A 230,686-nucleotide genomic window follows, 5' to 3' on the forward strand; every position below is an offset into this window, starting at 1 on the left:
GAACCTTCACTACAACTTTGCATTGATTTTGAGCAACCGATGTGTAGGATAGTTGGGAGACTATGAAGCAGTGGCGCCAGCTATTGTGGAGTCAACGTTGAAATACCAACCTTCGTTTGCTTAGAACCTAACCCTGAGAAGGGGACATTGCATGGTGGGTAGTTTGACTGGGGTGGTCGCCTCCTAAAAAGTAACGGAGGCTCGCAAAGGTACCCTCAGTACGGTTGGTAATCGTACGCAGAGCGCATTAGTAAAAGGGTGCTTGACTGTGAGACAAACAGGTCGAACAGGAGCGAAAGCTGGCTAAAGTGATCCGGTGGTTCTGCATGGAAGGGCCATCGCTCAAAGGATAAAAGGTACTCCGGGGATAACAGGCTGATCTTACCCAAGAGCTCATATCGACGGTAAGGTTTGGCACCTCGATGTCGGTTCGTCACATCCTGGGGCTGGAGAAGGTCCCAAGGGTTCGGCTGTTCGCCGATTAAAGTGGCACGTGAACTGGGTTCAGAACGTCGCAAGACAGTTCGGTCCCTATCTGTGGTGGGCGCAAGTAAATTGAGTGGACATGACCTTAGTACGAGAGGACCGGGTCGTACGTACCGCTGGTGTATCTGTTGTGGTGCCAACTGCAATGCAGAGTAGCTATGTACGGACAGGATAAACGCTGAAAGCATCTAAGCGTGAAACCTTCCACGAGATGAGTTTACTTTTAAGGGTTGTCAGAGACGATGACGTTGATAGGCTATAGGTGTAAAGCTGGTAACAGCAAAGCCGAGTAGTACTAATTACCCGTAAGCTTTATTTTTTTCTTTTTTGGATGACTAGCTTCCCAATATGTAAATTATTAAGTGCGATAAGCACAAACGACTTATGGTGGTTTTGCCGGGGGTGTTCACCTCTTCCCATTCCGAACAGAGAAGTTAAGCCCCCCATGGCCGATGGTACTTGCACCTTGCTGGGAGAGTAGGTAGCTGCCATATTTATTAAGCCCGTTCACGAAAGTGTAACGGGCTTTTTTTATGCCCACCGATGACGGGCACAAAAAAAAGTCTGACTAATTAATAGCCAGACTTAAAATGTAGTGTCAGTTATTGGGAATTAATACCTGTTGTATCCACCACCATTGCCGCCACGATCGCGGTTGTATCCGCCACCGCCGCCACGGCTTCCGCCGCCGCCATAACCGCCACGGCTTCCACCACCACCGCCACCAAAGCTTTTCTTTTTAAAGCCGCCTCTCTCGCCTTCAGGACGAGGAGTAGATTCGTTTACAACGATCTTGCGACCCAGCACTTCTGTATCGTGCAGTCCGCTGATCGCGCTACGCGCAGCTTCATCATCCGCCATTTCAACAAAACCAAAACCTTTGCTACGGTCGTTGTTGAATTTGTCAGTAACAATCTTAGCGCTTGTTACTTCTCCATAAGGCGCAAAAAGATTTTGCAGGTCTTCGCTGGTCATGTTCCAGTTCAGGTTTCCAACGTAAATGTTCATGTTTGAAAAAAAAATTAAGTGATCAAAAACCAATGAAAAACCAGTAACCAAGAACCCTGAAACATTTACGTAAAAACGTTCTGAGACATGGAAGAACTGTCATTGGACTCCCGAAGGTAATGTTTTTATGGAAAAAGCAACTTTTTTTTCGTGGGCTTATTTTGCCCATAAAAAAGCCCCGCCAGAATGACCGGCAGGGCTTGAATTTCAATGTCAGAACAGTGAAATGAGCTTTTATTCGCCCACCACCTCAAAATCGATCTCGGTAACCTGTCCGTTGCCGAAGTCAATAGTAGCTTTGTAAGCGCCCAGTTCCTTCACCTCACCTACAATAGAGATACGCTTGCGGTCGATCTCGTAACCTTTCTGGTCACGGATAGCACGTGCGATCTGCAGAGAGGTAACAGTACCGAAGATCTTGCCGCTGGTACCGGTTTTAGCACCGATTTTCACAGGGGCTGCCTTCAATACCTCGATCACTTTGTTGATCTCAGCCAGCATAATGGCTTCTTTCTTGCCTTTTACCTTCAGGCGCTCTTCGAGCTGCTTCAGGTTGGAAGGGTTGGCTTCTACCGCAAATTTCCCGGGAATGAGGAAGTTACGGGCATATCCATTCTTTACTGTTACCAGTTCATTACGGCCGCCCAGGTTGTCCACATCCTGAATTAAGATTACTTGCATATTGATTGTTTAGTTCCCAAGAGCCCAGTTTTTGATCTATGTCTCCAACTGTCCTCAGTCCACCTTCGCCAAGGCTTCGGCGGACAAGTTAGGGAAGGTTACTAATAAAGTTTATTTCAACAGATCAGTTACATAGGGAAGCAGCGCCATCTGGCGGGCTTTCTTCACTGCGTCACTTACTTTACGCTGGTACTTCAGAGAGTTACCGGAGAGACGACGGGGCAACAATTTACCCTGCTCGTTCACGAACTTCTTCAGGAACTCGATGTCTTTGTAATCAACGTATTTGATGCCGTATTTTTTGAAGCGGCAGAATTTCTTCTTGGGCTTCTCCTGCTTGATTGCGGTCAGGTATTTAATCTCGTTCTTTGCCATGATTAAGCCTCCGTTTTTTCAGTTACAGCAAATCCGCCATTCCTTTTCTTGTCGTTGTACTCGACGGCGTATTTATCGAGACGGGTTACCATGTGGCGCATGATCTGCTCATCGCGCAACATTTGAATTTTCAACTTTTCGTTGAGTTCAGAAGGAGCAGTGTACTCCAGTACCCAATAGATACCAGTGGTTTTTTTCTGGATCGGGTAAGCCAGTGATTTCAAACCCCAGGGAGCACTGTGCACTGTTGCACCGCCGTTCTCAGCGATGAAATCAGCGTACTTTTTCTGAGAAGCTTTGAAATCTTCTTCAGACAGTACCGGAGTAAAAATCACCATCAATTCGTAATGGTTCATTACCTGAATTTTTAGTTTATAATTTGGTTTTTTCCCAGTGGATCCCGCCAGGGCGGGAAATCTGCCAAAACAGATTTGGGGCTGCAAAAGTAGTGAAAACTTATGAATTCTTCAAGAGTACTATAAACACCGGAAAATGATCGCTATACCCCGCCTGGTAGCTGTTCCCCTCCCAGGTTCTGAGGGGATAGCCCCTGTACCGGCCAGTTTTCTGCATCATATACGGTTTGATGTGTATGTGTTGCCGGTAAAAGAACAGCCCCTCCTTTCGGCGCAACCAGGAAGGCGTAAGCAGGATCTGGTCGAACAAACCCCAGCTATCACGGTGCGCCAGGGTGCCGATCCCTTTCCGGTAGAGTACCAGCCAGGGATTGTACAATTCATCTGGCGCCAGTTTCCGGGGATCCCCCCTGGCCTTCAGTACTTCCACTACACTTTTATTGTCGGGATTATCGTTCAGATCACCCATGACCAATATCCTGGCGGACGGATCCGCTTGCCGGATTAAGGTAAAATGCGCACGACAGGTGGCGGCTGCAGCTTCCCGGGCAGGAGAGCTCCGGGCTTCGCCACCACGCCGGCTCGGCCAGTGATTGACATAAATATGTACAGTTTCCCCGTCGAGCAAACCCCTGACATATAAAATATCGCGTGTAAAAGCAGCATCCTTGCTTTTGCCCGGCAGCATCACTTGCAACGGGATGCTTTCCAGTGGTTTGAAATATTTCGGCTGGTACAACAAAGCCACATCCACTCCGCGGCTGTCTCTTGAATCGTAATGGATGAAACGATACTGCCGTTGCCTTAGCAAACTGTGATTTACCAGGTCTTGCAAGACGGTATCGTTCTCTATTTCGGCAACACCTAGTAACGCAACGCCATCGGGAGAATAATCCGTTCCTATTTCCCGGATCACCGTTGCCAGCCTGGTGAGTTTATCGGTATAGATATTCCCATTGTATCCTTTATCACCTGACGGTGTAAACTCATCATCGTTTACAATAGGATTGTCAACCGTATCGTATAGGTTTTCCAGGTTGTAAAATCCCGCAATGTAAACCTTGTATCTGTTCAATTGTACTGCGGCACAACAAAACAACAGGCAAAAACAAAGAATGATTTTTAACACGTTTGTTTTTTCAATAAAACTATCTCCTGCATGGCGACTGACTTTAAGTAATTACCGCAAATTTTTCCAGTACCAGTCTGGCCGGAGCCAATCCGCTCATTTTTGAATATCAAAATCAATGCACCCTTATGCTGAAATATTTGCTTTTGCTGGCCGCTTGCCTATTATGGGAAAACCTGCGGGCTCAAAAAAAGCCTGTGGATACACTGGGCATGATGTCTGTACAAGTGAATGACGCCGATGCCATGCCTGTGCTGTTGATGGATGAAACGGAGGGCAAACAATCCGGCACTTCAAATATGCCTCCATTGCTTACCGCTGCACGGGATCCTTTTTATGCAGCGGCAACTTTTCAATTCAGTGCATTCCGCTTTCGTATCCGGGGTTATGAAGGACATTATTTTCAAACCACTATTAACGGATTATCCATGAACACTCTCGAAGATGGAAATACGCCTTGGTCGCTGTGGAGTGGACTAAACGATGTATTTCGAAATGCCGAAGTGGTACAAGGTTTGCGCAACAGTGACCATGTATTTGGTGGTATCGGAGGCTCGCTTGCAATGGATATACGGGCTGCCCGCCAGCGCCGGCGAATACAGTTCAGTTATAGCATGTCCAATCGCAGCTATACACACCGGTGGATATTCACTTATCATAGCGGTATGCAAAAAAACGGATGGGCTTTTTCTTTTAGTGGCAGCAGGCGATGGGCAGCTGAAGGGCATGCACCCGGAAGTTTTTATGATGGATGGAGCTATTTTATGGGCATCGATAAAAAACTCAGCGAACATCAATCACTCTCGCTGTCTTTTTTCGGTTCCCCTTTGCAATATGGCAGGCAGGCTGCCATATTGATGGAATCCATAGAGCTCCTGGGAACAACCAGGTATAATCCTTATTGGGGTTACCAGGGCAGTCGGAAAAGAAATGCCAATACCAGCATAGCCTACCAGCCTGTGTTATTGCTTACACATGAGATGAAATTGAACCATCACATCAACTGGTTGAATTCTTTTGCATGGATAAGCGGACGCCGCAGCAGCACGGGACTTGATTGGTACAAAGCGGCCGATCCAAGGCCAGATTATTATCGTTACCTGCCTTCGTTCCAATCAGACTCATCGCTGCGCATGCTCACAGCCGATGTCATCAGGGAGCAAGTATCCCTCCAGCAGATCAACTGGGAAAAATTATACCAGGCAAACAGGGAGTCTGTTGAAACGATCCATGATGTTAATGGCGTAACAGGAAGAAATGTACAGGGACTACGATCGCGTTATATCATCGAAGAAAGGATGAATGCCCGGCAGCAGATACATTTCAGCAGTTTACTAGCAATGGAAGCCAGTGAACGTCTTATGTTGAAAGGGGGGATACAGCTCCAATACCAGGCACAGCATCATTACAAAAAACTGAATGACCTGCTGGGCGGTGAGTTTTATGTGAACTGGAACCAGTTTGCAGAAAGAGATGCGATACAGAATGCCGATGCCATTCAGTACGATCTGGATCAACCCAACCGGATCATCAGGAAAGGAGATGTGTTTGGATATGATTACAGTTTATTCAGCCGTTCGGGAACTGCATGGATGCAAGCGTCTTTTACCGGAAATAAGATCGATGGTTTTGCTGCTGTATCGCTTACGCATACTGCTTACCAGCGCGAAGGACATGTACGCAATGGGTTATTTCCCGGCGCCTCCTTTGGCAAATCTGATCTTGTTACATTCAATACCCATGCTGTAAAAGCCGGGTGTACTTATAAGCTGGACGGGCGGCGGTATTTCTTTCTGCATGCAGCATTGCTTACCAGGGCGCCGCTTGCTGCCGACTTGTTTATTTCACCGCGCACCAGGGATACCAGGCAGCATGTACCGGTCGATGAACAAGTGCAATCAGTCGAGGCAGGCTATGCATGGAATACACCACTTATCAGGTTCAGGCTAACAAGTTATATCACGCGGTCACAAGACGGACTCGACCTCCTTTCATTTTACCACGATGAATACAAAAGCTTTGTGAACTATGCCATCAACAACATCGGCAAACTATACTACGGTGTTGAAATCGGAGGAGAAGCACAACTAAATACGAATTGGTCATTGGCTATTGCGGTCTCATTGGGACGGTATTATTATAACAGCCGGCAACAGGTATCTGTGAGCCTGGACAATGATGATTATATAGTGGCCAAAGAAGAAATATACATCCGGAATTTCCGGTTGCCCGGATCGCCGCAGGAAGCGTATCACCTGGAACTGCGTTATCAATCGCCCCGCTCTTTCTTTTTTAACCTGGCTGCCAATTACAGCAGGCAGCACTGGCTCGACATGAACCCGTTTCGCAGAACCTATACCGCGTTGCAGGGCATAACGGAACAAAGTGAACAATGGAACAAGATCATTGGCCAGACTGTGTTGCCACCCGCATTGATCATGAACCTGTTTACAGGTAAATCATGGTTGCTGCGTACAGCACGAAAAGGCAAATACAGAACATTACAGGGGTATATCAGTGTGAGCAACCTGCTCAACCATGTTTTTATAACGGGAGGATATGAACAACTCCGGTTCGATATGGCAGAGAAAGATGCGGACAGGTTCCCGCCTAAATTTTATTTCAACCAGGGTATTCTTTTTTCAGCAGGAATCAGTTTTCGTCTTTAACTAAAAATAATTGTATGAAAAACCCTTATCATCAATTGACAGGTACAACATTGTTATTGGCTCCCATGGTGTTGTTGGTGATCTTTTGTAATAAAAAATGGGATGAACCACCCGGGTTTACCGGGCCGCAGATCAGTGCTACCATGACCATCAAAGAACTGCGTGAGCTGCATGTGGCAGGAGGCTTTGAACAAATTACTTCCGAACAGGTCATTGCAGGAATTGTAGTGGCAGACGACAGCAAGGATAATTTTTATAAATCTGTGGTGATACAGGATAGCACTGCAGGCATAACCATTAAAATGGATGGTTATTCTTTATACAACACTTTTCCCGAAGGCAGTAAATTGTTCATCAGGTTACGCGGCCTCTGGATGGGCGAGTACGGGAAAATGTTGCAATTGGGTGGCAGTGTGAACCGTAAAAATCCCGCTTCCCCGGAGTTGAACGGAATTCCGCAGGCATTGTTCAGCCGGTATTTGGTAAGAGGCCAACTGCAACAGACGGTAACACCTAAAACGGTGCGGATAGATGAACTGTCCGATACCTGGCAGAGTCGGCTCATACGGCTCGAGCAGGTAGAATTTGCTGCATCAGATACCGGCAGGCCTTATGCTGATGTGTTGAATAAACAACCTGTTAACCATGTGCTCAAAGCTTGCGGTGGCGGAAGCATTTATGTGCGGACCAGCCCCTATGCCAAATTCGCCGCCTTACATACACCCAGGGGCAATGGGGGTATCACAGGAATTTATACCGTTTATAAAACCGAAAAGCAACTGCTTATCAGGGATACGGGTGATGTGCAAATGAATGAGCTCCGTTGTACCGGAAACGGAACACGCACACTATTGAGTGAAAATTTTGGATCACAGGTTGCAGATACAGTTGTGCAACTGCCAGGATGGAAACAGGTAGCGGAAGCGGGCGACAAAAAATTCATAGCAAAAAAAACTGGTGGGAAAACCTATGCCGAATTATCGGCCTTCGCCACCGGCCAACCGCAGGTAACCACCTGGTTGATCAGTCCGCCCCTGAATTTCAGCAGCAGTTCCAATGAACAGCTACAATTCAAAACAAGGGATGGCTACGATAACGGAGCTACGCTGCAAGTATTGGCCTCTACCAATTACGATGGGGGAAATAGTCCCTGGAAAGCTAAATGGACCGCACTTTCTGCCCAGGTTGCCAAAGGGTCTGTTACAAACATAGCTGCCAATTGGGTCAGTTCGGGAAGCATCAGTCTGCGCAGCTACCGGGGACAGGTATATATTGCTTTCCGGTACGAAGGTGCCGATCCGCCACAGACGGCCCTTAAAAGGACTACTTTGTTCCAGCTCAGCGATATTACCGTTGTAGGAAACTAATGTCATCCTGTCAGCATAGCCTTTTTGGTATTTTCTTTGTTCATTTGCACCGAAAAAACTGATATGCAAAAAGGCCAGATAAGGGTTCAGACGGAGAATATCTTCCCGATCATTAAGAAATTCCTGTATAGTGACCATGAAATATTCCTGCGTGAACTGGTGAGTAATGCTGTAGATGCATCCCAGAAACTGAAAACATTGTCTTCTATCGGGGAGGCAAAAGGAGAGCTGGGAGAACTGCGGATCGATGTGGTATTGGATGCCAAAGAAAAAACGCTCAGCATTATCGACCGTGGCGTGGGTATGACGGGCGAAGAAGTAGATAAATACATCAACCAGGTAGCTTTCAGCGGCGCTGAAGAGTTCGTGAATAAATACAAGGACGCCAATATCATTGGACATTTCGGATTGGGTTTTTACAGCGCCTTCATGGTGAGCGATAAAGTAGAGATCTATACCAAAAGTTTCAAGGAAGGCAGTGGTGTTTTCTGGAGCTGCGATGGAAGTCCCGAGTTTGAATTGTACAATGTAGATTACAACGAGCGCGGCACCAAGATCGTGCTGCATATCAATGAGGAAAGCGCGGAGTTTCTTGAAGCTGGTCGTATCAAAGGCATACTGGAAAGGTTTTGTAAGTTCCTGCCCATCCCCATTTATTTTTCAGAAGCAGGTGAAAAGAAAGAAGGAGAAGAGAAATCTATCAATAACACCGATCCCATCTGGATCAAAAAGCCTTCGGAACTGGCCAAGGAAGACTATGAAAAATTCTACAGGGAATTGTATCCTTTCGGTGAAACGCCCTTATTCTGGATACACCTCAATGTAGATTATCCATTCAACCTTACCGGTGTATTGTATTTTCCCAAGATCAAGCAGAGCTACGAAATACAGAAGGATAAAATACAACTCTATTGCAACCAGGTATTCGTTACAGATGAAGTAAAAGACATTGTTCCCGAATTCCTGATGTTGCTGCATGGCGTGATTGATAGTCCGGATATTCCGCTGAACGTGAGCCGCAGTTACCTGCAGGGTGATCCGAATGTGAAAAAGATCAATGCGCACATTACCAAGAAAGTGGCGGATAAGCTGGAAGAAATATTCCGCAACGAAAGAACATCTTTCGAAGAGAAATGGGAGAGCCTGGGATTGTTTGTGAAGTATGGTATGATGACCGATGATAAGTTCCTGGAAAAAGCCAGCAAATTCCTGGTAATGGAAGACGTTGACGGAAAGTTCTATACGCTGGACGAATACAAAACAGCTACCGAAACCCTTCAGAAAAACAAAGAAGGTAAACAGATCATCTTGTATACGACCAACCCGGTTCAGCAGGATGCATACATACAGGCAGCCAAAGAAAAAGGATACCTGGTGGTAAAAATGGAAACCCTGGTGGATGCCGCTTTCATCAATAACATGGAGATGAAATGGGAAAATACCAGCTTCACACGAGTGGATGCAGATATCGTAGACAACCTGATTGACAAGCAGGAGAGCAGCAATACCGTATTGAGCAAAGAAGAAGAAGATCAATTGAAAGCTTTATTTACTTTACAAATTGCCGATCTGAATGTTACTACAGAAGTAAAGGGATTGAGCACAAGCAGTGCGCCCGTAGTGGCTACGCGTCCGGAATTCATGCGTCGTATGAAAGACATGGCAGGTGTAGGAGGAGGTGGCATGACTGCTTTCTATGCACAAATGCCCGATGAAGTGACCCTGACAGTGAACGGTAATCACCCTATTTACCAGAAACTGCTGAAAGAAACCAATGCAGATATACAACAGAAACAAGTGAGAACCCTTGCCGACCTGGCATTGCTTTCACAAGGATTGCTGAAAGGCAATGACCTTACCAGTTTCATCAACCGTAATGTGGAGTTGATGCAGGGAAATTAATTGGCCTTTTTGTTAATTTCAATTTATGCAGGAACAGGCAGGCCCATCATCCATACGCTTAAAAGTCAAGCAGGTTATTCGTGAAACACAGGATACCCGCTCTTTTATTTTAGAACCTATAGGGGATGTGCCCTTGCAATACCTACCAGGCCAGTTCCTCACTTTTCTTTTCAGGCAGAGTGGGGGCAGGGAAGCGAGGCGTAGTTATTCACTTTCTTCAACACCTTTATTGAACGAGCCACTGATGATCACTGTTAAGCGCACAACAAACGGTGAATACTCCCGAAGACTGGTTGATAAAACGAAAGAAGGCGATGAATTGCTTACGATAGGCGCTTCTGGTTTCTTTACTTTACCAACAACGTGGCATCAATACAAGCAACTGATCTTTTTTGCAGCAGGTAGTGGTATTTCACCGGTCTATGCGCTTATCAAGACCGTATTATACAGCAACGATACACTTCCTGTTGTACTGATTTACAGTAACCGTTCTCCAGAAACCACTATATTCTACGAATCGTTGAAAGCATTGCAGCAGGCTTTTCCAGGAAGATTCCAGGTGATCTTTTTATTCAGCACGGTTGCCGATCTTTCCAAAGCAAGGTTGAATGTAGATCTCCTGCATCGATTGTTTGGCAGCCAGTCTGTAGAACAACTGGGAAAGCAATTGTTCTATCTATGTGGCCCCTTTGAATATATGCGCATGATCACCATTGCATTGCAAGGTCACGGTGTGCCGCCGGCCAATATCCGAAAGGAAATATTCAATGTAGAGAAGCCACAGAAAAGGCCTGCCCCTCCCGATACGAAGCCACACCAGGTAAAGCTTTTGCTGGCAGGCAAGGAATATCAATTCGAAGTGCAATACCCTGTTACCATTTTACAAGCAGCCAAATCTTTGCAAATACCTGTTCCTTACAGTTGCGAAAGCGGCCAATGTGGAACCTGTGCTGCTACTTGCCTGGAAGGAAAGGTTTGGATGTGGCACAATGATGTGTTGTTAGACGATGAGGTAGCCAGCGGAAGGGTACTCACTTGTACCGGATATCCAGTAGAAGCAGGTGTAGTGTTGCAGGTAGGAACTTAATGATGTTCCGGGTTGCTTAGATTGAGATCGATTACTTTCAACTGCAAATGCTTCTCCCCATTCCATTCATTTTCATCGATGGTGAAAATTATGTCGACAGGTGCGTTCATCTGCAACAGATGGAATTTGGAAGCCAGGTTGAATCCGATACCGGTGAAACTGATCCTTTCCTGTTTTACTACAAAACGGATATGGTGTTCTTTTACAACACGCGAATAACCGGTATCGGTTACGCGACGGGCAATGAATACGGGCCGCGCATTATCGGGCCCGAAAGGCTCCATCTGTTCCAGTATTTTATAAAGTGATGGAGTGATCTCTGAAAAACGAATGGCTGCATCAATGACAATCTCCGGTATCAACAAATCATCAGTGATCTGCGTAGCCACTACTTTTTCGAATGCTTCTGAGAAAGGCTGCACATTTTCAGGCAGCAAAGTCATGCCGGCAGCAGCAAAATGTCCGCCATATCCCAGCAGGTATTCGCGGCAGGCATAGATGGCTTCATAAAGATTGAAACCGGCCACGCTTCTGGCGCTGCCGGCAACATAATCACCACTGCGTGTGAGTACCACAGTGGGACGATAATATTTTTCAATTAGTCTGCTCGCTACGATGCCCACTACACCTTTGTGCCAATGCTCCTGGTACACGACAGTCGTTTTTCTGTGCAGGTTTTTCTCATCGTTTTCGATCACCGCTAATGCTTCTTCGGTAATGGTGCTGTCAGCTTCCCGGCGATCGGCATTATCGTTGTGCAACATTTCGGCATAACCAAGCGCAGTCTGGTAATCCTGTTCAATGAAGAGTTGTACGGCTTTCCGTGCATCGTCCATCCTTCCCGCCGCATTGACCCTGGGTGCAATCACAAAAACGAGGTTATTGATAGATAGCGGTTTGCTGATACCTGCCAACTGCATGAGTGCCCGTATCCCGTTATTCGGTGATTCATTCACCTGCCTGAGTCCGTAAAAAGTCAAGGTCCTGTTCTCTCCGGTGATGGGTACAATGTCAGCCGCGATAGCGGTAGCCACCAGGTCGAGATAAGGGAGATAAGTACCGGCAGGCAGCGATAGTTTTTCACTCAAAGCCATCATCAGCTTGAATCCTACGCCGCAGCCGCAAAGTTCTTTATAAGGATAAGGGCAGTCGGCTTGTTTGGGATTGAGTATGGCTGCCGCTGCAGGTAATACCGGTCCTGGCAAATGGTGGTCGCAAATGACAAAATCGATGCCCAGTGTTTGTGCATATTCAACCAGTTCTACCGACTTGATTCCACAGTCAAGCGAAATGATCAGTGTAAACCCTTTTTCTTTTGCAAGATCGATACCCGGTTGTGAAATGCCATAACCTTCACGGTAACGATGTGGAATATAAAAATCTATGCGGTCATAAATAGTATGAAGATAGCGAAAAAGACAGGCTACGGCAGTAGTTCCATCTACATCATAATCGCCGTAAACCATGATTTTTTCATGACGTTCAAAAGCCAGCATGATACGCTCAACGGCTTTCTGCATGTCTTTCATCAGCCAGGGACTGTGCAGGTCTGATAGCTGGGGACGGAAATATTGTTTTGCTTTATTAAAGTCATCGATGCCGCGCTGCACCAGTATACCACAGAGCGTCTGATTGATTTTCAGCGCTTCATAGAGTGCCAAAGTTTTGGCCTCATCCTGCTTCGCTATTTGCCATCGTTTCTGCATCAATATTCCCGGTCTGTGGTATAACGCACCAGCTCTTCAAGTGCGCTTCGCACAGGCGATTCGGGAAATTCGTGCAGAATGGCCAGGGCCTCATTGCGGTAGCTCAGCATCTTTTCCGTAGCATACCGGATACCGCCTGACTGGGTAACCGCGTCGATGATGAATTTCACTTTATCTTTTTGCTGGTTCTCGTTCCTGATGATGTAAATAAGTTTTTTCTTCAGTTCTTTTTCGCAATGATTGAGGGTATAGATCAAAGGTAGGGTCAGTTTTTTTTCTTTGATGTCGTTACCGGTGGGCTTGCCTATATCCTGGCTGCCATAATCGAACAGATCATCTTTTATCTGGAAAGCCATGCCCACTTTTTCACCAAAAAGCCTCATTTTTTCAACAGGTACCGGCGAATCGAAGGTAGTAGAAGCACCGGCCGCACAAGCCGATGCCAGCAAAGAGGCGGTTTTGCCGTTGATAATTTCGTAATAAGTGGCTTCTTCCAGGTTAAGTTTTCGTGACTTCTCCATCTGCAACAGTTCTCCTTCGCTCATTAGTCTTACTGCTTCGGTGAGGATTTCCAATACACGATGATCTTTATTATTGAGTGACAGGAGGAGCCCTTTCGACAGCAGGTAATCTCCTACCAACACGGCTATTTTGTTTTTCCAAAGCGCATTAATAGAAAAAAATCCCCTTCTTTCCAGGGCATCATCCACTACATCGTCGTGCACCAGGGTGGCGGTATGGAGCAGTTCAACCAGGGAGGCGGCGCGGTAGCTGCTATCGTTGATATCCCCGCCCAGCTTGGCACTCAGGAGTACGAACATAGGCCGGAGTTGCTTCCCTTTACGCTTTACTATATACTGCATGATCCGGTCCAGCAGGGCAACCCGACTCTTCACAGCTTCCCTGAAATGGGATTCAAACCTGACCAATTCCTCTGATATGACCTGTTTTGCTAAATTCATTGTCCAAATATGCTGCAATATAGCAGGATAGATACAATATCAGATACAATAAACAGGGGTCAGGCAGCGTTATTTGCTTTATAAATGTCTGTAAACCTGTTCGATGGCCCTTTTGGCTGTGAATAAAAAAAACCTGATAAAAGTTGGATGAATGTCATGCACAGCATATTTTTGTCATGTTTTAATCGAGATCGGTTAAATTCTTAAATATCAATTATATCTTATGGCAAGCAAAAAGTTACTTTCAGCCGCAGCGCTGGTCCTGCTGTTACAGTCGGTCGGTATTGCTCAGACGGATTGGGGTTGGGATTGGAAAGACACATCTAAAATCGCTGTGAAAAACCTTCCACAACACAATGAATTTCTGAACAACCAATACCCGTACCCGGCGCAGCCCCGTTCTCAGTGGGAACTGGGATTTGGTGCAGGTCCCTCTTTCATTTTGGGAGAGGTAAAAAGCAAAGTAGGATTTGGTGGTACTATCTCTTTGAGAAAGGCCTTCAGTCATACTTTTTCTTACAGATTTAACTACACTGGTCTGTTGAATTCCGGTGAACCTACTGTTTATGGCACTTCTGTTGGTCAGTATGCCTACAAGAGCCAAACACATTCACTGGGCGTAGACCTGATCGCTTCTTTGAACTCCGCCAGTCACTACAGGGGCAACCCCAAGGCCAACATTTATGTGTTGGCTGGTTACAGCCTGGTAGGGCACAGGGTATTGTATAAAAAACCTGTTGGGCCTTTCGCCCAGCCAGGTGGCTACAACACCTATTATGGTATTGGCGATCCTAACTCACAGAATGGCCTGATCAACACTTGGTTTGGTGCCAACATTAACGGCAGACAAGGTTGGGCAATTATGCACATGGCTACTGCCGGTGCAGGTGTTGCTTTCAAGCTGAACAAGCAGGTTAATCTGGGTCTTGAACAGAAGTTTTACATGGCCGTTCCTGGTTATGATTACCTCGACGGTTACAAAGGTGCTAACAGCACTAAAAACGACTTCATCTCGTTCACTACTGCCCGTTTGAACATCAACATCGGCAACTCTTCCAAGAGAGTGGAGCCTTTGTACTGGCTGAATCCCAACAACTATGTATACAACGAGCTGAACTCACCCAAGCACATGAAGATGCCTCCGGTGGTTCTGCCTGACTCTGATGGCGATGGTGTTACAGATCAGTTCGACCTGGAACCCAATACTCCCAAAGGTGCCAAAGTTGATACACATGGTAGAGCACTCGATACAGACGGCGACGGTGTTCCTGACTACAGGGATAAAGAATTGCTGACTCCTGCTAACTGCTTCCCTGTAAATGCTGATGGCGTAGGTACTTGTCCTGAGCCTGCATGCTGCAAAGAAATCAAAGACATGATGGCTAACATGAAAGCTGCTAAAGCTGAGTGCACCATCGGTGGATTGCCCAGCATCCAGTTCAAAGGATCAAGCGCTAAACTGTCTAAAGAAGCACAAGCTTTACTGGCTGATGCAGCTGTTAAGATCAACGCTAATCCTAACTGTAAAGTAAAAGTGATCGGTTACGGTGCTTCAAGCAAAGCTGCTCAACAGCTGAGCTGGGAGCGTGTAAACGCTGTGATCAAATACCTGGTTGAAAAACAAGGTGTTGCTGAAAGCAGGTTCATCTTCACTTATGGTCAGAATGGCGATGCCAACACTGTTGACCTCCAGGGTACAACCGAAGAAGGTCCTAATTCAGTACCGGCTCCTCACCCTAACCTGAAAAGCAGAAAATAATCTGAACGGTTCCTACCGTAAGGATTAAAAATAAAAGCCCCGTATCGTAAGATGCGGGGCTTTCTTTTTGTGAAGATGTATTTGTTAAGTAGTATGTTTTAACTGAGCAGTCCAAAATGTAGCTCGCCAAAATTCTGAAGCGAAGACAAACGTAAATCAGCCGCACCCCATTTTTCTTCTTTTAATTCTGCAGCGGCGGGTACTACCACGCATTTCATACGTGCTGCCTTGGCAGCAACCAATCCGTTGAAAGAATCTTCGAAACAAAGACAGGCAGTAGGATGACTATTCAGTTCCTGTGCACAGTTGAGGTATACTTGCGGATGAGGCTTACCGTAATCGAGTAATTCGGCAGAACAGGCAGCGGAAAGAACATCTTTTATACCAGTCATGCGCACCACCAACTCAATCAATTCCGGTGGTGAAGAAGTAGCCAGGCCAATCTTGAATTGCTTTTTCAGGAAAAAATCAAAAATATAAGGGACACCCTGCATCACCCGTCCTTTGTGCTCGATTTTATCAAGTACAAGTGAAATGATCTTTTTTTCTGCCCGTAATTGTTCAGAAGGGTCGATTTTGAACCAGGCCAGCCACCACTGTACAAACTCTCTTGTACGCAAGCCGGTAGTGCTTTTGTATTGTTCGTCGGTAAAGGACACGCCATAGGCTGCAAATACTTCTGATGCTGCTTCATTCCATAGGGGCTCGCTGTCGATCAGCAAACCGTCGATATCGAAAATAACGCTTGTTAACTGCATAATAAATTATTGAGGAGCAAAAGTATTGGTAGCAAATCATAGATGCGTAGAACAAGCTGCTATTTTATCATAACTTATTTACTCATGGCGAGCCTGAACCCGGTGGCATTGTTGCTGAAATCCAACTCATGTCCTTCGCGGTTGGATATGCGAGACGACCAGGATGATTGCATGAAGGAGCCGCCACGCAATACTTTTTGCGCACTTAACTCAGGGCCTATGGGATTGACACGTGTGCTATGGGAAAAATAATCCTCTGCATAATAATCACTGCACCATTCCGATACGTTGCCACTCATATCGTAAAGACCCAACGGATTTGGCTTCTTACCACCAACAGGCGATGTTTTATTGGCATTGTCTTTATACCACGCCACTTCGTTGGCATCCCTGCTGCCGGCATAGTAATATGATTTGTCTTCCAGCTTTCCACCTCTTGCGGCATATTCCCATTCGGCTTCTGTAGGCAGCCTGAATTTTTTGTTGGATAGTTTATTGAGTCGTTCAATGAAATCGTTCGCTGCTTTCCAGCTGATCATTTCAACGGGACAATTGGGACAATCCTTGAAGAAACTGGGATTATCGTCTTCCATAATCGCCGCCCAAATATGTTGTGTGAGTTCATACTTACTGATATAGAAACTATCCACTGTAACAGCAATGGCCGGCTTTTCCCGTGTAGAACAACTCACGCCTACTTCATTGGTACAACCCATCGTAAACTGTCCGCCTTCTACCAATACCATGCTGCTGTCGAGCTCCTGCAAAGCTGCTGAAAGTGCTACCGTACCATCATCAACATCATAGTTGTTTGCTTTGAGCAGGGCCATAACTTCAGACCGGCTGCCGAATTTGGTAAGTAATACCTTGAGTTGTTTTTTCTTTTCTATCCGGCTCATGGTTGCAGGAAAGAACCGGGCTCCTTTTTCGATGAACAATTTGATCACATCAGTATCTGCATTGATGCATGCATGCGCCAGGGGTGTGGCGTAAATCTCTTTATTTTCTGCAAACCGGGCGCCGTAATTGTTGACGCCCACGCCGTGTTCAAAGAGGTAACGAAAAACAGTTGTATCGCTTTTTACATCGAGTGCATAATCGACGATTCTTTTGCCACCAATGATCGCTTCTTCGAGGCTGTCTTTGCGGATGAAAAAGCCGATATCGCTGCTTCGCGATGCCTTTAATGCGATCTCAATATTATCGCTTAGCGGGGCCTTGCCTGCCTGAACGGCGTCAATGAATCGGTAAGATTCGTCCCTCGTGATCTTGTCCTGGTCAATTTTAATCTCTTTCAGGAAACGGTCCCGTTCATCTTTCATAGTAAAAGCTACAGCAGAATCGGAATAGTTTTTAACCAGTGACGCCAGTTGATTCTTATCGTTCAGAAAAAGATCCCTGGATTTCAATACCTGGTCTGTGATACCGCTTTCGCCTTTCCTGATCTTTATTATCAGCGTTTGCAATGCGGTTTTATCATTGAAGATTTGTTTGATCCAATCCCTGATGCGGCCCTCTGCTTCATTTAAAGAAGCAATATGTTGTTGTTTGAGCACTTCCTGTGCTTCTTTTATCCTGCGCAATTCCTCCAGCTTTTCTTCGTGTAACTGATCATCTTTTGCTTTCTGGGCGAGCACTTCGGCCGACTTAACAGGGGAATTATCTACTTCTGGAAAAGCGATAACGATATTATGCCCTGCATCTTTATCCTGCACAACGAAAGAAGTATCGTACTGGGTACCCTGGCCATCACTGAGTGAAATGCGCATTTCATCTGAATTGTTGAGCGGGACACGTTTAGACATCCCAGCCTTGATCTTACCTGCTTCGCTCTCATTGATACTTACGTTGATGGCACTGCTTTTGCTGGCCTTGAGTACCAGGTAAGCAAATGCATCTTCTTTTTTCTCTTCATTATCATCCCGGAATTTTACCTGCGGTTTAGTACCTGTTTTTTTCTTCGAATCAGTACCTGTCTTGGTATTGGTAGGAGCTTTGATGAGCTGGGCAGCAGCATCCATGACCATCACACAGGCAGCCAGTAAGAAAATGGATTTGAGTAAACAGCGCTTCATAAGCATGCAATCGGGTTATAGATAATTGTTCAGGTAAATATTGTCCAGCAAGGATTTTTGTTGCAGGAAATCGTACTTGTATCCCGATTCCTTGCGGATGAATTCGAATTTGATGTCACGGCCGTTTTCTGCATTTTTCAGTTTAATGCCAATGGTACCATTCAACCTGTTTTCCACATTCACTTCCAGCAGAAATTCTGAGACCGGTCCAAAAGGCCCTGCTTTGATAGTGCCCAGTTTGTGCAGGTCTTCCTGCGGATCCCAGAATTGACATAATTCAATCAAAACGAAATCGGTTTTGCTGGGGTTGATGCGGTACACTTTTTTAGATGAAACAGGCAGGGGTATATTCCGGTGGATCAACAGATCGATTTGTTGCCTGTCGCTGTTCGATAATAATAAGCCGATGTTATAGGTGCTAACGCTTCTCAGTTCAATGGGTGTTACCAGCGAACTGCTGCCACTGCTGAACGAAGCGGCATAAAGGGCTGCTCCTTTGGCCACGCTGCTCAAAGGCTGGTGATAAATGAGTTCCTGGTGCGGAGCGATCTTTTGCTTCCAGAAATTATACACCAGCTTGCTGCTGGATGTGCCGCCTATCAATACCAGCTTATTGACATCGGTAAATTGCATACCGAGGGAACGCAAACACCTGTTGACAGCCTGTTCTGTTTTGGTAATGAGTTGGGTAGCTCTCGCAGCATAGCCTTCATAATAAAAAGTAGATTCGAAAGCATCCCTGCCTATCATGATCCATTTACTGATATTGGCAGGAGTAGCCGCATCATTCAATTCTATTTTGATGTTTTCCGCAATTTTCTGAACGCGGTTATTGGTGAGTTTATCGGAAGGGAAGGGCACGCCAAACGCTTTCTCATAGTCGGCCCGGATGGTTTCCTGTACGATCTCATCAAACTCTTTTCCACCTAATTTGTTTACACCGTCTTTGGCAATCACATTCAGCTGTGTGCCCGATTTGGTGATGAGTGTAAGGTCGAATGTGCCGCCGCCAAAATCATAAATGAGTATGATCTCTTCGTCTATTTTTTTATTACTGCTCCCATAAAACAGCGCTGCGGCCACGGGCTCTTCCACGATGGCGCTGAGCTCCAGTTCGGCCAGCCTGGCGGCTTCAATGACAGATTTCCTTTGCACATCGTTGTAATGGGCAGGCACCGTGATCACAGCCTGCTTGAAACCATCGGGCAGGTACAGCTCCGCATCGTTCTTCACTTTTCGAATGATCAACGAAGCTACTGTTTCACTGAACCAGGCATTGTTGTCATCGTCGAAATAAACCGGGTCCTGCGTTCCGAAACTTCTTTTGAAATAGGAGATGATCTGTTTATCCGGCAATGATTCGTAAAGACTTTCTGCAAAGCCACCCGCATAAGCCCGGTTCCCTTCAATGATGGCAATGGAAGGTGTGATCTGCTGGTCTTTGTTGTTGGCGTCGGGTATCAGCACAGGGCTTCCATCCCTGCTGAGGGTGGCGGCTACTGTATTGCTGGTTCCCAGGTCAATGCCCAATACCATGGCTAAAGTTTTAGATCTTTTTCAATTGCTGTTACCATATTGTTGTACTGAACAACAAGTTTGTCCCGAACCTGTGTAGCTGCCTGCACATTGCGCAGTAGCAGGTCCACACTCATTTGCTGTTTCGCCTGTTGTTTTTTTTCTTCATGCATCCGGTTGGCTTTTTGCAACTGTGCCTCCCGGATATTTTTCTCTATTTGCTGGCCGATGTTCTGGTTAGTGTCTACCAGCCACCGGGCAATATGCGAGGTCCAGTCCTGACTGCTGTCGCTGAACATGCGTTTTGCTTCTTGTTGCAATAATTCTTTGGCTTTGTTCAGTTCTTTTTGAAATTCTTCTGCTCTCCTTTTGGGAATGCGTTTGCGTAAGTCGGATATGCCATAACCGATCAACGCCAGGGATATCAGGCCTGTACTCACTTTAACCCACATGGCCATGTGCTTGAACAGGCTCATGTCGCCAGCTGTTGCAATTACCGAGAGCGGCGCCAGCAATCCGCCGATCACCACTGTTAGTCCTGTATAATCTTTCAGCGCTACCAAATATTCCATGGTACCTTTTTTAACGAGCTCACCGGTATAGGCTTTATTCATGTAGCAGAAAGAATGAATGGCCTGTTCTTTATCGGGGAAGAGGGGATAAATCCCCTCAGGATTCACCGGTTTAATACCCTTGCTCCTGAGCTGTATGTTCGCCTGTGTGAGCATATCTTCAAAAGAACTTTTGATGAAAGCTTCGTCTTTGCCTAGTTCAGTCCTGATATTGGCCGATACAGTAGCAATAAATTGTTCCTGGAAATCTTTAGGGATAGATGCATCCAGCTTCTCTTTTTTCTCCGCTACCGTTTTTTGTTCCAGTTCTGTGAGGCGATTGCTTTGTTCAACGGCCACCATAGAAAAGCGGCCTGTATTGGGTTTGTTGAGGTCTTCGTATTTGGCAGTATAACTTTTTTCCAGTTCTTGTGCGGTTTTCCGGATGAGTTGCCTGAGGTTGATGGTCAGCTCGCTGTTGTTGAGCGCTTCCTCTTCTTTCCGTGTGATATGGGTATTCTGACTAACCAGTAGCTTACGGGTTTGCGCGGCCCTGGTTTCTGATGCCAGTATCTCATCTAAAAACAGGAAGGCTGGCTTTATGCTGTTGAGACAGGATAGTTTTTGCAGCTGCTCAAGTGAGGCCGGAGGAATAACAGCGAGAATAGTTGAAAGGTGTCCGCTATTCACTTTTTCCGGCGGCAGGAAAAAAGTCTTGACCGATTGATCCTGTTGACCGATGAGGTTTTGAATGTTGCGGGTGTTACCCAACAGGTCAACCAGGAACATAGCCCGGTAATCATTTTTTTCTTTTTTGAAATAACGGACCAGTGCATCACACTCCTGCATGGCTTCATCCCAGATGATGAATGCGATGGAGGGGATCGGGTCTTCAAAAACGCGCACCGTATAATTGAGTTCGTTTTTGATCAGGAGTTTATAAGGAGCTTCATTTTCCTGAAGTGCCTGCATGATTTTTTTGCCTGCTACGGTGGCATTGGTGCAACAGAACAGGTCGATATGAAAAATGGTGTTGTCGGCAATGCGCCTGATTTTCCGGCCAGACTCTTCCAGGAAACCGGCGAAGCTGGACACAGGTAATTCCTTCAGTAATTCATTGAAACCATCAGCGATATGAAGCAGTTCTTTCATGATACCTGTTGTTTAGAATACATCGATCACCACCGTTTTCATGTACTCGCTTTCTTCCACCTCCTGCACAATTTTATGTATGCTGGTATTATTCAACCGGATGATCAGTTTGGTAACGCCCACCTGTATGGTATCGTTATGTCCGATCGTTACTTTCTGTTCGATCCTTTGGCTGTTGCCATTGATATAGGTGCCGTTTTTGCTGGGCTTGCCTCCATTGCCGGTTGCATCATCGCTGATTACAATCTGCAAAGGATCTACATTGGTTACTTCAAGCAATGCATGTGTTCTGCTTACATAAGGATCGTCATCCAGTACAATGGTAGGACTGCCGGGCTGCGAATTCCTGCCAATGTAATTCTTGCCATAATACAGGGGAAAGGTTTTGGCAGATTGATTCTCTGTATGACGGATCAGCCAACCGATCTCTGTTTTAGCGGCAGTTGATGCTGGTTTCGCTTCAGATCCTTTTGCCCCAATGAACTCTGCCCTCATCTGCTTTACTTTTTCGGTATTGGCAATGTGCAGCTGACGCAGGAATTCATTCGGTGCATTTTCAGAAAGGCGCTGAAAATAAGCGAGCTTATCGTTCAGGCGCACACGGATATCGGCATCAGAAGCCGACTCGGGTAGCTCTAAAAATTCGAGTACTTCGTTTCTTGTCATAATCACAGTATTTAATGGCCACACGATTCCCTGTTACAGGATCAATGGGGCTTGCCAGGTTGTTCTGCAACAGAATCTTGTTGCACCGCCTCCTTTTTCTGCGGGTGTATCATCATAATTGATTTACTGGTATCTGGCTTCATAGGGGAGGAAATCTGTGTATGTTGGTTGCCCGATGATCGCTGGTATGCATACCAGCCTCCTGCTATCAATAATAACAGGAGTAAAACGGGAAATAACCTGCTTTTTGCGGCAACCTTTTTTTTCAGGCTGTTTATGTGCAGGAGGTGCATAGAATAATTGTCCTTTGTGTTGTTGCGGCAAAGCGCATCTATGACCTCGCTGTAATTACTAACGGGGTTATAAGGAAATAATATTGTTGCAAAGTGATCTTCTGTGAATTGCTCCATCAGTCCGTCTGTGCAAAGCAGGAACCAATCATCTTCCCTGATATCGCTGAGCACGGTATAAGTAATATCGGATGGATGTGTATGTGTACTCAGGCTGCGGGTGATAACATTCCGCTGCGGATGCACGAGGGCTTCTTTTTCTGTGATCACGCCTTGTGCAACCAGTGTGGCTACCAGTGAATGGTCTTTGCTTTTATAAACGGGGATGCCGTTACGAAGCTGGTATATCTTGCTATCGCCACACCAGGCGATATAAGCATTGTGCTGACTGAAGAGCAACAAAGCAAGCGTGGTACTGGTAGTAGCAGCCGCAGGATGGACAAGAATGTAATCGTGTGCCTGCTGCTGAAAGGAGGCCAGCGCTTCATCGAGTTTATTTTTGAAAGCCTGCTCAGAATCGACCACAGCTGTGGCCAATACGTTATAATAACAACGGGTGGCTATATCAGAAGCCACTTCGCCAAAACTGCTGCCTCCGACACCATCGCATACAATGAACAATGGGATATCCTGTGGCAGGTAACGCTTAGGAAGAATGGCGTCTTCCAGGTTTTTTCTGCCACCGATTTCATTCAATGTGAATGCCCTGATGTTCATTGTTAGGAATTGTTTTTATTCAGCGGGATCTGCTGCCAGCCTGAACCCGATGTTTTTATTTCTTTTGCTCATTACTTCTGCATTGCGTGCTTTGGCATGAACAAAAAAGATATCATTCTCATAATCGCCGCCCCGCAACACTTTTCCCTGCATGGGCGATGGTTGCAGGTACGGGCCATACCAATCTTCACACCACTCATACACATTGCCCAGCATATCGTAGATGCCATAAGCATTCGCCTGCCGGGTACCCACCTGGTGCGCTTTTTTGTTGGAATTTGTAACATTCCAACTGACAGTATTCAATGCAGTTTGTTCTTCCGAAGCAGCATTCAACGCTGCAAATTCCCATTCTACATCGGCAGGTAAGCGGAATTGTTTGAAAGGGAATGTTTTGCCTTGTGCTTTCATTGCCGATAACAGTTTGTTGAGTTGCGCAATGAAAGCTTTCGCATCTTCCCAGGAAATACTGTCGGCCGGGAAGAGCGACAGGCTGCTGTCTGTGTACCTGTTGTCTTTCATGATCGTTTTCCACTCAGCCTGTGTCAGCTCATAGGCATCGAGCAGGAAGGGTTTTACTGTAACAGAATGCTCCGGGCCATCGAGGTTTCGTTTGGGGTCATTGGTGCCCATGGTAAAACTGCCTCCCTGGATATATTTCATAGCCGAAGCCAGTGCAGACAATACCTGTTCCTGTTTTGTATCTGCTATGGATTTATTGATAAGATTGCCTGGTGCAAAATATTTGCTGTATGCCCAGTATCCGAATCCCGCCATTGCGAGTACTATCACTATTGAAAACAACACGGTCCCTGTTTTTTTCTTTTTAACAGGTACTGTTTCCTGTTCTTTCGGCTTCTTTGTTTTCACAGTAGTCACTGCGCCATTGCTTTCATCCGGCACGATATGTTCGGCGGTCTTTTTTTTGCCTGCCTGCTTTTTACTTTTTGCAATATGAGTGGCAACCGGCATGGAAATTTCCAGCGTTTCATCATTGGAATCAATAGAAGTGCCAACAAAATGCAGCAACGCTGTGGATTGATCCTGCTGGTTTTTGAAAAGACCGATCAGTTCATCGATGTTGCTGGTCCGTTTGTTGGCATCGGAAACAATGCATTTGCGCAGTACCGACCTGAAAGGCTCTTCCAGTTTATCCAACCTATCACCAATGCCTTCAGCATTGACGATCTTAGATATCATTTGCGCGGCCGATGTATCGCCTGAACGGGAACCAAAAAGCATATTGCCCGTGAGCAGGTAATAGGCAGTAACACCAAAAGCCCAGATATCTACATTATAACTGATCTTTTTATTGATGCCATATTTTTCCGGGTTGAATTGCTCGGGCGCCATGTATTCAATAGTACCCAGGAGTATGGAGGCGCTGGCCTGGCTGGAATCGGCATTCTTGCTGATACCAAAGTCGGCGATCTTGGCCACCAGCCTGTTCTGCTTATCCCGTCCCAGCAGGATATTCTGCGGCTTAATGTCGCGATGGATCATGCCCTCGTTGTGCAGGTATTTCAATCCCTCCAATACATCAATCAACAATTTTTTGAGTTGCTCGGTGGTGAGTGGATGCTGGCTCATATAGGTCTTGAGCTGACCTTCCTGCACAAATTCCATTACACCGATCTGCACATCTTCTTCCTGGCCATGCAAATTGCGGCTGGCCAGGGTTTCCACGCCATAATATTTAACGATGTTGGGATGAGATAAAGTGATGGCTTTTTTGATCTCGTTGATGATGGTGTACTTGTTAGACTGCTCCTGCGGATGGAAGAACTTCAAAGCCACCGTCATTTCCAGTATCTTGTCATACGCTTTGTAAACGGTAGCAAAGCCACCTTTCCCCAGCAGATCCATTTGTGGATCATAGACGTATTTGTTCAGTATTTCCATGCGGTCTAAGCAGTATTTAAATATACTCTTTTACGCTTAGAATACCATAGGGGAAAACCCTTACATATTATTTGGCATTAAGGAAAGCCTTCAATTCTACGGCATCATTGGGTTTCATTTTGCCGGCCAGGATCAGGCGGATTTGTCTTCTTCGGAGAGCGCCATCGTATAGCAGCTTTTCTTCATCTGTTTCGGGGGTCAGGGAAGATACCTGGCGGGGCTTCCCATTGGGGTCGAGGGCTACGAAAGTGAAGAATGCTTCATTGCTTTCGTATTTATACTGATGGAGGAGGTCTTCTCCCCATACTTTGAGGTGTATTTCCATGGAAGTGTTGAAAGCCCTGCAAACTTTGGCTTCAATATGCACTACATTGCCCAGTTTGATGGGGTTTTTAAAGCTCAGGTTGTCAACCGAAGCGGTCATGCTGGGCGCATTGCAATGTTTGCCTGCGGCTATTCCGGCGGCAATGTCCATCCAGTACATCAGCCGTCCCCCCATGAGGTTTCCAAAAGTATTGGTATCGTTGGGCAATACCAACTCGTTCATAGCGGTGAAACTTTCTGAGGGCGTTTTAACTTCCATGGGAATGATTTGACCGCAAAGATAAGAGAGTTAGGAGTTAAGCCTTACACGATTACCGATTCGAGGCCTGCCAGGTAGGTGGCATCTACATCAGCGCCGATGCCGGGTGTTTCAGGCAACAGCAATTGCATACCCTGATAGCTAACGCCACCGGTAACGGGGTCGGTCAGGTGGCCCAGCAGGCATGTATCGAGGTCATAAAACCGGATATTATCGTGCGCCATGGCAAAATGCACTTTGGCAGTGAGGGCCAGCCGGCTTTCCAGCATACCGCCTAACATGCAGCTGATACCATTGCTTTCAGCTACCCGGTTGATCTGCCTGGCTTCCTGTATGCCGCCGCTTTTGGCGAATTTGATATTGATATAGTGGCAGGCCTTATTGCGTATGAGCCGCTCGGCATCGTGATGAGTGAAAACGCTTTCGTCGGCCATAATGGGAATGGGTGAACGGCGGCATAATTCCGGCAGCCATTCATCATTCCATTTGCGCATGGGCTGCTCGCAAAATTCAATACCGTACCCGGACAGGGCAGTGAGGATGTTAAGGGCTTCTTCATAACTCCATCCCTGGTTGGCATCGATGCGCAACCGGATGTCTCCGCCAATAGATTGCCGGATCTGCCTGATCCTTTCTATATCAGTGGCGGGGTCTTTGCCCAGCTTTACCTTGATGATGTTCACGCCTTCGGCTTTGAAAGCAAGCGCCTGTTCCGCCATTTTTTCGGGCGTGTCGATGCCGATGGTAAGATCGGATTCGATGGACTTTTGTTTTCCCCCGAGGAAGCGGTACAGGGGCACGCCGGACGCTTTAGCAGCAATATCATGCAGGGCCAGGTCGAACGCACTTTTAGCTGTATAGTTGCCGGCAGTGAAAAGATCCAGTTCCTGCATCCGGTCACTGATGGCAAGGGCCGACTTATCTTTCCATAGCATTGCAAAATCTTTGGCCATTTCAAAGCAGGTGGCCTGTGTTTCACCGGCGATCATGGGAAAAGCGGAACATTCGCCCACACCGCTTATCCCTTCGCTCGTATGGATGCGGATGAACAGGTTCTGTGCCGAACGCATGGTGCCGGTTGCAATGGTAAAGGGCACCATGGGAATGGAGTATTTGTAAATTTCCGTTCGTGTAATAAGCATCTGCGAATTTGCGGATTTTTTCCCAAAAGCTTTTTTACTTAGCAGGAAGCATCCGATATTCGTGCTCGAATGACAAATTGGAAAATGAGTATATCCTTTGATAATACCGAAAATGCATTCGCATACAAGAGCGATAAGGACCTGAAAGGAGCCAGGTTTTTATTCAATACCATGGGTTATCCCTGGTTTGTGCAAGTGGGTACCCGTCTTACCCCTTTTATCATGAGAACCGGCCTGCCGGTGCATGGGCTCATACGCAAGACCATTTTCAAACAGTTTGTGGGCGGAGAGACCCTGGAAGAGACGGCCACTGTAGGTGAAACATTGGGCAAATATGGCGTGGATGTGATCCTGGATTATGGTGTGGAAGGCAAAGATGGAGAAGCAAGTTTCGATCATGCCACCGATGAATTCATACGGGTGATCAATTATGCAGCTACACAAAAGAATATCCCCTTTATCAGCGTTAAGATCACCGGCCTGGCACGTTTCAAACTCCTGCAAACGCTGAATGAGGCGCCACGCCTGCGTAGCGGCATTCATGATCATGAAGCGGAGATCAACGAGTGGGACAGGGTAAGGGAGAGAATGTACGCCATCTGTGAGGTAGCTGCAGAAAAAAATATCGGTGTACTGGTAGATGCGGAAGAAAGCTGGATACAGGACCCGATTGACCGGCTTACCATGGAGATGATGGAAATCTTCAATAAGGATAAAGTCATTGTTTACAATACACTGCAGTTGTACCGCCACGACCGATTGCATTTTCTTAATATCTCCCAACAGATCGCTAAAGAAAAAGGATTCAAGCTGGGTATGAAACTGGTGCGGGGTGCTTATATGGAAAAAGAACGGGCGCGTGCAGCAGAGAGAGGTTATCCTTCACCCATACAACCCGACAAAGACAGTACCGACAGGGATTATAACCTGGCGTTAAAATATTGCATCGAACACCTGGAAGAGATTGCTATCATTGTGGCCACCCACAATGAAGCCAGTTGTCTGTATGTAGTGCAATTGCTGAACGAAAAAGGCATTTCCCATCAGCATCCGCATGTTCATTTTTCGCAACTGTACGGCATGAGTGATAACATCACGTTCAACCTCGCCAAAGACGGACTGCGTGTAAGCAAATACCTGCCTTTTGGTCCCATTCGTGATGTGATCCCCTACCTTATGCGCCGGGCCCAGGAAAACAGCAGTGTAAGCGGACAAACAGGCCGTGAGCTGGGATTGATCAAAAAAGAACTCCTGCGGCGTAAACAGGCTTAAACGGGTTCTCCCCAGGCTGTTCAAATCATTCTTTTTATCATCACCAACAGTGGCGTACTTTGCAGGCATGCAACAATACCTTCAATTACTCCAACATATATTGGATCATGGTCATGCGAAGACCGATCGCACCGGTACCGGCACGATCAGTTGTTTCGGTTACCAGATGCGCTTCAACTTACAGGAAGGGTTTCCGTTGGTGACCACTAAGAAGCTGCACCTCAAAAGCATTATTTATGAGTTGTTGTGGTTCCTGAAAGGGGAGACCAACATACATTATCTGAATGAGCACGGGGTGAATATCTGGAATGAATGGGCAGATGCCGAGGGGAACCTGGGGCCGGTGTATGGCAAGCAATGGCGCAGTTGGGAAGGGACCGATGGCCAAACGATTGACCAGATCAGTGATGTGGTGGCGCAGATCAAAAAAAATCCCGATAGCCGGCGCCTGATCGTCAGCGCCTGGAATGTGGCCGACCTGCCCAAAATGGCGTTGATGCCTTGTCATAATATGTTCCAGTTTTATGTGGCCGACGGTAAACTCAGTTGCCAGTTATACCAGCGCAGCGCCGATGTGTTCCTGGGCGTGCCTTTCAATATCGCATCATATGCTTTGCTTACTATGATGATGGCGCAGGCAACAGGGTTGCAGTACGGAGATTTTGTACACAGCTTCGGCGATGTGCACCTGTACAACAACCATATTGAACAGGCTAAGCTTCAGTTGAGCCGCAAACCTTATCCATTGCCGGTGATGAAACTGAACCCGGAGGTGAAAGACATTTTTGGTTTCCGTTACGAAGATTTTACATTGGAGAACTACCAGTTCCATCCGCATATCAAGGCACCGGTAGCGGTATAGATTTAAAACAGATGGCATGATCATTTCTCTTGTTGTAGCAGCGGCAGCAAACAATGTAATCGGTAGGGATAACCGGTTGCTCTGGCACCTGCCCAATGACCTGAAATTTTTTCGCGACACTACCTGGGCGATGCCGGTAGTGATGGGTAGGAAAACCTTTGAGTCCTTATCAGGCAAGGCTTTGAAAGGAAGGATGAATATTGTGATCACAAGACAAAGTGGTTGGACGGCAGCAGGCGTTTCCGTAGCACACGACCTCGATGAAGCCATCGCGTTGGCTGCCAAAGCAAATTATGAGGAGCTGTTTGTGATCGGTGGCGGCGAAATTTATCGTGAGGCGATGGACAGGGCAGATCGTATTTATCTTACCAGGGTAAACACTGAAATAGCGGGGGATACTTTTTTCCCGGTAATAGCCGAACAACAATGGGAGCTGGCATCCGAAGAACGGATGGAAGCCGATGCCAAACATGCATACGCCTACAGCTTTCAATTATGGAAAAGAAAATGACAAAACGGTTTGTATGTATTCTCCCCTGCAGCTAGGCATCAAATACCTGAAATATTATGCAACAGCATCCAATGGAAAGGGGCATGGGGTGCATTCGCCTTTTGTATTTGAATTCATCACCCAGGTGCTGAACGACGACCGGCAATTTTATGCCTATCAACCGATAGAGAACCTGCGCAAGTTATTGCTGGCCGATACCAGAACGGTTGCTGTAAAAGACCTGGGAGCAGGGTCACGTGTAGAAAAAACACAAAGCCGGTTGGTGAAACAGATAGCGCATTCATCGCTCAAACCCGCACGCTTCAGCCAGTTGCTGTTTCGCATGGTGGATTTTTACCAGCCACGCATTGTGCTGGAAATGGGTACTTCCCTGGGCGTTACCACTGCTTATCTTGCTGCTGCTGGCAACAATGCACGGATCATTACAATGGAAGGAGCCGGAGAAGTGGCTGCGCTCGCAAAAAAGAATTTTGAAAAATTGCAGATCAGTAATGTAGAAATGCTGGAAGGTAATTTCGATGATACCCTGCCCGGCTTGCTGGACCGTGAAAAGCGACTTGATTTTGTATTCATTGACGGCAATCACCGTTACGAACCCACGGTGCGTTATTTTCACCAACTCTTGCCGGCCTTACATGAATACAGTATACTGGTTTTTGACGATATACACTGGAGCAAAGAGATGGATCAGGCATGGAATGATATCTGCAAACACGAAGCGGTCAACCTGACGATCGACCTGTTTTTCATCGGGTTGGTTTTTTTCAGGAAAGAGAACAAGGAAAAGCAACATTTTAGCATTCGTTTTTGATATCTGAACGAAAAAAAGCATAATTTGAATCCATGATTGTTGGAATACTGAAAGAGCAGCATGGCGACAAGCGAGTTTCTCTCTTACCTGAACAGGCACAGGCATTGGCAGCAAAAAAAGTGCAGGTAATGGTTGAGTCTAATGCAGGCGCTGCTGCCTTCGCTTCCGACGATGCGTATCGTGCCGTACATATTCCAACAGTATCGCGAAAAGAGTTATTACAACAGAGCGATGTACTCCTTTCCATTCATCCGTTAAGCACCACAGACCTGGAACTGATCAAACCGCATGCTGTTGTCATTGGTGTTTTTCAACCCCTGTTTAACCATGCGTTGATGAAAGAATGGGCACATCGTTCGCTCACTACATTCAGCCTCGATATGATTCCCCGCACCACGCGTGCACAAAGCATGGATGTGTTGAGCAGCCAGGCGAATATTGCCGGCTACCGCTCTGTATTGCTGGCGGCCACTTTGTTTCCCCGTTATTTTCCCATGTTCATGACGGCGGCGGGCAGCATCGCGCCGGCCAAGGTATTGATATTGGGAGCCGGTGTGGCAGGATTGCAGGCCATTGCTACAGCGCGTAGACTCGGAGCAGTAGTTGAAGTTTCGGATACCAGACCCGCAGTAAAAGAAGAAGTGATGAGCCTTGGGGCCAAATTTATAGAAGTGGATGGAGCGGCCGATGCTTCCAAAGCAGGGGGCTATGCAGTAGAACAGACAGAAGAATATAAACAGAAACAACAGGAGCGGTTGGCTGCTTCGGTTGCCAAGTCCGATATTATCATCACAACAGCACAGATACCGGGGAAAAAAGCGCCCTTGCTGATCTCGGAAGCAATGCTGGATACCATGAAACCCGGCAGCGTGATCATAGACCTGGCTGCTTCCACCGGGGGAAATGTATTCGCTACCCGTAACAACGAAACAGTGCAACGCAACGGCGTTACCATTGTTGGCAACAGCAACCTGGCAGCCGATATGCCCTTCGATGCAAGCAAACTCTATGGAAAGAACGTACTGAACTTTTTACAACTGATTACTGGTGCCGATGCGGGACTCCAACTGAATTTTGATGATGATATTGTAAAAGGAAGCTGCATCACACACGGAGGTAATATCGTGCATGAAAGAGTGGAACAATTGGTAGGTTCATCATACGCATAATATTGTTTTATGGAAAGTTTTTTCGATTGGGTACACAACAATCATGCGATCATCTACATCGTGATCTTATCTATTTTCCTGGGTATTGAAGTGATCGGACGCGTGCCGAGCGTATTACACACCCCTTTGATGAGCGGCGCCAACGCCATACACGGCGTGGTGATCATCGGCGCCATCATTGTGATGGGAAGGGTTGACCCCGATAATTACATTGCATTGATCATAGGTTTCCTGGCAGTGATTTTAGGAACGTTGAATGTGGTGGGAGGTTTTATGGTTACAGACAGGATGCTTGAAATGTTTAAGAAGAAAAAATAGCTATGGGATTGAGCCTGCTTTCATTCATTTACCTGGTAGGGTCGGTAACTTTTATCCTGGGGTTGAAGATGTTATCGCATCCCGATACGGCCAGGAAAGGCAACCTGGTAGCCGCGGCCGGCATGACGCTGGCCATTATCGGCACCATCTTCTTGTATGAAGAAAATGGAGAACGGTTGCACAATCACCTATGGATATTCGGCGGATTGCTCATCGGCAGCATTATCGGATGGATAGCCGCAAAAAAAGTGAAGATGACGGCCATGCCCGAAATGGTCAGTCTTTTCAATGGAATGGGCGGCGCCTGCGCAGCACTGATTTCCATTAATGAATATGGTCACCTCGTTGGTCGTGATGCAGCACAAGGAACCTTGCTTACTATTTTATTGGGACTGATCATAGGATCGGTATCTTTTGCCGGCAGCATCATTGCCTGGGGCAAGCTGAACGGGCGCATCAAAGATTTTGCTTTCAAAGGACAACAGATAGGCAATATCATATTGCTGTTGCTAACGCTGGCTGCGGCAGCATACCTGCTCTTCAACCTGAGCAACGATAATTATTGGTTGTTCTATATCATTTTTGTTGCAGCATTGGTATATGGTGTGATGTTTGTACTACCCATCGGTGGAGCCGATATGCCGGTAGTGATCTCTTTATTGAACTCTTTCACCGGTGTGGCAGCTGCCTGTGGCGGATTCCTGTATAATAACCAGGTAATGCTTACCGGAGGTATATTGGTAGGCGCTGCCGGTACCCTGCTTACGATACTCATGTGCAAAGCCATGAACCGCAGTCTTACCAATGTGCTCATCGGTTCTTTTGGTGGTAACAGTGCCGCTGCGGCAGCTACCAAAGGAGAACAAGGGAGCTACAAAGAAATATCCCTGTCAGATGCTGCTGTATGCATGAGCTATGCCAATAAAGTGATGATCGTGCCTGGTTACGGTCTTGCAGTGGCACAGGCGCAACATGTATGCCATGAACTGGAAAAATTACTGGAAGAAAAAGGAGTGGAAGTGAAATATGCCATTCACCCGGTAGCTGGAAGGATGCCCGGACACATGAACGTATTGTTGGCGGAAGCCGATGTGAGTTATGATAAACTGCTTGAAATGGAGCAGGCGAATGACGAATTCAAAACCGCCGATGTAGTGTTGGTATTAGGCGCCAATGATGTAGTCAATCCTGCCGCTAAATCAGATCCTGCGTCTCCTATTTACGGAATGCCCATATTGGAAGTAGAGCAGGCCAAAACGGTTATCGTGAACAAACGAAGCATGAAGCCCGGTTATGCCGGTATTGAAAACGCACTCTTCTTTCAACCCAAAACCTCGATGTTGTTTGGCGATGCCAAAGCGGCTTTGCAGAAACTGGTAGCCGAGATCAAGAATGCCTGACTTTCTATCATTGCGCCATTTTCACATTACATTTGTAGATGACCCTTCCCCAGTCATTCCTGGATTCGCTGGAAAAAGCAAGAGGCTTCGACCGGGTTGCTTTTGAAGCAGCGCATACAGCCGGTGAACAGGTGACTTCTATCAGGCTGAATCCTTTCAAAAAGGAAAATAATGCTTCGTTACCCGAAGGAGTGCAGGTGCCCTGGTGTCCGCAAGGCCTGTACCTCGGGGAACGCCCTTCATTCACATTCGATCCAGCTTTTCATGCCGGTGCTTATTACGTACAGGAAGCCAGCAGCATGTTCATTTGGTGTGTATTGGAGCAGTTGATTGGCGGTAAAACGGCCGGGAAAAAAGTGCTGGACCTTTGTGCTGCGCCGGGAGGTAAAAGTACATTGCTCAGTACTTATTTTAAAGACGGATTGCTCGTGGCCAATGAAGTGATCAAAACACGTGCGGCTGTGCTGGTGGAAAATATTACCAAATGGGGAACAACGCCTGTGGTTGTTACGAATAACGACCCGGTACATTTTCAATCACTGCCTGCTTATTTTGATGTGATGATGGTGGATGCGCCTTGCAGTGGCAGCGGCCTTTTCCGGAAAGATCCTTCGGCTATAGCAGAATGGGGTGAAGACAATGTACAGTTGTGTAGCCAGCGGCAACAAAGGATACTGGCCGATGTGCTGCCTGCACTCAAACAGGATGGTTTGCTCCTGTATTCTACCTGTTCTTATTCGGTGGAAGAAGATGAAGCGATTGCCGATTGGCTCGTTGATGAAATGGGCATGGAATCTGTGCAAATGCAACTACCGGCAGTATGGGGTATCGTAGAAACAAGTTCTCCCCAGCATCAGGCAAAGGGCTATCGTTTTTATCCCGATAAAATAAAAGGAGAAGGTTTTTTTATAAGTGTATTCCGGCAAAAGAAAGATATCGTTGGCGCAGGAAAGAAACAAAAGGAGCCGCCTTTACCCCAACCATCCCGGCAAGAGATGCAAATGCTGCAGGCATTCATGCCGGACCTGGCCGATATTGTTTTTTTCAAGCAGGCAGATGCCGTTCGTTGTATATCCGAGGCGTGGTGGCAGGATCTGAAACTGTTGGCCGGTCAGTTGTATATTAAAAAAGCAGGAACAGAACTGGGCAGTATCAAAGGGCGTGATATCGTTCCATCGCATGAACTGGCATTAAGTTTGTTACCCATCGATCATTTCCCGGCTATTGATTTACCAAGGGAAGAGGCTTTACAATACCTCCGCCGGAAAGAGTTCCGGACAGATGCCAAACATGGATGGAACATAATAAGATATGACCATTTACCGTTAGGATGGGTGAAAATATTGCCGAACCGCATCAATAATTACTACCCGGCAGCATGGAGAATATTAAAAGATTAGATTTGCAACATTGCAATCCACAGAAACGTATGAAAAATTTTGGTTGGCTGATCGTTTGTTTTTTTGTTGTGAGTACCGCGCAGGCCCAGGAGAAGCTGGTGGCCCAGGGGAAAGCGCCTGCGCTCTATGTTAAACATAAAGTAGCCGGAGGAGAAGTATTGTCAGGCATTGCCAGTCAATATGGAACCACTTCTGTACAGTTGGCCAAATTCAACGGCATCAAAGTAGCTACCCTGCTCAAAAAAGGAGCGATCCTGAAGATACCCCTTACGCGCAATAACCTGGCGCAGGGGCAGTCAGCCAGTTTCAACGAACCGGTGTATCACACGGTTGCCAAAGGAGACAATCTTTTTCATATCAGCCAGTCGTTCAATAATGTGAACATACAATTACTGCGTGACTGGAACGGTTTGAAAAGAGATGTTATTCGCGATGGACAGTTGTTGATCGTAGGTTATCTCAAAGGAGGAAAAAGAAATGAAGCTGCGGCTGCCCCAGCTATAACTGCACCGGTTGATGCACCTCCTGTATCTGTTAATACCACCACACCTGCTCCGGTTGCGAAGAAGAACCAGCAACCACCGGTTACAGAACCGAAAAAAGAATCGGTTGAAGTAAAAAACGAAGCGCCGCAACAACAGCAGCCTGCTACTGTTCCGGCAAAAAAAGAAGAGCCAAAGGTGAGTGCCAACGCAGATATCAAATACGATCCCAAACCGGGTGATGAAGGATATTTCGCACTCCAATTTGCCAATCACCCGGAGACAGCCACGCAGCAATTCCATTCGGGTGATGCGGGCATTTTTAAGACCATCAGCGGGTGGACAGACCGTAAGTTTTATGTGTTGATGAATGATGTGCCTTCGGGAACCATTGTTCGCATCACTTCTACGAGCAACAAAAGTATTTGCGCCAAAGTGCTCGACAAACTCGTGGAAACCAAAGGAGGAACGGGCTTGTTGCTGCGCATGAGTAATGCTGCGGCTGTGGCGCTCGACATGACGGATGGTAAATCGACGGTTTCCGTTACTTATTTTGAATAAGTGTTTATGATGCCTGCAACCGGTAACCGCGCAGGAATTCGATTATGGGCATTCTTTTCTTTCCTTCGAGTTGAAGGTCCAGCAAGTGAATGAAGCCATCTTTACAGGCAAACTTCAGGTAAGTTTTACCATCGGTAAATACCGCGCCTGGTGTATGCTGGTGAGTTATCTGTTCTTTTGAACTTTTGAAGAGTTTCAAAATTTTTCCATCCAGCATAGTCAGTGCACCGGGAAAAGGAGAGAGCCCGCGTATGCGATTATGGATCTGTGTTGCTGTCTCCGTCCAGTTAATGCGACAATCTTCTGTAAACAGCTTGGGCGCATGCTTTAATTGATCCGGTCCGGGGAATGCCGATTGATCTTTTTCTTCCAATGATCCGTCCAGCAAACTTTGCAAAGTTTCTACCAACAAGGAAGCGCCGATGATTTTCATGCGATCGTGTACTTCGCCCGCTGTTTCATCTTCACCGATAGGAAAACTTTTTTGCAGCAATATATTGCCGGTATCGATCGCATGCTGCAATTTGAAAGTAGTAACACCGGTAATTGTTTCTCCGTTGATGATGGCCCAATTGATGGGAGCGGCGCCACGGTATTGCGGCAACAAAGAACCATGTACATTGATGGTACCTATAGGAGGCATATTCCAAACGATCTCTGGTAACATCCGGAACGCTACTACTATTTGTACATGTGCCTGCAAAGCGTTGAGCGCTGCCAGGAAAGCAGGGTCTCTCAGCTTTTCGGGTTGCAATACCGTCAATCCTTTTTCAAGCGCATATTTTTTTACGGCGCTGGTGGTTGGTTTCATACCCCTTCCGGCAGGTTTATCGGGAGTAGTCACCACACCCACCACCGCAAATCCGGCGTTGAGCAATGCATCCAATGAAGCCACGGCGAACTCCGGAGTACCCATGAATACAATACGTAAGTCCTTCCTGGTGAGGAGCGAAAGGGTATTTGTCATGCTGCAAAAGTAGCCGTTAGTTGATGAAACCAAAATAGTTCTCCCTACATGCAGCCCGGATTGTACTTTTACACATAATTTAATGACAATACAAGACACATGCAACAAGTAAAAAAAGGTGATAAAGTAAAAGTGCATTATCACGGTAAATTGACCGATGGTACCACATTTGATTCTTCAGCGGGAAGGGAGCCACTTGAATTTGAAGTGGGAGGCGGAATGGTGATACCTGGTTTCGACAATGGTGTTACAGGAATGGCCATTGGAGAGAAAAAGACCATTCATATTCCGGTAGAAGAAGCATACGGACCCAAGCAGGAAGATATGATCATGGATTTTCCCAAAGACCGTTTTCCGGACGATATGGTACCGGAAGTGGGCATGCAATTGAACATGAGCAATGGTGCAGGACAACATATCCCGGTACGTATTGTTGAAATAAAAGATGAGGTGGTGGTATTGGATGCCAACCATCCGCTGGCGGGAGAAGATCTCGTCTTCGATCTCGAATTAGTAGCGATTGAAGGAGGAAGCCCTTTGATCATCATGCCCTGATAAAAAAAGCGTGAGGAGTATCTATTGATCCATCTCCTCACGCTTTTTTATAGCTCAACTAACGCTCAGCTCTTTTTCTTCATCCACCATCCCAGCCAGATACCTGTTACGCCCCAAGCTACCAAAGCATCGATCAGGTACGCATTGATATCTTTCGTCTGGAACCAGATATGCATCGTATATGCCGAGTTGAGGAACACGATCAACCCGATAAACACAGAAGAAAGGAAGATGGTTCCGAACGACGGACCATTCAGTTTGGAAAATATCCAGCAAGCCAGCCATACCATCACCAGGTTTACTAAAAATCCTCTTCCCATATTGCTACCCATGTCACTCTTCATGGCCTTATGATAATAAACCTGTGCCCATGGTTTACCCGTAGCCGCTTCACCCATTTTTTTCTGGTCTTCCATGGAAGTTCCGTCAGGGAAAGAAGGCAGCATATAAGCGCCATCTTCTGAGAATTGAGTGCTGAGGTAACTCAGGATACTGTCCTGCTTCGGCGTATACTGTGCACCTTGTCTGTGCAAACCGGTTACCGTCCAGGAAAGGAACTGCCAGAGAAAAATGATGATGGCACCTACGAGGGCGCCGACGATGGTTTTTTTCATATATAGGGGTTTGGTTATGCAAACAAAATAAACAATGTGATTGGCTTTTGCAATAGTTGTTAGATGTTAGTTGATAGTTGTCAGATGTTGTTTATTTTGTACGAGTAATGAAATTTTTCTAACAACTAATATCTAACAACTGACAACTCACATGGCAACTGGTTACTCATAGACGGTTACAGAACGATTCCTGCGATATGTGCAGGTAGATACCCAAAGCGATCCGCACAGCAATTCTTTCCCCAGTACCAATAAGCAAAAAGATCTGTCTTCTATATTGGCAGCAGAATTGAAAGCCATGGGCATTGAAGATGCCACGACGGACGAATATGGGTATGTATATGCCACCATTCCTGCTACTACTACGAAACAAGTGCCTGTTATTTGTTTCTGCAGTCACGTAGATACAGCGCCGGATTGTAGTGGTACAGGTGTAAAACCGATCCTGTACGAATCTTATGATGGAAGGGATATTGCATTGCCCGATGACCCGGAACAGATAATCCGTGTTGCAACCTATCCTTATCTTAAAACACATATTGGCCAGCCTGTGATCACGGCCAGTGGCACTACTTTACTGGGTGCTGATGATAAAAGCGGCGTAGCCATTATCATGGACCTGGCGCATTACCTGGTTACACATCCTGAAATAAAACATGGTGCCATCAAATTGTTGTTCACGCCCGATGAAGAAGTTGGACAGGGCACGGCGAAACTAGATATGTCAAAATTGGGGGCATCCGTTGCCTATACATTGGACGGCGGTGAGTTGGGTAGTTTTGAAGATGAAACTTTCAGCGCAGATGGTGTACATATTACCATACAAGGTGTCATTGCGCATCCGGGTTATGCAAAGAACAAACTGGTAAATGCGCTGAAGATCGCAGGAGAGATACTCGCTGCGTTACCTAAGAACGAATGGGCTCCTGAGGTTACGGAGAAACGGGAAGGATTTGTACATCCTGTTGGCATAAATGGAATTGCTGAGAAAGCAACGATCGAATTCATTATACGTGATTTTGATACCGCGAAACTGGCAGTATATGAAAACAGGTTGAAGCAAATGGCAACAAACATAGTGAGTCAATATCCTGGCGCTACCATGGAATTTGAAGTAACGGAACAGTACCGGAACATGAAGGAAATACTGGACCTGCATCCGCACATCAGTGCATATGCAGCCGAAGCCTACCGGCGTGCGGGAGTGGATATGATCAAAGAACCCATCCGGGGCGGAACAGATGGCAGCCGGCTGAGCTTTATGGGATTGCCCTGTCCGAATATTTTCACCGGCATGCAGGCCATTCACAGCAAACACGAATGGATCGGTGTGCGTGATATGGAAAAAGCGGTTGATGTGTTGACGCAGCTTGTGCAGGTATGGGAAGAACGATCCTGAGAAAAAAAGGTGGACTTGCTGTAAAACCAAAAGAATGCCTTAGATTTAAGTGTTGATTATACATTTAACATCAACAATCTTATCTAAAATATCATTGCTATGCCCAACGATTCATTGCACATCAACAACAAAGCAACTGCACAAAATACGTATGATGCCATTGTAATAGGATCTGGTATCAGCGGCGGATGGGCCGCAAAAGAATTGACCGAAAAAGGGTTGAAAGTACTGATGCTCGAAAGAGGAAAACAATATGAGCACATCAAAGATTATGCGACTGCGAATAAAGATCCCTGGCAGTTTGAACACAGGGGCCGGACCACTACAGCGCAAAGAAAAAAATATCCGGTTATACACAGGGGATGGGCAGCCAGCGAAGCCGTAATGGATGGCTGGGTAAATGAAGAAGATTGCCCGTATACAGAAATCAAACCCTTCACCTGGTGGCGTAGTTACCGGATGGGAGGACGATCTGTTTTATGGGGCAGGCAAAGCTATCGTTGGAGCGATCTCGATTTTGAAGCCAATGCCAGAGAAGGCGTTGGGGTTGACTGGCCCATTCGTTACAAAGACATTGCAGCCTGGTACGATCATGTAGAAAAATTTGCGGGCATCAGTGGTTCGCTGGAGGGCTTGTCGCACTTGCCCGACGGGCAATTTCTTCCGCCAATGGATCTTAACTGTGTGGAGAAAGATGTAGCGGCCCGTATCAAAACACAATACAAGGGAGCCAGGCACCTGATCATCGGCAGGGTGGCCAACTTAACGGCGCCCATTCCGGGAAGGACCCAGTGCCAGTTCCGTAACAGGTGTTGGGAGGGATGTCCGTTCGGTGGCTATTTCAGCACGCAATCTTCTACTTTGCCTGCAGCTATGAAAACGGGTAATTTAACGGTGCGTCCCGATGCTATTGTAACACGGCTGCTGTACGATAAAGACAGTAAAAAAGTGAAAGGCGTGGAAGTACTGGATGCTGTCAACAACAAAACTTATGTGTACCATGCGAAGATCGTATTCCTCAATGCATCTGCGTTGAACTCTGCGTGGGTATTGTTCAATACCGCTACGGATATATGGCCCGGCGGACTGGGCAGCAGTAGTGGCGAATTGGGACATAATGTGATGGATCATCATTATAACCTGGGCGCAAGTGGACAGGTGGAAGGCTATGAGGACAAATATTATTACGGCAGACGGGCCAATGGGTTTTATATTCCCCGGTTTGTAAATATCGGCAGCGACAAAAGAGATTACCTGCGTGGCTTTGGCTACCAGGGAGGAGCCAGCAGGGCAGGATGGAGCAGGAACGTTGCAGAATTGGAGATAGGTGCGGGATTTAAAGAAGCGCTCACCGAGCCTGGAGGCTGGAGTATTGGCGCTACCGGGTTTGGTGAAATCCTGCCTTATCATGAAAACAAGATCATGCTGGATGCGAACCGGAAAGACAAATGGGGGTTACCGGTGCTGGCTATGGATTGTGAACTCAGGGAGAATGAATTGAAAATGCGGAAAGATATTGTATCGGAAATGAAAGCCATGCTCGAAGCATCGGGCGTGAAACAGGTGAATACCTGGGATCAGGGGCATGCGATCGGACATGGTATTCACGAAATGGGAACAGCCCGTATGGGAAGAGATCCGAAGACATCGGTACTGAATGGCCATAACCAGGTGTGGGATGCACAGAATGTATTTGTTACCGATGGCGCGTGTATGGTTTCTTCAGCCTGCCAAAATCCTTCACTCACTTATATGGCATTAACGGCCAGGGCAGCCAACTATGCAGTAGATGAATTAAAGAAGGGAAACTTGTAAAAAGCAAGGATCAGAAAAATATCCTGGCTTCAGATGTGTAGGTTTCTTTAAACTCTTTTGGGGTACAGCCTTTTTTCTTTTTAAAGGTGTGGTTGAAATTAGAGATATTGTTGAACCCGCAGGTGTAAGCGATCTCTGCAACAGATTGTGTGGTGTCGATGAGCATGCGCGAAGCATGACCCAGGCGTATATCTGTCATGCGTTCAATAAAAGTCATGCCGGTACGGGCTTTGAAAAAGCGGCTGAAAGCAGATTCCGCCATATTGGTCAGGGCAGCTACTTCTGACAGGGAAATGGGTCTTTGAAAATGTTCATTCATGTATTCCATTACTTTTTCTATACGCCGGCTGTTGTAAGAAAGGTGTTCGGTATTACTGAAAGTGGTGTTAGCAAGCAAACGTGTATGCCGGGAAATAGACAACTCATGCAGGATGGACATCAATTCAAGTACCGATTCGAAGCCATCTTTTTTATACAGGCGCATGATGCGATAGGAGAGTAATTTTGCTGTTTCGTAAGAAAACAAAATACCCCTTTGTGCTTTCTCCAGCATATTACGCATAGCAGCCAATTGGCTACGTTGCAGAAAACTTTCTTCGAAAAGGTCGTGGTGAAACTGGATGGTCACTTCTGTGATATCGGTGTTCTCGCATTTATGCTGAAACCAGGCATGTTGCAGCTCCGGACCAATGAGCACCAGTTCAAGATCAGCAACATCTTCTACATGATCTCCTACCACACGCCTGATTCCTTTGCCGTTTGTGATAAAGTTCAGTTCGAATTCTTTGTGGTAATGAATGGGCAAATCGAAAGCGCCTTTGTTTTTATTGAAAAAAACATGGAAGCAATCAGATTGAGCAAGCGGTGTGAACTCCTGCAATATTTCTCTTTGTGCAGCCAATAGAAAAAAGTTTACGCGATAGTTTTACTCAAGGCGAACTCGTGTTCTAATATCGGTAATTATTTAGACAAAACTTGTTTTTGATATGCTGCACCATTATATAAGCTGGAATGCTTATGAATGCTTGTTAGTGTAATATTGACAATAAAATATTTTAGCTTTAATTTATATTCTAAACCTCATACTGTAACGATTATGCCAGATACTTCATCGGTTGCTCCCGCCGTTCATTCAACTACTGCTGCATCTCATACGTATGATGCCATTGTGATTGGCTCGGGTATCAGTGGCGGATGGGCCGCCAAAGAGCTCTGTGAAAAAGGCTTGAAAACCTTATTGCTCGAAAGAGGACGCGATGTGGTACACCTGAAAGATTACCCTACTGCCACCAAGAACCCCTGGGATTTTCCGCACCGCGGCAAAATGCCGGATGCATTTATCAAGGAAAATCCGGTGCTTACCAAATGTTATGCGTTGAGCGAAGCCAGTGAGCATTTCTTTGTGAAAGACCACCAGCATCCTTATATCCAGGAAGCGCCTTTCGATTGGATACGTGGTTACCAGGTAGGTGGTAAATCTTTATTATGGGCGCGTGCAACGCAGCGATGGAGCCGCTTTGATTTTGAAGGACCTGCCAGGGATGGTTTTGCGGTGGACTGGCCCATCCGTTATGAAGACCTGGCGCCATGGTATTCCCATGTAGAGCTTTTTGCCGGTATCAGTGGTAATAAAGATGGGTTGGAAACCCTTCCGGATGGTGAATTCCTTCCGCCCTGGGAAATGAATTGTGTGGAGAAAGAACTGCAGCAAAAGATAATGGCGAATTATAAAGACCGGTATGTGGTACAAGGGCGATGTGCACATCTTACCAAACCGAATGCGATCCACCTGCAACAAGGCAGGGGACAGTGCCAGGCCAGGAATTTGTGTGAAAGAGGGTGTCCTTTCGGAGGATATTTCAGCTCCAATTCCTCCACTATTCCCTGGGCGCAAAAAACGGGAAACCTTACCCTGCGACCCGATTCGGTTGTGCATTCCATTATTTATGATGAGCAGCAAGGTAAAGCTATGGGTGTGCAGGTGATCGATGCAGTTACAAAGAAGACAACGGAATTTTTTGCGAAAATCATTTTTGTGAACGCTGCATGTTTGAATACGAATTTGATCTTATTGAATTCGGTTTCGCGGCGTTTTCCAAATGGATTAGGAAACGATAGCGGTTTATTGGGTAAGTATGTTGCCTTTCACAATTACAGGGGAACCCTGACGGCTTCTTATGACGGACCGAAAGACAAATACTATTATGGCCGCAAGCCAACGGCGGCCATGATGCCCAACTTCAGGAATGTGCGCCGGCAGGAAATGGATTTTCTCCGCGGTTATATGGTGCATTTCAGCGCAAGTAGGGGCAGGGTTGCAGCAGAAGGTATTGGAGGCAATTATAAAGATGCTATCACAGAGGCAGGCGACTGGCATATTTTTATGATGATGCAGGGAGAAACGATTCCCAAAGAGACCAATCACCTGCGTTTGAGTAAAGACCAGAAAGATGAATGGGGTATTCCGCAACTCGTTGTTTCGGTAAAGTATGATGAGAACGATGAGAAACTACTCAAAGATTTCCTGGAACAGGGTGCTGAGATGCTGCAAAAAGCAGGGGCATCGGATATCCGGCCGAACGACAGTAAACAGGCACCCGGATTGGATATACATGAAATGGGAGGTGTACGCATGGGACGTGACCCCAAGACTTCTTTACTCAATCGCTGGAATCAGCTGCACCATTGTAAAAATGTATTTGTTACTGACGGTGCTTGTATGACTTCGGTGAGTACACAGAATCCCTCGCTGACTTTTATGGCCATCACAGCCAGGGCTGCCAATCATGCGGTGGAGGAATTGAAGAAAGGGTATTTGTAGTCATTTTAACTGTGTATTAATTACACATTTAAATAAGCAAAATACTACAACAAAATGTTAAAAAAGGACAGATGCTTCTTAAGCAATCGTTTTAAATTGCGTGTTGTAACGCTATTCGTCTGTATCTAATTAACCCAACATTGCTATGCCAACGAGAAAAAAACTACTCGCGAGGACCGTCATGCTTGCGACCCTCTTTGCGCTACTCAGCGTGGGCGCGTACGCCCAAAAAACTGTCTCCGGTAAAGTAACCAACAAAGTAAATGGCCAACCGATACCCGGGGCTACTATTCAACTACGTGGTACTTCTACTGTTACAGTTACCAATGCAGAAGGTATTTATTCTATTAACATCAAAGGTACAGGAGGTACCCTGGTAGCTACCGTTGTAGGCTTCGAGCCTGTAGAACAGCCGATCAACGGAAGGAATCTTATTTCTTTTGCTTTAACCGAAACCACCGCTTCATTGAGTGAGGTGCTGGTGACCGGTTATTCAACACAAAGGAAGAAAGATATTACCGGATCGGTTGCTGTTGTAAACGTCAACAACATGAAATCGGTGCCATCCGGTACTACGGAATCTATTTTACAAGGACAGGCTTCCGGTGTATCTGTTATTAATTCTGGTGCGCCGGGTGGCGGCAGTAATATCCGCATCCGGGGTATCACTTCATTGGGTAACTCAAACCCGTTGGTGATCATCGATGGTGTGCAGGGGAGCTTGCACGACCTGAATGTGAACGATATTGAATCTGTTCAGGTATTGAAAGATGCCGGCGCTGCTGCCATTTATGGTGTGCAGGGATCCAATGGTGTGGTGATCGTAACCACCAAAAAAGGAAAATCTGGTAAGGCTAAGGTAACCTATGATGCTTTTGTAGGTACCCAACGTCCTTTGAAAAATGGCTTCAACCTGGCCAACACGCCTGAATATGCCAGTGTAATATGGGCACAGGCAAAGAACTCAGGTGTAAACCCCAGCCATCCACAATTTGGTAATGGCGCTTCACCAGTGATACCTGATTATATCACACCCTCGGGCGCAAAAGAAGGTGATCCTAATACCAATCCCGCAGCATACGACATTAATAAGAACCAGATCACCAGGGCGAATAAAGTGGGTACCGATTGGTTCCACGAAACATTTAAGCCTGCGATGATCCAGAGCCACAGCATTTCAGTAAGTGGTGGTAATGATAAATCGGCTTATCTGTTTTCTGTAGGATATTTCAATCAACAGGGTACCCTGATCAATACTTATTTGAAAAGGTATTCTGTACGATTGAATACGGTGTTTAATGTAAAAGACCATATCAGGATCGGTGAAAATGCTTATATTTTCTACAAACAGAATCCTGGCTTTACCAACCAGAACGAGGGTAATGCCATTTCCTTTACTTACCGTGAACCGCCCATCATCCCGATATATGATATCATGGGCAATTTCGCAGGTACCAAATCGAAAGGTTTGAGTAACTCTCAAAACCCGGTTGCCAACCAGATGCGTACGGCCGATAACAAAGGGAACGACTGGCAGGTAAACGGTAATGTTTTTGCAGAAGTAGATTTCCTGCAACACTTTACTGCACGCACCAGCTTCGGTGGTAATTTCGATAATTATTATTACTATTATTTCAATTACACCCCTTACGAAAATGCAGAGGGTAATACTAACCCTACCTCTTTTACCGAAGGATCCGGTTACAATAGCCAGTGGCTGTGGACCAACACCCTCCAATATACCAATGTGTTTGGTAAGCACAATGTAAAAGCATTGGTTGGTTCCGAAGCCAAACAGGTGTACAACCGTGGTTTTACGGCCGGAAGGAGCAATTACTATTCTATCAACCCTAATTTCTGGACATTGAATACGGGCGATCCCAGTACCCAGAGTAACAGTGGTGGCTCTCCCACACAATTGGCCTTGTATTCTTTGTTTGGCCGCGTAGATTATAATTACGATGATAAGTACCTTTTGTCTGGTACAATACGCCGGGATGGTGCTTCCGTATTCGACAAAGACCACCGTTATGGCAATTTCCCCTCCGTAACCCTTGGCTGGCGCCTTTCCCGTGAAAGTTTCATGAGCACCGTTAGTTGGATCAACGACCTGAAACTCCGCGGTGGCTGGGGTAAACTGGGCTCTATCAGCAATATCAATCCTACCAATCCTTTTACTTTGTATGGTTCTTCTGCGGGCAACTCTTATTATGACATCGCAGGGCAAAGTGTCGGCGCTACCCAGGGTTTTTACCTCAGGCAATTTGGTAACCAGAATACTACCTGGGAAGAAGATATCGTAACCAACGTTGGTTTGGATGCGACTTTATTCAAGAATAAAATAGACTTCTCTATCGAGTGGTATAAAAAAGCCATCAGCGGATTGTTATTCCCCGGAAACCCCGTTAACGCAGCGTTCATCGGTGGTGGCAGTCCGCCCTTCGTGAACCTGGGTAATATCCAGAACACTGGTATCGACTTCTCTCTTACTTATCACGGCAAAGCTTTGCGCAACGAGCTCAGCTTTGACCTCACAGGTAATATCACCGCTTACCGAAGTAAAATTGTGAGTCTGCCTGTTAAATATGTAGATTATAACAGTGATGGTTCAACTCGTATCGGCGCCTTTACAAGGGCACAAGAAGGACAACCCATTGGTGAGTTCTTCGGCTATGATGTGGTTGGATTATTCAGGGATGCACAGGATGTTTCCAAATCTCCTACCCAGGATGGTGCCGGACCTGGCCGTTTCAAATACAGGGATGTGAATGGAGATGGTAAGATAGATGCGAACGACAGGACTTTCTTTGGTAACCCGAACCCTAAGTTTACCTACGGATTCAATATTGCCGCCAGCTATAAGAATTTTGATTTCTCTACATTCTTCTATGGTTCTTATGGAAATGATGTGATCAACTACGTTCGCTACTGGACAGACTTCCCACAGGTATTTGGTGGTAACGTGAGCAAGGATGCCGTTTATAACTCTTGGAGCCCGAGTAATTTGAATGCTAAAGTGCCCGTACTGGAGCAGACTGCTAACTTCAGTAACTCTTCTGTGTTCAACTCTTACTACAAAGAAAGCGGTTCTTACCTGAGGTGTAAATCAATGATCCTTGGCTATTCATTTGCACCGGCGAAGTTGAAAACCATTGGCATCGAAAAACTGAGGGTGTTCGTACAGGCTGCTAACCTGTTCACTATTACCAAATACACCGGCCTCGATCCTGAATTGCAGGGTTCTAACCTGAATACCAGTACCAACTTCGGTATAGACTTCGGTAACTATCCTGCCAATCAGAAGAATTACAATATCGGCGTCAGTGTATCATTTTAAACAACCATCAAATTCTGCAATATGAAACCAACGAAATATAAATACCTGGTGCCTGTGCTCAGTGCCGGCGTTCTGGGACTTCTATTTGCCTGTAATAAAGGCTTCCTTGATAAATCTCCGGTAGGTACCCTTAACAAAGATATCCTGGCCGATAAAAATGGTGTGAACGGTTTGCTGATCGGTGCTTATTCCCTGCTCGATGGAGTAGGAGGTAATGGCGGAGGCTGGGGCGCTGCTGCATCCAACTGGGTGTATGGAAGTGTGTGTGCCGATGATGCCTACAAAGGATCTACTCCTTCCGACCAAGGCGATATCGCTCCGCTTGAAACCTGGACAGCCAATTCAACCAACTCCTATCCCAGCGGTAAATGGCGCCTCTGTTATGATGGCGTGCAGCGTGCCAACGAAGTATTACGCGTGATGCGTGTGGCCAAAGGATTGTCAGCTGCTGATACTACAGTCATTTCGGCAGAAGCGAAGTTTCTCAGGGCGCACTACCATTTTGAACTGAAGAAAGTATTCAATAATATTCCTTTTGTGGATGAGACGGTAACTTTCGAAAGTGGCAAAAAAGTAGAAAACGTAAGTGGATCGGGCTATGTAAATGCATGGCCGCAGATAGAGGCAGATTTTACTTATGCCATGAACAACCTGCCGGAAACTCAACCGCAGATCGGTCGCGCCAATAAATGGGCTGCTATGGCTTTCCTGGCCAAAGTGTATATGTTTGAGCAGAAATACGACCAGGCAAAACCCCTGTTCGATCAACTGATCACCAGCGGTAAAAATGCCAGTGGTGTGAAATATAATCTGGTTGGTTATGAGGCCAATTTCAATCCTGCTACCAAGAACAACGCCGAGACTGTTTTCTCTGTTCAAATGTCGATCAATGATGGTTCCGGTGCACAAGGTACTCCCAACGGTAACTATGGTGATGTATTGAACTTCCCTTATAACAACCAGCCCGGTGGCTGCTGTGGGTTCTTCAATGCTTCTCTCAGCCTGGCGAATTCTTATAAAACAGATATCAATGGTCTCCCTTTGCTTGATACCTACGACGATGGCGTGAATGTGAGCGATTATACCAATGCCTACAAGGGCACAATGGATCCTCGGGTCGACTGGGTAATGGGCCGCCCCAATATGCCTTATTTCGACTGGGGTAACATGCCCAACGACGATTCATGGATCAGGGCCGACCAGGGACCCAATTACCGCTTCGTGCCTAAGAAGAGTTCTTATTCCAAGAGCCAGAAAGGCATCTTTACCAGCACAGAGAACTATTGGGCCAATACCCAACTGACTGCTAACAACGTGAACCTGATGCGTTTTGCCGATGTATTACTGATGGCTGCTGAATGTGAAATGCAGGCAACCAGCGGCGATCCTAATAAAGCGCTGGCTTATGTAAACAGGGTACGTGCCAGGGCTGCAGACCCCACCGGATGGGTATACACCAATGCCACTTATGATGCTTCTAAAAACCAGTATTCTCCCCAAACAACACCTGCAGACAATTACAATGTAGGATTGTATCCAGTAGGTGCATTCGCTGATAAGAATTATGCTTTAAAAGCTATTCGATTCGAGCGGAAACTGGAGCTGGCTATGGAAGGACATCGCTTCTTTGACCTGGTTCGCTGGGGTGTTGCCGATGTAACCCTGAACGCTTATTCTGCTTACGAAAAAGCACAAAAGAAAGCTTACATCTACTATAACGGACCTACGTTTACCAAGGGTAAATCAGAGTATTTCGCGATACCTCAATCAGAGATCGATAAGCTGAATGCAGATGGGCAAACGCACCTGAAGCAGAATCCGGGATACTAGAACTGATCTATTTTGTATACTGCAATCAGCCTTTGATTGCAGTATACATTTTATAATAAAAAAAAATTTAAAAACAGTTGCATATGTCATTTGTATTATATATTTTTCATCTTAAAAATGAAAACAATGACAAATCAACTGAAGCTGCTGCTACCAGTTACATGTAGCATTCTTTTCTTTTCTATTTTTTATTTTGGATGCACTAAAAAAAGCGATTCAGATCCAAGTAAGAAAGCGCTTACAGAACCTTTAATTAAGAAAACCAATGGTACCTATTCGTGTGGCTCTACAATTAGCGGAAACTTTTTAGGCTCCGGGTATTACACTTATCCCGACAATACAATAGACCTTTCTTTATCTGCTCAAGGTTCATTAATACAAATAGCTTGCGATGCAGTTGAAGTGCCTAATAGATTTTCCATCTATGATGGTACAACACTTGTGGTTACTACCGGTTGGATAGGAACGGCTAATTATTCGGGCCCATGGGGTACTTCATTAAGTACCTCAGCTACCCAAACGTTGTCTTTTTTTCGAGGAGCCTCTTCTACCTATACTCTTCGTGTTGAGACCTCTCCTCAGGGGATGACAGATACCTGGAATGTAACTATAAGCTGCCCTAGTGTACCCCCGATATGGGTAGATACGACACATACTCCTGGATCAGGATTGAGTTGTGGAAATTGCTTAACTTCTTTTAGTGGAAGTTATGGTGGTTATGGTTATTATTCCTATCCAAACAAAACCTTGAATTTTCAATGTGTTCCTATTGGTAACACAATTAATGTGAGTTGTGCTGCTATTGATGTGCCTAACAGGTTTACGATTTATGATGGTAATACTAATTTAATAGCTACTTCTGGTTGGCTAGGCACAGCAAGTTATTCAGGACCTTGGGGAATGTCACTAAACGCCCCTTCGACAACTATACTCTCATTTACCCGTCAGGCAAACTCAACTTATTATTATTTAAAAGTAGAGACCTCTCCTCAGGGAATAACGGATTCGTGGAATGTAAGTATAGGTTGTCCTAATTAGAATTATCACTATGTGAAGTGTTAATAAGATTAGATTGATTATTAATTAAGAGGCGGGTTATTACCGCCTCTTAATTTTTGTTATATTGCTGTATCTATGACCTTTTACAAAATTGCTGCCCCCTTGTTGTGTTGCTGCCTTGGCTTAATATCTTGCCATCAGGACAAACTCTTTACTCCTATATCGGCTTCTCATTCTGGAATATATTTTAACAACAAAATCATTGAAACAGATTCTATCAATGAACTGGATATTGAAAATGTGTACAATGGCGGTGGCGTAGGGATCGGTGATTTTAACAACGACGGATTACCTGATATCTATTTCACCGGCAACCTGGTTTCCAACAAACTTTACCTCAATAAAGGAGATTTTAAGTTTGATGATGTGACCGATAAAGCCGGTGTAACCGGGAATGGAAAATGGTGCAGGGGTGTGGCGGTTGTGGACATCAATAATGATGGCTGGATGGATATGTATGTGTGTGCTACGCTCAAAAGCAATCCTGCTGAGCGGGAAAATCTTTTGTACATCAACCAGGGGCTCGATAAAGATGGTGTTCCACATTTCAAGGAAATGGCCAAAGAGTACGGACTGGCCGATACCATGCACAGCACACAGGCTGCTTTTTTTGATTACGATAATGATGGCGACCTGGATGTATATGTCGTAGTCAATGAGATACAAAAAAATGTGTACCCCGATAATTTCCGCCCAATATTGAAAGACGGATCCAATCCCAGCACAGGCCGGCTCTATCGGAATGATTGGAATGATTCATTGAAACATCCGGTATTTACCGATGTTTCTAAACAAGCCGGTATCCAAACAGAAGGTTATGGCCATTCGGTTAATATCGTAGACATCAACAACGATGGTTGGAAAGACATTTATGTAACCAATGATTTTGTAACCAACGACCTGCTCTGGATCAACAACCACGATGGCACTTTCTCTGAACAACTGTCTACTTATTTCAAACACACTTCCGCCAATGCCATGGGCAATGATATAACGGATATCAATAACGATGGATTGGTAGACGTGGTGGTATTGGATATGAGTCCGGAAGACAACTACCGGAAAAAAATGATGCTGTCGCCCAACAGTTACCAGCGCTACCAGAATTCCGACCTGTATGGATATAATTACCAGTACGTGCGAAATACCCTGCAACTCAACCAGGGACCAAGGGTAGGACAGAATGATTCTATCGGTGTACCTATTTTCAGCGAAATTGGTTTTTATGCTGGAATGGCGGAAACGGATTGGAGCTGGACCCCGATGGTTACTGATTTCGACAATGATGGTAACCGCGATATCATCATCACCAATGGATTTCCCAAAGATATTACCGATCACGATTTCGGCGTGTTCAGGAGCAAAGCTTATCTCATCGCATCTAAACAACAATTGTTGTCGCAGATACCGGAAGTGAAATTGCACAATTATGCTTTCAGAAATAATGGTAACCTGCGGTTTTCCAATGTGTCTGATAAATGGGGACTCAGTACGCCTACTTTCTCAAATGGAGCGGCTTATGTTGATCTGGATAATGATGGCGATCTCGACATGGTCATCAATAATATTAATGATGTTGCCGCTGTATACAGGAACAATGCAAGGGAATTGAACAAGGAGAACAGTCACTACTTACAGGTTCAATTAACAGGAGACAGCCTGAACAAAAAAGGTTTGGGCGCCTGGGTGGAAATACATTATGATCATGGAAAAAAACAGGTATGGGAAAACACACCTTACAGGGGTTATCTCTCATCTGTTCAGGATATCGCCCATTTTGGATTGGGCGCTTTGAATAAAGTGGATTCTGTTCTCGTCAGGTGGCCTAATGGAAAAGAGCAATGGATAACCAATGTAAGCGCCGATCAGTTATTGAAGATCAACATAGCCAATGCGCGAAGCAATAATCAAGATGCCAGGGAAGTATTGGCGAAAAACACCCTGTTCAAAGAGATAACGGCTGCGGCTGGTATTCAATATGTTCACCAGGAGCGCGACTTTATAGATTTCAATATTCAAAAATTATTGCCGCATAAACTTTCTGAATACGGACCTGCACTCGCAACGGGCGATGTGAATGGGGATGGCCTGGATGATATCATAATTGGAGGCGCTTTTACTTATCGCACACAATTATTTCTGCAACAACCCAACGGCAGGTTTATACAACGTGATTTATTGCCCGGAAGCGATGCCACTCAAAAAAAGGAAGAAGATATGGGCATGCTCTTGTTTGATGCCGATGGAGATGGCGACCTCGACCTGTATATTGCCAGCGGCGGATACGAGAACCAGCCTGGTACGGCTGCATACCAGGACAGGCTTTATATCAACGACGGTAAAGGAAATTTTACGCAGGATGTATCGGCGCTTCCGCAAAATTTTACCAGTAAGTTCTGTGTCAGGGCCATCGATTATGACAAAGACGGAGACCTGGACCTGTTCATTTCAGGCCGGGTTGATCCCTGGAATTATCCCAAACCCGTTTCCAGTTTTATTTATCGCAACGATTCCAAAGATGGTCATGTAAAGTTCACTGATGTTACCCAACAGGTGGCCAAAGACCTCACCAATATTGGTATGGTGTGTGATGCAGTTTTTACAGATTTTGATAATGATGGCTGGCCAGACCTGGTGCTGGCAGGAGAATGGATGCCGTTGACCTTCCTGAAAAATAATAAAGGGGTCTTCACCAATGTATCTGCCCAATCTGGCATCAGCAACCAACTAGGTTGGTGGAATACTATTACAGCGGGTGATTTTGACAACGATGGCCGGATGGATTACATCGTGGGCAACCTGGGACAGAACTCTTTTTACCGCGCTTCAGAACAATATCCTGTTTCCATTTATGCAAAGGATTTTGACAACAACGGCAGTCTGGATGCTTTCTGTTCACTTTACCTGCCGGCCACCATCACCGATCCAACGAAGAAAGAATTCCCCGCTCAAACGCGCGATGATGTGGTGAAGCAAATGATCAGCATGCGAACGAAATTCCAGAACTACAAATCATTTGCTACTGCTACTATGGACCAGTTGTTCAGCAAAGAACAGCTACAGGGCGCATTGATACTGCATGCCAATCAATTCAATTCCTGTTTTGTAAAAAATGAAGGCAATGGCCGTTTCAGCTTGCATCCTTTGCCGGCCCAGGCGCAATTCTCTGTATTGAATGGCATGCTGGTAGAAGATTTCGACGGAGACGGCAACCTGGATGTCTTGATCAATGGCAATGATTATGGTACAGAAGTTTCTGTAGGACGTTATGATGCTTTGAACGGCTTGCTGCTTAAAGGAAATGGTAAAGGCGATTTTACACCAATATCTATTTTGCAGAGCGGCATTTTCATACCCGGCAATGGAAAAGCGTTGGCCAAACTGCGGTCGGCTTCCGGTAAATGCCTGGTAGCTGCCACACAGAACAGGGGGCCTTTGAAAGTCTTTGAAGAGAAACAACCCGTTCGTTGCGTAGTACTGCAACCAAATGATGTGTTTACTGTTATTCAATACAAAAACGGAAAAAAACAAAAACGTGAGATTGGTTACGGCGTTTCTTTCCTGTCACAATCTGCCAGGTTCCTGAATATTGAAGCCGGTGTGCAATCCGTTATTATTACAGACAACAGAGGGGCGTCGCGTTCGGTTCCTCTTTAATAAACTGCTTATGTCAAGAAAATTATTATCGCTGTTCCTGATAACAAGCGTGAGCCTTGCACTGGTAACGGCCTGTGGAAATAAATCTAAAAAACCCATGGACGATGCCCAGGTAATGCATGACAGTCAGGATATGCTTACACAGATCATCATCTACGATGTATTTACGCCCCCGGTGAGCAGTCGTATTTATGTTTATTCTTCATTGGCAGCCTATGAAGCCATCCGTTATGCAAAACCGGGGAATGCATCGCTGACTGCCCGTTTACGTGGATTCAAGCCCATGCCGGAGCCGGAGAAAAACAAGAACTACAACTTCACGTTGGCTGCCACCAAAGCCTTTTTTACGGTGGTGCACAAAGTGGTGTTTTCACTGGATTCATTAAAGCATTTCGAAGAAACTACTTTCAACGATTTCAAAGACCGTATGGATGCAGATACGTATCAACGCTCCGTTGCTTTTGGTGAAGCGGTTGGTAAAGCAGTGTTGGAGCGGGCTAATGCAGATGGTTATATGAAGTCGAGAGGCAAACCCAAATTTCTTGGCAGCAATGCACCGGGCAAGTGGCGTCCTACGCCTCCCGATTATATGGATGGGGTAGAATGGTGCTGGAATACTATGACACCCCTGGTGCTGGACTCTGCCGCGCAGTTCATGCCACCCAGACCTCCTGCATATAGCACAGATACCAACAGTGTTTTCTTCAGGGCCAATAAAGAAGTGTACACGATTGGAAAGACATTAACAGATGAACAAAAGACCGTTGCAAGGTATTGGGATGACAATCCTTTTGTAATAGAACATTCCGGGCACATGATGTTCGGCAATAAAAAGATCACACCTGGTGGTCACTGGATGGGCATTACTGCCATTGCAGCCAAACAATCACATGCCGATGCGGTTAAAACAGCTAAGTCTTACGCGCTCACGGCCATTGCTTTGTACGATGCATTTATTGCTTGCTGGGATGAGAAATACCGTAGCAATGTGATCCGGCCGGTTACCGTGATCAATGAATTCATCGACAGGAACTGGGTTCCGTTCCTGCAAACACCGCCCTTCCCGGAATATACCAGCGGACACAGTACCATCACTGCATCGGCGGCAACAGCGCTCACTGCTTTGTATGGTGATCATTTTGCTTTCCAGGATACCAGCGACTTGCGATACATAGGCATGCAACGTCATTTCAATTCATTTCAGGATGCGGCGGCAGAAGCTTCTATCAGCCGTGTGTACGGAGGTATCCATTACCGTCATAGTGTAGACATAGGCGCCGAGTACGGTAAAAAAGTAGGTGCTTTGGTAGTAGATAAACTATTGAAGTAAAACAGTCTTCAGCCCCATTGAAAAGAAAAACCATTAGGCAAGCCCAGTGATGTTTCAGACAAACGCAGGTGTGTGAAATCAGGGATTACCTGCACAGCGCCTTCGGCCAGCAATCCTTTTTCGGCCACAGCATTGCCGATGCCAATGGCATGCATGCCAGCCGTTACTGCCGAACGGATACCACTCACCGCATCTTCAAAAACAAGGCAGTGGGCAGGAGGCAAGTTCAACCGCTCACTCATTTTACGGTAAGGCTCAGGATCGGGTTTGCCTTTTGTTACATCATGTGCCGTGACAAAAGAAACAAATGACTGATCCAGTCCGTGCTTTTGCAACATCTGCAGCATGCGGCTCTCGTGGGAACTGGTAACTACCCCGGTGGTGATTTTTTGTTTGCGAAGTAACTGGATGAATGATACAACACCTGCAATGGCGGCCGGGTTTATTTCATTGTTGAGCGCATCGGCTGCATGCCTGATGGCTTGTTTGGTGGCATCGGTAACATGAGGAAACAAAACCTGGATAGTCTCCGTACCTTTCCTTCCATGAATATGCAGGCGTACCAACTCATCCGTGAGCACTACATTTTCCCTGGCAGCCCATCGGTGCCAGAATTTTTCAATTTCCGGGTTGGAATCAATGATCACTCCGTCGAGATCGAAAATGACTGCTTTGATAATAGGGGCCGACATACTTTGTTTTTAGTTTGCTTCACCATCCACCCTGCAATCCTTCCAGCAGGGCTTGTTGGTATTTACGCAAATTGAATGAATAAAGATAGGGCGCTTTGTGAGCGCCGCCCTTTCGTGTTTCTTTCAACCTTCGCAGGATACCATAGCTATTCATGCGTCGCTGAAAATTTCTACGATCGAGTTTTTTACCAAGGATGGTTTCGTAAAGGGTTTGCAATTCAGGCATAGTAAACTTATCAGGTAACAAGTTATAACCGATGGGCTGGTAGTTCAATTGCTGGCGCAGGGTCTCCAATGCTTTGTCCAGGATTTGCCTGTGATCCATGAACAGGTTACCGATGTCGTGGAGATGCTGCCACTCACAGGCAACAGAAGTATTGTCGGGCATGGGCGTTACGTGCGAAAACTCAACCAGTGCATAGAAACCCACGGTAATGAAACGGTTTAGCAACCAATGGTCTTTTTCAGCCTGTATACCCAATTTTTTTAGCCTGTTTGAATGGTATTTTCGGTCCGACCTGGCAGGGTCGCCGAACACATGAAATTGTTGCAGGAAAATATCATTGATACCGGTGCGTTCCTGTAATACCCTTGTTGCGGCAGCCTCCAGCGCTTCATCCTTATAAACAAATCCTCCCGGAAGGGCCCAATGATCGGTATGCTCCATTTTGAGCAGCAATACTTTCAACTGGTTATCGTGAAAACCAAAGATCACACAGTCCAGCGAAAGGCCCGGGTGGAACAATTTTCCACCTTTTTCCATAAACTCACGAATGTTCTTTAGTGTCCGCATGTCACACCGAAAATAAGCGAAACCTTCCTGCCAAACAATTTTGAAATTGGATCAGAAATGATTATCGTTGTGTCATAACGACGCATTGAAAAACTAACCCCATGAAACAGCTTGCCATTTCTACGCGGTTCAGGTGGTGGATTGCTGCACCCCTGCTGCTTGTTTCCTTTTGCTGGAAACCCATTATTACCCAAGCCCAGCCTGCTTTCCGAGACTTGAACAAGAACGGGAAAATGGATGTGTATGAAGACAAAACGCAGCCTGTCGAAGCGCGCGTGAACAACCTGCTTTCACAGATGACACTGGAAGAAAAAGCAGGTATGCTATTCATCAATGGTGCAAGGATCAACGACGACGGCTCCCTGGAGGAGAAGCCGGCGAAAGGCATGTTTGCTTTTGCGCCCACTGCCCCCAAACTGATGCGGGAAAAATTAATGAACCATTTCAACCTCTGGCAGGTGCCGGGTATCCACGCACTGGCCACCTGGTACAACAATGTACAGCGCCTGGCAGAAAGTACGCGACTGGGAATACCGGTGACCATCGCTTCCGATCCCCGACACGCCTTCAGCAGCAGCATTTTTGCGATGGCAGCTAATGGGTTCTCGCTTTGGTGTGAACCATTAGGCTTTGCCGCCATCGGCGATGAAGCATTCACCAGGAAGTTTGCAGATGTGGTAAGACAGGAATATGTTGCTGTGGGTATACGCGAAGCGTTGCATCCGATGGCCGATCTGTCTACCGAACCACGCTGGCCACGCATCAGCGGTACGTTTGGAGAAGACGCACAGCTCTCCGCAAAAATGACCTATGCTTATGTAGAAGGACTGCAAGGCGCTAAACTCGGTAGCACAAGTGTGGCGGCCATGACCAAACATTTTTCCGGCGGTGGTCCTCAGAAAGAAGGACTCGACCCTCATTTTGCATTCCAGAAAGGACAGGTTTATCCCGGTAAAAATTTCAATTATCACCTGATCCCATTCGAAGCTGCTTTCAAAGCCCATACGGCTGCCATCATGCCTTATTATGGTGTGCCGATGAACCAGACCGATGAGAATGTAGGATTCTCTTATAATAAAGCGATCATTACCGGCTTGTTGCGCAATAAGTATCATTACGATGGAGTGGTATGTACCGATTGGGGCCTGGTCACAGATGCGCATATAGGATCTTATGTGTGGCCGGCACGTGCCTGGGGTGTTGAAAATTTATCCGCAGAAGAAAGGGTATTGAAGATCATCAATGCCGGCGTAGACCAGTTCGGTGGAGAAAACCTGCCGGAGATCGTTATTCAACTGGTGAAAGAAGGTAAGCTCAAAGAAAGCCGGATCGATGTTTCTGTAAAGAGATTATTACGACAGAAATTCGAACTGGGACTTTTTGACAATCCTTATGTAGATGTGGAGAAAGCCACACAGATCGTAGGAAAAGAGGCTTTCCGCAAACTCGGCGATGAATCCCAGCGCAGGTCCATGATCTTATTGAAGAATCAATCGAATACCCTTCCTTTAACAGCAGGAAAGCTGAAAATCTATGTGGAGCACATCGACCCCAAAGTAGCTGCGGAATATGGTACAGTGGTAGAAAAACCTGAACAGGCCGATCTGGCGATCATCCGGCTGAATACACCCTGGGTGCCAGCCGACACTGCCAATTTCCTGGCCAAAATGTTCCATCATGGCGATCTCGATTTCAAAGGAGCGGTGAAAGATAATATCCTTCATTTGCTGAATACAGTGCCTACGATCGTGGATATTTTTCTCGACCGCCCGGCCGTGATACCGGAAATCAGCGCCAAGGCCAAAGGACTGCTGGCAGATTTCGGCGCCAGTGATGCCGCAGTACTCGATGTGATCTTTGGTAAATACCACCCCGGTGGTAAACTGCCTTTTGAACTGCCTTCTTCCATGGAAGCTGTTCGTAATCAGAAAGAAGACCTACCCCATGACTCCAAGGATCCATTGTATCCTTTCGGGTTTGGATTACATTATTCATCCTTAAAAAAATAATATGCACAACAGAAGATCCTTCCTCAAACAAACATCCGCATTGGCCCTTGGCAGCCTGCTGCTGAACAAGGAAATGCTGGCTGCAGATTTTAAGAAAAAATATCCTGGTGTAGGTTTACAACTGTTCACACTTTTTGGTGTGATAGACCAGGATGTGCCTGGCAGCTTGCAAAAAGTAGCCGATGTTGGTTACAAAGAGATCGAATCGGCGTTCAGCAGAAAGGGCGGATATTATGGCATGAAGCCCAAAGAATTTGCTGCCATGCTCAAAGACAAAGGCATGAACTGGCGGTCACATCATGTGCTGGGTGCTCCTTTTAAAATGCCGCCCGGCGCTAAGATGCCTACAGGCGCCGATGGTAAACCCATTACCATACCACCGATGAGAAACCTGCGCGACAATTACCAAGAACTGGTTGATGAAGTTGCAGAAGGCGGCGCTACTTACCTGGTATGTGCGAGCACACCTTTTGAAACAACCGAGGAGCTCAAAACTTCCATAGAAGTATTGAATAAAACATCGGAGGCCGCCCAAAAAGCCGGCTTGCTGTTTGCTTACCATAATCACGACAGGGAATTCAAAGACCATAACGGTGTAATTCCTTATGACCTGTTGTTATCAGAAACCGATACCGATAAAATGAAGATGGAACTGGACCTGGCCTGGACCATCAAGGCAGGAAAAGATCCTGTAGAAATGTTCAAACAACATCCGGGCCGCTTCCATTTATGGCATGTGAAAGACCTCGATGCAACGCATGAGCACATACTCGAAGTAGGAACAGGTTCCATTGATTTCAAGCGCATTTTTGCACATGCGCATACATCCGGTATGAAATATTTCTTCGTAGAACAGGATGGGGCGCCGAAGCCTTTTGAGAACATCGCTACCAGCTATCGTAATATTCATCAGCTGTTGCAATAAACAACAGCTGATGAATAGGTATGCATTACCGCGCCTGGATAGAATCGTAGACAACTACCTTATTCCACAGGTGTTTGCAGGTGTCTATAAAATGCAAGTGAATCGGATCGATCTGGTAGGCATCCTGATCTTCCTGGTTGGCAAATACTGCCAGCCAGGAAAATGCATAACTGGTATCAATCACGTCGCGGTTGGTGCCTGCAGGTATGCCAATATGGAATTGTTGTATAGAAGGCACTTTACTTAATGCCTGTAAACCCGCCAGCAATGCTGCATGATCTTCCTGGCTGACTGGATTGCCGAGCCAGAAATAAACATGGTGTACGAAAAGGTCTTGTGTTAGCATGATATTTATTCTATTGTTCTTTCTGTTATTTTTCCGGTTTGTTTGTGTTTGAGGATTATCTTTTTTGCACCGAAGTGGGTCATTTCTTCTTTGATGAGATAATGTTCGGCGTCGTAAGGAACGAGGTGACTTTCTTTAGTCAATCCTGTTTGTCCGCGCCAGATATCCAGTTTCACGGGCTCCCATATTTTAGATTTCGCTGAGCGGTAAGCTGCATCCAAAATAGCATTCACCACGTAACCGTCGTAAAAAGTTTCTTTAGGAGCAACACCCTTTTCCATCGCATTGAACATGTCCATGAACATGTGATTATAGCCCAGTTCGTTCAGTTCATCGCCAACAGGGAATAGCCAGCCAGTATTGCTTTCGGCTTTCTCTGCAATATAATCGCCGCCCTTACCCGTGGTGAACATATCAAAACCGGTGCGTAGGAAACTGTTGATCCAGATGGTGCCTTCGGTTCCCATCACTTCATCGCGCAGGTCGAGGCCGCCGCGGAAAGTCCAGCTCACTTCAAACTGACCAATAGCGCCGTTCTCATATTTCACCAATCCAATGGCATGGTCTTCGGCATCGATGGGTTTTACCTGTGTATCGGCCCAACACATAACTTCAACGGGTTTGATGTCTTTGCCAATATAACTGCGGGTGATCTCCACGCAATGGCAACCCAGGTCGAGGATACAGCCGCCGCCTGCCTGTTCAATATCCCAGAACCATTCGCTGTGCGGACCAGGATGTGTTTCCCTCGACTTGGCCCACAATATCCTTCCAAGCGCACCGTTCTTCACGCTCTCGGAAGCTTTGATGAATTTGGGTGTATATACCAGGTCTTCCAGGTAACCATTAAAAATACCCGCTGCTTCTACGGCCAGCAACATGCGCTTGGCTTCTTCGGCATTGCGCCCGAGCGGTTTGGTGGTCATCACCGCTTTTTTGTGTTTGCAGCACAACATCACCGCTTCTTCATGCAGGTTATTGGGTAAAGAGATGCATACAATATCCACATCCGGATGCGCAATGGCTTCTTCCATTTTAGTGGTCCAGTGCGTGCATCCATAATCTGCCGCAAATTTCCGGGCGCTTTCTTCACGACGGGAATAAATGCTGATCACTTTATCCCGGCTTCTGTAACCTTGCAGGGAATCGGCATAAAACCTGCCAATGAACCCTGAGCCAAGCATGGCAATTCTTTTCATCTCTTAGTATTTATCGTTTTTAAATCAGGAAGATCAGGCTTCCTTTTTTTCTTTGAAGAATAAAATAAAATACAGCAATACACCCATGGCAATATAGGCAGGAACAAACCAGATTTGTTGCCAGTTATGCAGTTCGCCATTCTTGTGCTGGTCTACAATATACCCGCTGAAGCCCGTGCCAATGAACATGCCCAATCCGTATGTAGCAAAGGTAAACAGCCCCTGCGCAGCATTCTTGATTTTCTCACCCGCTTTTTTCTCGGTATACATATAGCCGGTAACAAAAAAGAAATCATAACAAACACCATGCAGTATAATACCGGCATACAACATCCAGGTACCTGTATCGATATTGCCATAAGCAAAACAGAGATAGCGCAGTATCCAGGCGGTCATGCCCAGCAGGATCATTTTTTTAACACCAATGCGGTTGAATAAAAAAGGAATGGCTAATATGAAAACCGCTTCCGATACTTGTCCGAGTGTCATTTTACCCGCCGCATTCGAAAACCCGATCTCGTTGAGAAACGGATTGGCAAAACCATAATAAAAAGAAAGTGGGATACACACCAATATGGCGGCAATGAAAAAGATGAGGTAAGGTCTGTTCCTGAATAATACAAAAGCCTCTACTCCCAGCGCTTTGGATGCGGTAACATTGTCGCTCGCCGCTTTGGGTGGCGTATGAGGCAACACGAAACTGAACAGGCCCAGTCCGGCAGATACGGCCGCTGCCATATAAAAAGTAGACGATGTTTTTTCGATGCCCAGTTTACCAATGAAGAGGCCTGCTACGATCCAGCCCAGCGTACCGAATACCCTTATCCAGGGAAACTGTTTGCCGGGATTGTTCATTTGTGTGAAAGCTACGTTATTGCTCAGCGCAATGGTAGGCATGTAGAGCAGGGAATAGGCCAGGATGATCCAATAAAAAGCATCGTTGTTTTCTATTTTGGTGGCCAGGAACAACAAGGCACCGCCAACCAGGTGCAATACACCCATAATGCGTTGTGCGGCGAAGAAACGGTCGGCTATCAATCCCACAAAAAAAGGAGAGATCATGGTGGCAATGGCCAGTGCGCTGTAAGCAGCGCCGATCTGGAAGCCACTGGCGTGTAAATGTTCGCCCATATAAGTGCCCATGGTCACATACCAGGCGCCCCAGATAAAATATTCGAAGAACATCATGATGGCCAGCAGGAAACCAGTTCTGTTTTTCATTTTCTTTCGTTAGATTTAATCCGTGTTTAACGGTATTTTGTGCGTGTTGAATATAGGGATAATTGACAAGTAAAAGTTAACCGTTCACGATTATTTCTTGATATCAAACCCCATCCATGAAAAAACGATTGCTTGTTTTTGCGGCAGCCTGTATGGTTTGTATGGCTGTTGCCGCACAACAGCCTGATAGCACTTACGCCGAAAAACTAGGCTTCCGCAAAGGAGCCAGGGTACTCATCTTACACGTAGATGATGTAGGCATGTCGTATGATTCCAATGAAGGAGCTATTAAAGCCATGACAGAAGGCGTCGCTACTTCCTGTAGCGTGATGATGCCTTGTCCCTGGGTGCCGGCCTTTGTGCATTATTATAAAGAACACCCGAAGCTGGATGTAGGGTTACACCTCACACTCACATCAGAATGGAAGGGTTACCGGTGGGGACCGCTTTCTGGAAAAAAGTCCACACCCGGACTCGTAGATGCTGAAGGTGCACTCTGGCCTTCTGTTGCAGCAGTGGTAGAACATGCGAGTGCAGCGGAAGTAGGAACAGAAATCGCTGCACAACTGGAAAGGGCCAGGAACATGGGTTTTGAACCTACACACCTCGATACACACATGGGAACACTACTGGCCAAACCGGATTTTGCGCAACAATACATAGAACTGGGCATCAGGAACCATATCCCTGTTATGGTGCCCGGAGGTCATGCGAAACTGATCAGTGAACAGGCGCAGGCATCGGAAGAGCTACTTCAGCAAATGCGGCAGGCAGGTAAAATGCTTTGGGCCAGCGGACTGCCCGTGCTGGATGATCTGCACAACGGCAGTTATGGCGATAAAATTCCACAGGAATTGCAGGGCGATGATGCCAAAATACAAGCGTTTAAAACACAGCAATACATCAAAGGTATCCGTTCATTGCTACCCGGACTTACCATGATGATCATGCATTGTACCGCTACTACAGAAGTATTTCCGCATATTTCCGATTCAGGTCCCGTTCGCCGGGGCGATATGCTGGCGATGTTAGACCCGGCATTGAAAAAAGCGATCCGGGATGAAGGTATCATACTTACTACCTGGCGGGAAGTCAAAGAAAGAAGAGAGAAATTAAACAGAACCAATCCATAACCATCATCATCATGAAAAAATTATTATTATCGTCCTGCCTTGCTTTAATGGCACTGATCAGTTTGTCTTTCATCAATTTTAAGAAAACGCCGAAAGTATTGGTGTTTGCACGTACCGTAAAATATCATCACGCTTCTATACCCAAGGGACTCGCAGCGATACAGCAATTGGGAAAAGAACATCATTTCGATGTGGATACTACTACCGATGCCAACCTGTTCACTGCCGATAACCTGAAAAAATATGCCGCAGTGGTATTCCTGAGCACCACAGGGGATGTGCTGAACGATGAACAACAAACTGCTTTTGAACAGTATATCCGTTCAGGTGGCGGTTTTGTAGGCGTGCATGCGGCCACTGATACTGAATACGATTGGCCCTGGTACAATCAACTGGTAGGAGCCTATTTCAAAAGTCACCCCAAGCAACAGGAAGCTGTGCTCCATATTGTAGATCATTCGCATCTTTCTACCAAACATTTACCGGCAGAGTGGAAGCGTAAAGACGAGTGGTATAATTTCAAAAGCATACAACCCAACCTGCACATACTGATCACCATCGATGAAAAATCTTATACAGGAGGAGAAAACGGCGATCTTCACCCTATGGCATGGTATCATGATTTTGATGGAGGGCATGCTTTTTATACAGAGTTGGGTCATACCGACGAATCCTATGCAGATCCATTGTACCTGCAACATTTGTACGGAGGCATTGCATCGGTAATGAAAAAATAGAGATCAATCCTTGTACATGAAAAGCAGTGATTCAAGAAGGCTTTCCTGGATAATCGGATGCGGACTTCTTTTGGGAGTAGCTTGCCAAATGCCAGGTAAAAAAACAACAACGCCGGTGTCAGACAGTTCCTGGGCGTTGTTAGGTTTCGAAAAACTCGATAGCGTTAATCCGGTGCTGGTGCCAGGTACCGGCCGGTTCATCGATCCCATACGTCAACAACCAATCTTTTGGGAAGAAAAAGATGTATTCAATCCTGCCATTGTAGTGCGCAATGATACCTTATACATGCTCTATCGTGCGCAGGACAAGATCGGATTGCCCGGTGGCACTTCTCGTATTGGATTGGCATACAGTACCGATGCAGTGCATTTTACGCGATTGGCCACACCGGTACTGTATCCAGATAAAGATGCCTATCAACAATATGAATGGGAAGGTGGCTGTGAAGATCCCAGGATCATAGAAGATGATAAAGGCATCTACTACATGACGTACACTGCTTTCGATGGTAAAACAGCCAGGTTAATGGTCGCGGTTTCAAATGATTTGCTGCATTGGACCAAACAGGGACCGGCTTTTGCAACCGCTTATGAGGGTAGGTACCTGAATGCATGGTCGAAATCGGGATCCATTGTATCACGGTACACAAATGGAAAGATCATCGCAACAAAGATTTATGGTAAATATTGGATGTATTGGGGCGATAAATTCATTTATGCAGCTACTTCAGATGACCTGGTTCACTGGACTCCTGTTGAAATGGATACCGGTGAACAACCTTCGGCTCCTTTAAAGGGAGAAGCGAAACAAACGCCACGGTTAAAAATTGTGGTGGCTACACGCGATGGTAAATTCGACTGCGATCTTGTAGAATCCGGCCCACCTGCCATGCTTACAGACAGCGGCATTTTGCTGATCTATAACAGCCGCAATATTCCTGCCATCGGCGATACGAGTTTGCCCGAAGGCACTTATGCAGCAGGACAGGCATTATTAAATAAAAACAACCCTTTGCAATTGAACAAAAGGTTGTCGAATCATTTCATGCACCCCGATAAGCCTTATGAAATCAATGGCCAGGTAAACCGGGTATGTTTTTTAGAGGGATTGGCTCAATTCCATAACCAGTGGTTTTTGTATTATGGCACAGCCGATTCCAAAATAGCAGTAGCGAGGTCCAGTTATTAATTGTGCACGTAATTCCTATGCATCAGCATTTTTCCAATGCCTGCAAAATATCCTCGAGGATATCGTCTTTGTGCTCAAGACCAACGCTGATGCGGATCAGTCCGGGCGTAATATTCACGGCCTGCCTTTCTTCTTCGCTAAGCTTGGCATGCGTGGTGCTCGCAGGATGCGAAGCAATGCTGCGTGTATCGCCGAGGTTGGCAGTCAATGATAAAATATCGAGCGCATCAAGGAACTTGCGGCCTGCTTCAACGCCTCCTTTCAGTTCAAAACATACGATCCCGCCACCGTTCTGCATTTGCTTTATAGCAATTGCATGCTGGGGATGACTTTTAAGGAAAGGATATTTGAGCCAGCTCAGCTTCGGATGTTTCTCGAGCTTTTCTGCGATATAGTGTGCATTGGCTGCATGGCGTTCCATGCGCACTTCGAGGGTTTCCATGCTGCGGCTCAATACCCATGCATTGAAAGGAGAGAGGGCGGGGCCGGTACTGCGGCAAAAAAGATAAATATCCTTGATCAGATCTTTGCGGCCAACTACCACACCACCCAAAACGCGTCCCTGTCCGTCGAGCCACTTGGTGGCGGAATGCACCACAAGATCAGCGCCATAGGCAATGGGCTGTTGAGCCACCGGGGTAGCGAAGCAATTATCTACATTCAGGATGATCTTATGCTTTTTAGCCAATTTGCCGATCATTTCCAGGTCCAGTATGTCAAGCCCCGGGTTGGTGGGCGTTTCAAGGTAGATCATCTTTGTATTGGGCCGGATGGCAGCTTCCCATTCGGCTTCAGTAGCCGTGGCGCTCACATAACTATGTTCAATGCCGAATTTGGGCAGGTATTTGGCAATCACCGTATGGGTGCTGCCGAAAATGGCATTGCATGACAGGAGATGGTCGCCCTGCTTCATCAAAGCCATGAAAGAGCCAAACACCGCGCTCATGCCCGATGCAGTGGCAAAGCCGGCTTCAGCGCCTTCCAGAACACAGACCCTGTCGGTAAACTCCTGTACACTGGGGTTGCTGAAACGACTGTAAATATTGTCGTCTGTTTCATCGGCAAAAGCAGCCCGCATCTCTTCTGCATTATCAAATGAAAAGCTACTGGTAAGGAACACAGGGGAGGAATGTTCCATTTCATTTGTCTGGTCAACACGGGTGCGGATGGCTTTGGTTTGAGGCCTCATGGGACGATTTTTGAAATATTTATGCAAATGTAACTCAACCATGCCCTTATTTTGCGTTGAAATGCGGAATTATCAGTATGAATGTGTTTAACTACCCCCAGCCCTTTACGCTCGAAAACGGAGTCGTTTTGCCCGAATTGCAGATTGCTTACCACACATATGGCAAGCTGAATGCCGATGGAAGCAATGTGGTATGGGTTTGTCATGCACTGACGGCTAATTCGGATTGTGTTGATTGGTGGAAGGGATTGATAGGTCCTTCCTGCCTCATCGACCCGGAGGAATACTTTATTGTTTGCGCCAATATATTAGGCTCCTGCTACGGAACCACCGGTCCAACAAGTATCAACCCCAAAACAGGAGCGCCTTATTATTCCGATTTTCCCACCGTTACCATCCGCGATATGGTAAAAGCCCATATCCTGCTGCGGGAAGCCCTGGGCATTGAAAAGATCGGTTTACTGATGGGCGGCAGCATGGGCGGTTACCAGGTGTTGGAATGGTGTATGATGGAACCCCGCAGGATCGAAAAATCCTTCCTGATTGCCACATCGCCTTCGGAAAGTGCCTGGGGCGTGGCAGTACATACAGCGCAACGGCTGGCGATTGAAGCCGATAATACCTGGCGCAACCACGATGCACATGCAGGTGCACAGGGACTCAAAGCCGCAAGGGCCATCGGCATGCTCACCTACCGCAACTATGGCATTTTCCAGGATACACAAACGGATCCCGACCCGGAGAAAATCGATCATTTCAGGGCTTCTTCCTATATCCAATACCAGGGCGAAAAACTGGCGAAGCGCTTCAATGCGTTCAGTTACTGGCTGCTGACCAAATCGATGGACAGTCACCACCTGGCCAGGGGAAGGGGCGGCGATCTGATCAGCGCATTGAATACCATTCAACAACCAACATTGATCATTGGTATCGATAGTGATATACTTTGTCCGTTGGCAGAGCAAAGATTCATGGCCGAACACATTCCGCATGCATCATTGATAGAGATCGGCTCTTCTTACGGACACGATGGCTTTATTATTGAAGCGAAGCAGATCACGGAGCATTTAAGTCATTGGCTGAAGCGTTGCTAGATGTCAGATTGTAAACAAAAGAATTCTAACAACTAATTTAAGTAGCTTTACAAAAAACGATTTCATGGGCATCTTGCGGCAGTTGGCAGAATACCTCTATATCAAGAAAAGAGATCCGAAAGAACCACTCACCAAGTGGATGAAATATATGCATGGCATGAACCGCATATCGCTCATCATGTTCATCATAGTGCTGATCATTGCTATTTTCAAACTCCTGATCTTACCGTTATTGCGACACTAGCGCAAACCGGTGTATGATGGTAGCAGCTTGTTCCGAAGCGTTGCCTCCTTCAGACAACAATGCTTTCAGCCTGGCATAATCTTCTTTTAATATTTGCAGATGCCGTTCATCGGTCAGCAGCAGGCGAAGTTCGCGGATGAGGTTGGGAACCGTGAGATCATCCTGTATGAGTTCTTTCACTACTGGTTTATCCATGATGAGGTTCACCAGTGAAATGTATTTTATTTTGATCAACTGTTTGGCGATCTGGTAACTGATATTGCTTCCTTTGTAACAAACCACTTCGGGTACGCCGAAGAGCGCAGTTTCTAAAGTAGCAGTGCCACTGGTAACCAGCGCGGCACGGGCCTGCAACAACAAAGAATAAGTTTCGTTGCGAACAACCGATACATTCGAACAGGGAGCAAGGAAGGGGGCGTAAAAACTTTCATCCTGTCCGGGTGCCTGCGCTACTACAAACTGGTAATCCGGAAAATGGGCCGCCACTTCCAGCATAATGGGAAGCTTCTTGCTGATCTCCTGTTTGCGGCTTCCGGGCAACAAAGCAATGATCTTTTTTTCGCTGCTGTGTCCACCGCGGGAAGCAATGGCCCGGTTCACTACTTCTACCAATGGATGGCCTACATAATCTACGGCCCAGTTCCATTTCGTACGGTAATAATCTTTCTCAAAGGGTAGTATGCAAAGCATTTTGTCGATGCTTTGTTTCATCTTTTTCACCCTGTTCTCTTTCCATGCCCATACCTGCGGCGAGATATAATACACCACTTTGAACCCCTGCTTTTTGGCCCAATGCGCGATGCGGAGGTTGAAGCCGGGATAATCGATGAGTACCAGCACATCGGGACGATAAGCGAGGATATCCTGTTTGCAGAACCGGATATTACCCAGGATCGTAGGCAGGTTCATAACCACTTCTGCAAAACCCATGAATGCCAGGTCACGGTAATGCTTGACCAGTGTGGCCCCTGCAGCCTGCATGAGATCGCCTCCCCAACAGCGGATATCGGCCGAAGCATCTTTTTGTAATAATTGTTTGATGAGGTTGCTGCCGTGCAGATCGCCACTGGCTTCGCCTGCAATAAGATAGTATTTCATCGGGCTGCAAAATACCGCTTTCAAAAGATTGTATGAGACTGTTTTTGCTGGAAGCAAATGTTAATGGATTTTTAAAAACTAAAAAAATAGTTGTTTAACTAAATAAATAGTTTTATGTTTGGATTCAATTAACACATCCCCCTAATGAGATCCTTAACAAAAGCAGAAGAACAGATCATGCAGAGCATCTGGCGGCTCAACAAAGCATTCCTCAAAGACATTGTGGAAGCACAGCCGGAACCACGGCCTCATTCCAATACGGTAGCCACCATTGTGAAAATACTGGTTGATAAAGGCTTTGTAGGCATTACGCCAATTGGCAGGGTACACCAGTATTATCCGCTGGTATCGAAAGAGGAGTACTCATCCAGTTATATCCGTAACATGGTGGAGGGCTACTTCGAAGGTTCTTTCAGCAACGCTGTTTCTTTTATGTTGAAACAGAAAGATATCAGTGTGAAAGAATTGGAGTTACTGCTGCAACAGCTCAAAAATAAAAAATCATAAAACCCTTTGCCATGCTTGCTATTGCTTATTATTTCCTGCAAGTGATCGTATGCAGTGCTGTTATGATGGGATATTACTGGCTGGTACTGCGTAATAAACGGTTTCACCAGTACAACCGCTTTTATTTGCTGGCCGTAGCGCTTTTATCCTGGACGGTTCCGCTGATCAAAATACAATGGAACAGGCCGCAGGCCAGTAACCAGGATATGATGCGATGGTTGTATGTGGTAGCCGATAGCAATTCGGAAATGGAAGAAACGATACAGCATAAAGGCTTTCTGTGGAACTGGGATACAGCAGCAGCACTCTATGTTGCAGTGGCGGGCCTTATCCTGCTGTTTGCCATCAAAACCCTGATACATTTGTATCGCTTGCTCAAAATGCATTCCTGTCGCAATGTAGAAGATGTTTACCTCATCCTTACCCGCGCCAAGGGAACCCCGTTTTCTTTCTTCCGGTATATTTTCTGGAATGAAGACATAGACCTGCGAAGCGAATCAGGTAAACAGATACTACAGCACGAATTAACGCATGTGCGCCAAAAACATTCGATAGATAAATTGTTTATGCAATTGGTATTGGTGCTGGGATGGTTTAATCCTTTCTTCTGGCTGCTGCGCCGCGAAATGGATATGATCCATGAATTCATTGCCGATAAGAAAGCCGTTGTGAATGGCGACACTGCCTCACTGGCGCAGATGCTACTCACAGCCGCTTACCCGCAACAACATTTTGCACTCACTAATCCATTCTTTTTTTCACCCATTAAAAGGAGGTTACAAATGCTCGCCAACAATAAAAACCCGAGGTTTACCTATGTAAGAAGGCTGGTGGTACTGCCGCTGCTGGCTGTAGTAGTAGTGCTCTTTGCTTTTCGTAACAAAGAAAGACATCAAGCCATATCGGTAGAAACCATGATAGACAATATGGTGAAAACCATTGTGAACGATGTAAGTAAAATCCCTGTGAAAGGCCTGGAAGATATCTCACCTGTATCGTATACATTGAATAAATCATACACCGTTGTGATCGATGCGGGTCATGGCGGACAAGACCGAGGTGCTGTTGGTGCCGACGGATCCATTGAAAAAGACATTGCGTTGGAACTGGCGCAAAAAATTAAATCCATGAACAGCAATGATCGTGTTAAGATCGTACTTACCAGGGAGAGCGATGTTTTTCAGCCGGTAACAGAAAAAGCGCAACTGGCGAATGCGCAACATCCCGATCTTTTTATTTCACTGCACTGCGATAACACAGCTTCCACTTCAACCCAAGGCATAGAGCTGTTGATTGCCGGTAAAGAAAAAGCGAAGGACTACCAGGCCAATTACAGACTGGCCAATTATATGGCGTCTTCACTCGAGGGAGTGAACAAACTCCGCGGCATACAATCCAGCCGCAAGGGCATCTGGGTATTGCAGGAAGTGAATTGCCCTTCTGTATTGATAGAAGCAGGGTTCATGTCTAACCAGGTAGATATGGCCAACCTGAAGAGCACTGCTTACCAGCAAAAAATGGCCGGCGCTATATTGACTGGTATCCAGCAATATTTATCGGCTCATGAAAATCAAACCACCTTCATTCCGGTAGATACTACCATAGGAGTGAAAGTAAAAGATACTGCGGCTCACCCTTTGTTTGTAGTTGACGGAGAAAAAATGGGACGGAAGGGATTGAAAGAATTAAAATTGGAGCCAAATAATATTGACAATATTAGTGTTTTAAAAGACGAGGCTGCTTCTGAAAAATATGGTGCGGAAGGCCGAAATGGGGTAATAGAAATAACCACAAAAAATAATCAGAATAAAAAGGTAAGTAATAGAGCTGATACACTGACCCCTGCTGAGTTTCCGGGAGGTGCTGATGGCTTCTCAAAATACCTGGGGAGAAGTGTAGACGCCAGCATACCGGTTAAAAAAGGAGCGCCTCCAGGTACTTATAAAGTATTCGTTTCTTTTGTTGTAGACAGGGATGGGAATGTGAGTGATGTCAAAGCTGAGAATGATCCGGGTTATGGAACTGCAAACGAAGCGATAAGAGTTGTTGCAAAAGGACCATCTTGGTTACCCGCCATGCAAAATGGAGTAAAAGTAACCAGCAGGTGTAGCCGGAAAGTTACATTCGTTATTGCAGAAGATTGAGCTGGTAATAGCATTTTCATTTTTTCTTTTTTCGCTTCTTTGAAGGATGATATATTTCAATAGCTTGTTTGATAAGTTGCAATAGTTCCTCTTGCTGAATATTAGCAGGGTCAACAACAGGTTCAGCGAATGCCAGCACTTTCTCTAAAGTGATATCTTTTGTATAAGGCGAACCTTTCAATACCGCGCCGAACATGCTTACAGCCGCAGCGAACTGGTAAGCATGTTCGGCTTTTTCAATTGCTATGGGTTGATAAGATGCCGTAAATGCATGATGCATAAAAGATGCACTGTCGGGAAGCTGGTAGCGTAAATCAATAGAGGCCAGGTTTTCTGTTGATGAATGAGTAGTTGCCGGTTCTATTTCAAACAAAGCCATCAGGGCATGTCCACTGCCGATTTCTCCGCCTTCCAATTCGCGGGTGCTATCGTTCAAAGCGGTTCTCTTGTTGTCAAAGCCAATCAGGCGATAGGTTTTGACAAGGCTGGGATTGAAGCGAACGGTAACCGTTGCATTCTTGGCAACAGCATACAATGTTTGTGTGAATTCGGTTACCAATACTTTTTGTGCTTCGCCCAAATGATCCAGATAAGCAAAATTGCCATTGCCTTTTTTAGCCAGCACTTCCAGCTTGCTGTCTTTGTAATTGCCCATGCCTACGCCCAGGCAAGTAAGGTAGATGCCGCTTTTGCGATATTGAACAATCAGGTCTTCCAGCTCTTTTTCCGATGATTGTCCCACGTTGAAATCCCCATCGGTAGCCAGTATCACCCTGTTGTTGCCATTGCGCATATAAGTATGCGAAGCCAATGCATAAGCCTGCTGGATGGCTCCGGCACCCGGTGTATCTCCCGCAGCACTCAGCGAATCAATGACTGCTTTGATCTTTTTCTTTTCTGCGCCTCCGGTCGGAGCCAGGGCTATACGTACATTACCGCCATAAGTCATGATACTGATGGTATCCTGCGGACGTAAATTATCTGCCAATAATTTGAATGCCGACTGCAGCAAAGGCAGCCGGTTGGACTTATCCATCGAGCCGGACACATCGATCAAAAAAACAAGATTGGAAGGAGGCACGCTGTCAAGTTGCAATTGCGGTGCATGAATATGAAGAAACAGCAGTTGATGTTCCTGCTGCCAGGGGCAGGAAGTAACGGTTGTCTGGCAGGTAAAGGCACGTGAATTTTCAGCAGCGGGATAACTGAAATAATTGAGCATTTCTTCAATACGGATCGCATGCACGGGCACCCGCATGTTGTTGTGAATGAAACGGCGGATATTGCTGTAGGAAGCTTTGTCGATGTTCAATGCAAAACCCGTTTCGGGATATTGTGATGCCCGGATAAAACGGTTTTCTACGATGTCGCTATAACTCTCGCCCAATACAGCCGCAGGTAAAGCGGTTTCTGTTTGAAGATGGTTGGTGAGAGAGCTGAGCCTGGACCGGTAAAAATTTGCCAGCTCGGGCTGCATTTTCAAAACGAAGAACTGGGGCTTCCTGGTATCGATGGCAGTACGCAGGGTATCATAACCTTCGTAAGACAATGTGATGGTATCAATGAGCCTGGAAGAAGGGATGCCAAAGCTGCCCAGGTTGCCGGTATAATATGGATAAGTGCCTGTACTGGCCAGTTGTATGCGTACGCCCTGTAATAAATGCCCCTGCTCATCCCTTACTTCACCACGCAGGTAGTTCTGCCCCATAAGCAGGCAGGGAAAAGAACAAGCAAGTAATAACCAGGCGACAGCTTTCATCTGTTTGCATGGATTTACTACAATTTACTGAAAAAAACGCGTATTTACACGCTAGGCTTCTGTTGCGAGCTGGTATAATTCGCGGATATTCCTGCCCAGACCATCGTAATCGAGACCATAACCTACCACAAATTTGTTGGGGATGGAAAAACAGCAATAATCAATTTGTATAGGAAATACAGTGGCATCGGGCTTGTGCAGCAGCACTGCAATTTTCAAGGAAGCCGGCTGTTGGTTGCGTATCTGTGGCAGGAACTCATTCATGGTCTTGCCGGTATCGATGATATCTTCCAGTATCACTACATGTCTGTCGGTAATATCGATATCCAGTCCAATAGCCGTGATCACATGCCCGGTAGATTTGGTGCCTTTGTAAGAAGCCAGCTTAATGAAACTGATCTCTGCATCGATATGCAGCTCCTTGAACAGGTCGGATGCGAACATGAAGGAACCGTTCAGTATGGCAATGAACAAAGGCTTCTTGCCGGCATAATCCCGGTTCAATTCATCCGCCAGCGCTTTAATCTTTTCCAGTATCAATGATTCGGGCAGATAAGAAATGAAGGATTTATCGTGAACAGTAATCACTGACATAAGCAGTTATTTAGAAGCTTTGGTTGATTTGGCCACAACAGGACCGGCAGCGCGAAGGTTTAATTTCTGGCCAGCAGAAAGCCGGGTATCTTTTTTCAGGTTGTTGTATTCCATCAGGCTCTCCATCCTTACGCCTTCTTTCTGTGCAATATCATAGAGGCTTTCATTTTCGGACACAATGTGAATGTCGGTAGCGCCTCTTTTCATTTTTCTTTCCAGGAAGAGTAATCTGTCGGTATCAAGCACATCCATCTCTTTCAGCTCATTGAAATCCAGCAATTTGCCCAGGCTGATATCGTATTGTCCGGCCAAAGCCAGCAGGGATGTACCTTCTGCGGCGTAGATCACTTTGGTATGGTTGATAGTAAAAATGGTTCCCGCAGGATAATTAGAAGGCTGGACTTTTTTGCTTGTAACAGTGGAAGCATGTGGTAAGTTTTCTTCTGCATGATCTTCTTCCATTGTTTCCTCTGTTACAGTAGTCTTGGTGGGAGCAAGATTAATAGAACCGGGAACAGCATCTTCAGAAACTGCTTTAACAGATGCAGTTGTATTAGAAGCAGGCGTTCCGTTTTTGATCCTGTCGAGGGCTACGAGATTGTATTTGTGCAGATCATAATCGTTGATGAGTTTCAGCAGGCGCTGCGGGTAATCGCGCTCTGTGGCATAGCCAGCTTTTTTCAAACCATAAGCCCATCCTGCATCGTCGGTGGGATCGAGTTTGAAAAGATCGGTATAATAGGGCCTGTTCTTCAGAAAGTCGGAATGATCGCGATAGGATGCTGCAGCAGATGCGTAAACGCGAAAACATTCCCCGCGCTCATCATCGTCGTGGTAGGTTTTGGGACCAGTCCATTCCGTTTTGCATTTGATGCCGAAATGGTTGTTCGATTTTTGCGCCAGCTCACTTTCGCCGTAATCCGATTCCAGTATGCCCTGCGCCAGGGTAATGGATGCCGGCACGCCCGACCGGATCATTTCGGCAATAGCCAGTTCTTTATAAGTATTGATATAAGTCGTTGCCCTTTCGCTCTGCGACATAGCCGCGTTGAAACATAAGCCCAGACATACCAACAAAATCAGTTTCTTCATCATGCCTATTTCTTTTTTATAAGGAGCAAACCATCCCTGACGGTTAATAAAATTTGTTCTGTTCTGGGATCCTGCTTCACATGCTCATTGAAAGCCTGGATCGCTTTGGCATTTTTACCTTTTATGGGTTCTTCCAATACTTCGCCATGAAAGAGCACATTGTCGGCCAGTATAATGCCGCGGTCGTTCAGGCGGGGAACCACCAGCTCGTAATAATCGATATAGCCGGTTTTATCTGCATCGATGAACACCAGGTCCCATTTCCTGTCAATCCGGGGTATCAGCTCCAGCGCGTTGCCCGTATGTAAATGTATCTGGTTGCCTTTTTCACTCCTGGCAAAATACCCACGGGCAGTTTGAGCGTCCTCTTCCCTTAACTCCAGGGTATGCAACTCACCATCTGGCGACAAACCCTGTGCCAGGTAGAGGCCACTGTAGCCAACGAAAGTCCCTACCTCTAAAACGTATTTGGGACGCAGAATAGTACTGATGAAGGCTAATAATTTTCCCTGCACATGTCCGCTCAGCATATTCGACTGCGGGTGATTGCGCATGGTAAATTCATTGATCTCCTGCATCAACGCTTCTTCGGGCGATGTATACTGCAGCGCATAAGCATCAACGAGGGGGGAGATCATATCCATTGCGCAAATATCTATGCTTTTTGCTTAACAGCAGGGCTTGAAATGAGCCACAGGCCTGTAAAAGTGATCAACCCGTTGATGATCAGGAGTTCCAGTCCGATCTCAAAAGAGCCGAAAAGTGCTTTCTGGTATTTGTCAATCACCAGGCATAGCAATGGCGAGAGTATACAAACGAGGGGTACCAGCCGGTCCTGCACATTTCTTTTGAGCAGTATGCCGAAAGTGAAAAGACCCAGCAGGGGACCATAAGTATAAGCAGCCACTTTCAATATCACGCCGATCATACTGCTGCTGTCTACCCACTTGTACACCATTACAAAAAGCAGGAAGAGACAGGCAACGCCCAGGTGTATGCGCTGGCGGATCTTTTTCTTTTGTGCATCATTCCAATCGTTACGCCTTTGCATACCCAGGATATCGATACAGAAGGAAGAAGTGAGCGCGGTAATGGCACCATCGGCACTGGGGAACAGGGCCGAGATCAGTGCGATGATAAAGATCACAGATACCATTTTAGGCATGTGATTCAGGGCAATCGCAGGGAAGAGTGCATCTCCGGTAGCTGTTACCTGTTGCGTTCCGGCAAACAGGTAGAGGAGTCCGCCGAGGAACAGGAACAAAAAGATCACCACCAGCATGATGAAACCCAGGGTAACCACATTTTTCTGAGAGTCTTTCAATGTTTTAACCGAAATGTTTTTCTGCATCATTTCCTGGTCCATCCCCGTCATGGTAATGGTAACGAAAGCGCCGGCCAGGATCTGTTTTAAAAAGAAGAACTTGCTGTGTGGGTCGGTGAAGAAAATCCTGTCATACCCTTTTTCACGCATAGCAGCCAAACTTTCGCCCACACCCAGGTGCAGGTGATTCAGGATATAATAGACACAGATCACAAGGCCCAGCAACATGCAGGAGGTCTGCAGTGTATCAGTCCATACAATGGTCTTCACCCCCCCTTCATAAGTGTACAGCAATATCATGGCCAGTATGATGAGTGTGGTGAGCCAGAAGGGAACATGAAAACTTTCCAGGATGGCATCCTGTAATATTTTTACCACCAGGTATAACCTTGCCGTGGCGCCGAGGGTGCGTGAAAGGATGAAAAAAGAAGCGCCTGTTTTATAAGATGTGAAACCCAGGCGGCTGCTCAGGTAATTGTAAATAGAAGTGAGGTTGAGCCGGTAATACAATGGCAATAAAACAAAAGCGATCACTAAATAACCCAGCAGGTAACCCAGGGTGATCTGGAAATAAGCAAACGATTCCCGGGCCACAGCACCGGGTACGCTTACGAACGTAACACCGCTCAGCGATGTGCCGATCATGCCAAACGCAACCAGCATCCAGTTGCTGTTCCGGTTACCAATAAAAAAAGAATCGTTGTTGCTGTTCCTGCCGGTGTACCAGGCTACTACCAGCAATATCAAAAAATAACCTATAACAAAAGAAAAGAGCAGAAGGGGAGACATCTATATTTGGTTTAAGTAAAGATAATGCACAAGACTATATCCAATTCTCTTACTTTGTTGACAAAATTGCGGTATGCAGGAGAAGCGAATAGCCGTTTTCTGTGGCTCGAAAAGCGGATCGGATCCTCTTTTTGAGCAGGATGCGAAAGCGTTGGGCAGGCTTATGGCCGAACGTAATATCACATTGGTGTATGGTGGTGGCAACAAAGGACTGATGGCTGCTGTGGCCAATGCCGTTATGGATGGCGGCGGGAAAGTGATCGGTGTAATACCGGAACTCTTACTGACCTGGGAACACCACCACGAAGGGATCACAGAATTGCATGTAGTATCCGATATGCACACGCGCAAGAAAATGATGTATGATCTCTGCGATATGGCGGTGGTATTGCCGGGAGGAAATGGTACACTCGATGAATTGTTTGAGATGCTTACCTGGAATACTTTACAGATACACAACAAAAAAATAATCCTGCTGAATACAGCAGGATTTTACGATACACTGGTGACACATCTTCAAGCCATGTGGCAAAAAGGATTCCTTTATGAGAACTGGCAGGAAAGACTGCTGGTATATGATACTCCCGCAGCGGCCATCAGCGCTTTTTATTGAGATAAATGCCAAAGCCTGCTCTGAAAACGGGCAGCGGATCATTGTAGCTGTCGCGATAAGGCGAGTTGGCATTTTGCAGCACATCGATCATCAGGGTGATGTACTGGTATTGCCTGCCAATGATCCTGGCACCGTAACCAACGCCCAGTAACAAACTGGCTGCGTTGAAATGATAGGTAACGCTGGGCTGCGATCCCACTTTCTGTGAAGAATTGATCCAGTTATATTCGGGCTGTACCTGCAGGTGCAGGAAGCTTACCGGCCATATTCTCAAAAAAGTACCGCCACCGAAATTAAAATTTCTGTAACGGGTAGGATCATAATCAGATGCATTCTGTGAAAAATAATTGACATTGAAAGCGAGGCCGCAATCAAGCCAGTTATTGATGCTGTAACCAATCTCCGGGTTCAGTCCCACATTGAATGAACGACTGGCAAACCCGAGGTTGAGGCTGGTGCCCAGAAAGATATTCTCTCTTTTGAATTTTCCTTTTTGTTCTGTTTCAGTGCTGTCTTGTGCAAAAAGTCCCGCACACAAGAGCAATGTTAAACAGGTGATCAATCCTTTTTTCATCATCATTGGATTTAAGACAAATCTACACCTCCTTTAATTGAGGTCGAATATTTTACCGGCGTTTAAAATATTATTAGGGTCGAATACTTTTTTGATCTCGCGCATCAGGTGCAGGTTGGCTTCCCTGAAAACAGTATGGAGATAGGGTTTTTGTATCAGTCCTATACCGTGTTCACCGCTGATGGTACCACCCAGGCTTTTCACCAGTTCAAACAATGCCTGCAAAGCGGCGGTCATCTCTGCATTGCCGTGACTGTTTTTAATCGTAGGATGGTTGATGCGTATGTGCAGGTTACCGTCCCCGGCATGTCCATAACATACTGCATGAAACCCATATTGTTTGCCTAATTGCTTCACACCTTTGATGAGTGCAGGCAATTCGGCCCTGGGCACTACCGCATCTTCTTCAATGGTATAGCCCGATGTTTTCACCGCTTCGGCTACACGGCGGCGCAGTTTCCACAATTCAGTTTTTTGCTGGGCATCATCGGCAAAAAATACTTCCCCTGCTTCGAATTGCGTGAGCAATTCGGCAATGGCTTCCATCTCGCCCATGAGCACATCCATGTTATTGCCATCTACTTCAATGATCAGGTGCGCGGCAATATCGTCATTCACCGGAACAGCGCTGCTGTCTACAAACTGGCTCACAATTTTCAATGCATCGATTTCTACCAGTTCCAATCCGCTGGGCACAAAGCCTGCACGGAAAATAGCACTCACCGCTTCGCTGGCTTTTTCCAGGGAAGCAAAGGGCACCAGCATCAGCAGATCATATTTGGGTAAGGGTATCAGCTTCAACACGATCTTGGTAACGATGCCCAATGTGCCTTCGCTGCCTACGAGCAACTGCGTAAGGTTATAACCGGTTGAATTCTTCAATACATTGGCGCCCGTCCAGATGATCTCGCCATTGGGCAATACCACCTCGAGGTTCAGCACATAATCTTTCACCACACCATATTTCACCGCTTTGGGGCCGCCGCTGTTCTCGGCAATATTGCCGCCAATAAAACAACTACCGCGACTGCTGGGGTCGGGTGGATAGAAAAGCCCTTTTTCTTTCACTGCATTTTGCAATACTTCAGTGATCACACCCGGCTCGGTAGTTACCTGCAGGTTGCGTTCATCTATTTCCAGGATGCTATTCATCCGTTCGCTTGAAAGCAGTACACCGCCTAAATGTGGCAGTGCACCACCACTCAATCCGGTTCCGGCACCCCTTGGGGTAACAGGGATATGATATTCATTGCACAAACGCATGATAGCCGCTATTTCCTCCGCAGTACGGGGTTTCAGTACCACTTCGGGGAGATAGGATAAATGTTCTGTTTCATCATGACCGTAATGGGTTAGGGTTTCCTCATCGGCCAGTACAAACTGTTCTCCTATGATGGCTTTGAATTGTTTCAAATGATCGGTAGTCACTAATCCTTTCGGCGCCACAGCCCGCATATATTTTTTTTGTAAAAATAGATGCTTAACAGGAGAACTAAGGGGCGATTAACATTGTTTGCGGCAATTTTTTTTACAAATCGTTTAATTTTTCAATGGTATGCATGCAAAAAACTACAAAGCAGCTTCAGTTTTTTTGAAATTATACAGTAATCGGTAAAAACAATTGATAAAGTCCAACGTGTAAGACCCACATAATGAAATGATCACAACGGGCAAACACTTACTTTTGTCTGCTAACAAACGATTGTTCGTATTATGCTGAGTACCCCTATTATGCTGTCAGACAAAACACTGGTTTCCCTGGGTCTTGGATCCTGCCGGTCGGTTCATTACCAGCTTTCACCTGAAGAGTTGACCGAACAGACCATATTACGCGGACAGGGACTTTTAAGCGATACCGGCGCTTTGTGTATCCATACCGGTGAATTCACCGGCCGCAGTCCGCTCGACAAATTCACCGTTAAAGATGCCATCACCGAAAACACGGTTGACTGGAATAATTTCAACATACCCATCGAAGAAAAATATTTTCACCAACTCAGAAAAAAGCTGCTCGATTACCTGAACCGCCAGCCGGAAGTATGGATCAGGGACGCTTATGCCTGTGCCGATCCGGCTTATCGTATAAACATACGGGTCATCAATGAGCAGCCGTCTTGCAATCTCTTTGCGCATAATATGTTCCTGCGCCCAGAAGAGCGCGAACTGGAGGGCTTTCAGGCCGACTGGCATATTATCCATGCACCCGGCTTCAAAGCCGACCCCGCAGTAGATGGCACCAGGCAACACAATTTTGCGGTGATCTCTTTTACACATAAAGCCATTCTTATTGGCGGTACCGGTTATACCGGCGAGATCAAGAAAGGTATTTTCACCATCCTTAATTATATATTACCACAAAACAGGCAGGTGTTGAGCATGCACTGCAGCGCCAACATGGGGGAGAAAGGCGATGTAGCCATTTTCTTTGGATTGAGTGGCACAGGCAAGACTACACTCAGTGCCGACCCAGACCGCAAACTGATCGGGGATGATGAACATGGATGGACCAACCAGGGCGTTTTCAATTTTGAAGGCGGCTGTTATGCCAAAACCATTGACCTGAGTGAAGAAAAAGAACCGGAAATTTACCACGCCATCCGCCCCGGCGCATTGGTAGAAAATGTGGGCTTCATTAATGGAACCCGCCGCATTGATTTTGCCAGCAAAGCCATCACAGAGAATACACGGGTATCATATCCTTTACATTATATCAGCAACGCACAGGAACCTGCTATGGGGGGCTTACCTAAAAATATATTCTTTCTCACTTGCGATGCCAATGGCGTACTGCCACCCATTAGTAAGCTGAACCCCGGTCAGGCCATGTACCAGTTCATCAGCGGTTATACGGCTAAAGTGGCGGGAACAGAAGCCGGTGTTACAGAACCCAAATCAACTTTCAGCGCCTGTTTCGGTGCACCCTTCCTGCCTTTGCACCCCGGTCGTTATGCTGAAATGCTCGGCGAAAAAATGAAAGCCCATCGCGTGAATGTGTGGATGGTGAATACCGGATGGAGTGGCGGATGTTGTGGTGCGGGTAATCGCGTGAAACTGTCATACACAAGGGCCATGATCACTGCGGCATTGAACGGACAACTCGATTACGCACAATACAAAGCGCACCCGGTATTCGGTATGATGATACCCGATGCATGCCCCGGCGTGCCATCAGAAATTTTAGATCCACGCAGCACCTGGGCCGATCAAACTGCCTATGATGCGAAATGTAAAGACCTGGCCAGGCAATTCATTAAAAACTTTGAAAAATATGCGGGAGGTGTCAGCGAAGAAATACTGGCTGCGGCGCCTACACCCTAAAAAATAATTGTCCCGCAGCGGGACAAGAACTCGGTCTCTTCGATTGCTTTGTTTGTTACGCGAAACTCCACCACCCGGTGGAGTTTTATTTTAGAAAAGTCCAAACAACATGCCATCTACCTTACCAATGATCTCTCCGAAATGTTCTTCATTTTCCGCAAACTTGTTTTTGTCGCAGTCGATCACCAGCAGGGGACCTTCTTTATAACTTTCAATCCACTTGTTGTAATATTCATTGAGTCTTTTCAGGTAGTCGAGGCGAATGTTCTCTTCGTATTCGCGGCCTCTTTTTTGTATTTGCGCAACCAGTGTGGGTACGGAAGCTTTGAGGTAGATGAGCAGGTCGGGTGGCTGCACCATTGTTTTCAAAGTCTGGAAGAATAAGAAATAGTTATCGAAATCGCGTTTGCTCATCAAACCCATTTCATGCAGGTTGGGAGCGAATATATTGGCGTCTTCATAGATGGTACGGTCCTGTATCACGGTTTCGGTACCATGGTGTATATCGAGTAATTGGTTGAGGCGACTGTTCAGGAAAAATATCTGCAGGTTGAAACTCCAACGCGGCATGTCCTCGTAAAAATCCATCAGGTAAGGATTGTGGTCCACATCTTCAAACTGGGGAATCCAACGGTAATGCTTGCTCAGCATTTCAGTTAAAGTAGTTTTACCGGCGCCGATATTGCCGGCTACAGCAACATGCTTGGGTTTTTTTAGTTTGGCCATAGGAGTGAATGTACGAAGATTTTATATTACCATCAGGCGTAATTCATGCCTATGGCCTGCCTTACGAGTTTCAATGTTTCAGCAGCGCTGTGCCTTGCTTTTTCTGCTCCCTGGCGGATGATCCGCGACAGAAGTTCCTGGTTGTTTTGGATATCAGCTGCTTTTTCACGGATAGGTGCAATGAATGCCGCCATGTCTTCTGCCAACTGCTTTTTCATGTCGCCATAACGGATAACGGTATGGCCTGAACTGCTGGCATTGTAATCATCTTCAAATTTCTGTACGGTATCGGGTGTACTTACCAAACGCATCAACGTAAAGAGGTTCTCTATATAATCGGGCTTCGTCGAATTGGGTTCGGAAGGTCCCTGGTCTGTTTTGGCTTTCATGATCTTTTTACGGATCAGGTCTCCATCATCTGCCAGGTAAAGCGTATTCATCTGGTTTTCGCTTTTGCTCATTTTACCATTGCCATCGAGACTCATGATCTTCACCAGCTCGCCGCCATAATTAAAAGCATAAGGCGCCGGCAATACTTCTCCATAACGGTGGTTGAACCGTTCGGCAAAATTGCGTGCTATCTCCAGGTGCTGCTCCTGGTCTTTACCCACCGGCACTTTTACCGCACGGTGGATTAAAATATCTGCGGCCATCAATACCGGGTAAGTGAGCAATCCTGCATTGACGTTATCGGGCTGCAAACGTACTTTGTCTTTGAAAGTAGGCGTTTTCTCCAGCTCGCCTTTGTATGCAAGCATGTTGAGATAAAGATAGAGCTCGGCTATTTCATGGATGTCGCTTTGGATGTAAAGCGATACTTTTTCAGGATCGAGTCCGCACGCGATGTTTTCAGCGATCACCCGGTGAACGCTTGCTTTCAATTCAGAAGTATCGGGGTGGGTAGTAAGGCTATGCCAGTTGGCCACAAAAAAATAGCAGTTATACTCGTGCTGCATGCGAACATAATTGCGCATGGCACCGAAATAATTTCCCAGGTGTAAAAAACCGGTCGGCCTGATGCCGCTTACTACTACCTCTTTTGTCATAAGCTGCGAAGATAAGTAATCAGTTGTTAGGTCAGTTGTAAGTTGTTAGTTGTTAGTTGTCAGATTATATATTTTGTACGGATATTTGTCCTTAGTCTTCTAACAACTAACAACTGACAACTACCAACTCCATACTATCCACCCCCATCGAATTCCTCAAAGGCGTAGGCCCTTTGCGTGCCGATATGCTGAAGAAAGAACTCAACATTTATACCTTCGGCGACCTGCTGGAACATTATCCGCACCGGCATATCGATAAGACGAAGCTGAGCAAGATCGGTGAGATCAATCTTCACACAGAATTCATACAGGTAGCTGGTAAACTGGTGCATACAGAAATAATAGGCGAACGAAGGGCTAAAAGACTGGTAGCGCAATTGAAAGATGATACAGGTGTGCTGGAACTGGCCTGGTTCCAGGGTATCAACTGGGTGCAGAAAAGCCTTACGCCGGGCATGTCATACCTGGTGTTCGGTCGCACCGGTTTTTTCAACGGAAGACCGCAGATCGTGCACCCGGAAATAGAGCCTTATGTACCTGCACAGGCGAAGGGCAAAGCATTTCTCGAACCGGTATATCCTGCTACAGAAAAATTAAAAGCACGCGGACTCAACGGCAGGCAATTGGGCAAGCTAACCTACCAGTTGCTGACGCAGATCAGGCCGGAAGACCTGCCCGAAAATATTCCCGATGCCATCAGCACATCGCTCAAACTGATGCCGCGTTACGAAGCCATCCGCGCCATTCATTTTCCCGCCGATCCTGCGCAATACCAGCAGGCTTTGCATCGACTCAAATTCGAAGAGTTGTTTATGGTGCAGGTGCGGTTGAACCTGGTGCGTATGCAACGGCACAGGGCCAGTAAAGGGGTGGTGTTTGAAAAAGTAGGCGATTATTTCAATACATTTTACAATCAATATTTACCATTTGAATTAACGGGTGCACAAAAAAGAGTGCTGCGGGAGATACGCACCGATACGGCGCGCGGACATCAGATGAACAGGTTGTTGCAGGGAGATGTGGGCAGTGGAAAAACCATGGTGGCTTTGTTGAGTATGCTGCTGGCAGCCGATAATAGCTACCAGAGTTGTATGATGGCGCCCACGGAGATTTTGGCGCAGCAACATTATACGGGGCTTAGTGAATTGCTCAAAGAAATGCCTGTTGAAATAGCATTGCTTACCGGCAGCACCAAAGCGGCCGAACGTAAAAAAATATTAAAGGGCCTGCAGGAAGATACCATCCATTTTGTAGTAGGCACACATGCGGTGATTGAAGACACCGTGCAGTTTAAAAACCTGGGACTCGTTATCGTTGACGAACAGCATCGTTTCGGTGTTGCGCAGCGGGCAAAATTATGGGAGAAGGCAGCGGTCCCTCCGCATGTGCTGGTGATGACCGCCACGCCCATACCCAGGACCCTGGCAATGACGGCTTATGGCGATCTCGATTACAGTGTGATGGATGAGTTGCCGCCAGGCAGGCAGCCGGTTACAACCGTACACCGGCAGGAGATGGCCAGGGCCAATGTGATGGATTTTGTAAAAACAGAGATCACCAAAGGCAGGCAGGCTTATTTTATTTACCCGCTGATAGAAGAAAGTGAAAAGTTGAGTTATGAAGACCTCATGCAGGGGTACGAACAGGTAAAAAGTTTTTTCCCTGAGCCGGCTTACCGGATCAGTATGGTGCATGGCCGGCAACCGCAGGAGCAAAAAGATACCAATATGCAACGTTTTGTGAGTGGCGACACACAGATCATGGTGAGTACTACTGTGATAGAAGTAGGGGTGAACGTGCCCAATGCCACTGTGATGGTGATAGAGAGCGCCGAAAAATTCGGACTTTCCCAACTGCACCAGCTGCGGGGAAGGGTGGGACGAGGCAGCGAGAAAAGTTTTTGCATTTTATTAACAGGGTCCCGGGCCAGCAAAGAAGCCCGGGAACGTATCAAGATTATGTGCGCCACCAATGACGGGTTCAAGATCGCAGAGAAGGACCTGGAGTTGCGCGGACCGGGCGATATAGAAGGCACCAGGCAGAGCGGGGCGTTGAATTTCAAGGTGGCTAGTATTGTAAATGACAAGGAATTGCTGGAAAAAGCGAGGAAAGAGGCGGAAAAATTATGTGAAGAAGATAATGAGCTAAAGATGGCAAAGAATTTGATACTCAAAGCCTATCTGCAATCCCAGCCTCAGAAGAACGGTTGGGGCAAGATATCCTGAAGGACCGCTCATAATAAACCTAGTGCAAAGCATCTGAATCACGTATATATGTCGTAACTTATAAATAAAATAAGGTTGATGTCGGGAAGAACAATAGCAAGGATATTGGTATTGATGCTGATCAGTGTATATGGCTCGGCACAGGGTTATCTTGAATTTGTTGAAAATAAGGGGCAGTGGGAGCCTTCCATTAAATATAAGGGTGAGATGAGCACAGGTGCTTTCGCCTTGCAGGCCACCGGTTACAGGGTGCTGCTGCATAAGGGGGCCGATCTGGAGAGTCTCACCGAAAAAATACACGGGCATGGTCCCAGTCATTCATCTGGTAGTACTCCTGGTGGCTCGGGCGGTGGCTCAGGTCGTGAACATGCCGATCAACCTGTCCAGACTCAAACCAATGCTGCTACAGAACATCCGGTAAATATAGGTGGGGCAGGACCGGATCGTGACAACGATCAGCCACTTATACTACACTCGCATGCTTATCAAGTGCGGTTCCTCAATGCGAATGAACATGCACAGATCATTCCTGAAAAACCCCTGCCAGGCAATATCAATTATTTAGTGGGCAAAGATTCTACTCAATGGGCCTCGGGATGTGCTTCCTACCAGGCCATCACTTATAAAAATATTTATCCGAACATAGATATCCGTTATTATACGGCCAGTGGTGTATTGAAATACGACCTCATTGTGCATCCTGGCGGCGATGTATCCAATGTAGCCATGTATTATGAAGGCGCCAACGGTTTGCGCGTGAAAGACGGTAAGTTGATGGTGAAAACCGCTGTGGAAGAAGTGCAGGAATTTCCTCCCTATAGTTATCAGTTACTGAACAATGAGCGTACGGAAGTGCCCTGCAGCTATGAAGTGAAAGGAAACATCGTACGCTTCCGCATCAACGGCGCCTATTCTAAAACTGCTACCCTGGTGATAGATCCTTCATTCGTTTTTTCTTCCTTCTCGGGAAGTACGGCGAGTAACTGGGGTTATACCGCTACATACGACGGACAGGGAAATTTTTATGGAGGAGGTATTGTTTTCAGTGGCAATGGAAAATTCCCCACCAGCAATGGCGCTTTCCAAACCACATTCCAGGGAGGAGTGAATACCGGCGAAGGAGGCGGCTTTGACATCGGTATCATCAAATTAGACCCTCTTGGTACTAACCGCATATATGCTACTTACCTGGGAGGCGCTGCAGGCAACGAACAGCCACACAGTCTTTTTGTAGATCCCGCCGGTAATCTGGTGGTGGCAGGGCGCTCCAATTCAAGCGACTACCCGGTAAAGGGTGCGTTAAAAACTTATGGTCCCGGAGGAGGATGGGATATTGTTGTAACCAAACTCAACCAGAATGGAACAGGCTTGGTGGCATCGGTTAAAATAGGCGGCCTGCAGGACGATGGCGTGAATATCAAACCCAAATATTCCGGCACACCCGGTGCGCAATCCATCAACCGGAATTATGGAGATGATGCGCGCAGTGAAGTGATCATTGATGCCGCCGGAAGTATTTATGTAGCTTCCTGTACACAGTCAGATAGTTTTCCTACCACACCAGGCGCTTTTCAATCTGCTTCAGGAGGCAGTCTCGGAAATCACCAGGATGGTGTGGTGCTCAAACTCAAATCCGATCTTTCCGGCGTTATTTTCTCCACCAGGATCGGGGGCAGTAACGACGATGCGGCATTTGTACTGGCCATCAGTCCGCTTACCGGCGATCTATATGTGGGTGGCACTACCGCCAGTAACGATTTTCCGGGCGATAAAACCGGTACCATTTCAAGCAGTTTCAACCAGGGTATCTGCGATGGCTTTGTGGCAAGGTTCCATAATGACGGTACGTTTGTAAAGAGTACTTATATCGGTACATCGGGCAATGACATGCTCTATGGCATCCAGTTCGATAAATTCGGTTTTCCTTATGTCATGGGCACTACCACCGGTTCCTGGCCCATCAAGAAGCCTGCGAATGCCGGCAGCTTTTTCATGCAAACCAACGGCAAGCAATACATCAGCAAGCTGATGCCCGATTTATCAGACTTTGTATATTCAACGGTATTCGGCACCAATACTACTTATCCCAATATCTCGCCTGTGGCTTTCCTGGTAGACCGCTGTGAAAATGTGTATATGTCGGGATGGGGCGGAGGTATCGATTCGCATAACAATAGTTTTCCCAATGCCACCACAGTAGGGTTGCCTGTTGTAGGAGGCGGACAAACCATCACCGATGGTGCGGACTTTTATTTCTTTGTACTGGAACGTGATGCCAAATCGCAGCTCTTCGGCAGCTTCTTCGGACAACAAGGAGGTGCCACCGGTGAACATGTGGATGGAGGTACCAGTCGCTTCGACCGCAACGGGATCATTTACCAGGCCATCTGCGCCAACTGCGGCGGCGGTGCACGTTTCCCCACTACCAGCGGTGTATGGGCTCCTAACAATGGTGCCGCGCCATCGGGCTGTAACCTGGCCATGGTGAAAATTGCTTTCAATCTTGCCGGCGTAGAAGCCGGCATACAGGCTTCTGTCAACGGCAGGATCAGGGATACGACAGGCTGTGTGCCGCTCACCGCAGATTTTCGCGATACACTGGCTATGGGTAAAAACTATATATGGGATTTTGGCGACGGCACCCCGCCGGTGACAACGGGTGCTCCCAACATTTCACATACATTCAATCTTGTAGGTAATTACCGGGTGAAGCTTACTGCTGTTGATTCTTCTTCCTGTAACCTGGCCGACAGTTCTTTTGTGACCATGCGGGTACGGAGCGATGAAGTGAAAATGTCTTTCACCAACCGCAAGCTGCCGCCTTGTACTTCACTGCAATATGAATTCAACAACACGTCCATAGCACCTCCCGGCAAACCATTGCAGGACCAGAGTTTCCTGTGGATATTCGGAGACAGTACCACGCAATATGCAGGTACAGGTAAAGTGGTACACAGTTATAAAGCACCCGGTACCTATACCATCAAACTGGTATTGGTTGATACCACTTATTGCAATTACGATGATACAATATCCGTGCAGATCAGGATCGCCGATAACCTGAAGGCACAGTTTACCACACCGGCAGCAGGTTGTGCGCCTTATACTGCTGTGTTTGATAATACATCACTGGGCGGACAAAAATTCAGTTGGGATTTTGGCGATGGTACCACATCAACGCAAACCAATCCCATCCACTTGTACAATAATGTAGGCAGTTATATCGTGAAGCTGACAGCAGTGGACAGCAATACCTGTAATATGGAAGACTCCGCTTCCTTCACCATTACCGTGAATCCCAAACCACAGGCAGGATTCAGCTATTCGCCGGAGCCCACTTTACCTAATACACCTGTTGTGTTTACCAACAGTTCGCTGGCAGCTACCCGGTATAAATGGATATTCGACGATGGAGATACACTGGCTACGCGGCGAAAAGATACCACTGTATCGCACCTGTATAATTATTCCGGCAAGTTCAATACCTGTCTTGTTGCATACAACGATGCAGGATGTTCCGATACTACCTGTCAGCTTATTTCCATTACCATTATACCGGGAATGGATGTACCCAATGCTTTCACGCCTAATGGTGATGGCGTCAACGACCGGATCTATGTAAGGGGTTTTGGTATTGCTAAAATGGTATGGCGTATTTACAATCGATGGGGTGTACTGGTATATGTGGGAACAGATAAGGATGAAGGTTGGGATGGTACTTATAAAGGCGTGCTGCAACCACAGGAGGTATATCATTACACCTTGCTGGTTGAATTTGCCGATGGAACCAAAACCAGCAAGAAAGGAGATATTACTTTACTCAGATAAAAGGAGACATGCGGAAATTGATTAAAATAACGGGATGCTGTGTGGCGCTGCTGACCGGCTCGATGGCCAGGGCACAGAGTCTGCATTTTTCACAGTATTTCAATACGCCTTTGCTGATCAATCCGGCCAATACGGGCTTCAACCCGGATTATGATTATCGCGTGGGGGTCAATTACCGCAACCAGTGGGCATCGGTAGGCAATCCTTATAAGACCATGAGCGCCTGGGGCGATGTGAAAGTATTCCGCGACCGGTTCGAAAGCGGCTGGATGGGTATCGGCGGATCGTTGATGAAAGACGTAGCAGGCAGTGGTAACCTGAGCGCTACACATGCTACTGCTACCATTGCATACCACCAGATGCTGGGTTATAACAGTTTGCTGAGTGGAGGTTTTGGATTGGCGTATGTGAACAAACGGGTGGATGTGAACAAGCTCACTTTCGATGACCAGTGGAACGGAAAATTTTTCGACGTCACGATTCCTTCCAATGAACCATTTACGAATACCAGTGTGTCATACCTCGATCTGCAAATGGGACTCAACTATGCTTATTTCGCGTCTGATAATTTTTATTTCAACGCCGGGGTAAGCATCATGCACATCAACACACCAAGAGAAAGTTTTTTCGATCCTACTGTTTCCAATGCTACGCTTTCAAGGCGTTATACCGGGTTCGTGAATGCCAGCATCAAATTGCAGGACCTGTGGATCGTGAATCCGAATGTGTATGTGAGCAAGATGGGATCGGCCTGGGAAGCGGTGCTGGGCTTCAATGCCAACAGGAACCTTAGTGGCGATGGAGAAAAACAAATGGTATTCGGACTCTATTACCGCAACAACGACGCCATCATTCCCATGCTGGGTTATGAAGTGAATGACCTCAAGGTCATTGCCAGTTACGACGCTACGATTTCCTCTCTCCGTAATCTCAACGGGGGCAGAGGAGCGTATGAAATATCACTTATTAAAAGTGGTGTATTCAACTCCTCTGCCGGAAGGTCGGTGAAATGCCCGACTGTGCGTTTTTAATATTCCTGTTAAGGTTTGGAATGATAAGTTTGCAACAGCCCTTATTGAAATTGATAAACGGTGGTTCTTTTATCACCAGATCGTACCAGGATTTTATTGATAACAGCATCTGACAGATCGCGGCTGGCGGTAGCAGAGGAGATTTCTTTAAAGGCCCGCATATAATCCTGCCTTGTGAAGAGATGTTGACCAATTTGGGTTTTGAATATGGCTATACGGTCATTGCCCTGTAAAGAAACAGGTTGTAAAACCAATAATGCTTCCAGCGCTTCACTGATTACGAGCAGCATAAATTCAATGAACCGGGTACAATGCCCTTCTTTATCAGATTGTCCTAATGATTTGTAATATTCAGCCTGCTTTTTTTTGATGATCGATTCTACAGGCAAGTATTCAAATACCGGGTACTGTTGCATCAGTAGAACGGTTTGCCATAACCGACCCATGCGCCCATTCCCATCTGCAAATGGGTGAATAAACTCTAACTCATAATGAAAGACGCAGCTTTTGATTAGGAGTGGGTCATCATCTCTTTTGACATAGGCGAACAGATCATTCATTAGAGGTTTTGCCATCGTGCCTTGCGGTGCCAGGTGTGCTAGTTTATCCCCCTTTACAATGCCCACATTGCCACTGCGAAGTTTGCCAGGAGAAGGGACTAGCCCTGTCATTAAAAGCCGGTGAGCTGAAAGAAATGAAGTGAGGCTGTATGGTTTGAAAGTTACAATACTGTCGTATACTGCTATAGCATTCTTTACTTCTAGTATATCTTTTTGAGGAGCCAGCACCCTTTTGTTCTCTAAAATAGCCGTGACCTGTTCAACACTCAATGTGTTGCCTTCTATTTCCAGTGAGGACTGGATGGTTTTAATACGATTATCTTTTCTCAGTTCAGCTTTTGGCCTTTGTAAATGGCTAGCATTGATCTCCCCGATTTTTTCTGAAACAATTGACAGCAGTTTTAAAATGACAGGGGTAATAGAATAGGGAGGTTTCATAAAAATGATAGTATCATATGATACTATCAAAGGTACAAAAACTCCCTATACCTTTTTATACCGATTTATACCGATGCGGTGCCTTCTGCATCACTGCTGATGCTGAAATCTTCTTTGTCGAGGTATTTCTGATACTTTTCGTTCACTTCTTTGGGTTGTTCCTTACCGTTGATGATGAGCTTTTTGTTCCTGATCTCTATTTTGTAGCCTTTCTTTTTATCGATGAGACCGTCTTTCTCCAGTTGATTGGTAAAAGCTTTCAGTTCTGCCAGTTCTTTTTTGGCTTTCTCTATGCCGAACTTGGCTTTGGAAAGACCCTCACTCACTTCACGGCTAATTTTGTCTGCATCGATATGCACCGCTAGTTTCTGCGACTTGAGGTCTTCCTGTACTTTATTCAGTTCCTGCTGGATCTTTTTCATATCCACTTCCTTCAAACGTACCTGTGCTTCGTGCATGGCCTTGTCTACTTCTGCCTTGGTTTGCTGTAAGTTGATATTTTTTATCGATGCCTGAACCTCTTTGCTGATCTTTTCATAATCGATCTTATTTACCTGGTCCATCGCTTCTTTAAGCTCTTTCTGCATTTTGGAAAAATCGATCTTGAGGTTCTTGTCCAGGTCAACCATGGCTTTATCCAATTCAGTCATGGCCTTGTCGAGATCGGCCTGGTTGTAATCACGGTTGTTGGAATGAATTTTTTTCCGCGGCAGGGAAGTGTCGCCCGATGAGGAAACTTCATAAAAATAGGCCGGCATTACCAGTTCGGGCAATGTCCAGGAACTAAGCATCACTACACCCAGCGCTAAGCCGGCTAATAATGGCCAATGAATAGGTTTTGATTGTTTCATACAATGATGTTTATTTGATAGACGAATTATTTCGTAGTAAATGTACGATGATATTCGTATTGTTGACTACCACTTATCATATTAGAGATTTTTTAACAATTGAATTTTTTGATTTAATATCTATCTTGCACACGCTCAATACTTACTTATGAAATACCTGCCACTGAAACCGGCTATTTTCATCCATAACCGGGAAAGATTTACCAAACAGTTATTACCTAACAGCATCGCCATTTTTGTAAGTAACGACGAATGGCCCTCCAATGGAGACGCCCTGCACCGTTTCAAGCAGAACAGCGACCTTTTCTGGCTTTCGGGTATCGAGCAGGAAGATTCCATGGTGATCCTGTATCCCGATAATCCCGATCCCAAATACCGTGAAGTGTTGGTGCTGGTTCGTCCGAACGAGCTCAAGGAAAAATGGGATGGCAAGCGCTTACGCGCCGCAGAAGCCACTGCTGTTTCGGGCATTGCTACTGTATTGTGGGTAGACAGCCTGGATGCGTTATTGCAAACATGGGTACACCTGGCCGATCATATTTATCTCGACAGCAACGAGAACGACCGCAAAGCATCCCTCATCAGGAGCCGCGATTACCGTTTCATCGATGAAATGAAATCACGTTATCCTTTGCACCAATTCCATCGCGCAGCAAAAATCATGAAAGAGCTGCGCGCTGTTAAAACAAAAGAAGAAGTAGAAGTATTACAAAAAGCCATCGATATCACCGATACCACTTTCCGCCGCTTACTCAAATTCATTCGTCCGGGTGTGATGGAATACGAGATCGAAGCGGAGATATGGCATAGTTTCCTGAGCAACCGCGCGACCGGTCCCGCTTACAGCAGCATCATCGCCAGTGGCGACCGGGCCCGCACGCTGCATTATGTGAGCAACGACCAGGAATGCAAAGACGGGGAATTGATACTGATGGATTTTGGTGCAGAATATGGCGGCTATTGTGCCGATCTCACGCGCACGATTCCGGTGAACGGTAAATTCACCAAGCGGCAGAAAACAGTGTACAACGCCTGTTTGAACATACACAATTATTGCAAGACCATTTTAAAGCCGGGCATCTCCGTGGTAGATTACACCGATAAAGTAGGGGAGAAAGCCACAGAGGAATTTTTGAAGATCGGTTTGTTGCATAAAAGCGATCTCAAAAATGAAGATCCCGAGAACCGTGCTTACCGCAAATACCTCTACCACGGCATTTCACACCACCTGGGTATCGACGTGCATGACCTCGGCACCCGCACGGCTCCGCTTAAAGCGGGCATGTTGCTCACCATTGAGCCTGGCATTTATATTGAAGAGGAGCAGATGGGCGTTCGTATCGAAAACAATGTATGGCTCACGAAGACGGGCAATACAGACCTCATGAAAAATATTCCGATCACGGCGGAAGACATAGAAGCATTGATGAAAAAATGAAACAGATACCAAACCTTTTTACTTTACTCAATCTTTTGTTTGGCTGCCTGGCCATTGTATGTATCATGCAAACAGGGCTTACTTTAGCGCCCCAACCCGATGGGGAAGACCTGGTAATGATTCCCGAGCGTATTTATATGGCCAGCCTGTTCATTGGCCTGGCCGCCCTGATCGATTTTTTCGACGGGTTCACTGCCAGGTTGCTCAAAGTGTCGTCCGACATAGGCAAGCAACTGGATTCGCTGGCCGATGTGGTGAGCTTTGGTGTAGCGCCCGGGCTGATCGCTTACCAGTTCCTCCGCCTGTGTTTTGCACAGCAGGAAAACGGATTAGACATCAATGCCCTTTGGCTATTACCTGCTCTCTTACTGCCTTGCGCCGGGGCTTACCGGCTGGCCCGTTTCAACATCGATACTACGCAGCGCAATGGTTTTGCGGGAGTGCCTATTCCTGCCGCAGGCTTGCTGGTGGCATCTTTCCCGCTGATCTATTGGAATACCAGTCAGCTTTGGGTGGTGAAACTATTATTGAATAAATGGTTCTGGTACCTGCTTGTAGTAGTCCTCAGCTATCTTATGGTATCTACCCTGCCCATGATGGCATTGAAATTCAAAGCGCTGAGCTTTAAAAAGCTATGGCCCTTCATCCTACTGGCCGGCATTGCCGTGGCAGGAGCGTTGCTGATTGGCTGGTTGACAGTTCCGGTGACGTTTATTGCGTATGTAATTTTATCTTTGTCGCTCAAACTACAGGAATCATGACTTATAACGTGCAGATCAAAGTAATGCCTTTGAAAGATTTATTGGATCCCCAGGGTAAAGCCGTACTCGGTGGTTTACAGAACCTGGGCCTTGGAAATGTGGCCGATGTAAGGGTAGGCAAACATATTACTTTACAGATCGATGCAGAAAATGAAGCCGCTGCCAAACAAATTGCCGATGAAGCCAGCAAAAAACTGCTCGCCAACCCGGTGATGGAGTTTTATGAAATAGAGTTCGTGAATTAAATTGCTGAATGCTGTATCTCGTTCCCACACCTTTAGGTAACTTAAAGGACATCACACTGCGTGCACTCGAAGTGCTGAAACAGGCAGATGTGATCCTCTGCGAGGATACGCGCACTTCTTCGAAACTGCTGCAACACTACCAGGTTCAGAAACCTTTATCGCCTTATCACCAGCACAACGAGCACAAGATAGTTGAACACCTCACTGAACAGATGCGAGCCGGGAAAACTTTTGCATTGATCACCGATGCGGGTACACCAGGTATATCAGACCCTGCCTTTTTGCTGGTGCGGCAATGCATAAAAGAAGGCATTCGAGTGGAATGTCTTCCGGGTGCTACTGCTTTTGTGCCGGCATTGGTCAACAGCGGCATTCCCACCAATCGTTTTGTATTTGAAGGATTTCTTCCGTTGAAAAAAGGCCGGCAAACTTTGCTGAAACAATTGGTGCAGGAAGAAAGGACCATGGTCTTTTATGAAAGCCCCATGCGGCTGGTGAAAACATTGGAAGAATTTATTACTTATTTCGGTCCGGACAGGCGCTGCAGTGTAAGCCGCGAACTCACCAAGCTCTTCGAAGAAAATGCCAGGGGAACCTTGCAGGAACTTTGTGAACATTTTAAATCCAAGGCCGTCAAAGGCGAGATTGTGATCGTACTTGCTGGTACGGAAGCTTAGAAGGCCTACATTTACCCTCCCAAAAGATCAACCGATTATGGAAAGGAAATTACTTCGTGCGGCATTATTGCTGTTCATGGTATGTCAGTTAAGCGCATCTATTGCCCAGCCCAACCGCTGGCAGCAACGCATCAAGTATAATATCAGCGTGCAGATGAATGTGGAAACCAACCGGTTCACCGGTCATGAAAAGATCGACTACTGGAACAATTCACCTGATACGCTCACACGTGTTTTCTTTCATCTTTATTGGAATGCGTTTCAGCCCAACAGCAGCATGGATGTGCGTAGCCGCGAACTAGGTAAAACGATACTTACAGAACCTAAAAAAGATTTCGACGGGCGCGACTGGGACCAGCGTGTAAAAGACCGCATCAGCAAACTCAAGCCCGATGAGATCGGTTACCAGAAAGTAACTGCTATCAAGGTGAATGGTGTTGTGCAAACAACCAAAGAACACGAGACCATCCTGGAAGTGAATTTGAATAAACCCATATTGCCTGGCAGTAAAACAGAAATGGAACTGAGCTTTGAAGCACAGGTGCCATTACAGGTACGCCGTTCGGGCCGCGATAACAAAGAAGGCATCCGGTACAGCATGAGCCAGTGGTATCCGAAGATGGTGGAATACGATTATCAGGGATGGAACCCCAATCCGTATATCGCGCGCGAATTTTATGGTGTGTGGGGCGATTATGATGTGCGTATCACCATCGATAAAAATTATTTTGTTGCCGCCGGCGGTGATTTGCTCAACGCAAATGAAATAGGAAGAGGTTATGAAGCAAGCGGTGTTAGACCTGTTGCAGCAACCGGCAGTATGGTTACCTGGAACTGGCAGGCCAATAATGTGCATGATTTTGTGTGGGCGGCAGATCCGCAATACAAAATGATCACACGCAAACCGGTGAATGGTCCGCTCATCAGGGTAGTATACAAAGCCGTGGACTCGCTGGAAGATCGCTGGCAAAAGATGGCCGATACGGCTGCATTGGCTTATCCCATCATGGGCAAAACTTTCGGTGCCTATCCTTATAAGACCTATACATTTATCCAGGGTGGTGATGGCGGTATGGAATATCCCATGGCCACACTTATCAAAAGCGCGAGCGTAGGTACGGCTTTGCACGAATGGATGCACAGTTGGTACCAGATGATGATGGGAACGAATGAATCGTTGTATCCCTGGATGGATGAAGGCTTTACCGATTATTCCAGCATGCGAGTATTATCCACATTGCGCAACAAAGAAGGGTTCTGGTATGAAGCGGCCTATAAAAGCTATTTCAACCTGGCTAAAAGCGGATATGAAGAGCCGGCTTCTACCCATGCCGATCATTACAATACCAATTATGCATACGCTGCGGCTGCGTATAGCAAGGGGGCTGTATTTCTTTCACAACTGGGATATATAGTAGGCGATAGTGTGCGTGATAAAATATTACTGGCTTACTATAAAGAATGGCATTTCAAACATCCGAACCCCAATGATTTCATGCGTGTTGCCGAACAGGTAAGTGGCATTGAACTCAACTGGTACAAGGAATACTGGATCTATACCACCAAGACCATCGATTATGCAGTAGGCGATATCAATATAGTGGATGGCAAAACACAGGTAACACTGCACCGATTAGGGAAGATGCCCATGCCGGTAGATGTACTTATCACATATAAAGACGGGACCCAGGAAGCACATACCATTCCGCTTGATCTGATGTTAGGCAGTAAATTACCAGAGAGCCGCATGCCGGTAATCACAGATACTGAATGGCGTTGGACACATCCGGAGTATGCGCTTACCATCAAGGGAAGTATACAAAACCTGAAATCAATAGAGATAGACCCCTCACAACGGATGGCTGATGTGAACAGGAACAATAATAAGCTGGTAATACCTGACTAAGACGTCATTCCGAGCGAGCGAAGCGAGTCGAGGGATCTGCTGAACGATCAGTGAGATCCCTCGGCTGCGCTCGGGATGACGAATAAGATAAACTCGGGATGACGATGGAGGGATTATTTCGCTACATGTAGTATGTACTTATCTTCAAAATAAGCTTCCGGGAAAATCTTGTCCACCGGCATCATGCGCGGGCGTAAACGGCTCTCGGAGATTTCCTGTGCGAGATCACCGCCTTTGAGACAGATAAGGCCGTTGGCAATTTCCTGGTTGCCGCCTTTTTTCAACAGCGGTGCACTCCATTGCCAGAGGTCTTTCAAAGGCGCTACCGCACGCGAAACAGCAAAATCGAATTTCCTGTTTTTGATCTCTTCGGCACGCGTATGTTGTGTGGTGATGTTTTGAATGCCTGTGGCTTCAGCAACAGCATCCACCACTTTTAATTTCTTGGCAATGCTGTCTACCAAATGGAATTTTACTTCGGGGAAAAAGATCGCCAGCGGTACGCCGGGAAAACCGCCGCCACAACCAATATCGATCACATGGGTGCCAGGCTGCCAGTTGGCAATAGCGGCAATGCTCAGCGAATGCAATACATGGTGCAGGTAAATGCTATCGATGTCCTTCCGTGATATCACATTGATCCTGGCGTTCCATTCTTTATACAATTCTTCGATCGCAGCCAGTTGTTTCAACTGTACTTCACTGAAATCATCGAAGTATTGTAAGATCAGTTCCAGTTTTTGCGGGGTGCTTTCCATATAGCAGGTAAAGTAAACATATAATAGAAGAACATCCAGATATCCATGAAGAGAAACCATGGCCAGAGATCGGCTTCATTCAGTTTTTTCATGCCCTTGTACAACACGATGGCCTGAACAATGAAACGGATTCCGTATACCGCCAATGCCATCCACCAATAAGGAGAAAGAAGGGTAATGGCCAGTAAAGGATAGATGAAAAACAAGGTCAGGGAGTACAATCCCAGCCACCTTTTATGTGCCCCTTTGTAATATTTGCTGGTAGTATAATGACGGTATTTCTGCGACATCCAGTCGTTCCAGGTGGTCTTGGGCTCACTTAATGTATGCGATGCCGGGTCAATGCATATCGCCGTATTGGTTGCATTGGCTACCTGGTTGATAAAGAGATCATCATCGCCACTGGGTATCTGGTTGATGGAAGAGAAGCCTTTATTTCGTAAGAATACATCTTTCTTATAGCTGAGGTTACGCCCCACACCCATATAGGGCTTGCCTGCCAAAGCATACGAAAGGTATTGCAGTGCGGTATGGAAGGTCTCGAAACGGATCAGTTTGTTCAGCAGGCCCGGTTTTTTATGATATGCTCCATAACCCAGTACGATCTCCACCTGCTCATCGTAGCTGTCCTGCAATTGTTGTATCCAGAATTCGCTGGCCGGTACACAGTCGGCATCGGTAAGCAACACAATCTCGTATTTGGCGCTGCGGATACCCATGGATAAAGGGAATTTCTTGCCGCTGATCATTTTGGCTTCCTGGGTGAGGGGTATATAATTGATATTCTTGAACGATTTCATGAACTCATCTACCAGGTATTTGGTATCATCGGTTGAATTATCGTTCACCAGCACTACTTCAAAGCTCGTCTTATAATCCTGTACCAGTATGCCCGGCAATGTCTTTACCAGGTTATGTGCTTCATCACGCGCGCAAACTACAACGGACACAGGATGTTCAATGCTGAGGGAACGTTGGGGCGCGGTATAAAAAGCAAGTCTACGGAAAAAGAAAAGATAGTAAAAGACCTGGATGGCGATCACTGCACAGAACAGGTAAAAGGCAATGTCCCAGGTCAGCGGCGGTATAGTCATGCGGCAAAAATAAAGCTTTCAACTTATTTTTGCCACCTATGGCAGCGTTGACCTTTGAATTGCAGGCATCAGGAATAGCGGGCTCCGAAGCGAGGGCAGGTAAGATCCGTACCGATCATGGGGAAATCATTACGCCCATTTTCATGCCGGTGGGAACGGTAGGAAGCGTGAAAGCCGTTACCAAACAACAGTTGAAAGACGATGTGCAGGCGCAGATCATCTTAGGCAATACCTATCATTTATACCTGCGGCCCGGCACCGGCGTGCTGGAAGCAGCGGGCGGGTTGCATCGTTTCAACGGGTGGGACCGGCCCATCCTCACCGATAGCGGCGGCTACCAGGTGTTTTCACTGGCCGGTAACCGTAAGATCAAAGAAGAAGGCGTATGGTTCCAGTCGCATATCGATGGCAGCCGACATCTTTTTTCACCCGAATCGGTGATGGATATACAACGGTCCATCGGCGCCGATATCATGATGGCTTTTGATGAATGTCCGCCTTATCCCAGCGAATACCCCTATGCGAAAAAAAGCATGGAACTCACGCATCGCTGGCTCGACAGGTGCATACAGCGACTGGCCGAAACACCCGATAAATATGGCTATACGCAGAACCTGTTCCCCATTGTACAGGGTAGCACTTACAAAGACCTCCGTGATGCTTCCTGCGATTATATCGCTTCGAAAGAGGCGGTGGGCAATGCCATAGGCGGACTCAGTGTGGGTGAACCCGAAGACATGATGTATGAATTCACCGAAAGCTGTGCCAGCCGCCTGCCCTTCAACAAACCACGTTATCTCATGGGCGTAGGCACACCCTGGAACATACTGGAGTGCATTCACCGGGGAATCGATCTTTTCGATTGTGTGATGCCTACCCGCAACGGTCGCAATGGCATGCTGTTTACTACGCAGGGCGTTGTGAACATCCGGAATAAAAAATGGGCCACCGATTTCAGTCCTATTGACCCCGGCCTTCCCAATGAAATGAGTCAGTATTATACGAAAGCTTACCTGCGACACCTGTTCGTATCGGAAGAACTGTTGGGCTTGCAACTGGCCAGCCTGCAGAACCTGTCGTTCTACCTCTGGCTGGTGGGCGAAGCCCGCAGGCATATCCTGGAAGGAGATTTTGTTTCATGGAAAAATGAAATGGTGCAGATTGTTAAACAGCGGTTATAGTTCGGCGATGCTGCCGGGCAGAACAGTATATTTGTATAAATGAAGAAACTCGATTGGTACATACTGAAGAAATTCCTTACCACTTTTTTCTTCGCCATCTTTCTCTTCACCATCATCTCCGTGGTAGTGGATATCAGCGAGAAGACGGAAGACTTCAACAGGTCGCACCTCAGCGCCGGGCGCATCATCACCGATTATTATTATGGCTTTGTGCCACATATCATTGCGCTGTTATTTCCTTTGTTTGTATTTCTTGCAGTGATTTTTTTCACTTCCAAAATGGCGGGTAAAAGCGAGATCATTGCCATACTGGCCAGCGGCACCAGCTATAACCGGTGGCTGCGGCCTTATTGGATAGGAGGTACTATACTGGCTGTATTGTTATGGTTTGCCAATCAATATGTAGTGCCCCGCGCCAACCAGATCAGGGGAACTTTTGAAGCCAGGTATGTAGATAACAATTCTTCCTACAACGCTTTGCTCAGCACCAGCAGCAATATTTACCTGCGCATAGATTCGTTTACCTATGCGGGCATTTATTCGTATGATACGCTGGGTAAAAGAGGCGGGCCATTTTTTGCTTATAAGGTGAAGAATGGGAAGGTAATAGAGAATATGCGGGCCGATGGTATTACCTGGGATACGGCTACTAAAAAATGGAAATTGGAGTACCTGGTAGACCGTAAAGTAGAGCCATTGAAAGAACAGATGAGCATGAATTTCAGCCAAAGCATGCAATTCAATTTCAAGCCCTACGATCTCAGCAGGGATAAATACACGAAAGATAAACTGACCACACCCGACCTCGACCGGTTTATAAAGCTGGAAGAGTTACGCGGTTCGGAGGGACTCAACGACCTCAAAGTGGAACGCTATCGCCGTGATGCCACCTGTGTAACAGTATTGCTCCTGACCCTGATTGGTGCGATTGTGGGTGGTCGTAAAGTGAGGGGAGGAAGCGGGGTACACCTGGCGGTGGGCTTTGTAACGGCCGCTCTGTTCATCATCACCGACCGCTTTTCTACTATCTTTTCTACTAAGGGCAGCCTGCCTCCCTTGCTGGCGGCCTGGATACCCAATATTATATTCGTTTTTGTGATTATGCGACTTTATAAGCGGGCTCCCAAGTAGAAATTACCTTTATTTAGAGCGATTCGTCCTAATTCATTTGTTACCAACAGCAAGTTGCGTTACCTTTAGCCATCCATTTTTTAACATCAGGAACAGATTGTATATCATCTGTTGCGTTTCATAAAAAAAGTGTCATGGGGACGATCAAAGAGCGGTTCAAGGTAACAGCGGACGCGGCTAACACAGAAATCAAAGAGTTATTAAAAGAACACGGCAGCAAGAAAATTGGCGAAGTAACACTTGCACAGATTTACCAGGGAATGAGGGGCATGACCGGACTGGTTACAGAAACCAGTTTACTCGATGCACAGGAAGGCATCCGTTTTCGCGGGTATTCCATTCCTGAACTGCAACAAAAATTGCCCAAAGCACCCGAAGGCGGAGAGCCCTTACCCGAAGGATTGTTTTACCTGATGTTGATGGGTGAATTACCCAAGGAAGAAGATGCAGCGGAGATCACCAGTGTATGGCAACGCCGCAGCCATGTGCCCAATCACGTATTCGATATCATCGATGCATTGCCTATCAATACGCATCCCATGACCATGTTCGTTACGGGTGTGATGGCCTTGCAAACAGAAAGCAATTTTGCCAAGGAATACGCCAAAGGCATCAATAAAAAAGATTACTGGAACCCTATCTACGACGATGCGATGGACCTGATTGCCAGGCTGCCGCGTATCGCCGCTTATATCTATCGCAGGAAATACAAGAACAACGATCATATACAGCCGAACGGATTGCTCGACTGGGCCGGTAACCTGGCCCACATGATGGGCTTTGAAGATGAAAGCTTCAAAGAACTGATGCGCTTGTATATGACCATCCACGCCGATCATGAGGGCGGAAACGTATCAGCACATACTACACACCTGGTGGGTTCTGCGCTGAGTGATCCTTTTCTGAGTTATGCCGCAGGTATGAACGGACTGGCGGGCCCCTTGCACGGACTGGCCAACCAGGAAGTGATTAAGTGGATTTTTGAAATGCAGGAAGAGTTAGGTACCGATACGCCTTCTAAAGAACAAATAGAAGAGTACGTACGCAAGACACTGGCTTCCGGTAAAGTAGTGCCCGGTTATGGACATGCCGTATTGCGCAAGACCGATCCTCGGTTCACTGCACAGATGGAATTTGGTAAAAAGCACATGCCCGATGATAAACTGGTAAATACAGTTTGGAAAATTTACGATACCGTGCCACCCATCCTGCAGTCGCTGGGTAAGATCAAGAATCCCTGGCCTAACGTAGATGCGCACAGCGGTGCTTTACTGGTGCATTATGGATTGGTAGAATACGAATTCTATACCGTATTGTTTGCCGTAAGCCGTGCATTGGGCGTACTGGCCAGTCTCTGCTGGGATCGCGCCCTCGGATTGCCGCTTGAAAGACCTAAATCTGTTACTACACAATCGGTGAAGCTTTGGCTTGAAGGAAAGGCAGAGGTATGGGAGTAAATTTTTCGTATCTACTACATCTTCTACCTTTGTAGTGAATCCCTGCGATGCCGCTGTTTAGCTTTGTGCTAATTAAGTTTGCAGGTTAAGTTTTTAAAGAGCCCTCTTAGGGGCTCTTTTTGTTATTGTATGTATAATAAAAAAGCTTCCTTATCCTGAAGCCTTAAAAATGAAGAGAGAGGCTTGACTGATTTTAATCGAACACGTATTTCAAGTATTTGCTGCCCACTTAACTAGGACTCTTAGTTATAGGTTCCGGAGATAAGGGCATTTAGTTGTTCATAGCCCAGGGTGGAGTATACTGGAAACAAAAAAGCACTTACGAGAATACGTAAGTGCCTGATAAGTAATGTGGAGAATACCGGATTCGAACCGGTGGCCTCTTGCATGCCATGCAAATAATTACTGATTATTGATTTTTTGATTTGTATTCTTTTTAATTGATAATCAACAGCATATTAAAATTCTATCTTACCCTTTCTTTCTCATATTTATGCTTTTTTATTAGATTTGTTTAAACCATGTTTAAACCAAGCCTATCCCGATGGCCTCGATAAAAGCGGTTTTATACACGTCAAAAACCCTAAATAACGGCGAGCACCCCATTATGCTCAGGGTTATTAAAGACAGGAAGTCTAAATACTTATCCCTGCACATGAGTTGCTCTAAAGAACTTTGGGATAACGAAAATAACCTGCCAAAAAAGAAACATCCCCTTTATAAGGAAATGCTTATTGCCATTGATAAAAAGAAACTGGCAGCCAATAAGCTATTGCTTGAACTGCACAACGATGAAAAAGATGTTTCTGCTGAGGAAATAAAATCCAAACTGAAAACTTCCGTAGTCAATAAAAAAACGGTATTCCAGTATTTCGATGAAGTTATAAAACGCTTGACCGTTACAAACCGGCTTGGCTATGCCAGTATTTTCAAATCCACCAAAAACAGCCTAAAAACTTTCAGGAACGACAGGGATTTACATTTTTCAGACATCACTACTAGCTTTCTTACAAAATATGAAGATGCCTTTTACGAGAGAGGCGTAACACCCAATTCTGTTTTTGTCTTCCTAAGAACTTTTAAAACACTTATTAACTATGCCCGAAAAGATGGGATTGTCAAAACCGACTTTGATCCTTTCAAGGATATTAATTTCACCAAGTTCAGACGGATTAAGACGCGGAAGAGAGCAATTACCAAAGAGCAGATTAGGAAAATCGAAACCCTCAAAATAAAGGATGATCAGGGTCTATTAAATGCCAAAAACTATTTCCTTTTCAGCTACTATAACCGGGGAATCAACTTTATTGATATGGCTTTCCTGAAATGGGAAAATATTAAGAACGGCAGGCTTGTATATTCAAGACGCAAAACAAAAGAGGATTTTACAATTGCTTTGTTACCGCCAGCCATCAAGATTTTGGAGTATTATAAAAAATACCAGTACGAGGATGAAAACAGCTTTATTTTTCCCATTTTGAGCCATTCATACGAAACTCAGCAAAGTGTAAGAAACAGGCTTGTTAAGATGCTTCGGATAGTAAACCACGACCTCAAAACAATTGCCGATAAAACAGGCATCAAGGAAAAGCTAACTACTTATGTGGCAAGGCATTCTTTCGCAACGAATCTGAAAAGAAGCGGTATTTCTACATCAGTAATAAGTGAGGCAATGGGGCACGATAGTGAAAAAACGACGAAAATTTATTTGGATAGTTTTGAAAACACTATTTTAGATGAGGCGAGCAAATCTATTCTGTGAAAAGAGTTAACGTTGACTATAAAGAAGAATAGCAGAGTTAACGCCAAGAAAACAAATTTGTATACGTTGCTTTTTTCTTGATAAGGAAAAAAACAAAAAAGAACTACTGCTAATGGACCAATCATTCTCGGTTGACAACTTTAAGAAAATACTATCCTACGAAAATAGAAAAGGAAGAAATCTTGAAAAGGAATTCTTCCTTTCAATATTTGAGGCGACCCAAGCAATAGCAGAAATAAATAAACAAATTCGGACACAACTTCGTTTCGGAGTTACAGATGAAGAGGTTCTTGCAAAACTTAATGAGGAAAAACTCACCAAAATAAATCTTAAACAAGCCCTCATTGAAAAGTATTTGAATGAGGTTAGCGAAGAACTTTTAGATCCACAATTTAAGATTACAATTACAAGAGTTGAGACTGATGATAAGCCAGTTTACATCACCTCGGCAACTGCGGAAAATTATTTCGCTATTAAACAACTACAATACAATGTGAGGAAGTCCTTCAATGTAAAGCAAGCGAACAGATTTGCTATTGTTAATCAAATTAATTCATTGCTAACAGACAACTTTCCTAAAATAGTTTTAAGGACAGATGTAAAAAGTTTTTATGAATCTATTCCGCATGACAAACTAACTGCAAAAATTAACGACAATCCTATATTAAGTTTTTTAAGTAAGAAACTTATATGGAAAATTCTTAAAGATTTTCTTGTAGTATCCGGAGCATCGGATAAAATAGGCATTCCAAGAGGAATCGGTATTAGCGCCTATTTAGCGGAGTTGTATATGAGAGACATTGACAGAGAAATTTCTTCGCTCAAAGATGTTACTTACTATGCAAGATATGTTGATGACATAATTATTATTTTCACCCCTACAACAAAACAAAAAACACCCACTTACATAGCCCAGGTTAAGGATATCATAGAAACTGGCACCGGTTTAAAAATGAATTCATTGAAGACTACCGAACTTGACCTTGTAAAAAGTAATGCAGCTATAGAATTTGATTTTTTAGGCTACAAATTTCAATTCAATAACTTAAAGCTTGTTCAAATTAAATTGACCAACAATAAGATGAATAAGTACAAAAGCAGGATTACTAATGTTGTTGATGAATTCAATACTCAAAGCAAATATGATTCAAGAGGTGCAAGAAAAAAATTGATTCACAGTTTAAATTTCCTTACAGGCAATACCCGTTTGGAGAATAATAAATCAAATGTTTTAGTTGGAGTTTATTATACTAATAGTCTCCTCTCTCAACCATTAGACGATTTAATTGAATTGGATAAGTTTTTGGCTGACGAAATTGATGCTAAAATCACCAATGTAGATTTACGAAGGAGATTGAAATCATTTAGCTTTAAAGAGGGCTTTGAGAAAAAAAAGTATGTGAACTTTAATTCTAAAACTAAGAGCGTTACACTGAGCGAAATATTAAAAACTTTCTAAAGCATAATATGAAACGCAAAAAAATACCAATTAATTACTCAAAGGAACGGGTTATTCTTTCTGACGTTTTACCATTTGAAATTCCAATAACTTATTCAAACAGACATTTCTATAATTTTCTTGTTAAAAATAAAATCAAAGTAGCAGTAAGTCCTGACGGCTGTAAAAAAATTGTTTGGCCAAAGGAGGATTTATTCATTGAAGAGATTCTAAAACTTCTATTGGGTTTTAAAGAAGAAAAAGTAATTCTGAATAATGAAATTAAGATTAGTGATATAACTGACTTGAAGAAAATCCCATTCAGTTTTAAAATTTCTCACAAGGAGAGTGATTTCAGAGACCTTACAATTATTCATCCAAAAAATCAATTAGATATAATTGATTTTTATGAAAAATATAGGGATACGATTTTATACTATTCAAACATCAGTCGATTTTCAATTAGAAAACCCAACAAAGTTGCAAAATACATTTATCAAAAACCAAAAAAGTTAAAAAAAGAATTTGGAAGAGAGATTGATGAAAAAAATGACGCCTTTTCCAAAACAAGTTATAAGAACCTCAAACATTATTTTCACATAAAGGAATACAGTAACATTCATAGATTTTATGAATCTTATCAATATCATCAATGCGAGAAAAAATATAACAAGCTTTTCAAGTTTGATATTTCTAAATGCTTTGACAGTATCTACACCCATTCTATTGCTTGGGCTTTGCTCAACAAAGAAATTGTGAAGGACACTTTCCCAGATGTGCACTCTACATTCGCAGGTTTGTTTGATAAGTTAATGCAAAACCTTAATTACGGTGAGACCAATGGAATAATAATTGGTTCAGAGTTCTCAAGAATATTTGCAGAATTGATTTTGCAACAAATAGATGATGCTGTTTATAAAGAATTGAGAAAGGAAGGGAAAGTTCACAAAAAGGATTATGAAGTATTTCGTTATGTGGATGACTACTTTGTTTTTTATAATGAGGAGACCACCAAGGAATCTATACACTCACTTTTTAAACTGGAATTGAGAAAGTACAAATTGCATCTGAATGATTCAAAATCAAAATTGTATGACAAGCCAATAATAACAGAGTTAAGTATTGCCAAGCAAAAAATTAGCGATCTGTTGAATAAAGATTTAACCTTTAAAGTAAATGAGCAAGACAAAACTGTAGAAGTTGACAAGATGGTGGAAGAAGAATCTTCAATTGACAATGATATTGAAGAAAGTAAAGAAGCTAAATACAAAATTTATGTTAGCTCCAATAAATTAATTACGAGATTTAAGACTATTATTAAAGAAACAAAGGTCGAGTATAAAGACATACTCAATTATGTTTTGGCATCAATTGACAAGAAGGTTGAGAAACTAATTTCCACTTACGATGAATCAGAAAAAAATATCAAAAAGGAAAAGACATATACAGAAGCATTTCTACAAATCCTTGATGTGGCTTTTTTTCTATATTCGGCTTCGCCTAGGGTAAACTCAACTATTAAGTTATGTGTGATAATCGATAGGATCACATCATTTATTAACCGGAACAATAAAGACAAATCTGATACATTTTCCTTTGACAACAAACACAAAGTTTTCAAAAAGATTTCAGATGAAGTAAGTCAGGTGTTGAATAAAAACAAATCTTCCGAACATATTCAAGTTGAAACTCTTTACCTATTAGTTGCATTAAGAGAACTGGGTAGAGAATATAGATTAGATATAAGGGCACTGTGTAAATATTTTAACATTGAGATAAATAATGCAGACGAAAAGAAGTTTGAAATACGCCCTCTAAATTACTTTTCAATCACCGTTCTGTTTTTTTACATTAAGGATGCTGATCGATACAAACATTTGCGATATGCATTAATGAAACATGTTACATCATTGTTTAAAGTTGAGGGAAGGGACAATATTAGAAAGAAGGCCGAACTGGTCTTTCTGCTTATGGATATGTTGACTTGTCCATATCTCGACGACCAAACGAAAACTGACAAGGAGATTAAATACCGATACAAGAAGAAATTGCTATCTTTATCTGGGGTAGATTCAACGAAGCACATTGGTATAATCGAAAAAGAAAAGTTTTGGTTTACAAAGTGGACTGACTTTAAATTTGGTCACGAACTTGAAGCAAAACGAAGTCAGGAAGTTTATAGTTGATAAAAGAAATTGAAACTGCACCTGTCGGCTCCCCTTTATTTTTACCCACGCTTAGTTAGAGTTTTCTAAGATAAGGTTTTTTCGTTCTTCCATCATTTGCGCATACCTGATCGGTGAGAGATAACCTAACGATTTGTGTGGTCGTTCAGTGTTATAGTCGATCCTCCACTCTTCGGTCTGTTCTCTCACTTCTGACAAACGATAAAACAGGTAAGCATTCAATACTTCTCTTCTGATGCTTCCATTCTTCCTTTCTATGTATGCATTTTGTGTGGGTTTCCCCGGTTGAATAAATTGTATCGTAATCTGTCTTTGCTCATCATTGCACCACTCTTCCAGTTTGTGGCTGATAAACTCTGGGCCATTGTCGCAACGGATATTGGCAGGCTTGCCTCGCTGAACAATCAGTCTTTCCAGTACCCTGATCACCCTGAGTGCCGGAAGTGAGGTGTCAACCTCTATCGCCAGCGATTCACGGTTAAAATCATCCATCACATTGAACAATCGGAACCTTCTGCCATCTACGAGCGTGTCGGTCATAAAATCAATGCTCCATACCTGGTTAGGTGCTGTTGGAACGTTTAAGGGTTGCTTTATCCGCTCTGGGAGCCGTTTCTTGCCTCTGCGACGGATATTCAGCTTCATATCTGTGTATACCCGATAGATCCGTTTATGATTCCATTCATGCCCTTTATTCCAAAGACGATAGCAACACTGCCAAAATCCAATGGCAACATGTTTGGTTGTTAAAACCGTCAGTGCATCCTGAACTTCACTGTCATCCTTAGGTTTTGGTTGATACCGGTAGGTGTTGCGGGATATACCTGCCAGTTCGCACGCCTTACGGTTACTTAACTGCTCTTCTTCCATCAGATGATGAACAGTTTCCCGTTTCGCTTCAGGCGTTAAAACTTTTTTGCGATCAGGTTCTTCATTGCCCGGTTCTCCAGGCTTAACTCCGCCACGATCTTCTTGTACTCACTGATCTCAGCTTCCATCTGCTTCATTTTTACAACATCACTCACTTCCATGCCTCCATACTTAGCCTTCCAATTGTAAAACGTTGCTTCGCTGATACCCATCTCTCGGGCAATCTCTTTAACAGCAATTCCTGATTCCTGTTTCTTCATTGCAGATACAATCTGCGCTTCGGTAAATCTTCCTTTTTTCATGTGTTTCAAAGTTTAAAGTTAACAAGCTTTTGGTCGTTAACTCTAACCTCACATGGGTAACATTCAGGGGAAGCTTACATCACCGATAAAAAAAGATTTAAAATCCAATTCAAAAAATATTTAGTTCGCTGTGTTGCATGCGCTTTAGAACCTACTGTATTTAATAAACAGGTTTTTGTACTTGTTGGGGAGGGGCAGAATACCGGAAAATCTACTTTTTGCAGATGGCTTTGTCCAACTGAGCTGAATGATTATTTTACAGAATATGTATCACAAGACAAAGACGGGCTAATTGCATTATCATCAAATTTTCTAATCAATCTTGATGAATTGGCAACCTTATCAAAAGTCGAGATTAATGCGCTAAAAAGCTTTATTAGCAAAGACAAAATAAGTGTACGCCTACCCTACGCTAAAAGAAGTACCACACAACCACGTAGAGCAAATTTTATAGGTTCAACAAATAATGATGAATTTTTAGTAGACGAAACAGGGAATGTACGATGGCAATGCTTTGAGGTTGCCGGAATAATCAATTTCGCCTATATGAAAGATATTAACATAAACGACATTTGGCGACAAGCTTATACGCTTTACAAAAGTGGCTTTCAATATCAACTAACCGCAGAGGAACTCAAAGAGAATGAAAAAGCTAATAGTAAACATCTAATCAGTAGTTCGGAGATTGAATTAATTGATAAATACTTCCAATCAGCTTCAAGAAATGAAGGAGAATTTAAGACCGCAACTGATATTTTGGATTTTCTAGCCCTTAGACATCCTGCTATAAAACTAAATGACAGAAAAATTGGAAAAGCAATGAAGATTTTGGGATTTGAAAAAATAAGCAACTACACTGCTGAAAAGAAGCATTCAGTAAAAGGTTATTTTGTAATTGCAAAAACTTAAAAAAGACAATTACTCGATTACTCGAAACACTGGAATATACATTCTGTCTTCTATTTTCGTTCGAGTAGTTAGCCTTATGGTGTTAATTACTCGAATTACTCTTATTATCTTATTGGGATTCGAGTAGAGAGTAATTCGAGTTAATGATTTTCTTTTTTTAGGAAAAGAGGGCAAAAAAACGTAAATTGCCATTGGCAATTTTTTTTACTTCGTAAAGTTTCGGATATCATTAACACCTTTCAGCTGCACACAAGATAAAAACACTTTTGAGTGGTTTTATCTTATGCTTCATGGCGATCTCCAATCACACTATTTTCATTACAATTTTGTCTGTCTACATAAAAGCTTAAATAGGGCGTTGCCAATGAGTGCAGTTAGTAGAAATTGACATGAAAATTGATGATATTGTGGGGTAACTGATGATTTCTCACCAAAAAAATTAAAAATGAAACACTATTTAGAGTTGACAGATGCAAACAATCGAGCCTGTTTTATAGCCGCCGAAGATATTAGCGCTTTGCATGAAAATGGAAATATGTGCGTTATAACCGTAATCGGAGTACCAACGACATTTACAGTTAGGAAAAGCCCTTATGAAGTAATAAAAAAAATGATAGAAATTGGCCTTTTTGAGTTAGTTAAATTTAGCTGATTGTTCAAACTGACACATTACCATTTTATCATTTAAATAGCATTGTGTCTTATAATTTATATATTTACCATTGAAAATATTAGCGTTTAGCTGATTTCTGTTGAGATAAAACTGGTAATTTTTTCACAACTACAGAATGAAGGCAAGAACGCTCACGTTAAGGCGTGGGCTTTTGTCATTCTGGGTTGTGGGTATACCAGTACCTTTCTCACAGTTTGGCTATATGTCCCACGCTGATTTATTTAATACATGCCTCAAGGGACTAAGGCAATTAATATCTATCATTTTATGAAACCGGCCAAAGTACTAGCAAGCTTATCACAAGTTATGCTGCCCCTTCAAAGTCTTATGCAAACATTCCAAAGATCAAAGGAAAAAGGTATTGCAAAATCGATGCTTATCCTAGCATTTGTACCTCTAGCAGCGATTAGTCAAAATGACACAATCTACACATCAACAGGAAGAGTAATTGGAAGTGTAAAAGAAATAGGTGAGAATAGCATAAAATTTACTTACCCAAATGAAGATTTGATAAATAATCTAAGCAAAAATGTTGTTAGAAAAATAGTTTTCAAATCTGGAAGAGTACAAAAATTTTCAAATTCCACATCATATAAAAATGTTCAGTCTGGCAAAGATTATGAAAATGTAACCTTAACAGCCGTAGCTGATGAAGTAAAAGGTTTGTACAAACTAGGTGAAGCCAGCGCAAAAGCAAAAGGAACTACGACCTTTTCTTCTATTGAAAAAGTAAAAGAAAGAGCTGTTCGTAAAATGAAAATGCAAGCCGCAATGGAAGGTGCTAATATAATCTATACGACCCAATTCACAACTACTGACAACATACCTGCGGAAACGTATAACGGTCAAGTAGTAAAAGAGCCCCAACCAACCGTTACAACTATATCTGGCATCTGCTATTCAAGTGATTTGCCCTCATTAGATGAATTCAAACAGGCCATTGGAACTAGGCGGCTATTTAGTGCGATAGAATATTTGGAGTTTAAAAACACCTATAACCTCCTTGACCCATTAAATTTCAACACTACCCTTGATTCTAAATCGGTCAGCCGGAATGTAGAATTAACGAGTATTGCCGAAGAAAGCGGATTAATTTATATGACTGCAAAAATCGATAAAGAAAGCAACCAAAAGTTCAGAGTATTATTCTTTAATAATGAAGAGTTTACATTAGGATTCAAAACAGATAAGGGAGTCTATAACTATCGAGTTCGAATTTTAAATTAAATAGGCTACAATCGGCTTTCCCTTTTATAATTTCGAAATGGTCAGCGTATCCTTTAATAAACTCCCGTATTCCTCCCTTTAAGATGGTGTTTAGCTACTGAAAAAATGTTTAAACCATGTTTAAACCAGAAAAAACACAAGGGTTTCATTTTTCAATGAAACCCTTGTCATTATTGAGTGGAGAATACCGGATTCGAACCGGTGGCCTCTTGCATGCCATGCAAGCGCTCTAGCCAACTGAGCTAATCCCCCAGTGTGGCGGCAAATGTATTATATTCTGTAATTGAACCCAAAAAAGGCCTTCACATTTTAAAATTGGGATAGAAATGGGTCAGAAAAATTTATTGTCATTTCTCAGCGATCGAAGCAGCCGGAATGATCCACTAAAAAAGCCCTGACGGTTCATGGCTCCATCGCAATGAGTTCTCCGCGTGATTTAGCGCCTCGGGTGAAAGCTCCTCCATCGGTTACTATGTACAATGTATTCTGATCTGAAGGGGACCTTCCAAAAACTGCATCGGTTGGACCCAATATGTGCTGTTGTTCTTTGCCGATAATGATTCGTTCTCCACTAGGGGAAATATGTACAATTGTGTTATAGGGATGAGTTGTAATGAATAAAGATCCGTCCTGTCTGATGGCGAAATCGTCGCTGGGAATTCCTTTGGCTAACAATTTTGCCGGACCGAAACTTCCCTGCTCATCCATTGAATAGACAAGAATAGTTGTTCTGTCTGAAACTGTCACAATCATATCCCGCCCCTTAAAATGCAGGCCGTTGGCTCCGGGTGCCAGTGCAATAAATTGACGGGCTAATAATGCCTGATCACGCAGCGCTTCTTCTACGCTTCCTGTAGCTGGGTTGATGCGCCAGATAACACCCAAATGACTGTCGGGGGAATACAGCATATGATCCGGTCCGATATCTATACCATTGGGCCAGGCACCTTTAGGTAACTGTGCAAGTTTATTTGCCTTACCGCTTGTATCAATATGCCAGATACATGAAGTATCGCCGTGACTGGTCAGGTAAACAGAACCATCTTCGGCGATAACAGGTACGCCAGCTGTAAATCCAAGGGGTGTTTGAAAAAGGATTTTCTCAGTGCCATCCGGTTTTCGCTCAATCAGTTTTCCCTTTGCACTGTGATAGTAATCACTCCTTGTAAAGTCAAGATCCTGGTTACCAGATAAGTATAGGTTTCCATTATTACTTGCTGCGATCCCTTCAAAACCAAATCCTTCCTCGTATGTCTTCACCACGCGATAAGCAACCGGACGGAAGGGCAGGCTATCTGCTTTAGGCAGGGCCAGCACTTTCAGACCCAGCGGCTGACCTGCTGCAACAAAAACTGAAACAGTGGCTAAAACAACCGGCAAAGACCATCCCCCAAAACCTTTTACATGATTAGCCCGAAGCGCCAGCGGAATTGATGAAAGAAAAGCCAGGCAGGCGCTAAAGAAAGCGAAAAAGGGAATAGCAATCCCAAGCAGAGCCACCAAAAAGGCAACCCAGAGAAGTAATATCTGCAAGATTCTTCCAACGCGTGACCGTGCGAATAAAGAAGTCCATGCAGAAAAAATCGCTATCCGGAAACTGGATAATACTGCCAGCAGCAGCGTGATTATTATTAAGACAAACTGAAAGAGGGTGATGATACTATTCATAATAAGGTTCTCCTGAAAATCGATTGTTCGTGTTGTGATTTACTAAAACTGACCTCACCACGTAGATTCATACAATGGCAGGCCAACTGATTTACAGGTGTAAAATTAACAGGAGAGAAATGCCAGGCTCTTTACAAAAGATAAGAAATGATAGCGTGAGGAAATTATGTCTTCAGGAAGCTTTTTTCACTGCATTCTGGGTTGCATCGAGGATACGTTTTCTGATACGGGAAAGGGAAACGGGTGTTATGCCAATAAACTGTGCAATGTATTGTACCGGGATCCGGTTTATGATATCTTTTCCAGACTCCAGCAAATCGAGGTATCGTTCTTCCGGAGTTTTTATCACGAACGCCTTTAACCTGTCTTCAAAAAGAAGGTTGAAGTTTTCCGCTACCAACCTGCCAAACCTTTCAATCTTATCACATAAGAGGGGATGTGCATACAGGGCTTCCATGTTTTTTTTAGTGAGGGTAACCAAAATGGTTTTGTCGAGGGCTCTGATATCATAAAGGCAAGGTTCCCCTGTATGGTAGCTTTTTAAAGCTGTAACAAAGCTGTTTTCAAAACAAAAATATCCCGTGATTTCTTTTCCTTCCACCTGGCTGCAATAGCGTAAGCCTCCCTGAATAATAAAACCCAATTCGCGGCAAACCTTACCGGCTCGGGCAAAGCATTCATTTTTTGTGAGTTCCCTGATCGAAATATAATCTGCAAAAACCAACCACTCTTCCTCATTCAAAGTGAGGAAGTCTTTCATTTTCTCTCTGAAGGTTAACAAGATACTTTGTGTTTCCATGAGTTCATTTTCAGCCTCTGCGATTATTACTGCGCAACTGGGCATCAAAGAATGCAATCGGAATTAAATATACATTAATCTTAGAACAACTGAGTGGGCAACAGGGTAGTACATTTTACATTCCCGGGTAGTGCTTATCTTCATGGCAATTTCATACCTCTATGAACAAAATAACCTTTTTCATTGCCGTTATTTCCTGTATGTCAATTCACCAAGCCAAAGCGCAACAAGTGATCCCTTTGTATAAAGATGCTGTACCGAATGCAAAGCAGGTCACCATGGAAGAAAAAAGCGAACTGGGTAAAGATGGTATACTACGCATCAGCCATGTAACAGTGCCTACGCTTACTGTGTTTACACCACCTGCCGGTAAGGCCAACGGTACGGCGGTGATCATTTGTCCGGGCGGCGCTTACAGCATACTGGCATTCAGCCACGAAGGAATTGATGTAGCTAAACAATTCAACGAGTGGGGCGTTACTGCCTTTGTGTTGAAATACAGGCTGCCCGATGATTCCATCATGGTGGATAAAACCATAGGCCCGCTGCAGGATGCACAGAGGGCTATCCAGTTCGTGAGGGAGAACCGGAAACAGTGGCATATCCAATCAAACAGGATAGGCATCGCAGGCTTCAGCGCCGGCGGCCATCTGGCTTCTACGGCCGGCACACATTTCAAACAAGCCTATATCGATAACCCGCACAAAACAAGCCTGCGACCCGATTTCATGGTGTTGGGTTATCCTGTGATCAGCTTCTCCAAAGAACTGATGCATGCAGGCAGCAGAAAAAACTTGTTGGGTGCAAAGCTAACAGCAGAACAAGATAAATTCTTCAGTAACGAATTACAGGTAACCCCGCAAACACCGCCCGCCTTCCTGGTACATGCGAATGATGACAAAGCCGTTCCGCCGGGTAACAGCCTGGTATTTGCAGAAGCGCTCAAAAAGAATGGCGTGGAAGCCACCACTTATTTTTATGAGAAAGGCGGACATGGATTCGGTATGCATAACCGGACCAGCACCGTGCAATGGATGGACCAACTGCATGCCTGGATGCAACAACACCGGTGGGTGAAATGAGCCACATCAAAATAACTTAGTAATCTGCCAATCTTTTTACGGTGAACTGGTGTAGGTTGTGCGGCCTTTAAACTTGTATACATAAATCATTTTGAATATATTATTATGGAGAACGATTTTTCGCTGAAAGGCAAAGTGGTAGTGGTTACCGGCGGCACCGGTATTTTAGGAAACGCATTTGTAAATGCCATTGTAGAAGCAGGTGGCGCAGTAGGTATCCTGGGGAGGAATGAAGCCGTTGCAAACGAAAGGGCGAATGCCATCAACGCAGCAGGCGGTAAAGCGCTGGCATTGGTAGCAGATGCTTTGAAAGAAGATCAACTGGCAGCAGCGAGGGATAAAGTGTTATCTACATTCGGAAAAATAGATGGCCTGGTGAATGCCGCCGGCGGTAATATGCCCGCAGGTGTATTACAACCCAACGAAGATATTTTCAAGATGAGCATGAATGGCATGAAGCAGGTGATGGACCTGAACCTCTGGGGAACACTGATCCCTACACAGGTATTCGGGGAAGCTATTGCACAAAACGGACAGGGGAGCATCGTTAATATCTCTTCCATGAATTCCAAACGCGCCATCACCAAAGTGTTGGGTTACAACATGGGTAAGGCTGCGGTAGATTGCTATACACAATGGTTTGCCGTTGAACTGGCGAATCGTTATGGCGATAAAATAAGAATGAATGCATTGGCTCCCGGCTTTTTCCTGACAGAACAAAACCGCAACCTGCTCACTACACCCGATGGCGGCTATACAGAAAGAGGTGGACTGGTGATCAAACAAACACCATTCAAAAGATTCGGACATGCCGATGAATTAAAAGGCGCCCTGGTATGGCTGCTGAGTGATGCATCGAAATTTGTAACAGGCGCCATGATCTGCGTGGATGGTGGCTTCTCTATTTTCGGCGGCGTATAAATACCGCTGAATAACCCTTCAATACATATCTAAAACTGCATAATAAAAATGACTGAGCATAAAAATGGACTTCCGAAAATGGTGCATACCATGCGATGGTTTGGCCCCAACGATCCGGTAAGTCTTTCTGATATACGACAGGCGGGCTGCACGGGTGTGGTAACAGCGTTGCATCATATTCCCAATGGCGGAATATGGACCATCGCTGAAATTCAAAAAAGACAGGAAGAAATTGCAGCAGCCGGATTAAGCTGGGATGTGGTAGAAAGCGTGCCGGTTCATGAAGACATCAAAACACAATCAGGAGACTTCAATACTTATATAGAAAATTACAAGCAATGCATACGCAACCTCGCGGCTTGTAATATCAGGGTGCTTACGTATAATTTTATGCCGGTGCTCGACTGGACCCGCACCGATCTCAGTTATACAGTAGAAGACGGATCAAAAGCGCTGCGCTTTGAGAAAGCAGCATTCATTGCTTTTGATGTATTCATGCTGAAACGTGCAGGTGCAGAAAAAGATTATACGCCCGAAGAACTGCAAAGAGGCAAGCAGCGTTTCGATAACATGACCGATGAAGAACAAAAGCTGCTGCAAAAAAATATCATTGCAGGACTGCCCGGTAGCGAAGAAAGCTTTACACTGGCACAGTTCCAACAGGCATTAGATACATACAGTAATATTGACGCTGCGAAATTGCGTTCCAACCTTATTTATTTCTTACAACAAGTGATACCAGTTGCCGAAGAAGCAGGCGTTTACATGGTCATTCACCCCGATGACCCGCCTTTTGCGATACTAGGCTTGCCCCGCGTGGTTACTTCTGCCAGTGATGTACAGGCATTGTTCGATGCCATTCCATCGGACCACAACGGACTTTGTTTCTGTACGGGTTCTTTTGGTGTGCGGGCAGACAATGACCTGGTAGCCATGCTCAAACAATTCGGCAACAAGATCAACTTTGTGCACCTCCGTGCTACCAAGCGAAACGGGCTGGGCGATTTTTATGAAGACAATCACCTCGAAGGCGATGTAGACATGTACGGTGTGGTAAAAGAGATTGTACACATCATGCGCCGCAGAAACAAGGCCATCTATATGCGTTCCGATCATGGACACCAGATGCTGGATGATCTTAAGAAAAAAACCAATCCCGGTTATTCAGCCATCGGCCGTTTGCGCGGTATGGCGGAATTGAGAGGCCTGGAAATGGGCATCAGCAGGGGATTACAATAACACTGGCAAAAAATTAAACTCCGTATGCCAATTATTTCAAAATACACCTTAAAATGAGGTTAAAATAGTTTACTACTATGTAAACAAATCAGGCAGGGCCGCGATTTAAAAAAGCTTACTTGCACCACTAAGCTAATTGCGAAACCAAAACTGCCTGCTATGATGAAAACAACGATCATCCGGCGTCTTATTGTGTCCGGTGCAAACTACAAGACGCGACCTTTATTGCTAATTGCACTACTACTCTCTTTTAGTTGGGCGCATGCACAAACGCTCAAGATCACCGGAACTCTCAAAGATGCTAAAGGAGAATCCTTATCCGGTGCAACAGTTTCTGTTAAAGGAAAAGCCCAGTCAGCAACCGTTACCAATGCCGATGGTAAATTCACCATCAACGCCGAAGCAAAGGATGTGCTGGTATTTTCTCATGTGGGATACTCAAGTAAAGAAGAGCCCGTCAACGGAAGAACAGTCATCAATTCTTCCTTAACGGCCTCCGCATCAGACCTCGATGAAGTAGTAGTGGTGGGTTATGGCACCCAGAAGAAAAGAGATGTAACCGGTGCCATTTCTTCTATCAACTCCAAGAACATTGAAGAAAGACAACCGGTAAACCTGTTCGACGCCTTGCAAGGACAAGCCGCAGGTGTATTGGTGGTCAATGATGGTGGCGGAGCGCCTGGTGCCGAAGGTTCCATTCAAATACGTGGAGCCTCTACACTCAATGGTGGCAACGGTCCGTTGTACCTGGTAGACGGTGTGATCACGCCCAATGCATCCAGCATCAACCCCATGGATATTGAAAGGGTGGAAGTGTTGAAAGATGCAGCCTCAGCGGCCATTTACGGTGCGCGTGCCGCCAATGGTGTGATCATCATCACTACTAAAAAAGGAAAAGAAGGGAAGCCCAGGATCGACCTGAGTTATTCCCGCATTTTTGGAAAACTGGCGCATAAGCTTCCACAAAACAATGCAGCAGAAGTTCGCGAATTCAGAAGAATACAATCTACCAATCCTACAGGCTCAACCGGCGGCAATACCGATTCATTGAACCCGGGATTCAACTCCGATAACGATTTGCAACAATTGCTCCTGGGCAACCTGGGAGACAGGCAGCAGATCAACCTGGGTGTGAGCGGCGGACAAAAAGGACTGAATTTTTATACAGGATTGAATTATCTCGATGATAAATCGATCATCATCAACAGTTATATTAAAAGGATGCAGGTAAGAACCAATGTGGAGTACCAGGCTTCCCCCAAGCTGAAGTACATAGGTAATATGTCTTTCATCTGGCAAAAAGGAAATGAAATACCCATAGGCAGAACGGTGAACGTTGCGTTTGACAGGCCCGCCTATTCATTGATCTATTATCCCGACGGATCGCTTACCAGTTATGTAGGTTCCAAGCGAAACCCCGTAGCCAACGCATTGCTGGAAACAAATAAGACGGAAGTCTTCGGCATCCAATTGAGCAATTCGCTGCAATACCAATTCAATAAAGACCTCATTTTCACCACAACATTCAACGCGATGTTGGATCAACGGCAGAATATTGGTTTCTCACCCCGTTACCTCTCGGCCAACAGGGACCAGAACAATGGTTCGAATGATATGCAAAAGACATTCACATGGGAGTACCAGGCATTCTTCAACTATAATAAAACATTTGGTGGCGTACACAGTCTGCAAGGCGTATTGGGTTTCAATGCAGATACAAGACGTTTCGACCAGGCGCACTCTGAATATGCCAACGTAGTAAGCGAGGATATATTTGTAACCAATCCTTCTTATATCACCGCTTCCAAAACCAATACCAATGCCGATGCCAATGCCGGCGCAAGTTTGTTTACGCGATTGAACTACAGCTATAAAGGCCGTTACACATTGGCAGGCATCTACCGGCGTGATGGCTCTTCCAGGTTTGGCAGTGAAGCAAGGTGGGGTAATTTTTATTCGGCTTCTGCAGGCTGGCGTTTCTCCGACGAACCTTTCATGAATTGGACGCGTAATGTACTTTCTGATGGCAGGTTCCGGATCGGTATCGGCCAGGTAGGTAATGACAAGATCGGTTCGAATGATTATCTCAACAAGATCATCTTTGCCGGTAACTACAACGGTGTAGGAGGCGCTTATACCACGCCCACATTCGGTAATGAAAAAGTACACTGGGAAACAACCATACAGCAGAATGCCGGTGTAGACCTCACTTTCTTCCACGGCAGGTTATTGTTTACAGCAGAATATTATATCAAAACAACAAAGGATCTTTTGTATGAAAAAGCGCTGCCTGGTGAAGTAGGATTCGATAATGTAAAAGTTAACCTGGGCACACTTGAAAACAGGGGACTTGAGTTCTCTGTAAAAGGAACGCCCATTGTTGCAAAAAGCAGGAATAAAGGTGTTACCTGGGAAATTGGTGGAAACATTTCGTTTGAAAGAGGCAGGATCAAAGAACTGGGCGATGGTACTCCTTTTGTAGTGGGCAACAAATGGTATATCGAACCAGGTGGACGGATCGGTAATTTCTTCGGATGGAGAAACCTGGGGGTATATGCCTGGAATGAATCAAATGCCTATAACGATAATTGGGATCAGTTAACGCTGGTACTCGATAAAGACGGTAAACCTTTATACGACAATGGAACGCCGGTTTATCTATTCAACGGACAACGTTATACCGGGTATGTACACAGTTTATATGATCCTTCGGGCAAATTGCGCGGCGGTGATGCGATATGGCAAAACACCAATAAAGACAGCCTGATCGACGACCGCGACCGCCAGGTACTGGCCAATGCACAACCCAAGTTCTACCTGGGTATCCTCAATAACATCACCTACAAACAATTCATGCTCTCCTTCCTGGTCAATGCTTCTTTTGGTGCCAATGTTTACAATTCATTGTTGTTCAACCAAAGCTATCCTTCCAACACAGGTGCGGGGAGTCCTGAAATGGTGTATAATGTGTGGAGGAAACCAGGCGACATCGCAAAATATCCTTACTACCCGGAAGCCAAGAACCGCGGTAACCAGAAAACAGATGGTAACAGCCTGTTTATCGAAGACGGATCTTTTATACGCCTGTCGAGCATGCGCCTCTCTTATACGTTTTTACCCAACGCCGTGCAGAAAATATTCATGAAAGGATTGACGGTATATGCGTATGGTACCAACCTGCTTACCTGGACCAATTACAGGGGATATGATCCTGAGTTCAGTGCCACCAATATCCTGCAGCCAGGAAATGATACCGGAAAATATCCGAAAAGAAGAGAGTTTGGATTTGGTGTAAACGTTAACTTCTAAAACGAGAACAATGAAAAGATTGAAATATATATTGGCTGCATGCAGTATGGTTGCTGCATTCAGCAGTTGTAAAAAATTCCTTGACCTCACACCGCAGTCACAGGTGTCGCAGAGCCGATTCTTCAAATCGAAATACGATGTTGATGCAGCGATGGCTGGCATGTACTCGGGTTTCCAGCAGCAGATGGTAGGAGAAGCACAGTATAAGGAAAGGGCTTTATTCTGGGGCGATTATCGTTCCGATAACTTCGACCGTTTTTTGAGCTATACCAGCATCAACACTACGGAAATAGCCATGAATGCGCTGACAACCGATAACGATTTTTCTGACTGGTCCGGCTTGTATACAGTGATCGGAAGGGCCAATACCAATATCAAGTACATCCCCGGCGCGGCACTTACAGATAGTAAGGTAACAAAGGACGTGATCAATAAAGCATTGTCTGAGTGTTATGCCATGCGTGCAATGGCTTATTTCTATATCGTAAGGGTATGGGGCGATGCACCGATCTGGACAAAACCATTGGAAGACCTGACGGACACATTGGAAAAACCCCGTGACCCGGCCAGTAAAATTATTGACCAGGTGATCCTTCCCGATCTTACGCAGGCGTATGCATTGGTTACAAAAAATCAAACCCCTTCTGTGTGGACACTCGGCGAAGGTGCGATATGCGCTATCATGGCCGATGTGTATATGTGGAAGAAAGACTATGCCAACGCCATCGTATGGATCAATAACCTGTTCAAAGCGAAAGGTCCCACCGGCGCCGTTTATACCGGCACCAGCGGCGCCAACCTGCAGCCGCAAGCCAGTTGGAAAAGCATGTTCACTGCACCCAATACAAGTATAGAATCGATATGGAGCATCCACTGGGATTTTCTGAAGAACGATTGCGCATGTATGACAACATCATGGACTGCCAATAACAAGCCGATCGTTATGGATATTGGATTATACAACAGTTGGGTAATACCTCAAACAGTTGCTTCACCAGCTACTGTCGATATCAGACCCAAGCAGACCATCGACCCGTATTCTGCCAGCAGTGATGCTACAAAATCCAATCGCGACAGGTTCATCAAATGGTATGCTTCACCGGTTAATCCTACCAAAGCATCTACCGCTGCAGAGTTGGCACTTTACTATTACAAAGAACTGCCCGTTTACCTGCCCATGTACAGGCTGGCCGATTTATACTTGTTGTATGCAGAAGCATTGAATGCAACCGGCGATCTCAATAACGCGTTGAAGTACCTGAACTATGTACACGCAAGAGCAGGACTACCAGCTTATACAGCTGGCAGTGCACCTGTAGCTAACCAGGCGGCCATGGCCGATGCAATTTTGCAGGAACGCCAATGGGAATTGGTTGGCGAAGGAAAAAGATGGTTCGACCTGGTTCGTACCGGAAATGTGGTAAAGATCATGGATCCGATATTGAGGAGAAGGCAGGTTTCAGCGGGAACACCGGCAGCGGAAGCGATCGGCTTCAGCGATCCCCGGCGCATCTTGTGGCCGATCAATCGGAGCGTCTTGAATGCCAATAAAAAATTAGTTCAGAACCCAGGTTATGGAGGATAAAAAAACAGCAACTATGAAAGCACTTAAAATAACAATCAACTGTCTGCTGCTGCTTGCAGTTACGAGCACTTTTTTACCCGGATGTAAAAAAATGCTGGGTCTCAGCTTACAGGAGAATTACGATTATAAAAAGAAGACACTCGATCCGAATATCAACATGACGGCCAAGGACTTTCTGCTGAAAAGAGCAGATGGAACACCCGATGCGCCAACGGATACCGTATTTCGGTGGATGAAAAAAGGACTCGATTATTGTGGATTTGATCTTTCAGAATATGAGAAACCGGGAAGAACTTTTATCTTTCTACACAACGACGCAGTGCGGGGCTTCAACAGTTCCGGGGTAATGGATAAGGGATTGTTCTTTGTTTTCCAGATCATTGTACCGGATGCGAATGGTAACCCGGTTATGAATCCCACCACAGGATTGCCGCAGACACGCCCTGCAACCCGTTGGGAAGATTATTCGAAAGAAACGGTCAAGAACTTTTTCAAATACCTGATCGGTCAGCAAGTGTACAATTATTACGACCTGAATGTAGAGAACAAAGCCGTGCAGTCAGCCCTCCCTGCCGGTACGGTAGCAACAAAGGAGTCACTGTTAGGCTATTGGGATCCAAGTGTTTCTGCGTTCAATCCAAACGGCGGCAAGGGCTTTGACCAGGATGGCAAGTTTTACCTGCGTATCCAGAATAATGCCGATATTGCTCCGATTGTGTTCAACGATCGTACCAACGACCGCTCTATGGGGTATATAGCAACCAATGGTGTTGTGCATGTGTACGGGGCAGCTTTGTATCCTTCGAAATAATATATCATGATTGTTGCAGCATAGCTTTGTTGCAACAATCATTACTCAATTGATTATACCAAACCGATCATTCTTATACGGATGGATACGATGAAAAAAATATTGGGAGCGCTCAGCCTCCTGTGCATGGGCTCGATACAGGCACAGGTGAAGCCAGCATCTATTAAAGGAGCATCACCGCTGACACTCTGGTATGCGAAACCGGCGGGTATCTGGGAAGAAGCATTGCCGCTTGGCAATGGTAAAACCGGTGCAATGGTTTTCGGTGGTGTAACCACAGAACGTTATCAACTGAATGATAACACGCTTTGGTCTGCCGCTCCCAATCCTGGTAATAATCCTAACGGACCGGTGATATTGCCACAAGTTAGGGCGCAGGTAGAACAAGGCAACTACGACAGCGCACGCGCACTGTGGAGAAAAATGCAGGGCTCTTATTCTGCGCGATATCTGCCACTCGCCGATTTGTGGGTGAGATCAGTTATAAAAGATACTGCCCCTACTTATTACTACCGCAGCTTGGATTTGCAGAATGCTACTTCATTAGTAAGATACACAGTCGACAATATTACCTACACAAGGGAGACATTTATCAGCCATCCCGGTAAGATCATGATGGTACGGATCACTGCCAATAAAAAAGCATCCATCAATATCCAAACAACGCTGACGAGTAAATTGAAGTATCATATTGATGCAGTGAGCGATAATTACCTTGTATTGAAAGGTAAAGCGCCAAAATATGTAGCCAACCGAGAATACGACCCTCACCAAGTAGTATACGATGAGAACGCGAATGGAGAGGGAATGAATTTTGAAGTGCATGTAAAACTGGTCGCCATCAATGGAACTGTCAAACAAGATGCAGGTGCGCTGAAAGTGAGTAATGCAGATGAAGTAATGATCTATTTGTCCGAAGCAACCAGCTTCAACGGATTCAACAAATCACCGGGACTGGAAGGGAAAGATCCTTCCATAGAGGCCAAAGCCAACCTGCAGCGTGCTGTACAGCAAAGCTTTCAATCACTTCGTGCTAAACATATTGCCGATTACCAGTCGTTGTTCAACAGGGTGAAGTTAAACCTCGGTGAAAACACCGAAGCGGACAAATTGCCTACTGATGAAAGATTGAAGCGTTTTGGAAAAACACAGCACGATAATGCTTTGCAAGTTTTGTACTACCAGTTTGGCCGTTACCTGATGATCGCTTCTTCCAGGCCCGGCTCAAGGCCTACGAACCTGCAGGGTATCTGGAATGATCATGTACAGCCGCCATGGGGAAGCAACTATACCACCAATATCAATACCGAAATGAATTACTGGCTGGCAGAAAATACCAATCTTTCAGAATGCCATCAGCCATTATTTGATTTTATGAAAGAGTTGGCAGTGAATGGAGCTGTTACAGCCAAAGTGAATTACAATATCAATGAAGGATGGGTAGTGCACCACAATTCAGATATCTGGGCCAAAACATCGCCGCCCGGCGGATACGACCAGGATCCCAAAGGATCACCTCGCTGGTCGGCCTGGCCCATGGCGGGAGCATGGTTCAGTACGCATTTATGGGAACATTATTTGTTCACAGGCAACAAACAGTTTTTGCGTGAGCAGGCATATCCACTGATGAAAGGCGCTGCGCAATTCATGCTGCATTGGCTGGTGAAAGATAAACAGTCCGGGTACCTCGTTACCAATCCGTCTACATCACCGGAAAACAGCATTAAGATCAATGGCAAGGAATACGATATGGCCATGGCATCTACCATGGATATGTCCATCATCCGTGAATTGTTTACCGCACTGATCAAAACAACTGAGGAGTTGAAAACAGATGCAGCATTTCATGATGAACTGGTGAAAGTAAAGGCGCAATTATATCCTTATCATATTGGACAATACGGACAAATACAGGAATGGTTCAAAGATTGGGATGATCCGAAAGACAAGCACAGGCATATCTCACAATTATTCGGACTTTACCCAGGCAGCCAGATTACAGTGAATCATACGCCAGCGTTGGCCGCTGCTGCGAAACAATCGCTTATCCATCGCGGCGATGTGAGTACCGGCTGGTCCATGGCCTGGAAGATCAACTGGTGGGCAAGACTGCAGGATGGGGAGCATGCTTACAAAATATTAAGTGCAGCGTTTAATTATATCAATCCGGCAGAACCGCGTGAAACCATGGTAGGAGGCGGCACTTACCCGAATCTTTTCGATGCACATCCACCCTTTCAGATCGATGGAAATTTTGGAGCCACAGCCGGCATCACTGAAATGCTCTTGCAGAGCCATGCCGGTTATATTGCTTTATTGCCTGCATTGCCCAAAGCCTGGAAAGACGGTTCGGTAAGCGGCATCAAAGCCAGGGGTAATTTCACGGTGAGCATGGAATGGAAAGAAGGCAAACTGGTGAAAGGGAAAATTTTATCAGGCATAGGTGGCAATTGCAGGATACGCACATTACAGCCGGTGAAGATCGTAGAAGTAAAAAGTGTGTCTGCAAAAGGAGAGAACAGGAATGGGCTGAATACAGTGTATGGGATGCCTCCTTACGAAAATGTTACGCATGCAACATTGCAGAACCTGGATCGTACAGAAGGATACATCATTGATTTCGCTACGGAGAAAGGAAAAACCTATACGGTACTGCCATTATAAGTCATTGTTTGAATGCATTTATATGATGAATAAAAGAAAATGGGCCATCGCATGTTGCATGTTGGTCTGCATGGTTGCCCGCGCGCAAACCATTGCCTGGAAAGAAATAGCGCCAGGTGTATGGAAGGGAGTGGTAGGCAAACCGGAAGCCTATGATCTCCTGAAAACTGCGGGTGCACAACCCAATACCAATGCGTTGGGTAAGATGACCAAAGCATCTTTTCCGTTCTCCAACGATGGCATTGCAGGAATGGTAACGGATGGGAAAACTGCACTTCGTTTTCCGCTCGATAAAGAAGAGCAATTGTATGGTTTCGGGCTGAACTTTCAAACAGTTCACCAGCGTGGAAAAATACTGGAACTGCATGTAGATCACTACGGTGGAAAAGACAATGGCCGTACACATGCACCCACGCCTTTTTATGTTTCATCGAAAGGGTATGGTGTGTTTGTAAATGCAGCGCGTTATATCAAAGTATACGCGGGAAGCGCTGTGCGGAAAGACAGTAAGCATCCGCCCGTATCAAAAGACCGCAATACAGACAAGAGCTGGAGTGCCAGGCCTTATTCCGATGCAGTGGAAATGCAGGTGCCTGCGGCAGGTGTGGAAGTCTACGTGTTTGCAGGCCCCACACCCATGGATGCAGTGCGAAGGTTCAACCTGTTCAACGGTGGCGGCGTATTGCCGCCGCGTTGGGGACTCGGGTTCACACAACGCGTGAAATCATTGTATACGGCAGAAGAAGTAGCAAAAGAGGCGGATGCTTTTGCAGAGAAAGGATTCCCGCTCGATTTTATCGGGCTGGAACCAGGCTGGCAAAGCAAAGCCTATCCCGGCACTTTTGCATGGGATCCTCAAAGATATCCTGCGCCTAAAACCTTTGTGCAGCAAATGCTCAGCAAGGGCATCCGGTTGAACTTGTGGATCAATCCCTATGTTTCCGCCGACGCGCCTTTTTACCAGGCCATTAAACCATACACCGGTTCGCATACGGTATGGACAGGTGAAGTGCCCGATTTCAACATGCCGCAGGCAAGGAATGCTTTTTTTGAGCAACTGAAAAAAGACCAGGTAGCTATTGGTGTCAGTGGATATAAAATCGATGAAGTGGATGGATACGATTATTATCTCTGGCCCGATGTAGCCACATTTCCTTCCGGTACCAGCGCAGAGCAGATGCGGCAGACCTTTGGGGTGTTGGCTATGCGATACAGTGCTGAAATGTTCCATCAGAAAAATCAGCGTACTTATGGATTGGTGCGCGCTTCCAACGCAGGCGCTGTTTCTTTTCCTTATGTGATCTACAACGATTATTATAACCACGAAGATTTTATTACGGCATTGATCAACAGCGGAACGGCCGGTGTATTGTGGACACCCGAAGCACGCGCTTCCAAAACAGCGGAAGAATGGTTACGCCGTTTCCAAACGGTTGTATTCTCGCCGATGGCCATGATCAACGCATGGTCCAGCGGCACCAAGCCCTGGTCGTACACTGAAGTGGCATCACAGATAAAAGAATATGCATTGCTGCGCATGCGCATGATGCCTTACTGGTATTCGGTCTTCGCCCAATATCATTTTGCAGGAACGCCGCCTTTTTATGGAATGGGATTGGAAGATGGATTCAAGCAGGCAACAAAGAAAGAAGCAACCAATGCCAACCTGGAAGAGAATCCTTACGCAGAAGCCACTTCAAAAGAAATCAAAGACCAATACATGGCCGGTGAGAACCTGCTGGTGGCCCCTTTGTTCACCGGACAAAAAAGCCGGAAAGTAGTGTTGCCCAAAGGACGATGGTATGATTTCTATACCGGCGCATTTGTGGGAGATGGCACCGTGATCACCGTTGAACCAGGATTGGATAAGATACCGGTATATGTAAAAGATGGCGGCATCATACCCCTGATGCCTGCGCGTATGCATGCACCCAAAGCGGGTGAAAAAGTAGACCTGGAAATACGCCATTACGGAGAAAAACCAGGCAGCTTTTTATTGTACGATGATGATGGAGAAACTTTCAACTATGAAAAAGGGGAATACAGTTTCCGTGAGATCAAAGTAGAAGGTACAAAGGGACAATTCAAAGGAACCATCTCAGCACCGGTGAATGGTAAGCCGAACACAGTAGGCAATATTACCTGGACCTATATGACCAAATAATATGAAAAGAACCAGCATTTGCTTGTGCATTGTTACAGTGTTGTGTTTTGCAGGCATGCCTGTTCAAAAGAAGTCAGGCTTTGAAAATGAAATAGCCGCTGTATTACGCAAACAGATTATGCAGGAAGCAGCCTGGGCCATGCAACAGGAACCGGTTACGGTAACGGCTGCTGCTTCACCAAGAAGCGCAGGAAGGAAGCATGATTTTTATTCGGAAGGTGATTACTGGTGGCCCAATCCTGCGAGTGTAGACAGTCCGTATATTCAGAAAGACGGCATGACCAACCCCGATAATTTTGTGGCACACCGCCATGCGATGATCCGGTTCAGCAGGATCGTAGGAGCCCTCGCTTCAGCGTATAAATTAACAGGCGATAAGCGTTATGTGCAACAAGCCATGAAGCATTGTATTGCCTGGTTTGTGAATGCCGATACGAGAATGAACCCCAACCTCTTGTACGCGCAGGCGATCAAAGGACGTTTCACCGGCCGCGGTATCGGCATCATCGATACCATACAATTACTGGATGTAGTGCAGGGCTTGATGGTAATGGAACATGCGAACGGTATGGACCAGGAAGCATTGCAATCGATCAAACAATGGTTTGAACAATACCTGCAATGGCTCACCGCGCATCAATATGGAAAAGATGAAATGAATGCAGAGAATAACCACGGTACTTGCTGGGCCATGCAGGTAGCGGCTTTTGCAAAATTCACCCGTAATGAAAAGATCCTGCAGTTTTGCAGGGATCGTTACAAGCAGGTGCTGCTGCCCAATCAGATGGGGGCAGACGGCAGTTTTCCAAGGGAGATCAAAAGAACGAAACCTTACGGGTATTCCATTTTCAACCTGGATGCCATGACCACCCTCTGCCAGTTGCTTTCAACCAAAGCAGACGATCTCTGGAATTACCAGACGCCGGATGGACGTTCCATCAAAAAAGGGATTGCTTATTTATATCCTTTTGTAGCTGATAAGAACAAATGGCCTTTCCGGCACGATGTGATGCATTGGGAAGCATGGCCGGTAGCGCAAACCTTTCTGTTCATGGGAGCATCCGTTTATCACCAGCAGGAATGGCTAGATACCTGGAAACGATTGAACCATGCACCTACCGACGAAGAGATCATACGCAACCTGCCCGTACGAAATCCATTGATCTGGATCAATTAACCAAAACATGAAAACAGTAACATACATCAAATCCAGCCTGTTGGCAGTTATGCTGCTGGCAGGACATATCGTACCAGCGCAGAATAAAGGCGATGAAGACAAAGAAATGTTCAACAACACCAAAGCACGCGATCAACAGGCAATAGATAAAGCCGTGAAAGGATGGTGGGCACAATCGATGAAGACCCACCACCAGCGGATCGACTGGTGGCGCAAAGCGAAATTCGGTATGTTCATACACTGGGGAGTGTATTCACAAGCTGGTGGTGAATGGAAGGGACAAAAAGTAAGCGGGTATGCTGAGCACCTGATGCGCAAAGAAAAGATCAGCCGTACTGAATACCTTGAGCTGGCACATCATTTCAATCCCGTTCTGTTCAATGCCGATACATGGGTACGCAATGCCAAGGAGGCGGGGATGAATTACCTCATCATTACTTCCAAACACCACGATGGTTTTGCGATGTACGACAGTAAAGTATCTGACTTCAATATCATGCAACAAACGCCGTTCAAGCGCGATCCCATGAAAGAGTTATCGGCCGCCTGTAAGAAATATGGAGTGAAGTTTGGATTTTATTATTCACATGCGTTCGATTGGGAACATCCCGATGCACCGGGTAACGATTGGGAATACAAGAACCCCGGCGGAGACCTGAATTTATACGGCGGAGCAAACTGGTTTGATGTGCATCCCGAACTATTGCCTAAAGCGGTGAAATATGTGAATGAGAAAGCCATCCCGCAGATCAAAGAATTGTTGCGCAATTATCATCCCGATATTTTATGGTTCGATACACCACATAAACTGCCGTTGTCGGAGAACATACGCATACTGGAAGCCATTCGGGAAACAGATCCTAACGTAGTGGTCAATGGGCGGCTGGCAAGATCAGGTGATATGAATTTTGGCGACTACAAGAATACGGCAGACAGGCCTGCTGAATTCTATCCCGTAACAGGCGATTGGGAAGCCATCCCAACTACCAATGAAAGCTATGGTTATTCCAAATACGACGATAGTCACAAGCCCGCCGCTTTCTTCATCCAGCTGCTGGCCAAAGCGGTGTCGAGAGGGGGCAACCTGCTCATGAATATAGGACCCAAGGGCGATGGTGAAATGGATGTGAAAGATGTAACAATATTAAAAGGTATTGGCGAATGGGTAGCTAAAAATAAAGCAAGCATATACGATGTGGCACCATCTTCTTTGCCTTTGCAAAGCTGGGGTGTTACAACACAAAAAAACAACCTTGTTTACCTGCATGTATTCAACTGGCCATCTGATGGCAGGCTGCAGCTTGGAGGTTTACTGAATAAAATCAACAAAGCCTATCTGCTTGCTGATCCGGCTAAACAACCGCTCAAATTAATGGCAGGTAATCGCATGACCAGTATCATGGTGCCATCCCAGGCGCCTGATACCAGCAATACAGTGATCGTACTTGCATTAAAAGAGAAGCCGAAGACAGATTCGGTTCGCTTTGTAGCGAGCAATACAGTTACCAGGCTGCTGGCTTTTGATGCTATGTTGAAAGGAAAAGGATTTGGTTTCGGTGATGGGAAGGCGAGTGGTTATTATGTAGATGGATGGAAGTCGGCCAATCAACAGATCGCCTGGCATTTCAATCTTGGAGAATCTGCGCGTTTTAAAATTGTAGTGAAATATGTAACCACACCGGAAACAGCAGGCGCTTATCAATTGCAACTGGATCAAAACAAGTATGAGGGCAGAGTACAGGCTACCGAAAAAGGGAATGTGATACAAACAATAGAATTGGGCACTGTTGATTTGATTGCGGGATATCACCAGCTTACCATTACGCCGCTTGCATTGGAAAAGAAGGAACTGATGCGATTACTGGAAGTGCAACTGATACCACAAAATCTGGCCGGAATATTTGCGCATGCTGAAATGCAAAGCAGGCTCATGATACAGGAAATAGCCAAAGCCAATGCAGGCAAGCCCGACCTGGTTTCTCCACGAACACTGGAACATGGTAACCTGAAACTGGTAGCATCGCGCGACTGGACCAGTGGTTTCTTTCCCGGCGTACTTTGGTTCCTGGATGCGTACACAAGAAAACCCGAATGGCTGCAGGCGGCCAAACGGTTTACTGCTAATATAGAAAAGGAAAAGACCAACGGCACTACGCACGATATGGGCTTTAAAGTGTATTGCAGTTTTGGTACAGGTTACAGGATCACCAAAGATGCGCACTATAAAGAAGTGATCGTACAGGCGGCCCGTACGCTGGCCACAAGATTCAATGCAACAACCGGCACGCTTCGTTCATGGGATCATAGCCGAGAGAAATGGGGTTTTCCGGTGATTATTGATAATATGATGAACCTTGAATTGTTGTTCGAAGGCGCTAAGCTATCAGGCGACACTGCACTCTACCATGTTGCCGTAGCACATGCAAATACTACCATGAAGAATCATTTCAGGTCCGATTACAGCTCTTATCATGTAGTGGATTATGATACACTCACCGGCAAAGTGGTAAAGAAAACCACACACCAGGGATATGCCAATGAATCGGCCTGGGCACGTGGACAAGCATGGGGCTTGTATGGCTACACCATGTGCTATCGTGAAACGAAAAACAAAGCTTACCTGGATCATGCCGAACATATCGCTGCATTCATTTTAAACCACCCCAACCTTCCCAAAGACAAAGTGCCTTACTGGGATTTCAATGCACCAGGCATTCCCAATGAACCAAGAGACGCTTCTGCCGCCGCAGTGATAGCATCTGCATTGTATGAGCTCAGCACTTATACCAAAGCGAATGCGAAAATGTATCGCGCAACGGCAGATCAGATACTGGAGAGCCTTGCAGGCAGCCAGTATACCTCACCCATAAATGAAAACAAGGGGTTCATCTTATTGCACAGCACCGGTGCCAAACCGGCCAACAGTGAAGTGGATGTCCCTTTGAACTACGCAGATTATTATTACCTGGAAGCATTGCTGCGCGGCAGGAACTTGCGGGAAGGTAAACCTGTTTTACAACTTGCTAAATAAGCTATTATTTATGAGAAGAATATTGATCGCGGCTTGCATCATTGCATGGGCACAAACAGCTTTGGCAAAAGAATACCGTGTAGGTTCAGCCAGTGAACTGTCTACTTTGAACCTGGCACCAGGTGATAAAGTGATATTGATCGATGGAATATGGAAAGACCAGCGATTGGTGATCACAGGTAATGGAACGGAAGAAAAGCCCATTATGATAACATCGGAAAAGCCAGGAACAATAACGTTTTCAGGGAATTCCAGTTTGCTGATCGATGGAAATTGGTTAGTAGTAGAAGGACTTTCTTTCAGGAATGGTTATGCAGCCAAAGAAGATGCGGTGGTATTTTCTGCCGGGTCTTCGCATTGCAGGCTGACTCAAACAGCGATAGTTGGTTATTTTCCTGCAGACCTTACAAAAGACAACCGCTGGGTATCGCTCAACGGACAATACAATAGGGTAGACCATTGCTGGTTCGAAGGAAAAGCCAACCAGGGACCTACCATGGTGGTATGGCTGACAGCAAAACCGAACTGGCATCGAATCGATCATAATTATTTTGGCCCGCGACCGGAGTTAGGTCAGAATGGTGGCGAAACCATTCGCATCGGTACCAGCGGTTGGTCAATGCATGACTCGTATACACTTGTAGAGAACAATGTTTTTTATCAATGCAATGGCGAACTGGAAGCCATATCCAACAAATCGTGTAAGAACACTTTGCGCAATAACCTCTTCTACGAGTGCAAAGCCACGCTTACATTACGACATGGAAATGATGCGGAAGTGTACGGTAATATTTTCATTGGTAATAACAAACCCGGTACCGGTGGCATCCGCATCATTGGAGAGAACCACAAAGTGCACGATAACTATATGCAGGACCTTACCGGTACGGGATTGAGCGCCGCCATCAATATGATGGATGGATTGCCTAACCCTGTTCCTGCCAGCCACTGGCAGGTAAAGAATGCAACGATCACGCACAATACCATCATCAACTGCCGGCAATCTTTTTGCATAGGATCGGGCAGGAATGCAGACCGGTACTTATCTCCCCTGAATACTGTGTTTGCATCAAACCTGATCTCTACCAATGAACAGGCATTGGATTGGGTAGATGACAGCACAAAGATCCAATTCAAAGACAACCTTGTAGAAAGGGCCAGTGATAAAGACCGGTTACCGGCGGGGTTCTCTGTGCAGGATCTCCACTTGAAAAAGCTGCCCAATGGTTTATACAGCATCAACGGTCAAACACCCGATCCGTTTTGGAAAAAGGAACAGGTAGGGCCTGTATGGAGCCAACTACCTCAATGGTGATCTGATCAATAAATGGTATTTTTAGGGATACCATACAAACATCATCATGGAAAAGAAATTCTATGCGCTGTATTTAAAACCATTGCGTTCTGATTTTGCTCAGACCATGACGGCAGAAGAGCGTAACATCATGTTGCAACATGTGGCTTACTGGACAGAATACATGAACAAAGGAATGGTATTGGCTTTCGGGCCTGTAATGGATCCCAAAGAAATATACGGACTGGGGATCGTTGCAGTAGACCAGGAAGACCAGTTAAAAACCCTGATCGAAAATGATCCGGCAGGAAAGATCAACCGGTATGAATATTACCCAATGAGGGCAATGGTGCCAGTTAAACAATAAAAAAGGAGCCAGAGATTATTTCCGGCTCCTTTTTTATTGAATGATCGCTCTTTTAATTATTGACGGGCGCTGGTACTCACTACTGCTGAAATAGAAAAAGGAATGGTCTGGCTCATAATAGCTGTTTCACCCTTGCCTTCTATATTGGTCTTTTTTTCTTTGATCACACCAGATGTAGTATCAACGGTCAGTGTGCCTTTGTAATTGTTGGTGCCGCTGATGGTAGCCGTCATACCTTGGATAGATTTGGGTTTCTTTGTTGATTCTTCACCGGTGAATGCAATAACGGCTTCGTTACCATTGATCGACTGGATGGTGTAAACAATTTTTCTTTTGTTATCGGCGTCCTTGTTGTGTTCTTCTGTCCAGCTATCACCCGCTTTCAGCGAAGCAGGTATTGCCAATAACAACTCAGGAGCAATATCATTGATGTCGCCACCTAATACTGCTTCGGCAGAAGCAGCACCGTCGTCTTTTTTCTTCTCAACCGGCTTGCCATCGGTTGAAATAAAGATGTCGTTGGCAGTGCCAATAAAGCCTTTCACCGACTGGCCAATTTGTCCATCCATATCTTCTTTTTTATCAGAATCAAAATCCATGGACTGCCCCATCGCTTCGTTCTTCAATAAAAGTTTTGTAACGACAGATGACAAATGAATATCAGGATTGATCTCTTTCACTTCCGTTTGAACGGTCATGGTAACATTGGAAACGATTTTCATTTCCTGTCCCATCATGGTCTGTGTGATATTATTGACAGTATTGATGGTGCTGTGGATTTTCTCTCCGGTCTTTACAGGCACTTTAGATTGTGCAAAAGTCATTGAGCCGGAGAAGATCGCCGCAACCAGCAGCGGGGTGGATAAGATTTTCATAGATGAGGTTTAGTTAAGAATGAATCATTAGATATTAAAAGTAATCGAATATGATAACATGGCCTAATAATTAAATTGCTACGCGCCAAAATCACTGAATAGATAGTTAATCCCCTGCATTGCAGGCTGCGGCCTTCTTGCTTATTTCACGCATCTGAACCCGGCCGGTACCCATCATTCATCATCATTGCTAAACTCATGAAAAAAACTGTTTTTTTTATTGTAGCTTGTCTCTTTACTTCACAATTGATTTTCAGTCAGCAACTTCCGAAAGACGAACGCATGAAATGGTGGCGTGAAGCCCGTTTCGGTATGTTCATACACTGGGGTGTATATGCCCAGCTGGCAGGAGTATATAATGGGCACGAGCAACAGCGGGGCGGCGCCGAATGGATCATGAACCGTTCTAAAATACCCGTTGCCGAATATCAGCAATACGCCAAACAATTCAATCCTGTAAAGTTCAATGCAGATGACTGGGTAAGGATGGCAAAAGAGGCGGGTATGAAATACATCGTTATCACAGCCAAGCACCACGATGGGTTTGCCATGTTCGGATCAAAAGCGAGTCCGTGGAATATTGTAGATGCAACACCTTATGGTAAAGATATTTTAAAAGCACTGGCGGCAGCCTGTAAAAAACAGGGTATGAAGCTGGGCTTTTATTACTCGCAGGCGCAGGATTGGAATAACCCCGGTGGCGCTGCCGCCCGTAAATTGATGTCGGAAGGATGGGCTAATCCCGATAGCGCAAAGATTGATGCATTTACAGCTGCGCACAATGGGCATTGGGATGCTGCACAGGAAACATCCACTTTCGCGCAATACATTGACCGTGTTGCCGTACCGCAGGTAAAAGAACTGTTGAGCAATTATGGCGATGTGGCGGTGTTGTGGTGGGATACGCCCACCAACATGACAGACGATGCGGCATTGAAATTACAGGAGCTCTTGAAACTGCAGCCTCGTATCATCACCAACGACAGGTTGAAGCGACCTAATTTTCCCGGAGACACCAAAACACCGGAACAAAAAATACCCGGCCTCAGTGAACTCGATGGGAAAGACTGGGAAACCTGCATGACCATGAATGGTACCTGGGGTTTCAGAACTTCCGATACCAAATGGAAATCTACCGAAACACTGATCCGTAACCTGGCAGATATTGCTTCCAAAGGAGGAAACTACCTGCTCAACATAGGCCCCAAACCAGATGGAACATTCCCCGATGCCAGCATAGAGCGCCTGAAAGAAATCGGCCAGTGGATGAAAGTGAATGGGGAGGCCATTTATGCAACCAAAGCAAGTCCGCTTGCACCGCTGAATTGGGGCCGCTGCACCATGAAAGAAAATGACGGCCAGACCATTCTTTATTTTTCTGTTTTCGATTGGCCTTCTAATGGACAGCTACTGGTGCCCGGCATTAAGAATACAGTGGTATCAGCCAAATTGCTTGCCGGTGGTGCTGCTTTGAAAACAACTACTACAACGGATGGATTGAATATTGCAGTGCCATTCAATTCGCCTGATGCAAATGCTTCTGTGATCAAAGTAATACTGAAGGGAAAAGTAGAAAGCCAGCAGTCCGCTGCTAACGGTAAAATGAAAACAGGTGCGTTGGATTAACGCACCTGTTTTACTAGCTTTTCTTTACTTGTGAAGTTGTTTTCTTAACGGGGCCTCGTACAGCTTTTACTTCGGCAACAGTAACAGCGGTTGCTTTATTGCCAAAGCTATTGCGAACATAGGTGAGCACATCTGCTATCTGCTGATCGGTGAGATAGCTGTGCGATGCCATGATATTGGAATAGTATTCATCATCGAGCGGAATACGGTCCGACATGCCCTTCAGTACAACAGCAATGATCTTTTGCTTGTCCTTCAGCACATTGGAGCTTTGCGCCAGCGGTGGATTCATGTGTGGAACGCCGCCGCCATCTACCTGGTGACAACTCAAACATTCTTTTTTATAAATGGCTTCGCCCCTGTTAACAGAAGCGGAAAGATTATTGGTCTGGGCCCAAAGCATAATGCCGAAAGAAAACAAAGCCGTTGCTGTGATCAGTTTCTTCTTCATGGTTGTGAAGTGTAAATTATTTTCCTGAATAAGTGATGCGATAAATAGTGCCTTTGTTATCGTCGCTTACATAAAGCGAACCATCGGGCCCCTGGGCAAGACCGCAGGGACGGTGTTCTGCCTGCCGGGTAGAGTTTACTACTTTCACACCCGAAAAACCATTGGCAAAAACTTCCCATTTGCCGGAAGGCTTGCCATTCCTGAAGGGCACGAAAACCACGTAATAACCTTCCTGTGGCATGGGAGCACGATTCCAACTGCCGTGGAAAGCAATGAAAGCGCCGTTCCTGTATTTTTCGGGGAACATATTACCTGTATAAAACAATAATCCGTTTGGTGCGAGGTGACCAGGGAACGCTACTACAGGCTCGATAAAATCTTTTGCCCTGGGGCTTTCTGTTTTACCATCGCCACCGTATTCGGGTGCCAGCATTTTCTTGTGCAGGATCTGGTTGTAATAAATATAAGGCCAACCTGCATTGTCGCCTTTTTTTAATTCATACATACACTCGGAAGGTAGTTCGGCGCTTTGTTCAGCATCAAAATACTGAGGCCAGTCCTGCAATAAATTATCGCGGCCATGTTGCATCACAAACAATGAATTGCTTTGTGTATTCCAATCGAGGCCCACTACATTTCTTAATCCTGTTGCATAACGAACACCCTGCGCATAGCTTTGATTCAGCTTGTCGGCTTTGAACATCCAGATGCCGCCCGCGCTATCCAGTATGGGACAAGGCATCCTGCCCTTTGATCCGTTGGCACGGTCTACTTCCTGGCAGGCATTGGAAGGGGCGCCAATATTTACATAAATATTACCGTTGTTGTCGAGGGCAATGGATTTGGATTCGTGTTGTCTTTTATTCCAGAGACCGGTAATGATCTTTTCGGGATGCTCCGCATCGATCACTTCATTTTTTGCATTCAATTTGTAACGGAAAACTTCGTCATCACTGGATGCATAGAGGTATCCGTCTTTTAAGGCAATGCCTGTGCCGGTATAATTGCTGAATCCTTCAACCTTGTCTATCTTACCGTCTCCGTTCTGGGCGGTCATTTTTAAAATGCCATTACCTTTATATAACCTGCTTGTTCTGGCATAGATCACCCCTTCAGGCGTAACCAGTAAATGGCGGATACGGCCAATGCCATCAGATACTTTGGACGCTTCGAAGCCTTTAGGGAGACTAAGCCCCGCGTTAATGGTGTCGGCATAAGGATTGGCCAGGCAGGGTACGGCAAAAAGGAAGCCAATGGAAAGAAAAGAAAAAATTTTTTTCATCGGTATTTTTTTTGTTTGCAATAAGTCAGTTCGTTTGACTGCAATAGCAGGCAAAATCGATTTATCGAGGCACTAATTTATGCTAAGATTGTGAATGAAGTATTACTTTTTTGTTCAATGGTTATGCCAGAATTGCTGAATATTTTGACAATCCTGTTACCAGAATGCTCATGATTTCTTATTCTATTGCACATAAGAAAAATTTCCATATGAAACATTCCAAAGCTGGTGTTGCCACCAGGGCTTTGCAGTTGGTTTTGTTCCTGCTATTGATAGCAGGTGGAAAGTTGTGCATTGCGCAAACAATGGATGAAATGTGGGAGAAAGGCACAGCAACAAAAGGACAACCCAATATCCAATGGTTCAAGGACGCGAAATTCGGGTTGTTCATCCATTGGGGACTTTATTCACAATTGGCAGGAAAGTGGAACGGGAAAAGATATTATGGAAGCGGGGAATGGATCATGAACCAGGCTAAAATTCCCGCAGCAGCTTATGCGAAAGTAGCGGCAGACTTCAATCCTGTTCAGTTTAATGCAGAAGAATGGGCTTCACTGGCCAAAGACGCCGGTGTAAAATATATGGTAATCACTGCCAAGCACCACGAAGGTTTTGCCATGTATGATTCCAAAGTGAGTGATTTTACCATTGTAAAAGCTTCGCCTTATCGAAAAGATCCCATGAAAGCATTGGCAGCAGCAACAGGAGAGCGCGGCATCAAATTCGGATTTTATTATTCGCAGTTTGTAGACTGGCACGAACCCAACGGAGGACGCAATACCTGGGATTTCGATGAAACCAAGAAGAACTACCAGTTATATTACCGGCAGAAAGCTATTCCGCAATTGAAAGAATTACTCACCGGTTATGGTCCGCTTGGTATTGTGTGGTTCGATCTGCCTGGCGGACTCTCAAAAGAAGAAACCAGGCAACTGGTGGACAGCCTGCACACTTTGCAACCGCAAAGCCTGTTCAGCAGCAGGGTGGGACAGGGCATGGGTGACTACAAAGATTTTGGCGACAGCGAAGTGCCGCCTGTGCCTATTCAAGGGGCATGGGAAAGTATTTACACGCACAATGACAGCTGGGGATATATTGAGCACGACATGAATTTTAAATCTTCTAGAGAGATTATACGGTTACTGGCCAATGTAGCATCGAAGGGAGGCAACCTGATGTTGAATGTAGGACCGGATGGTAAAGGCAATATCCCCTATTATTCGGTTAAATACCTTCGTGAAACGGGTAAATGGCTGGCGAAAAATGGAGAAAGTATTTATGCAACCACTTATGGTTTCATACCGGCACAACCCTGGGGAGTTACTACCAGCAAGCCGGGCAAACTTTTTCTGCATGTGATGAACAGACCGGCCAATGGACAATTGATCATACCGGTATTCCCGAATGAGATCAGCAAAATATACGACCTGGTAACCAAGCAGCCTCTTGTGTTTAATAAGAAGGCACAGGAACTGATCGTTCATCTTCCCTTATTCAACAAGGAAACAACGAATAAGGTTTTTGTAGTTGAATACAAAGGTAAACGGCCCGCATACGATACTACTGCATCTGTTGTTGCATCACAACAATACGAAGAGAATCCTGTTGAAGCAGTTTTTGCGAAAACCAATGGCAACGCCCAGGTTAAAAGTCTTACCTACAGTCATTATTTTGGTGACTGGAAACATGCTGCCTGTGTAACAGGTATGCAATCTGCCAAAGACTCGATCCTGTTTAAGGTGAATATCCTGGATACAGGAGATTACAAAATTGTATTGGAATATGCTTGTCCCGAAGAAAGCGCTAAGCAAGAGGGAGTGCTTTCTGTAAATGGGGCTGATTATTTTTTCAGAACCCTGCGTAGTTCAGGGTTCGACAAATCAGCGCCTCTTATGTTTATCAAACATCCGGTGGCCATCACTACGATCAGGCGGCCGGGTATGTATAGCATACACCTGAAACCGTACCAGGATGGTAAAGAGTTATTTAAACTGAAAACAATTTTGCTGGAACCGGTTCAATAAAACCATTGCATCATGAAGAAAGGGTTTTTATTTTTTTTCTATTTTATTATTCAGTTGTTTTTTTGATTTTGTCGGGAAGGGATTGGCCATCAATGATGGAAATGCTGTGCGCGAACTGGTGATAGCAGGGGCAGATAAAAGATTTGTACCTGCGATGGCCCGTATCTCCATTCAGAACAGATGATTGGGAGGGAGAGACACAAGGTAAAAACTAAAATGAGCAAAATATTAACCATCAACATAAAACCCATCTGTTTATGAGATATAAATTGAACAGGTACGTCATGATTGCCTTTGCAGCTGTACAGGTTGCTTATGGCTTTGATCAGGCGGCAGCGCAAAAAAAAGAGAGCGCCGATCTGAAAAATTTTCCTGAAGGAGAAGGCCCGGCAGCAATAGGACAAAAGATAGCCGCTCATTTTATTGCAACACCGCATACCAATTTTGGAAGACCCACTCCGCCCAGGTACATCACTTACCCGGAGACCTGCACCTGGTATGGTGCATTGACTTTTGCAAAAGAAACTAAAGACACGCATTTATTGCACCAGCTTGCTGAACGTTTTGAGCCACTTTTCGGCAGCCGTGATACATTGATCCCCAAACCGGATCATGTAGATTATTCGGTTTTTGGCGCTGTTCCGTTGGAATTGTACATGCAAACAAAAGAACAGAAGTACCTCAACCTGGGCAAGCAGATTGCAGATAAACAATGGGGTATACCGGAAGGCCCCCGGGTGAATGCAGAAGCGCGCCGTTTTTATGCAAAGGGTCTTAGCTGGCAAACACGTTTGTGGATCGATGATATGTTCATGATCACTGCATTGCAGGCGCAGGCCTACAGGGCCACAGGCGATAAAAGCTATATTGAACACGCGGCAACAGAAATGGTCTTTTATCTCGATTCGTTGCAAAGACCTAATGGCCTGTTTTATCATGCACCCGACGTGCCTTTTTTCTGGGGCAGGGGCAATGGCTGGATGGCTGTTGGTATGAGTGAGGTGCTGCGCTCATTGCCTAAGAATAATCCCAACAGGGCCCGCATCATGCAGGGCTATCAGGCAATGATGGCTTCCCTGTTGCAATACCAGGCCGGTGATGGAATGTGGCGGCAACTGATCGATGATGCTGAATCATGGCCGGAAACATCCTGTACAGGCATGTTCACTTTTGCATTCATCACAGGTGTGAAAGAAGGTTGGCTCGATAAAGCCACTTATGGCCCCGCGGCACGCAAAGGATGGCTCGCATTGATCAAATACATCAATGCAAATAATGATATCACCGATGTATGTGAAGGCACCAATAAAAAGAACAGCCGGCAATATTATCTCGATCGTAAGAAGAACACAGGTGATTTGCACGGACAGGCACCGATATTGTGGTGTGCTACGGCACTGCTTAGAAAATAAAAAAAGCGCCCACCGATTTTAGCAGGTGGGCGCTTTTATTTAGTGTTGTCTCGCTTTGAGTTGCGCCATATACAATGAAGCAGGTTCAGCAGTCTGGTTCAACAATTCCCACTCTCCGTCGGGCCTGTCTTTAAACCGCCCTGTTGATTTTTTTCCTTTCAACCCGATACAATAATTTTTTCCGGATATCCACGGACTTTGTACGGCCGCATTTTTAGCAGTACAATTCCATACGATTTGTGTAACACCGGCCCAGCCATGCCCGCTGCCATAATTGCCTCTGTCCTGCACATTGATCTCTCCATCGGTAACAATATTATCGTATAAAGTGCCGGCGGCCCAACGGTGGTGCGGACCAATATCGGCATGTGTTTGCTGCGCCGTGCAGTTGTAAAACACATTGGGACCGCAAACGCGAGCTCCTGTTACAAAATCATGCCGTCCTTCGGTAGTGTGGCAATTCATGAACAGGTTCAGCTGGCCATTGTTGCAAAAAGAATATCGGCGGCCCCCTGTGATAATTGATTTGGCATCCAGGCAGTTCGAGTTCAATACGGAAATATGTTTGGCAAGACTGCCGAGCTCAACACAAGCATAACCAAAATACCTGGAACTAACATTTCTTATCCAACTGTTCTCGATCCTGTCGCATAAGATGGCCTGCCATCCATGGTTTTCGGCGGTGTCGCTGCTATAGTCGCTTTGGAAAAACAACTGTTCAATACCCACATGGTTGATGCGTTTGGGGAATTCATATTTAAAGATGAAGGGAGTGCCATATTTTGGTTCCATTGGCATAACGATGGGGTTGTCAATAAATACCTTATTGCCTTCGATCTTTGTGATCACCCTTTCGAACGACAAATTGTATTCATCTGGTTGCCATTGCTTCGTGCCATCCCTTCCTTCGATCTGGTCCATTTTGAGATCCTGTATCCATTGCCTGGTTGCGGGACGAAACACCATGATCTTGTCACCGGTCTTGTAAAGCGTAACATCTGAAACAGTCAACGCATGAGTACCGGCCGGAACATAATGGTCTGTAACCTGTGTTCTGGTACCGGGTATCTCGCGCGGTGTACCCGATCCGGTAACACGCAACAAAGGCATTTGCGTAGTTGCTGTGAGTAATATCCTGGTGCCGCTTTCTGTGTCGCCTTCGCCTCTTAGTATTACACCACTTGCTTCTAATCGAAGGGAAGAGGCAATCTTATACAATCCCCGCTTCAATAAAATAACGCCGCGAAAACCAGTAGCATCAAGCGGCCGGTTGCTCACTTCATCAATGGCCTGTTGGATCAACTGCTGATCATCGGCACCGGTAGCGCTGATGGTTTTTACCACCGGCACATCGGGAATAGCACGGTCGCCGCCATAAAAACCAACGCGACTGAAATCGGGGATGATATTTCCTTTTTCATCCGGCGTGTACACAAGACTGCCGTCAGCATTGAGTTTGACAAATTTTGATGTTGAATGGCTACCTGTATCAAGGGTAATAAAAGAAGCAGATACAATGCTGCAACAAATGCAGGCTGCCCGGGCAAGCTGTCTGAAGATCATAAAATGATTTTGATAAGTAATGGTGACAGCAAGGAGTTTAGATGGTTCTAAGATAAACAGGAAAAGACCATTGCAGAAGGCTATGCCAGAATTGCTGAATAGATGGCTAACGCAATAGCTTTCGCCTGACTGCTGGTATAAAGAACCCGTTATATTTGTGAGAAGGCTCAATCAAATAAATAAAGATGATGCGATTCAATAAAACACTACTGGCAGCTGCATTGATGTGCGGCTCCTTTTTCGCCAGGGCACAGGTGATGTCCCTGGCCCAACAGCAAGACCGGTGGAAGATCACACCTGAGGGTGGTATTGAATGGGTAGTAGATGGAAGATTGCCCCACAATGATCACATCGAAATGGGCGGAGAAAAAGTAGCGCTCTGGATGCGGTATGGTGTGGACAGTAATTACCGGCCGGTTCTTTCGCGTACCCTTGTATTTCCATCGAGCCGTTTGTTGCCAGTGCAAACCATTGCCCACATGATGTACAATGTGGAAGACAATGAGCTGCCACGCATCTACATCAATAACCGCATGCTCAGATCGGGTGTGTACAATGCTGCCGTTGTACCCGATTTGCCGGAAAAAGTAATACGCATCACACACAAGGGTATCATGGAAATAGAAAGCCTGGTGGGTAAAGACGGCATCCGGCTGAAAAGGATCTATTTTCCTTCAGTAGATAAACCAATGGCCATTGAAAAAATGGTATTCATCAATGAAGGTAAACAAGCAGCCAAAATTGAAATGGAATACCTGCACAGGGAAAGCAGGCCTGCTGCAGAAAGGACCACGGGTGGACCGCATCATTTCATCGTATCTACTATTGGCGATGGATTGAAAACAGTGCAGCCGGGCGATAGTGTGGTATTTGCTATTAGTTATGAAGCCACAAAAGGATCGGCACAACCGCTGACCATTCATGTAGACGAAGAAGAACAGATGCGGAGAAACAGGGTAAACCAGATCATATCGGAACTGGTACTGGAAACACCCGATCGGTTGTTGAATACAGCTTTCGCTTTTGCCAAGATCAGGGCTACCGAAAGTATTTATAATACAAAGGGAGGGTATATGCACGGTCCCGGCGGATTGCGCTATTATGCAGCCATCTGGGCTAATGACCAGGCCGAATATGTCAACCCTTTTTTTGCTTTCCTGGGAGATGATATTGGCAACCGTTCTGCTATGAATGCTTTCCGTTTGTTCGCCCGTTACATCAATCCGGAATATAAGCCCATTCCCAGTTCCATCATCGCAGAAGGAGATGCCACATGGCATGGAGCGAAAGACAGGGGAGATATGGCAATGATCGCTTATGGTGCAGGCCGTTATGCACTGGCCAATGGAAATGCCGATAGCGCCAGGGTATTATGGCCTTTGATAGAATGGTGCCTCGAATACCTGAAACGTCAATTGAATGATCAAGGAGTAGTGAAAAGCAACAGTGATGAGTTGGAAGGGCGTTTTCCCGCCGGCAAAGCCAACCTCAATACCAGCTCTTTGTATTACGATGCATTGCGGTCGGCCGTTATGTTGGGCAGGGAACTGCATATACCGCTTGCACAACTCAAAATATACGAATCACAGGCAACAGCTTTGCGTTCAAATATTGAATTGTATTTCGGTGCAACCGTGGAAGGATATAAAACCTATCGTTATTACGAAGGCAACGATACCCTGCGTGCGTGGATTACCACACCGCTGGTAATGGATATTTTCGACAGGAAAGAAGGTACTATTGAAGCGCTTTTCTCGCCACGATTATGGACTGCAGATGGATTGGCTACACTGGCAGGTGATAAAACTTTTTGGGACCGCTCAACTTTATACGGACTGCGCGGCGCATTTGCAGCAGGCGCCACCGGGAAAGCTTTCCCATTCCTGGAATATTTTTCACGCAGGAGACTATTGGGCGAACACGTGCCTTACGCGGTAGAAGCATACCCGGAAGGGAACCAGCGACACCTTGCTGCCGAAAGCGGTTTGTATTGCCGCATTTATACAGAAGGAATGTTTGGCATGCGCCCAACAGGATTCAACAGTTTTGACATCCGCCCCCGGATACCTGCAGGATGGGATCGTATGGCTTTGCGCAATGTTCATGCGTTCGGGCATGTATTTGACCTGGAGATTACAAGGTTGCCCGGTGAGCGCTTAGCGATTATCGTAAAACAAGGAAATGCAGTTAAGCAATACACAATAAAAGAAGGGGCCACACAAGAAGTGAAATTGTAAGCAATAAGAATGTAACTTACGATTCATTAACACAACGATTGCCCTATGAAAGTATTTGAGATCCTTTACCAGGAATTGATCGGTTTCCTGGGCCTGGGAGGCATTATAGAAATGGTTAAAAAGGGCGATTACTCCTCGCTCTCAACATTCGATGGAATTGCCAATTTCATTTACCCGCTTATTCCACTCTTACTGATCATTGAAATAATCAGGGCAGTTGTGTATAAACGATTCAGGATAGAAGACTATAAAGTTCCGTTCCTGGTATTTGTACTGAACCGGTTTTTATCACGGTTTATTTCAATAGCAGCTGTTGGTTTTTGTATCGGTCTTTTTGGAAAATGGGCAATCGTAAAAACATCGTTTACCTGGTACTGGTTGCTGTATGGTTATATCGTATGGGAGTTTGCCCATTTTATCTATCATTTCCTGGCGCATAAAGTACGATTGTTGTGGTGCCTGCATTCTACCCATCATGCCCCGCAGCAGATGAACCTTTTCGTGAACTTCGCACATTTCTTTTTGGAAGCGCCCTATGCAGATGTGATACGCACTTCCATCTGTATTATTATGGGCGTGAATCCGCCTATGCTGTTCCTGATCATGTTTATAGATGGTTTCTGGGGCTCATTTATTCATATCGGGGAGAATATAATGAAAGATGCCAGGCTGGGTATATTCAACAAAATATTGTTAACCCCTTCGCATCATCGCGTACACCATGCACGCAACCCATTATACATGGATACCAATTTTTGCAACCTGCTGAATATCTGGGATAAAGTATTCAAGACTTACCAGCAAGAGCAGCGTGATGTTAAAATAGAATACGGTATTACCCGCGAGATGAACCCGAACAGCTTATGGGATGCTTATTTTGGCGAGATCATTTGCTTGTGGAAAGATGTGGTAAAAGCTCCGGGCATAAAAAATAAATTGCTATACATCATCATGCCGCCGGGATGGAGCCATACCGGTACGCATAAAACAGCCAGGGTAACCAGGGATGCCTATATACATGAGCAGCAAAATCATAACAGCTTGTAAGCCGCTACTGTTTTGCCATTGAATGAAGGAATATATACGATCCGCTTAACCGGGTCATAGCCAATATCGGCAGTGTTCTTTTTTTGTTCGTGTGTTTCCAATAAAGTATCAACCGTGCCGTTGGCATATACATAAAATACCCAGCCGCTCCATGCGGTTACAATAAAATCGCCATTGCCTACCGGCTCAATACCATCGATGGGTTGGGGAACATCGGCAATTTTTGTAACTTTTTTTTGTGCGTCGGCTTTTAGAAAGTCTTTGCCGGCACCTATTACCAGCCCATCTTTGACAACTTTGAGCCCATTTGCACTCTTCATGCCATCGAGGTACAAGGTGGGTATATCATTCTCAATGCGCCATACTTTGCTTTGTTTCGTATCAGAGACAAACACAACGCCTTTATCGGTTACAGTAATGTCATTCAATCCATTGGCATCGTCGACGCGGATCTTTTTTTCTATTTTTCCTTTTTTGATATCAATGACTACCACTTCAGAAATGTCGGCTGCATATAAACGGTTTTGATAAATGCCCAATCCCTTAGGGGCATTGAGGCCAGTGATCCAGTGAAGGTCAATGATCTTCCCGTCGCGGCCGATCTTACCTACGCCGCCTTTCCCATCTGCAACCCAGCCACCGCCATCGATCTGCGAAACATACAGGATATTGCCAACAGGCAATACAGATTCCGGTACAGCTACTACCGTATCAGTTTCCCAAATCTTTTCAAGTTTATGCTGTTGTGCAAAACAGGTACCTGTTGCCATCGCCAGCAGAAGAAAGAATAATTGTTTCATGAAGTATTATTGAATAGCTAAATATAATGAAAAATAAAAATTTATGGCTCCGCAGTTAATTCATATACGTTACTGGTTAGGGGAGTAGTTCTTACAGACAGGTTAAGGCCTGCCTGCAGCAGGTATTCACCCGAAAATACTTTGTCATGATCGGCCATTGCAGACGTAGTACCCGGAAACAGGTTGATCTCTTTGATGCGGTATTTTTTCTTCGGATCAAGTCCTTGTAACCGCACTTTCCCGAATACATCGCTGCGGGTACTGTTCAGGTGATAGTTGAATAAGATCGCCTGGTTTTGATCCTTGCTTATATACATAAGCACTGCGCGATTGTTTTCATAAGGAGAAACGAGCCGGTACAGATCGCCATGCCAGATCACCGGGCTGATGCGTTTGTATGTCTTCACAGCTTCTTCGCTGAACTGCAATTCCTGCGGCGTGAAATTATTGGTACGTATATCATAACCCATCCTGCCCATCATGGCAACATCGGTCTTGTATTTCAATGATTGTTTGCCCATGCCGGTAATATGTGCAGCCATAGTATTGGCGGGAAAGAAATAAGAATAACCCCACTGTATATAAATGCGAGAGAGTGGATCGGTATTATCGCTTGGCCAGAACTCCGTAAAATATTTCAACGCGCCATAATCGGTTCTGCCACCACCACCCGAGCAAAGCATGATGGGCAATGTGGGATATTTGGCACGGATGCGGGCCATGACCTTGTAGAAACTCCGTGTGTATTCAATGTACAACTGTGATTGCCGGCTGCTGCCCAGGTAAGGCGACCAGGCATTGGTCATGCTGCGGTTGCAATCCCATTTGATGAAAGCGATACCGGGTGTTTTGGTCAGCATATTGTCTACAATTGAAAACACAAAATCCTGCACTTTGGGATTCGTGAGATCGAGTACCAATTGATTACGGCCATAATTTTCCGGCCTGTTGGGCAATTTCAATATCCAATCGGGATGCTGTTCGTAAAGTTCACTTTTCGGATTGACCATTTCAGGCTCTAGCCAGATACCGAATTTCACGCCTTGTTTCTCCGCTTCTTTCACCAGGTAACCCAACCCGCTTGGCAGTTTCGCTTTGTCTTCCTGCCAATCACCCAGCCCGTTTTTATCATCGTTGCGTGGATACTTGTTGCCAAACCATCCATCATCCAGCAGGAACAGATCGGCGCCTAATTTTTTTGCTTCACCAAACAATTCCACCAAACGGTTTTCATTGAACCTGACATCCGTAGCTTCCCAGTTGTTCAATAATACCATCCTGTTGCCATTGCCATCCATCACGCCGTAATTGCGCGCCCAGTTATGCAGGTTGCGACTGGCCAATCCTTTTCCATTGCCCGACCAGGTAAAAAGGAATGCAGGTGTAGTAAAAGTTTCTGCCGGTTGAAGTGCATATTCTGAAGCAAAAGGATTGATGCCCGACAATACCCGCAACCCGTTGCGCTGATCAATTTCAAAACTGTACCTGAAGTTCCCGGTCCAGTTGAGTGTACCTGCTATGAGTTCGCCATCTGTTTCAGTAGAAGGCTTATCCAGTGAAACAAAAAATACCTGTGTTTGGTAGAAGTTGCTACGTGTACCCAGTTTGCTTTCCAGTGTTTTGATGCCATTGCTCAATTGCTCTTCTACCATATTCATTTCACGTGCCCAATCGCCATGAAACTGTGTGAGCCAATAAGCATTGGCATTGAAATGCAGGAGGGAAGATGCATAAGCGGTGAGTTGTACCGGTTTCTTTTCATTGTTCCTGATCTCGGTCCATGCCTTGATTACGTCTTCGTTGTAATAGAGCGTATAATATAAAGTTACTTCGAACGGATATTGCGGGTCTCTAAGCAGAATGCTGGTAGTGATGCTGTCTCCACCCGAACTGATCGTTTTGTGCGCAACATATTGCAGCTCCAGGGAAGGGTTTCCATCTGCATGCACCACCCGTATGGCGGGTTCGTTCTGATTTTCCATACCTGCCGTGAGGTACACTTCGCGGCCGCCTTTCAATAAAGCATAATCTGCCGGTTGTAGTTTTTTACCAAAATAAGATTGGGTAACGCGCTGGTTAGCGCCAATGGAAAGTAACAGCGCGGTATTTTTTGTTTCCAGCAATATCTGCCGGTCGCTTTGTGCGTGTAAAAGGAAAGCCAGGACTGAACAAACTAGTGTACAAATACATTTTTTCATATAGTGTGGTATAAGATGGCTCAATGAAAGTAAAAAATTGCACAGCAAAACCAGCTAATTGTCGAATCAGCAAATTGTCAAATTGACAAATTACATGGAGTCATTAATTAGCTGTAAATTCTTTCTGATAAGCCAGGGGACTTTTTCCTGTAATCACTTTGAAATATTTATGAAAGCTGGTAAAATTGTTGAAGCCGCTTTCATAACAGATCTGTTTGATGCTGAAATTGTTTTCGATCAGCAATTTGCATGCATGACCCACCCGCAGCTCGATCAAAAACTGGGAAAAAGTTTTGCGGGTGCGTGATTTGAAATAGCGGCAGAAAGAGTTGGGACTGATATTGGCCATTGCCGCGATCTCTTCAAGGTGGATCTTGTTCTTGAAATTCCGGATGGAATATTCATAGATGGCATTGATGCGATCGTTTTCCGATTCCACAAAATCGTGTTTGAAGCCTATTGAAGAGATGAAAGAATAATTCTGGCAATTACCAATCACGGTAAGCGCTTCCATCAGCAAGGACACACGGTTCGGGCCTTCGGCTTTCATGAGCTCTTCCAGTATGTCGGCAATCCGTTGCCTGGCTTTGCCGTTGATGCGTACGCCTCGTTTCCCTTTTTCCAATGCACTACGGATACTGATGTTCTCCGGAAGCTGGAGAAATTGGTCGCCCCAGAATTTCTCATTGAAATGGGCTACCCTGATATCGGCGCCCGATTTGGCGTCTTCCTCGTAATAGGTATCATCGAAACGCCAGTAGTGAGGCAGGTTGCTGCCAATGATCACCACATCGCCCGATTTGAAGCGGCTGATGTTATCACCTACGAACTGGGTACCGTCTCCTTTTTTAATATGGATCAACTCTACTTCACCGTGGTAGTGCCAACGGTTGTTGATGGGGTAGAGATCCTGCCGGACACTAAATGAATGGCCCGGACCCTGCGATATCTTCAATAACTGGGGGCGCATTTAATTAGCTATTTTGACATGAAAATGGGGCAAAGCAATCGATTTGGGGTAAATATAAGTTAATTTTGAGGCGGGCGCATGACAGCGGCCGCAGGAAGCAGGTTTTTTTACGCAAACGTTCCCGGAGGTTAGAATAAGTGAATAAAACGTAAGCCTGGCTTAATGCTTGCAGTTACATTCAATCGTTATTTGGGCCCTGAAAATGATGCAATTCCGCATTGAATAATCTAACAATACATGGATACAACCGCTAAGACCCGCAATTTTTTAAAGATCCATCCTTCCGATAATGTGTTGGTTGCCCTGGGAAACCTGACCGCAGGTGTCATCATTGAAGAGCATGCGAATAGTATTACACTGAAAGAAAATATCCCGGCCAAACACAAATTCTTTATTTCCGATATGAAGGCCGGTGATGAAGTGATCATGTATGGTGTGCTGGTAGGTAAACTGCAATCGGCTGTAGAAAAAGGACAACTGATGACAACCGCCAATACAAAACACGCAGCAGGCGCTTATGGATACCGGGATGCACATTATCAATGGCAAGCACCCGATGCATCGAAATTTACAAACAGAACTTTTCTTGGATACAAAAGAAGCAATGGAAAATTCGGAACGGCCAATTACTGGTTGTTCATCCCCACTGTTTTTTGTGAGAACCGGAACCTCGATATGATACGGGAAGCGCTGCACAATGAATTGGGTTATGCTGTTTCAGATAAATACACACGCTATACCCGTGAACTCCTTGCAGCTTACCAGTCAGGCACCGATATCAGTCACCTTGATCTTTCACCTGCTGCAACCGCGAAAGAAAAACGTTATTTCAAAAACATAGATGGCATCAAATTCCTGAACCATACCGGCGGATGCGGTGGTACCCGCCAGGATGCAGAAACACTCAGCGCTTTGCTGGCTGCTTATGCAGACCATCCCAATGTTGCCGGTATTACTGTGTTGAGCCTGGGATGCCAGCACCTGCAGACAGAGATGTTCCTGAAAGACCTCAAAAAACGGAACCCTTCTTTTGATAAACCGCTGTTCGTTTTTGAACAACAGAAAGCACAGAGTGAAGAGCAGTTGATCGTTGATGCGATTCGCACGACTTTCAAAGGATTGGTGGAAGCAAATAAAATAACGCGTGAGCCTGCACCGCTGAGTGAACTGACGGTTGGCGTGAAATGCGGTGGCAGCGACGGTTTCAGTGGTATTTCCGCCAACCCGGCGGTAGGCTATACTGCCGACCTGCTGGTGGCTTTGGGCGCTAAAGTATTGTTAGCAGAATTCCCCGAGCTTTGTGGAGCTGAACAGCAGATGGTTGACCGTTGTGTAACAAAAGAGGCAGCCGAAAAATTCATTCACCTCATGCAGACTTACGATGCATTGGCCAATAAAGTAGGATCGGGATTTTATATGAACCCGTCACCCGGTAATATCAAAGACGGACTCATTACCGATGCGATCAAATCAACAGGCGCTGCGCGCAAAGGGGGTACTTCGCCGGTGGTGGATGTACTGGATTATACAGAGCCTGCTACCAAAGCCGGACTGAGCCTGGTGTGTACACCGGGCAATGATGTGGAAGCCACTACTGGTAAGGCGGCGGCGGGCGCTACATTGATATTGTTCACTACCGGTTTGGGAACGCCTACGGGAAATCCTGTTGCGCCTACCATTAAACTGTCGACCAATTCTACATTGGCAAAACGCATGGGTGATATTATCGATATCGATACGGGAGGCATCATCACCGGCGAAAAAACAATTGAACAGATGGGAGAGGAGATACTGGAATACTGCATCAAAGCAGCCAGCGGAGAAGTGATACCCAAAGCCGTTTTATTAGGCCAGGACGATTTTATTCCGTGGAAAAGAGGTGTAAGCCTGTAATCATGAAAGTAGGATTATTTATACCCTGTTATGTAGATCAGTTTTATCCGCAGGTGGCCGTTGCCACACTTGAGTTGCTGGAACGTTATGGATGCGAAGTGCATTATCCGCTGAAACAAACCTGTTGCGGACAACCCATGGCCAATTCAGGTTTTGCTTCTATGGCAGGCGGATGTGATAAAAATTTCATAGCCAATTTTTCCGGTTATGAATACATTGTTTGTCCCTCGGGAAGTTGTGCGCTCCATATAAAAGAGCATTTACATTCAGCGGAAGAACCCAACGAGGCCGCTGCTATCCGCGAGCGTATATACGAGCTGACGGAATTCATCACCGATGTGTTGAAGCTGGAAGGCGTGAAAGCTTCTTTTCCGCATAAAGTAGGTCTCCATGTAAGTTGCCACGGACAACGCATGCTGCATCTTTCTTCCATGAGTGAAAAAGTAGAGAAGTCTTTCTCCAAAGCAGAAGCCCTGTTGGGTACCGTGGACGGACTGGAATTATTTCGCACTTCACGCGCCGATGAGTGCTGTGGTTTCGGCGGTACTTTTTGTGTAACGGAAGAAGCAGTGTCGGTAAGCATGGGGAATACCCGCATCAAAGAACACCTGGCAAACGGTGTGCATTATATCACAGGTGGCGATATGAGTTGTCTGATGCACCTGGAGGGATTATTGAAAAGGCAAAAGATCGATATCAAGGTCATTCACCTCGCTGAAATTTTAAACGCGCAATGAGTCAACCTGCCACCCATCACAACAAAGCTGCCGCTGCTTTCCTCAAAAACGGCCAGCGCGCCCAATGGCACGACGAAACACTTTGGTTTGTAAGGGCTAAAAGAGACAAAGCGGCGCATCAGATCCCCGAATGGGAAGCATTGCGCAACCTGGGCTCACAGATCAAAGAGCATACATTATCGAACCTCGACGAATACCTGTTGCAATTTGAGGCCAATGCTAAAAAGAATGGCATCAAAGTACATTGGGCGAATAACGCGGCAGAACATAACCAGATCGTGTACGAGATTTTGCTGCATCACAATGCAGTGAACGTTGTGAAAAGCAAATCGATGCTTACGGAAGAGTGCGGACTCAACCATTATCTCACCGAAAGAAAAATATCGGTGGTTGATACCGACCTGGGTGAATACATTGTGCAACTGCGGAATGAACCGCCGAGTCATATTGTACTGCCGGCCATTCACCTGAAAAAAGAAGACGTCAGCAACACTTTCCACAAACACCTTCATACAGAAAAAAACAACCAGGACCCGGTATATCTTACCCGTGCAGCAAGACAGGTGCTGCGTAAAAAATTCATTACTGCTGATGCAGCCATCACCGGGGTGAATTTTGCAGTAGCCGAAACAGGTGGTATTGTGGTTTGCACCAATGAAGGCAATGCCGACCTGGGTGTGCATGCCAACAAAGTGCATATCGCCTGCATGGGTTTTGAAAAGATCATACCCCGTGCGCAAGACCTTTCTGTTTTCTTGAGACTGCTGGCGAGAAGCGCTACAGGGCAACCCATCACTACTTATTCGAGTCATTTCCATCGCCCGAAAGCAGGACAGGAAATGCACATCGTATTGGTCAATAACGGAAGAACAGAACAGTTGGGCAGGGAAGCTTTCAGGAATTCTTTGAAATGTATTCGCTGTGCCGCCTGCTTCAATACCTGCCCGGTGTACCGGCGCAGCGGCGGACACAGTTATCACAATTCGGTGGCAGGTCCGATTGGTTCCATACTGGCGCCGAACCTGGACATGCGCAAGAATGCAGACCTTCCTTTCGCTTCCACGCTTTGCGGTTCCTGTACCAATGTTTGTCCGGTTAAGATCAATATACACGAACAGCTTTGGAGCTGGCGGCAGGTATTGATGGCGGAAGGTTATGGAGGAGCAGCGAAAAAAACATCGATGAAACTAATGACGGGCGTATTGTCGAAGCCTGCTATCTACCGGCTGAGTGCCGGTATGGCAAGGTTCTTCATGCGATACTTGCCTTTTTTAGTGAATAACCGGCTCAACCCCTGGTACAAACAACGGGACATGCCATCGGTCCCCAAAGAAAGTTTCAAAGACTGGTATAAAAAGAACAGGAACCATGAGTAACAGCAGGGAAAATATATTAGCAGCCATTAAAGCGAATAAGCCGGCGCCTGTAGAACTGCCCGAAATACCGCTTTTTGAAAGCAAGGGCGACCTGGTGAATGTATTCATGGGAGCGCTGGAATTTATCGGGGCAACGAGTGTAAGAGAGACATCGTTGAGTGAAGTGGACGAATACCTGGAAAGCCTGCAACAGTTGGGTACGCGCCTGGTGAATACCATCGCTGAACTCAACGGTTATAATATCAATGCATATAAAAATGCCAATGCATCGGAACTTGAAGCATTGGACACTGTTTTCATCAAAGGACGGGTAGGTGTAGCAGAAAGCGGTGCTATCTGGGTGAGTGAACCGGATATGGTAAACCGGTTATTTCCGTTTATATGCAGGAAGCTGGTATTGGTGATCAACGCCAAAGACATCGTGTACAATATGCATGAAGTATACCGGCGCATCCGGGTAGACGAAGACGGGTACGGAACCTTTATTGCCGGCCCTTCCAAAACAGCCGACATAGAGCAATCGCTGGTGGTGGGAGCCCACGGCCCACTGGAACTGAAAGTTTTCATCGTTTCATGATGAAAGATTAACAGCAGGCTGTCTTTTTCTCCTTATCTTACATCAAAATTTAATGTTATGCAACTGCTAGCTGCTTATTGGTGGGTACTGGTACTCATCTTCATTTTTTTCAGCGGACTGGTTACGGTAAACCAGGGAACCATTGCGGTGATTACCTTATTCGGTAAATACCAGCGGATACTCAGACCTGGATTGAATTTCAAGATACCCATACTGGAACAGGTGTATAAAACGGTGAGCATACAGAACCGCTCTGTGGAGCTGGAATTCCAGGCGGTAACGGTAGATCAGGCTAACGTGTATTTCAAGAGCATGCTGTTGTATTCGGTGATCAACCAGGATGAAGAAACCATTAAAAATGTAGCATTCAAGTTCATCAGCGAAAAAGACCTGATGCAGGCATTGATCAGAACGGTGGAAGGCAGTATCAGGGCTTTTGTAGCTACAAAAAAGCAGGCGGAGATATTGTTGTTGCGCAGGGAAATTGTAGAATTTGTAAAACAGCAGATCGATCATTCGTTGGAAGAATGGGGCTATCACCTGCAGGACCTGCAGATCAACGACATCACATTCGACCAGCAGATCATGGACAGCATGAGCAGGGTAGTGGCCAGTAACAACCTGAAAGCGGCCGCAGAGAACGAGGGACAGGCATTGCTGATTACCAAGACCAAGGCGGCAGAGGCAGAAGGAAATGCCATTAAGATATCGGCGGAAGCGGAGAAAGAGGCAGCGCGGCTGCGTGGACAGGGTGTGGCCCTTTTCCGTGAAGAAGTGGCCAGGGGTATGAGCCAGGCTGCCGAGCAGATGAAACAGGCCAACCTGGATACCAATGTGATCCTTTTCAGTATGTGGACCGAGGCCGTTAAGAACTTCGCCGAGGGCGGTAAAGGCAATATCATTTTCCTCGATGGAAGCCCGGAAGGCATGGATAAAACGATGAAGCAGATCATGGGGATGTTGAAGATGACGGAAGGGCAGAATGTGCAAAAGCTTTCTTAAAAAGGCGCCCACACACAATTTTATTCACAGGCTGGCTGTTCTTTTGCAGAAGCAGCTAATTTTAGCATAACCATAAAACAACCAGCATGTTCTATTTTCTGCAGACCGATACCCTCCAGAAGGTTGCTGCTGCAGCCGTTCCCGCTGCACCGGAAAAAATATCCATGTGGAGCCTTCTCGAAAAGGGCGGTTGGATCATGTATCCCCTCTACCTGCTGCTGGTCATAGCCATTTTTGTATTTGTGGAAAGACTGTTGGCCATCCGCCGCGCCTCCCGCATTGAAGGCAATTTCATGAGCATCATTCGTGACAACATCATGACGGGTAATGTAGCGGCAGCCAGGAACCTGGCAAGGAATACCAATAACCCGGTTGCCCGTATGATAGACAAAGGCATACAGCGTATTGGTAAACCCATCGATGCCATTGAAAAAAGCATGGAGAATGTGGGCAAACTGGAAATGTACAATATGGAACGCAACCTGAACATCCTTTCACTGGTGGCAGGTATCGCGCCTATGTTCGGGTTTCTCGGAACCATTGTGGGTATGGTGCAGTTGTTCTATGGCATTGCTTCAACAGGTGAATATACCTTGAATACCATCGCAGGAGGTATCTATACCAAGATGATCACTTCGGCAACGGGTCTGATCATCGGACTGATCGCTTATGTAGGACATAACTATCTCAGTACACAGATCGATAAAACCGCCAACAAAATGGAGGCATCAAGTGCGGAATTCATTGACATACTGCAGGAGCCTACCAGGTAATTTTTTATTCATCGCAATCTGCCTATCATGAATATCAGGAAACGATTCAGAACACACCCGGAAGTACATACAGGCGCATTGAATGATATCCTGTTCATACTCCTGTTGTTCTTCCTCATTGTTTCCACACTGGCCAATCCTAATGTGATCAAGGTCTCCAACCCTAAAGCCAAAAGCGATACCCGCGCCAAACAAACGGTGGTGGTAACGGTTGATAAGGACCAGCAGATATACCTTGGTTCACAGAAAATAACTTTTGATCAACTGGAGCCTGAACTGAAAAACTTCCTCACTAAAGAAACAGAAAAACCTTCGGTGGTGATCAATGGTGACAGCACTTCCCATCTTGGTACAGCCATCCGGGTAATGCAAGTGATCAAGAAACTGGGCGCTACGCCTGTGATGGCGGTAGATAATACGCCTTCGAAGCCTTGATCATACGATCCTTTCCCTGTAAATCTTGCTTTATTGTTACATGATATCCTGTTGCCCCGAAGAGTTGTTTTACTTCTTTTCCCAGCGCTTCATTGATTTCCATATAAATGCTGCCGGCCTTGTTCAGATGGGTTGATGCGAAAGCTGCTATTTTCCGGTAGAAAACAAGCGCATCATCGTCGGGCACAAAAAGCGCGCGTGCAGGCTCATAGTCCAGCACATGCTTTGCCATGGTATTTGATTCCATCGCTTTTATATATGGTGGGTTGCTGACAATGGTATCGTAATCGCCAGGTAATTTGTGCCAAAGAGATTCATTTAAAAAATCCAGTTCAATCAATTGAATATCTGCTTGCAGCGTAGTTGCATTATCATGCGCCACCTGCAATGCATTGGGGTCTATATCAATTGATGTGATAGACGCAGCAGGCAAACTTTTTTTCAATGTTATGGGAATGCATCCGCTACCGGTACCAATATCCAGTATTTGTTGAGCATCCTGTACCGCTTCATCTATGATCCATGTAACGAGTTCTTCTGTTTCAGGCCGGGGAATCAGCACATGTTCATTGACATGAAATTGCATACCGGCAAACCATGCTTCACCCAATACATACTGAACAGGACGATGCCGGGATAATTGATCTATATATGATTGCAACAAGGATTCTTCTTTTGCAGTCAATACAGATGCAGGCTCCAGCAGGCGTTCTATTTTTGTTTTACCGGTCAGGTGCTCCATGATCATGTGAGCAATAGCATTTGCTTCGCGTGCATCGTATATGGGAGCCAGTATTGCCAGTAATTGCTGTTGGGCCGATTGGAACGTCATGCTGCAATGTTAGCACCATTTGGCTATTTTTGTTCATTGTGATATGATGAACCAGGACGAACGATATATGCAGCGTTGCGTGGAACTGGCCCGGTTGGGCGCAGGGGCCGTTGCGCCCAACCCCATGGTAGGTGCGGTACTGGTGTACCGGGATCGGATCATTGGGGAAGGCTGGCACCGTCAATACGGACAAGCACATGCCGAAGTGAACTGCATCAATAGCGTTGCTGCTATTGACCAGCCACACATCAGGCAAGCCAGTTTGTATGTTTCCCTGGAGCCCTGTGCCCATTATGGTAAAACACCTCCTTGCAGCGACCTGATCATCGAAAAGCAAATACCCCGCGTAGTGATAGGGTGCAGGGATCCTTTTAAAGAAGTAGACGGCAGGGGAATTGAAAAACTAAAACAGGCAGGCATTACTGTTGAAGTGGGTGTATTGGAAAACGCCTGTAAAACAGTGAACAAACGTTTTTTCACTTTTCATACAACCGGCCGGCCTTATGTGATACTCAAATGGGCGCAGACGGCAGATCATAAAATGGCCGCTAATAACGGGGAACGCCTGCTGATCAGTAATGCGTATTCCAACAGGCTCGTGCATCGTTGGCGCAGCGAAGAAGCAGCCATACTGGTGGGTACCCGTACAGCTATGCTCGATAACCCATCGCTCGATAACCGTTTGTGGAGCGGGAAAAGCCCTGTGCGAATGGTCATTGACCGGAACCTTTCGCTGCCATCGTTGCTGAAATTATTCAACGGGGAACAAACAACTATTGTATTCAATAACAGCAAAGAGGAACGGCATAACAAGTTATGGTACCACCGGCTGGATTTTGAAGCGCCTGTTGTGCCGCAACTGCTCAAAGCCTGTCACCACCTGCAACTGCAAAGTATATTGGTAGAGGGAGGAAATCATTTGTTGCAGCAGTTTATTGACGAAGCATTGTGGGATGAAGCGCGCGTGATAACGAACCGGCAGTTGAACATCGGCAATGGTTTGCCATCGCCACTCCTTACCAATGCAGATATGCAACTGGAAGAACAATGGGAAACCGATCATATCACTTATTATACACCCGGTCTTTTGCATTAAATCCCTGCTCCCATGCTTTACCTGCTCGGCAGTATTGTGCTTACCAGTTATCTAACGCTTGCGATCAAAGCTTGTGAACGATACCAGGTCAGTATATTCCAGGCCATTCTTTTTAACTATTTCACCTGTGTTGTTACCGGTTCATTCGTGAATGGCGGTTTCCCCATCAATGCTTCGGTAACAGGCACACCCTGGTTCCGCTGGGCTTGCCTGATGGGTGTTTTCTTTGTTTCCATCTTCAATACATTGGGCGCCACCACACAAAAGATCGGCGTGGCAGTTGCTTCAGTTGCCAATAAGTTATCGCTGATCATACCGGTGGTTTTGTCGGTATACCTGTATGGAGAAAGTATAGGGATTTGGAAAGGGATAGGAGTAGGGCTGGCATTATTGGCCGTTGTACTTACTTGTTACAGAAACAAAGCGGCATCACCAGAGGTGGATGATAACAAGCAGCAGGCTTCACACAGGTACTCCCTGGTTCCTTTTTTGCCTTTGATCCTTTTCATCGGCAGTGGCCTGCTCGATGCACTGATCAATCATGTGCAGAAAAATTATGTAACCGAAGAAAACAGCAATGCTTACCTCATCAGCGGTTTTTTATCAGCAGCCACCATCGGCTCCTGCATTCTATTGATACAGTATCTTCGCGGCAAACAGGTTTTTGCCTGGAAGAACTTGCTGGCCGGCATCATCATTGGCGTACCCAATTATTTTTCCATCTGGTGCCTGGTCAGGTTTTTGAAAATCAGCCCCTGGCAGAGCAGCGCCAGCATACCCATGAACAATATGGGCATTGTACTGTTTAGCGCAGTGGCTGCCTGGTTATTGTTCAGGGAACGGTTATCAAAGATCAATTGGGCGGGGATTGTTCTTTCCATGGTATCTATCTGGTTGATTGCATTTGGAGACAGCTTATGAGTAATGAAGATTTTTACCAGGCCATTGATAAAACTGCAATGGCTGAATTCAAAGACAGGGGCAGTAAGTTCATCGCTTTTGTTTTCCCGGTGCAAACACCCGAGGCATTCAAAGAGCAGTTGCAGCAACTGAAAAAAGAACACCCCAAAGCAGTGCATCACTGCTTTGCATATCGTATAGGACTGGATGGAAACCAGTTCAGGGTGAGTGACGATGGCGAGCCCGGCGGAAGCGCCGGCAGGCCAATCCTGGGGCAGATCGACAGCAAAGGACTAACCGATACCGGGGTGATTGTAGTGCGTTATTTTGGCGGCACTTTATTGGGTGTACCCGGACTCATCAATGCCTATAAAACAGCTACTGCCATGGCGTTGCAACTGGTACCCATTGTGCAGAAACCAATTGAAATAATGTACGAACTGCAGTTCGACTATACGCGTATGAACGATGTGATGATGATCGTTAAACAATGCAACTGCAGCGTGGTTGGACAGGAAATGCAGTTGTTCTGCCTGCTCCGTATTGGCATTCCCAAGGCAAGGCTCGATGAAGTATTATATCGTTTGCAGGATATGCATACGGTAGATGTAAAACAGGTGCAATGATCAGGCTTTGCCTGTTAAACGATAGACGACGAGACCAACCACTTCTTTGATGACCCATGACCACTTCTTCAATAGAGAAATATCGGGTATGATATAATTCTCGATATCAAATCTTTCATCGATGACTGTATAATCGCAGGGATAACTGATGAAGTTGATGCCCGCTTTTTTAAATACAGCTACTGACCGGGGCATGTGCATGGCAGAAGTTACCAATACAAACGGCGGTTGTAATTTCATAGAATCCAATAGCCTTTTACTGAATACAGCATTCTCGTATGTATTGCGCGACCGGCTTTCCAGGATAATGTCTTTTTCGTTTACGCCATTGCGGATGAATTCCTGTTTGAGAAAAATAGCTTCCGGCGGTTCCCTTTGCAGCAAATTGCCTGTGCCACCGGTGATCAGTACTTTATTGATGATACCCCTGTGATACAAATTAGCTGTTTGAATGAAGCGATCGGCTGCTAATGAAAAAAAGCCGCTGTCTTTTTTATCGTAATAGGAAAGTCCGCCTAAAACAATACCTGCACTGTAGTGCGCAGTATCCGGCAAGGACTTCGGTACAGGCTGCCAGCTCATCACAAAAGATCTATACAGGAATGGATTGGAGAAAACAATACCCAGCACAATCATACTTATCAGTAATCTTTTACGTGTGGCGGCAGTGCGTGATCTCCATCGCCAGACCCACAAAATAAGTATCCATGAAATTGGGTATAACAGGAAGTATAATACTTTGGAAAGAATGAAGAACATCAATCTTATTTTTTAAAATGGTTGCTCACTACCAGTTCCTTACTTCCGCCCGAATAAACATAAAAGCCTTCGCCGGATTTTACGCCCAGTTTGCCGGCTGTAACCATATTCACCAACAGGGGACAGGGGGCATATTTCGGATTGCCAAATCCTTGGTGCAGCACGTTGAGTATACTCAGGCACACATCGAGACCGATGAAATCGGCCAACTGCAGTGGCCCCATAGGATGCGCCATACCCAGCTTCATGATGGTATCGATGGAATCCACACCGGCAATGCCTTCATACAAACTGTAAATAGCTTCATTGATCATGGGCATCAGTATCTTGTTAGCGATGAAGCCGGGATAGTCGTTCACCACGCATGGTATTTTACCTAAAGTAGTGCTGAGCTGCACAATGGCATCGGTAACAGTTGCTTCGGTAGCATAACCATTGATGATCTCTACCAGTTTCATCACGGGAACCGGGTTCATGAAGTGCATACCGATCACTTTACCGGGCCTTTGGGTAACGGCTGCTATTTTGGTAATGGAAATAGAAGAAGTGTTGGTAGCCAGGATGGCTTGGGCAGGTGCTGCTTCATCTATTTGTTTGAATATTTTTAATTTTAGTTCTGCATTTTCTGTAGCGGCTTCTACAACGAGATCGGCCTTGCTTACCGCTTTGGCCAGGTCGGTATCGGTGGTCAGGTTCGCCAGCGCCTTTTGCTTTTGTTCTTGACTAACAGTGCCTTTACCGATCTGCCTGTCGAAATTCCGGGTGATGGTCTGCAATGCTTTTTCCAGTTGCGCCGGATTCACATCTACCAATACAACGGAAAAACCACTTTGTGCGAAAACATGTGCAATACCGTTACCCATGGTACCGGCGCCGATAACGGTAATATGTTGTAATGCCATAATAGGCAAAGATTAGTTCTTTTTCTTGAAATCGCCCCTTTTCCAGGCTTGAATAAAATCGAGCCAGGCCGCAGGATTCAGGATATTCATGGGCGGTACCTGTCCGGCGTAATAGGCTTTGTTGGCTTGTTGGCGTAACTGGTAATTAACAGCTTCGCGGCCATCGGCGGGCAGGCTGTTCAATAAGGCCCTGCGTTGCGCTTCATTATTGTTTTTGCGAACGGTTTCATAGAGATCATCCTGGACGGGTATGTTCACAAAATCGCGTTCAAACTGTTCACGTGTAGGACGCGGCTTCAATATGGTGGCTGGAAGATAAGTGGTGTCGCTGATCAGCAATTGTATCACACTGTACTGGTTACCCGGCAGGTCGGCGGGGATATGAATGGTTTTATCTTTATAGCCAATACTGGAAAAACGGATATGGTCTCCTTTCAATACCGCGATGGAGAAAACCCCGTCGCTATTGGAAATGGTACCGCGCCCCCTTCCTTCTACAATAACACTCGCCGCAGGTATGCCCTTCAGGCTGTCGGCCGTCATGACCACACCATAGAGTTGCACTACAGAATCGCGATAGGGATTTGCCTGGGAATAGCCTTTATGAAAGGTGAACAGGGTGGCAATAATTAAAAAGTATCGTAAAAATTTCATCATCCGCGTAAAAATACAAAGCCATTGCTCATAAAACCGAACTGCAACCGGCCTTCTTTGTTTAAAAGGAAGGATTTAGAACAAAGTAAGGCTGCAAGGGGTTAACTTTGCGTGCCGATTTTCTTTTTTAACAAAAACTTGCGTGATGACCGAAGAAGCTATTTTGAAGGCCTTGAGTAATGTGCAGGAGCCGGACCTGGGGAAAGACCTGGTAACCCTCAATATGGTAAAGGATATTCATATATCTGGTAACGATGTGGGCTTTACCATCGTACTTACCACGCCTGCCTGTCCAATGAAAGATATGATGCGTACTGCCAGTGAAAATGCCATCAAATTACTGGTGAACCCATCGGCTTCCGTTAAAATAAATTTTATTGCCAATACATCTTCCTCCAGGAAAGGCGATCAGCAATTGTTGGCAGGTGTTAAGAATGTCATTGCAGTAGTGAGCGGTAAAGGAGGTGTAGGTAAAAGTACGGTCGCTGCCAACCTCGCACTGGCTTTATCTGAAGGAGGCGCCAGCGTTGGATTGATGGATGCAGATATATACGGACCAAGCGTTCCCATCATGTTTGGCGTGCGCGGCGAAAGGCCGATGATGAAAGATGTGAATGGAAAAGGGATGATCGTTCCTTTGGAAAAATATGGTATCCGGTTGATGAGTATCGGGTTACTGGTTGACGAAAAGAACGCAGTGGTATGGCGTGGTCCTATGGCCAGCAGCGCCATACGCCAGTTTGTAACCGATGTGGATTGGGGTGAACTGGATTACCTGGTGATCGACATGCCTCCCGGCACCGGCGATATACACCTCACATTGATGCAGACCGTTCCGGTAACAGGAGTGGTGATCGTTACCACGCCGCAAAATGTAGCGGTAGCGGATGCTAAAAAAGGAATTGCTATGTTCGGACAGGCACAGATCAAAGTGCCGATCATTGGATTGGTGGAAAATATGGCTTATTTCACCCCTGCCGAATTACCCAATAACAAATATTACCTGTTTGGTAAAGAAGGCGGCAAGCGATTGGCCGACGAGTACGACCTGCCTTTCCTGGGCCAGGTACCGTTGGTGCAGAGCATCCGCGAAGGTGGCGATGCAGGCGTTCCGGCAATGCTGGGAACCGATACCATCAGCCAGCAGGCATTCCGCGATTTTACCGCTTCGGCCGTAAGAAATATCGCCATTCGCAATGCGAATGTGCCCAAAACCAAACCGATCGATGTAGTTGCGTAACTTCACTGCATGTACCATTTACCGCATTACAAAGAGAAAGACCAGGCTGTTGTGATCGATTTCATGAAGCAGCATCCTTTTGCCATGCTGATCGGTGTTGATGCAGGCGGACAGCCCGTTGCTACCCAGTTGCCCTTCCTCATCAAAGAGAAAGAAGGGGCACTTTACCTGCAGGCGCACATTATGCGACAGACCGATCATTGCAAAGCGTTTGAGACCCACCAACAGGCGTTGGTACTGTTTACCGGTCCGCATACCTATGTGAGCGCCAGTTGGTACGAAAACCCGCAGCAGGCTTCTACCTGGAACTATATGACAGTGCATGCGCGGGGAACACTTGCTTTCCTGGATCATGAACAATTATTGCAAGTATTGGAAGAAACCACCACACATTTTGAACAGGATGCGCAATCACCTGCTCAATACAAAGAATTATCGCCCGAATATGTTGAACGCATGGCCAAAGCCATTGTTGCTTTTGAGATAAAAGTAGATGCACTGGAGCATGTATTCAAGTTGAGCCAGAACCGCGACCGGCGCAGCTATGAGCAGATCATGGAGCGGTTGAATGAACAAGATGCTGATGCAAAAGCTATTGCCGCCGAGATGCAAAAAAGAAAAGGCCGTTTATGAAGAAGATCATCATCACGCTCGACGGTTTTTCATCCTGTGGCAAAAGTACCCTGGCGCGCCAGCTGGCCAATGAACTCAACTATGTTTTTATCGACAGCGGGGCCATGTACCGCGCCATCACTTTGTATTTCCTGCGCCAGCATATCGACTGGCAGAATGAAACAGAAGTGGTGAAAGCCCTGGGTAAAGTGAGCCTGGATTTTCGTTACAATCCCATTACCGGCAACAGCGATATGTATTTGAATGATGAGAATGTGGAAGCATTGATACGCGATATGCTGGTGAGTGAAAATGTAAGCACCGTATCTGCGCTGAAAGCAGTAAGGGAATTTGCCGTTGCGCAGCAACAGCAAATGGGAAAGAAAAAGGGGATTGTCATGGATGGGCGGGATATCGGCACCACGGTATTCCCGCATGCCGAATTAAAAATATTCGTAACGGCCGATCCGGCCGTAAGGGTGGAAAGACGGTTCAGGGAATTATTTGCCAAAAATCCCAATATCACCATTGAAGAGGTGAAAAACAACCTGGAAATGCGTGATTATATTGATAGTAACCGGGAGTTCAGTCCCCTTAGAAAAGCCGAAGACGCCATTGTGCTCGATAACAGCAACCTCACCCGGGAAGAGCAGTTGTCGTTGGCGCTCAAATGGGCCAGGGAAAAGATTCGCTGAAAAAAATATTAAGGAAATGTTATTTTAATTAAAATCTTCCTTACCTTGGCGCCAACAAAAAAGGTCCCTCCGTGGAAACGGAACGACCTCTACGATTGCTTGCCATACGAAAACTCTTGCTGCGGTTGGCGTTATTATCTACCGCTTAATATTTTGAACTGCAACGGTTGCAGTGTATCTTCGATTGTTTGCCTCTTCTAACGATTGCTTGCCTTACTTCCTGTCTCTCGAACTAATCTGACACAAATGTAGAACGGTTTGAGACATTAAGAAAAACAAGTTTACAAAGGTTTTATTATGCTGAAAAGCGGTTTCATACGCTGAAACCCTTGCCAGTATTGCGTTTTTGGTAAAAATGAATATGATGCCCAACCGTATTTCCGATCCATTGTTACAGTTGATAAAGTCGCTCCAGAAGTCGGAAAAGCGCAATTTTAAGCTCTATATCAAGCGCAGTTCAGCCAAAGAAGACCTGAAAATCATCCAGTTATTCGATGCAATGGATAAACTGGCCGAGTATGATGAAAAGCATTTGTTAAAAAAGCTCACCAACGTGGGGAAACCACAGTTGGCCAACCTCAAAACCCACCTGTATAAGCAATTACTGGCCAGCCTGCGCCTGCTCAAGAGCAGCGAGAGCATCGATATGCAGTTGCATGAGCAGTTGGATCATGCCCGTATTCTCTATAATAAAGGATTGTATCACCAGAGCCTGAAAATACTCGATAAGGTGAAAGGGATGGCCCATACCTACAACCAGGAAAGTTTTTTGATACAGGTGATTTCATTAGAGAAAAAGATTGAAACACTGTACATCACACGCAGCATGGTAGAAAAGACCGAAGAGCTGATTGTACAGGCCAATGAAGTGAATGAGAAAAGGATGGTGATTACACAATTGTCGAACCTGGCGTTGCAGTTGTACACCTGGTATATCAAGAACGGCCATGCCCGGAATGAAGAAGATGAAAAAGGCATCAAACAATATTTCAGGGAGCACCTGCCGGCGAATGCACAAAACCTGACGGGTTTTTATGAGCGTTTGTACCTGTTCCAGAGTTATTGCTGGTATGCTTTTGTTCGGCAGGACTTCATCATGTATTACCGGTATAGCCAGAAATGGCTTGATCTGTTCGATGAACAGCCTTTGATGATACCGATAGAGACAGGCCACTATGTAAAAGCCCTGCACAACCTGCTGAATGCGCATTTCGACCTGCGCAATTTTGAAAAATTCCAGGTTATATTGAAACGATTCGAGGAGTTCTCAACTACTCCACTGGCCAACCAGCACGATATCTTCAGGGTACATTCTTTTATCTATATCTACAGCGCCAAACTGAACTGGCACCTGATGACGGGTACTTTCAAAGAGGGACTGTTGCTGGTACCGGAGCTGGAAGCCTGGCTGGAGAAAGAAGCATTGTATCTCGATAAACACCGCATACTGGTATTCAACTATAAGATGGCTACGCTGTTTTTTGGTAGCGGCGATTATGAAACATCCATTGATTATCTGCGCAGGATCATCGACGACCATGTAGACATGCGCAGTGATTTGCAGTGTTACGCACGGTTGCTGCACATGATGGCGCACTATGAGTTGGGTAATTTGGAATTGATCGAAGGCTCACTGATCCGCTCGGTATACCGTTACATGGCCAAAATGAAAAACCTTACAGTGATTGAAGAAGAGATGTTCAAATTTTTGCGGCACTCTTTCCATCGTCCTGCCCACCAGGTGAAAACAGAACTGAAGCAGTTCCTGCACACCATCCGGCAGGTAGAGAAGAGCCGTTTTGAAACAAGGTCTTTTGCTTATCTCGATGTGATATCCTGGGTAGAAAGCAAAGTGTATGAGAAGCCGATGAGCAAGGTCATTCACGACAAATATTTACAACACAAACGGAAAGGGGGCGTTAAGCGGGAACAACAGCCTGTTGCTGTGCTGTAAGGACCAGGTCTAGAAAATTAGGGAGCACATGGTTATGTGTTCTCAGTATCTTATCCGGGTCCTGCAATTGTTCCACCATGCTTTGCCATTTGGCTTTGCCATGGTTTTGAATAACGGTCTGCTTTTTATCTTCTCTTAATAAATACATGTGCATACCTTCTGCATCGGCCTCGGGATGGAACTGGGTGCCGATAAAATGCTCATTGAAACGGATGCCCATAATGGCCCTTTCAAAGGGTACATGCGGCCTGATCTTTTCGAGCGCCAGTAAATGAGCGCCCATTGCTTTCAGTTTTTCGCGTTTGGGTTTGATCACCTGGTAATCGCGGCTGTCTACTGCAAAGAACGGATCTGTAAGACCCTGGAAAACCGGTTCTTCTTTGCCATACGGCAGCATGTGCACGGGAAAGACCCCGAAGGCGGTGGACTTACGCTTGCAAACAGTGGCCAACTGGAAATACCGGCAGGCCAGTTGAAAGCTGTGGCAGATGAAGAATACTTTTTTCTTGGGAACATGAAGCGCTTCCAGGTTCCATTGCTCCATGCGTGCTATCCAGTCGAAATAACGCCGTTCCCATTCAGTGCCTTCGCTTTCCAAAGGAGAGCCGGGGCCGCCACTGGAAATATATACATCATAGGAGGTATCAGGTACAGCCAACTGTTGCCGCACGTCGAATTCATCGAATTCCACGTTGAGTTGTTTGAAATCGCCCCATTGGTTGATGATCTCCCTGATACAGCGCATTCCCTGGTTGGGCTCGCCCGCATAAAGGTCCAGGATGGCTATTCTTATATGTTCCCTGTTCTGCATGAAACCGCAAAAATAGACATATAATCTTACAAATAAGAGAGATTGGTTTTGGGTGTCAGGGTCAGCAAAGTATGATACATCAACTGAATGGTGCCCTCGATATCGCTCTTGTGCAGCATTTCCACGGTCGTGTGCATGTAGCGCAGGGGTATGGAGATGAGTACAGAGGGGCAACCATCATTGGCATAGGCGAAACTATCTGTATCGGTACCGGTGCTCCTGCTGAGGGTGCGGAACTGAACGGGTATTTTGTTTTTTTCAGCTACGTCTTCCACCACTTTCAGCAGTTTATTGTGGATAGCCGGCGCATAAGCGAGTGAAGGTCCTTTACCGCACTGTATATCGCCTTCAATGATCTTGTTGATCATGGGCGTACTGGTATCATGCGTAACATCGGTAATGATCGCTATATCGGGCTTGATGCGGCGGGCGATCATTTCAGCACCGCGCAAACCAATCTCTTCCTGTACAGCATTCACTATATACAGGGCGAAGGGTAATTTCTTTTTGTGCTCGTGCAGCAGACGTGCTACTTCGGCAATCATGAAGCCGCCTACGCGGTTATCGAATGCGCGGCCTATATAAAAGTCATTGGCCAGCTCATCGAACCCTTCTTCATAGGTAACCACTGCGCCAATATGAACGCCCAGTTCTTCTACTTCTTTCTTGCTGCGGGCGCCGCAATCGAGACAAAGGTTCTCCACTTTGGGTTGCTGCTCTTTATCGCCATTGCCCAAACGGGTATGGATCGCGGGCCAGCCGAATACCGCTTTCACAGGTCCTTTTTTACCATGAATCCATACCCGCTTGGCAGGCGCTACCTGATGATCTACGCCACCGTTGCGTTTCAGGTAAATGAGTCCCTGTTCATTGATGTAGTTCACGAACCAACTGATCTCATCGGCATGCGCTTCAATGACCACTTTAAAAGGAGCGGTAGGGTTGATCACGCCCACAGCAGTGCCATAAGGATCGGTAAAGAAAGTATCGGCATAAGGCTTGATGTAATCGAGCCAGAGTTTTTGCCCGCCACTCTCAAAGCCAACCGGGGAAGGGGTATTGATATAATTCTTCAGAAAAGTCAGTGATTTGTCTGTCAGGATGGATGTTGCTTTCGTTTTTTTTGTCTTTGCCATAATCTTTGTTTTAAAAATATAACGCGCCGATGGTACCACACAGGGCTTTGACCAGCATAAGTCCGTCTATGATTGCAAGATAATAGAGAATTGGTTTACGCCGTTGCATGGACAGCGCCACCATAATCAATAAAATGAAGGGGATCGTATTCAGCATAATGCGGAGGAAAGGGAAATGCATATAATAAGCATAACTGAGAAAAGTCCCCAATCCCACCACACTTAATGGTAGAATGATGTAAAAAATGCTCTTCCGTAGCCCGATCTGCACCACAAAAGTTTTCAGCTGTTTGTTATGGTCTGCCACATAGTCTTTGAAATCAAACATGATACAGAGAACAGTGATGAACATCAGGTTTTTGATGAAGAGCAAAACGTTGAACAGTTTAGGGGCATAAGGCAAGCCGTCCTCAATACTTTTGAAGAGTACCGGATACACCGTAACAGTGCCCGCCCATACAAAACCGATCACGAAGGGTTTCAGCCATCCGTTGTTGCGCAGGCTGTGCGAGCTATTGAGTGGTGCAGCACTGCCATAATAGAGTGCAGCAGCTACCGGGAAAATACCAATAGCTACCCATTGCAGAAAAGAAGCCGCTACCATCCTGGATCCGAACTCGTATAAGAGGATGCCGCCGCTGATGAAAGAGACAGCAGTGAGCGATAACTGGGATACCCGCATAGCCCGGTGGTTCCTGACATACCAGATGGAGCGGCGGTTACTGCTGTTGGTAATGCTTTCGGCCATGTAAGCATGGGTGTAATACAGTACTGTTGCGGCAAAAACAAACAGGTAATAGGTAAAATTGTTCAATCCGTATCCCTGTTGCAGACTGGCTTCGATCGATAGGGCCACTGTGCAGACGCCGTAAAAATAATTACCAAAGAAAAGCGTATGTATTATTTTCGATTGCAGATATAAAATTGTCTATTTCAGTATCACGATGGTGGGTGAAACGACGGTGTCACTCACATTTTTCTGCTTATCACGTGCCCAAAATTTGAAATAGCAGGTGTCGTTCTTTCCAATCGGACATTGGGGCAGGATCGGATAGCCCGCCGCAGAATTGAATCCAACGGCATAACCGATCTCCAGGGTGCCTTTCAGGTTGGGGGTTGCCACAAATTCGGGTATTTTAAGCCTGTCGGCGAAATTATTGCAACCGGTGGTCCGGGTAATTTTTTGTATCCAAATACTGTCTTGCAGGTCACCTTCCTTATCGGTGAATTCAATATTGAAGAGGATGGTCTGGTTGACACCGAAGCTGCTGCCGTTGACACTTTTGAAAGTTAATTTCGGACGCGTAGTATAGGTATCTTTGTTGCAAGACAATGCAATGAGTGTGATAGCAGTTAATATCAATAATGGGTTCTTCATTCGTTGTACTTTCCGTTCAAATTTAGTCAAAACCTTACAATAGAACACAGTGCTTCCTTTTGAAGTTAACAATATTTTCTCTATCCGGCCTGCCGATTTTGAAAAGTATTGCATGGATACCTTTCATTTCCAATACCGGCATAACCAGGTTTACCGTAGCTGGTGCGACCTGGTGTGCAAAGATATCGCCACTGTTATGACACCCGCACAGGTGCCGGCGTTGCCCATCTCGTTCTTTAAAACGCACCGGGTAGTGACTACGGATTTTGAACCACCCCTGTATTTTGAAAGCAGCGGCACCACACAAACCGTTAACAGCCGGCATTGGGTAAAAGACCCGGACATATACCGGCGCAGTTTTACCCATGCTTTCGAACAGTTTTATGGCCCGGTACCCGAATGGTGTATCATAGGATTGTTACCCGCCTACCTGGAACGGCAACATTCTTCACTGGTGATGATGGTGGATGAAATGGTGAAGATGAGCGGCCATACCGCCAGTGGCTTTTATTTATACGAGCATGAAAAGCTGGCAAACACCCTCCGGCAACTGGAAGCGGCCAGGCAAAAAACACTCCTCATCGGTGTTACTTTTGCCCTGCTCGATTTTGCTGAAACCCATCCGCAGCAACTGGAACATACCATTGTTATGGAAACGGGCGGCATGAAAGGCCGGAAAAGAGAAATGACCAGGGCAGAAGTGCATGAACAGCTTTGCGCAGGTTTTGGTGTAAAACAGGTACATGCAGAATATGGCATGACCGAATTATTGAGCCAGGCTTATTCGAAAGGAGAGGGTCGCTTTTATTGCCCGCCCTGGATGAAAGTGCTGGTGCGCGACGAAGAAGACCCGCTGCATGTGCAAACGAGTGGACGAGGCTTGTTACAAATCATAGACTTGGCAAACCTGTATAGTGTGTCTTTCATTGCAACGGAAGATGTGGGTATTGTTTATGAAGACGGAAGCTTTGAAGTATGGGGGCGGCTGGACCACAGTGATATCAGGGGATGCAGCTTACTGGTAGTGTAATGCTTTATTTGGATGATAAGGATTTTTGCCCTTATATTTGCACCCCGTTAAAGCGGAAGCCCAGGTGGCGAAATTGGTAGACGCACTGTGTTCAGGTCGCAGCGTTCGCAAGGATGTGCTGGTTCGAATCCAGTCCTGGGCACTAAAGTGGACAAATCGAAAATTGGTTCGGTTTGTCCATTTTCATTTTGGCTGAAACCCTTGTCCAGACTGTATATTAGCTGAACGGCTTCGTTCATTCTTGCGGTTCGATATTGGAATCCGTCAAAAACGAGTTTTTCGGGGAATATCGAACCAATGATTTCTCTTTTAGCTTTGTTATCTGCTTTTTCATAGAGTTTATCTAAACAAGTAAGTGTTGTCAATGCCCTATTCAGCAAGGGTTCTATACTTTTACCTTCTTGCGATAGTTCAATAAGCCTTGATTCAAGCCCGGTTATTTTCTTTTCATATTCTGATTTGATGCTGCGATATTCTGACGGCTCAATTTCATTTGACAATAGTAATTTACGGGCATTTGTAAGCTCCGCATTGGCTTTTTCCAATGCTTCTTTCACCTGCCTTAAATCTTCTCGTTGCGCCTTTGTTTGGGCTTTAAATTCTTCCTGCAACACCACTTTATAAACTTCTGTCATGCCTGGTTTGGGAACTAACTTTTTAAGTTCTCCTGAAAACAATTTGTTGGCGTTTTCAGCCTTGAACCTTGCTCCACAAGATGAAACGCAATGATAGTAGTAGTACCTGCCGTTTCTGCCTTTTGAAGCGCTGCCTGTGAGCAGCTTGCCGCATTTAGGGCAAATCAAATAGCCTCTTAATTGTAATTCATCCATACTGCCCACTTTTGCCCGGTAGGTTCTTTTCTTGCCATTCAAATAATCCTGCACATCATAAAAAAGTGCTTCTGATATAATTGGCTGATGCAAACCTTGTACATGCCTTGATTCTTCTTCTTTGTAACCTGACAAATAAATTCGGCCACAGTAAACAGGGTTTCTTAAAAGGTTCCAGAAATTAGCTTTACAGCATTTCACGCCTCTTTCAAAAGCCACTTTCATTATTTGTTCGACATTTAACTGGCCTACCGCCAATGTTTCAAAAACCCATTTCATGGTACTTGCTTCCGGCTCAATAGGCGCAATATATTTTTTTCCATCCTCAGTTATCTTATTTGCATAACCAACTGGAGCAACACCCATCCATCTTCCTTCCTTTTTCGCTTTCCGCATACCAAGCAAAACATTCAATGCCCTGCGGTCGTTTTCAACTTCTGGGGCTGCCAGATAAAATGCAAGCATCAACTTGTTTTCCGGAACTGCTAAATCCAAAGGTTGTTCAATCGCCTGGGGTTCCACTCCGAGTTTACGAAGAATGTTTATCATTTGGTAAGCATCGCCTGCATTACGGCTAAACCTGTCCCATTTAGAAAATAAAACAAAATCAACCGCATTTTTTTTCTTCTTTAAATCAAATAATAAACCATTCCACTTTGGACGGTTGAACGTCTTTGCAGAATGGTCTTCAAAAATTACCTGCCTGACTTTTATCTGATTATTGTCGCAATACTTTCTTAAACGTTCCTCCTGGTCCCGCTGTGAGTAGCCTTTGTCTGCCTGCTCATCTGTACTTACACGGATGTATAAATCTGCTGTCATGTGCTTCTGTTTTGCGTTAAAGTTATCTTAGCAAATTTAAACATAAAGTCCAGTATGAGTACCGCTTGCTCCAATGAGATATGCACATTATGCCGCTTTAAAATTTCAATTACCTGTTCCGGTTTCACACTTGCCATATCACACCTCCTCTTATTGAAATTGGTTTATTATTATGTTTTCATTTCTATATTTTTCAAGTGAATTACACTTGTCTCAAACTGATTGGAACAAGGTTCATAAATTATATAACCATATTCCTGTAGCTGGTTTATACATTTGTTGTAGGTCTGCCGGGCATTTATTTTGGCAGCCTTCATTATTAAAGCTCTCTCAATTTTTATTGGATTATTTCCACCAGTAATATTCCATTGCTGCAGTAACGCCATGTAAATGCTGATATGCGAAGCGCCGATACGGGTATCGGTGGCTATAGCAGCATAAAAGCCTGTTAGTGGTGGAAAAATGTCCATACTGCTTAATCCTGGTTAACTCTGTTTCGTTTTCCTTTGCCTGAAATTCGCTTCTTCTTAAGTAGCCCACTGCTTGATGTACCATTAGATTCTTCTGGAATTGATTCATCACCATTATCAGATTGCTTTCTTTTAAGCTGCAATTGTTTTTCCATGTATTTGTTTTGAAGAAAGCGATACGCTTCATCTGTTGTAATTCCACTACCATCTTCAGCAATGTAAAACCGCTGGCTAACATCTGCTTTGTTCTTAACAAGTGGGAGTGAGCCAACTATTTCCAAATGCAAAGTACCTGTCCAAAACTTTTGCTTCAATACAGATGCAATTACTTTTCCCTGTTCTGACTTTTCAAGTATGGAAAGGCTTCCGATTATATCTGAAATTCTCAATTCTGTTTCCCAGGTTGATTTTTCTTCAGCGTTCCATAACTTTTTATCGTCAAGGCTGAATGCCTTTTTCCAATCAATACCCGCCATCTGTTTTTCTAATTCAGCAGGATTTACTCCATCAACAGGCAAAACTAAACCACCGTTTGCTTTTTGCAGCGTTACATCATAGTATTGCAGTTGATAGTTGTCAGTTTTTTGCAACCGTTCAAAATATAAACTGAAAAGCAGTATATCTTTTTCTTTAATCACTCTTTGAGGCAAAAAAAAATCAGCCGGTTTAAAACAGATTCGTTTTAAAAGTAAACTACCTGCATCATGAAAGCCAAGTACCTCTAACTGCTTACTCAGCTCTGCTATATTCTGGATATTCATTGCACAACATTTGATAATTACTAAAATGGTTCAGGGATGCACTACGACACCCCTAAACCTTTGCCTTTACTTTCCCTCTTTTTAGGCAGCAGGCTTTGTCCATTCTTTTTCTCCAGCTTTTCCTTTTCAGCCTTCGGCTCCTGTTTCAATTCTTTTTTTTTATCATTTTCCTGGCCTGCCTTTACTTCTTTGCTGCCTTTATCAATGCCGGATTTGTATTGTTCCAGCGATTCTTTAGCAACCATCTTCATGTTTGAATCGTACATGGTAACTTTTTTATACTGTGGGTCAGCTTCCATAAACATTTTATGGCTGCTGCCATCCTTTTCAATGGTTACCGATTGTACATTCCCTTTTTCCAATGATTGCATCAGGGCTTTTGCCTTATCCGGGTCGTTCAATTCCGCCACTGCAAATTTTTCAACTGCCGCTTTCAAATCATAGCCATATTTTTCATGGAATTGCTTTACTTCAAAATTGTTGTTCTTGTCTTTGTTTTCAAAGTCAAGCTGTATCCAGGCTTTATACGGCTGGCCCTCTTTGGTGGTAAGGTCTTTGTGAACAGCCCGGCCATCCAGCAAGTTGTAGGCTTCTTTTGCTGTTACACCTTTGCCTTTGTTCAGGTAAAATGTTTGCTCATTTTTCTCGCCATTGCTTTTTTCCAATGAAGCATTGTAATTGTTGAAGAAATACATGTCCGTAGAATCGGACTTTCGGAAATTCAGCGTAGCCTCAAAAGGTTTCTTATTGATTTCCGCAGCAAATCGTAGTTGGAATTCTGCTTTACCTTCACCAAGATTCCGTTCCAGTTCCCGGTACATGTTTTCGCCAAAGCCCATGTATTTGATGTTGTCTTTCAAATACTGAAGATTTTCGTTGTTCATAAAATTTGTTTTTAATTGTTTATCGAATAATAATAATAATTGCTGTGATTCAAAGTGGTCAATCAATGCGTCTGTAAAATCATTGCCATCCTTGTTATACAGGCCATTTGCATCAGGGTCAGGATTTAGCTGGCGTTGGAGTTCTTCCCCGTATGGAATTTGATTTAAAATATCTTTTACTGAATTGAAATGAAGTACAGCGAATCTGTCACGGTCACTTATATTGTTTTCTGCAAATTCAACAGCTTCATCCCTTGTCTTAAAAAAATGTACATCGCTTTTATCAATAAAATAAAGACTGTTGTTATAGGCCATGTACTTTTCGCCTTTAGATACTGCAATGCTCACCAGGTCGAGTACTTCATCTGCTATGGGATGTTCTGTTATCATTTCAAATCGGGTAGTACTTTTGACTTCATGATAGCCTTATTATTTACTCTTAACAGAAAATGCCTGCCACCGTTCTTCTCGGTTATTTGAACCACCAAATACTTTTTGTCAGGTATAGTAAATTTTTCCAAAGCCACAACAAAAGCTGTTTTGCTATTGCCTTTTACCTTGCTGTGATTACCTGTGATATAAACAGGCTTTTGTTCCACTTCTTGTACAGCTGTTCTTTTACTTCGCTTCTTATCTTTAATAAAAAAACGAAGCAAGTCCATATCGTAATCTACTGTGCCATCATTTTTGATGTATAACTGATAGTAAATGATATTGTCTTTAATGTAAATTCCCCTGATGCCTGCCTGCATGTTGTATTTCTTATCCTTTATTTTCTTTACTATGCGTTCATTATCCAGTATCATATTGGCATAAGTACTGATTGTAGCCGTTCTGTTTACGGGTAAATAATGCACCCACACAGCAGGCTTAGCATCATAATTAACTGTAAAGGCATATACGCTGCCATCATCCGTTACAACACTTAAATTTGTTTCTGTAAAATCTTTTACTGCCGCTTTTACTAATAAAATTTCCGGTGCTTCTTTTACCTGCTGCGCCAGTACAGAACTTGTGCCACGGTCAACATGCTTAATGGCGAAAGGAAATACAAGGCTGGTAGTTTTATCAGTTGTAATATTCAGTTTTGTTTGTGCAAGACTAAACATGACTACAAGGCACCCACAAATCATACTCACTATTCTTTTCATTGCTTTACTATTTAATATTTATTAATCGGTTTCAGTATTTTTATCTTTCAGCAGCACTTTATATCCTTCCTTTATCATCACTTTCACCTGCTTTACTTTTCGGCTCATCAAACTTTTTACTGTGTTGATTCCTGCCGCCGCCGCTTGAGCTTTTAATGAAGGGTCAAGAGTGGTTAGCTCCATTAACTGCAGGCTGTTGTCAGCAGAGTTTTTTGCCACATCCCGGCTTATGGAACCAGGGATGTAAATGCCGGGTAAACCATCCATGTCGTACAGTTCTAACTTCACGGGGAACAGTTGATTTTTATAACGGATGGAATTTATTTCTGCTTCCAGCCTTTCATTATTCAGCGATGATATGCCATTTACTGGTGTGCCTTTAGGAATTAGTACCCCATTAATAAACACATCTGTAAATAAGCGTAACTGGATAACAGCACCATTTACCAATGATTGATTACTGTGCACCACCGCTTCAATTGCAAATCCTTCAGTAGCTTCTTCACTCTCTTTTGTTACTCCGTAAAATTGATTGCAGCTGTTTGACTTTTTCTTCATTGTATCAATCAACGATACGTTTGCCAATTTGGGTGAAGTGGTTACGGCAAATACGACCTGCTTTTGCCGCATTGATTTTTCTTTAAGTTTATCCTTAACCCGTTGCGGATGCTGTATGTCCAATATTTTTTCCAATGTGCCGTTTAGTTGCTGCATCTCGGGGTCGCCGGTGTTGGTTTTATCCATTGCCAGCATCATATTTTCAAGCCTTTTTACTTCGCTGGAAAATTCATCATCATGATTAGTGATACCTGTTTCATTGTTGGTTGTGGTTTCAGTTTCGGGCTGCTTATTGATTTCTTTTTGCAGTAACGCCAGCTTATCCATCAACTTTTTTTCAGGATTGCTGCCAGTATATTCATACGGCGAAGTGTTCAGCCGCTGGTTGTATTTACCTGCTGAATTTTGAGTAAGTAATTCCAGTTCATTTACAGGTAAAACAGTGGTATCCTGTTTTTGCTGATAGTAAGGGTCTGTCCGCATCCATTCTTCCATCTTAGCAGAATCTTTATCAGCTTTATCATAGAAGCTAAGCTTATCAGTCAGGTTTTCATCTTTCATTTTTGCATCAGGAAGATTTAGGTTCAAGCCTTTTTGCTCCTTTGCAATAACAGGTTCATTACTTTTTCCGCCCCCTAATGCCCAAAAAGCCATTGTAAGAAATGGCATTACCAGTAGCGGTAACACCAGCATCATTTTTCTTTTTCTCAGGAAGACCTGCGACCTTTGCACACTGCTCATACACTTCATTTTTGTTTTTGTGATAAATAAATTTTTTCCAGCACCTGCACACTATCCATCAAACCCGGCCGGGCTTGCAGAATGCTGTCGTATTCATTCGTTCTGTTCAATTTTAAACTATCCATATATTTTCTAAAATCCTGTATTTGTAAATAAGTTTGTTCATCTATAGTTGCCTCCGGCATTACTGTTTCATCTCCTGTTTTATTAAAGTGCTTTGGAATATCCATTTGCTGTATTTCTAAAGCTTTCTGCTTTCTTTCAGGACTGAAAACACTGTTTACAATAAGATAAATACTGTAGCCACCTGCACAAACGCTGAAAACTATCAGTATTAGTTTTAATCGTTTAAAATCTGTTTTCATAAATATCCTGTTCATGTTTTCTGCAAATAGCTGTTGTACTTTAATGCCCACACCGGCAATTTTGCCAGCCACTTTATCAGACACGGTAGTTTTATCATCTGATTGAACCTCTTTCTTTTTCTTTTTGAACAACCACATACTACCTGTTTTGAATGTTGATGTCAGTATTCTCCAGGGTCCGCCATTTTTCAATTAAAAAACCATGTGAATTATTATCACTCCGGGATACATTCCTCAGGTATCCTTCGGTAATAAGATTCCTGGTTACAATGGTAGTGGGGCGAATAATTTTCTGTTTCCCTTTATACCTGAAATAAAATGGATACACATCTGTATTAATAATGATGCTATCCATTATGATTTCCTGGCTGATGTTGCCCGAAATGAGGTTTGAGTAATAGCCATTCTCTTTCAGGTTATCATATTGTTGCTTTGCAGAATTATCTGCCAGGTATAATGCTTTTGTAATGTTGGCCTGAATAACCTTATCATCCGGGTCAAGAGAAAAGAAGAAATGATGAAACATTTTTACATGGTCTTTTGCTTCCACTGGAATATTATCTTTTCTGTCGGCAGCATAAGCTTCTAATGCTTTGCCGTTTGCCAGTATAAAAACTTTGTTCTGAGATTGTGACGAAAGCTGGTAGCTTTTGTAAGCAATGAAAACTGATATAAGCACACAGGCTGCTAAAAAAGCCAGGCTGAAGAAACGGATATACCTGAAAGCGGTATCTATATTTTTCGTTTTTTGAAACATTGCTCACATTTTTCTAAACCCACAATTGGATATTCTGCAATTACTTTACCAAGAAGGAGAATGATAGGGTAAGGGAGGTAGGGCTAACTACCGTTTAGAATATATAAATATTCTTTTAGTAATAGATTTCGAACTATTACTCAGCTTCGGTAGTCATTTGGGTGTTCATGCGAAATTGAATAACTTTAAGTTCGCATATAATCATAAATTATAAGTCAGCCATATAAACTACATTACTTGAGGTTCACTCCTCCAGTATATCTATACTTTTATTTTTATTAAATGGGAGAGAAATTTGACAGGCTAGGAGCCTATGACAGAGTGAGCGAAGTTGTTGAAACCAACAATGCATTTGTCTTTGATGTGCAAGGACCTGATGCTAAAACCTACTTTGCAAAAGTTCCGAAGAATTTGGATTCAGGTAGTTCTGCTACCAGACAGTTTAATAATGTCGCAAGACACCTCAAAAAGATAAACAGCGAATATATCAACAAGGTAATTGATGCTGGGTGTGACGAGAATACTGGAACATACTTTATCATTTTGGAGAAGATTGAAAATCAAAAATCACTTGAAGATTTTGTAAATAATGAAAATCAGGTTTCTCCCCGATATTTAAAATATATTTTGCAGGTTTGGTATAACTGTTCAGATGCACTTGAGCAAGCTGCATTGAAAAACATTTTTCATAAAGACCTTCATCCTAGAAATATTCTAATAAAGGAAGATGAAAATCCAGTAATTATTGACTTCGGAATTTCAATTCTTGAACATACAATTTCAAAGCGACCATCGGAAAATGAATTCAGTAATAAATTTTCACCACCAGAATTAATCAAGAAGGAGGAAAACCGACTGCAAGCACGAACGGATTTTTATTCATTGTCTCTCTGTATGCTTTATTCCCTTTTAGGACACAAGCTGTTTTACGACGATGAGAATAATGAGAATAGGCTTCAAAAAGTTATAACACTTTACAAAAACATAATTTCAAATGAAGGCTTAATTGATTTTGCAACAGTTTTCAAAAAATCCTTTGCAACAGAACCTGAAGAAAGATATTTCCGTTACTCTGAATTACGAAACTCAATTAACAAACTTTTTGAAGTAATAAATCATACTCCCGAAAAGCCTTTTGCGATTCATTCATCTGATAAGAATTATCTGCTGGATTTTCTACGGGAAGCAAATTCTGAAGGCATTTCGATTTCAATAAATGACAACAGGCATCCGCAATTCAAAAATGTTTCAGCAAGAATTTCCTCTACAAATTTTTATGCTCACACCTGTTTTTCTTCAAACAAAGGAAATTGCCTTGAAGTAATAGGCTTGAAGAAAATTGATTCATTAGAAGAAAATGAAAAACAGAATCATTCAAGAACTTTTCAGAAAGGAATAAAGTTGACAGGAATAAACTTCATTTCAGCAGAACCACACGAAACCAACATAGATAACTTTTATGATGTTTTCAATTACTTGGAGAAAGTATTTCAGGATAAACAGGAATCTACACCGCAAACTCTTAGCAGAACACCAAAAGAAGTTCTAAGAAATTACATGACTCTTTTAAACGAAGAAATAAACTATTTGCGGAACAATGCCTTTCGGGTAAAGTATTCTGACTTTGAAGTTCATGGAACAAGTGAAGCATCTTTTAAAATTGTGCTTGATGAAAAAGTATCCCTTGAAGATGTTTACAATTTTCTGAAACGTTCACAAGCATCATTTAGAAAGGGTAATGAAGTGGCTTTATCAGCTACAACAGATGCAACAGGAATAAAGGGGAAAGAAAGTGTTGGCTTCAGCACACAGTTTGTCAGAGCAAAAAATTTACTTTTTGTTAAAGACTTTAATGTAAAGAAAAAAGATGGAATCCCATCAAAAGGCTTTTTGGTTGAGGACACCTCTTTACTGGAGATTCAATACAAGCGTCAAATAAATGCAATCAAAAATTACGAGAATGACAATATTACCAATTCAGACTTACGGAAATATCTGTTTCAGCCAGAAAATTTGCAAAGCTTGGCAAATAGTTCAGGGCAAATTATAGCAGAACTTGAAGTAATTTCAACTGACAAGAATGGAGACAAAGTACAATTTGAAGCAGCCCAAAAGGATGCAATACTTAAATCCCTTTACCGACCCCCAATCACAATTATTCAAGGTCCCCCAGGTACAGGCAAGACAGCTGTTATTACCGAACTTATCAGACAGATTTTAGCGAAAGACCACCAAGCTAAAATCCTCATTACATCACAAACTAATTTGGCAGTGGACAATGTGCTTCAGCGAATGGCAAAAGTTAAAGGAATCAGCTTTATTCGCTTAGGAAGAAATATTGAGGATACAGAAATCAACAAACACTCTTTTGAAAACAAGCTAAATCTCTGGGCAAGAAATGCAAGAGGTGCAAGCGAAAAAAAATTCCTTGAACTTAAAAAGAGAGTTGAAGGTTCTGAGAAAAAGCATTCTCCAATTTTGAACTTGATTGTTCAAGAGGTTAATAAAAAGCAAGATTGGGAGGTAACAAAAAGAAACCTTAAACAAATCCTGACTGGTGCATTTGCCCGAGGGTTTGAAGGACTTAAGGACTTTATTAATAACAAAGTCGCATTTCAGAATGAAATGGCAAAACATCTCGGCACCAAACATGCCCAATTGAACAAACTTGATTTGCTAAAAAGAAGATGGCATTCGCTTCTCTCAAACATTGAGGATTATGATGCCCTCAAATCAAAGTTCATTTCGAGTATTAACATTGTAGGAGCAACATCAAATCATATAGCAGCCGGAAAATACAAAGATTTCAATTTTGAGTTTGACTATGTTATAATGGATGAAGCCGCAAAAGCCACACCTGCTGAAACCCTTGTTCCGATAAACATGGCTCATAATTTGATTTTAGTGGGTGACCACAAACAACTTCCCCCTCTTGTAACTGCAACTAAAAAGGTTATTGAAGAAATTGAAGCGAAGTTGAATAATGATGGAGAAATGATTGATTTTGACAAAGTTTATTATGATAAACCAAGTTTATTTGAAACGATGTTTGAAGGTTCGCCGGAAGAATTCAAAGAAATGTTGGATTTGCAATTCAGAATGCCCAAACAAATTGGCGATGTCATTTCAAAACTTGTATATCGCAACAAACTCAAATCAAATGACAGAAGCGGCAAAAGGCATGAAATAAAACTAAAGGCAACAACCACTATGTTTATGTGCGACATAAACAAATATCCAAATAGGTTTCATGAAATAGACCCCATAAGTAAATCTTCATTCAATCCTGTAAGTGCAAAGACAGTTCTTGAAATTCTTACTAAACTGGATTCTTACTCTGATTTATTTGTAGAAGGCGGCTATGAAATTGGAGTTATCACGGGTTACGGAAAACAAGCAGAATATTTATCTGCAGAGATTGAAAACTTTAATTTTAAAAACTTATCGCTTACTAAAAATCTAACTGTTGCAACTGTTGATAGCTTTCAAGGCTCGGAAAAAGATATAATCATATACGACATTGTAAGGAGCGGAAAATCAGAAGACGATACGGGATTGGGATTTCTTGAAATGCCGAACAGAATTAATGTTGCACTCACAAGGGTGACACGGCTGCTGGTTGTGGTTGGAGATGCTGAATATGTTCTAAATGTTAATCCAAGTTTTAGATGGCTTAATGCACATCCAAACGAGCCATTACTCCTTAAAGAGTTTGTATCTCATTTACACGAATCAGGATTTATTTACGATAACCCCAACGATATTTTTTATGGCTAAAAGAGGCAACGATAAATTTAGGCATCAGCCTCATCCCGACAAGAAGAAGTTTCATAAGCATTCTTCCAATCCGCATATTGCAGTAAAGAAAACAAAGAATATTTCGAAACAAGAAGAACTCTTTGAAAGATACAAGGAAGATTTAGGGCACGATTATTCTCTTAACGATATTTTGGAAGTTGGGTATCCCATAATTGAAGCAAAGATTGACATTATTGCTTCTGGAAAACCTAATGATGTTTTACAAGAATTACACATTTTTTTGCTTGAATCCGTTAACGCCGGATTAGATACCAAAATTTTGCTTGCAGAATTTCTCGGAGTAAGTATAAATGATTTCATATCGGATGAACTTTTTACACTACTTGAAAATGGTTTGATTGCAATTTCGGAGGAAGACAAGTATAGAGTAACAGCAAAGGGAGACGCTTTTGTTGCAGAACAAAAATTTATTCCTGTAACAAGCCAGGAAGAATTTACCTTTTTTGTTGACGGGTTTTCTCAAACAATTTCCGACCAACCAATTGACTATTTATCCAAATCAGAAAACAGGCTTACTTCTACACTTAAAGTAGATTTTCAATTTGTTCAGGAAAACTGGATGGAGATAAACAAATGTTTTACTAAATCAACTTACGGTGAAAAAGAAATAGTTGACCTTGCAAATTTCAAAAGGAGTTTTGTTTTTCCACCAGCTACGAGGTTTAAAAACGTTTTTATTTTAATCTACTATCCTAAAGACCTATCAGGAAAGAAAATTCAAATCAAAGCATATAGCAACGACAATAAGTTTCTTAAAACGGAAACAGCAACGCTTATTACTCTATTTTCTAAAGACAAATTTCTATTTGACTTTTCTAAAGAATTGGAGTTGACTGAAGAATTTAAAGCCCAATTTATTGATTCAAGTAAAGAGATTGAACAGGAAAAGAAATTAGCAGGAGAATACAAAGACATTTCAACTTTTGAGCATAAGGAACTTATCAGAGAAGCTCTTCTCACTGCCGAGTTAGCAGTTTACATAGAAAGTCCTTGGATTCGCAAAGCGACAATGGAGTATTTTGATGCAATAAAATTCTTTCTTGAAAAGAAAAACACAAAGCTGTTTATTACTTACGGCATTGATTCAAGACCGATAAATTTACCACACAGAGAAACTTTTGAGGCACTTGAAAACATAAGAGCAAAGTACAAAGACCGCTTTTTTCTTTGGCATTTGCCAACACACTTCCAAAAGTCATTCCCAAATAGACATGGTTCTCACAGAAAGATTTTAATTAAAGACCATGAATATTATGTAAAAGGAAGTTTTAATTGGCTTTCTTATAGCGGTAACGAAACAGACAGTTATGCAGTTGAAGAAGGAACCCAATTCTTTGACAATGTAAAATCATTTTGGCAGAAAATATTTTCAGAGTACAAGCTTGACTTAAAAACATTGTCTTTCTGAAATTATCCAGTAATTAAATAACTAATATGCTATTAATTTGATAATCAATATATAAAATACAAATTTGCATGAAATTTACATCAATATTCATTTGTTTTTCAAAAACTTATTGTACTTTTGTTCAGTAAATAACAATATATGAGCAGGTTACAGCAATTAAAAAGGCAATTAAAGCCAGGTGGGGTTTACCGCCGTACAGAACTGGCCAATTGGTCTAAGTCGGTTGACCGGCACCTGGATGAATTGGTGCAGGAAGGGACTTTGCAAAAACTGTCTCAGGGGCTGTACTATTACCCAAAAGAAAGTGCTTTTGGTAAAACACCGCCTGATGAAAATATGCTGGTTGAAAGTTTTTTAAAAGACCATCGCTTTTTGCTTACCACACCAAATGTGTATAACAGCCTGGGTGTAGGCACTACCCAATTGTATAATTTAAGAACGGTGTATAATCATAAACGCCATGGGGAGTTTAAGCTGGGCAATAAAACATTTCAGTTTAAGATAAAGCCCCACTTTCCTAAAAAAGTAACACCCGAATTTTTATTGGTTGATTTAGTAAATAACCTTGAATCACTGGCTGAAGACAGAAATGTTCTATTAAAGAAAGTAGCTGACAAAGTGGAAGTGATGGATAAGAAAAAACTGAAACATTCAGTAGTGGAATATGGCAGTGTAAAGGCAAAGAAACTGTTTGCTCCCTTATTACAGCCTCATACACTTTAATATGCCTGATAGTTACCTGCATAATCACAAAGACTTTCCCGACCTGCTGAATATACTGGCAGATAAAAATAACATCCTGCCCGGGCTTATTGAAAAGGACTACTGGATAATGCATGTATTGTATGGATTAAAGAAACAGGGATTGGATTTTGAACTAAAAGGAGGAACCTCTTTATCAAAAGGGTATAAAATAATAGACCGGTTTTCTGAGGATATAGACATTCATATAAAGCCACCGGCAGCATTAGGTGTTGAAGAAAATCCGGCTAAAACAAAACCCGGCCATATTACATCGAGAAAGAAATATTATGACTGGCTTGCGGAGAATATAAAAATTGATGGTGTTGTTTCTATAAGGAGAGATACAGCGTTTGATGATGAAGCATATTATCGTAGCGGTGGCATCAGGCTTTTGTATGAAAGCAAAACAGAAAGTATAGAAGGTGTAAAAGAAGGAATATTACTGGAAGCAGGTTTTGATACAGTAACCCCTAACAGCAACCTCACAATAAGTTCCTGGGCTTATGATGAAGCTGCCGGTAATGGTGGTATAAAAATCAATGATAACCGGGCGGTGGACATTACCTGCTACCACCCCGGTTATACTTTTGTAGAGAAGTTGCAAACTATTGCAACAAAATTTCGTCAGGAACAGGAAGACAACACAGAACGGCCCAATTATATGCGGCAGTACTATGATGTGGCCTGCCTGTTAAAAAATGAACAGGTGCAACAATTTATTGACACGGAAGAATACAAGGCCCATAAAAAGAAACGGTTTCCTGCAAAAGATTTTGCTATACCGGTTGCAGAAAATCAGGCTTTTCTTTTATCTGATGCTGTACTAAGGGATGCATTTAAGAAGCGATATGAAAAAACAAATAAGCTTTACTACAAAGGCCAGATACCTTTTGATGAAATAATGAATATCATTCAAACAAATATTGGAAAGTTATAGTTATGTTTTGCCACTCAGTTTATCTTTCATATAATTACTTCCGCTACCGTTATTACCTTCTTTAAAATATCCTTGTGATGCGCCTGCATCGGCCATACTATTGGCAATTTTATTATACCCACCACCCAGTGCATCCCTTGTCATAGAAGCGCCGCCTGCAGCTACAGTACGGGCAGAAGTGCTCATCATATTGGTTACCTTATACAACAGTGTATTGCCGCCACCGGCATGAATGATATAATTGGCAACCGATGGAACGGTAAAGTAACCGATGATGCCGATAATCATGAAAATTAAATAAGCTGTATCTGTTGTGCTGAAAAAGGTATCTCCGTTTGTTGCTATCTGCTGCAAATCTTCCTTCAGCATATTCTCTTGAATTTTACCCATAATGCCGCCAAAGATATTTGCAACTGGTAACCATAAAAAAATATTTAGATAACGGGCTATCCAAACAGTAAGTGTATGCTGAAAACCATCAAACACAGCAATGCCAAAGACCAAAGGCCCAAGTATTGCCAATACAATTAAATAAAACGTCCGGATGGTATTTATACAAAGTGCAGCAGCTTCAAAAAGTACTTTAAGTACTTCACTCATCCATTGTTTAATGGAATTACGAAAATTATAAGAGAATTTGGAGAAAGCAAACTTAATATCGTTGCCAATGCTTTTCAGCCAGCCTTCTTTTTTATCAGCGTAGTGATACTTATACCATTTGTCTCTGTCACCGGAGCCATTTGGTCCAACATACATTTGCCAGTAAGCTGTTTTCTTTATGGCTTCTTCTTTCATCTCCAGCAGCTTTGCAACGGCTTTATCTGAGTCGGTTACCATTGCTGCAGTGGCGGTAACTGTGGGCTTCATTACCCCGTTAATCATAGCAATAACTGATGGAAAGATTAATACTGCGAAGCCCAGCACAAATGGCCGGAACAAAGGATAAAAGTCCACAGGTTCCGCTCTTGCAATATGCCCCCACACCCTCGATGCAATATACCAGGTAGCGGCAAAGCCGGCAATACCTCTGCCAACGCCAATTAAACGGCTGCAAAGTGGCATCATATCATCATACAACTTCTCCAGCACTTCATGCAGGCTGCGAATGCGGTTTGCCATTCCCTGGGCCTCTGCTAAATGGGGAATCAGCAACACTACGATTGCTATGCAAACAACTCTTACACACATTTTCATACTCACAACTTTAAAAGTAAATAACCATTTTATCTATTCAATCCGAACAGTTTTCGTGACATCTCAATCTGCGCCTGTTCCGATTTTCGCTGAAGGGAAAGCATATTTGTATTGTTGGTAAAGTCTTTCAGAAAGGAATACTGGTCTTCTACAGCCAGGTATATCTTATCAATGGCCTGCAACCGTTCATCATCACTCATTCGCAGCTTTCCTGATGTAATGACCATAGATAGTTCATCAAGACTTTTTAAACTCTCATTAAACAGGTTACCATACACTTTGCCGAGATAATCAATTTCATCAACGGTAAACTGCTTTTCTTCTTTAAACCTATTAAAGGCAAGTTTGTATTCTTTAGATATCCGAAGCTGATAGCTGATAATATCCGCAATACGTTTATATTTTTTAACCGCAGGGCTTACCTGCATCAAGCCATCTAAAAAGGTTTTATGCAGGTTAAAATTTCCTTGCGATATATCTTTAACAGCAGTATATCCTTTAAAAATGATTTGGTAACCATTTTTCATGTTCTTTAAAATCTTTTTAAACTGCGCCAGCTTTTCAATGTTAAGCAACAGTTGCTGCACTTCATCGCTTTGTGCATTTAGTTGAACACTCATGCTGCACATAATCATAATCACAATCAGTTTTTTCATTTTATTCCATTTATAAGTTTAGAACGGTTTATTTCCATCTGCTCTCCCAATCGCTGTACGGCCAGTATGCCCATATCGTCACTAAAGGAGCAGGCAAAGGAATATTTATCCTGTACATCGGCATATAAACTATCAATCCGTTTCAGCCTTTCATCATCTTTCATTTCCAAATTGCCCGATGTTGTAACCAATATTAATTCATCCACAGTTTTTATACATTCATCCAGGAGGTTATCAAATACCTGTTTACAATAATCAACTTCAGTTTCTGTAAACTGTTTTGTTTCCTTTATTTGCTGCAGGGTCATTTTTGTTTGCTTGATGATTTTTACCTGGTAAGCAATTATATCCGCCACTTTAGCATACCTGCGGATAGCAGGATTTACATTTTTGAGCCGGTTAAAGAAATCCCGGTGCAGGTTGAGGTCCCCGTTTTTAATGTTGCGGATAGTATTTATTCCACTGGTTACAACGGTGTAACCTTTTTTTGCATAGCCAATATAAACCTGCAATGCGGCAATTTGTTGGAGCAGATATTTCTTTTGGGTTGACTTTTGATTAAGCCATTCATCTGTGGTTTGTGCATTTGATGAATGAAAGGCAAACAAGCCTACTGTTACCAATATCATTATTTTCTTCATACTTCACATTTTCACTCTTCACAATATTTTTGGGCTAACGGCTTAAACCGTACAGTCTTTTTACATATTCAATCTCTCCCAACTCATTTGCCCGTTGAATACTCAGCATCTTATTCTGATTATTGAAATCTTTTAAATCAACGTACTGCTGCTCCAGGTTATCCGAAACTGTATTGATAATTTCCAGCCGCTTTGCATCACTCATTTGTGTGGTAAAGGCATTTACCACTAAAAACAACTGGTCAATGCTTTTCAGGCTTTCATCCATCATGCCGGAATAGATGTTGTACATATAATCCAACTCTTCGGCAGTAAAGTTTTTATCTTGCTTAAAAATTGCCCAGGCGCCTTTATATTCGTTCACCATCTGCACCTGCCTTTCAATAATATCCTTTACCCGTTTGTAATAAGCCAGTGCAGCTTTTACTTTCCACAGTTCCTTAAAATAGTCGTCATACAATTTCCGCTGCTTCTCTACCCAATCTTTAATCTCATTCAGTTTTAACTGGCTCATCTTATTCTCCAGTGTTTTTTGGGCGTTTTGCAGCCAGATAGTTTTATTCTGCAGCCGCTGCATCTGAAGGTCGAGAGCTTTAATTACTTTTTTAACTGCTGCCTTAATAATGTCCACAATAGGAATTTGTGCTTTAGTTTCCTGTATTGGCAAAAACATACAGCACATGCTCAACCCCACGACTGCCAATATTTTTTTCATAATTCTCTATTTTATTTTTTTAAACTTATTGGTTCCATCAAATAGTGCTTTCTCCTTTATATCAAATGAATAATGGTCTAAAGTTTCTGCCTCTTCCAGCAATTTTGTTTCAGCATTGTAAATTCCTGATGTTTCTTTCACTTTATATTCAGGAACATTGGCTTCGCCTTCTACCTGGCGGATATAATGCCAACGGTTCTGGATTTTATATTCTTTTGCCGATTGATTTTGAAGAGAAATTACAAGAGTGTCAAACTCTTTTCCGAATTCATTTTGCCCGGCTCTTACATAGGTGCCGGGTATAAATTCCATAATTTCATCTTTGCCTTTTGTATTACATCCGGCAATAAAAAATGTAGTGAGGAAAATGAGCAATACTGTTTTCATACTATCAGTTTTTAAAGTGAATAATCTCATCTGCTAAAGCCTTAATCCCCTTTTCAATATCCCCGCCAAACTTTGCAGCATAAGCCTGTACTTTCACTTTTTCCTTTTCCTCAGTTGTGTAAGCCAGGTACTCTTCCGGCGATACTTCTGTACGATAGACTTTGCTTAACACCCCACCCAAAGAAATAAAGACCTCTTTGTATTTTTTTGTCGGGTCATTGGCTTTATTTATAGACAATACCAATGCTTTTTCTTTTTCTGTTAGCCCAAGCAATTCCTGTATCTGGTCAAATTTGTTTTGATACTTGCTTTGGTCTAACAGTATTTTACAATCGCTGTTATTAATAATTGCCTGCTTTACTACAGGCGAACTGATAATGTCTTCTACTTCCTGTGTTACCACAATAGCTTCACCAAAGAACTTTCGCACTGTTTTAAAAAGATACTTTATATACTCAGCCATTCCTTCTTTTGCAATTGCTTTCCAGGCTTCCTCAATCAGTATCATCTTGCGGATGCCTTTCAGCTTTCTCATTTTGGAAATAAATACTTCCATAATGATAATGGTTACCACCGGGAACAAAATCGGATGGTCTTTGATATTATCTAATTCAAATACTATAAACCGTTGCTGCAGCAAATCCAGGTTTTCTTTTGCATTCAGCAGGTAATCAAACTCACCACCTTTGTAATATGGCCGCAGTACATACAAAAAATTGGACACATCAAAATCTTTATCTTTTACATTGTCGCCTTTGAGCACAATTACAAATTCTTCTTTCAGAAAATCATAAAAACTGTCAAAGCAGGGAAAAATGTTTGTGTCATTCTCAACTTTCTCAAAATATAATTGTAACGCATTTGAAAGAGCTACATATTCACTGCGGTTAAAGGTTTCATTATCTTTTTTCCAAAGGGCCAATAACAATGTCTTGATGCTTTCCTTCTTTTCCGTATCAAGGATATCGCCTTCACCAATATAAAATGGGTTAAACTTTATAGGCTTGGTTTCAGAGTAAGTGAAATAATACCCATTCACCATATCACACAAACCCTTGTAGCTATGGCCCACATCTACCAGCACAATATGTGTGCCTTTTTCATAGTAGCTCCTTACCATGTGGTTTGTAAAAAAGGATTTTCCACTGCCAGACGGGCCCAGGATGAACTTGTTCCTATTGGTGCAGATGCCTTTATCCATCGGTTCATCCGAAATATCCACATGAATAGGCTTGCCGCTAAGCCGGTCGCCAAGCCGAATGCCGATGGGGCTGACAGAAGAACGGTAGTTGGTTTCCAAATTGAAGAAACAACAGGCCTGTGGGCTAAACGTATCGAAAGTATCATTCATGGGAAAGTCGGCAGCATTGCCGGGGATGCCTGCCCAATAGATTTGAGCTGAACCTTCAGTTTCTAATTTAGGTGTAGCATCCATTTGCGTAAGTGCTGAAGAACACAAGTTTCTGATGTTTTTCAATTCTTCTTTGTTATCTGTCCATGCCAGTAAATTAAAATGAGCCTTAACTGGTAACCTCTGCTCACTGATAGCTTCATTCAAAAAATCGTCTGTCGCCTGTTTGCTGATGGCATTCTCCCGGCTATAAGCAGAAAGTGATTGCAACCGCAATCTTTTACTTTCTAATTTCTGCATTGTTTTCTGTACATCCTCAATAAATACATACTGGTTATAGATGTGATTGCAAGAAAGCAACTGGCCGATGGGTGAAGCAAAGCCTACACTGAACTTTGTTTTATCTGTTGAATATCTATCATAGTTTATTCTTGAGCCGCATAAAGCAGGAACAAATTCAGCATCGGCCATTGTATAAAGCTGGCAATGATTTTCACCAATCTTCCATTCAGGTTTAAATTCAATATCTCTCAGCAGAACTGAATCATTACCTAAGTTGAGATAATGAAGTATAGAATCAGCCAGTGAGTTATTTTCAATTTGCCTCATGCTGATAAAACCACTGTCGGTTAATATTTTTTGAAACTGCCCGACATGGTTCATAAAATCATGGAAGTGCTTTGGCTGCAATGTTTCTTCCGGTACAATTGTTCTTCTTAGTAAGCTGCTGAAAATAGAAGATGCGTTTTTTCTGTTAGCTGGCTTCTTAGTTAGCATGATGTAGCAGCGATGGTCTAAGTAAGGCCGTTCATTAAAGAAACGGTCGCTGCTCCGGGTAAGAAAACTATTGTCTTCCTGAACAAATGAAGGTTTATACTTTGCTTCGGTAAACCAATCTTGTTTATGCAACACTGTATTTACCGGCAATACTTTTATTGCCTTTATCCAGGCATGATGAAAAGCTTCGTATTCGTCATTGCTCATTGTAAACAGTTCGGGCAACTGCACTTCAAATACAACTGTTACATCACCCATTTTGGAAAGGATGGCATTATTTTCAATAGCATAAACCGGCAATATATCATTCAGATTTTTCATTCAGCAACATCTTTTTCAGTTTCACTTTTGAATAACTCTTTATCACATCCGGTACTGAGCGGCGGGCAGTCTTTTTCATCATACCATATTCACCATAAGTCCGGCTGAGTTTATAGATACGCATAAATAAGGCGGTAGTAAGTACAGCAATAAAAGGGAGACAAAAGAAGATACCCAGGCCGCTGATGTAGAGTATTGCAAAAAGTATCAGCAACACTACTAAGCCGCCACCCAGGTACCAGATATATTGGGCTTTCAAGCCCTTGAACTCAATACTGCGGTTAATGCCTTTGTTGATTTGATATACGGAGTTTGACATGATTATTTAAAGAACAAATGCAGCAAATAGTTTTCCAAAATATAATTAAGGCAGGTAAGTAAGGTAGGACTACGGGGGTTCAAATCCTCATACCCTTTACTTTGACATCTTCCGTTTTTTTCTTTGGTAACAGGCTTTTATTATTTTTTGGTGTGTCAGGGTCCATTTTCACGACCGGGGTTTCAGGGGTTGTATCAGTAATATCATGCTGTTTAATCTGGTTGGCCTGTATCTTAATACTAATCTCTCTTTCCAATCTGGAAACATCTTTCTTCAATTGTGCCAGTTCATCTTCCTTATCAAATGGTTTTGTCACAATCTTCTCCAGCATTGGAATATTTTGATTTAGTTCGTTGAGTTCTTTTTGATATTTTTCTTTCAATGAATCAACCCGGTCAATAGCATTTAAAAAATACCGGGCAGCCAGCTTTGGATTATCAATATTAATATGACCCTGGTTCCATGAATACTTAATACCACTCTTTTTACTTTCAGCATAAAACACATTGCTGTATTTGTATTCAAACATGCCTTTGTCTTCGTAGGTTTCTTTTTGCCTGCGGATAAATAAACCAAAGCCATACAGTTCTCCAATCTTTTTATTATCATCTTCGCCAATATCAGGTTTCCAGGCTGTGTAGAGACGGATTAAATGGTTGCCGATAGTTTCTGAATCTGTACTATTTAGACCGTCAAGGCGAACAGGATTAATTTTAATTCCGTCTTTATCGTACTGCAGCTGACTTTTGTATTGCTTTTCATCTATACTCAGTTTCTCTAATGTTTGAAACGTTTTACCTTTTTCTTCCTGCAGATTTTCTAATTTAAACCTTGACCGAAATGTTTCTTTATGGTGGGCATTGCGTAAACTTTCTAAAACCGCTATCTTCTTTTCCATTTTTGATTTTTCCAGCAGCGTTGTATCACCTGATAAAATGGCAATGTACTCAGAAAAATTCATGCCGCTTTTTTCATCAATACTTCCTTCATCAATCGTTCTTACGTTCAGTTCGCAGTTTTTCATCTGGCTGATAAAGGTTTGTTTATTCTTCAAGAGGTTGAATTTGTAATTGTCTAACGATTGCTCAACAGCATAAATAAAATTCTTCACCTTGTTATTATAAAATTCTTTGGCAACAATGTTTCCCTGCCTGGCGCCACGACCGTCCCTTTGTTCCAGTTCAGATGGTTTCCAGGGAATATCCAAATGGTGCATGGCAACTACCTTCGCTTGTACGTTTAATCCTGTGCCTGCTTTTTCCGTACTGCCCAATAAAATCCTGATGTCACCATTGTTCATCTTTCGGAATAGTTCCGGCTTTTGCTTATCTGTCCAGTCGTGAATGAAAGTGATATGATTTGCATTGACTTTAAAATCAGTAATAAGCTTTTCTTTAAGGGCATCATAGATATTAAATTCATTAGGTTTGGGTGTACCAATATCGCAGAAGATAATTTGAGTGCCTTTGTGGTCTTTACTTTGCTCATATATCTCTGCAGCCTTCCTGGCACAAACGTTTATTTTATTATTTGGATGGTCGCTGTATTTACCGGAGTCAATCAGCCGCATATCAGCCGCCATCTTTTTTGCGTAGTTCGTTGCAATCAGCATACGGCCTTTGTCTTCTTCATCATTGAGTCTTGGCCTGCCAATTAATTCACCATTACCTGTTTTAGCAAACTGCATCAATAGTTTTGTAAATTCCTGTTGCTCTGGTGTTGGTGGAATATTGATTAACTGCTCATCAATTTCCGGTTTATCAAGGTTAATATGTTTGGCTGTTTTATAATCAGTAATCTCATTATAAAACAACGCCAGTTCCGGCACTTTTATAAAATGCCTGAACCTTTCTTTCGCAATAATTTCATTGGTAACAGAAAATTCAAAGTCGGTTGTCTTTTTTGCAAACACAGCAGCCCAGGCATCAAAGTTTTCAATCCGCTGCCGTTCCATTTCTTTTGGCCGCAGATACTTAAAGAGCAGGTACATTTCTGTAAGGCTGTTACTAATTGGTGTGCCTGATAAAAAAGTAACACACAAGTCACTGTTAAATCTTGTTTGCAATTCCCGAACAGCAAACAGCATATTTAATGCTTTCTGGCTTCCTTCTTTATTGCCCAACCCGGCTACCCGGTCATGCCTTGTGGTGTAGGTAAGATTTTTATACTTGTGTGCTTCATCTACAAATAAATGGTCAATACCCAATTCCAGAAAGGTGACACCTGCATCTTTCTTTTCTTCAATACCTTTTCGTAATTCCTGAAGTTTAACCCCAAGATTTGTTTTGCGGATTTCCAGACCTTTCAGCATTCGTCTGCTAATCTCACCACCCGTTTCTTTTATTGTATGCAAATCCCTTTCTACATTACTAAGTTCTGCTTCAAATATTTGCTTTTGTATTTCCGGGCTTTGGGGAATTTTTCCAAACTGGTCATGCGTAAGAATAATGCAATCCCAATTATTGTTTTTGATTTCATTAAATAATCGAAGTCGTTTGGCCGGAGTAAAATCATTTTCGTCAGGAGCCAATACTCTTGCATTGGGGTATGCTTTTCTGTAAGTTTCTGCAATCTGGCGCACATTCGCTTTGAGTGCAAGTATCATTGGCTTGTTTACAATCTTCAGCCGTTTCATTTCATGTGAAGCAACTACCATCGTCAATGTCTTTCCCAAACCAACTTCATGGTCTATCAATGCACCCCTGTTTTGTACAATGCGCCAAACAGAGTTTTTTTGTGAGCTGTACAAATCATCAATGTTCAATCTTTTTTTATCCAATCCGGGAAACTGCAAATGAGTTCCATCATATTCTCTCAACACATAGCAATTGAACGTATCGTTATATAGGGTCTCTAATTCCTTTTTGTCATTCGCCGGTAACTCTTTTAACCAATCAATAAAGCCGTTGCGTATAGATTCTATTTTTTGATGTGCTAATTGAATAGCCTCACTATCCGGCACACGGGTGCTTTTGCCAGCTACCTCAATTTCATAAGAATAGAACGGCGTAGTATTTTCTAAAGCATATTCCAATAAGGCATCGCCATAAGTTGGGCGGCCGGATTTTGTAGTAACAGCATATTCCTGGTTGATTTTGGCATTGGTGAGCTTTGCATTTACTTTGAAAGTATCTAAAGAGGAAAAATATTTTACTTCTGTATTCAGTTCAAACAAATGTGAGGCAAAGCGGCTGTAATAGTCAATTGGTATCCACCTTTCACCCAAATTAAAATCAAGCAATTCAAAAGGTATTTTTTCAGGCTGTACTTTTTGTAAAGCAGAAAAGCTTTTAAACAATTGCAGATTATCTGGATTCTTCTCAGCTGCTTCTGACACTACCCGTAGCTTACTCACCACATTACCGCTTAGAAACTGGTCGGCTGTTTCCCATTCATTGTTAGCCGGATTTATGTAAATATGGTTGCCCAAAGCGGCGATGGTTTCAGGTTCTGTACCGTCTGTTGCCGCAGCAATAAACTCTATATCCACCTTGCCCTTATCATTCAGGCTTTTTGCCAGGGCTTCCAAAGGATTATCGGTTACATAAACTTCCTGTTTCGGTAATAAAGACTGAGTAAGAATATCAGACTTAATAAACTGTTCCCCTTCCTTTCGTTCAATTGAGGAAAGCATGGTAAGTCCAAATGCTTCATCTTTAAGAATCCTTTGCCGGTTAGCGGCTGAGTTTAAAAGTCCATACCCTTTTATCAATGCTTCATACCCCTCGTTTAAATCTTTTCTCAAATTTTCATCTGCTGCAATACCCGAGTTTTCTTTTTCCATAAGAGATAAATACATATCCCTGATGTTGGTGTATTGCTGATAAAAGCCGAGGTCTTTTTTATCCTGCAGGCTGGGCATAAAAACCGGCTTCTTATCATCGGATGCCAGATAAGAAACAAAGCCAACCCTGTTGTTATGTACAATCAGCGTTCCTTCTTTATAAAATGGATTTATGTCTCTTAAAGTTTCCAGTTTATCATCATCGCCTATCGAAACATGAAACACTGCGTCACCATCATTGTAAAATTGCTGGTCATATTTTTTTAGTGAATTGGTTAAGCCAGCCAATTCATGCTGAAGCAACGAAGCATTCATCCAGTTAGTGGAGAACTTTATTTCTTCTGCATTGGAGTAAAGTTTATATACATATTGCTTGAAGGCAGTTGACTTTGCCGTCATTAAAACAACCAATTCATGCTGCGGTTTGTCCTTAGAGCGGATGATGTTTAAAATCCTTGCTGTCTTTTTATCAATTACAGCAGCATCCAGCGGATTGATATAAGCTGAAGCCCTGTTTAAGTTATTAGAGGCACCGGCATCAAATAATCCTAATTGCACAGAACTGTTGTCTGGCTTATTTTCCGGCATATCCGTATAGGTAAGTTGTGTACCTGTTTGCTTTGGAACTTGTTTTATCTGTTGCCTGAAGGCCTCTTTATTAAATCTTGCATCAATTCCTTTTGCAACTGTTTCAGCCAGTTTCGGTGCAATAAGTTTTATGTCACCAGTCTGCCAGATAACTTCATGTGCTTTCCCGTATTGGTCTTTGCCGGGTTTTATCTGGTTGCCTAAAATAATTTCAGGATGAAGAACGATGTATTGATTATGCTGATAGTCGCCAAATTCATTTTGTTGTTCAACAGTTTTAACCAACTGCTTTTCTTCTTTTGAAAGAGATTGTTTGGCTTGATTTTTTTGAACAATCAGCAAATGGCTTGGTGCTTCTGTATTGCCAGTATCTTTCATCAGGTTGTCGGGCAGTACATTCAAACTAATGAAATCAGCACTATTAAAAAGATATTCCCTGGCAACTTGGTTAGACGGGTTATTGAGAAAGGCATCGGTAGTAATATAAGCCAACAAGCCACCGTCCTTTAATTTATCAAGCCCTTTTGCAAAAAAGTAATTGTGAATCTTATCTGTTAGTCCTTTTTCTTGTATGCTTTCATCATACACCTTAAAATTGCCGAAGGGAATATTGCTGACGACTAAATCATATTTTCCATTTTCAGAAGCCGGGGTATCTTCAAAGCCTTTTATTTGAACCGAAACAGGAAGAGGTAACGAACTGCTTAGTGCTCTTAATACTTTACCGGTAAGAAAGTCTTTCTCAACAGCATTGATTTGTTGCAATGATGGAAATGCTGCAACAGCTTCGGTTGCAAACACACCAGCACCACTGCTTGGTTCATACATAGCAGCAGGCTCAATGCCCCGTTCCTTAAGAACAGCAAATAGGGATTGTGGAATTATTTCGGGAGTATAAAAGGCAGTAAGAATGCTGTTTCGTATTAAATCAATTGCATTCTTATACTCTTTATCCGCAAGTTTTTGCTGCAATAACTGATGCAGCTCCATTATCTGCGGATAAAGTTTTAAATCTTCTTTCGATGCATTTTGCTTCTTCCATTCTTCCTTAGTAGCTTTTGGAAACAGAACTGCTTTTAAGCCACCAAAACCTGAATACTTCTTTAATGCAGAAAGCCGGTCAGCAGTCAATTTGTTTTCTGCCGACCAGTCTAAAGCAATCCGAATAGCTTCGATATTGTTTTTAAGTTTCTGCTGACTGTTGTAACTCATTGCTCACAGATTCATTCACTCGGTTACTTTCCAGATATTCACTTACTGCGCCGGTTATGGCATAGTGGATAAACTGATTGTCCTCAGTTTCTTCAGCAAATACCAGGTCATCAAAAGTAGAGTTGCAGTAGTTAATCATATTAATAACCTCATGCTGAAGTAAACCCGATTGCAAGAGTTTTTTGTAGTTATTTTCAAATTCTTCTTCAAGGATATGCAGGATGTAATTATATCTCGATGGCCGCAGTTCCTTTGTTATTTCCCGAAGGCAGGTTTCTGCAATTATATATTCTGGCTGACTGTTATTCTTTAACTGTTTTATTAGTGGCCCGGCGGTACTTACCTTGTTATACAGCCAAACACGGAGTCTGTCTTCTGCTTCCAATGCAAAGAGTATATCAGGATTGTTATCCCTGATATACTCCAGTAATTTGCCAATTAAGATTTCTTTCATACAAAATGGTTTTATACACCAAAGAATGAGCGGATAACGGTGGCTACTATCACCAGGAATACACAACTTCCAAACCAGGCCGCTGCTACTTTACCTGTATCATGGTCGCCACTGTTCCACTTTTGATAAACCTTTACGGCTCCGATTAAACCGACAATAGCGCCTACAGCGTACATAAGGTTTACCCCGGCAGCAAAGTAGCTTCTCACTTTTGTGTTGGCTTCATTAATACCAGCATTGCCATCTTGTGCAATAGCTGAAACAGTAAGTAGCAGAAGTAAAAAACAGAATGTACTGTAAATAACATTTCTTCTTACAAACACTTTTTTCATACACACATTAATTTTGAGAATTTAATAAAAAAATGAATGCTTCATTATACTAACCCATCGCACTTGATTTTCCTGCCCGCAGATAATGAAGCATTACTTTTCAATGCCAGATATTTTGAATGTCTGTCGCTGTAAACCGTTCAGGATAATATTGGGCAATCAAGCCGGATATTGCAGTTTCCAATCCCTGTTTATGTTCTGCCGAATGTAAACCAGGATATTTTTCTACTATCATTTTAACAGCAAAGAGTATTTCTTCTTTTTGGGCCTCCAGCTTCATTTCGGCGAGGTAAGCATTTGCTTCATCCCAAAACGGCTGAAAAATTATCGTTGCGTCAACAGGATATTCTTTTGGTAAAAAATCAGTATGATTGCTGGAAGTAAACTGTTTTTTAATTTCCGATACCGAAATTGGTGTTCCTTTTTCTTCTATTCTTTTGATTCCAATCAGTGAAAGAATTTCCCATCGAAAATATTTTAATGCAACATACCCGTAATAACAAATTAAAGCAAACAACATTGCTGTGATGTATTGGCTCCATGATATTGATTGTAACATAATACCGTCAACGTTTAGTTATGAATTTGTATCACTAACTGGAATACAAAAACACTTCCAAAAACTACAAAGTGGAGATAGGTTCGGTAGGACTACCTTAATGGTGAAAAGTATAGATGGAGTATTAGTCGTAATCAGTCTTCAGTAATTCTGACGGAGAAATTTCCAACGCCTTTGCTAATTGCAAAATTGTAGTAAAGGTTATATTTATTTGGCCCTTTTCAATTTTCGAAATCTTGCTGTTATCAATGTCACAGGCATACGACAGTTCCCGGAGACTTAGATTTTTCGCCTCACGGAGTCTTTTAATATTTGCTCCCAGTTTTTTTAAATTGCCTTTATCGCTTTGCCGAATCATGTTAAATAATGAATTGGCAAGATGACCTAATCAGGCATAATAATTGCGGTCTAATAAGACCGCAGTTGGTAATTACTTATAAGTTTTAGCAGTGAAAGTTGAATTATTTATAAGAAGTCCGCTACAAAATCACCCGTTAACACAGGGATTTCAAGACATGTGCAGCCGTCTTTGTTATAGTAACATGGAGCAACTGCTTAACTGGCCGGTAAGCCATCTGCTTAAATTGGATGGATTTACATACCATCATTACCAGGAACTGTGGAAGTATCTTGATAAAAATAATCTAGTGAGGCTATTGAAATATTGATTTAATTTTGCGATGTGGCAAGCAATATAAGTCTTACAATTTACTCAAAATATGAAGCCATTTATGGAGCATATCCTTCATCACGTCTATTGTTGCTTTGTCTGGCGCATGATATTTTGTTTCCAGGCTGCCAAATGAAATCTCTTCCCGCTGCAAAGTGGAGAAGGTTTTGGCAACAGTACGCAGCATAGGTGCAACTGTGCGATTAATAATAATTTTATCTACCACCAAAAGCCTGATGAGCAGGCCTAATTTTGCAACAGACAATGTTGTGTTGATTTTGTTTTCAGGTTCAGTTACGGATGAATTAGCTGCCTGCATAAAATGACCTGCCTCACAGTATTTAATTTCTTCTGTTATCCATGTACTCACCTGTTCATTCAGCGGAGGCATATTATCATCGAAGCAATAGTTTACTCTTACGGGCAATTGATTTATGCTTTTTAATTCGGAACGAAGCATTAATATTTTTTCAGATTTTGTTGGAATTGCTGAGAGCAGATTAACCAGCCTGTCAAACTCATATACAACGAACGCCGGAGAATTAAAGTTATAGTAGTATAACAACTTTCTGATATTGTCAGTTGCAGGGGTTATTACTTTTGTAAGTTCCCGTAGCAATTCAGTTTCATAAAAATGCAACCTGTATGTAACCGGCAGATTATGGTTTCCGAATGAACTTATGAAATGATTATACAGCGTTTCTGTAAGCAATTGTTCCATCAAATCTGATGAACTCAATTTAAGCCGCAAATCTTCTGATAAAGTATTAATTTCTTTTCCGTAAAGGGATACTAACACATCTGGCACTCTTTCATTTTTATCAAAATAAGTTCCAAAATATTCTTGTATAAAATGAAGGGCCTTTAACAACTCCTGTGTTAACAAACCTGGTTGTCTATCATTTATAGAAACTGAGGAGCAGGAGCAGACTAAAGAAACTTTGTCTAATAATTTTGTCAGCATTAATTGCACCATCCTGATGAACTCCTCTTTATCTTTTGCATAGTGCCTGCCAATCATTTCATCTAAAATCAATCGCTGTAGATTTTCTGCAGTATCACTCCACTTATTCAATAGCTCAACAAAAACGCTATTATCCGGCATAACAAAATTGCTATCCGCATCAGCAAACACGTCAGCAAATGATAAGTTCCATTGGTGAAGTATTTCAGTTGCAGATGTCAACTCCATTTTCTCTGTTGCTTCCGCAACAGAAGCAATGCCATTCCCTCTTTTTGACATGATGTTTAATTTGGTATTACGAATACCAAATAACTATCAAATTATAAACCCTTTGCTATACGCAAAACTTACTATTTCACTGCGTAAAATTGACTATTTTCTCCAATTTCATCCAGCTACGCATTTCATACCATATCCAGTTTTCTGCTAAGTTCTAAACGATTAGACACCTGCGCCTTTTCAAATATATTCTGCACATGCTTTGCAACGGTTCGTTCAGCTATAAACAGCATTTCAGCAATTTGCTTATGGGAATAGCCTTTATATACCAGTATCACAATTTCAATTTCACGGGTAGTAAAACTATAGCGTTTGCAGTTTTGTGCAAGCCGCTCTTCCCGACTTATATTTTCCAATTCTTGTGTTCTTTTTCTTACTTCTTCCTGTAGTTGCTCATTCCATTTCAGCAGTTGTTCTTCCGATTCAATTAACCGCTGATGCTCTGCCTTCAGCAGTGTAATATGTTGTTTTAACTGTAATGCAAGCAGTAGTAAAAAACCAGTATTTGTAGTAGTTGCTTCAACGGCTTGCCCAAAATTAAAATAATCTATTACAGGCAGCCCCACCCAGGGTGTAAGGCTCAGGAAAAGAACAGCAACTTCTTCCTTTGCGGCCTTTGTTCTAAAGTTATTTTGATATTTAAACTTTACTGCGCTGGTTAAAGTAATAATAACCCATATAGCATAAAGTACAGGAATTACAAGCAGATTTTTTGCGACGTCCAGTTTGCCTGAAACAACAAAAAGTAAAACAAATATAAGGTAGGGAACCACGAGAAAAAATATAACACCCCTGTATGCATGAAACCGCATTTTTCCCAGCGCAAAGGCATTAAATACATAGTATGGGAAATAACAGGGAGTGATAAACCCGGTTGCATAAGCAATGGATAATTGTACATAATAAGAGCCAGGGATATTAGGGTCTGGAAGGAAGCCGCCGGTAACATTGTAGAGAATTAATAATAAAATCAGAATGATGTTGAGGAAGGTTGATTTGTCATCCGGCCGGGCCATCCGGTAAATGACAAGGTATAAAAGAATAACTGTTTCTATGCAAATGAACAGAAACGTTATAATATGCATTTGGGTACCCGGCAAAAGCATAACCTTGCAATTTAGTTACGGCATTTTCATAAAATACAGCTTATATCCAAAATCTAATTCCCGGTATATTTTAAAGCCATGCTTCTCATACCAGGGAATATTTTTTGTGGTAGATGTTTCGAGGCAAATTGTCCTGTTTTCCGAAAGGCCTTTTTGAATAAGTTCATTGAGCAACTTGCTGCCGATACCATGGCCTTGCTGGGATGGCTCTACTCCTATAAACCATAAATAATAAAGAGGAACAGCAGGATGTATTTTTTTGATAGCTGATTCACGGCTGATAGCTTTCCTAATATTTGAAATCCCTGTAACTGACAGCGCCATTTTTATATCGAGCAGTATTGATTTTACTGTAACCTTTTTTCTATCTGGCACAACAATCAAAGCACATGCTTTTCTATCGTCTGAAATAAAGACTTCGCCAAATAAATTGCATACATCAAATGAATATTCCATCAGACCTTTTAAACATTGCTCCCTTTTTTCATCTTGTTTAATTATGTAATTGACACTCTTGTTGTCAACAAAAGACCGGGTTAAAATATCAGTTACCAACTCCCTGTCATTTAATGTTGCTCTCGTCATGGCTCAATTAGATGTGTATATAAATAATTGACTCTCAATTTTTATACCGATTATGGCAAAGCCGGCACTTTGTTATGTAATACTACTGGAAATCAGGGCTAAAATTCAACAACCTTTCAAAATACGGCCATAGCTTTACTTAAAATAGCGATATTGCAAACAGGAGAAATGCCAATAATTAAATTCATCCTTATACGTATAAACACTTATGGTATTATTTATAAAGAACATGGTTTGCAATCGCTGTGTAATGGCCGTTAGTCAGGAGCTTGAAAAATTGAACCTGAAAACAACCCGGATGAACCTGGGAGAGGTTGAATTGCAAAAAGAGCCAACAGGTAAACAATTACAACAATTGGCTGACAGGTTGAATTCGTTGGGCTTTGAAATTCTTGATGACCAGAACCAAAAGCAAATTGAGAAAATTAAAGGCTTATTAATTAAGAAAGTTCAGTCAGGCGAAATAGAAGAGCATTTTAGCATCATTCAATTTTTAAGCTCTGCTTTGCATAAGGACTATAGTTATATTTCCCGCCTGTTTTCTGAGGTAGAAGGCATAACTGTTGAACACTTCTTTCTTCTCCAGAAAATTGAGAAAGTAAAAGAATGGCTGGTATATGGCGAAATGAACCTGAGTGAAATTTCTTATAAGTTAGGATATAGCAGTGTGGCACACTTATCTTCCCAATTCAAAAAAATTACCGGGCTTACACCGAGTCATTTCAAAAAATTAGGCTCTTCTCATCGCAAACCTTTAGATAAAGTGAAAATCAAATAGGTATAACTCTTTTCCATAATTCTATAACATTTAGTGAAATATTGAATAGAACTTTGTGTCGTTAATTAATAAACTATGACACATACATATTCCGTCACCGGTATGACCTGTACCGGTTGCCAGGCTAAAGTGCAAGGCCTTTTATCAAAAGTACAAGGGGTAAAAAATGTAACTATTGATTTGCCAAAAGGAGAAGCTACTATTGACATGGATAAACATATTTCGACTCAGCAATTCAAGGAAGCTTTAAAAGAGTATCCGAAATATCAATTCTCTGAAGCAAATCATCTGCATCAAAATGCAATATCAGCTTTATCTGAAAAAGAAACAAAATCCTGGTTTCAAACCTATAAACCCATACTGCTGATTTTTGGATATATCACGGGCATTACATTGCTGGCAGAATGGGTACAGGGGGATTTTATATGGATGCGCTGGATGAATTATTTTATGGCAGGGTTCTTTTTGGTTTTCTCCTTTTTTAAATTACTTAACCTGAAAGGATTTGCTGAAAGTTACAGCATGTATGATATTGTAGCAAAAAGGTGGAACGGATGGGGCTATGTTTATGCTTTTACTGAACTGGCTTTAGGCTTGGCCTTTTTAACCGGGTTCAATCCAATCCTTATCAATACCGTTACCTTTGTAGTAATGACGGTTAGCATTATAGGGGTTTTGCAAAGCGTTTTTAATAAGCGAAAAATAAAATGTGCCTGTCTTGGTGCTGTATTTAATTTACCCATGAGTACCATCACCATCATTGAAGATTTATTGATGATTGGCATGAGTGGGACAATGCTACTAACTATGTTATGATGACTGTAATAAAATCAATTGGGCAATTTTTCTGGAAACTCTTCAAAGCTCTTTTTGTAAGGAAAAAGGATTGCTGTAAATGATTATTGAATAAGGGATTAACTTACTGAACTCATGTACAGAACTGATATTTATCATATACCAATCTGTATTAATTTCTTTGTTTTGTATCCTCATAAAATAAATCATGCAAAAAACTAAATAGATTTATTATAACTTTGAATTAAATGAAAAGGTTCGCCGCCGCCATATTAGCAGTTTTATACATCAGCACATCCGCTGGTGCTACGGTGCATATGCACTACTGCATGGGCAAACTGGCTGATTGGGGTTTAGGGCAAAAGGAATCCAAAACCTGTGACAACTGTGGCATGAAGACCAATGAGGCAAAAGAAAAAGGCTGTTGCAATGACGAAAACAAGTTTTTAAAAAACAATACGGACCAGAAAGCGGCAGAAGCAGGGCTGCAACTACTTCAAATACTTGCAATAGATTTACCTGTTTCATTTGTTGATGCCCCCTCTTTCAATCTTACTTCTATCCCGGAAGATTATCCTGTAAGCAATGCCCCTCCCCGAAGTAATGGCGTTGCAGTTTACATACTTAACAGAACTTTCCTTATTTAAAGTTTATTTCCTTCAATAAGCCAGGCAATTCAATTGTCGGGCTATCGGCATTTACATGCGCCTGACAAAACAGATTTCCTAACATTTAAAAATTAAAAAATGAAAACGCTTAAAATGCTTTTTACTGTAGCTATTGTATTAGTTACAGTATCATTTGCCAATGCACAAAGCGACAAAACAGAAAGAACCATTGGCATTAAAACTGAAAAAGTAAAAGTATCCGGTGCATGCGGCATGGATAAAAGACGAATTGAAACTGCGGCATACTCAGTAGATGGGATAAAGTATGCTGTGTGGAATGAATACACACAAATACTTGTTTTAAAATTCAGTGTATTTAAAAAAGAAGCTGGAGATAAAGCCCAGAGAAGCATAGCAGCTGCCGGAAACGATACTGAAAAGTATAAAGCAGATGACTCAGTTTACAACAAGCTGCCTGATTGCTGCCATTACAGAACCATGCAGTTGTAGTAACCGGATTGTTTAGTATATGATTTGGCTTATTAAGCCATTAAATAATTAGAAGAAATAATTAGTAAAATAAAATCAAAAAAATGAAAGCAATTAAAATGCTGATGATGGCAGCTATAACCATCATGTCTTTGAACTTATTTGCACAAGACACAACAAAAATAAAAAAACAGAAGGCTGAAAAACTAAAATATGAATGCCCGATGCATCCGGGTGTGGTAATGGATGGGCCGGGTAAGTGTGCTACCTGTGGTATGGACTTAACACTTTCTCCCAAAGAAAAAATGAAAAGGGAAGTAATGAAAATGTATGCTTGCCCCATGCACCCTGAAGAAACCAGCAATAAGACCGGTAAGTGCAGCAAATGCAATATGGATTTAAAAGAAGTAAAGAAAGATAAGAAAGTATATGCCTGTTCAATGCACCCTGAAGTGACCAGTAACGAGGCTGGAAAATGTTCAAAATGCGGTATGGACCTGACACTTTCTCCCAAAGAAAAAATGAAAAGGGAAGTAATGAAAATATATTCCTGCCCAATGCATTCGGATGTTACAAGTAATAAACCCGGTAAATGCAGCAAATGCGGTATGGATTTAAAAGAGAAGGCAAACTAATGTTTCTATCCTTCCAAACTATTAAAATCAAGTTATGGTTCAAAAATTAATTGAACTGGCTTTACGTAACAGGCTTGTTGTTCTGCTGCTGGCAGGCGGCCTGTTTGCGTATGGCATTTACTCGGTCAAACAAAACCCTATTGATGCCATTCCCGATTTGAGTGAAAACCAGGTAATCGTTTTTACAGAGTGGATGGGTCGCAGTCCGCAGGTAATGGAAGACCAGGTGACGTATCCATTGGTGAGTAACCTGCAGGGTATTCCAAAGATTAAAAATATCCGTGGCACTTCCATGTTCGGGATGAGTTTCGTCTATGTGATTTTTGAAGATAATGTTGACATCTATTGGGCAAGAACAAGAGTATTGGAGCGGTTAAATTTTGCACAGCGTTTATTACCACAGGGAGTAACACCAACATTGGGCCCGGATGGAACCGGAGTTGGTCATATCTATTGGTATCACCTGGATGCACCTAAAATGAATTTAGGTGAACAAAGAGCTTTACAGGATTGGTACATCAAGTTTGCATTGCAAACTGTGCCGGGTGTGGCAGAAGTAGCATCCTTTGGTGGGTTTGAAAAACAATACCAGTTAGTTGTTGACCCGGTAAAATTGCAGTATTACAACATCTCTTTGATGGATGTAATGAATAAAGTAAAAGCAAATAACAATGATGTGGGCGGCAGAAAATTTGAAATGGCAGATATGGCTTATATCATTCGTGGCCTTGGCTATATCAAGAGCAAAGAAGATGTGGAGAATATTGCATTGAACAATTACAATGGTATTCCTGTAAGAGTAAAGGATATTGGCAGCGTACAAATGGGCGGCGATTTACGTCTCGGCATTTTTGATATGGATGGAAAGGGCGAAGTGGTTGGCGGCATTGTAGTAATGCGGTATGGCGAAAATGCCAACAAGGTAATTGAAGCGGTGAAAACGAAAATGAAGGAAGTGGAAAAAGGATTGCCTGACGGAGTAACCTTTAAAACATCTTACGACAGGAGCACATTGATACAAGAAGCTGTACAATCGGTGAAAGGTACATTGATAGAAGAAATGATTGCAGTATCTCTTATTGTTCTCATCTTTTTGTTCCACTGGCGCAGTGCTGTTATCATTCTTATTCAATTACCTATTTCTGTTGCTGCTGGTTTTATTTTTCTTGAACTCTTTGGCATCTCTTCCAACATTATGTCATTAACAGGCATAGCACTGGCTATTGGTGTGGTGGTTGATGATGGCATTGTAATGGTGGAAAATGCCTACCGGCATATCAGCGAAGCACAAACAGAAAAATTAAAGTCATCTAATAAAACATAAACATGGCAAAATGGTTTAAAAGAAATAAAGACCCTTTGACAGCAGAGGAAAGAAATGACATCATTGAAAAGTCGTCTAAACAGGTAGGCCCTGGTGTATTCTATTCAACCATCATTGTTGTTACTTCTTTTCTACCGGTGTTTTTGTTAACTGGTATGGAAGGAAAACTGTTCAGTCCCTTAGCCTGGACAAAAACTTTTATCCTGCTGATAGATGCCTTCCTGGCGATTACCTTAACACCTGTATTAATTTCTTTTTTCCTGAAAGGAAGGCTGAAGCCTGAGAGTGCTAACCCCATTACAAGAACACTGGAAAAAATTTACACACCAATCTTGAAATGGTGTTTGAAATGGCGCAAAACAACAATCGGTATCAACATTATTGCATTGACTGTTGGCATAATTATGATGACCCGTTTAGGTTCTGAGTTTATGCCGCCATTAGATGAGGGGTCGTTGTTATTCATGCCGGTTACATTGCCAGATGTTTCCAACTCTGAAGTAAAAAGATTATTACAGGTGCAGGATAAAATAATCCGTACTGTCCCCGAAGTTTCTCATGTATTAGGAAAGGCCGGACGGGCAAACACTGCAACAGATAATTCGCCAATCAGTATGATTGAAACCATCATTTTGCTAAAACCAAAAAATGAATGGCGAAAAGGAATGACCAAGGATGGTATCATTAATGAGCTTAATTCAAAAATGCAGATACCGGGTGTAACCAACGGATGGACACAACCGATTATTAATCGTATCAATATGCTTTCAACAGGTATCCGTACCGATGTTGGTTTAAAAGTATATGGACAAAACCTTGACAGCATTTATGCTTTTGCTCAAACAATAAAAAAACAATTGGAAGGGATTGATGGCGTAAAGGATTTATATGTGGAACCGATAACCGGTGGTAAGTATGTGGACATAGCAGTGAAGAGGGAAGAAATTGGCAGATATGGTTTAAGTGTGGATGATGTGAACACCGTAATTGAAAGTGCATTAGGGGGCATGAAACTTACTACAACTATTGAAGGCCGTCAGCGATTTTCCGTTAATGCAAGATACGGGCAGGATTTCCGTAACAACCTTGAATCATTAAAACGATTGCAGGTGCAGACGATGAACTTCGGTCCTGTTCCTTTAGAAGCAGTGGCAGATATAAAACTGAGTGATGGCCCGCCGATGATAAATTCAGAAAACGCTATGCTGAGAGGTACTGTTTTGTTTAATGTGAGAGAAAGAGATTTGGGAAGTACAGTAAAAGAAGCACAGCAGAAACTGAACCAGATGATAACAAAACTTCCCAAAGGTTATTTTCTCGAATGGAGTGGCCAATGGGAAAACCAGATAAGAGCTAACCGCACATTGAAAATGATTTTACCAATTGTACTCGTAATCATTTTTATGGTATTGTATTTTACTTATCATTCTTTTAAGGAAGCCATCACCACCATGATAACCGTCCCGTTTGCATTAATTGGCGGAGTGTTCATGGTTTATTTCTATGGTATCAATTTATCAGTAGCAGTCGCAGTTGGCTTTATTGCCTTGTTTGGAATGGCGATTGAAACCGCCATGCTCATGACCATTTACCTGAACGAAGCAATGAATAACATGGTAGCCAAACACGGCAATTCAAAATCAACATTAACTCCGGCTATCATCCGTGAGTTTGTAATTGAAGGTTCAGCAAAAAGGTTGCGGCCAAAACTGATGACTGTATCAGTCGGTCTGTTTGGCTTAATACCTATTCTTTGGGCAACTGGTGTGGGCAGTGATATTATGCGGCCAATTACCATTCCATTGATTGGCGGCACTATTACATCCACCATTTATGTATTACTTATTACTCCCGTCATTTTTGAAATGATTAAGGAACGGGAATTAAAACGCAAAGGCAAAATTGAATTAATAGATGTTAAAGAATAAACTACTACTCGTATTGTTTGCATCAGTGGTTGCTGGCAGCAGCCATTCGCAAACCTTAAAGCTGGATGCTGTTATTGACAGCATCAAATCATCACACCCGGTGGTGAAGATGTACGATAATGAAATCCGCTCAATAGATGAAGCAGCCAAAGGTGCAAGAAGCTGGATGCCGCCACAGGTGGGCATCGGTCAGTTTATGACGCCATATAATGTACGGTTATGGAGCAAAGATGGCAATACTCCGGGCATGGGTTCGGTAATGCTTTCTGGTGAGCAAATGTTCCCGAACAGGAAAAAACTGGATGCAGATGAAAATTATATGAAGGCCATGTCATCGGTGGAAAAAGAAAAAAAGAATGCAACACTAAATGAATTAATCAATGATGCAAAACAGTTTTATTATGAATGGATTATTCTGAAAAAGAAACTGGTGATACTCGGAGAGAATGAAAAGATTCTTGACTTCATGATTAAAAATGCCGAGATACGCTACAAGAACGGATTAGAAAAAATCAGCGCCTACTATAAAGCCAAAGCTGCATTGGGTGATGTGAAGAATATGCAACTGATGTTTGAGAACGATATCAAAGAAAAAAGAATCCGTATCAATGCACTCATGGGGAGGAATGCGATGATTTATTTTGACATTGATACTACTTATGCTTTATATGATTATTCAGGACTTGTGTTTGACAGTACGTTATTTTATACCAGCCGAAGCGACCTGAAATCATTGGATAAAGAAATCAACCTCACCCTGCTGAAACAGGAGACAGAAAGAGCAGCACTTAAACCGCAGTTCGGCATCCGTTATGATAATATGTTTGGGTTTGGCGGTCAGCCTTTGCAATATACCATTATGGGCATGGTACGAATTCCGATGGCTAAATGGTCTTCTAAGATGAACAAAGCAAATATTGAAAGCCTGAAATGGAAAACCAATGCAATACAATCGCAAAAGGAAATGATGGTAAACGAGTACAGTAGCATGGCTTATGGTATGCGAAATGAATTTGACCTGAAGAAAAAGCAATTGAAACTTTATGAAGAAAATATCATCCCTGCATTGCGGAATAACTATAAGACCATGCAGCTCGGCTATGAGCAGAATACGGAAGAATTATTCATGCTTTATGATGCATGGGAGACTTTAAATATGAAGCAACTGGAATTTGTGGAATTGCTTAACCAGGCATTGAGGCTCCAGGTAACTATTGAAAGATTAATTGAAAAGAAATGAAAAGACTAATTTTTTTGCTTTTAGTTGTTATGCTTTTTGGTGCATATTCCTGCAACAACAACAAAGACTCACATTCCCGGCACCAGCCGGAAGTTGTTAAGGATATGTACACCTGCCCCATGCCGGAAGACTCTGTATTCAGCGACAAACCGGGTAAATGCCCGAAGTGCGGAATGGATTTGGTAAAAATGGAAATGAAGAATGAACATCAGCACTACAAAGTGGAATACACTTGTCCAATGCATCCTGAAATAATTAAGGACAGGCCAGGCAAATGCCCCATCTGCGGAATGGACTTGGTAAAGAAAGAAACAGATAGTAAGAAAGTAGGTGACGTAGAATTGGAATCGTTGCTAAAACCAACCAATGAATTTGTTGTTTCATCTGTTCCCGTAACAACAATTGAGCAAAGAGGGGAGCAAATAGAAATTGAGGCACTAGGAAATATTGCTTATGATACAAGACAGGTGGGAAGTATTTCAGCAAGGGTATCCGGCAGAATTGAGAAATTATATGTACGCTACCGTTATCAGAAAATAAATAAAGGGCAAAAGATTTTAGATATTTATAGCCCTGAACTACTGACTGCACAGCAGAATCTTTTATTCCTGCTAAAAAATGATGCAACCAACAACACATTTATAGAAGCTGCCAAAGAAAAACTGTTGCTATTGGGGATGAGTAATGAGCAGTTGAAGCAGGTCATTCAATCTGGCAAGCCATCGTTAACAATAGCTGTATATAGCAATTACAGCGGTCATATTCATGAAGCATCCAACGGCGGCGGCATGAATACTGAATCCGGTAAAATGAACGATATTTCTTTAATCACCGAAGAACTTTCATTAAAGGAAGGAATGTATCTGCAGAAAGGCCAGTCTGTTTTTACCGTCTTCAATCCTGACAAGGCATGGGCTATCCTTAATATTTATGGAGATAATCAATCTTTAATAAAAACCGGCAATACAGTAAGAGTTGTACCCGAAACTGCACCAAACAAATACTTCACGGCAGCAGTTGATTTTATTGAACCATTTTACCGTAAAGAAAGTAAAACACTCACTGCAAGAGTGTATTTCAATAACAGTGTATTGAAAATACCAATTGGCAGCCAGGTAAAAGCAATTGTTTTCGGAAATACTAAAGAAGCATATTGGCTACCGAAAGAAGCTGTGATTTCTTTAGGGATAGATAAAATAGTATTTCAAAAAGCCGATGGCGGCTTTAAAGCGGTGAAAATTAGCACCGGTATCACTCATGAAAAAAATATACAGGTGCTAAGCGGATTGACTGCAACAGATTCAATAGCGGCGAATGCCCAATATTTAATGGATAGTGAAAGTTTTATTAAAGTAAAAAACTAATTATGCGATATATCGTAATTGCGGTAATAGCTTTATTTGCTTTTGCAGGATGCAAAAACAAAAAGGAGACTCCTAAAGACCCGGATACTTATTACACCTGCTCGATGGACCCACAGGTAGTGGAATATAAACCCGGGAAATGCCCCATTTGTAAAATGGACTTAACACCTGTAAAAAAGAAGAATGGTGAAAGTAAGGATGAGTTACAATTGAGTGAGCAGCAAATTCAGTTGGGCAATATTCAAACCGATACCATCCGAAACGGAACTATTGGTGACCAGTTGGTATTAACCGCTACTTTGAATTTTGACCAGATGAAAGCATCGTCCGTAAGTTCAAGAGTGATGGGCAGGGTTGAAAAACTTTATTACAAAAACCTTGGTGATTATGTAAAGAAAGGCTTGCCGCTTTATGATTTGTACAGTGAGGACCTTAACAATGCGAAGCAGGAATATATTTTAGCATTGGATAAGAAAAAAACATTTACCAATGAAACAGTAATTGATTTTGACCAGTTAATTCAGAGTGCAAAAAACAAATTGCTGCTGTGGGGATTGAATGAAGCACAGGTAAATGAACTGGCTAATACAAAAAAGGCAACAACCACAACTACTTTTTACAGTACTGCCAATGGCTATATTACACAGCTTGACATTCGTGAAGGAGATTATGTAATGGAAGGCGGCACAATTGTAAAGCTGGCCGACCTTTCTGCTTTGTGGGCCGAGGCTCAGGTTTATACATCACAACTGGCTGAGGTTAACAGCAACAGCATAGCTACTGTACTGCTTCCTGATTTTGACAACAAAGAAATCAAAGGAAAAATTGAATTTGTAAATCCTGAAATCAATCCCGATACAAGAATCAATCTCATCCGTGTGTCAATTCCTAATCAGGGTAATCAGCTAAAACCTGGTATGCCTGCCTATGTTTTATTGAAAAGCCCCCAGCGACAATCACTCACTTTGCCAATTGATGCAGTATTGAGAGATGGCAAGGGTGCAACTGTATGGATACAAACCAGCCAAAATACATTTAAAAGTGTAATGGTGCAGACAGGATTGGAAAGCGATGAACGGATTGAAATAAAATCTGGCGTAGCTATTGGCGATGTGATAGTAATAAGAGGAGCCTACCTGCTCCAAAGTGAATTTATATTTAAAAAGGGTGCCAACCCAATGGATGGAATGAAGATGTAAAACAATCTTTTATAGCAGGCAACCTTTTATTTTAATTATTTGTACCATTTTCAAAGCCGCTTTAAAACCAAAATATCAATAGTTGTCATATTGTAACGAGGAACTGAAACATTTGCTCGACGGATGCCGCAAAAACAGTCGTTCACATGAGAAGCTGTTTTTTGAATGGCTGAAAGAGTTTGCAGCAAATGTTTGCTACAGGTACGCTTCAAGCAAAATTGAAGTGCAGGACCTTGTATGCGATGGATTTGTAAAAGCATTTAAAAACCTTCACCTGTACAACGAAGATATTTATGGATACAGTGAAGCCGCTTTTAAAGGCTGGTTTAAAAAAGTGTTAATCAATAATTGTATCAATTACCTTAATAAATTTCATCCTAAAATTGAATTTAGCGATGCAAATGCGTTGCTGATGGCAGATATAAGCGACGATTCTGAATCCGTATTGGATGCAATGAGTTACAATGAAATATTGGAGACCGTTATGGAGTTGCCACCTGCATACAGGATGGTGTTCAACTTATTTGTGATTGATGGCTACACACATGAGGAAGTAGCCGGTATCCTTGGCATAACTGAGGGTACATCCAAATCAAACCTTTTTAAAGCCAAGCATTGGTTACAAAAAGTGTTACAAAAAAAAATGAAACCTAAAAGATATGTATAACGCAAATGATTTCTTTTTTGATAACAAGATTCGTCTTGCCATCGAAAGGCACACCGACCTGAGCTTTATTCCTGACTGGAGTAAGCTGGAAGAAAGACTTGATATTGAAATGCCGGTAAAGAAAAAGCGGAGAAGGTTTATTGTGTTCTGGTTTCTTTTTGCCTGTTTGGTTGCAGGGTCAGCGTATTGGGGATTTGATGGCAATTTTAATTCACAGAAAAATTATGCTAATCAAACTCCAACAGATACAAAACAAAATATTATTGCACCTGCTGAAAATGGAAAAAAAAGTAGTGCAAAGCCGCAACCTGAAAAAATTGTAACGAACTATACCGATAATGTAAGAAAAGATACCAAACCAGTCAAGAAAATTGCATCGCTATTGCCTGCCTTGCAAACAATCAGTGCAGACCCTCTGACCCTGCTAAAGAAGGCAAAAAATAGCACACCTCTTACACAGCCTGCGAAGGAGCAGGTAAGTGATGTTGCTGTGAACAATAAGGTTATCAGTAAAGAAATTAGTGATGAAGTGTTATCCGGGACTGATATTACTATTGAGAACAAATCAAGTTTTAGTAAAGAGACATCCAACATTCCGGTAAAAGATACTGTAACAAATACTGATTTATTGAAATTAGCCAATGTAACAAACATTCCAAAAGATACTGCAGGAAGTATCGCAAACAACTTAAAGCCCGTCCAGAAAAAATCTGTCACTTCCCGTTTTTCGTTCGCAGCAGTTGGCGGCGTTAACGTAAACAGTGTACAGTTAAGTAAACTGTCAAAACCGGGGTATGATTATGGCCTTTTATTGGGTTACAGAATCTCTCCTAAAATCGAAATCAGGTCAGGTGTAATACTGGCAAAAAAATATTTTACTACTTCTGGTAACAATATTTCCTTTGATTCCGCAAAACTTAACCTGCCATCGTACAACAGTATCAGTCTGGAAAATGCAACCGGTTACTGCAGGTTTATAGAAGTTCCGCTAATGTTATATTATCAATTCTCAGCAACAAAGAAAACTAACTTGTACACTGCCGGCGGGTTTTCAATCATTAAAATGCGGATGGATAATATTCACTACACATTCCTGGCTGACGGAAATACACTCGTACAACGAAGCCATTCCAATGCATATCATAACAGTGATGGTTTTTCCACTTCTGTCACAGCAAATTTTTCGTTGGGTGTTAAACAGAAGATAACTGACAGATGGAGTTTCGCTATTGAACCATACATAAAGCTGCCATTAAGCAGAATGAACGACAGCAACTTGAAGTTTACCACATTTGGAACTTTGGCCTCATTTATATACAGTCTGCCAGCAAGGAAAAGAAATTAATATCGTAAGGCAACTATTTTTAGCCTTTTATTGTATCAACAATCATAAAACAAATCCCAGAAAATGAAACAATTAAAATCCAATGCTGCCATATTATTGGTAACGGCAGTAATCTTTGCAATCCCATCCTGCAAAAAAGACAAGGGCATGTCAATGACAGAAAAGAATATTGACTACCCGGCCGCTTATGTGGTAAACGGAGAGAGCAGCACCATTTCAGTAATTAAACTCAGCACAAATACTGTAACCGACAGTATTGATTTAATGAACAGCAGTGGCAGTATGATTATGTGGCCACATCATATTTATCATCACCAGTCAGGTGGCGACCATCATTTGGCAATTGGAGTTCCAGGTATGGATTTAAGTGCAGGCCATACCGGTGGTATGCCCGGCATGAAAGGCATGGTGGTTGTGATGGACGCTGTAACCGGGGTACTAAAAAAGAATTTAGAAGTACCGGTGATGAATCACAACGCAGTATTTTCTCCAGATGGAACGGAGATATGGACATCGCAAATGGATATGGCCGGAAAAGTGTTAGTGTATAATGCATCTACTTATGTGCTGAAGAATACAATTACTGTAGGTGATGAACCTGCTGAAGTTACATTCAGTGCTGACGGAACGAAAGCTTATGTATGTAACGGAATGAGTAATACAGTATCTGTAATTAACCCTTCTACCAAAGCTGTAATAGCAACTATAAATGTTGAATCAAACCCTGTTGGCGCATGGCCTGCATCAGGCGGAAAAATGTTTGTTGACAATGAAGATTCCCGAAGCATTTCTGTAATTGATGTTGCTACAAATGCAAATCTTGGAACGATAATACTAAATTTTAAGCCGGGATATGCCGCATTTAATGCTACAGCAAATGAATTGTGGGTTAGTGACGCCACTAATGGCAAAGTTGCTTATTACGTTGATATGGGCGGCAATACATGGATGAAACACGGAGAGATTGTAACTGGTGCAGATGCTCATGCTATTGCCTTCAATGGGGCTTACGGATATGTAACCAATCAAGGTGCCAATACCGTATCTGTTATCAATGTTTCCACACATGCAAAAGTTAAGGACATTCCGGTTGGAAAAAAACCGAATGGAATTGTATTCAAATTATAATAAAAACGGAATATCATTTAAAAATATAATAATGAAAAAAATAATTTTCGGTATCGCTATGATAACAATTTGGCTTGGGTTTACTGCATGTAAAAAAAATGCTGATGGAATTATCCTTCAAGCCCATGATGATAACAGGATGATGGACAGCATGCATGTTATGATGGACAGGATGGAATCAATGACAATGACGATGGACCCGGAAGTAGATTTTAGTGAAATGATGATTATGCACCATGAAGGCGCACTGAATATGTCGAAGGCATTGGTATCGGCCGGGAAAAATGACAGCCTGAAAAGATTTGCACAAAAAGTTATTACAGACCAAACATCCGAAATTGCTGTGCTTAAAAGCATAAGAATGTCTTTATCTGTAAATAATATGGATATGGATTTTATGCAGGAGCAAATGGATAATATGGAAAAAACTACGAAACAATCTGATGTGCAGATTATTACCGGTGATATAGATAACGACTATGCCACCTTAATGATTTTACATCACCAGGCTGCCATTCAGGATGCTTCTGCATATCTGCATCATGGCGATAATGCCCAGTTAAAAACAATTGCAAACAATATTATTACAGCTCAGAATAAGGAAATTATTGAACTAAGCAACTGGCTTAAGGCAAACAAGCGATAATTGATTTTGGTTAAAGCAGTATTATATCAAAAAAAGAAAGAGGCATAATTGTGTGCCTCTTTTCTTTTCAAAACCCGCTACCACGGTATGAGGCTATTTGCCAAAACACTTACGAGGGTGAACTAATGGTGCAAATAATGTATTTTGCTGTTTTAAGCAGCATATGAACGGCAACTTAACCCAGCTTATACGACAATACAAAGAAGATAAACAATCTGTTTACAACACCTGGTTCATAAATAATGAAGAACGGCTAAAGGCTTTTCGTTCCATCCGCCGAGGTGTTATGCAGGTTGTTGATGATATTAAGAACAAGAAATTTCCGAATGATTTTAAAGGTTCTTCTTTAGAATTTGTGCTAACATGCATAACTGAACAAAAGCAGATATTTGAAGGAGCTTCCCATCCTTTCTACTGGAAGCCTAAACTAAGGATACCGGATATTTATGAGAACGAAAGTAACAAACAGGCTTTCGGCCAATTTTTGGAAAACTGTTTGAATGCAAAATCAGAAGAACAAATTATTAAAGAAATTATCAGGCTTGATAGTTTAAAAATAAAAGGGATTGGGCCTGCAGTCGCAAGCATTTTGTATTTTTTGCACCCTACTATTCTTCCACCGTTTAATACAGCTATCATTAACGGCTTTAACTTTTTATACAAAGACAAGAAGAAACTCGGAAGCTGGAGTGAATATCTTAAGCTCAGAGAAGTAATGATTGATACCAATAATCAGCATCGTTCAGAACTATCGTCTGATTTAGGTGCTATAGCTGGTTTGTTATTTGAAATCGGAACTCAAAAATTAATACTGGGAACAGATGAATATTTATCCGAGCCTGAACGAAAGAAATTGGAGAAACTAATTGAGAAACGACAAGAAAGTGTACAACAGGAAAAAGAAGAAGAGAACCTGCATACGGAGATGCAATATCATCTGCTAAAAATAGGCAGTGCATTGGGCTATGATGTAATTGCTGCTTCTAACGACCGTTCCAAATCACATTGTGGTAACAACTTTTCATTCATGAGCCTGCAACAATTCCCAGATATTCAATTAGAAAAAGACACCTTAAATACAGTAAAGCTGATAGATGTACTTTGGTTTCAGAAAGGAACTAATAATGTTATCGCAGCTTTTGAAGTGGAAAAAAGCACCAGTATCTATTCCGGTATTCTGCGGCTGACCGATTTAAGTTATACCATAGCTGATGGTGATGAAGTGTTCTATCTGATTGTGCCTGATAAAAGAGAGAAGGACGTATGCCTGCAACTTTCCCGTCCGGCAATTAAACAAAACAATGTGGTAATTAAATACATCCTGTTTTCAGAGTTACGCAGCCATTGTGATGCATTGTGTAAGTTTGGAGAGAGCCATCATATTATGGAAAAAATTGCGAAAGCAGTATAAAAAAAGCGGCAGTTAATATCTGCCGCTTTTCTTTTAGAGTTTTGCCCCGATTGATATAAAGAACGTTCTGCCATCTGCCGGCAAAGCACCCGGCCCCGGATAACCACCTGCACGGCGGGTGAAATATCTTTCATCAAATAAATTATTTATCCCTGCTTTAAAATTTAACCCCTTTGAAAATTTGTAGGTAGCTGTTAAGTCAGTTACAGTATAAGACGGAATTAAACCTGTATTTCCGTTAGCAGAAGCAGCCACAGTATTATTTGCATCGCTGAAGGTTTCTCCCACACTGCTTACCTGGGCTGTTAATAAAAATCCTTTGTAACCGCCGGTTATACCACTCCGGAAAATATTAGTTGGTGCATTCTCTACTTTCTTTCCCTTAGTACTTGCATCTTTATGGTCGCCACTGTATTTGGCATCAGTATATCCATAAGAACCAAAAATAATTAAATCTGCATGTTTGCTTTTTCCAAATGCCCTGATGGGGTTAAATTCTACATACCCCTCAAATCCTTTGCTGGTGCTGCTGCCAACATTTGTAATAAGGCGATACGATGGTGTTCCGCTAACAGTAATTGTACCTACACGGTTATCATATTGCAAATAAAATCCGCTAACATCAAACTGGAGAAAATTTTTCACTTTACCCCGGTAACCCAAATCAATGTTATACCCTTTGGCATCTTTCAAATCAGGGTCAACTACATCGGTTGTAGGCGGTGCCTGCAGATTTGCAAACTGAATTGGACGATAAGCCTGAGAAATATTAGCATACACTTCTGTTGCCTTTGTGATATGATACTCCGTTCCAATACCTGCAAGAACGAAACTTCTGCCCCTCGTAATATTTTGTAAGATTATTTCTGCCCCACCGGAAGTATAACCGTTTCGCCCAGAAGATGAGCCTTCAAGCCATTCATACCTGATACCGGGTATAATCAAAAACTTGTCGTTTATACGAAAAATATTTTCTGCAAACGCAGCTACATTACTGGACTTAAAAGTAATATCACGGGGATAGTTACCAGTAACAGTAACATCATAACCTGTACCTGTTGTTCCCTTCCCATCTGCCTGCCTTGTGGTAGTGCCGGTGTATAAACGAATGCCGCCGGATAAAGTATTTTTCATTTTACCAAAATGATAATCAGTAATAAAGCGGCTTTCTAAACCATAGTTCCTATATTGGTCAAGATTCACCACCCTGTTATTGTAGCTAAGTGTTGCAGGGTTAATACTGTCTTTTGTTGTGATGGATTGTAAAAACCCAACACTGTTTCGGTCGCCGATGGTGCCAAACAGTTTGGTATTCCAACGGGTATTTTCATTTATCTTATAATTGGCGATTAATGCTGGGGTAGTCCAGGTTATATCAAACCAGTTACGGCTTCGGAAACTTTGTTGAGCATCCTGTTTTATTTGAGCATCCGTTAAGCCGCCGGGCTGCTGGCTGCGGATATGTGAACGCATCACTTCAGCCGTTAATGAAAATTTTGTAGTGAAGTTATAGGTTACAGTACCGTAGCCTGCATTAGTGAAATAGCGGCTATTTTCTCTCCATCCGTCGCCGTTACGATGGTCAAAAAAAGTATAGTAATGAACCTTGCCTTTCTTTCCACCAATAGCATTATAACTGTTGAATAAACCTTTGCTACCAACTGTTTGCTGCGTTTCAAATTCAAAAGGTTTATTTATTTCACTGCCGTTGCGAAGAATATAATTAATAAGTCCGCCAAACTGTGGCCCATATTGTAAAGAACCTTGTCCTCTTACAATTTCTATCCGTTGCACAGCCTGCAATTGCGGATTATAATATGCTTCGGGATAACCGAATGGGTCCGCAGCAATATCGTACCCATTTTGCCGAACATTAAACTCCCAACTCCTGTTGGGGCTTAACCCACGGGCTGCAATACCAATCTGAATTCCGCTGGGGTCGCTTTCCCAAATATGAATGCCGGGTACTTTGGCAAGTACCTGACGCATGTTATTTGTCACTACATTGCCTTGTACATTATCAAGCACAATCAAAGCATTCTTTTTACCAGCATAAATATTTGTTCCTACAATTTCCGGCATTTGCTGATAATCACTTTTGCTGTTTCTGCCTACTACCGTTACATCGGGCAGGCTTCTTATATGCAGCGTATCGTTGCTTTCTTTTTTGGTCTGTGCGTCAGCCACATTTAGTACTAATATCATTAAACTAAGAAAAATTCCTCTTTTACTCATAAGTGTGATTTTTGAGTTGCAAAAGTGCAGATGCATTTTAAATTGGTACTTATGCAAAAGGGAAATAGAGTTATGCAATGCGGAAATGTTTGATTTTCTATAAAATATATTCCCGACAGGCAACCTATTTTTAGTTTTGCCTGTACCATTGAAATTGTACAAGTGTTATTAAGCGATAATAATCCGGCCAGTAAGTAACTCAGTTGAGTGGTTTGTAGTTGATTTGAAGATGGTAGAAAATAAGAGGCAAAACACATTTAACTGGCACAAATGGTACATTTTCAACGGAAAAGCCAAGTATGGATAGCAGGAGGCGACAGCAAAATTTTGTAAAAATTGTCTATAATTTTACAAATTCGCTAAACCATTCTACCATATCTTTGCCCTGTTAAGGGATTATTTCTCAATAAAATAGCCTTACTTTACAAATATTAAATGAACCGGAATTTATCCATAAAACTTAAAGCACTGTTCCTGCTGGTTGTATTTGCAACAAATACAGCAGTAGGTTTTGCCTGTGCAATAGGTGTAGATATGGGTTTTAATTCCCCACATCATAACGAAACAAAAGAGCCTGCGGAAGTGCATGTTCACGATGATGGAAAAAAGCATGTACATGAAAAAGAGCCGTCAGAAGTAACTCCTCATGCTCATGAGGATGGTATTAATCACCAACATGACAGTGAGCCGGCAAAACAAACTCCTGTTGATGGCAGCAACTTACTTACAAAAGACGATAGCGGATGCTGTACCAATAAAGTACAGGAGTTTCAAAATTTAGATAAAAATGTTTCAGTAAATACTGGTATCAATGTACCTGTATTTGTGGCAATCCTGAGCACTTATTTTGATATTGATTTATCAACGGCTCTCAAAAATTTTCCTGTTGACTACAAGGCCCGTTTTTTCTATCCCCCACCACCACCTGACATACGCATAGCGATTCAGCGTTTCCAGATTTGATTACTGTAAAACTGGTGAAGCTTTTTGCTTCATCCAACTTCATTTTGCGTTCTGCAATTTGAGGCTATTTGTTTTACCGTAATCAATTTTTATGTTCAGATATAGTATCATAGTTTTTCTTACCGGATTTATTAGTTTACAGTCAACAGCCCAGCAGGTGCTTACTGAAAACGAGGCTGTGGCCAAGGCGTTAGCTAATAATAAGAATATTCAGGCCGCATCACTGCAAGTAAAACAGCAGCAGCAGTTACTGAAGTCAGCAATCAATCTTCCCAATCCCGAGTTCTTTTTGGAAAGCCCGACAGGTAATTTTTATACCGGTAGCATTACACAATCATTCGAATTTCCTACCGTGTACAATAATCAGTATCGTTTGCAAAAGCGGCAAATAGGTGTGGCTCAAAAAGAAAAGCAGTTAACGGAAGCAGAGCTGAAGTACAGGGTTAAAATCTTATACCTGGAAATACAGTACGCCGATTCGCTTACCTCACAATTGTATATACAGGACACACTGTATGAAAAAATAAAACTGTCAGCCATTCGCCAGTTTAAAGCCGGGCAAATTGATTATCTGCAACAAACTTTTGCTGAAACGCAATATGGAGAAATTCATAATCAATACCAGCAATCGCTTATAAGAGCCGCATCTTTAAAGTCGCAATTACAATGGTTCACAGGCATTAAAGATTCAATTTCGGTAGAGCCGTTGGTTGTTACGCAATCACAACCTCAATTTTTATATGCCCCTGATTCCACAACGTTACTTTCTAATCCTGCTGTACAGCTATTACAACAACAGGAGAATGTAGCCAAACAAAATATTTTATTGCAAAAAAGCAAAGCGTTGCCCGGATTGGCTTTTGGCTATTTCAACCAGGGCGAAAGAACCACAAAATGGTTGAACCGCTTCAGGGTTGGTGTAACTATCCCGCTATGGTTCGGACAGTATAAAAGTAAAATCAATGCAGCTAAAACAGAGCAGGAGGTTATTCAAAGTAAGCAACAGGGTTTACAGCAAGATTTATCTGCACAGGTTATAAGTGCCAATAGTGAAATGCAAACCAACTGGCAGTCTGTTCAATATTATCAGCAAACTGGTTTACGAAAAGCACAGGAAGTCATTACTACTTCACAACGCTTTTTTGTAAGTGGCGAAATTGATTATATCAGTTTATTAAGAAACAGCAATGATGCTTACAATGTTTATCAAAAATATCTTGAAGCAGTAAGAAATTACAATCTCAGTGTTATCAATCACAAATATTTAATGGGTCAGTTATGAAACGATTAATCATTCAATTTTTATTAGGGTTATTACCAATACTTGTATTTGCACACGGCGGCGAAGACCACGGCGATGCCAAAAAAACAAGTATCTCACCTGCAAGTTACTTTTCTTCCGAAGCCACTTCGGAAATCTATGAAGTGCTGCTAAAGTACAAACCTATAGTACCTGGCAAGGAAACATCTCTTCGGTTGTACTTAAGCGAATACAATACAAATAACCCTATTGACAGTGCCAAACTGGAAGTAACGGTAGCCGATAATCCCAATATAAAGATTGCTGTTGTACGGATTGATAAAGGCGTATTTGAATTAAAAACCACATTTCCGGCAAAGAAAGCCTACAATCTTGTAGTCAATATCAATAGTTATGCTGGTATTGACCTAATCCAGTTAAACAATGTTGAAGCAGGAAAAGAATTGGCCCCACCGGCTACAGAAAGTACACCACACTCTAATTGGTACAGCAGCAATTGGTTTTTTGGATTGATAGGTCTATTGCTTGGCTTATTAGTTATGTTTTTTGTAAACAAAAGCCGCAGCAGGAAAATGATTACAGCAGCCATTATTCTTTTCTGCCTTTTACCAACGGCTACATATAATACCGTATCGGCACATGATGGACACGATGAAGCTGGTGCTTCAAAAAGCGGTGGCGGTTCAACAACATTTATTGTTGAAAAAGAAACGCAGTTTCTTTTTAATATTCAAACACAAAAGATAGGGACAGGTGATTTTAATGAATCATCACTTTTATTAGGAACTGTAATTGCCGCCCCGCAAGGCCGGGCTGTTATACAATCACCCCAGGCAGGCAAAATTGTTTCTCTAAGGGTAACTCCAGGCCAGCGGGTTGGTAAAGGACAGGTGGTAGCTGTTATAGAACAACAGGTAGATGCCGGAACGCAAATCAGTATTATTTCGCAAAGTAATAGTGTAAATGCCGAGTATGAAGCCGCCAAAGCACAATATGACAGGTTGCTGGGGATAGCAGACATTGCAGCAAAAAAAGATATTACCGAAGCTAAAGCCCGTTATGAAAGTGCAAAGAAAAATAAAGCACTTTTTGATGCAAATACCGGTAGAAATACAGGCAGTACAAAAGCCATAACTCTCACTTCTCCTGTTAGCGGCATTGTCGGCACTTTTAATTATGCTATCGGTGCAGTGGTAAATAGCGGCGAGACCCTTTTTGAAATAACCAACCTTGACCAGGTTTTTGTAGAAGCACAGGTATTTGCAGCAGATGCTGAAAAATTAAAATCCGCCACTGGATTTACCACTATTTCAAATACAGATACACTGGTTTACAAACTAAAAATGATTAATGCTGCCCAATCAGTAAATACAGGTAACCAATCTCAGAAAGTAGTGTTTGAAATCATCAATCCTAAAAGCCAGTTTAAAATCGGTGAAAATGTAAATGTACGAATGACAGGAACTAACATCATTCGGCAAGTAGTATTGCCCAATGATGCCATTACAGATGTAAATGGTAAACCTGCTGTTTTTGTAAAAGATAAAGCCGAGCAATACAGCATCAGCTTTATTGTAAAAGGCCAGAGTAATGATAAGTTCACCGTCATCAGCAAAGGTGCAGAAGATGGTGAACGGATAGTTACGGCCAATGTGTATCAGATGAAAATGATGTATCTAAACCAATAATTAAAATAAACAAACATGAGAAAGTTATTAATGATGTGCCTGTTGCTGGTAACTGCCACCGCAACCTTTGCACAAAACAGCGACAAAGAAGCTGTAAAGTCAGTGCTTGACAATTACAAAAAAGCAATTGAAAAATTAGACACTACTGGTGTAGTGAATCTATTCGTAAAAGATTCCAAAGTGTATGAACAGGCAAGCGACGAGGGCACAATCGGCCATTACCTGGAACATCACTTAGGCCCCGAACTGAAAGAATTTAAATCATTCGCCTTCAGTAATTACAAAGTGGATGTAACAGTTGCAGGGGAATATGCCTTTTCAACTGAGACCTATATCTACACCATCATTCTTGCAAAGGATGCCAAAGAAATAAAAAGCCAGGGAGTAGCCACTTCAGTTTTAAGAAAAACAAAAGAAGGGTGGAAAATTGTGCAGACACACTCTTCATTCAGAAAAGCAAAATAAATCTCAAACTATAAAAAGAAAAAAAATGAAACAAATCAGAATCATCCTTTCAATGGCAATAGCGGTTTTTTGTTTTACTGCTGTAAATGCACAATCAACAAAAACAAAAAGTAAAGCACCAACTGCAGATACAGTTGTTTACCAATGCCCCATGAAATGTGAGGGAGATAAAACTTATGACAAGGCAGGTAAATGCCCTAAATGCAATATGAATTTGAAAGCTGTATCAAAACCGGTTACCGCCATTTACCAATGCCCTATGAAATGTGAAGGAGATAAAACTTACGATAAAGCAGGGAAATGTCCTAAGTGCAACATGAACCTGGCTAAGGTACAGGCAAAAAATTCATCAGGCAATCATAACGGCCATACTCATAATTAACTAATCAATTAAATAAAACAAATGAAACAAGTATTAAAAATTACCATTGCAATTTTCGCTATCGGAACAGTTGCAGTTTTTGCAGCATGTAATAACAGCGGCGATAAAAAGGCATCCACAACAGATTCAACAAAAATAGCAATGGCGCATGAAGGCGGCGACCATATTTATGCCTGTCCCATGCACCCGGAAGTAACGGGCAAAGAAGGTGATACCTGCCCAAAATGCGGAATGAAACTGGAGCATAATGACAATGCCGGTGGTCCAAGTAATGTTAGTATGCAGTTTACTTCTGCCCCTTCATCACCAAATGCTAATGAAGAGGTTACTTTATCAATGACCCCCAAATTAAAAGATAAACCTACAGAGCAGGTGCCCTTAGATGTTGAACATACTAAAAAGATACACCTCATTGTGGTTAGCGATGACCTTAGCTGGTTTGACCACATACATCCTGAGCTGAATGCAGATGGTTCTTATACGGTAAAGGAGAAATTTCCAACCGCTGGCAAATACACTTTGTTTGCTGACTATAAGCCAAGCGGTGCCAATCATACAGTTGATTATCTGAATGTAACTGTAGCAGGTACAGTGCCAGCAGCAAAAGTTTATGGGGCAGATAAATTAACCGGTACAGCAGGTGATGGGTTCTCAGTTTCACTTACTCCTGAAGGCGGTAAATTTTTAACCAACATGGCTATGCATATTAACGGTGTAATGATGCTGAATGGTAAAGAGGTAGATGTAAACACTTTGGAAGATTACCTCGGCGCAAAAGCCCACATGGTAGTGGTAAGCCTTGCTGATAAAAAGTATTTGCATGTTCATCCAAGTGTGGAAGGCGGCAAATTTGATTTGCATACAACATTTGATAAGCCGGGTGTATATCGTGGCTGGATACAATTCCAGAGTAAAGGGAAAGTTTACACCAGTGACTTTGTAATGAATGTAGCGGAAGGTAATGCCGATAATATGAAAGGCATGGATATGAAGAAGGATGAACATGAGAAGCATTAATATTCAATTTATTTTCTAACAATAAAATTTAAAACAATGAAAAAAATAACAATTCTGATGATAGTAATGCTGATTGCAGCTTTTACAACATTTGCTCAGCATAGCGGCGGCGACCATAAACATGGTTCACCACATGGTGGAACAGTTAAGTCTGCCGGTGATTTTCATATTGAAGTAAGTGTAAAAGATGGTATGGTGATGGCCTATTTACTGGATGGGAAAGAAAAAGCGATGAAGAATACAGGTGTAACAGGAACGGCGGTTATTCAAACGGCCGACGGACAAACTTCAACCATTACATTAATTCCAAACGGTAATGAAGGCTTTATGTACACACTGGACAAAGCTAAAAAGTACAACAAGGCCATTGTAACATTTACAACAGGAGGAAAAACCGCATCGGCATCGTTTGACCTGACCGCAAAGGCCAAGCCTGCAGCAGATGGGCATGACCATCAACATTAATCCGTAAAATATCATGGCAGGCTATCCACCTGCCATGATATAAATTAATTGTATTGCTTTTATTAGTGCCGATAAGAAATTATTTACTACAACGTATGTTAGAGCCTGCGCAAAAATATGATGCTGAAGTTAAATTGAGACTGATACCGGATATAATTCCGGGATGGAAAACAATTGTAAAATTAGTTTGCGTTACGGTACTTTTTGGTTTCTCAATCTGGTGGCTCAATCACACTTCGGATTTACAGGGCTTTTGGAACAGCTTCATTATGGACAAGAAGGTGCCTGCATCATTTTGCGAACAGGTGCATATAAACAGCCCGGTTCGTCAGCCAGTCAATACTTTCAGTAACATAGTTTATCTGCTTACCGCCGTCATAATTTTAAGTGGTCTATGGAAGAGCAGACATGCCAATACCAAAGGACATTTATCTGAAAGCAATATTTTCTGTCTTCTTTTTTCAATTGTGTTGCTGTATGTTTTTGTTGCCAGTACTTTTTATCATGCTTCTCTTATCGGAATAGCTCATACACTTGATTACTCCGCAGTATTTTCTTTTTCGCTCTTCCCTTTTATGTTTTTTTTATATCAATGGTCGCTTTTGAAAAAGAAAACATTGTCAATTTCAGAAAGGCGAAAATCAGAAATCCTGTTTTTATTGATTTTTTCCGGTGCTAATCTTGGGCTGGCTTTGCTAACGCCAAAGGGCAAGGAACAGATGGTAGCCATATTACTCGTTTTGCTGTTTTTGATATCAGCTATTATCACCGTTATAGTTGAGAAACATAAGCCCGGTACCAATTATCTTGTTTTCACCATTATTGCAGTTATAGCGGCTGTTATTTTGTTTGAGTTTGATAAATATAAAATTATATGCAACCCGGAAAGTTTTTTTCAGCCGCATAGTCTTTGGAATATTTCCATTGGATTATCGGCCTTTTGGTTTTATCTGTATATGCGTTCTGAAACAAAGCCGGGGGCATTAATTGTAAAATTGAAACAATAATACTCTTACTATGAACAAAACTGTGGTTAAGGTTTGATGGTGAACAACAGCCGGCCTGCTGCCCTCTTTCCATTCAGCAGTGATGGAGTTTTTTTCTCAGCAGCAGGCGCCTGTTTGTTATGCGATGCAATAATAATTGACAGAACTAAGCCCGGATATATTACAATTTAAAAATTTAATATTTAATAAATAAATCAAGATGCTTAACAGACTCATACACTTCTCTCTTAAGAACCGTTTACTTGTAGTGGCAATGGCTGCCCTGTTAATGGTGTATGGCGTTTTTACTTTGGTAAACCTGCCTGTAGATGTATTACCAGATTTAAACCGGCCAAGGGTAACTATTTTCCTTGAATCTAATGGTATGTCGCCGGAAGAAATTGAAGCACAGGTTATATTACCTGTTGAAACTTCTTTAAATGGCGCACCGGGAGTAGAAGTAGTAAGGTCAGTGGCATCCCCCGGATTGGGTTTGGTATTTGTAGAGTTTGACTGGAACACAGATATATACCGTGCAAGGCAGTTAACTGCCGAAAAAATACAAACGGTTCAATTACCTAATAAGATTGTGCCTGTAATGGGGCCAATCAGTTCTGTTATGGGGCAATTTATGATGATAGCCGTTTCATCCGATACCACATCCCCTGCAGATTTAAGGACACTTAGTGATTTTGTTATTCGCAGAAGGCTGATGAGTGTTAAAGGTATTGCACAGGTAATTCCCATTGGCGGCGTTCGGATGCAGTACCAGGTTTTAATTTCTCCCGATAAATTACGGCAGTATAATCTATCTGTTGGTGATGTTGACAATGCTTTGCAACTTACCAATATCAATACAACCGGTGGTTTTGTAAATGACAATAAAGGCTCTGAAGTATTGGTTCGTAATCTTGCACGGGCAAATACATTGGAAGATTTGGCCAATACAGTAGTCGCCAATAAAAATGGCGCACCTGTACTTCTTCGCCAACTGGCCGAAGTAAAATTTGGAGGACCAATAAAAAGAGGTGACGGTTCTTTGAATGGCAAACCTGCGGTGATACTCAGCATAGAAAAACAGCCGAATGCAAATACGGTTACACTAACAGCAGAAATCATTAAAGCAATTGATGATGTAAAAAAATCAGTGCCGTCTGATGTAAAGATTAATACTGACGTATTTCAACAAAAACATTTTATTGAAAACTCCCTCACTAATGTTGAAGACGCATTAAGGGATGGATTTATCCTGGTTATTATCATTTTGTTTCTCTTCCTGCTTAATTTCAGAACCACCATCATTACACTCACCGCAATTCCTTTATCACTTATTATCACCGCTATTGTTTTTAAAATGTTTGGGATATCTATCAATACACTTACACTCGGTGGTCTTGCCATTGCCATTGGAGAGTTGGTAGATGATGCAATTGTGGATGTAGAAAATGTATTCCGGCGATTAAAAGAAAACTGGACAAGCCCCAATCCAAGACCGCTTATGAAGGTGATTTATGAAGCCAGCAGTGAGGTAAGAAATTCTATTGTTTACGCCACTATTATCGTGGTACTCGTATTTCTGCCATTGTTTTATCTGCAGGGGATTGAAGGAAAAATATTTGCACCATTGGGTATTGCCTACATCACTTCCATCATAGCTTCTTTAGCCGTGTCACTCACTGTTACACCTGCTTTGTGCAGCTACCTGTTAGGTAAGAAAAGAAATCTCGACCATGTAAATCTTGCATTCTGGAAAGGAAGAAAAAAACACACCCATACATTTGAAGAAGCAGAACAGGAAAAACCTCATGGACGAACGATTGAAGAAGAAGCTCTATACGCATCTTCGCATGATGACAGCACTTTTGTGAAGTTCTTAAAACGGCAGGATATTAAATTACTTAAAATAGGATTAAAACGTCCGAAAATAGTTATTGGAATTGCAATCGCCATGATTGTAGCTTCCATGAGTATCATCCCTTTTTTGGGGACAGAGTTCTTACCCCCATTTAATGAAGGTAGTTTTACCATTAATCTATCGCTGCCGCCAGGAACTTCACTGGAGGAAGCAAACAAAACAGGCAGCATTGCCGAAAAAGAAATTTTAAAAGTTGATGGTGTTCAACTTACTGCACGCCGCACCGGCAGGGCCGAACTGGATGAACATGCCGAACCACCAAGCAATTCTGAAATTGAAGTAGCAT

General features: G+C 43.7%; 191 protein-coding genes, 3 tRNA genes, 2 rRNA genes and 2 pseudogenes (2 of these 198 running past the window's edge). 116 read left to right on the plus strand and 82 right to left on the minus strand.

All coding sequences use genetic code 11. The features are described 5' to 3' along the window. A 23S ribosomal RNA gene (locus SEDOR53_RS0108395) occupies positions 1-805 on the plus strand; it begins 1,992 nt to the left of the window's first position. Positions 806-869: 64 nt separating this feature from the next. Then, a 5S ribosomal RNA gene (rrf, locus tag SEDOR53_RS0108400) occupies positions 870-980 on the plus strand. Positions 981-1,098: 118 nt separating this feature from the next. Here the strand turns inward: rrf and SEDOR53_RS0108405 are convergent. From SEDOR53_RS0108405 to SEDOR53_RS0108425, 5 genes are all read right to left on the minus strand, one after another. Then, a complete protein-coding gene (locus tag SEDOR53_RS0108405; RefSeq protein WP_026769330.1) occupies positions 1,099-1,494 on the minus strand; it encodes an RNA-binding protein in 396 nt (131 codons plus the stop codon). Between the two features lie 234 nt (positions 1,495-1,728). Further along, positions 1,729-2,175 (minus strand): 50S ribosomal protein L9, encoded by a 447-nt coding sequence (gene rplI / locus SEDOR53_RS0108410; RefSeq protein ID WP_026769331.1) that lies wholly within the window; start codon positions 2,173-2,175, stop codon positions 1,729-1,731. Between the two features lie 111 nt (positions 2,176-2,286). After that, complete coding sequence (rpsR, locus tag SEDOR53_RS0108415; protein WP_026769332.1) at positions 2,287-2,550, minus strand: 30S ribosomal protein S18; 264 nt, start codon at positions 2,548-2,550, stop codon at positions 2,287-2,289. Positions 2,551-2,552: 2 nt separating this feature from the next. After that, entirely contained in the window at positions 2,553-2,906 is a 354-nt protein-coding gene (gene rpsF / locus SEDOR53_RS0108420; RefSeq protein ID WP_026769333.1) for a 30S ribosomal protein S6, read from the minus strand. 100 nt (positions 2,907-3,006) lie between these two features. Continuing rightward, the gene (locus SEDOR53_RS0108425; protein WP_157576741.1) at positions 3,007-4,035 is read right to left on the minus strand and encodes an endonuclease/exonuclease/phosphatase; all 1,029 of its coding nucleotides are present in this window, start codon (positions 4,033-4,035) and stop codon (positions 3,007-3,009) included. A 128-nt stretch (positions 4,036-4,163) separates the two neighbouring features. On the opposite strand from SEDOR53_RS0108425, the gene SEDOR53_RS17490 reads away from it, so the two are divergent. From SEDOR53_RS17490 to SEDOR53_RS0108445, 4 genes are all read left to right on the plus strand, one after another. Continuing rightward, positions 4,164-6,704 (plus strand): hypothetical protein, encoded by a 2,541-nt coding sequence (locus SEDOR53_RS17490; protein ID WP_051416555.1) that lies wholly within the window; start codon positions 4,164-4,166, stop codon positions 6,702-6,704. A 14-nt stretch (positions 6,705-6,718) separates the two neighbouring features. Continuing rightward, positions 6,719-8,071, plus strand: coding sequence for a DUF5689 domain-containing protein (locus tag SEDOR53_RS0108435; protein ID WP_026769335.1), 1,353 nt, complete (start codon positions 6,719-6,721; stop codon positions 8,069-8,071). Between the two features lie 63 nt (positions 8,072-8,134). After that, complete coding sequence (htpG, locus tag SEDOR53_RS0108440) at positions 8,135-9,973, plus strand: molecular chaperone HtpG (protein ID WP_026769336.1); 1,839 nt, start codon at positions 8,135-8,137, stop codon at positions 9,971-9,973. A gap of 25 nt (positions 9,974-9,998) precedes the next feature. Next, entirely contained in the window at positions 9,999-11,060 is a 1,062-nt protein-coding gene (locus tag SEDOR53_RS0108445; protein WP_037360834.1) for a ferredoxin--NADP reductase, read from the plus strand. Here the strand turns inward: SEDOR53_RS0108445 and recJ are convergent. Further along, positions 11,057-12,766: a single-stranded-DNA-specific exonuclease RecJ gene (recJ, locus tag SEDOR53_RS0108450; RefSeq protein WP_026769338.1), complete on the minus strand. Its 1,710-nt coding sequence runs from the start codon at positions 12,764-12,766 to the stop codon at positions 11,057-11,059. The genes SEDOR53_RS0108445 and recJ overlap by 4 nt on opposite strands. Beyond that, positions 12,766-13,728: a polyprenyl synthetase family protein gene (locus SEDOR53_RS0108455; protein ID WP_026769339.1), complete on the minus strand. Its 963-nt coding sequence runs from the start codon at positions 13,726-13,728 to the stop codon at positions 12,766-12,768. Before SEDOR53_RS0108455 ends, recJ begins: the two co-directional genes overlap by 1 nt. Before the next feature lie 223 nt (positions 13,729-13,951). Between SEDOR53_RS0108455 and SEDOR53_RS17495 the strand changes: the two genes are divergently transcribed. Next, on the plus strand, positions 13,952-15,487 hold the full coding sequence (locus SEDOR53_RS17495) for an OmpA family protein (protein WP_051416556.1): 1,536 nt from the start codon (positions 13,952-13,954) through the stop codon (positions 15,485-15,487). A 98-nt stretch (positions 15,488-15,585) separates the two neighbouring features. On the opposite strand, the gene hxpB is transcribed toward SEDOR53_RS17495, so the two are convergent. From hxpB to SEDOR53_RS0108480, 3 genes are all read right to left on the minus strand, one after another. Further along, positions 15,586-16,245 (minus strand): hexitol phosphatase HxpB, encoded by a 660-nt coding sequence (gene hxpB / locus SEDOR53_RS0108465; protein ID WP_026769340.1) that lies wholly within the window; start codon positions 16,243-16,245, stop codon positions 15,586-15,588. Between the two features lie 74 nt (positions 16,246-16,319). Continuing rightward, on the minus strand, positions 16,320-18,320 hold the full coding sequence (locus tag SEDOR53_RS19305) for an SUMF1/EgtB/PvdO family nonheme iron enzyme (protein WP_051416557.1): 2,001 nt from the start codon (positions 18,318-18,320) through the stop codon (positions 16,320-16,322). A 15-nt stretch (positions 18,321-18,335) separates the two neighbouring features. Continuing rightward, entirely contained in the window at positions 18,336-19,856 is a 1,521-nt protein-coding gene (locus SEDOR53_RS0108480) for an Hsp70 family protein (protein ID WP_026769341.1), read from the minus strand. 466 nt (positions 19,857-20,322) lie between these two features. Here SEDOR53_RS0108480 and SEDOR53_RS19465 point away from each other — a divergent pair, with 466 nt between their 5' ends. After that, entirely contained in the window at positions 20,323-20,421 is a 99-nt protein-coding gene (locus SEDOR53_RS19465) for a hypothetical protein (protein ID WP_369751316.1), read from the plus strand. A 1,129-nt stretch (positions 20,422-21,550) separates the two neighbouring features. Here SEDOR53_RS19465 and SEDOR53_RS0108490 read toward each other — a convergent pair. From SEDOR53_RS0108490 to SEDOR53_RS0108510, 5 genes are all read right to left on the minus strand, one after another. Further along, positions 21,551-22,204, minus strand: coding sequence for an FHA domain-containing protein (locus SEDOR53_RS0108490; protein WP_026769343.1), 654 nt, complete (start codon positions 22,202-22,204; stop codon positions 21,551-21,553). 41 nt (positions 22,205-22,245) lie between these two features. Further along, a complete protein-coding gene (locus SEDOR53_RS0108495) occupies positions 22,246-23,211 on the minus strand; it encodes a PP2C family serine/threonine-protein phosphatase (protein WP_026769344.1) in 966 nt (321 codons plus the stop codon). A 15-nt stretch (positions 23,212-23,226) separates the two neighbouring features. Next, a complete protein-coding gene (locus SEDOR53_RS0108500; protein ID WP_026769345.1) occupies positions 23,227-25,113 on the minus strand; it encodes a bifunctional serine/threonine-protein kinase/formylglycine-generating enzyme family protein in 1,887 nt (628 codons plus the stop codon). A gap of 67 nt (positions 25,114-25,180) precedes the next feature. After that, positions 25,181-25,696, minus strand: coding sequence for an acyl-CoA thioesterase (locus tag SEDOR53_RS0108505; RefSeq protein ID WP_026769346.1), 516 nt, complete (start codon positions 25,694-25,696; stop codon positions 25,181-25,183). Positions 25,697-25,740: 44 nt separating this feature from the next. Then, entirely contained in the window at positions 25,741-26,838 is a 1,098-nt protein-coding gene (locus SEDOR53_RS0108510; RefSeq protein WP_026769347.1) for a mandelate racemase/muconate lactonizing enzyme family protein, read from the minus strand. Between the two features lie 84 nt (positions 26,839-26,922). Between SEDOR53_RS0108510 and SEDOR53_RS0108515 the strand changes: the two genes are divergently transcribed. From SEDOR53_RS0108515 to SEDOR53_RS0108555, 9 genes are all read left to right on the plus strand, one after another. Next, positions 26,923-28,110 (plus strand): proline dehydrogenase family protein, encoded by a 1,188-nt coding sequence (locus SEDOR53_RS0108515; protein WP_157576743.1) that lies wholly within the window; start codon positions 26,923-26,925, stop codon positions 28,108-28,110. A gap of 67 nt (positions 28,111-28,177) precedes the next feature. Then, positions 28,178-28,972, plus strand: coding sequence for a thymidylate synthase (locus tag SEDOR53_RS0108520; protein WP_026769349.1), 795 nt, complete (start codon positions 28,178-28,180; stop codon positions 28,970-28,972). Positions 28,973-28,988: 16 nt separating this feature from the next. Beyond that, positions 28,989-29,483 carry a dihydrofolate reductase gene (locus SEDOR53_RS0108525; protein WP_026769350.1) on the plus strand — a complete coding sequence of 165 codons (495 nt, stop codon included), beginning with the start codon at positions 28,989-28,991 and terminating at the stop codon, positions 29,481-29,483. Continuing rightward, positions 29,443-30,294, plus strand: a complete 852-nt coding sequence (locus SEDOR53_RS0108530) for an O-methyltransferase (protein ID WP_232214743.1) — start codon at positions 29,443-29,445, stop codon at positions 30,292-30,294. Before SEDOR53_RS0108525 ends, SEDOR53_RS0108530 begins: the two co-directional genes overlap by 41 nt. Before the next feature lie 32 nt (positions 30,295-30,326). Then, positions 30,327-31,463, plus strand: a complete 1,137-nt coding sequence (locus tag SEDOR53_RS0108535) for a Re/Si-specific NAD(P)(+) transhydrogenase subunit alpha (RefSeq protein ID WP_026769352.1) — start codon at positions 30,327-30,329, stop codon at positions 31,461-31,463. Between the two features lie 9 nt (positions 31,464-31,472). Further along, a complete protein-coding gene (locus SEDOR53_RS0108540) occupies positions 31,473-31,781 on the plus strand; it encodes an NAD(P) transhydrogenase subunit alpha (RefSeq protein WP_026769353.1) in 309 nt (102 codons plus the stop codon). A gap of 2 nt (positions 31,782-31,783) precedes the next feature. Next, positions 31,784-33,181 carry an NAD(P)(+) transhydrogenase (Re/Si-specific) subunit beta gene (locus SEDOR53_RS0108545; protein ID WP_026769354.1) on the plus strand — a complete coding sequence of 466 codons (1,398 nt, stop codon included), beginning with the start codon at positions 31,784-31,786 and terminating at the stop codon, positions 33,179-33,181. Between the two features lie 38 nt (positions 33,182-33,219). Beyond that, positions 33,220-34,581, plus strand: a complete 1,362-nt coding sequence (locus tag SEDOR53_RS0108550) for a hypothetical protein (protein WP_026769355.1) — start codon at positions 33,220-33,222, stop codon at positions 34,579-34,581. Positions 34,582-34,610: 29 nt separating this feature from the next. Continuing rightward, the gene (locus SEDOR53_RS0108555; RefSeq protein ID WP_198018855.1) at positions 34,611-35,624 is read left to right on the plus strand and encodes a LysM peptidoglycan-binding domain-containing protein; all 1,014 of its coding nucleotides are present in this window, start codon (positions 34,611-34,613) and stop codon (positions 35,622-35,624) included. Positions 35,625-35,628: 4 nt separating this feature from the next. On the opposite strand, the gene fmt is transcribed toward SEDOR53_RS0108555, so the two are convergent. Beyond that, a complete protein-coding gene (gene fmt, locus SEDOR53_RS0108560) occupies positions 35,629-36,591 on the minus strand; it encodes a methionyl-tRNA formyltransferase (protein ID WP_232214744.1) in 963 nt (320 codons plus the stop codon). 99 nt (positions 36,592-36,690) lie between these two features. Here fmt and SEDOR53_RS0108565 point away from each other — a divergent pair, with 99 nt between their 5' ends. After that, positions 36,691-37,146 (plus strand): peptidylprolyl isomerase, encoded by a 456-nt coding sequence (locus tag SEDOR53_RS0108565; protein ID WP_026769358.1) that lies wholly within the window; start codon positions 36,691-36,693, stop codon positions 37,144-37,146. Between the two features lie 65 nt (positions 37,147-37,211). Here the strand turns inward: SEDOR53_RS0108565 and SEDOR53_RS0108570 are convergent, their stop codons facing one another. Beyond that, a complete protein-coding gene (locus tag SEDOR53_RS0108570; protein ID WP_026769359.1) occupies positions 37,212-37,760 on the minus strand; it encodes a hypothetical protein in 549 nt (182 codons plus the stop codon). A 187-nt stretch (positions 37,761-37,947) separates the two neighbouring features. Between SEDOR53_RS0108570 and pepT the strand changes: the two are divergent. Next, a pseudogene (gene pepT, locus SEDOR53_RS17505) lies at positions 37,948-39,159 on the plus strand (peptidase T); the annotation flags it as partial. A 99-nt stretch (positions 39,160-39,258) separates the two neighbouring features. Next, complete coding sequence (locus SEDOR53_RS0108580; protein WP_051416558.1) at positions 39,259-40,974, plus strand: GMC oxidoreductase; 1,716 nt, start codon at positions 39,259-39,261, stop codon at positions 40,972-40,974. Positions 40,975-40,984: 10 nt separating this feature from the next. Here the strand turns inward: SEDOR53_RS0108580 and SEDOR53_RS0108585 are convergent, their stop codons facing one another. After that, positions 40,985-41,875: an AraC family transcriptional regulator gene (locus SEDOR53_RS0108585; RefSeq protein ID WP_026769361.1), complete on the minus strand. Its 891-nt coding sequence runs from the start codon at positions 41,873-41,875 to the stop codon at positions 40,985-40,987. Between the two features lie 195 nt (positions 41,876-42,070). Here SEDOR53_RS0108585 and SEDOR53_RS0108590 point away from each other — a divergent pair, with 195 nt between their 5' ends. The 6 genes from SEDOR53_RS0108590 (at position 42,071) to SEDOR53_RS0108610 (ending at position 55,008) form a co-directional block, all read left to right on the plus strand. After that, positions 42,071-43,795, plus strand: a complete 1,725-nt coding sequence (locus SEDOR53_RS0108590) for a GMC oxidoreductase (RefSeq protein WP_026769362.1) — start codon at positions 42,071-42,073, stop codon at positions 43,793-43,795. 145 nt (positions 43,796-43,940) lie between these two features. Beyond that, positions 43,941-47,132 carry a TonB-dependent receptor gene (locus tag SEDOR53_RS0108595; protein WP_026769363.1) on the plus strand — a complete coding sequence of 1,064 codons (3,192 nt, stop codon included), beginning with the start codon at positions 43,941-43,943 and terminating at the stop codon, positions 47,130-47,132. Between the two features lie 21 nt (positions 47,133-47,153). Further along, positions 47,154-48,962 (plus strand): RagB/SusD family nutrient uptake outer membrane protein, encoded by a 1,809-nt coding sequence (locus SEDOR53_RS0108600; RefSeq protein WP_026769364.1) that lies wholly within the window; start codon positions 47,154-47,156, stop codon positions 48,960-48,962. 126 nt (positions 48,963-49,088) lie between these two features. Next, positions 49,089-50,000, plus strand: a complete 912-nt coding sequence (locus SEDOR53_RS19070; RefSeq protein ID WP_157576745.1) for a hypothetical protein — start codon at positions 49,089-49,091, stop codon at positions 49,998-50,000. Between the two features lie 96 nt (positions 50,001-50,096). Then, positions 50,097-53,678 carry an FG-GAP-like repeat-containing protein gene (locus SEDOR53_RS0108605; RefSeq protein WP_051416559.1) on the plus strand — a complete coding sequence of 1,194 codons (3,582 nt, stop codon included), beginning with the start codon at positions 50,097-50,099 and terminating at the stop codon, positions 53,676-53,678. 10 nt (positions 53,679-53,688) lie between these two features. Further along, positions 53,689-55,008, plus strand: a complete 1,320-nt coding sequence (locus SEDOR53_RS0108610) for a vanadium-dependent haloperoxidase (protein ID WP_026769366.1) — start codon at positions 53,689-53,691, stop codon at positions 55,006-55,008. An 8-nt stretch (positions 55,009-55,016) separates the two neighbouring features. Here SEDOR53_RS0108610 and SEDOR53_RS0108615 read toward each other — a convergent pair whose 3' ends face one another. Both SEDOR53_RS0108615 and SEDOR53_RS0108620 read right to left on the minus strand, forming a co-directional pair. Next, the gene (locus SEDOR53_RS0108615; RefSeq protein WP_026769367.1) at positions 55,017-55,700 is read right to left on the minus strand and encodes an HAD family phosphatase; all 684 of its coding nucleotides are present in this window, start codon (positions 55,698-55,700) and stop codon (positions 55,017-55,019) included. Positions 55,701-55,719: 19 nt separating this feature from the next. Then, a complete protein-coding gene (locus SEDOR53_RS0108620; protein ID WP_037327830.1) occupies positions 55,720-56,463 on the minus strand; it encodes an NUDIX domain-containing protein in 744 nt (247 codons plus the stop codon). Between the two features lie 131 nt (positions 56,464-56,594). Here SEDOR53_RS0108620 and SEDOR53_RS0108625 point away from each other — a divergent pair, with 131 nt between their 5' ends. Both SEDOR53_RS0108625 and SEDOR53_RS0108630 read left to right on the plus strand, forming a co-directional pair. After that, complete coding sequence (locus tag SEDOR53_RS0108625) at positions 56,595-58,502, plus strand: glycoside hydrolase family 3 protein (protein WP_198018857.1); 1,908 nt, start codon at positions 56,595-56,597, stop codon at positions 58,500-58,502. A 1-nt stretch (position 58,503) separates the two neighbouring features. Then, on the plus strand, positions 58,504-59,427 hold the full coding sequence (locus SEDOR53_RS0108630) for a sugar phosphate isomerase/epimerase (protein ID WP_026769370.1): 924 nt from the start codon (positions 58,504-58,506) through the stop codon (positions 59,425-59,427). 25 nt (positions 59,428-59,452) lie between these two features. On the opposite strand, the gene SEDOR53_RS17510 is transcribed toward SEDOR53_RS0108630, so the two are convergent. Genes SEDOR53_RS17510 through SEDOR53_RS0108645 form a run of 3 tightly spaced genes read right to left on the minus strand, consistent with a single transcriptional unit; the run spans position 59,453 to position 62,193 of the window. Beyond that, complete coding sequence (locus SEDOR53_RS17510) at positions 59,453-59,773, minus strand: Dabb family protein (protein WP_051347993.1); 321 nt, start codon at positions 59,771-59,773, stop codon at positions 59,453-59,455. A gap of 5 nt (positions 59,774-59,778) precedes the next feature. Further along, on the minus strand, positions 59,779-60,972 hold the full coding sequence (locus SEDOR53_RS0108640; RefSeq protein WP_026769371.1) for a Gfo/Idh/MocA family protein: 1,194 nt from the start codon (positions 60,970-60,972) through the stop codon (positions 59,779-59,781). Between the two features lie 33 nt (positions 60,973-61,005). Next, complete coding sequence (locus SEDOR53_RS0108645) at positions 61,006-62,193, minus strand: nucleoside permease (protein WP_026769372.1); 1,188 nt, start codon at positions 62,191-62,193, stop codon at positions 61,006-61,008. 116 nt (positions 62,194-62,309) lie between these two features. Here SEDOR53_RS0108645 and SEDOR53_RS0108650 point away from each other — a divergent pair, with 116 nt between their 5' ends. The 3 genes from SEDOR53_RS0108650 to SEDOR53_RS0108660 all read left to right on the plus strand — a co-directional run bounded on the left by SEDOR53_RS0108650 (position 62,310) and on the right by SEDOR53_RS0108660 (position 65,252). Further along, positions 62,310-63,326 (plus strand): polysaccharide deacetylase family protein, encoded by a 1,017-nt coding sequence (locus SEDOR53_RS0108650; protein WP_026769373.1) that lies wholly within the window; start codon positions 62,310-62,312, stop codon positions 63,324-63,326. Between the two features lie 11 nt (positions 63,327-63,337). Continuing rightward, positions 63,338-64,063, plus strand: a complete 726-nt coding sequence (locus tag SEDOR53_RS0108655) for a ThuA domain-containing protein (RefSeq protein WP_026769374.1) — start codon at positions 63,338-63,340, stop codon at positions 64,061-64,063. A 115-nt stretch (positions 64,064-64,178) separates the two neighbouring features. Further along, complete coding sequence (locus tag SEDOR53_RS0108660; protein ID WP_198018859.1) at positions 64,179-65,252, plus strand: glycoside hydrolase family 130 protein; 1,074 nt, start codon at positions 64,179-64,181, stop codon at positions 65,250-65,252. Between the two features lie 22 nt (positions 65,253-65,274). Here the strand turns inward: SEDOR53_RS0108660 and SEDOR53_RS0108665 are convergent, their stop codons facing one another. Next, positions 65,275-66,441 carry a PLP-dependent aspartate aminotransferase family protein gene (locus SEDOR53_RS0108665; RefSeq protein ID WP_026769376.1) on the minus strand — a complete coding sequence of 389 codons (1,167 nt, stop codon included), beginning with the start codon at positions 66,439-66,441 and terminating at the stop codon, positions 65,275-65,277. Positions 66,442-66,518: 77 nt separating this feature from the next. Between SEDOR53_RS0108665 and metX the strand changes: the two genes are divergently transcribed. Continuing rightward, positions 66,519-67,535 carry a homoserine O-acetyltransferase gene (metX, locus tag SEDOR53_RS0108670; RefSeq protein ID WP_037360858.1) on the plus strand — a complete coding sequence of 339 codons (1,017 nt, stop codon included), beginning with the start codon at positions 66,519-66,521 and terminating at the stop codon, positions 67,533-67,535. Between the two features lie 64 nt (positions 67,536-67,599). After that, positions 67,600-67,779, plus strand: a complete 180-nt coding sequence (locus SEDOR53_RS0108675) for a DUF6728 family protein (RefSeq protein WP_026769378.1) — start codon at positions 67,600-67,602, stop codon at positions 67,777-67,779. Here SEDOR53_RS0108675 and lpxB read toward each other — a convergent pair. Next, the gene (lpxB, locus tag SEDOR53_RS0108680) at positions 67,765-68,877 is read right to left on the minus strand and encodes a lipid-A-disaccharide synthase (protein WP_026769379.1); all 1,113 of its coding nucleotides are present in this window, start codon (positions 68,875-68,877) and stop codon (positions 67,765-67,767) included. The two genes, SEDOR53_RS0108675 and lpxB, sit on opposite strands and share 15 nt — an antisense overlap. A 144-nt stretch (positions 68,878-69,021) precedes the next feature. Here lpxB and SEDOR53_RS0108685 point away from each other — a divergent pair, with 144 nt between their 5' ends. Further along, on the plus strand, positions 69,022-69,384 hold the full coding sequence (locus SEDOR53_RS0108685; protein WP_026769380.1) for a BlaI/MecI/CopY family transcriptional regulator: 363 nt from the start codon (positions 69,022-69,024) through the stop codon (positions 69,382-69,384). 11 nt (positions 69,385-69,395) lie between these two features. Further along, positions 69,396-71,528: an N-acetylmuramoyl-L-alanine amidase gene (locus SEDOR53_RS0108690; RefSeq protein ID WP_026769381.1), complete on the plus strand. Its 2,133-nt coding sequence runs from the start codon at positions 69,396-69,398 to the stop codon at positions 71,526-71,528. Positions 71,529-71,544: 16 nt separating this feature from the next. Here the strand turns inward: SEDOR53_RS0108690 and SEDOR53_RS17515 are convergent, their stop codons facing one another. The 5 genes from SEDOR53_RS17515 to SEDOR53_RS0108715 are packed head-to-tail and all read right to left on the minus strand — an operon-like array spanning position 71,545 to position 77,086. Next, complete coding sequence (locus tag SEDOR53_RS17515) at positions 71,545-73,287, minus strand: VWA domain-containing protein (RefSeq protein ID WP_051416560.1); 1,743 nt, start codon at positions 73,285-73,287, stop codon at positions 71,545-71,547. 51 nt (positions 73,288-73,338) lie between these two features. Continuing rightward, positions 73,339-73,881: a hypoxanthine phosphoribosyltransferase gene (hpt, locus tag SEDOR53_RS0108700; RefSeq protein WP_026769382.1), complete on the minus strand. Its 543-nt coding sequence runs from the start codon at positions 73,879-73,881 to the stop codon at positions 73,339-73,341. Positions 73,882-73,887: 6 nt separating this feature from the next. Continuing rightward, positions 73,888-74,976 (minus strand): glucosaminidase domain-containing protein, encoded by a 1,089-nt coding sequence (locus SEDOR53_RS18550; RefSeq protein WP_051416561.1) that lies wholly within the window; start codon positions 74,974-74,976, stop codon positions 73,888-73,890. Between the two features lie 2 nt (positions 74,977-74,978). Continuing rightward, entirely contained in the window at positions 74,979-75,617 is a 639-nt protein-coding gene (locus tag SEDOR53_RS0108710; RefSeq protein WP_026769383.1) for an O-methyltransferase, read from the minus strand. Between the two features lie 11 nt (positions 75,618-75,628). Next, complete coding sequence (locus tag SEDOR53_RS0108715) at positions 75,629-77,086, minus strand: sodium:solute symporter (protein WP_026769384.1); 1,458 nt, start codon at positions 77,084-77,086, stop codon at positions 75,629-75,631. 73 nt (positions 77,087-77,159) lie between these two features. Between SEDOR53_RS0108715 and SEDOR53_RS0108720 the strand changes: the two genes are divergently transcribed. After that, positions 77,160-77,699 carry a TIGR00730 family Rossman fold protein gene (locus SEDOR53_RS0108720; RefSeq protein WP_026769385.1) on the plus strand — a complete coding sequence of 180 codons (540 nt, stop codon included), beginning with the start codon at positions 77,160-77,162 and terminating at the stop codon, positions 77,697-77,699. Here the strand turns inward: SEDOR53_RS0108720 and SEDOR53_RS17525 are convergent. Next, entirely contained in the window at positions 77,683-78,273 is a 591-nt protein-coding gene (locus SEDOR53_RS17525) for a hypothetical protein (protein ID WP_051416562.1), read from the minus strand. The genes SEDOR53_RS0108720 and SEDOR53_RS17525 overlap by 17 nt on opposite strands. Before the next feature lie 33 nt (positions 78,274-78,306). After that, positions 78,307-79,728 (minus strand): FAD-binding oxidoreductase, encoded by a 1,422-nt coding sequence (locus tag SEDOR53_RS0108730; protein WP_037360862.1) that lies wholly within the window; start codon positions 79,726-79,728, stop codon positions 78,307-78,309. A gap of 258 nt (positions 79,729-79,986) precedes the next feature. On the opposite strand from SEDOR53_RS0108730, the gene pckA reads away from it, so the two are divergent. Next, positions 79,987-81,591: a phosphoenolpyruvate carboxykinase (ATP) gene (gene pckA / locus SEDOR53_RS0108735; protein ID WP_051416563.1), complete on the plus strand. Its 1,605-nt coding sequence runs from the start codon at positions 79,987-79,989 to the stop codon at positions 81,589-81,591. A gap of 90 nt (positions 81,592-81,681) precedes the next feature. Here pckA and SEDOR53_RS0108740 read toward each other — a convergent pair whose 3' ends face one another. Both SEDOR53_RS0108740 and trpS read right to left on the minus strand, forming a co-directional pair. Further along, positions 81,682-82,317, minus strand: coding sequence for a deoxynucleoside kinase (locus tag SEDOR53_RS0108740; protein ID WP_026769388.1), 636 nt, complete (start codon positions 82,315-82,317; stop codon positions 81,682-81,684). 32 nt (positions 82,318-82,349) lie between these two features. After that, complete coding sequence (gene trpS / locus SEDOR53_RS0108745) at positions 82,350-83,363, minus strand: tryptophan--tRNA ligase (RefSeq protein ID WP_026769389.1); 1,014 nt, start codon at positions 83,361-83,363, stop codon at positions 82,350-82,352. 131 nt (positions 83,364-83,494) lie between these two features. Between trpS and recG the strand changes: the two genes are divergently transcribed. The 3 genes from recG to SEDOR53_RS0108760 all read left to right on the plus strand — a co-directional run bounded on the left by recG (position 83,495) and on the right by SEDOR53_RS0108760 (position 90,447). Then, on the plus strand, positions 83,495-85,588 hold the full coding sequence (gene recG / locus SEDOR53_RS0108750) for an ATP-dependent DNA helicase RecG (protein ID WP_026769390.1): 2,094 nt from the start codon (positions 83,495-83,497) through the stop codon (positions 85,586-85,588). Positions 85,589-85,666: 78 nt separating this feature from the next. Continuing rightward, entirely contained in the window at positions 85,667-89,416 is a 3,750-nt protein-coding gene (locus SEDOR53_RS0108755) for a T9SS C-terminal target domain-containing protein (protein ID WP_037360873.1), read from the plus strand. A gap of 8 nt (positions 89,417-89,424) precedes the next feature. Then, positions 89,425-90,447 (plus strand): PorP/SprF family type IX secretion system membrane protein, encoded by a 1,023-nt coding sequence (locus SEDOR53_RS0108760; RefSeq protein ID WP_026769392.1) that lies wholly within the window; start codon positions 89,425-89,427, stop codon positions 90,445-90,447. A 41-nt stretch (positions 90,448-90,488) separates the two neighbouring features. Here the strand turns inward: SEDOR53_RS0108760 and SEDOR53_RS0108765 are convergent, their stop codons facing one another. Beyond that, complete coding sequence (locus SEDOR53_RS0108765; protein WP_026769393.1) at positions 90,489-91,445, minus strand: Fic family protein; 957 nt, start codon at positions 91,443-91,445, stop codon at positions 90,489-90,491. 65 nt (positions 91,446-91,510) lie between these two features. After that, positions 91,511-92,296, minus strand: coding sequence for a hypothetical protein (locus SEDOR53_RS0108770; protein WP_026769394.1), 786 nt, complete (start codon positions 92,294-92,296; stop codon positions 91,511-91,513). Positions 92,297-92,444: 148 nt separating this feature from the next. Here SEDOR53_RS0108770 and SEDOR53_RS0108775 point away from each other — a divergent pair, with 148 nt between their 5' ends. The 5 genes from SEDOR53_RS0108775 to SEDOR53_RS0108795 are packed head-to-tail and all read left to right on the plus strand — an operon-like array spanning position 92,445 to position 97,323. Continuing rightward, a complete protein-coding gene (locus tag SEDOR53_RS0108775; RefSeq protein ID WP_026769395.1) occupies positions 92,445-93,734 on the plus strand; it encodes an aminopeptidase P family protein in 1,290 nt (429 codons plus the stop codon). Further along, positions 93,731-94,495, plus strand: a complete 765-nt coding sequence (locus SEDOR53_RS0108780; RefSeq protein WP_026769396.1) for a phosphatidylcholine/phosphatidylserine synthase — start codon at positions 93,731-93,733, stop codon at positions 94,493-94,495. Before SEDOR53_RS0108775 ends, SEDOR53_RS0108780 begins: the two co-directional genes overlap by 4 nt. Then, positions 94,492-94,740, plus strand: a complete 249-nt coding sequence (purS, locus tag SEDOR53_RS0108785; RefSeq protein ID WP_026769397.1) for a phosphoribosylformylglycinamidine synthase subunit PurS — start codon at positions 94,492-94,494, stop codon at positions 94,738-94,740. The genes SEDOR53_RS0108780 and purS overlap by 4 nt, the downstream gene beginning before the upstream one ends. Positions 94,741-94,748: 8 nt before the next feature. After that, a complete protein-coding gene (rsmI, locus tag SEDOR53_RS0108790; RefSeq protein WP_026769398.1) occupies positions 94,749-95,417 on the plus strand; it encodes a 16S rRNA (cytidine(1402)-2'-O)-methyltransferase in 669 nt (222 codons plus the stop codon). Between the two features lie 37 nt (positions 95,418-95,454). Then, entirely contained in the window at positions 95,455-97,323 is a 1,869-nt protein-coding gene (locus SEDOR53_RS0108795; protein ID WP_026769399.1) for a M1 family metallopeptidase, read from the plus strand. Positions 97,324-97,436: 113 nt separating this feature from the next. On the opposite strand, the gene rsmG is transcribed toward SEDOR53_RS0108795, so the two are convergent. After that, positions 97,437-98,081, minus strand: a complete 645-nt coding sequence (gene rsmG / locus SEDOR53_RS0108800; RefSeq protein WP_232214747.1) for a 16S rRNA (guanine(527)-N(7))-methyltransferase RsmG — start codon at positions 98,079-98,081, stop codon at positions 97,437-97,439. Beyond that, positions 98,051-99,175: a glycosyltransferase gene (locus tag SEDOR53_RS0108805; RefSeq protein WP_037360879.1), complete on the minus strand. Its 1,125-nt coding sequence runs from the start codon at positions 99,173-99,175 to the stop codon at positions 98,051-98,053. The genes rsmG and SEDOR53_RS0108805 overlap by 31 nt, the downstream gene beginning before the upstream one ends. Before the next feature lie 38 nt (positions 99,176-99,213). Here SEDOR53_RS0108805 and tgt point away from each other — a divergent pair, with 38 nt between their 5' ends. From tgt to SEDOR53_RS0108820, 3 genes are all read left to right on the plus strand, one after another. Next, the gene (gene tgt, locus SEDOR53_RS0108810; protein ID WP_051416564.1) at positions 99,214-100,356 is read left to right on the plus strand and encodes a tRNA guanosine(34) transglycosylase Tgt; all 1,143 of its coding nucleotides are present in this window, start codon (positions 99,214-99,216) and stop codon (positions 100,354-100,356) included. 39 nt (positions 100,357-100,395) lie between these two features. Beyond that, positions 100,396-101,487, plus strand: coding sequence for an LptF/LptG family permease (locus tag SEDOR53_RS0108815; protein ID WP_026769403.1), 1,092 nt, complete (start codon positions 100,396-100,398; stop codon positions 101,485-101,487). A gap of 134 nt (positions 101,488-101,621) precedes the next feature. Beyond that, positions 101,622-102,944: a citrate (Si)-synthase, eukaryotic gene (locus SEDOR53_RS0108820; protein WP_026769404.1), complete on the plus strand. Its 1,323-nt coding sequence runs from the start codon at positions 101,622-101,624 to the stop codon at positions 102,942-102,944. Positions 102,945-103,296: 352 nt separating this feature from the next. Here the strand turns inward: SEDOR53_RS0108820 and SEDOR53_RS19075 are convergent. After that, positions 103,297-103,380: transfer RNA gene (locus SEDOR53_RS19075), tRNA-OTHER, on the minus strand. A gap of 108 nt (positions 103,381-103,488) precedes the next feature. On the opposite strand from SEDOR53_RS19075, the gene SEDOR53_RS0108825 reads away from it, so the two are divergent. From SEDOR53_RS0108825 to drt3b, 3 genes are all read left to right on the plus strand, one after another. Then, on the plus strand, positions 103,489-104,706 hold the full coding sequence (locus SEDOR53_RS0108825; protein WP_037360882.1) for a site-specific integrase: 1,218 nt from the start codon (positions 103,489-103,491) through the stop codon (positions 104,704-104,706). Between the two features lie 112 nt (positions 104,707-104,818). Then, positions 104,819-106,165: an antiviral reverse transcriptase Drt3a gene (gene drt3a, locus SEDOR53_RS0108830; RefSeq protein WP_026769406.1), complete on the plus strand. Its 1,347-nt coding sequence runs from the start codon at positions 104,819-104,821 to the stop codon at positions 106,163-106,165. 8 nt (positions 106,166-106,173) lie between these two features. Further along, on the plus strand, positions 106,174-108,330 hold the full coding sequence (drt3b, locus tag SEDOR53_RS0108835; RefSeq protein ID WP_026769407.1) for an antiviral reverse transcriptase Drt3b: 2,157 nt from the start codon (positions 106,174-106,176) through the stop codon (positions 108,328-108,330). A 51-nt stretch (positions 108,331-108,381) separates the two neighbouring features. Here the strand turns inward: drt3b and SEDOR53_RS0108840 are convergent. Then, positions 108,382-109,502 (minus strand): IS3 family transposase gene (locus SEDOR53_RS0108840; RefSeq protein WP_369751278.1). Its coding sequence is split into 2 segments (ribosomal slippage): positions 108,382-109,241 and positions 109,241-109,502, totalling 1,122 coding nucleotides; the frame shifts between segments, so codons are not numbered across the junction. 78 nt (positions 109,503-109,580) lie between these two features. On the opposite strand from SEDOR53_RS0108840, the gene SEDOR53_RS17530 reads away from it, so the two are divergent. From SEDOR53_RS17530 to SEDOR53_RS0108860, 3 genes are all read left to right on the plus strand, one after another. Beyond that, positions 109,581-110,411, plus strand: a complete 831-nt coding sequence (locus tag SEDOR53_RS17530; protein WP_084220400.1) for a VapE domain-containing protein — start codon at positions 109,581-109,583, stop codon at positions 110,409-110,411. A gap of 445 nt (positions 110,412-110,856) precedes the next feature. Next, on the plus strand, positions 110,857-111,063 hold the full coding sequence (locus SEDOR53_RS0108855; protein ID WP_026769408.1) for a hypothetical protein: 207 nt from the start codon (positions 110,857-110,859) through the stop codon (positions 111,061-111,063). A gap of 288 nt (positions 111,064-111,351) precedes the next feature. Beyond that, a complete protein-coding gene (locus SEDOR53_RS0108860; RefSeq protein WP_157576747.1) occupies positions 111,352-112,311 on the plus strand; it encodes a hypothetical protein in 960 nt (319 codons plus the stop codon). A gap of 178 nt (positions 112,312-112,489) precedes the next feature. Here SEDOR53_RS0108860 and SEDOR53_RS0108865 read toward each other — a convergent pair. The 3 genes from SEDOR53_RS0108865 to SEDOR53_RS17535 form a co-directional block, all read right to left on the minus strand. Next, positions 112,490-112,563: transfer RNA gene (locus tag SEDOR53_RS0108865), tRNA-Ala, on the minus strand. Positions 112,564-112,713: 150 nt separating this feature from the next. Then, on the minus strand, positions 112,714-113,979 hold the full coding sequence (locus SEDOR53_RS0108870; protein WP_026769410.1) for an SMP-30/gluconolactonase/LRE family protein: 1,266 nt from the start codon (positions 113,977-113,979) through the stop codon (positions 112,714-112,716). Positions 113,980-114,151: 172 nt separating this feature from the next. Next, positions 114,152-114,778: a Crp/Fnr family transcriptional regulator gene (locus SEDOR53_RS17535; protein WP_051416566.1), complete on the minus strand. Its 627-nt coding sequence runs from the start codon at positions 114,776-114,778 to the stop codon at positions 114,152-114,154. A 161-nt stretch (positions 114,779-114,939) separates the two neighbouring features. Here SEDOR53_RS17535 and SEDOR53_RS0108880 point away from each other — a divergent pair, with 161 nt between their 5' ends. The 12 genes from SEDOR53_RS0108880 to SEDOR53_RS0108935 all read left to right on the plus strand — a co-directional run bounded on the left by SEDOR53_RS0108880 (position 114,940) and on the right by SEDOR53_RS0108935 (position 134,422). Further along, positions 114,940-115,860, plus strand: coding sequence for an alpha/beta hydrolase (locus SEDOR53_RS0108880; protein ID WP_026769411.1), 921 nt, complete (start codon positions 114,940-114,942; stop codon positions 115,858-115,860). Positions 115,861-115,965: 105 nt separating this feature from the next. Beyond that, positions 115,966-116,781, plus strand: coding sequence for an SDR family oxidoreductase (locus tag SEDOR53_RS0108885; protein ID WP_026769412.1), 816 nt, complete (start codon positions 115,966-115,968; stop codon positions 116,779-116,781). Positions 116,782-116,829: 48 nt separating this feature from the next. After that, positions 116,830-118,020, plus strand: a complete 1,191-nt coding sequence (uxuA, locus tag SEDOR53_RS0108890; RefSeq protein WP_084220401.1) for a mannonate dehydratase — start codon at positions 116,830-116,832, stop codon at positions 118,018-118,020. A gap of 159 nt (positions 118,021-118,179) precedes the next feature. After that, on the plus strand, positions 118,180-121,329 hold the full coding sequence (locus SEDOR53_RS0108895; RefSeq protein ID WP_232214748.1) for a TonB-dependent receptor: 3,150 nt from the start codon (positions 118,180-118,182) through the stop codon (positions 121,327-121,329). A gap of 10 nt (positions 121,330-121,339) precedes the next feature. Next, positions 121,340-122,914 (plus strand): RagB/SusD family nutrient uptake outer membrane protein, encoded by a 1,575-nt coding sequence (locus SEDOR53_RS0108900; protein ID WP_026769415.1) that lies wholly within the window; start codon positions 121,340-121,342, stop codon positions 122,912-122,914. A gap of 13 nt (positions 122,915-122,927) precedes the next feature. Then, positions 122,928-123,725, plus strand: a complete 798-nt coding sequence (locus tag SEDOR53_RS0108905; RefSeq protein WP_157576751.1) for a hypothetical protein — start codon at positions 122,928-122,930, stop codon at positions 123,723-123,725. 81 nt (positions 123,726-123,806) lie between these two features. After that, on the plus strand, positions 123,807-126,389 hold the full coding sequence (locus SEDOR53_RS0108910; RefSeq protein ID WP_232214749.1) for a glycoside hydrolase N-terminal domain-containing protein: 2,583 nt from the start codon (positions 123,807-123,809) through the stop codon (positions 126,387-126,389). Positions 126,390-126,411: 22 nt separating this feature from the next. Next, positions 126,412-128,553, plus strand: coding sequence for a TIM-barrel domain-containing protein (locus SEDOR53_RS0108915; protein ID WP_232214750.1), 2,142 nt, complete (start codon positions 126,412-126,414; stop codon positions 128,551-128,553). Between the two features lies 1 nt (position 128,554). Then, positions 128,555-129,730, plus strand: coding sequence for an alginate lyase family protein (locus tag SEDOR53_RS0108920; RefSeq protein ID WP_026769419.1), 1,176 nt, complete (start codon positions 128,555-128,557; stop codon positions 129,728-129,730). Positions 129,731-129,737: 7 nt separating this feature from the next. Beyond that, the gene (locus tag SEDOR53_RS19315) at positions 129,738-132,761 is read left to right on the plus strand and encodes an alpha-L-fucosidase (RefSeq protein ID WP_232214751.1); all 3,024 of its coding nucleotides are present in this window, start codon (positions 129,738-129,740) and stop codon (positions 132,759-132,761) included. A gap of 10 nt (positions 132,762-132,771) precedes the next feature. Further along, positions 132,772-134,076, plus strand: coding sequence for a polysaccharide lyase 6 family protein (locus SEDOR53_RS0108930; protein ID WP_026769420.1), 1,305 nt, complete (start codon positions 132,772-132,774; stop codon positions 134,074-134,076). Positions 134,077-134,122: 46 nt separating this feature from the next. Continuing rightward, the gene (locus SEDOR53_RS0108935; protein WP_026775026.1) at positions 134,123-134,422 is read left to right on the plus strand and encodes a YciI family protein; all 300 of its coding nucleotides are present in this window, start codon (positions 134,123-134,125) and stop codon (positions 134,420-134,422) included. 56 nt (positions 134,423-134,478) lie between these two features. Here SEDOR53_RS0108935 and SEDOR53_RS0108940 read toward each other — a convergent pair whose 3' ends face one another. Further along, complete coding sequence (locus SEDOR53_RS0108940) at positions 134,479-135,297, minus strand: DUF6263 family protein (RefSeq protein WP_037360886.1); 819 nt, start codon at positions 135,295-135,297, stop codon at positions 134,479-134,481. 198 nt (positions 135,298-135,495) lie between these two features. On the opposite strand from SEDOR53_RS0108940, the gene SEDOR53_RS0108945 reads away from it, so the two are divergent. Next, on the plus strand, positions 135,496-136,923 hold the full coding sequence (locus SEDOR53_RS0108945; protein ID WP_026769423.1) for an alpha-L-fucosidase: 1,428 nt from the start codon (positions 135,496-135,498) through the stop codon (positions 136,921-136,923). Between the two features lie 13 nt (positions 136,924-136,936). On the opposite strand, the gene SEDOR53_RS17550 is transcribed toward SEDOR53_RS0108945, so the two are convergent. Continuing rightward, the gene (locus SEDOR53_RS17550; RefSeq protein WP_051416567.1) at positions 136,937-137,374 is read right to left on the minus strand and encodes a cytochrome c; all 438 of its coding nucleotides are present in this window, start codon (positions 137,372-137,374) and stop codon (positions 136,937-136,939) included. A gap of 16 nt (positions 137,375-137,390) precedes the next feature. Beyond that, the gene (locus SEDOR53_RS0108955; protein ID WP_026769424.1) at positions 137,391-138,656 is read right to left on the minus strand and encodes a sorbosone dehydrogenase family protein; all 1,266 of its coding nucleotides are present in this window, start codon (positions 138,654-138,656) and stop codon (positions 137,391-137,393) included. A 209-nt stretch (positions 138,657-138,865) separates the two neighbouring features. Here SEDOR53_RS0108955 and SEDOR53_RS0108960 point away from each other — a divergent pair, with 209 nt between their 5' ends. After that, positions 138,866-140,680: an alpha-L-fucosidase gene (locus SEDOR53_RS0108960; RefSeq protein WP_051416752.1), complete on the plus strand. Its 1,815-nt coding sequence runs from the start codon at positions 138,866-138,868 to the stop codon at positions 140,678-140,680. A 257-nt stretch (positions 140,681-140,937) separates the two neighbouring features. Further along, positions 140,938-142,092: a glycoside hydrolase family 105 protein gene (locus SEDOR53_RS0108970; protein WP_026769426.1), complete on the plus strand. Its 1,155-nt coding sequence runs from the start codon at positions 140,938-140,940 to the stop codon at positions 142,090-142,092. Between the two features lie 39 nt (positions 142,093-142,131). On the opposite strand, the gene SEDOR53_RS0108975 is transcribed toward SEDOR53_RS0108970, so the two are convergent. Further along, positions 142,132-143,655: a hypothetical protein gene (locus tag SEDOR53_RS0108975; RefSeq protein WP_037360889.1), complete on the minus strand. Its 1,524-nt coding sequence runs from the start codon at positions 143,653-143,655 to the stop codon at positions 142,132-142,134. 185 nt (positions 143,656-143,840) lie between these two features. Here SEDOR53_RS0108975 and SEDOR53_RS0108980 point away from each other — a divergent pair, with 185 nt between their 5' ends. Together SEDOR53_RS0108980 and SEDOR53_RS0108985 are read left to right on the plus strand one after the other, a co-directional pair. After that, positions 143,841-145,892: a hypothetical protein gene (locus SEDOR53_RS0108980; RefSeq protein WP_051416568.1), complete on the plus strand. Its 2,052-nt coding sequence runs from the start codon at positions 143,841-143,843 to the stop codon at positions 145,890-145,892. Between the two features lie 45 nt (positions 145,893-145,937). After that, the gene (locus SEDOR53_RS0108985) at positions 145,938-146,939 is read left to right on the plus strand and encodes a sterol desaturase family protein (RefSeq protein WP_026769429.1); all 1,002 of its coding nucleotides are present in this window, start codon (positions 145,938-145,940) and stop codon (positions 146,937-146,939) included. Here SEDOR53_RS0108985 and SEDOR53_RS0108990 read toward each other — a convergent pair. The 3 genes from SEDOR53_RS0108990 to SEDOR53_RS0109000 form a co-directional block, all read right to left on the minus strand. Continuing rightward, positions 146,924-147,739 carry a hypothetical protein gene (locus tag SEDOR53_RS0108990; RefSeq protein WP_026769430.1) on the minus strand — a complete coding sequence of 272 codons (816 nt, stop codon included), beginning with the start codon at positions 147,737-147,739 and terminating at the stop codon, positions 146,924-146,926. The two genes, SEDOR53_RS0108985 and SEDOR53_RS0108990, sit on opposite strands and share 16 nt — an antisense overlap. Before the next feature lie 41 nt (positions 147,740-147,780). Then, a complete protein-coding gene (locus tag SEDOR53_RS0108995) occupies positions 147,781-149,937 on the minus strand; it encodes an alpha-galactosidase (protein WP_026769431.1) in 2,157 nt (718 codons plus the stop codon). A gap of 103 nt (positions 149,938-150,040) precedes the next feature. Further along, positions 150,041-150,907, minus strand: a complete 867-nt coding sequence (locus SEDOR53_RS0109000; protein WP_026769432.1) for a helix-turn-helix domain-containing protein — start codon at positions 150,905-150,907, stop codon at positions 150,041-150,043. 237 nt (positions 150,908-151,144) lie between these two features. Between SEDOR53_RS0109000 and SEDOR53_RS0109005 the strand changes: the two genes are divergently transcribed. The 7 genes from SEDOR53_RS0109005 (at position 151,145) to SEDOR53_RS0109035 (ending at position 157,700) form a co-directional block, all read left to right on the plus strand. Further along, complete coding sequence (locus tag SEDOR53_RS0109005; protein WP_026769433.1) at positions 151,145-152,800, plus strand: UxaA family hydrolase; 1,656 nt, start codon at positions 151,145-151,147, stop codon at positions 152,798-152,800. Between the two features lie 2 nt (positions 152,801-152,802). After that, complete coding sequence (locus SEDOR53_RS0109010) at positions 152,803-153,537, plus strand: (Fe-S)-binding protein (RefSeq protein ID WP_026769434.1); 735 nt, start codon at positions 152,803-152,805, stop codon at positions 153,535-153,537. Further along, positions 153,534-154,913: a lactate utilization protein B gene (locus SEDOR53_RS0109015; RefSeq protein WP_026769435.1), complete on the plus strand. Its 1,380-nt coding sequence runs from the start codon at positions 153,534-153,536 to the stop codon at positions 154,911-154,913. Before SEDOR53_RS0109010 ends, SEDOR53_RS0109015 begins: the two co-directional genes overlap by 4 nt. Then, positions 154,906-155,490: an LUD domain-containing protein gene (locus SEDOR53_RS0109020; RefSeq protein ID WP_037360896.1), complete on the plus strand. Its 585-nt coding sequence runs from the start codon at positions 154,906-154,908 to the stop codon at positions 155,488-155,490. Before SEDOR53_RS0109015 ends, SEDOR53_RS0109020 begins: the two co-directional genes overlap by 8 nt. Positions 155,491-155,547: 57 nt before the next feature. Continuing rightward, positions 155,548-156,492 (plus strand): SPFH domain-containing protein, encoded by a 945-nt coding sequence (locus SEDOR53_RS0109025; RefSeq protein ID WP_026769437.1) that lies wholly within the window; start codon positions 155,548-155,550, stop codon positions 156,490-156,492. A gap of 86 nt (positions 156,493-156,578) precedes the next feature. Continuing rightward, positions 156,579-157,265 carry a MotA/TolQ/ExbB proton channel family protein gene (locus tag SEDOR53_RS0109030; RefSeq protein ID WP_026769438.1) on the plus strand — a complete coding sequence of 229 codons (687 nt, stop codon included), beginning with the start codon at positions 156,579-156,581 and terminating at the stop codon, positions 157,263-157,265. A gap of 27 nt (positions 157,266-157,292) precedes the next feature. After that, positions 157,293-157,700 carry a biopolymer transporter ExbD gene (locus SEDOR53_RS0109035; protein WP_026769439.1) on the plus strand — a complete coding sequence of 136 codons (408 nt, stop codon included), beginning with the start codon at positions 157,293-157,295 and terminating at the stop codon, positions 157,698-157,700. Here the strand turns inward: SEDOR53_RS0109035 and prmC are convergent. Further along, a complete protein-coding gene (gene prmC / locus SEDOR53_RS0109040) occupies positions 157,657-158,532 on the minus strand; it encodes a peptide chain release factor N(5)-glutamine methyltransferase (RefSeq protein WP_037360903.1) in 876 nt (291 codons plus the stop codon). The two genes, SEDOR53_RS0109035 and prmC, sit on opposite strands and share 44 nt — an antisense overlap. A gap of 43 nt (positions 158,533-158,575) precedes the next feature. Here prmC and ribD point away from each other — a divergent pair, with 43 nt between their 5' ends. From ribD to SEDOR53_RS0109055, 3 genes are read left to right on the plus strand one after another with little or no spacing between them, the layout of a single operon-like run. Further along, the gene (gene ribD / locus SEDOR53_RS17555) at positions 158,576-159,628 is read left to right on the plus strand and encodes a bifunctional diaminohydroxyphosphoribosylaminopyrimidine deaminase/5-amino-6-(5-phosphoribosylamino)uracil reductase RibD (RefSeq protein ID WP_232214752.1); all 1,053 of its coding nucleotides are present in this window, start codon (positions 158,576-158,578) and stop codon (positions 159,626-159,628) included. Positions 159,629-159,640: 12 nt separating this feature from the next. After that, entirely contained in the window at positions 159,641-160,549 is a 909-nt protein-coding gene (locus tag SEDOR53_RS0109050; protein WP_026769441.1) for an EamA family transporter, read from the plus strand. Next, entirely contained in the window at positions 160,546-161,154 is a 609-nt protein-coding gene (locus SEDOR53_RS0109055) for a YigZ family protein (protein ID WP_026769442.1), read from the plus strand. The genes SEDOR53_RS0109050 and SEDOR53_RS0109055 overlap by 4 nt, the downstream gene beginning before the upstream one ends. Here the strand turns inward: SEDOR53_RS0109055 and SEDOR53_RS0109060 are convergent, their stop codons facing one another. The 3 genes from SEDOR53_RS0109060 to SEDOR53_RS0109070 are packed head-to-tail and all read right to left on the minus strand — an operon-like array spanning position 161,155 to position 163,472. After that, on the minus strand, positions 161,155-161,913 hold the full coding sequence (locus SEDOR53_RS0109060) for a YdcF family protein (RefSeq protein WP_084220402.1): 759 nt from the start codon (positions 161,911-161,913) through the stop codon (positions 161,155-161,157). A gap of 5 nt (positions 161,914-161,918) precedes the next feature. Continuing rightward, complete coding sequence (locus tag SEDOR53_RS0109065) at positions 161,919-162,815, minus strand: 3-hydroxybutyryl-CoA dehydrogenase (RefSeq protein ID WP_026769444.1); 897 nt, start codon at positions 162,813-162,815, stop codon at positions 161,919-161,921. Between the two features lie 12 nt (positions 162,816-162,827). After that, positions 162,828-163,472: a carboxypeptidase-like regulatory domain-containing protein gene (locus SEDOR53_RS0109070; RefSeq protein WP_026769445.1), complete on the minus strand. Its 645-nt coding sequence runs from the start codon at positions 163,470-163,472 to the stop codon at positions 162,828-162,830. A 142-nt stretch (positions 163,473-163,614) separates the two neighbouring features. On the opposite strand from SEDOR53_RS0109070, the gene SEDOR53_RS0109075 reads away from it, so the two are divergent. The 4 genes from SEDOR53_RS0109075 to SEDOR53_RS17560 all read left to right on the plus strand — a co-directional run bounded on the left by SEDOR53_RS0109075 (position 163,615) and on the right by SEDOR53_RS17560 (position 167,970). Further along, complete coding sequence (locus SEDOR53_RS0109075; RefSeq protein ID WP_026769446.1) at positions 163,615-164,709, plus strand: Mrp/NBP35 family ATP-binding protein; 1,095 nt, start codon at positions 163,615-163,617, stop codon at positions 164,707-164,709. A 9-nt stretch (positions 164,710-164,718) separates the two neighbouring features. Continuing rightward, complete coding sequence (locus SEDOR53_RS0109080; RefSeq protein ID WP_026769447.1) at positions 164,719-165,342, plus strand: FMN-binding negative transcriptional regulator; 624 nt, start codon at positions 164,719-164,721, stop codon at positions 165,340-165,342. Continuing rightward, entirely contained in the window at positions 165,339-166,016 is a 678-nt protein-coding gene (gene cmk, locus SEDOR53_RS0109085; protein WP_026769448.1) for a (d)CMP kinase, read from the plus strand. The genes SEDOR53_RS0109080 and cmk overlap by 4 nt, the downstream gene beginning before the upstream one ends. A gap of 364 nt (positions 166,017-166,380) precedes the next feature. Further along, positions 166,381-167,970 carry a bacterial transcriptional activator domain-containing protein gene (locus SEDOR53_RS17560; protein WP_037360906.1) on the plus strand — a complete coding sequence of 530 codons (1,590 nt, stop codon included), beginning with the start codon at positions 166,381-166,383 and terminating at the stop codon, positions 167,968-167,970. Here the strand turns inward: SEDOR53_RS17560 and SEDOR53_RS0109095 are convergent. The 4 genes from SEDOR53_RS0109095 to SEDOR53_RS0109110 all read right to left on the minus strand — a co-directional run bounded on the left by SEDOR53_RS0109095 (position 167,936) and on the right by SEDOR53_RS0109110 (position 171,295). Beyond that, the gene (locus tag SEDOR53_RS0109095) at positions 167,936-168,781 is read right to left on the minus strand and encodes a type 1 glutamine amidotransferase (protein ID WP_026769449.1); all 846 of its coding nucleotides are present in this window, start codon (positions 168,779-168,781) and stop codon (positions 167,936-167,938) included. The two genes, SEDOR53_RS17560 and SEDOR53_RS0109095, sit on opposite strands and share 35 nt — an antisense overlap. 26 nt (positions 168,782-168,807) lie before the next feature. Further along, positions 168,808-169,917 (minus strand): M42 family metallopeptidase, encoded by a 1,110-nt coding sequence (locus SEDOR53_RS0109100; protein ID WP_037360909.1) that lies wholly within the window; start codon positions 169,915-169,917, stop codon positions 168,808-168,810. 10 nt (positions 169,918-169,927) lie between these two features. Next, on the minus strand, positions 169,928-170,773 hold the full coding sequence (locus tag SEDOR53_RS17565) for a hypothetical protein (RefSeq protein WP_084220403.1): 846 nt from the start codon (positions 170,771-170,773) through the stop codon (positions 169,928-169,930). A gap of 72 nt (positions 170,774-170,845) precedes the next feature. Then, positions 170,846-171,295 (minus strand): hypothetical protein, encoded by a 450-nt coding sequence (locus tag SEDOR53_RS0109110; RefSeq protein ID WP_026769451.1) that lies wholly within the window; start codon positions 171,293-171,295, stop codon positions 170,846-170,848. A gap of 49 nt (positions 171,296-171,344) precedes the next feature. On the opposite strand from SEDOR53_RS0109110, the gene SEDOR53_RS0109115 reads away from it, so the two are divergent. Both SEDOR53_RS0109115 and SEDOR53_RS0109120 read left to right on the plus strand, forming a co-directional pair. Next, positions 171,345-172,325 carry an acyltransferase gene (locus tag SEDOR53_RS0109115; protein WP_037360915.1) on the plus strand — a complete coding sequence of 327 codons (981 nt, stop codon included), beginning with the start codon at positions 171,345-171,347 and terminating at the stop codon, positions 172,323-172,325. A gap of 58 nt (positions 172,326-172,383) precedes the next feature. Beyond that, a tRNA-Leu gene (locus SEDOR53_RS0109120) sits at positions 172,384-172,467 on the plus strand. 739 nt (positions 172,468-173,206) lie between these two features. Here SEDOR53_RS0109120 and SEDOR53_RS19470 read toward each other — a convergent pair. The 8 genes and pseudogenes from SEDOR53_RS19470 to traK all read right to left on the minus strand — a co-directional run. After that, positions 173,207-173,977: pseudogene (locus SEDOR53_RS19470) on the minus strand (recombinase family protein); the annotation flags it as partial. A 170-nt stretch (positions 173,978-174,147) separates the two neighbouring features. After that, a complete protein-coding gene (locus tag SEDOR53_RS0109135; protein ID WP_026769453.1) occupies positions 174,148-174,447 on the minus strand; it encodes a hypothetical protein in 300 nt (99 codons plus the stop codon). A 5-nt stretch (positions 174,448-174,452) separates the two neighbouring features. Continuing rightward, positions 174,453-175,208 carry a hypothetical protein gene (locus SEDOR53_RS0109140; protein ID WP_026769454.1) on the minus strand — a complete coding sequence of 252 codons (756 nt, stop codon included), beginning with the start codon at positions 175,206-175,208 and terminating at the stop codon, positions 174,453-174,455. Between the two features lie 41 nt (positions 175,209-175,249). Then, the gene (locus SEDOR53_RS0109145; RefSeq protein ID WP_051416570.1) at positions 175,250-176,482 is read right to left on the minus strand and encodes a hypothetical protein; all 1,233 of its coding nucleotides are present in this window, start codon (positions 176,480-176,482) and stop codon (positions 175,250-175,252) included. Further along, positions 176,479-177,243 carry a conjugative transposon protein TraN gene (traN, locus tag SEDOR53_RS0109150; protein WP_026769456.1) on the minus strand — a complete coding sequence of 255 codons (765 nt, stop codon included), beginning with the start codon at positions 177,241-177,243 and terminating at the stop codon, positions 176,479-176,481. Before traN ends, SEDOR53_RS0109145 begins: the two co-directional genes overlap by 4 nt. A 21-nt stretch (positions 177,244-177,264) precedes the next feature. Next, positions 177,265-178,542: a conjugative transposon protein TraM gene (gene traM, locus SEDOR53_RS0109155; protein WP_026769457.1), complete on the minus strand. Its 1,278-nt coding sequence runs from the start codon at positions 178,540-178,542 to the stop codon at positions 177,265-177,267. Between the two features lie 5 nt (positions 178,543-178,547). Continuing rightward, the gene (locus tag SEDOR53_RS0109160; protein ID WP_026769458.1) at positions 178,548-179,045 is read right to left on the minus strand and encodes a hypothetical protein; all 498 of its coding nucleotides are present in this window, start codon (positions 179,043-179,045) and stop codon (positions 178,548-178,550) included. Position 179,046: 1 nt separating this feature from the next. After that, positions 179,047-179,664 carry a conjugative transposon protein TraK gene (traK, locus tag SEDOR53_RS0109165; RefSeq protein ID WP_026769459.1) on the minus strand — a complete coding sequence of 206 codons (618 nt, stop codon included), beginning with the start codon at positions 179,662-179,664 and terminating at the stop codon, positions 179,047-179,049. 282 nt (positions 179,665-179,946) lie between these two features. Between traK and SEDOR53_RS0109170 the strand changes: the two genes are divergently transcribed. The 4 genes from SEDOR53_RS0109170 (at position 179,947) to SEDOR53_RS0109185 (ending at position 186,572) form a co-directional block, all read left to right on the plus strand. Beyond that, positions 179,947-183,441, plus strand: coding sequence for an AAA domain-containing protein (locus tag SEDOR53_RS0109170; protein WP_026769460.1), 3,495 nt, complete (start codon positions 179,947-179,949; stop codon positions 183,439-183,441). After that, the gene (locus SEDOR53_RS0109175; protein WP_026769461.1) at positions 183,434-184,891 is read left to right on the plus strand and encodes a hypothetical protein; all 1,458 of its coding nucleotides are present in this window, start codon (positions 183,434-183,436) and stop codon (positions 184,889-184,891) included. Before SEDOR53_RS0109170 ends, SEDOR53_RS0109175 begins: the two co-directional genes overlap by 8 nt. A gap of 138 nt (positions 184,892-185,029) precedes the next feature. Then, positions 185,030-185,614 (plus strand): DUF6088 family protein, encoded by a 585-nt coding sequence (locus SEDOR53_RS0109180; RefSeq protein WP_026769462.1) that lies wholly within the window; start codon positions 185,030-185,032, stop codon positions 185,612-185,614. A gap of 1 nt (position 185,615) precedes the next feature. Then, positions 185,616-186,572 carry a nucleotidyl transferase AbiEii/AbiGii toxin family protein gene (locus SEDOR53_RS0109185; RefSeq protein WP_026769463.1) on the plus strand — a complete coding sequence of 319 codons (957 nt, stop codon included), beginning with the start codon at positions 185,616-185,618 and terminating at the stop codon, positions 186,570-186,572. Here the strand turns inward: SEDOR53_RS0109185 and traJ are convergent, their stop codons facing one another. Next, entirely contained in the window at positions 186,573-187,679 is a 1,107-nt protein-coding gene (gene traJ / locus SEDOR53_RS0109190; protein ID WP_369751317.1) for a conjugative transposon protein TraJ, read from the minus strand. It abuts the gene before it with no gap. Here traJ and SEDOR53_RS19475 point away from each other — a divergent pair. After that, positions 187,665-187,709 (plus strand): hypothetical protein, encoded by a 45-nt coding sequence (locus tag SEDOR53_RS19475; protein ID WP_369751318.1) that lies wholly within the window; start codon positions 187,665-187,667, stop codon positions 187,707-187,709. The two genes, traJ and SEDOR53_RS19475, sit on opposite strands and share 15 nt — an antisense overlap. Before the next feature lie 86 nt (positions 187,710-187,795). On the opposite strand, the gene SEDOR53_RS0109195 is transcribed toward SEDOR53_RS19475, so the two are convergent. From SEDOR53_RS0109195 to SEDOR53_RS0109265, 14 genes are all read right to left on the minus strand, one after another. Then, entirely contained in the window at positions 187,796-188,422 is a 627-nt protein-coding gene (locus SEDOR53_RS0109195; protein ID WP_026769465.1) for a hypothetical protein, read from the minus strand. Next, positions 188,419-189,063 (minus strand): hypothetical protein, encoded by a 645-nt coding sequence (locus tag SEDOR53_RS0109200; RefSeq protein ID WP_026769466.1) that lies wholly within the window; start codon positions 189,061-189,063, stop codon positions 188,419-188,421. Before SEDOR53_RS0109200 ends, SEDOR53_RS0109195 begins: the two co-directional genes overlap by 4 nt. A 34-nt stretch (positions 189,064-189,097) precedes the next feature. Further along, entirely contained in the window at positions 189,098-189,778 is a 681-nt protein-coding gene (locus SEDOR53_RS0109205) for a hypothetical protein (RefSeq protein WP_026769467.1), read from the minus strand. A 6-nt stretch (positions 189,779-189,784) separates the two neighbouring features. After that, positions 189,785-190,165: a hypothetical protein gene (locus tag SEDOR53_RS0109210; RefSeq protein WP_037360920.1), complete on the minus strand. Its 381-nt coding sequence runs from the start codon at positions 190,163-190,165 to the stop codon at positions 189,785-189,787. A 4-nt stretch (positions 190,166-190,169) separates the two neighbouring features. Then, on the minus strand, positions 190,170-192,614 hold the full coding sequence (locus tag SEDOR53_RS0109215; protein WP_026769469.1) for a TraG family conjugative transposon ATPase: 2,445 nt from the start codon (positions 192,612-192,614) through the stop codon (positions 190,170-190,172). Then, positions 192,598-192,933 carry a DUF4133 domain-containing protein gene (locus tag SEDOR53_RS0109220; protein WP_026769470.1) on the minus strand — a complete coding sequence of 112 codons (336 nt, stop codon included), beginning with the start codon at positions 192,931-192,933 and terminating at the stop codon, positions 192,598-192,600. Before SEDOR53_RS0109220 ends, SEDOR53_RS0109215 begins: the two co-directional genes overlap by 17 nt. Positions 192,934-193,012: 79 nt before the next feature. Further along, on the minus strand, positions 193,013-198,517 hold the full coding sequence (locus SEDOR53_RS0109225; protein ID WP_026769471.1) for a helicase-related protein: 5,505 nt from the start codon (positions 198,515-198,517) through the stop codon (positions 193,013-193,015). Beyond that, entirely contained in the window at positions 198,489-198,971 is a 483-nt protein-coding gene (locus tag SEDOR53_RS17575) for a hypothetical protein (RefSeq protein WP_051416573.1), read from the minus strand. The genes SEDOR53_RS0109225 and SEDOR53_RS17575 overlap by 29 nt, the downstream gene beginning before the upstream one ends. Positions 198,972-198,982: 11 nt before the next feature. After that, complete coding sequence (locus SEDOR53_RS0109235) at positions 198,983-199,303, minus strand: DUF4134 domain-containing protein (protein ID WP_026769472.1); 321 nt, start codon at positions 199,301-199,303, stop codon at positions 198,983-198,985. Between the two features lie 100 nt (positions 199,304-199,403). Beyond that, positions 199,404-199,862: a hypothetical protein gene (locus SEDOR53_RS0109240; protein ID WP_157576753.1), complete on the minus strand. Its 459-nt coding sequence runs from the start codon at positions 199,860-199,862 to the stop codon at positions 199,404-199,406. Positions 199,863-199,986: 124 nt separating this feature from the next. Then, complete coding sequence (locus SEDOR53_RS0109245) at positions 199,987-200,220, minus strand: helix-turn-helix domain-containing protein (RefSeq protein WP_026769474.1); 234 nt, start codon at positions 200,218-200,220, stop codon at positions 199,987-199,989. A 343-nt stretch (positions 200,221-200,563) separates the two neighbouring features. Continuing rightward, a complete protein-coding gene (locus tag SEDOR53_RS0109255; RefSeq protein WP_026769475.1) occupies positions 200,564-201,775 on the minus strand; it encodes a hypothetical protein in 1,212 nt (403 codons plus the stop codon). Positions 201,776-201,900: 125 nt separating this feature from the next. Continuing rightward, complete coding sequence (locus SEDOR53_RS0109260; protein ID WP_026769476.1) at positions 201,901-202,881, minus strand: LuxR family transcriptional regulator; 981 nt, start codon at positions 202,879-202,881, stop codon at positions 201,901-201,903. 15 nt (positions 202,882-202,896) lie between these two features. Continuing rightward, complete coding sequence (locus SEDOR53_RS0109265; RefSeq protein ID WP_026769477.1) at positions 202,897-203,466, minus strand: N-acetyltransferase; 570 nt, start codon at positions 203,464-203,466, stop codon at positions 202,897-202,899. Positions 203,467-203,716: 250 nt separating this feature from the next. Between SEDOR53_RS0109265 and SEDOR53_RS0109270 the strand changes: the two genes are divergently transcribed. The 15 genes from SEDOR53_RS0109270 (at position 203,717) to SEDOR53_RS0109345 (ending at position 219,023) form a co-directional block, all read left to right on the plus strand. After that, a complete protein-coding gene (locus SEDOR53_RS0109270; RefSeq protein ID WP_232214753.1) occupies positions 203,717-204,244 on the plus strand; it encodes an AraC family transcriptional regulator in 528 nt (175 codons plus the stop codon). 75 nt (positions 204,245-204,319) lie between these two features. Beyond that, entirely contained in the window at positions 204,320-205,060 is a 741-nt protein-coding gene (locus SEDOR53_RS0109275) for a heavy-metal-associated domain-containing protein (RefSeq protein ID WP_026769479.1), read from the plus strand. A gap of 308 nt (positions 205,061-205,368) precedes the next feature. Further along, on the plus strand, positions 205,369-205,686 hold the full coding sequence (locus SEDOR53_RS18555) for a hypothetical protein (RefSeq protein ID WP_157576755.1): 318 nt from the start codon (positions 205,369-205,371) through the stop codon (positions 205,684-205,686). A 99-nt stretch (positions 205,687-205,785) separates the two neighbouring features. Then, on the plus strand, positions 205,786-206,157 hold the full coding sequence (locus SEDOR53_RS0109290) for a hypothetical protein (RefSeq protein WP_026769480.1): 372 nt from the start codon (positions 205,786-205,788) through the stop codon (positions 206,155-206,157). Positions 206,158-206,240: 83 nt separating this feature from the next. Continuing rightward, a complete protein-coding gene (locus SEDOR53_RS19080) occupies positions 206,241-206,771 on the plus strand; it encodes a heavy metal-binding domain-containing protein (protein WP_026769481.1) in 531 nt (176 codons plus the stop codon). Positions 206,772-206,805: 34 nt separating this feature from the next. Further along, complete coding sequence (locus SEDOR53_RS19375) at positions 206,806-208,095, plus strand: efflux RND transporter permease subunit (protein ID WP_026769482.1); 1,290 nt, start codon at positions 206,806-206,808, stop codon at positions 208,093-208,095. Between the two features lie 2 nt (positions 208,096-208,097). Then, positions 208,098-210,023, plus strand: coding sequence for an efflux RND transporter permease subunit (locus SEDOR53_RS19380; RefSeq protein WP_026769483.1), 1,926 nt, complete (start codon positions 208,098-208,100; stop codon positions 210,021-210,023). Further along, positions 210,010-211,263, plus strand: a complete 1,254-nt coding sequence (locus SEDOR53_RS0109310; protein WP_026769484.1) for a TolC family protein — start codon at positions 210,010-210,012, stop codon at positions 211,261-211,263. The genes SEDOR53_RS19380 and SEDOR53_RS0109310 overlap by 14 nt, the downstream gene beginning before the upstream one ends. Continuing rightward, positions 211,260-212,627, plus strand: coding sequence for an efflux RND transporter periplasmic adaptor subunit (locus SEDOR53_RS0109315; RefSeq protein ID WP_198018863.1), 1,368 nt, complete (start codon positions 211,260-211,262; stop codon positions 212,625-212,627). The genes SEDOR53_RS0109310 and SEDOR53_RS0109315 overlap by 4 nt, the downstream gene beginning before the upstream one ends. A gap of 2 nt (positions 212,628-212,629) precedes the next feature. Next, complete coding sequence (locus tag SEDOR53_RS0109320) at positions 212,630-213,826, plus strand: efflux RND transporter periplasmic adaptor subunit (RefSeq protein WP_026769486.1); 1,197 nt, start codon at positions 212,630-212,632, stop codon at positions 213,824-213,826. An 82-nt stretch (positions 213,827-213,908) separates the two neighbouring features. Next, positions 213,909-214,493 (plus strand): RNA polymerase sigma factor, encoded by a 585-nt coding sequence (locus SEDOR53_RS17585; protein WP_051416575.1) that lies wholly within the window; start codon positions 213,909-213,911, stop codon positions 214,491-214,493. Continuing rightward, a complete protein-coding gene (locus tag SEDOR53_RS0109330) occupies positions 214,486-215,838 on the plus strand; it encodes an outer membrane beta-barrel protein (protein WP_026769487.1) in 1,353 nt (450 codons plus the stop codon). Before SEDOR53_RS17585 ends, SEDOR53_RS0109330 begins: the two co-directional genes overlap by 8 nt. A 63-nt stretch (positions 215,839-215,901) precedes the next feature. Further along, a complete protein-coding gene (locus SEDOR53_RS0109335; protein ID WP_026769488.1) occupies positions 215,902-216,966 on the plus strand; it encodes a YncE family protein in 1,065 nt (354 codons plus the stop codon). Positions 216,967-216,997: 31 nt separating this feature from the next. After that, positions 216,998-217,612 carry a DUF305 domain-containing protein gene (locus tag SEDOR53_RS0109340; RefSeq protein ID WP_026769489.1) on the plus strand — a complete coding sequence of 205 codons (615 nt, stop codon included), beginning with the start codon at positions 216,998-217,000 and terminating at the stop codon, positions 217,610-217,612. Between the two features lie 163 nt (positions 217,613-217,775). Beyond that, positions 217,776-219,023 carry a hypothetical protein gene (locus tag SEDOR53_RS0109345; protein ID WP_026769490.1) on the plus strand — a complete coding sequence of 416 codons (1,248 nt, stop codon included), beginning with the start codon at positions 217,776-217,778 and terminating at the stop codon, positions 219,021-219,023. A gap of 33 nt (positions 219,024-219,056) precedes the next feature. Here the strand turns inward: SEDOR53_RS0109345 and SEDOR53_RS17590 are convergent, their stop codons facing one another. Beyond that, positions 219,057-221,258: a TonB-dependent receptor domain-containing protein gene (locus tag SEDOR53_RS17590; protein WP_198018865.1), complete on the minus strand. Its 2,202-nt coding sequence runs from the start codon at positions 221,256-221,258 to the stop codon at positions 219,057-219,059. A 435-nt stretch (positions 221,259-221,693) separates the two neighbouring features. On the opposite strand from SEDOR53_RS17590, the gene SEDOR53_RS0109355 reads away from it, so the two are divergent. The 9 genes from SEDOR53_RS0109355 to SEDOR53_RS0109395 all read left to right on the plus strand — a co-directional run. Beyond that, positions 221,694-222,221, plus strand: coding sequence for a hypothetical protein (locus SEDOR53_RS0109355; protein WP_026769491.1), 528 nt, complete (start codon positions 221,694-221,696; stop codon positions 222,219-222,221). A 91-nt stretch (positions 222,222-222,312) separates the two neighbouring features. Further along, on the plus strand, positions 222,313-223,503 hold the full coding sequence (locus SEDOR53_RS0109360; RefSeq protein WP_026769492.1) for a TolC family protein: 1,191 nt from the start codon (positions 222,313-222,315) through the stop codon (positions 223,501-223,503). Continuing rightward, positions 223,500-225,170, plus strand: a complete 1,671-nt coding sequence (locus SEDOR53_RS0109365; protein WP_026769493.1) for an efflux RND transporter periplasmic adaptor subunit — start codon at positions 223,500-223,502, stop codon at positions 225,168-225,170. Before SEDOR53_RS0109360 ends, SEDOR53_RS0109365 begins: the two co-directional genes overlap by 4 nt. A gap of 15 nt (positions 225,171-225,185) precedes the next feature. After that, entirely contained in the window at positions 225,186-225,635 is a 450-nt protein-coding gene (locus SEDOR53_RS0109370) for a nuclear transport factor 2 family protein (protein ID WP_026769494.1), read from the plus strand. Positions 225,636-225,660: 25 nt separating this feature from the next. Beyond that, positions 225,661-226,017 (plus strand): heavy metal-binding domain-containing protein, encoded by a 357-nt coding sequence (locus tag SEDOR53_RS0109375; RefSeq protein ID WP_037360927.1) that lies wholly within the window; start codon positions 225,661-225,663, stop codon positions 226,015-226,017. Between the two features lie 21 nt (positions 226,018-226,038). Then, the gene (locus tag SEDOR53_RS17595) at positions 226,039-227,034 is read left to right on the plus strand and encodes a heavy metal-binding domain-containing protein (RefSeq protein ID WP_051416578.1); all 996 of its coding nucleotides are present in this window, start codon (positions 226,039-226,041) and stop codon (positions 227,032-227,034) included. Between the two features lie 36 nt (positions 227,035-227,070). Next, positions 227,071-227,499, plus strand: coding sequence for a hypothetical protein (locus tag SEDOR53_RS17600; RefSeq protein ID WP_037360932.1), 429 nt, complete (start codon positions 227,071-227,073; stop codon positions 227,497-227,499). A 95-nt stretch (positions 227,500-227,594) separates the two neighbouring features. Further along, positions 227,595-228,506 carry a hypothetical protein gene (locus SEDOR53_RS0109390; protein ID WP_026769496.1) on the plus strand — a complete coding sequence of 304 codons (912 nt, stop codon included), beginning with the start codon at positions 227,595-227,597 and terminating at the stop codon, positions 228,504-228,506. A 199-nt stretch (positions 228,507-228,705) separates the two neighbouring features. Continuing rightward, a protein-coding gene (locus SEDOR53_RS0109395) for an efflux RND transporter permease subunit (RefSeq protein ID WP_026769497.1) crosses the window boundary here: on the plus strand, positions 228,706-230,686 show its 5' portion. The gene runs 1,250 nt beyond the window's last position; 1,981 of the gene's 3,231 nt are visible here — the first part of the coding sequence; the start codon lies at positions 228,706-228,708; its stop codon lies off the right edge, out of view.

The organism is Asinibacterium sp. OR53 (genome assembly GCF_000515315.1).
In the GTDB taxonomy this organism is placed as follows: Bacteria; Bacteroidota; Bacteroidia; order Chitinophagales; family Chitinophagaceae; genus Sediminibacterium.

Excerpts from the sequence above, each read along its gene's own strand:
- SEDOR53_RS0109005 (WP_026769433.1), top strand. The coding sequence starts at position 151,145 with ATGGATACAACCGCTAAGACCCGCAATTTTTTAAAGATCCATCCTTCC.
- SEDOR53_RS17590 (WP_198018865.1), bottom strand. The coding sequence starts at position 221,258 with ATGAGTAAAAGAGGAATTTTTCTTAGTTTAATGATATTAGTACTAAAT.
- SEDOR53_RS0108765 (WP_026769393.1), bottom strand. The coding sequence starts at position 91,445 with ATGAAACCTCCCTATTCTATTACCCCTGTCATTTTAAAACTGCTGTCA.
- rplI (WP_026769331.1), bottom strand. The coding sequence starts at position 2,175 with ATGCAAGTAATCTTAATTCAGGATGTGGACAACCTGGGCGGCCGTAAT.
- SEDOR53_RS0109110 (WP_026769451.1), bottom strand. The coding sequence starts at position 171,295 with ATGAAGAACCCATTATTGATATTAACTGCTATCACACTCATTGCATTG.
- SEDOR53_RS19375 (WP_026769482.1), top strand. The coding sequence starts at position 206,806 with ATGGTTCAAAAATTAATTGAACTGGCTTTACGTAACAGGCTTGTTGTT.
- SEDOR53_RS0108525 (WP_026769350.1), top strand. The coding sequence starts at position 28,989 with ATGATCATTTCTCTTGTTGTAGCAGCGGCAGCAAACAATGTAATCGGT.
- SEDOR53_RS0108935 (WP_026775026.1), top strand. The coding sequence starts at position 134,123 with ATGGAAAAGAAATTCTATGCGCTGTATTTAAAACCATTGCGTTCTGAT.
- SEDOR53_RS0109160 (WP_026769458.1), bottom strand. The coding sequence starts at position 179,045 with ATGTGGTTGTTCAAAAAGAAAAAGAAAGAGGTTCAATCAGATGATAAA.
- SEDOR53_RS0109355 (WP_026769491.1), top strand. The coding sequence starts at position 221,694 with ATGAACCGGAATTTATCCATAAAACTTAAAGCACTGTTCCTGCTGGTT.
- SEDOR53_RS0109135 (WP_026769453.1), bottom strand. The coding sequence starts at position 174,447 with ATGGACATTTTTCCACCACTAACAGGCTTTTATGCTGCTATAGCCACC.
- SEDOR53_RS0108955 (WP_026769424.1), bottom strand. The coding sequence starts at position 138,656 with ATGAAAAAAATTTTTTCTTTTCTTTCCATTGGCTTCCTTTTTGCCGTA.
- SEDOR53_RS0108510 (WP_026769347.1), bottom strand. The coding sequence starts at position 26,838 with ATGCTTATTACACGAACGGAAATTTACAAATACTCCATTCCCATGGTG.
- SEDOR53_RS0108480 (WP_026769341.1), bottom strand. The coding sequence starts at position 19,856 with ATGGTATTGGGCATTGACCTGGGAACCAGCAATACAGTAGCCGCCACC.
- SEDOR53_RS0108780 (WP_026769396.1), top strand. The coding sequence starts at position 93,731 with ATGAAACAGATACCAAACCTTTTTACTTTACTCAATCTTTTGTTTGGC.
- SEDOR53_RS0109215 (WP_026769469.1), bottom strand. The coding sequence starts at position 192,614 with ATGAAAAATCTGAATGATATATTGCCGGTTTATGCTATTGAAAATAAT.
- traK (WP_026769459.1), bottom strand. The coding sequence starts at position 179,664 with ATGTTTCAAAAAACGAAAAATATAGATACCGCTTTCAGGTATATCCGT.
- SEDOR53_RS0109095 (WP_026769449.1), bottom strand. The coding sequence starts at position 168,781 with ATGCAGAACAGGGAACATATAAGAATAGCCATCCTGGACCTTTATGCG.
- SEDOR53_RS0109340 (WP_026769489.1), top strand. The coding sequence starts at position 216,998 with ATGAAAAAAATAATTTTCGGTATCGCTATGATAACAATTTGGCTTGGG.
- SEDOR53_RS0108880 (WP_026769411.1), top strand. The coding sequence starts at position 114,940 with ATGAACAAAATAACCTTTTTCATTGCCGTTATTTCCTGTATGTCAATT.
- SEDOR53_RS19080 (WP_026769481.1), top strand. The coding sequence starts at position 206,241 with ATGAAAGCAATTAAAATGCTGATGATGGCAGCTATAACCATCATGTCT.
- metX (WP_037360858.1), top strand. The coding sequence starts at position 66,519 with ATGAATGTGTTTAACTACCCCCAGCCCTTTACGCTCGAAAACGGAGTC.
- SEDOR53_RS0109025 (WP_026769437.1), top strand. The coding sequence starts at position 155,548 with ATGCAACTGCTAGCTGCTTATTGGTGGGTACTGGTACTCATCTTCATT.
- SEDOR53_RS0108740 (WP_026769388.1), bottom strand. The coding sequence starts at position 82,317 with ATGGCCAAACTAAAAAAACCCAAGCATGTTGCTGTAGCCGGCAATATC.
- SEDOR53_RS0109320 (WP_026769486.1), top strand. The coding sequence starts at position 212,630 with ATGCGATATATCGTAATTGCGGTAATAGCTTTATTTGCTTTTGCAGGA.
- SEDOR53_RS0108815 (WP_026769403.1), top strand. The coding sequence starts at position 100,396 with ATGAAGAAACTCGATTGGTACATACTGAAGAAATTCCTTACCACTTTT.
- SEDOR53_RS19380 (WP_026769483.1), top strand. The coding sequence starts at position 208,098 with ATGGCAAAATGGTTTAAAAGAAATAAAGACCCTTTGACAGCAGAGGAA.
- SEDOR53_RS0108530 (WP_232214743.1), top strand. The coding sequence starts at position 29,443 with ATGCATACGCCTACAGCTTTCAATTATGGAAAAGAAAATGACAAAACG.
- lpxB (WP_026769379.1), bottom strand. The coding sequence starts at position 68,877 with ATGAAATACTATCTTATTGCAGGCGAAGCCAGTGGCGATCTGCACGGC.
- SEDOR53_RS0109080 (WP_026769447.1), top strand. The coding sequence starts at position 164,719 with ATGTACCATTTACCGCATTACAAAGAGAAAGACCAGGCTGTTGTGATC.
- SEDOR53_RS0108930 (WP_026769420.1), top strand. The coding sequence starts at position 132,772 with ATGAGAAGAATATTGATCGCGGCTTGCATCATTGCATGGGCACAAACA.
- drt3b (WP_026769407.1), top strand. The coding sequence starts at position 106,174 with ATGAAACGCAAAAAAATACCAATTAATTACTCAAAGGAACGGGTTATT.
- SEDOR53_RS0108985 (WP_026769429.1), top strand. The coding sequence starts at position 145,938 with ATGAAAGTATTTGAGATCCTTTACCAGGAATTGATCGGTTTCCTGGGC.
- SEDOR53_RS0108860 (WP_157576747.1), top strand. The coding sequence starts at position 111,352 with ATGAAACCGGCCAAAGTACTAGCAAGCTTATCACAAGTTATGCTGCCC.
- SEDOR53_RS19315 (WP_232214751.1), top strand. The coding sequence starts at position 129,738 with ATGAAAACAGTAACATACATCAAATCCAGCCTGTTGGCAGTTATGCTG.
- SEDOR53_RS0108535 (WP_026769352.1), top strand. The coding sequence starts at position 30,327 with ATGATTGTTGGAATACTGAAAGAGCAGCATGGCGACAAGCGAGTTTCT.
- SEDOR53_RS0109170 (WP_026769460.1), top strand. The coding sequence starts at position 179,947 with ATGGGAGAGAAATTTGACAGGCTAGGAGCCTATGACAGAGTGAGCGAA.
- SEDOR53_RS0108640 (WP_026769371.1), bottom strand. The coding sequence starts at position 60,972 with ATGAAAAGAATTGCCATGCTTGGCTCAGGGTTCATTGGCAGGTTTTAT.
- SEDOR53_RS0108715 (WP_026769384.1), bottom strand. The coding sequence starts at position 77,086 with ATGTCTCCCCTTCTGCTCTTTTCTTTTGTTATAGGTTATTTTTTGATA.
- SEDOR53_RS0108895 (WP_232214748.1), top strand. The coding sequence starts at position 118,180 with ATGATGAAAACAACGATCATCCGGCGTCTTATTGTGTCCGGTGCAAAC.
- SEDOR53_RS0108520 (WP_026769349.1), top strand. The coding sequence starts at position 28,178 with ATGCAACAATACCTTCAATTACTCCAACATATATTGGATCATGGTCAT.
- SEDOR53_RS17575 (WP_051416573.1), bottom strand. The coding sequence starts at position 198,971 with ATGAAAGAAATCTTAATTGGCAAATTACTGGAGTATATCAGGGATAAC.
- SEDOR53_RS0109055 (WP_026769442.1), top strand. The coding sequence starts at position 160,546 with ATGAGTAATGAAGATTTTTACCAGGCCATTGATAAAACTGCAATGGCT.
- SEDOR53_RS0108920 (WP_026769419.1), top strand. The coding sequence starts at position 128,555 with ATGAAAAGAACCAGCATTTGCTTGTGCATTGTTACAGTGTTGTGTTTT.
- SEDOR53_RS0108615 (WP_026769367.1), bottom strand. The coding sequence starts at position 55,700 with ATGTCGGCCCCTATTATCAAAGCAGTCATTTTCGATCTCGACGGAGTG.
- SEDOR53_RS0109195 (WP_026769465.1), bottom strand. The coding sequence starts at position 188,422 with ATGAAAAAACTGATTGTGATTATGATTATGTGCAGCATGAGTGTTCAA.
- SEDOR53_RS0108645 (WP_026769372.1), bottom strand. The coding sequence starts at position 62,193 with ATGAAAAACAGAACTGGTTTCCTGCTGGCCATCATGATGTTCTTCGAA.
- SEDOR53_RS0109390 (WP_026769496.1), top strand. The coding sequence starts at position 227,595 with ATGTTAGAGCCTGCGCAAAAATATGATGCTGAAGTTAAATTGAGACTG.
- SEDOR53_RS0109240 (WP_157576753.1), bottom strand. The coding sequence starts at position 199,862 with ATGTTACAATCAATATCATGGAGCCAATACATCACAGCAATGTTGTTT.
- SEDOR53_RS0108655 (WP_026769374.1), top strand. The coding sequence starts at position 63,338 with ATGAAAAAATTATTATTATCGTCCTGCCTTGCTTTAATGGCACTGATC.
- SEDOR53_RS0108870 (WP_026769410.1), bottom strand. The coding sequence starts at position 113,979 with ATGAATAGTATCATCACCCTCTTTCAGTTTGTCTTAATAATAATCACG.
- SEDOR53_RS0109335 (WP_026769488.1), top strand. The coding sequence starts at position 215,902 with ATGAAACAATTAAAATCCAATGCTGCCATATTATTGGTAACGGCAGTA.
- SEDOR53_RS0108595 (WP_026769363.1), top strand. The coding sequence starts at position 43,941 with ATGCCAACGAGAAAAAAACTACTCGCGAGGACCGTCATGCTTGCGACC.
- SEDOR53_RS0109140 (WP_026769454.1), bottom strand. The coding sequence starts at position 175,208 with ATGAATATCCAGAATATAGCAGAGCTGAGTAAGCAGTTAGAGGTACTT.
- SEDOR53_RS0108990 (WP_026769430.1), bottom strand. The coding sequence starts at position 147,739 with ATGAAACAATTATTCTTTCTTCTGCTGGCGATGGCAACAGGTACCTGT.
- SEDOR53_RS0108665 (WP_026769376.1), bottom strand. The coding sequence starts at position 66,441 with ATGAGGCCTCAAACCAAAGCCATCCGCACCCGTGTTGACCAGACAAAT.
- SEDOR53_RS0108970 (WP_026769426.1), top strand. The coding sequence starts at position 140,938 with ATGAGATATAAATTGAACAGGTACGTCATGATTGCCTTTGCAGCTGTA.
- SEDOR53_RS0108405 (WP_026769330.1), bottom strand. The coding sequence starts at position 1,494 with ATGAACATTTACGTTGGAAACCTGAACTGGAACATGACCAGCGAAGAC.
- SEDOR53_RS0108495 (WP_026769344.1), bottom strand. The coding sequence starts at position 23,211 with ATGAACATCAGGGCATTCACATTGAATGAAATCGGTGGCAGAAAAAAC.
- SEDOR53_RS0108760 (WP_026769392.1), top strand. The coding sequence starts at position 89,425 with ATGCGGAAATTGATTAAAATAACGGGATGCTGTGTGGCGCTGCTGACC.
- SEDOR53_RS0109330 (WP_026769487.1), top strand. The coding sequence starts at position 214,486 with ATGTATAACGCAAATGATTTCTTTTTTGATAACAAGATTCGTCTTGCC.
- SEDOR53_RS0109065 (WP_026769444.1), bottom strand. The coding sequence starts at position 162,815 with ATGGCATTACAACATATTACCGTTATCGGCGCCGGTACCATGGGTAAC.
- SEDOR53_RS0108490 (WP_026769343.1), bottom strand. The coding sequence starts at position 22,204 with ATGACAAGAAACGAAGTACTCGAATTTTTAGAGCTACCCGAGTCGGCT.
- traM (WP_026769457.1), bottom strand. The coding sequence starts at position 178,542 with ATGAGCAGTGTGCAAAGGTCGCAGGTCTTCCTGAGAAAAAGAAAAATG.
- traN (WP_026769456.1), bottom strand. The coding sequence starts at position 177,243 with ATGAAAAGAATAGTGAGTATGATTTGTGGGTGCCTTGTAGTCATGTTT.
- SEDOR53_RS0108545 (WP_026769354.1), top strand. The coding sequence starts at position 31,784 with ATGGGATTGAGCCTGCTTTCATTCATTTACCTGGTAGGGTCGGTAACT.
- SEDOR53_RS0108720 (WP_026769385.1), top strand. The coding sequence starts at position 77,160 with ATGCAGGAGAAGCGAATAGCCGTTTTCTGTGGCTCGAAAAGCGGATCG.
- SEDOR53_RS0108905 (WP_157576751.1), top strand. The coding sequence starts at position 122,928 with ATGAAAGCACTTAAAATAACAATCAACTGTCTGCTGCTGCTTGCAGTT.
- SEDOR53_RS0109175 (WP_026769461.1), top strand. The coding sequence starts at position 183,434 with ATGGCTAAAAGAGGCAACGATAAATTTAGGCATCAGCCTCATCCCGAC.
- SEDOR53_RS0108730 (WP_037360862.1), bottom strand. The coding sequence starts at position 79,728 with ATGCGGGCTGTGGCGCCGAAAGGATTAGTGACTACCGATCATTTGAAA.
- rpsR (WP_026769332.1), bottom strand. The coding sequence starts at position 2,550 with ATGGCAAAGAACGAGATTAAATACCTGACCGCAATCAAGCAGGAGAAG.
- SEDOR53_RS0109255 (WP_026769475.1), bottom strand. The coding sequence starts at position 201,775 with ATGTCAAAAAGAGGGAATGGCATTGCTTCTGTTGCGGAAGCAACAGAG.
- SEDOR53_RS0109365 (WP_026769493.1), top strand. The coding sequence starts at position 223,500 with ATGAAACGATTAATCATTCAATTTTTATTAGGGTTATTACCAATACTT.
- SEDOR53_RS0108980 (WP_051416568.1), top strand. The coding sequence starts at position 143,841 with ATGATGCGATTCAATAAAACACTACTGGCAGCTGCATTGATGTGCGGC.
- SEDOR53_RS17525 (WP_051416562.1), bottom strand. The coding sequence starts at position 78,273 with ATGAAAAAAGGATTGATCACCTGTTTAACATTGCTCTTGTGTGCGGGA.
- SEDOR53_RS0108455 (WP_026769339.1), bottom strand. The coding sequence starts at position 13,728 with ATGAATTTAGCAAAACAGGTCATATCAGAGGAATTGGTCAGGTTTGAA.
- SEDOR53_RS0108915 (WP_232214750.1), top strand. The coding sequence starts at position 126,412 with ATGATGAATAAAAGAAAATGGGCCATCGCATGTTGCATGTTGGTCTGC.
- SEDOR53_RS0108995 (WP_026769431.1), bottom strand. The coding sequence starts at position 149,937 with ATGAAAAAATGTATTTGTACACTAGTTTGTTCAGTCCTGGCTTTCCTT.
- SEDOR53_RS0109010 (WP_026769434.1), top strand. The coding sequence starts at position 152,803 with ATGAAAGTAGGATTATTTATACCCTGTTATGTAGATCAGTTTTATCCG.
- SEDOR53_RS0108820 (WP_026769404.1), top strand. The coding sequence starts at position 101,622 with ATGGGGACGATCAAAGAGCGGTTCAAGGTAACAGCGGACGCGGCTAAC.
- SEDOR53_RS0108500 (WP_026769345.1), bottom strand. The coding sequence starts at position 25,113 with ATGGAAATACTGAACAAATACGTCTATGATCCACAAATGGATCTGCTG.
- SEDOR53_RS0109070 (WP_026769445.1), bottom strand. The coding sequence starts at position 163,472 with ATGATGAAATTTTTACGATACTTTTTAATTATTGCCACCCTGTTCACC.
- SEDOR53_RS0108600 (WP_026769364.1), top strand. The coding sequence starts at position 47,154 with ATGAAACCAACGAAATATAAATACCTGGTGCCTGTGCTCAGTGCCGGC.
- SEDOR53_RS0108710 (WP_026769383.1), bottom strand. The coding sequence starts at position 75,617 with ATGGATATGATCTCCCCCCTCGTTGATGCTTATGCGCTGCAGTATACA.
- SEDOR53_RS0108805 (WP_037360879.1), bottom strand. The coding sequence starts at position 99,175 with ATGACTATACCGCCGCTGACCTGGGACATTGCCTTTTACCTGTTCTGT.
- SEDOR53_RS0109270 (WP_232214753.1), top strand. The coding sequence starts at position 203,717 with ATGGCCGTTAGTCAGGAGCTTGAAAAATTGAACCTGAAAACAACCCGG.
- rsmI (WP_026769398.1), top strand. The coding sequence starts at position 94,749 with ATGCTGTATCTCGTTCCCACACCTTTAGGTAACTTAAAGGACATCACA.
- SEDOR53_RS0108795 (WP_026769399.1), top strand. The coding sequence starts at position 95,455 with ATGGAAAGGAAATTACTTCGTGCGGCATTATTGCTGTTCATGGTATGT.
- hpt (WP_026769382.1), bottom strand. The coding sequence starts at position 73,881 with ATGTCAGTGATTACTGTTCACGATAAATCCTTCATTTCTTATCTGCCC.
- SEDOR53_RS0108885 (WP_026769412.1), top strand. The coding sequence starts at position 115,966 with ATGGAGAACGATTTTTCGCTGAAAGGCAAAGTGGTAGTGGTTACCGGC.
- SEDOR53_RS0108550 (WP_026769355.1), top strand. The coding sequence starts at position 33,220 with ATGACCCTTCCCCAGTCATTCCTGGATTCGCTGGAAAAAGCAAGAGGC.
- SEDOR53_RS0109375 (WP_037360927.1), top strand. The coding sequence starts at position 225,661 with ATGAAACAAATCAGAATCATCCTTTCAATGGCAATAGCGGTTTTTTGT.
- SEDOR53_RS0108825 (WP_037360882.1), top strand. The coding sequence starts at position 103,489 with ATGGCCTCGATAAAAGCGGTTTTATACACGTCAAAAACCCTAAATAAC.
- SEDOR53_RS0108505 (WP_026769346.1), bottom strand. The coding sequence starts at position 25,696 with ATGGAAGTTAAAACGCCCTCAGAAAGTTTCACCGCTATGAACGAGTTG.
- SEDOR53_RS0109220 (WP_026769470.1), bottom strand. The coding sequence starts at position 192,933 with ATGTCAAACTCCGTATATCAAATCAACAAAGGCATTAACCGCAGTATT.
- SEDOR53_RS17515 (WP_051416560.1), bottom strand. The coding sequence starts at position 73,287 with ATGAAAGCTGTCGCCTGGTTATTACTTGCTTGTTCTTTTCCCTGCCTG.
- SEDOR53_RS0108855 (WP_026769408.1), top strand. The coding sequence starts at position 110,857 with ATGAAACACTATTTAGAGTTGACAGATGCAAACAATCGAGCCTGTTTT.
- SEDOR53_RS0108945 (WP_026769423.1), top strand. The coding sequence starts at position 135,496 with ATGAAAAAAACTGTTTTTTTTATTGTAGCTTGTCTCTTTACTTCACAA.
- SEDOR53_RS0109290 (WP_026769480.1), top strand. The coding sequence starts at position 205,786 with ATGAAAACGCTTAAAATGCTTTTTACTGTAGCTATTGTATTAGTTACA.
- SEDOR53_RS0109210 (WP_037360920.1), bottom strand. The coding sequence starts at position 190,165 with ATGAAAACAGTATTGCTCATTTTCCTCACTACATTTTTTATTGCCGGA.
- SEDOR53_RS0109265 (WP_026769477.1), bottom strand. The coding sequence starts at position 203,466 with ATGACGAGAGCAACATTAAATGACAGGGAGTTGGTAACTGATATTTTA.
- SEDOR53_RS0109260 (WP_026769476.1), bottom strand. The coding sequence starts at position 202,881 with ATGCTTTTGCCGGGTACCCAAATGCATATTATAACGTTTCTGTTCATT.
- SEDOR53_RS0109180 (WP_026769462.1), top strand. The coding sequence starts at position 185,030 with ATGAGCAGGTTACAGCAATTAAAAAGGCAATTAAAGCCAGGTGGGGTT.
- SEDOR53_RS17535 (WP_051416566.1), bottom strand. The coding sequence starts at position 114,778 with ATGGAAACACAAAGTATCTTGTTAACCTTCAGAGAGAAAATGAAAGAC.
- SEDOR53_RS17510 (WP_051347993.1), bottom strand. The coding sequence starts at position 59,773 with ATGCTAACACAAGACCTTTTCGTACACCATGTTTATTTCTGGCTCGGC.
- SEDOR53_RS0109360 (WP_026769492.1), top strand. The coding sequence starts at position 222,313 with ATGTTCAGATATAGTATCATAGTTTTTCTTACCGGATTTATTAGTTTA.
- SEDOR53_RS0108515 (WP_157576743.1), top strand. The coding sequence starts at position 26,923 with ATGAGTATATCCTTTGATAATACCGAAAATGCATTCGCATACAAGAGC.
- SEDOR53_RS0109310 (WP_026769484.1), top strand. The coding sequence starts at position 210,010 with ATGTTAAAGAATAAACTACTACTCGTATTGTTTGCATCAGTGGTTGCT.
- SEDOR53_RS0108605 (WP_051416559.1), top strand. The coding sequence starts at position 50,097 with ATGACCTTTTACAAAATTGCTGCCCCCTTGTTGTGTTGCTGCCTTGGC.
- htpG (WP_026769336.1), top strand. The coding sequence starts at position 8,135 with ATGCAAAAAGGCCAGATAAGGGTTCAGACGGAGAATATCTTCCCGATC.
- SEDOR53_RS0108610 (WP_026769366.1), top strand. The coding sequence starts at position 53,689 with ATGTCAAGAAAATTATTATCGCTGTTCCTGATAACAAGCGTGAGCCTT.
- SEDOR53_RS0108580 (WP_051416558.1), top strand. The coding sequence starts at position 39,259 with ATGCCCAACGATTCATTGCACATCAACAACAAAGCAACTGCACAAAAT.
- purS (WP_026769397.1), top strand. The coding sequence starts at position 94,492 with ATGACTTATAACGTGCAGATCAAAGTAATGCCTTTGAAAGATTTATTG.
- SEDOR53_RS0108565 (WP_026769358.1), top strand. The coding sequence starts at position 36,691 with ATGCAACAAGTAAAAAAAGGTGATAAAGTAAAAGTGCATTATCACGGT.
- SEDOR53_RS0109275 (WP_026769479.1), top strand. The coding sequence starts at position 204,320 with ATGACACATACATATTCCGTCACCGGTATGACCTGTACCGGTTGCCAG.
- recJ (WP_026769338.1), bottom strand. The coding sequence starts at position 12,766 with ATGCAGAAACGATGGCAAATAGCGAAGCAGGATGAGGCCAAAACTTTG.
- SEDOR53_RS0108690 (WP_026769381.1), top strand. The coding sequence starts at position 69,396 with ATGCTTGCTATTGCTTATTATTTCCTGCAAGTGATCGTATGCAGTGCT.
- SEDOR53_RS0108775 (WP_026769395.1), top strand. The coding sequence starts at position 92,445 with ATGAAATACCTGCCACTGAAACCGGCTATTTTCATCCATAACCGGGAA.
- SEDOR53_RS0108685 (WP_026769380.1), top strand. The coding sequence starts at position 69,022 with ATGAGATCCTTAACAAAAGCAGAAGAACAGATCATGCAGAGCATCTGG.
- SEDOR53_RS0109050 (WP_026769441.1), top strand. The coding sequence starts at position 159,641 with ATGCTTTACCTGCTCGGCAGTATTGTGCTTACCAGTTATCTAACGCTT.
- SEDOR53_RS18555 (WP_157576755.1), top strand. The coding sequence starts at position 205,369 with ATGGGCAAACTGGCTGATTGGGGTTTAGGGCAAAAGGAATCCAAAACC.
- SEDOR53_RS0109145 (WP_051416570.1), bottom strand. The coding sequence starts at position 176,482 with ATGATAACAGAACATCCCATAGCAGATGAAGTACTCGACCTGGTGAGC.
- SEDOR53_RS0109245 (WP_026769474.1), bottom strand. The coding sequence starts at position 200,220 with ATGATTCGGCAAAGCGATAAAGGCAATTTAAAAAAACTGGGAGCAAAT.
- SEDOR53_RS17595 (WP_051416578.1), top strand. The coding sequence starts at position 226,039 with ATGAAACAAGTATTAAAAATTACCATTGCAATTTTCGCTATCGGAACA.
- tgt (WP_051416564.1), top strand. The coding sequence starts at position 99,214 with ATGGCAGCGTTGACCTTTGAATTGCAGGCATCAGGAATAGCGGGCTCC.
- SEDOR53_RS0109370 (WP_026769494.1), top strand. The coding sequence starts at position 225,186 with ATGAGAAAGTTATTAATGATGTGCCTGTTGCTGGTAACTGCCACCGCA.
- SEDOR53_RS0109200 (WP_026769466.1), bottom strand. The coding sequence starts at position 189,063 with ATGAAGAAAATAATGATATTGGTAACAGTAGGCTTGTTTGCCTTTCAT.
- SEDOR53_RS17600 (WP_037360932.1), top strand. The coding sequence starts at position 227,071 with ATGAAAAAAATAACAATTCTGATGATAGTAATGCTGATTGCAGCTTTT.
- SEDOR53_RS0109225 (WP_026769471.1), bottom strand. The coding sequence starts at position 198,517 with ATGAGTTACAACAGTCAGCAGAAACTTAAAAACAATATCGAAGCTATT.
- SEDOR53_RS0109060 (WP_084220402.1), bottom strand. The coding sequence starts at position 161,913 with ATGTTCTTCATTCTTTCCAAAGTATTATACTTCCTGTTATACCCAATT.
- SEDOR53_RS0108620 (WP_037327830.1), bottom strand. The coding sequence starts at position 56,463 with ATGGAAAAAGGTGGAAAATTGTTCCACCCGGGCCTTTCGCTGGACTGT.
- SEDOR53_RS0109015 (WP_026769435.1), top strand. The coding sequence starts at position 153,534 with ATGAGTCAACCTGCCACCCATCACAACAAAGCTGCCGCTGCTTTCCTC.
- SEDOR53_RS0109020 (WP_037360896.1), top strand. The coding sequence starts at position 154,906 with ATGAGTAACAGCAGGGAAAATATATTAGCAGCCATTAAAGCGAATAAG.
- uxuA (WP_084220401.1), top strand. The coding sequence starts at position 116,830 with ATGACTGAGCATAAAAATGGACTTCCGAAAATGGTGCATACCATGCGA.
- SEDOR53_RS0109100 (WP_037360909.1), bottom strand. The coding sequence starts at position 169,917 with ATGGCAAAGACAAAAAAAACGAAAGCAACATCCATCCTGACAGACAAA.
- SEDOR53_RS18550 (WP_051416561.1), bottom strand. The coding sequence starts at position 74,976 with ATGATGAAGAAACTGATTTTGTTGGTATGTCTGGGCTTATGTTTCAAC.
- fmt (WP_232214744.1), bottom strand. The coding sequence starts at position 36,591 with ATGACAAATACCCTTTCGCTCCTCACCAGGAAGGACTTACGTATTGTA.
- SEDOR53_RS0108675 (WP_026769378.1), top strand. The coding sequence starts at position 67,600 with ATGGGCATCTTGCGGCAGTTGGCAGAATACCTCTATATCAAGAAAAGA.
- SEDOR53_RS17560 (WP_037360906.1), top strand. The coding sequence starts at position 166,381 with ATGCCCAACCGTATTTCCGATCCATTGTTACAGTTGATAAAGTCGCTC.
- SEDOR53_RS0108960 (WP_051416752.1), top strand. The coding sequence starts at position 138,866 with ATGAAACATTCCAAAGCTGGTGTTGCCACCAGGGCTTTGCAGTTGGTT.
- SEDOR53_RS0108755 (WP_037360873.1), top strand. The coding sequence starts at position 85,667 with ATGTCGGGAAGAACAATAGCAAGGATATTGGTATTGATGCTGATCAGT.
- SEDOR53_RS0109035 (WP_026769439.1), top strand. The coding sequence starts at position 157,293 with ATGAATATCAGGAAACGATTCAGAACACACCCGGAAGTACATACAGGC.
- SEDOR53_RS0109315 (WP_198018863.1), top strand. The coding sequence starts at position 211,260 with ATGAAAAGACTAATTTTTTTGCTTTTAGTTGTTATGCTTTTTGGTGCA.
- SEDOR53_RS0108435 (WP_026769335.1), top strand. The coding sequence starts at position 6,719 with ATGAAAAACCCTTATCATCAATTGACAGGTACAACATTGTTATTGGCT.
- SEDOR53_RS0108770 (WP_026769394.1), bottom strand. The coding sequence starts at position 92,296 with ATGAAACAATCAAAACCTATTCATTGGCCATTATTAGCCGGCTTAGCG.
- SEDOR53_RS17550 (WP_051416567.1), bottom strand. The coding sequence starts at position 137,374 with ATGAAGAAGAAACTGATCACAGCAACGGCTTTGTTTTCTTTCGGCATT.
- SEDOR53_RS0108540 (WP_026769353.1), top strand. The coding sequence starts at position 31,473 with ATGGAAAGTTTTTTCGATTGGGTACACAACAATCATGCGATCATCTAC.
- SEDOR53_RS0108625 (WP_198018857.1), top strand. The coding sequence starts at position 56,595 with ATGAAACAGCTTGCCATTTCTACGCGGTTCAGGTGGTGGATTGCTGCA.
- trpS (WP_026769389.1), bottom strand. The coding sequence starts at position 83,363 with ATGACAAAAGAGGTAGTAGTAAGCGGCATCAGGCCGACCGGTTTTTTA.
- drt3a (WP_026769406.1), top strand. The coding sequence starts at position 104,819 with ATGGACCAATCATTCTCGGTTGACAACTTTAAGAAAATACTATCCTAC.
- SEDOR53_RS0109185 (WP_026769463.1), top strand. The coding sequence starts at position 185,616 with ATGCCTGATAGTTACCTGCATAATCACAAAGACTTTCCCGACCTGCTG.
- SEDOR53_RS0109345 (WP_026769490.1), top strand. The coding sequence starts at position 217,776 with ATGAACGGCAACTTAACCCAGCTTATACGACAATACAAAGAAGATAAA.
- SEDOR53_RS0108630 (WP_026769370.1), top strand. The coding sequence starts at position 58,504 with ATGCACAACAGAAGATCCTTCCTCAAACAAACATCCGCATTGGCCCTT.
- SEDOR53_RS0108590 (WP_026769362.1), top strand. The coding sequence starts at position 42,071 with ATGCCAGATACTTCATCGGTTGCTCCCGCCGTTCATTCAACTACTGCT.
- SEDOR53_RS0109235 (WP_026769472.1), bottom strand. The coding sequence starts at position 199,303 with ATGAAAAAAGTGTTTGTAAGAAGAAATGTTATTTACAGTACATTCTGT.
- SEDOR53_RS17495 (WP_051416556.1), top strand. The coding sequence starts at position 13,952 with ATGGCAAGCAAAAAGTTACTTTCAGCCGCAGCGCTGGTCCTGCTGTTA.
- hxpB (WP_026769340.1), bottom strand. The coding sequence starts at position 16,245 with ATGCAGTTAACAAGCGTTATTTTCGATATCGACGGTTTGCTGATCGAC.
- SEDOR53_RS0108940 (WP_037360886.1), bottom strand. The coding sequence starts at position 135,297 with ATGAAAATCTTATCCACCCCGCTGCTGGTTGCGGCGATCTTCTCCGGC.
- SEDOR53_RS0108900 (WP_026769415.1), top strand. The coding sequence starts at position 121,340 with ATGAAAAGATTGAAATATATATTGGCTGCATGCAGTATGGTTGCTGCA.
- SEDOR53_RS0108555 (WP_198018855.1), top strand. The coding sequence starts at position 34,611 with ATGAAAAATTTTGGTTGGCTGATCGTTTGTTTTTTTGTTGTGAGTACC.
- SEDOR53_RS0108650 (WP_026769373.1), top strand. The coding sequence starts at position 62,310 with ATGAAAAAACGATTGCTTGTTTTTGCGGCAGCCTGTATGGTTTGTATG.
- SEDOR53_RS0109075 (WP_026769446.1), top strand. The coding sequence starts at position 163,615 with ATGACCGAAGAAGCTATTTTGAAGGCCTTGAGTAATGTGCAGGAGCCG.
- SEDOR53_RS17490 (WP_051416555.1), top strand. The coding sequence starts at position 4,164 with ATGCTGAAATATTTGCTTTTGCTGGCCGCTTGCCTATTATGGGAAAAC.
- SEDOR53_RS19305 (WP_051416557.1), bottom strand. The coding sequence starts at position 18,320 with ATGAAGCGCTGTTTACTCAAATCCATTTTCTTACTGGCTGCCTGTGTG.
- ribD (WP_232214752.1), top strand. The coding sequence starts at position 158,576 with ATGATGAACCAGGACGAACGATATATGCAGCGTTGCGTGGAACTGGCC.
- prmC (WP_037360903.1), bottom strand. The coding sequence starts at position 158,532 with ATGACGTTCCAATCGGCCCAACAGCAATTACTGGCAATACTGGCTCCC.
- SEDOR53_RS19070 (WP_157576745.1), top strand. The coding sequence starts at position 49,089 with ATGACAAATCAACTGAAGCTGCTGCTACCAGTTACATGTAGCATTCTT.
- SEDOR53_RS0108570 (WP_026769359.1), bottom strand. The coding sequence starts at position 37,760 with ATGAAAAAAACCATCGTCGGCGCCCTCGTAGGTGCCATCATCATTTTT.
- pckA (WP_051416563.1), top strand. The coding sequence starts at position 79,987 with ATGCTGAGTACCCCTATTATGCTGTCAGACAAAACACTGGTTTCCCTG.
- SEDOR53_RS0108445 (WP_037360834.1), top strand. The coding sequence starts at position 9,999 with ATGCAGGAACAGGCAGGCCCATCATCCATACGCTTAAAAGTCAAGCAG.
- rsmG (WP_232214747.1), bottom strand. The coding sequence starts at position 98,081 with ATGGAAAGCACCCCGCAAAAACTGGAACTGATCTTACAATACTTCGAT.
- SEDOR53_RS0109205 (WP_026769467.1), bottom strand. The coding sequence starts at position 189,778 with ATGAAAAAAATATTGGCAGTCGTGGGGTTGAGCATGTGCTGTATGTTT.
- SEDOR53_RS0109030 (WP_026769438.1), top strand. The coding sequence starts at position 156,579 with ATGTTCTATTTTCTGCAGACCGATACCCTCCAGAAGGTTGCTGCTGCA.
- cmk (WP_026769448.1), top strand. The coding sequence starts at position 165,339 with ATGAAGAAGATCATCATCACGCTCGACGGTTTTTCATCCTGTGGCAAA.
- SEDOR53_RS0108910 (WP_232214749.1), top strand. The coding sequence starts at position 123,807 with ATGGATACGATGAAAAAAATATTGGGAGCGCTCAGCCTCCTGTGCATG.
- SEDOR53_RS0109000 (WP_026769432.1), bottom strand. The coding sequence starts at position 150,907 with ATGCGCCCCCAGTTATTGAAGATATCGCAGGGTCCGGGCCATTCATTT.
- SEDOR53_RS0108975 (WP_037360889.1), bottom strand. The coding sequence starts at position 143,655 with ATGATCTTCAGACAGCTTGCCCGGGCAGCCTGCATTTGTTGCAGCATT.
- rpsF (WP_026769333.1), bottom strand. The coding sequence starts at position 2,906 with ATGAACCATTACGAATTGATGGTGATTTTTACTCCGGTACTGTCTGAA.